Origin of the sequence: Tenacibaculum salmonis (assembly GCF_041053065.1) — a bacterium.
Taxonomy (GTDB): domain Bacteria; phylum Bacteroidota; class Bacteroidia; order Flavobacteriales; family Flavobacteriaceae; genus Polaribacter; species Polaribacter pacificus_A.
This window is the reverse complement of the sequence record NZ_JBFCVV010000001.1, coordinates 1,245,001-1,475,686: the sequence shown is the minus strand read 5'-3', so window position 1 is coordinate 1,475,686 and position 230,686 is coordinate 1,245,001. Positions and strand designations below refer to the sequence as shown.

Here is a 230,686-nt window from a genome sequence, read left to right as displayed (position 1 = left end):
GAGCTGATGCGATGAAAATTGCCGATGTAATTTTAGCAAAAGTTGCACATTTACGAACTACTTTAATTCCTGATGATGTACATGTTGAGGTTACTCGAAATTATGGAGAAACAGCTTCGCATAAAGTATCGGAATTATTGTTACACCTTATCGGTTCTATTATTGCGGTTACTTTGGTAGTAATGTTGGCGATGGGTTGGCGTGGTGGTTTGGTAGTGTTTTTATCTGTCCCAATTACTTTTGCATTAACGTTATTGAGCTATTATATGCTTGATTATACGTTAAATAGAATTACACTTTTTGCCTTGGTTTTTGTTACAGGAATTGTGGTTGATGATTCCATAATTATTGCCGAAAATATGCATCGACATTTTAAAATGAAGCGTTTGCCTTTTAAAGAAGCCGCTTTATATGCAATTAATGAAGTTGGAAACCCAACAATTTTGGCAACTTTTACAGTAATCGCTTCTGTTTTACCAATGGCTTTTGTATCTGGATTAATGGGACCTTATATGGCACCAATGCCAATTGGAGCATCTATTGCAATGATTTTATCATTATTTGTAGCCTTAACTATTACGCCTTATTTAGGATATATTTTTTTGAGAGAAAAAGATAAAAAAGGAGCAGTTGAAAAACAAGAAAAACCTTTAGAAGAAACCTTTATTTATAAAATTTATAACAAATATGAACGTCCTTTATTAGAGAATAAAACAAAAAGATGGGCATTTTTAGGAGGTACTTTTATCGTTTTATTAGGAACAATGGTATTGTTTTTTACAAAATCGGTAGCTGTTAAAATGTTGCCTTTTGATAATAAAAATGAATTTCAGGTAGTAATTGATATGCCTGAAGGAACAACTTTAGAACGAACAGGAGTGGTTGCTCAAGAAATTTCACAATATTTAGCAACCCGACCAGAAGTTGTAAATTATCAGAATTATATTGGAACTTCTGCACCGATAACTTTTAACGGGTTGGTACGTCATTACGATTTGCGTGGAGGAAGTAATATGGCGGATATTCAGGTGAATTTAATTGATAAAAATGAACGAACTATTCAAAGTCATGATATTGCAAAATTATTTCGACCTGATATTCAAAAAATAGCTTCAAAATATAATGCTAATGTAAAATTAGTAGAAGTTCCACCAGGACCTCCTGTTTTATCGACTATTGTTGCCGAAATTTATGGACCTGATTATAAAGAGCAAATTAAAATTGCTAATAGTATTCAAGATATTTTAAAAAATACAGATGATGTAGTTGATATTGATTGGATGGTAGAGGATGACCAAACAAAATATCAATTTGAAATTGATAAAGAAAAAGCGATGTTATACGGAGTTGCTCCTAAACAAATTGCCTACACTATGAATATGGCACTTTCTGACCGAGCAATTACGAATTTATATGATGAAAATTCGGTAAATCAAGTTGGTTTGGTGTTGGCTTTAGATGAAAAGGAAAAATCAAGTATTGCGGATATTTCTCAATTAAAGATAAAATCAAAAAATGGAAATATGGTGCCAATTTCTGATTTAGTAAATATCAAAAAAAAAATTGCTCCGAAAAGTATTTATCGAAAAAATCAAAAAAGAGTAGTGTATGTAATGGCTGATATGGCTGGAGAATTGGAAAGTCCTGCTTATGCAATTTTAGGAATGGAAGAAAAATTAAAACAAATTAAACTTCCCGAAGGTTATAAATTAAACGAAATGTATTTAGGTCAGCCAGCTTATGAAGATGATTACACCGTAAAATGGGACGGAGAATGGCAAATTACATTAGAGGTTTTTAGAGATTTAGGAATCGCTTTTTTAGGAGCAATTATTTTAATTTATATTTTAATTGTTGGCTGGTTTCAAAATTTTAAAGCGCCTGTTGTAATGATGGTTGCTATTCCGTTATCATTAATTGGAATTGTTTTAGGACACTGGATTATGGGCGCATTTTTTACCGCAACTTCATTTATTGGGATGATTGCTTTGGCAGGAATTATGGTTCGAAACTCTGTTTTATTAATTGATTTTATCAACCTAAGAATTAATGAAGGAGTGCCTATAAAACAAGCCGCAATTGAAGCAGGAGCAGTACGTACAACGCCTATTTTATTAACCGCAGGAACAGTAGTTATAGGAGCATTTGTAATATTATTTGACCCTATTTTTCAAGGATTGGCAATTTCATTAATGGGTGGAACTATTGTATCAACAGTATTAACATTATTGGTAGTTCCGTTGGTATATTATATGATTGAGCGTAAAAATTATAAGTAATATTAATTTTAAAAAAGAAACAAAATGTTAAATAAATACTTCAGAATTATAGTAGGAACTTTTGTATTATTAAGTGTAGTTTTAACTGTTTATGTAAACCCAAATTGGATGTGGTTTACCGTGTTTATCGGTGTGAATTTAATTCAATCGGCATTTACAAAATGGTGTTTGTTAGAAACTATTTTATCAAAAGTATTTAAACTTAAATAAGTTAATATCATTATTTAAAGAATAAAATCTCATACTTTTTGTGTGAGATTTTTGTTTTATCAGAATTTTAGTAACATCATATTTAAAAAAGTATTTTTGCATTTGTAAGAATATGTAGTGTACTTTTAAGATGATAGAAAATAAAGAATTAGACCTTGCCATTAAATTTATAGAAAAAACAGATAGAAACCTTTTTATCACAGGAAAAGCTGGTACAGGAAAAACTACTTTTTTACATAAAATTAAAAATGAATCGTTAAAAAGATTGGTTATTGTTGCACCAACAGGAGTTGCTGCAATTAATGCAAAAGGTGTTACTATTCATTCTTTTTTTCAGATGCCTTTTGGTCCTATTTTACCAAATCAGATTGAAAACAGTTCGAATCAGCAACGTAAATTTAATAAAACAAAAATTGATATTATAAGGTCTTTAGATTTAGTAATTATCGATGAAATTAGTATGGTTCGAGCTGATTTATTAGATGGAATCGACCAAGTTTTAAGAAAATATAAAAATAGAAATAAAGTTTTTGGCGGTGCACAAGTTTTAATGATTGGCGATTTACAGCAATTATCGCCTGTGGTAAGACCAAATGATTGGAGTTTATTAAAAGAACATTATGCATCGGTTTTCTTTTTTAGTAGCAAAGCATTTCAAGAATCAAATACGGTAAGCCTCGAATTAAAAAAAATTTACAGGCAAGATAATGATGAATTTATCGAAATATTAAATGAAATTAGAAATGATTCTTTGTCACCTAAATCAGAAAAAATATTAAATGAAAGATATAATCCAGATTTTCAACCTAAAAAAAATGAAGGATATATTACATTAACTACTCATAATAAAAGAGCGGATGCAATTAATACTTTAGCATTAGAAAATATAAAAAAGAAAAGCTATTTTTTTAAAGCCGATGTTTCTGGTAAATTCAATGAAAATTCGTATCCAAATAGTGCTGATTTAGAATTAAAAGTAGGGGCTCAGGTTATGTTTATTAAAAATGATAGCTCACCTGAAAAAAGATATTTTAATGGTAAAATTGGAGAAATAAGACTGATTGATGAAGATACTATTTATGTAAAATGTCCTAATGATGATTTTGAAATTGAAACTAAAAAAGAAATTTGGGAGAATATTACGTATTCAATAGATGAAGAAACTAAAGAAATAAAAGAAGATGTAGCAGGTTCTTTTACACAAATTCCTTTGCGATTGGCTTGGGCAATTACCATCCATAAAAGTCAAGGTTTAACTTTTGAAAAAGCAATTATTGATGCAGAAGCTTCTTTTGCACATGGTCAAACTTATGTTGCGCTTAGTCGATGTACTAGTTTGGAAGGGATCGTTTTAAAAACAAGAATTGGAAGTAGTTCAATTATTAACGATAGAACAGTCGATTCTTTTAATAAAAATGTAAATGAAAATGTACCTGATGAAACTGTTTTAAGTGAATCAGAAAAAACATATCAACTTAATTTAATTTCAGAATTGTTTGATTTTAGACCTTTTTTATATCCAACAACTCGAGCTATTGAAATTTTTTATCAAAATCAAACGAGTTTAAATGGTATTATGATTAATCATTTAGAAACCATAAAAGATAATGGAATTATTCCGTTATTAAAAGTAGCAAATGGTTTTAAAATTCAATTACAGCAACTATCGGAAGAAAATATTTTAGCCGAAAATAGCGATGTAATTAATGATAGATTTAGAAAAGCAATTACTTATTTTAAAACTCAAACCGAAGATTTTATAAAAAAACCATTAAGCGGAATTTCATTTTCTACAGATAATCAAGCGGTTCAAAAAGATTTAGAAAAGCAGATTTATACACTACATAATTTATTATCGATAAAATTATATTGTTTTCTGAAATTAAAAGATAGTTTTCATGTAAAAGATTATTTGCAAATTAGAGCAGATGCAATTTTACAAAATGCAGAAAAACCAGTTAAAAAGAAATTAATTTCATCAAGAGATCCTGCTTTAGCAGTAAGTTTACGAGAGTTAAGAGATCAGATTTCGAAGAAAGAAGGAATTCCTCATTTTCAGATTTTTGTTCAAAAAACTTTATATGCAATTTGTGATTCCCTTCCACAAACAGCTCAAGAATTATTGAAAGTTGAAGGAATGGGTAAAATTAGAGTGCAAAAATATGGTGGTCAAATTTTAGATGCAGTTAGTATTTATTGTAAAAAACAAGGTCTTAATCAGAATATTAAATTAGGTGTAAATAAAGTAGGAGTAAAGAAAAAAGAAGTGAAAATCCCAACAAGAGAAATAACTTATAATTTTTTCAAAGAAGGGATATCAGCTAAAGAAATAGCTAAAAAAAGAGGTTTAACATTAAATACTATTGAAACACATTTAGCTAGTTATCTTAGTGCTGGAGATATTGATATACTAGATCTTATGCCTGTAAAAAGGTATAATAAATTATTAAAATCGATAGAAGAGACAGATTTTAAAACTTTATCAGAATTGAAGAAAAAAGTTAGTAAAGAGTTTTCTTTTAATGAGTTAAAAATGGTTTTAATGTCATTGAATTTATAACATTAAAAAGTTAAGAATAAAAAAAACGGAAATACAATTTTTGTTTTCCGTTTTATTATAAGTATTAATTGAGTTTATTTTTCGTTTAAATCCCAATTATATTCTAAATATTTGATGGTTGCTCTATCATTAATAAGTGTATTAGAATACTTATTTATATAGTCTCTTAATGAAGATTTAACTGTAAAATCTTCTAAATACCATTCAAATATTTTAGAAATTTCAATATCATCTGGTGTTATTTGATTTTTATTAGAATCGTTAAGAAAATTTTTCATTAATAATTCTAATGAACTTTCAATGTTTTTTTCTGTAAAAGCAAAATTTGGAAAACGAGGACCAGATTTTGAAGCAGCATTTATAGCTACATGAATTCTAGGGTCATCATGCCAACGACGTAATATTTTGTGTTCAATATGATCTAACGAATATATTTTTTTACCTACAGTTGCAATTGGTATTTTCCATGCATTTTTCCCTTTACGTTTAATATCTGTAATTTTTTTTAAGGGATAGCTATCTACTATCAATTTGATGGTATATGCATTGTATGCATTAATCCAAAATGCTTTAGCTTTTGAAGTACTCCATTTTTTTTGAGGTACAGTTTTTTCTAGATGTTTTAAATATAAATCTAATAAAGCTTTATTTTTTCGTAACCCTTTATAATCGATGTCACCTTCTGTACTAACATAGGTTTTAAGTAGTGCATTAAATACATCTGTTTGCGATTGTGATTGTATGCTAACAAATAATAGTAAACAAAAGAGTATAATAGTTTTTTGCATTTTTTCTGTTTTTTAATGAGTTTTATTCTTTTGACGAATAGTTTTATAAATCATTACAAAATAATTAATTTTAATATAAAAAAAGACCATTCGTTAAGAATGGTCTTTTTTAAGTATTTTATAATTGATTCTATAAATCAAAACCGATATTAACACCTAATTTATTAGCTATTAATTTATTTATTCTTGTTTTAACTTCTGGAATTTTTACACTTTCTAAAACAGTATTTGCAAATGCATACATTAATAATGCTTTTGCTTCTTTTTTAGGAATTCCACGTTGTTGCATATAAAATAATGCATCTTCATCTAATTGACCAATTGTACAACCGTGAGAACATTTTACATCATCTGCAAAAATCTCTAATTGAGGTTTTGCATTAATTGTTGCTTTATCACTAATCAAAACATTATTGTTTTGTTGATAAGCATTTGTTTTTTGTGCTTCTTTTTCAACAATTACTTTACCGTTAAAAACAGCAGTAGAACGACCTCCGTAAATACCTTTATAATCTTGATGAGATTCACAATTAGGTTCAATATGATGTACTAATGTATGATGATCGATGTGTTGCTTTCCTTCAGAAATTGTAATACCTTTTAAAATAGAATCGATATGTTCTCCTCTTTGATAAAAGTTTAAGTTATTACGAGTAATATTTCCTCCAAAAGAAAAAGTATGTACTGAAACAACATTATTTGATTTTTGTTCAATATAAACATTATCAACTAATGAAGCATTTTTATCATCATTTTGAATCTTATAAATATCTACTGTTGCATCTTTAGCAGCATATATTTCTGTTACCGCATTTGTTAAAACAGGGTTAGATGTTAAACTTTGATGACGTTCAATAATTTGCACATGTGCATTCTGTTCAGCTACAATTAAATTACGAGGTTGCGTCATAATAGCATCCTCACTACCTGTAGTAAAATAGATTATTTGTATTGGTTTTTGAACCTCTACATTTTTAGGGATATTAATATAAGCTCCTTCATTAGCAAAAGCAGTATTTAACGATGTTAAATTATCTTGCTTAGCTATTTTATTGAAATATTTATCAATAACAGCTTTATATTTAGGTTTTGTTAATGCAGATGACATTAAACAAACATCAATAGTATCGTGTGTAGTTTCTGATAAAAAAGAACTATATTTTCCATCGATAAACACTATTTTATAAGTGTCTATATCATGAATAAAATATTTTTTTACATCAGCTAATTCTACAGCAGCTTCCGAACTAGGAAAAATACTATAATCTTGTTTTAATACCGATTTTAAAGAAGTGTATTTCCAAGCTTCTAATTTCTTAGTTGGGAAACCTAATTCTTCAAAACTTTGTAATGCTTTCGTTCTAATATCATGAATATCAGAATCCATATCTACGCCATTTTCAAATGCTACGTATGATGCGGTTAGTTTTTCTTTTAATTCCATTTTTTTAAGAATTAACTTCTTCTTTAATCCAATCGTATCCTTTAGCTTCTAACTCTAAAGCTAAAGAAGCATCACCAGATTTTACAATTTTACCATCGTATAAAACGTGTACAAAATCAGGAACGATATAATCTAATAAACGTTGGTAATGTGTAATAACAATTACTGCGTTGTCTTTCGATTTTAATTTATTAACTCCGTTAGCAACAATACGTAAAGCATCGATATCTAAACCAGAATCAGTTTCATCTAAGATGGCTAATTTAGGCTCTAACATTGCCATTTGAAAAATTTCATTACGTTTCTTTTCTCCACCAGAAAAACCTTGGTTTAAAGAACGAGATAAAAATTTACGGTCTATTTCTAATAATTCTGATTTCTCACGAATCATTTTTAACATATCTTTTGCAGGCATGTCTTCTAAACCTTTGGCTTTACGATTTTCGTTAATCGCTGTTTTAATAAAGTTAGTAACAGAAACTCCAGGAATTTCTACAGGATATTGGAAAGATAAAAATACGCCATTATGAGCTCTTTCTTCAGGAGCTAATTCACTAATATCTTCACCGTTTAAAGCTATTGATCCATTAGTTACTTTGTATTCTTCTTTTCCTGCAATTACAGAAGCTAAGGTACTTTTACCAGCACCGTTTGGTCCCATTATTGCGTGAACTTCTCCTGCTTTAATTTCTAAATTCAATCCTTTTAAGATTGATTTATCATCTATGTTAGCGTGTAAATTTTCTATTTTTAACATGGTTATATATCTTTGTTATTGGCTATTAACCAACGCTTCCTTCTAAACTAATTTCTAATAATTTTTGTGCTTCTACAGCAAATTCCATTGGTAACTTATTTAGTACATCTTTACTAAATCCGTTTACGATTAATGCAATTGCTTTTTCGGTATCAATACCACGTTGGTTACAGTAAAATAATTGGTCTTCACCAATTTTACTTGTAGTTGCTTCGTGTTCTATTTGTGCCGATTTATTTTTTGTTTCAATATACGGGAACGTGTGTGCACCACATTCATTACCCATTAATAAAGAATCACATTGAGAAAAGTTACGTGCATTTTCGGCACGTGGTCCAATCTGAACTAATCCTCTATAACTGTTTTGTGATTTTCCTGCAGATATTCCTTTTGATATAATGGTTGACTTAGTATTTTTACCTAAGTGAATCATTTTAGTACCAGTATCAGCTTGCTGATAATTATTAGTTACAGCAATTGAATAAAATTCACCAACAGAATTGTCTCCTTTTAAAATACAACTAGGGTATTTCCAAGTTACAGCAGAACCTGTTTCTACTTGTGTCCAAGAAACTTTTGCATTTTTTTCACAGATAGCTCTTTTAGTTACAAAATTGTAAACACCACCTTTTCCTTCGGCATTTCCAGGATACCAGTTTTGAACAGTAGAATATTTAATTTCAGCATCATCCATGGCAATTAATTCAACAACTGCGGCGTGTAACTGATTTTCATCTCTACTTGGTGCTGTACATCCTTCAAGGTAAGAAACATAACTTCCTTTGTCAGCAACTACTAAAGTTCTTTCAAACTGTCCTGTTCCTCCTTCGTTAATTCTGAAGTAGGTTGATAATTCCATAGGACATTTAACACCTTTTGGAATATAACAGAAAGATCCATCAGAAAAAACTGCTGAATTTAATGCTGCATAAAAGTTGTCTGTAGTTGGAACAACAGTTCCTAAATATTTTCTTACTAATTCAGGATGTTCTTGAATAGCTTCAGAAATAGGCATAAAAATAATACCTTTTTTACCTAATGTTTCTCTAAAAGTTGTTGCAACAGAAACTGAATCTACTACAATATCAACAGCTACATTAGCTAATTTTTTTTGTTCATCTAAAGAAATTCCTAAACGTTTAAAAGTGTCCAATAATTCTGGATCAACTTCATCTAAACTATTTAATTTTGGTTTTTCTTTTGGAGCTGAATAGTAAGCAATGTCTTGAAATTTTGGTTTTTCATAATGAACATTTGCCCATTCTGGTTCCTCCATTTCTTGCCAAACTTTAAAGGCTTCTAAACGCCAATCAGTCATCCATTGTGGTTCGTTTTTCTTTTTAGAAATAGCACGAACTACATCTTCATTTAACCCTTTTGCAAAGGTTTCACTTTCTATGTCAGTATAAAAACCATATTCATATTCTTTGGTTTTTAACTCTTCTCTTAAATCGTCTTCGGTATACTTGCTCATTTGAGTTGTAATGTTATAAAGAAAAACTTTCTCCGCAACCACAGGTACGGTTTGCGTTTGGGTTGTTAAAAACAAAACCTTTTCCGTTTAAACCTCCAGAATACTCTAAGGTAGTTCCTACTAGGTATAAAAAACTTTTTTTATCAACAATAATTTTTATGTCGTTTTCTTCGAAAATTTTATCGTTTTCTTGGGTGTTTTTGTCAAAAGTTAAGTCGTACGATAACCCTGAACAACCTCCACTTTTTACGCCAACACGCACAAAATCTACTGCAGCATCAAAACCGTCATCAGTCATTAACTGGATAACTTTATTTTTTGCTGTTTCTGAAACTTTTATCATTTTTTTAGTGGTTTAAGCTAAATAAGTTGCAAATATACAATATAAGTCTCATTTAATTACAGAACCTTTGATAGGGTTTTGTTATCGTTATATCATTGTTTCTGATTATTCTTGAAATTCAAGATTGTTAATGAAGTCATTATCAGAAAGAGAAAGAAGAAATGTTTTTAAATCATCTTTGTCTTCTTGAGAAAGGTTAACACCTCCTTTGTTTACACTTTTCATTAAAGGGTCTATTGTTGAAGAGTTTTTTAAACCTGTTGAATAATGATTTATAACATCTTCTAAAGTAGCAAAACGACCATCGTGCATGTATGGAGCTGTAAATTTTAAATTCCGAAGCGATGGCGATTTAAATTTTCCATTATCATTCGGGTCACCAGTTATTTTACCTAATCCTAAATCAGTAAAAATAGCATCTAAACCATTATTATGAAATTTATTATCTGTCCATAATGGATTATTATTACTTCCATGACAATGAAAACAATCTCCACGAGTTTCATCCATAAAAACATCAAAACCATTTTTTTCTTCGGATGTCAGTTGTGCTTTTCCTAATAAATATTGATCAAATTTTGAGTTTTCAGAGATTAAAGTTCTTTCAAACTGTGCAAGTGCTTTGATTATTAAAGTAGAATCTATTTTTGAAGTTTGAAAAGCTTGCTGAAATAAAGTTGGATATTCAGCATGATTTTTAATTTTTATCGCAACATTTTTCCAATTGCTATGCATTTCTATTGGATTTCTAACAGGCTCTAAAGCTTGGTTTTCTAGACTTGTTTCTTTTCCATCCCAAGTAAAACGCTCATCAAAATTCCATGCTAAATTAAATAAAGGCATGGAGTTTCTATTGCCAATTTTTCCATCAACACCTTCACTAAAACGATTTTCATCCGTAAAAGCTTTTTGAGGATTATGACAACTAGCGCACGATTGTGTATTGTCTTTTGATAAAATTTCATCAAAAAATAATTTTTTACCTAAGGCAATTCCTTCTTCTGTTAAAGGATTATTTGTAGGGATAACAGGTTCAATTAATTTTTGTTGAAAAAGCTCAGGTATTTTTAATGATGTAGGTTTGGGCGTATATATTCCTTCTTCTTTTGATGAACAACTGATTAAAAGAAGAAGGAATAAAAACAAAATATTTTTTTTAATCATTTGTTTATTGCGTAATTGTACCTAAACTAAAAACGCCTTTTTTACCATTTTCAGACATTGTTTTTTGAGCTTCATAATCCATCATTAAGCTGATGTTTTTTTTATTTAAATCCCAATCATTTGGGTTTTTAAACCATTGCGCAACATTCATTTTTATTTCAATAGTTGCGTTATTTTTAACATTTATACTACCTAAATCAACTGAAAAAGAAGTGTCTTCTGCTTTTTTTGTTTCGGTATTATAAGCTCTAATTGTATGAAAGTTATAAGGGTTTTCAACATTCTTAGTATCTTTATATTTTCCATCCATTTGCATAAAATGGTAACCACCGCCTAGCATCATCGGTACGCCCCAAGAAGCTGTGTTTAAATCAGCATAATTACCATCAATATTATCATCTTCATTAAAACCAAAAGTCATGGATAGGTTGTAATTTCCTTCTGATATTTTTACAGATGGATTAAATAATGAGCTTTCAGAATTACTTAAATCTACTAATTGATAACCATCAAAAGTAGTTGCTTTTCCTGCTCCGTCAGTTAAGGTTATTTTTGATATTAAATAACGTAATTTATCAATTTTAAGAGTTGTTTCTGTTTTTATATCTGTACCTATTATATATGAAAATTCAGTATTGCTTAAATCAGATTTTTCAATAGTAGTTCCGTCCCAGTTTTGGGAAAAATTAACTTGAATAGCAACTTCTTTAATTGGTTCATCATTATCTGAACTACATGAAAAAATAAATAAGCTTAATAATAGTATTGAAAATTGTTTCATCGTTATTTTAATTTGATAATTAATAGGTCTGAAAATCCTTTATTTGTAATTATATCGTCAGTATTACTGTTGCTTTCGCCAACAGCTATTATATTTCCGTTTGATAATTCAATAGCATCATAGCAAAAATCGACAGCTGTACCACCAATAGTTTTTTGCCAAAGTTGCTTTCCATTTTTATCTATTTTAATAAGCCAAGCATCGTTTTGTCCTTTATTGATAATTTCATTATCAGTACTTCTTGAACTTCCAGCGATTAAAAAATCACCATTTGTTGTTTTATTGATAGATCTTCCAACATCAAAACTAGCGCCTCCATAATTTTTTTGCCAGATTAATTTACCGTTTGTATCTATTTTGATAACCCATAAATCAGCCCCACCATTATTAGTTACATCTTTGTCATCGCTTCGAGTATCGCCAATAATGATAAAATTCCCATCATCAGTAGGAGTTATTGCTCTTGCTTCATCAATTTGATCTCCTCCAAAAGATTTTTCCCAAATAAGTGTTCCTGTTTTATTTATTTTGATAACCCAAAAATCATAACTACCTTGATTATTATTGATATCAACATCAACACTATCTGATGTTCCAATCATTAAATAACCATCAGGAGTTGCTGTAATTCCGTAGCAAGTATCGGTATTTTTACCACCAAAATATTTTCGCCATTCAATATTTCCGTTAGCATTTAATTTTATAGCCCAATAATCGCCACCAGCGTGTCTTGCTGCTGATCTTGCATTTCCTGCGCCTCCCGAAGCTGTAACATCTAAAATACCTCCTATAAAAAAGCCACCATCATTGGTTTCAATAATTTGAAAACCTTTATCTGTTCCTGCAAATCCTGTGTTTTTTTTCCATAGAATATTTCCAGTAGCATCTAATTTTAAAATCCAAATATCTTCAAAACCTTCATTTTCGTTAACGTCACCATCAGCACTTTTACTGTATCCTATTACAGCAAAACCATTGTCACTGGTTTCAATAATTTGATACGCTTTTTCATCTTTTGAACCTCCGTATGTTTTTTGCCATTGTAAAGTATCATTTTCATCAAACTTTAATAGCCAATAATCATACTGAATTGTTGTTTTTGATGTTGAAATATCTCCATCAATACTTTGCGTAAATCCTAAAACAGCATAGCCATTATCTGAGGTTTGAATAACGCTTCTTCCACTTTCGTTTTTTGAACCACCATATGTTTTTACAAAATCAATAGTTAATTGTTTTGTTATTGTAGCTGACGGAGTATCATTATTACAACTGATAAAAATTATAAAAGCTGATAAAAGTATTGAAATTGGTTTTAACATTTATTGTTTTTTAACGATGAATAAACCACTGTTAATATCACTTATTACTATTTTTCCGCTATCAAAATATGGATATACGTTCCATACTCCATTAAAATTAGCACCATTATTGTTTGGATAGGTATCAAAATAACCAGTTTCTGTTATTGATTTGCTAGATATATTTGTAATATCAATAAAACGAACACCTGCTGTGTAGTTCGCTAAATAAAATATGTTGTCTTTTATATACCCATTATGATCAATTGCATTAGTAGGACCAGTATAACTAAAATGTTCTTTAGGATTATCTAAGTCTGTAAAATCAAAAATAATATTTCTTGTTTTATTACCAAAACTTTGCTCATCTAACTCATCTCCTAAAATAAAATATTTTTTATTTTCTGTAAACCAACCTTGGTGTGTGTAACCAACATTTGCATACGATATTTTAGAGATATTTTTAGGGTTTGATTTGTCGCTAATATCTACTATAACAACTTCATTTTCGTTACTACCGATTAAAATTTCTTTACCAGTATAATCAGAATCAGGACCGTTATAATTAACGACTTGTGCATCATGACTATAATTATCAGTTCCCCATCCACCTTCAGTTTTAGGATTTTTAGGGTCTTGTATATTGATAAACAAAGGACCTCCTTTATAAGGACCAGATTTACTAGTTCCTACAGGGTACGCATATCCTGATTCTTCATTAATTACCATATTATGAGCACTACCAAATTCTTTAAAGTGCGTATCAGGACTAAATATTTCAGGAGGTGTAGATACGTTTCTTAATCTTGTTAAATCAAAAACTTGCATTCCGTGTCCATAAGCTTCACTAACAATAAAAGCATGGTCTTTATATATTTTAACATCTCTCCAAGAGCTATTAACAGTTGCTGTTGGTATTTTACCTAAATAAACAGGATTGTTTGTGTTTGTAATATCAACAAAAACAGTTCCGTTGTTTACACACATTATTGCATATTCTTTGTTAGTACTAGTATCTGTCCAACCCCAAGAGTCATTTCCTTCAGTAGCGCCAAAGGTACTTAGTGGAATGTGTAACAATAAATCATAACCGTTACAAGGGTAAATTCCTGCCATACCTGAAACACATGGGACTTTATTATCTATTGATGAATCATCACATACATCACCTATACCGTCGCCGTCTGTATCTTTTTGATCTGGATTAGCCATGTTAGGACAGTTATCTATATCGTTTTTTATACCATCTTTATCAGTATCATTTAAATATTTATCACACACATCTCCTATACCATTTCCGTCTGTATCTTTTTGATCAGGATTAGGCATTAATGGACAATTATCATCTACATCTTTAATTCCATCATTATCGTCATCATCATCACAAATATTACCTTTTCCATCACCGTCAGTATCTAATTGCTCTTTATTAGCTGTATCAGGACAGTTATCTAAAGAGTTTATTATTTCATCACCATCAGTATCATTATTGATTTTTACGGAAGGAGAATTACAAGATAAAATAAGGGTAAGTAAAGAATAAAAAAGTGTTTTTTTTATAGTGTTGTTCATAATGATTTTGATTTTAAGTCCTAAATTTACAGAATTAACTAAATATAAAACAGTTAATAACTAGTAAACCCTATCTTTATTTTAAAAGGAGTTATTTATTTATCCTATTTTGTTTACTTACTTGTTGTTATCTTTGCCAAATGTTAGAAGATAAAAATCAAGAAAGAACCTCATTAGCTAAACTAGGAGAGTTTGGTTTAATAAACCATTTAACGGAGCATTTTAAGTTGTACAGTTCATCAACAACAAAAGGAATTGGTGATGATGCAGCTGTAATTAGCGCATCAGAAAAAGAACGCTTAATAACTACTGATTTATTAGTAGAAGGTGTACATTTTGATTTAAGTTACATGCCATTAAAGCATTTAGGATATAAAGCTGTAATGGTTAATTTATCAGATGTATATGCAATGAATGGCGTTGCCGAGCAAATTACCGTATCAATTGCTGTTTCAAATAGATTTCCTTTAGAAGCTTTAGAAGAGTTATATGCAGGTATTCAATTAGCTTGTGATACTTATAAAGTTGATTTAATTGGAGGAGATACCACATCATCAACAAAAGGAATGTTAATTTCTATTACCGCAATAGGAACAGCTAAAAAAGAAAATATTGTTTATAGAGATGGTGCAAAACCTACCGATTTAATTGTTGTTTCGGGTGATTTAGGTGCAGCATATTTAGGTTTACAGGTTTTAGAAAGAGAGAAACAAGTATTTCAAGTAAATCCGCAAAGTCAACCAGATTTAGATGCTTATACCTATTTAATAGAGCGTCAATTAAAACCAGAGGCTCGTAAAGATATTACAGAATTATTAAAAGAAATGGAAGTAAAACCAACTTCTATGATTGATATTTCTGATGGATTATCATCTGAAATAATGCATATCTGTTCACAAAGTAAAACAGGATGTAAAATTTATGAAGATAAATTACCTTTAGACCCGCAAGTTATTTCTACTTCTGAAGAGTTTAAGATGGATAGTACCATGATTGCCTTAAGTGGAGGTGAAGATTATGAACTATTATTTACAGTACCGATTACTGATTTTGATAAAATCAAATCAAACCCGAATTTATCAATTATTGGGCATATTGTAGCGGAAAGCGAAGGGCTGAATTTAGTTACACGTGCAAATCAAGAAATTGAATTAAAAGCACAAGGATGGAATACATTTAAAGAATAAATACAAAACATATTAATATATTAGAAACCATACTTTTTAAAAGTGTGGTTTTTTTTTGATGAAATTTAAAAAATATCTGAAGTTGTTTTTTGAAAAAAAAATATGTTAAAAGTCATAATTTTAATGCTTTACAATGCTAAGGTTTATATTAATATCAAAAAATGTTATTAATTTTTAATATTTTTTTAGATAAAAATAAAAAATGGCGTAAAAATTGTATATTAGTAATCAGAAAGTAATAGTATTAATCAATAAAAAAATCAAAAAGAAAATGGGAATTTTTTCATTTATTAAAAACGCTGGTGCCAAAGTATTTGGTGTAGGAAAAACAACTGAAGAAGAAGCTGCTGAAAAATCTGCTAAATTAGTAGATGCAGTTAATACTTTAGAATTACCTGTTGAAAATTTAGCAATTACTATTGACGAAGATAAAGCTACTATTTCTGGTGAAGCTTCTGATTTAGCAACTAAAGAAAAAGTGATTTTAGTGGTAGGAAATACTAATGGAATCGGTTCAGTAGAAGATAATATGACAGTTGCACCTGTTGTAGTTGCTGAAGAGGAAGAAGTTGTTGAAGAAATAATGGCTCAATTTCACACAGTAGTAGGTGGTGATACTTTAGGTAAAATTTCAAAAGAATTTTATGGTGATGCCATGAAATATACAGTGATTTTTGAAGCAAATAAACCAATGTTATCTCATCCTGATAAAATTTATCCAGGGCAAGTATTAAGAGTACCTGCTTTAGTAGATTAATTAGAAATAATTTACAAAATTAAAATTTAAATTAAGAAAAAGCACTGTGTTTACAGTGCTTTTTTTGTGCTTAAAATATCTTTCGGCATGCTTTTTTGCTAATCAAACAGCTAGTTGTTAAAAATAAATAACAGTATCTTTGTGTTTACTAAATTTATGATATGATACAATCTATGACGGGTTATGGTAAATCCGTATTACATTTACCTTCTAAGAAAGTAACTATTGAAATTAAATCTCTTAATAGTAAAAATTTAGACTTAAATACAAGAATACCTTCTTATTACAGAGAAAAAGAATTAGCCGTTCGTAAGAAATTAGCAAGTCATTTAGTAAGAGGGAAAATCGATTTTTCTATCTATGTAGAAACGACTTCTGATGAAACATTAACAACTGTAAATAAATCAGTAGTTGCAAATTACGTAGCGCAGTTAAAAAATGCAATGCCTGTTTCTGATAATCAGGAAATTGAATTATTAAAGATGGCTGTTAGAATGCCTGATGCTTTAAAAACAGAACGTGAAGAGTTAGACGAAAATGAATGGGCTCAAATTGCTGTTCATATCGATGAAGCTTTACAAGAAATTATTGCTTACAGAACTGATGAAGCTAAATCGTTAGAAGAAGATTTTCAATTAAGAATTGCAAATATTCAATCAGCTTTAGAAGAAGTTAAAAAATTAGACGGTGAAAGAATTGCAAACGTAAAAGAGCGTTTACAAAAAGCTTTAACCGATTTAAAAGTTGAGGTTGATGAGAATCGTTTTGAGCAAGAATTAATCTATTATCTAGAAAAATTAGATATCAACGAAGAAAAAGTTCGTTTAGGAAATCATTTATTATATTTCTTAGATCAATTGGCAACAGATGATTCTAATGGAAAAAAATTAGGATTTATCGTTCAAGAAATTGGAAGAGAAGTAAATACTATGGGGTCGAAAGCTAATTTTGCAGTGATGCAAAAAATAGTTATCCAAATGAAAGACGAACTAGAAAAAATAAAAGAACAAATTTTAAACGTTTTATAAAATGGCAGAAGATTTTAAAGGAAAATTATTTGTGTTTTCAGCACCTTCAGGATCAGGTAAAACAACTATTGTTCGTCATTTATTACAACAAGAAAAACTTAGTTTAGCTTTTTCAATTTCCGCAGCTTCTAGAGAACCAAGAGGTTTTGAGGTTGATGGAGAAGATTACTATTTCATATCTAAAGATGATTTCAAAAATAAAATTGAAGCTGACGAATTTTTAGAGTGGGAGGAAGTGTACACCGATAATTTTTACGGAACTTTAAAAACCGAAATCGAACGTATTTGGGGCTTAAATAAACACGTTGTTTTTGATATTGATGTTATTGGAGGATTACGTATCAAAAGTAAATTTCCTGAAGAAACTTTATCAATTTTTGTGCAACCGCCAAGTATTGAAGAGCTTAAAAATCGCTTAAATAAAAGAAGTACCGAAAGCGAAGAAAAAATTAATATGCGTATTGCTAAAGCATCTGTAGAATTAGCAAAAGCAACAGAATTTGATAAAATTATCAAAAATGATAAATTGGAAGTTGCTTTAGAAGAAGCTGAAAATTTAGTAGGTAATTTTTTAGGATTAAATTAAAGAAGTAAAATAAACGTAATTATATTTTTAAAAAAGGGTTATGGAAAATTTCAGAAAAAATATTGGATTGTATTTTGGAACTTTTAATCCCATTCATATAGGTCATTTAATTATTGCCAATCACATGGTCGAAAATTCTGACTTAGATGAAATTTGGATGGTTGTAACACCGCATAACCCATTTAAAAAGAAAAGTTCGTTGCTTGATAATCACCATCGTTTAGACATGGTGTATTTGGCGACCGAAGGTTACGATAAAATTCAACCTTCTGATATTGAATTTAATTTGCCTCAGCCAAATTATACCATAAATACATTAACACATATATCTGAAAAACATCCTAATTATAAATTTAACTTAATTATGGGTGAAGACAATTTAAAAAGCTTTCATAAATGGCGAAATTATGAAGCTATTTTAGATGATTATAATGTATATGTATATCCTCGAATTTCAGAAGGAGTTGTTGAAAATCAATTTACAGAACACCTTAAAATTCATAGAGTTGCTGCGCCAATTGTAGAAATATCATCTACAATGGTACGTAATAGCATCAAAAACGAAAAAAATATTCAGCCTTTATTATCGCCTAAAGTTTTTGATTATATCGATAAAATGAATTTCTATAGAAAATAATTCATCAATTTAAAGATTTTTTTTAGAAGCAATTTCCCACTTTCTGCACTCGCTTTTTTTTGAAGAAAAATCAAAAAAAGAGCTCAAACAAATGCTTCAATCGGGGCTAGGCATTTTTACTAATCTATATAAAAAGGGTTTAATAAATTTATTAAATCATTTTTTTTTGTTAAAAAACAGTGAAAATGTTAAAAATACGTTATATTGTATGAAGTCTATTTTATCTAAAAATAGTTTCGAAAAATTTTCGTTGTATCTTTGAGTTTCAAACTTGTAGTAACGTGGCTAAAATTCAAAAAAAGCGAAAGCTTAAACAAAAACTTGTAGATAAATACCGATTGGTAATTTTAAATGAAGATACTTTTCAAGAAAAATTCTCTTTAAAATTATCTCGCTTAAATGTATTTGTTTTTGGCGGTATTTTTTCAATATTGCTAATTGTATTTACAACTTTATTAATAGCATTTACAGGCTTACGAGAGTATATTCCAGGGTATTCTTCTAGTTCTTTAAAACGAAAAGCAACTCGATTAATATATCAAACAGACTCTTTAAAAACTCGATTGGCAGTTATTGAGCGTTTTACAAAAGCACTCCGACCTGTTTTAACAGGTGAAATAAGTCCTGATAAAATAGATTCTATCAAAATAGATGCTCAAAACATAGCTATTGATACCCGAAAATTAGCAGCAACAAAAGAAGATTCTTTATTTAGAGAAAAAATTGAAGGTAAAGACCGTTTTCCTTTATCTGAAAGTGCAGAAGGAAGGGCTAAAGTTGTTTTCTTTTCGCCTTTAACAGGTAATATTTCACAAGTTTTTAATACGAACGATAAACATTATGCAATTGATATTGTAGCTAAAAAAGGTACACCTGTAAAAGTAATTGCAGATGGAACAGTTATTTTAGCCGAATGGACAGCAGAAACAGGTTATGTAATAATGATACAACATCCTGATGAATTTATATCGGTTTATAAGCACAACGGACAATTATTGAAACAACAAGGTGAACTTGTAAAATCAGGAGAAGCAATTGCAAGTGTAGGTTCTACTGGCGAGTTATCTACAGGACCCCATTTACACTTTGAATTATGGAATAATGGATTTCCTGTAAATCCAACAGATTATATAGATTTTCAATAGTTTTAAAAAAATAATAATAAAACAGCATTTTAACTTTTGTTTTCAAACAGAGGTATTCTGTTTTTATTTCTAAAATAGTTAAAAATGAGCATCAAATCGAAATTAGCAAAACCTTTTGCAAAGCAAGTACGAAAGCGCGTTTATAAATGGGCGAACAAACCTCATGAAACACAAGAAAAAGTATTTAAGTATTTGGTTAGTGAAGGGTGTAAAACAGCTTTTGGAAAAGATCATGATTTTATTTCTATCAATACGTATGAAGATTTTAAAAAGCGTATTCCTGTAACCGATTACGAAGGTTTACGTACTTATGTTGATAGAATGGTTGCAGGTGAAGAAAATATATTATGGAAAGGCAAGCCTTTATATTTTGCAAAAACATCAGGAACTACTTCGGGTGCAAAATATATTCCGATTACCAAAGAATCAATGCCAACGCATATAAAAGCAGCGCGTAACGCGTTGTTATTTTATATTACTGAAACAAACGATGCTAGTTTTGTTGATGGTAAAATGATTTTTTTACAAGGAAGCCCTGTTTTAGAAGATTTGAACGGTATAAAATTAGGTCGATTAAGTGGAATTGCAGCTCATTATGTACCTAATTATCTATTAAAAAATAGGTTGCCAAGTTGGGAAACTAATTGTATTGAAGATTGGGATACAAAGGTTGATAAAGTAGTAGAAGAAACTATTAATCAAGATATGTCTGTTATTAGCGGAATTCCGTCTTGGGTACAAATGTATTTTGAAAAATTAATAGCCAAAACAGGAAAACCTATTTCAGAAACATTTCCGAATTTTAATTTTTTCGTGTACGGAGGTGTAAATTTTGAACCGTATAAAAATAAGTTTGAAGCCTTAATTGGAAAAAAAGTGGATTATATAGAATTATACCCTGCATCCGAAGGATTTATTGCTTATCAAGATTCGCAAACCGAAAAAGGAATGTTATTACAGTTGAACTCAGGCATTTTTTATGAGTTTATTCCTGCAACGGAATTTTATGATGAAAATCCAACACGTATTTCTTTAAAAGATGTGAAATTAGGTGTTAATTATGTCATCATTTTAAATACTTCGGCAGGTCTTTGGGGATATAATATTGGCGATACTGTTGAGTTTACATCACTTAAACCATATAGAATAAAAGTTACAGGACGTATTAAACATTTTATTTCTGCCTTTGGCGAACATGTAATTGGTAAGGAGGTTGAAAAGGCTTTAAACGATGCAATTATAGGAAGAGACATAAATATAAGTGAGTTTACAGTTGCGCCACAGGTTACTCCAGAAAGCGGTTTACCATATCATGAATGGTTTATTGAGTTTGAAAATGAACCTGATAATTTAGCCGAATTAGCAGCTAAAATCGATGTCTCTATGCAAAATCAAAATGTTTATTATTTCGATTTAATTGCAGGTAAAATATTACAACCGCTTATTATTAGAAAAGTAAAAAAAGGTGGTTTTCATGAATATATGAAATCAATTGGAAAGTTTGGTGGACAAAATAAAATCCCACAATTATCAGACAATCGAAAAATTGCCGAAGTCTTAAAAAACTTTTTAGTGTAGTTTTTACTATGAATAATAAATACGTGTTTTTTATTTTATTGATGTACGTAATAAATTCTTTTTCTCAAAAAGCATTAGACGATTTGAGAAATAAGACAGATTCTATTTGCAGAAAAGTTCAAATAAAATCTTTTTGCAAAGTTCTTGAACTTTATAAATTAAAACAATACGATTCTTGCTATATTTATTCAAATAAAGCTTTATTAGACGTTACAACTACCAATCAAAAAGATATTATATATTATTTACAAAGTATTAGTCCAACAGAAAAATCACTATTTAAAAAGGCACTGTTTAGCCTTGATAAAATATCAGATACAGGGCGTTTTGCTTCTTTAAAAAATTTAAGACTCGGTTATGTTTACTTAAATCAACAAAAATATGATACATCAATTTTAAGCTTAGAAAAATGCTTATCATCTAAAGATATTATGAAAGATGTTGAGCAAAGGTCAATGATCTATCATAATTTAGCAGCATGTTATTTTTATAAAAAAGACTTTAAAAAAGCTACTTTTTATTATGATAAACAGCTTTCTTTAATTCAAAAAAACGATACCACTTCTTTGATTAAATTAAAAATGGGAATGGCATATATGTATTATGATCAATATTTAGACAAACAAGCGATTCCCTTATTTAAAGAAAGTTATAATTTATCACAATTGCATACTGATATCGTATTAAAGGAAAGCACTGCATTTAGTATGGCTGTGGTAGAAGAGAATAGAAAATGCTATAAAAAAAGCGTTAAGTATTACAAAGAAAGTAATCGCTGGAAAGATTCTATTTGGAATAAAGAGAAAATTTGGGAAATTACCGAAAGAGATAAAAAAATTGCCATTGCTTATAAACAGCAAGAAATAGGAATTAAAAATGAAGAAATAAAACGACAAAAAATAGTTCAAAAAGGGTTGGTTTTTGGCGGAATTTTATTATTATTTCTTTTAGGTGTTTTAGGTTTTATCTATAAAAAATTACGAAATAATAATAAACTAATTATATTACAAAAGGAGGCTTTAAGTACGGCTAATAAAACAAAAGATTATTTATTTTCGGTCGTTTCACACGATTTACGATCGCCTATAAATACTATAAAAAGACAGCATAAAAAACTAGAAAAACATATTGAAAATAAAGATTTACCTGCAATTAAACAAGCAACTCAAGTAGCTATTTCGGTTACACAAAGTACGAGTCGTTTATTGGATAATGTATTATATTGGTCGCTAGATCAAAGTAATATTTTAAGTTTTATTCCCGAAAAAAATGCCTTACACCCAATAATAGAACATCTTTTGTTTGATTATGAAAATTTACTAAGTGTTAAAGATATTTCTATTTTAAGTGATTTAGAAACAGGTATATTTGTTTTAATAGATAAAGAATCTTTAAAAATTGTACTGCGAAACTTAATAGATAATTCGATGAAATACATGAAAGGTTCAGGAAGTATTTCGATTAAAATGAAAATGTATTCAGAAAACCAAGCATCGATTGAAATTAAAGATACAGGAATTGGGATTTCACCAGAAAAACTTAAAGAAATAAATTCTTTGAAAAATTTATCTATAACTAAAATAGACCATTCAAAAGGAGTTGGATTGGGCTTATTATTGTGTCAAACATTAATTAAAAAAAATAAAGGAACTTTGTTTTTTGAAAGTCAGAAAGGAACTTATACAAAGGCTATTATTTTATTGCCTTTAGCGTAGTTATTAGACTAGAAATTAGTTTGTTTAGTTCTTTTTTAATGTGAATTAACTTATAAAACAAGTATCTTCGTAAGTTAAAAAGCTATAAAAGATGAATAATTTACGACTACTTCTATTAGAAGATTTAGACTAAGAAATGACAGGGGAAATAAGTTTATCAGAGGCACATGATTATGAAATTATTCATGTAAAAAATACTAGAGATGCTGAAAAAGAACTAAAAAAACCATTTTTTAGACATCATTCTTTTAGATATTATGATTGATGGAGAACCGCTAGGTATTTCGTTAGCACACAGATTAAATAAAGAATATATTGAAATACCTTTTTTCTTTTTAATAAGCATACAAAATAAAATCTGACAATTATCAGACAATCGAAAAGTTGCCGATGTTTTAAAAGGTTTTTTGTTGTAAATTAATTTATATAATTTAATATAGCTGTTTTGAACTTAAAAGCAAAACAGCTAAGAAAACACAAGATTATCGCTATAAAAATGAATAGTAAAAGTTTATTTGTTATTTTATTTTTTTTCTCAATAACTGTTTTTTCTCAAAAAGTATTACACGATTTGAGAAATAAAACAGATTCTATTTGTAATAAAGTTCAAATAAAATCTTTTTGTAAAGTTCTTGATTTTTATAAATTAAAACAATACGATTCTTGTTATGTTTATTCAAATAAAGCATTGTTAGAGGTTACTACTACTGATCAAAAAGATATTATATACTATTTGAAGAGTATCAGTCTAACGGAAAAATCACTGTTTAAAAAATCAATTATTATTCTTCAAAAAATATCAGAAACAGGGCGTTTTACTTCTTTAAAAAATTTAAGACTCGGCTATGTTTACTTAAATCAGCAAAAATATGATAAATCAATTTTAAGCTTAGAGAAATGCTTATCATCTAAAGATATAATGAAAGATGTTAAGCAAAAATCAGTAATCTATCATAATTTAGCGATATGTTATTTCTCTAAAAATAATTTTAAAAAAGCTACTTTTTTTTTTAATAAACAGCTTTCTTTAATAAAAAAAACAGATACTTCTTTAGTGCTTTTAGCAAAAACAGGAATGGCTAATATATATTATGAACAATATATGGATAGTCAAGCGATTCCTTTATTTAAAGAATGCTACGATTTGTCGCTATTATATCGAGATTTTAAATTTAAGGAAAGCACTGCTTTTAATATGGCAGTGGTAGAAGAAAATAGAAAACGCTATAAAAAAAGTGTTAAGTATTACAAAGAAAGTAATCGCTGGAAAGATTCTATTTGGAATAGAGATAAAATTTGGGAACTTATCGAACGAGATAAAAAAAATGTAGTTGCTTATAAACAGCAAGAAATTCGAATTAAAAATGAAGAAATAAAACGTCAAAAAATAGTTCAAAAAGGATTGATTCTTGGCGGAAGTTTATTATTATTTCTTTTAGGGGGGTTAGGCTTTATCTATAAAAAATTACGAAATAATAATAAATTAATTATAGCGCAAAAGGAGGCTTTAAGTGTGGCTAATAAAACAAAAAATTATTTATTTTCGGTAGTTTCACACGACTTACGATCGCCTATAAATACGATAAAAAGACAGCATAAAAAACTAGAAAAACACATTGAAAATAACGATTTACCTGCAATTATAGAAGCAACTCAAGTAGCTATTTCTGTTACACAAAGTACGAGTCGTTTATTAGATAATGTATTATATTGGTCGCTAGATCAAAGTAATATTTTAAGTTTTATTCCCGAAAAAAATGCCTTACACCCAATAATAGAACATCTTTTGTTTGATTATAGAAATTTAGTAAGTGTTAAAGATATTTCTATTTCAAGTGATTTAGAAACAGGTATATTTGTTTTAATAGATAAAGAATCTTTAAAAATTGTACTGCGAAACTTAATAGATAATTCGATGAAATACATGAAAGGTTCAGGAAGTATTTCGATTAAAATGAAAATGTATTCAGAAAACCAAGCATCGATTGAAATTAAAGATACAGGAATTGGGATTTCACCAGAAAAACTTAAAGAAATAAATTCTTTGAAAAATTTATCTATAACTAAAATAGACCATTCAAAAGGAGTTGGATTGGGCTTATTACTGTGTCAAACATTAATTAAAAAAAATAAAGGAACTTTGTTTTTTGAAAGTCAGAAAGGAACTTATACAAAGGCTATTATTTTATTGCCTTTAGCGTAGTTATTAGACTAGAAATTAGTTTGTTTAGTTCTTTTTTAATGTGAATTAACTTATAAAACAAGTATCTTCGTAAGTTAAAAAGCTATAAAAGATGAATAATTTACGACTACTTCTATTAGAAGATTTAGACGAAGAGGCTACAGAAATAATAAACTTATTAGAACAACATAATTATGAAGTTATTCATGTAAAAAATACTAAAGATGCTGAAAAAGAGATAAAAAATAGTTTTTTTGATATTATTCTTCTTGATATTATGATTGATGGAGAACCGCTAGGTATTTCGTTAGCACACAGATTAAATAAAGAACAGATTGAAACGCCTTTTTTATTTTTAACAAGCATGCAAAGTAAAGTGGTGTTTAATGATGCTAAACTTACAAAACCATATACTTATTTATTAAAACCATTTAATAAATTAGAGTTATTATATTCTTTAGAGTTAGCTTTGGAAAAATTTTATGAACAGGAAAATAACAGCAGTTTAAGTGATGAAAAAGCGATTATTACACCTTCCTTTTTATTTGTTAAAAAAAATAAAAGTATTGTAAAAGTTGATATTAAATTAATTTTTTATGTAGAAGTTGAAGAAAAATACTGCCGACTTGTTTGTGATCAAGATCAGGAGTATATGATTCGATTATCGTTAACAAAAATAAAAGAATTACTTGGCGATACTTATTTTGTTCAAACTCACCGAAATTATTTGGTTAATCTAAAGAGAATTCAAGCACTTTATTTTGAAGATAATTTATTGATTTTAAATAATAATCATAAAATATTATTTAGTGATCGTTTTAAAAAGCAATTTTTGAAAAACAATAAAGTTTTTAGGTAAAAACAGCTATAGTACTAGATCTAACTTATCGAGTATTAAGGAAGTAATAACTTTACATTTTAAAGTATAAAAAAAGAAGTAAAAAATATATTATCTAAGCCCCCCCCAGGGTTTGATTTTATATTAATTACCTCTTTTATTTTTCGAAGATTTGAGTTAAAAACCCCATTATTTATTTTTAACCTACTGCAAATATATGGTGTGCTTACAAGTAATTTTTTTTATTGTCTCTTAGTGCTTAAAAATAGGAGGTAAGTGTATTTTAAATTGGTATAAGTGTGTGTTTTTAATTGATAAAATAGGATTTTAAAAAGGGTTATTCTTAAATTATATTAATATAAAAGTAATCGTAAATTATTTTTTCTCTAGTTGAATCATTTTTTTTACTCAAACCCACCGAAATTATTTGGTTAATCTAAAGAGAATTCAAGCACTTTATTTTGAAGATAATTTAGGCTTTAAAGTATAAAAAAAAAGAAGTAAAAAAACATATTATCTAACTTACTGATAGCTTGACTTTATGTTTATTACCTCTTTTTTTTTCAAATAATTGAGTTAAAATCACCTTATTTATTTTTAACCTGCTGCAAATATATGGTGTACTTAAAAGTATTTTTTTTTATTGTCTCTTAGTGCTTAAAAATAGGAGGTAAGTGTATTTTAAATTGGTATAAGTGCGTGTTTTTAATTGATAAAATAGGGTTTGAAAAAGGGTTGTTTCTACATATAAATTATATTAATATACAAGTAAACTTAAATTATTTGATCTCTAGTTCAAAAACTTTTTGAAGCATTTTATCATCAATCTGATTTACTTTATATAAACCTTCATCACTAAAAAGTTCTCTAGCAATTAAAGTTTTTAAGTTTTGTTTTAATTGTTCTTTAATTTTTGATGAAAGTTTATAGCCTTCAAGTTTTGATAAGAAATCATTAAAAATACTGTTATCTACATCAAAATTTTTGATAAAGTCGTTTACATTAACCGTTTCTAACTTTTTACGATTAGTATCTACATAATTAAAAGCAAAGTTATTTAAAGGTCTGAAAAATATACTAGGAACATAAGTAGCCGTATCTACAGCAACAAAATAATCAGGAATAATACCACCACCACCATAAACGATTTTACCTTTTGGAGTGGTAAATTTTAAACTATCAATAGTTTTTATGCTGTCTTTATTAAATAATTCACCGCTTGAATATCTATTTTCGATATCGTTAGCATATGTTTTATTTGATTTGCTTTTATCATAAGGTTTTTGAATAGATCGCCCTGTTGGAGTGTAGTAACGAGCCGTTGTTAAACGAACTGCAGAACCATCGCCTAAATCCATTTCTTGTTGTACTAATCCTTTTCCAAAAGAACGACGACCAATAATTATTCCTTTATCGTTATCTTGTAAAGCACCAGCAACAATTTCTGAAGCAGAAGCAGAGTTTTCATCAATTAAAACATATAAACCACCTTTTTCAAAACTCCCTTTATCTGTGGCAAATGATTTGTTAATGTCTCCTTTATTATTTTTAGTGAATACAATTAATTTTTCATCTTCTAAAAATTCATCAATAATACTGTTTGCAATATCAATAAAACCACCACCATTTCCACGAAGATCAAGTACTAAATCGGTCATGTTATTCTTTTTAAGAGTATCTAAAGATGTTTTAAATTCTCTATAAGAATTACGAGCAAAACGATTTAATTTTATATAACCAATACTGTCATTTAGCATATAAGCGATATCAACACTTTTAATATTTACTTTATCTCTTGTTATGTTTACATCAAAAATACTATCGATTGTTTTTCTGTAAATCTGTAGCGTAACATTTGTTTTTGGTTTGCCTTTTAAGGCTTTCATTATTTTAGAAGTTTGTAATTTCTTACCGTATAAAGTGTCTTTGTCGGCTAGTAAAATTCTATCACCAGCTTTAATTCCTTTTTTTATACTAGGTCCTCCTTTAATAGGTGAAATAACAGTAATTGTATCACCAATCATGCGAAACTGCACACCGATTCCAACAAAATTACCTTGCATATTTTCGGTAACTAATTGAAGATTTTCTTTAGGGATATATACCGAATGTGGATCTAATTTCCCAAGCATTTGTGTAATAGCACCATCTAATAAATCATCAGTATTTACATTGTCAACATAATCTGTTTGTATGTAGTCAATCAGCCGTTTTATTTTTTTTTCGGTTGATGAGTTTGTTCCGATAAAATTAGAGCTGTTTCCTTTGCTAAAAAAAGTTCCGATAAGAATACCGAAAACAACAGCTATTGATAAATAAATAGGAAAGTTATTTTTATTCATAAGGTAAATGTAAGAGTTCAATGCCTGCTTTTTCTAAAAAATCGATACCAGAAGTATCTTTATAATCTTGTGCATATACGACTCGTTTTATACCTGCCTGATGTATTAATTTGCTACATTGTTGGCAAGGAGAAAGCGTAATATATAAGGTTGCATCTTTACAAGATTGTGTTGAAGCAGCAACTTTTAAAATAGCATTTGCTTCGGCATGTAAAACATACCATTTTGTGTACCCTTCTTCATCTTCACAATAATTTTCAAAACCAGAAGGAGTTCCGTTATAACCATCAGAAATAATCATTCGATCTTTAACGATTATTGCGCCTACTTTTTTTCGTTTACAATGAGATAATTTTCCCCATTCTTGTGCCATCTTTAAATAGGCTTTGTCGTATTTTAATTGTTTTTTACCCAAAATAATAAATTATGTGATATGCTAAGATAGTTAGATTTGAAAAGGTTATTGCTTAATTTTTTACCAAAAAATACGGTCAATCATCATTTGAAAAGCAAAACCCATTACAATAGAAGATACAACTAAAATCCAATCACGACGATTTACATTAAATATTGATTGAGTTAATGTACCTATTAATAAAATTGTTAAGACAATAATAATTTGAGCAGCTTCTACACCGCCAGCAAATTCTAGTAAAGGAATTAATTTATCAGAAGTTTTACCAATCATTATTTTAAAGTAATTTGAAAAACCAAGTCCGTGAATTAATCCGAAGAATAAAGCAAAAAATAAATTCTGATTTTCTTTTCCTACGGATGCTTTACTGGCTGTTAATACATTCATTAAACCAGTTATGAAAATTGATAATGGAATTAAAAACTCCACTAAATCGACATCAATTTTTAACACTCCGTAAGCTGATAACGCTAAAGTTATAGAATGTCCGATGGTAAATAAAGTGATTAACCATAATACTTTTTTCCAATGTATAAATTCATAAACAACAGCAAGTACAATTAAAAATAAAATATGATCGTAGGCTTTTATATCAAGTACATGAAATAAGCCCATTTTAAAATAGAAAATAAAATCGTTCATTAGGGAGAATTTAAATTTTTATTTGTCTGTCTATTTGTTGGTCTAAAGAAATAAAAGTTTCTGTTCTTGAAACTCCTTTTATATTCTGAATATCCTTGTTTAGTAAATGCATTAAATCTTCATTGTTTTTACAAAGTATTTTGATGAAAATAGCATAATTACCAGTTGTATAATGACTTTCAACAACTTCAGGTATTTCTTTTAATCTTTTTATTGCTGATGAATATAAGCTAGATGAATCTAAAAAAACTCCTACAAAAGCCGTGGTATTATAGCCTAAAGCCTTCGGATTTAATACCATTTTGTATCCGTCTATTAAATCGGAAGCATCTAGTTTTCGTAATCGCTGATGAATTGCCGCTCCTGAAATTCCTACTTCTCTAGCAATACTTAAAATAGGCGTACGAGCATCAGAAACCAATCGTTTGATGATAATCTTATCAATTCCATCAATTTTTAATTTTTTAATCATACTACAAAAATAAGAAAACTTGATTAGATAATTATTTTGCTTTATTTTTAGATGTTTTTATCGATTAAATAAGTTTACAGACCTTTTATAAATTGATGTTTAATTTAAAACTTCTTTATTATTAGTAAATTAAATAAGGTTTTTAAAATAGATACGTTTAAATTAGCAGTCCCTAAAAAATATTGATAGCATATTTGGAAAGTATAAAAAGAATGTTTTATTCCAAATTATTGCATAAATATTAATGAGGATATTATTGTGAAAAAATTATGAACAGATCAAAAAAACTAACTTTTTTAGCACCTAAAGATATGACTGAAAGTAAAAGTAAGGGTGCAATTTTTATAGATATGGGTATTTCTGCTGGATTTCCATCACCTGTTGATGATTTTAAAGAAACTCGTATTTCATTAGATGAAGAGTTGATTAAAAATAAAGAAGCAACCTTTTTTGCAAAAGTAAGTGGACAATCAATGATTGGTGCAGGTTTAGATGATAATGATTTGTTAGTGATTGATAGAAGTATTCCGCCAACAAATAACAAAATAGCCGTTTGTTTTTTAGATGGAGAATTTACTGTAAAAAGATTAAGAGTAACCAAAGACGAAATTTGGCTACAACCCGAAAATCCTGATTATCCTGTAATTAAAATTACGGAAGAAAATAATTTTATTATTTGGGGGATTGTAACGAGCGTTATAAAAAAGGTATAACAAAAAAAATCCAGCAAATTTGCTGGATTTTCTTTTATATTATAAATTTTGACTAGCAAAATTCATCGTAAGCTGCTGCTAAATTCTGAGCAATAGCTTGAGCAGAATGACCTTCAATATGGTGACGCTCTAAAATGTGCACTAAACTACCGTCTTTAAATAAAGCAATAGCAGGAGATGATGGAGGAAAAGGTATCATCAATTCTCTAGCTCTAGCAGTAGATTCTTTTTCTACACCTGCAAAAACAGTTGTTAAGTTTGTAGGTCTTTTTTCTGCGCCTAAAGAAGCAATAGCTCCTGGTCTTGCAGTACCTGCAGCACAACCACAAACAGAGTTAACCATTACTAAAGTTGTTCCTTCTTTTGCTAATGCAGTATCAACATCTTGAGCAGTGTATAAAGCGTCAAAACCAGCATCGATTAATTGATCACGCATCGGTTTTACTAATTCTTCTGGGTACATATTTTTTGAGTTAAATAGTTTAACGCAAAGATACTTTATTTAAAAAGAAGAATCAAACCAAAACAATTACTGCTTTTTAGAGGTATTTTATTTTAGCCCCGATTGAAGCAATTGTTTGAGCTCTTTTTTGTTTTTTTCCTTCAAAAAAAATAAAAAAAGCGAGTGCGGAAAGCGGGAAGTAGCTTCAAAATATCTTTATTATTTTTTTTAAAAGGAAATAATTATTTCAAAATGGTATTAATAGTATATTTACATCTTTAAAATTAAAAAATGGGAAAATTTGCAAAATGGCTTGGTGCCGGAGCAGGATTTACAATGGGTGGTCCAATAGGGGCTATTATAGGATTTGCTATAGGTAGTTTTATAGATGGAGTTTCTATAGAAGACTTTAGAAAAGAGCAACGAGAATATCAAGATAATACAGAACCACAAAAAAGAGGTCGTGCTACTTCTGGCGATTTTGAAATAACTTTACTGATTTTAGCTTCTGTCGTTATTAAAGCTGATGGAAGGGTTGATCAGCGAGAGTTAGACTTTGTTCGCTTACATTTTGTAGAAATGTATGGTAAAGAACGAGCGAATCATGCTTTTAAATTGTTTAGTGGTATTATCAAAAAAGAAATATCAACTCGTCAGGTTTGTATGCAAATTCGTCAGCATATGTCGCATGCTTCTCGTTTGCAATTGTTGCATTTTTTATTCGGAATTGCCAAAGCTGATGGACAAGTAACAACACTTGAAGAAGAAGAAATAAGAAAAATTGCAGGTTATTTATATATTAATCAACATGATTATATTTCGATAAAAGCAATGTTTTATGAAGAGGTTGATAGCGCTTATAAAATTTTAGAAATTACAAAACAAGCTACCGATAACGAACTTAAAAAAGCGTATCGAAAAATGGCTAAAAAATATCATCCTGATAAATTAGAAGGTTTAGGAAAAGCTCACAAAGAAGGCGCTAATGAGAAATTTCAAAAAATTCAAGCTGCTTACGAACAAATAAAAAAAGAAAGAGATATTTCTTAAAAAGTAATTAGTTAATTATAAAGCCTTTATTTAAAGGCTTTTTTTTAATGTCAACTATTACAATTACAAGAAAATACGTAATTTCGCAAAATCAATAAATATAAAGAAAAAATGAGTACGAAGTTTACTGAATACAAAGGGCTTAACTTGCCAAATGTTGCGGATGAAATCCTAAATTATTGGAAAGAAAACAACATTTTTGAAAAAAGTATAACTACGCGTGATGATAATAAGCCGTTTATCTTTTTCGAAGGACCTCCTTCGGCAAATGGTTTACCAGGTATTCATCATGCAATGGGACGTACCATTAAAGATATTTTTTGCCGTTATAAAACTTTAAAAGGATTTCAGGTAAAGCGTAAGGCTGGTTGGGATACACATGGTTTACCTGTTGAATTAGGTGTTGAAAAAGAATTAGGAATTACCAAAGAAGATATCGGAACTAAAATTACGGTAGAAGAATACAATATTGCTTGTAAAAAAGCAGTAATGAAATATACTGATATTTGGAATACGCTTACCGAAAAAATGGGTTATTGGGTAGATATGGAAGATCCGTATGTAACTTATAAACCAAAATATATGGAAACTGTTTGGTGGTTGTTAAAGCAAATCTATAATAAAGATTTGATGTATAAAGGATATACAATTCAGCCATATTCACCAAAAGCAGGAACAGGTTTGAGTTCTCATGAGGTGAATCAGCCAGGAGCATATCAAGATGTTACTGATACAACTGTAGTTGCTCAATTTAAAGCAATTACTGAAACTTTACCAAGTGTTTTACAAAACGGAAATGATGTTCATATTTTAGCATGGACAACAACGCCTTGGACATTACCAAGTAATACGGCTTTAACAGTTGGAAATAAAATTGATTATGTTTTAGTAAAAACATTCAATCAATATACTTTTGAGCCTACACAAGTAGTTTTAGGTAAGCCTTTACTTGCAAAACAATTCGCTGGTAAAAAGTTTAAAGCTGTTGAAAGCGAAGCTGATTTAGCAACCTATAAAGCCGAAGATAAACAAATACCTTATTTAGTAATTGCTGAATGTAAAGGTGCTGATTTAGTAGGTACTAAATATGAGCAATTATTACCATATACTTTACCACACGATAATCCTGAAGAAGCTTTTAGAGTAATTTCTGGAGATTTTGTAACCACAGAAGATGGTACAGGAATTGTACACACAGCACCAACTTTTGGAGCTGATGATGCTTTAGTTTGTAAAGATGCAGGTGTGCCTCCAATGTTGGTAAAAGATGAAAATGATAATTTAGTTCCTTTAGTAGATTTACAAGGGAAATTCACCAAGGAAATGGGTGAATTTGCAGGAATGTACGTTAAAAATGAATATTATGCTGATGGAGAAGCTCCTGAACGTTCAGTAGATGTACAAATTGCCATCAAATTAAAAGAAGAAAATAAAGCCTTTAAGGTAGAAAAATATGTCCATAGTTATCCACATTGTTGGAGAACTGATAAGCCTATTTTATATTATCCGTTAGATTCTTGGTTTATTAAAGTAACAGACGTTAAAGAACGTATGCATTCTTTAAATGAAGAAATTAATTGGAAACCTGAATCAACAGGAACAGGTCGTTTTGGAAATTGGTTGAAAAATGCTAATGATTGGAACTTGTCTCGTTCTCGTTTCTGGGGAATTCCGTTGCCAGTTTGGAGAACAGAAGATGGTAAGGAAACCAAAATAGTAGGTTCTGTAGCTGAATTAAAAGAAGAAATGGCACTTGCTGTAAAAGCAGGTGTAATGACTGAAGATATTTTTGCTGATTTTGTTTCAGGAGATATGTCTGATGAAAATTATGACACTATTGATTTACATAAAAATGTAGTTGATAAAATTACATTAGTATCTGCTTCGGGTGAGCCAATGCAACGTGAATCTGATTTAATTGATGTTTGGTTCGATTCAGGTTCTATGCCGTATGCACAATGGCATTATCCGTTTGAAAATAAAGAAATAGTAGAAGAAGGTTGGAAAACTGCCGACTTTATTGCCGAAGGAGTAGACCAAACTCGTGGATGGTTTTATACTTTACACGCTATCGCAACGATGGTTTTTGATGATAAAGCTTATAAAAATGTAGTATCTAACGGATTGGTGTTAGATAAAAATGGACAAAAAATGTCGAAGCGTTTAGGAAATGGTGTTGATCCGTTTACTACCTTAGATAAATATGGTCCTGATGCTACACGTTGGTACATGATTTCAAACGCAAATCCTTGGGATAATTTAAAGTTTGATTTAGATGGAATTACCGAAGTTAGTAGAAAGTTCTTTGGAACTCTTTATAATACCTATTCTTTCTTTAGTTTATATGCTAATTTAGATAACTTCAATTATAGTGAAGCTGAGGTGCCGTTAGCTGAAAGACCAGAAATTGACCGTTGGATTTTATCAGAATTAAATACATTGATTCAAAAAGTAGATGTGTTTTATGCAGAATACGAACCAACAAAAGCAACCAGAGCAATTTCTGATTTTGTACAAGATCATTTAAGTAACTGGTATGTTCGTTTATGTAGAAGACGTTTTTGGAAAGGTGAATATGCACAAGATAAAATATCTGCTTATCAAACTTTATATACTTGTATGCTTACGGTGGCTAAATTGGCATCGCCAGTAGCGCCTTTCTTTATGGATAAATTATATAAAGATTTAATCAGTACTACAAATGGTGAAGGTTTTGAAAGTGTACATTTAGCCGAATTTCCTGTTTGTAATGAGGCTTTAATTGATAAATCATTAGAGCGTCAAATGGAAAATGCACAAACTATTTCTTCTTTAGTCTTATCATTAAGAGCAAAAGAAAAAATTAAAGTACGTCAGCCATTACAAAAAATAATGATTCCTGTTTTAGATGCTACTCAAAAAGAAGAGATTTTAGCAGTTGCTGATTTAATAAAATCAGAAGTAAATGTTAAAGAAATTGAACTTTTAGATGATGCTTCTGATATTTTGGTAAAACAAATTAAACCAAACTTTAAAGCTTTAGGTCCTAAATTTGGTAAGGATATGAAGTTGATTGCTAGTAGGATACAAGTTTTTACTCAGGATGATATTTTAGAAATTGAAAAAGAAGGATGTATTTCTGTTGAGGTTAATGATAAAATGATTACTTTAGAAACCGCTGATGTAGAGATTTTATCTAAAGATATTGAAGGTTGGTTAGTAGCAAATGCAGAAGGTTTAACTGTTGCATTAGATGTTACAATAAACGAAGATTTACGTAAAGAAGGAGTTGCTAGAGAGTTAATCAATAGAATTCAAAATGCACGTAAAGAAACAGGTTTAGAGGTAACAGATAAAATAAAATTAACAATTTTAAAAGCTGCTGATTTACAAAGTTCTGTAACTGTAAACGAAAACTATATAAAAGCTGAAACATTAACTAATGAATTGGTTTTTGTTGATGAATTAGAAAATGGTACAGAAATCGAATTTGATACCATAAAAAGTAAAATGTTAATTGAAAAAGCATAAGTTATGGATAAAAATATTAATATAAGATACTCGGATAGTGATTTACAAGAGTTCAAAGAGATTATTTTAAAAAAAATAAAGAAGTCAGAAGAAGATTTAGAGTTATTACAAGCTTCTTATAAAAATGGTTCAGGTAACGGTACAGAAGATACTTCACCTACATTTAAATCATTTGATGAAGGTTCAGATACAATGGCAAAAGAGGCAAATGTACAATTAGCTTTGCGTCAAGAAAAATTTATTCGTGATTTAAAACACGCTCTAATTCGTATTCAAAATAAAACATACGGAGTTTGTAGAGTTACAGGTAAATTAATTCAAAAAGAACGTTTAAAATTAGTGCCTCATGCTACATTAAGTATTGAAGCTAAACGTAAACAATAATTTTTTTGAATATGTATAATATCAAAAAAAAGCCTCTTTATAGAGGCTTTTTTTGTTTTAAAGCTAATGTTAAGCGATGGAATATTTGTTACCTTTTAGTATTTTTTTTATGTGAAAATCTGATTGTTTTTTCTCAAGAAAAATTACTTAAAACGACAACTGTTTTATCAAATGATATTGAAATAAATACTGATGGTTTAGATGATATTGTTATTGAAAATTCAAAAAGTAATCAAATAGAAGTATTACTTTTAGATGAGAATCCGCATACGCACACTATTTATTTTCAAGAAAAATTAGCTGTTTTAAAAATAGATTTTAATCAAATTTTTGATTACAATGAAGCTGGTGTTTTTAGAAAATATATCACAAAAAGATTGCAAAGAGTTCGTGTTATAGTTAAAGTCCCGAAGAACAAAAATGTTATTATTTATGGAAAAACAATCGGAATTGTTTCTAAAAGTTATCAAGGAGATGTGAAAATTTATATTGATAAAGGTAATGTTCGATTAAATAATGTAAAAGGAAATGCTTTTGTTTCTTTGTTTTTAGGCAATGTTTATGCAAATTTATCTAAAAAAAGTAACATCGATATTAAAACAAATAACGGAGTAATAGGCATAAATAATAATCGTTATGAAGGTAAGATTTATGTTAAAAAAACACAAAAAGAAGTTTCTAATTTTAAAGTAAATACTATTAATGCTAATGTTATTTTAATTACCGAATAAAAACGAATACTTTTCTTATTTTTGTTGCTATTAAATTCAAAAAATGTCTAAAAAAAATATTGCAATATTTACCGTAATCCTGGCGATTCTAATAGATCAAATTAGTAAAATTTATGTAAAAACACATTTTCAACTTGGCGAAGAAGTTGTTGTTTTTGCAGATTGGTTTAAAATCCACTTTACTGAAAATAATGGTATGGCTTGGGGTTTTGAATTTGGTGGTAGAGCAGGTAAATTATTTTTAACATTGTTTAGAGTTATTGCTGTTTCAGGTATTATATATTGGTTGTGGCAAACTATAAAAAGACAAGCTCATACAGCTGTTGTTATTGCTATAGCGTTAGTTTTAGCAGGTGCAATAGGTAATATTATAGACTCTGTTTTTTATGGTGTAATTTTTGATACTTCTTATCATAATGTAGCTACGTTGTTTTCAGACAAACCTTATGGAGAATTATTTTACGGAAAAGTAGTTGATATGCTTTATTTCCCGATGTATGAAGGTGAAAGCTTTACTTTTTTTAACGCTATTTTTAACGGAGCAGATTCTTGGATTAGTATTGGTGTTTTTTTGTTATTTTTATTTAACAAACAAGCATTTCCAAAAGAAGAATAAGACCTGTAAATTATACAAATTCTTGTTTTAATTTAAGATACTTTAATTATATTTATAGCAAAACATCAGGATGCGTCTTCTTAAATATATTGCTATTTTTTTACTAGGTTTTTTAGTTGCCAAATTATGGTACGAAAAACAAGAAGATAAAAAAGTAGAAAAACACGTACACGAAGAAATTCAAGTAGTATTAAATAGTATCCAAAATTTAAGTAAATTAGTTGTTTCGGAAGGGAGTTTTTCTGAAATGTATCATTTTTCTGAAAGTAAAAAATACTTTTACGATTATCTTTCTTTTGAAAAAAAAGCCATATTATCGGTTAATGCAAAAGTTGAAGTTGGTTACGATTTATCAAAATTAGAAATTGAAATTGATAGTATTGGTAAACAAATAATTATTCATAAAATACCAGAAGAATCAGTTGTTATTTCTCCTGAAATTAAATATTTTGATTTACAACAAAGTCAATTTAATACCTTTTCAAAATCAGATTTGAATAACCTGAATACTAAAGCTATTGAAAATATTAAATCGACTATTACAGTTTCTCGATTACAAGTAGAAGCAAAAACACGTTTGTTTGAAGAGCTTTCTAAAATATATCAACTTTCTGCAATTTATAATTGGAAAGTAGTTGATAATACTAAACTTAAAACGAGTATTATATTTGATACTGATTTAATAAAATATTAGGTATAAACAAGCATTATCTATTATTAAAATAGAGTGAAATTCCTAGCCCCGATTGTAGCAATTGTTTGAGCTCTTTTTTGTTTTTTTCTTTAAAAAAAAAATAAAAAAAGCGAGTGCGGAAAGCGGGAAATTGCTACAAATAATCTTTATTTTTTTTAAACTTAATTAGGTAGCTTTTTACTTAGTAATCCGTAGATAAAAGCGCCTAATATTGCACCTAATAAAACAATAATAATTGGAAATACACTATGACCAATTAATACGAAAATAGGAGCAGGGCAAGCTCCTGCTAATGCCCATCCTAAACCAAAAATAGTTCCGCCAATAAGTGTTCTTATAAAACCTTTTTCCTTTTCTTTTATATTGATTTGATTACCGAGATAATCTTTAATTGTACCCTTTTTGAATAAATACATAAAAATCATAGAAAAAGCAACTGCCGAACCTATAATTCCGTACATATGAAAGGATTGAAACTTAAACATTTCGTAGATTCTGTACCATGAAATTGCTTCGGATTTTGTCATTATAATTCCGAAGAAAATACCGATTATTAAAAATTTTATGTTTTTCATATTATCCGAAAATTAAAGGGAAAAAAATCCAAGTCATTAATAATCCTCCTATAAAAAAACCAATTACGGCAATTAAAGAAGGTAGTTGTAAATTGCTTAAACCAGCAATTGCATGTCCTGAGGTACATCCGCCAGCGTATCTAGTACCGAAACCAATTAAAATTCCTGCAATTAATAAAATTGAGAATCCTTTTATAGTAAGCATATTTTCAATGCTGAAAATTTCAGAAGGAACAAAAGAATTTCCTGCATTTTCAAAACCTAAATCTGCTAATTCTTGTACTGTTTTTGGGTTTAATTGAATTGTTTTTGTTGCTGATAAATAATTAATAGCTATGAATCCGCCAATAATTAATCCAATTAAAAAAACAAGCGCCCAATCACGTTCTTTCCAGTCTTTTTTAAAATAATCAGAAATTTTTCCCGCACCAGCAATAGTACAAATGGTTTCTAAATTTCTAGATACTCCAAAGCTTTTTCCGAAGTAAAAGAACAAAAATAGTACAAAAGCAATTAAAGGACCAGAAATATACCATGTCCAAGGTTGTAAAATAATATCCATTATAAGGTTTTTTTAATGTAATCCATTATTGTTTTGGTAGCACCTGTATTTTCAGAAATATATTTTTGGTTGATGCTTCCTAATTTAGTTCTAAACTCTTTTTTGTTTTTTAAAGAAGTGAAAATAGTGGTAAATTCTTGTTCATTCACAACAGTTTTAACTCCGCCTAACTTTAGTAAATCAGTAGCTTCTTGAAACTTTTTATACTTATTTGCTCCAAATACTATTGGTACTCCAAACGTTGCAGGTTCTAATATATTGTGAAGTCCTGTTGCTAATCCTCCGCCTACGTACGCAACATCGGCATACGAGTAAATTTTGGTTAATAAACCGATAGTATCAATAATAAAAACTTGATTTTCTGATAAATTTTGACCTTCTTTTTCAGAATATAAAATTGTTTTTTTGTTGATACTTTCTTGTAATTCTTTTATTTGCTTCTGATTGATATTATGCGGAGCTATTATAAATTTTTCATCGGCTAAAGCATGATTATTAATGTAATTTACTAATAGTTTTTCATCTTCTTTCCAAGTACTTCCTGCAACTAGCGTATAAGTGTCATTTTTAAATTCATTGATAAAATCAAGTGAATTATCTTGTTTTAAAATATCGAGAACTCTATCAAATCTGGTATCGCCAGCAATGGTTATGTTTTCAAAACCAATAGTAGAAAGTAGTTTTTTAGATTCTTTATTCTGAAGATAAAAATGATTAAAAGCATTTAGTTTATCGCGCATAAAACCGCCATGCCATTTAAAAAATGATTGTTTTTTTCTGAAAATCCCTGAAATTAAAATCGTATTAATTCCTTGTTTTCTTACTTCGGATAAAAGATTTGGCCAAAATTCGTATTTGATAATAATGGCTATTTCTGGATGTATTTTATCAATAAATTTTTTAACATTCGATTTTGTATCGAACGGTAAATAACAAACGACATCGGCTAAATTATAATTTTTCCTGATTTCATATCCCGAAGGAGAAAAAAAAGTAACTACTATTTTATGATTTTTATAGCGTTCTTTTAATGCTTCAATAATTGGTCTTCCTTGTTCAAATTCGCCTAACGAAGCAGCATGAAACCAAATAACTTTATCGGTTTTTTGAATGCTATTTAATTTATTGAAAGTTTGTTTTCGTCCATCAACAAAAAGTTTTATTTTTTTATTGAATAAAGCGATAAAGCGAAGTAGTATTGATACTTTAAAAAGTAATAGGTTATAAATAAAATTCATAACGCAAATTTATGAAATAAAAAAATCAGTGAGTTTAATCACTGATTTTTTTATTTTGATGTTTTATTAAGACTTCATTTCAAAATCTTCCATAAATTTAGTGGTATAATTACCAGCAATATAATTAGGATGATCCATTAATTGTCTATGAAAAGGAATTGTAGTTTTAATTCCTTCAATAACATATTCATCTAAAGCACGTTTCATTTTGTTAATTGCTTCTTCACGAGTTTGTGCAGTAACAATTAATTTAGAAATCATAGAATCGTAGTTTGGTGGAATCATATAACCAGCATATACGTGCGTATCAATACGAACTCCATGACCTCCTGGTGCATGATATGAGGTTATTTTTCCTGGAGCAGGTCTAAATCCGTTAAAAGGATCTTCTGCATTAATTCTGCATTCAATAGAGTGTAATTTCGGGAAGTAATTTTTACCTGAAATTGGCACACCTGCTGCTACTAAAATTTGCTCACGAATTAAATCGTAATTAACAACTTCTTCGGTAATAGGGTGCTCAACTTGAATACGTGTATTCATCTCCATAAAGAAGAAGTTACGATGTTTATCAACTAAAAACTCAACAGTTCCAGCACCTTCGTATTTAATGAATTCAGCAGCTTTTACAGCAGCATTACCCATTTTATCACGTAATTCATCCGTCATAAACGGAGAAGGAGTTTCTTCAGTTAATTTTTGATGACGACGTTGTACCGAACAATCTCTTTCAGATAAATGACAAGCTTTACCGTAAGAATCTCCAATAATTTGAATTTCGATATGACGAGGCTCTTCAATAAGCTTTTCCATATACATATCATCATTACCAAAGGCAGCTTTCGATTCTTGACGAGCAGAATCCCACGCATCTTTTAAATCTTCGGCTTTCCAAACAGCACGCATTCCTTTTCCACCACCACCTGCTGATGCTTTTAACATTACAGGATATCCAGTAGCTATAGCTGTTTCTATACAATCTTCAAAAGTTTCGATAACACCCTCACTTCCAGGTACACAAGGTACACCAGCAGCTATCATAGTAGATTTAGCGTTTGCTTTATCTCCCATACGGTCAATCATATCAGGTGAAGCACCAATAAATTTTAAATCATGTTCTTCACATAATTTAGAAAATTTAGCATTTTCTGATAAGAAACCATAACCAGGGTGAATTGCATCTGCATTTGTAATTTCGGCAGCAGCAATAATACGATCCATTTTTAAATAAGATTCGCTACTTGCGGCTGGTCCAATACAAACTGCTTCATCAGCAAATTTTACATGTAAACTTTCTGCATCTGCTTTAGAGTAAACAGCAACAGTTTTGATGCCCATTTCTTTACAGGTTCTAATTACACGTAGTGCAATTTCACCTCTATTGGCAATTAATATCTTTTTAAACATACGTTCTAAAAATTTAAAAACTCCAAATAAAAGAAGTCAAAAAACTTAATTTATTTAGAGTTATATGTTAATTAAGATGGATCTACTAAAAATAACGGTTGATCAAATTCTACCGGAGTAGCATCATCTACTAATACTTTAACGACTTTACCTGAAATTTCAGATTCAATTTCATTAAATAATTTCATTGCTTCAATAACACAAACAGTATCACCTACTTTTACTTCCGTACCTACTTCAGCAAAATTTGGTTTATCTGGTGATGGTTTTCTGTAAAAAGTTCCAATAATTGGAGATTTGATTGTAATATATTTAGAATCCTCCTCTGTAGTAGCTGTTTCATTTGATGCTGCTGCTACTGGTACTGCAGGAGCTTGAGCCATCATTTGAGGAGCTACGCCCATAGGTGCAGCCGTTTGAATAAATGTAGTTTCAGGAGTTTCGCTTCCAGTTTTAATGGTGATTTTAATATCTTCCATTTCTAACTTCACTTCACTTGCACCTGATTTTGCTACAAATTTTATAAGACTTTGAATTTCTTTAATATCCATATTCCTAATTTTAGTTGTTTGGTTTTTTATGAATTGTATGCCCATTTTAAATAGATAGCTCCCCATGTGAAGCCTCCACCAAATGCAGCAAAAATTAAATTATTTCCTTTTTTTAGATCTTTTTCATAATCTGCAAGTAATAAAGGTAAAGTAGCTGAAGTGGTATTTCCATATTTATGGATATTTACCATTACTTTTTCAGAATCTAAACCGACTCTATTAGCAGTCGCTTCAATAATACGATTATTTGCTTGGTGTGGTACTAACCAATCTACATCATCTTTTGAAAGATTGTTTCTTGTTAGCATTTTTTCAGAAACATCTGCCATCCTAGAAACTGCGTACTTAAATACAGTTCTACCTTCTTGAGTTATAAAATGCTCACCATTTTTAATTGTTTCTTCTGATGCTGGAGCAATAGAACCTCCTGCATGAATTTTTAAGAAATTTCTACCAACTCCATCACTTCTTAAGTATTCATCTTGTAAACCTAATCCTTCTAAGTTTGGTTCAAATAATGCAGCACCAGCTCCATCACCAAAAATAATACAAGTAGCTCTGTCTGTATAATCAATAACAGATGACATTTTATCAGCACCTATTAATAATACTTTTTTATAACGACCACTTTCTATGTACCTAGAAGCTGTAGACATTCCGAATAAAAAACTAGAACAAGCAGCTTGTAAATCGTAAGAAAAAGCATTTACAGCACCTATTTCAGTAGCTGTATAAGCAGCAGTAGAGGCAACTAACATATCTGGAGTTGCAGTAGCTACAATTACCATATCAATCTCTTTTGGATCGATATTAGATTTTTTTATTAAATCTTGAGCAGCTTTGATAGCCATATAAGAAGTTCCCTTATCTTTATCTTTAAGTATTCTTCTTTCTTTTATCCCTGTTCTGCTAGTGATCCATTCATCATTAGTATCAACCATTGTTTCTAGCTCCTTATTAGTTAAGGCGTATTCAGGAACAAATTTCCCTACTGCGGAAATAGCTGCAGTTATTTTAGTCATAATTGTTTATTTATAGGTAAAATCAGTTTTCAAAAGTAATGAAAAATATATCAGCTTTTAAAAGATAAAACATCAATTAAGTCAATTTATAATATAAAACCCAAAAAAACCCTCTAAAAGAGGGTTTTTTTATTATGTAAAAACTATTTTTTAAGCTTCAACTGCAGCGCTTTCTAATACTACTTGACCTCTGTAGTATAATTTCCCTTCATGCCAGTGAGCTCTGTGGTATAAATGAGCTTCTCCAGTTGTAGGATCAACAGCTATTTGAGGTACAGAAGCTTTATAATGAGTTCTTCTTTTATCTCTTCTAGTTTTCGATATTTTTCTCTTTGGATGTGCCATTATATTTTATTTATCTGTTAGTAAATTCTTTAATTTATCCCATCTAGGGTCTGTTGGTATTTCAACAGTTTTTTCTTCGTTTATTCTTAATTTATTTAATCTATCTAAAGCTTCAGATTTCATCGTGCCATTTAAAACATCTGGATGAACTCTTTTACTTGGAACTGATAAAACAATTAACTCATATATATATTGAGCTACGTTTAATTGATATCTTTCGTGTGGAAGTATCAAAATTTCATCGTGTTCGTCATTATATTCAGGTCCGAATTGAACAACTAAATTTAAAGTACCATCTATTTTTAAATCAAATGGTTCGCCAGTAGTGTCACAAGGTACGTTTACAGTCCCTTTTATGGTAAAATAAAGTTCCAGTAAGGTACTTTTTTTTACAAAATCAATACTAGCTTCTAAATTTGCATCGTCAAATTCATCAAACTGAAAAGCTTTAAAGAACGTCTTGCCAATTTGATACGTAAACAAATGACGTCCTTCTTTTAAACCTACAAAAGGTATATCGAATTCTTTTAAGTCTTTCATCTGTAATATCAATTTGAGCTTGCAAAGATATGAAAAATGTTTATATTTTTATATTTTACATAAAAAAAAAAACTATTTTACTTTTAAAACATTTTTTGTTAGTTCAGCATACTCTTTTCGGTTCTTAAATATTTGTAATGAGGTGAATAAAGCTTCTTTGAAAGAAGATGGATTTGCTTTGTTTTTACCTGCAATATCAAAACCTGTTCCGTGATCTGGCGAGGTTCTTACTTTGTTTAATCCTGCAGTAAAGTTTACGCCATTTCCGAAAGATAATGCTTTAAAAGGTGCTAAACCTTGATCGTGATACATTGCTAAAACACCATCAAATTGCTTATATGTTTCAGATCCAAAAAAACCATCGGCAGCATAAGGACCAAAAACTAACTTTCCTGATTCTTTAATTTCTGCTATTGTTGGGCGTACAATTTCATTGTCTTCATCACCTATAAGTCCGTTATCGCCACAATGAGGATTTAATCCTAAGATAGCAATTTTTGGTTTAGTAATACCAAAATCTTGCTTTAATGATGCGTGCATAATTTCCACTTTCTCCTTAATTAATTCAGAAGTAATACTTTCTGCAACTTTTGAAATAGGAATATGACCTGTAATTAAACCAACTCTTAATTTGTCAGTCATTAAAATCATTAAACTTTTTCCTTCTAAATTTTCTTCTAAATATTCGGTATGCCCTGGAAAGTTAAATTCTTCTGATTGAATATTTTCTTTACTGATTGGCGCAGTAAGTAAAATATCAACATGATTATTTTTTAAAGCATCGGTAGCTGCTTCAAGTGATTTATATGCAAATTTACCTCCAGCATCGGTTATTTTACCTAATTCAATTTTAACTTCATCTCTCCAAGAATTCATTAAATTGATTTTATCATGGGCAATTTTATCAATCGAATTGATAGCATAAATGTTATTGTTCAATTTTAGGTTTTTCTTATGATAAGAAACCAACCTATTAGAAGCAAATAAAACAGGGGTACAAAAATCAAGCATGCGCTTGTCTTCAAAAGTTTTTAAAATAATTTCAATACCAATTCCGTTTATATCTCCAACTGAAATTCCAACAATAATTTTTCTTGTATTACTATCCATAGTTATTTTAGTACGTAAAGTTGTATTTTTGAAACAAACAAAAGTAACTAAAATTTAGAGAATGTTTACAGGAATCATTGAAACTCTTGGAATCGTAAAAAATATAACCAAGGATAAAGAAAATTTACATATTACTATTTTAAGTGATATTACTAAAGAATTAAAAATTGATCAAAGTGTGGCGCACAATGGTGTTTGTTTAACTGTTGTTGATATAAAAGATGACCAATATACCGTTACCGCAATTAAAGAAACACTTGATAAAACCACTACTGGAGCTTTAGAAGTAGGAAGTCAGGTAAATCTTGAAAGAGCGATGAAATTAGGCGCTCGTTTAGATGGTCATATTGTACAAGGACATGTTGACAGAACAGGTGTTTGTAAGGCGATAAAAGAGGAGGGAGGAAGCACTGTTTTTACTTTTTCTTATGATTTTGATGGTGAAAATATTACTATTGAAAAAGGGTCGATTACTATAAATGGCGTAAGTTTAACGGTTGTAAATTCAAAGAAAGATGAATTTAGTGTTGCTATAATTCCATATACATTGGCGCATACGAATTTTAAAGACTTTAAAATAGGTAGTAAAATTAATTTAGAATTTGATGTTATTGGTAAATATGTAGCCCGATTAACACAGTTGAAATAAATAAAATCGTTTTGAATAGATAGTTATATCGATATAAAAATCTGATTATGAGTAATTCGTAGTCAGATTTTTTTTATCAAAATTTTTAGTAAAAATCATTATCTAACTACAAAAATTTGAGACAAAATACAATAAACTTGTTTTTAAAATACAACTGTTAGCTACCAGTTTATTTGTTTAATGTTACTATTTTCAAGTAGATTATTTAATTCAGAAACCTAAATAAATTACATTTGAATAATAGTCATTTGAAAAGAGAGTATGGGAAATAGATTAGACAATAAAATTGCTATTGTTACAGGTAGCGCAAGAGGGATAGGAAAAGCGATTACAAAATTATTTATGCAAGAAGGTGCTATTGTTATAGCAACAGATAAAGATGTAGCAGAATTAGAAAAAACAGCAAAAGAATTTTCTTCAATAAAAAACGGTAGAATATTAACCTACGAAGTAGATATTACAAATAAAACTCATATTGAATCGGTAGTTAAAAAAACAATTGAACAGTTTAATCGTATTGATATTTTAATAAACAATGCAGGTAAAAATGTTTTTGAAGATCCAATGAATATTACGAGTGAACAATGGGAACTTTGTTATAACTTAAATTTAAAAGGAAGTTGGAATTGTTCACAAACAGTATTACCTTTTTTTATTAAACAACAATATGGTAATGTAGTAAATATCGCTTCGGTACACGGGCATAAAATTATAAAAGATTGTTTTCCTTATCCAGTATTTAAACACGGACTTATCGGTTTAACAAATTCTTTAGCAATTCAATATGCTTCACAAAATATTCGTTTTAATTCAATTTCTCCAGGGTTGATATTAACGCCTGCGATTGAAGATAGTTTTAATGCATCACCAAATCCTGAAGCTGAAAAAAAAGAACAAGAAGATATTTTGCCTTGTAAAAGAATTGGTACACCAGAAGAAGTAGCGCATACAGCATTGTTTTTAGCGAGTGACGAAGCTCGTTTTATAAATGCTACGGATATTTTAATTGATGGTGGACGTTCTAAAATTTATCATGATTAACCAAAGGTTTTAAAAAATGATACATAATATTAATGTGGTTTCTCATGCGCCACAGAATACTTTAGGAGAAACACCTATTTACTGCGATTATCTTCAAAAAGTTATTTGGGTAGATATTCTAGAAAATAGTATTTACACATTAGACATTGCTACATTAAAAATTAATACAATAAAACTTCCTTTTTTATGTAGTGCGGCATTGCCAACTACTAAAAAAGGAATTTTGCTTTTAGTTACTGAAAATGGAGTTTTATCTTTTGATTTATTAACAGAAATAGTTGTTAAAAAATGGATTGATTTCCCTGAAAAAGATACTCGCCCAAATGAAGCGCAAATTTCGCCAAATGGTGATTTGTTTTTTGGAACGATGGATTATGATGCAAAACCGAATAAAGGTTCTTGGTATCGTTTTTCATCAAAAGAAACCAAATTAGTATTATTAGAAAGTAACGTTAGTATTCCTAATACCTTAGCTTTTTTTGATGATGAGGTTCTTTTTGGAGATACCGCTACCAATCAATTTTTTATAGACAAAGCCAATGCAATTAATTGGAATGATAAAAAAAGTTGTACTCCTAAAATTGAAGCAGGAGGTATGGATGGTTCTTATTTTTCAGGTGATAATTATTTAATAAACGCTCGTTGGGGATTATCAAAAACTACTGTTTTTGATGTTTTTAAGAATATGAATACTCATGCTGAATTTGAATTGCCAGTAAAACAACCGACAAGCTGTGTTATTTATCCATCAAAAAATGGAAATAAAATACTTTTTACCTCTGCAAAAGTAGGATTAGAAAATCCATCTGAAAATGAAGGTAAAATTAGTATCGCAGATACTACTTATAAAACAAGAACTATAAACAGATTTAAACTTTAAAACCTTAAAATTTTAATGAATAAATATATAGCCATAGATTGGGGATCGACAAATTTACGTGGATACTTTATTGAAAATAATAGGGTAACAAATACATATTCATCAGAAAAAGGTGTAAAAAACATTGCTGATAAATTAGAATATACCGCTATTTTATCAACAATTATTAAAACTTTTTCAGCTTCTGAAAATACACCAATATTACTAAGTGGTATGGTTGGTGGAGCTGCTGGTTGGATAGATACTGCTTACGTTAATTGTCCTTTTAGTATCAATAATACATCAAAAAATATTATTAATATAGAAGAGGATATTATCATTAATCCTGTTTATATGTATCCAGGGCTTTGTATTAAAAATGAAGAAAAGGATGCGTACGGGGTAATGAGAGGTGAAGAAATTCAGCTAATCGGTGCTTTAAAAAATGAAGCGTATGATCTTTTAATTTTACCAGGAACACATAGTAAATGGGTTCATGTTATAAATAAAGACAATACACCTATTATTGATTCATTTTCAACAGTAATGACAGGTGAATTATATGAAGTTTTATTACATAATTCTCTTTTAGGAATGGTTGAAGATAAAAAAACATTCTCTTTAAAAGGATTTCATAAAGGACTTCAAACAGCAAAAAATTCTGATGCGATTATAGCGTCATTATTTTCTACCAGAGCAAAGCTATTGCTAGGTGGTATTGACAAAACAGAAGTTCCTGCATATCTTTCAGGGATGCTTATCGGAAATGAAGTAAAAAGTCAATTAGCTCAAATTACAGCTGATAAAAAAATAGGTGTAGTTGCTAATAAACATCTTAGTGAGTTATATGAACTAGCTTTTCAATCATTTAATTTAAACAATGTTAATTTCTTGGACGTTCAAGAAGTTACTATTCAGGGATATAATACTATAGCACATGATTTCATTAGATAAAATTGAATTGCCATTAATTGCCATTTTAAGAGGGATTAAACCAACAGAAGTACTTGAACATGCGAAAGCATTATTTGAGGTAGGTTTCCGATTTATTGAAATTCCTACAAATTCGCCTGATTGGGATAAAAGCGTTGAAATTTTACAAAATCATTTTGATAATACTGCTTTTATAGGTGCAGGTACTGTTATTACTGAAGCGCATCTTGATACTTTAATTTCGTTAGATGCTAAATTGATGGTAAGCCCAAATATTAATATAGATATTTTGACTAAAAGTGTTGCTAATAATATGGTTAGTTGTGTAGGAGCTTTAACACCAACAGAAGTAATTGCAGCTAGTCAAGGAGGAGCTACTGTTGTAAAAGTTTTTCCAGCAGGTAGTATGGGACTAAATTATTGTAAAGCTATTATGGCTATTGCTCCTAAAAATCAACAATATTATTGCGTTGGAGGAATCAATCCAGCAAATTTAAGCGATTATCTAAAGTTAGGATTTAACGGTGCAGGATTAGGTGGAGATTTATACAAACCAAATCAATCAGTTGAAACAACTAAAGATAAAGCAACACAATTTTATAACGCATATATAAATTACAAAAATGAAAATTACAGGAATTAGATTATATAAAGTTGCACCACGCTGGCAGTTTTTAGCTATTGATACTGATGAAGGTATTACAGGTTGGGGAGAACCAGTTTTAGAAGGTCGTGTAGATACTGTTCAAGCAGCAGTGAAAGAATTAAGTCCTTATTTAATAGGGAAAGACCCAAGTAGAATAAATGATATTTGGAATGTACTTTATAGAGGTGGATTTTACAGAGGTGGAGGTATTTTAATGTCTGCTATTTCAGGAATTGACCAAGCTTTATGGGATATTAAAGGAAAAGTGATGAATCAACCAGTATATGAATTACTAGGTGGTTTGTGTCGTGATAAAATGAAATTATACAACTGGGTTGGAGGAGATAATCCTTCGGATGAAGTTGATGATATCAAGTTATATAAAGAAAAAGGATTTGACACTTTTAAGTTAAACGGAACAGGAAAATTGAAAATGATTGATTCTAACAGAGCAATTGATCAAGTAATTTCAAGAATAGATACTATTCGTGCTGCTTTTGGAAATACCATCGATTTTGGATTAGATTTTCACGGAAGAGTAAGTACACCAATGGCAAGTGTGTTAATTAAAGAGTTAGAACCGTATCGCCCTTTATTTATTGAAGAGCCTGTTTTACATGATTATTCTGAAAATTATGCACGTTTAGCAGCTAAAACAAGTATTCCTATTGCTGCAGGTGAAAGAATGTTTAGTCGATACGATTTTAAAAGAATTTTTGAACAAGGTGGATTAGGTATTGTTCAGCCCGATTTATCACATGCAGGAGGTATTACAGAATGTTTAAAAATAGCATCAATGGCAGAAGCTTATGATGTTGCTTTAGCACCTCATTGTCCGTTAGGACCTGTTGCTTTAGCGGCTTGTTTGGCTATTGATTTTGTATCGCCAAATGCTATTATTCAAGAGCAATCAATGGGGATTCATTATAACAAAGGAACTGCTGAACTTATTGATTATGTGAAAAATAAAGAAGATTTTGAATATATTGATGGATATATAAAACCCTTACCAAAACCAGGTTTAGGTGTTGTTATAGATGAAGAAGCCGTTATTGAAGCTGATAAGAAATTTGATGTTGATTGGAAAAATCCTATTTGGAGACATGAAGATGGTTCTTTTGCTGAGTGGTAAAAAACTTATTTCATCATAAAAAATAAAAAAAACCGCTAACATTTATCTAAAATATATTTGTTTGCGGTTTTTAAAATTTTGTCAAGGTGTTTTAATGATATTATAAAAAATTACTTCATCATCCAAGAACCTCCAACGCTTATAACGTTTGATAAGCTTTGATACTCAGCAACAGTTTTTTCATTTACACCTCCTGTAGGACAAAATTTTACTTTCGGGAAAACATTATAATATGTTTTTAGAGCAGTTGTCCCGCCAAATAAATTAGCTGGAAAAAATTTAAAAGTATCCCATCCTAATGATAAACCTAACATAATTTCACTAGGTGAAGTTACTCCAGGAATAAAAGGAATATCACTTTCTTCTAAGTCGCTTGCCATTTCTTTAGAAATACCAGGGCTTACTATAAAGTCAGCCTTTAAATCCTTTACTTTTTGTATTTGATTTTTGTGAATAACAGTTCCTACACCAACTTGTAAAACATCTCCATATTCTTCTTTAACTTTAGCAATAGCTTCAAATGATATTGGTGTTCTTAACGTTATTTCAATACATTTTATTCCTTTACTTAATAATTTTTCAACAGTTTGTGGTATTTCATCTAAACTATTAAAAGTAACAACTGGTATTACAGGATTATTTTTAAGAATTTCTCTAATATTATTTTGAATCATAATTTTCTTTTTTAGAATAAAAAACTAGCGCCATCTTGACTAGAACCTACTATATTCCTAATGTTTCCGAATAATTCTCTTCCAGAACCTTGATTGTTTTCAATGGTTTTTTTAGCTGGTTTTCTGGCTAATACAACGGTTTCATTTAATACATTAAGTTGTCCTGTTATGGCATTTAAATTAAGAATATCACCTGTTTTTATTTTAGAAATAACGCCACCATCTAAAGCTTCAGGAGATAAATGTATTGCCGCAGGTACTTTTCCTGAAGCACCAGACATACGACCATCAGTAACTAAGGCAACCTTAAAACCTCTACGTTGTAAAATACTTAACGAAGGTGTTAGTTTATGTAACTCAGGCATTCCGTTAGATTTAGGTCCTTGAAAGGGAAGTACAGCAATAAAATCTTTATCTAGTTCTCCATTTTTAAAAGCATCCATTAAAGCTTCTTGTGTTAAAAAAACTACAGCAGGTGCTTCTATTATTAAATATTCATCTTTAACGGCTGAGGTTTTTATAACAGATTCTCCAATATTTCCTTTTAAAACTTTTAGTCCACCATCTTTAGAAAAAGGGTTTTCTACAGTTCTAATTACATTTTCGTTTAATGTAGTTTTAGAGCCTTCAACCCAGATAAGTTTATCATTTTCTATTTTTGGCTCTTTTGTATATTTAGATAATCCTTTACCTAATATGGTATTTACATCTTCATGTAATAACCCGTTTTTTAATAAAGTGTTTACTATAAAACCAACGCCACCAGCTGCGTGAAAATGATTTACATCAGCACTACCATTAGGATATACTCTAGCTAAAAGTGGTATAACTCCTGATAAATCAGAAAAATCTTGCCAATTAATAATAATACCAGCAGCTTTTGCCATGGCTATTAAATGAATTGTATGATTTGTAGAACCACCCGTGGCTAACAAACCAATAATACCATTAACTACTGTTTTTTCACTATATATCGAAGCTAGTGTATTATCAAAATCTTTTTCTTTACAGTTTTTACTGATGATTTTTACAGCCTCTTCATCAAGTAATTTTCTAAGTTGTGTATCAGGGTTTACAAAACTAGCCCCAGGTAATTGTAGTCCCATAATTTCCATGAGCATTTGATTACTGTTGGCTGTTCCGAAAAAAGTACAAGTTCCTGGAGAGTGATAAGAATCAGATTCTCCTTTTAATAATTCATCTCTATCGATTTTTCCTTCTGCAAAATTTTGACGAATTTGAGCCTTTTCATCATTACTAATTCCTGTTTCCATAGGACCACTAGGCATAAATATGGCAGGTAAATGTCCGAATTTAAGTGAACCAATTATTAATCCAGGGACTATTTTATCACAAATACCAAGATTAATAACGCCATCAAACATATTATGAGAAAGTGCTATTGCAGTAGATAATGCAATAATATCTCTACTAAATAAAGACAATTCCATACCGTCTTGTCCTTGAGTTACCCCATCACACATTGCAGGAACTGCTCCAGCAACTTGTGCTGTTGCTGTATGCTTTTCAGCATATTTTCTAATCATTTGAGGATAATTCTCATAGGGTTTGTGAGCAGATAACATATCGTTATATGCCGTAACAATTCCTAAATTAGGGGTTATATATTCAGATAATTCATTTTTAACATGTGTGCTACAAGCAGCAAATCCATGTGCTAAATTCCCGCAACTTAAAGTGTTTCTTGAAACTTCTTTAGAAAAAGCCTTTTGCATTTGTGTTAAATACAGTTGACGAGAATTTTTACTTCTTTCAATTATTCTATTGGTAACTTCTGAAATTATCTTATTCATTGTTCTTGAAATTAAATACTATAATACCACTCTATATCTTTTTTGTTATCAACAAAACTAAATATCGGAAGTGTTCGTTTATCGTTATTATTTAATACCTCATATTTCTCTTTACCTGTTGTCATTAAGAAAATTTTATTTGCATTTAATAACATTTGTTTACTACATGTTATTCTTTGTACAGGTGCTTTAGGTGCTTTGGTATTTATAATAGCAACTTTATTTTGTTGTAAATTTTCTTCTGATGCAGGGTCGGAAGGGAATAAAGAAGCAGTATGTCCATCTCCTCCCATACCTAATACTGTAACGGTTATTTCTTTAAAAACTTCGTTATATTTTTGATTAATTAAAGTGATATTATCTTTTTCATCATTTATGTTTGCTACCATTCCGTAAAAATTAGCTACGGATGCTTTAGCAATTAAAAGATGTTCTTTTATCATTTTTTCATTACTATCATTTGAAGTTGTAGCAACAAATCGTTCATCAACTAAACCAATATGTACTTTTTCCCAAGGGATGTCTAATTGTGCTAATTGAGTGTACATTTTTTTAGGAGTACCACCTCCTGAAACAAGTAAATAAGCTACATTGTTTAGGGTAATAGCTTTTTTTAAAGAATTTGCTATTGTAGTAGCTAATTCCTTTTCAAGTTCTTCTGTTTTATCAAAATAAAATTCTTTCATAATTTTAACTATGTATCTCCCAAGTATCTCCATTAGACATTACTGAATCTCTAGGTCCTGTTGTTCCTGCTTCGTAAAGGTCTATTGGTTGTTTAATTTTTTTCCAATTATCAGTAATTGATTCAATCCAAGTCCATGCGGCTCTTAATTCATCTTCTCGCATAAATAAGGTTTGATTTCCTCTTAAAACATCTATCAAAAGTCGTTCATAAGCCTCAGGTAGTCTTTCATTAAAAGAGTCTAAATAATCTAATTTTAATGAAATTGGTTTATATCTATAACCACCAGGACCAGGAATTTTTGTCATCTGAACAATAGATATTCTTTCTTCTGGTTGCAAACGAATAATAAGTTTGTTATTAGGGACGGTAGTTTTAGGATTAAAAATATTATGCTTAACAGATTTAAAGTTAATTACTATTTCAGAATAACGTTGTTCTAATCTTTTTCCTGTTCTTAAATAAAAAGGAACTCCTTTCCATCGCCAATTATCTACATAGGCTTTTAAAGCGACAAAAGTTTCTGTATTAGAAGCATACTTATTAATATCTTCTAAATAGGAACTAACCTTTGTTTTATTTATTTTTCCTCTAGTATATTGCCCTCTAACAGTATCTGTTTTTACAGATTCAGCATTTAACATGCGTAATGATTGTAATACTTTTAGTTTTTCGTTACGCATTTGGTCAGCTTCTACAGAAATAGGTGGCTCCATAGCAACCAAACATAATAGTTGCAATAAATGATTTTGAACCATATCTAAAAGAGCACCACTTTTATCATAATAACCACCTCTAGTACCAACACCTAAATCTTCAGCAACAGTAATTTGAACATTATCAATATGTTCACTATCCCAAGAACGTTCAAATAAATGATTAGAAAACCTTAATACCATAAGGTTTTGTACTGTTTCTTTTCCTAAATAATGATCAATTCTATAAATCTGTTTTTCTGAAAAAGTTTTGGTTATTTGGGTGTTTATTTCTTCAAAAGAAGCTAAACTATTACCTAAAGGTTTTTCTAAAACTACTTTACTTTTAAGGTTTACTATAGATGATTCTCTTAACGTATCGCAAATTTCAACAAATACAGATGAGGGAGTTGAAAAATAAAAAACATCTTGATAATCGCTATGTTCTTCTAAAATATTTTTTAAAGGTTGATACGTTTTTATACTATGATTTTTTATAAGAATAACAGTGATTTTAGAAATAAAATCAGCTATAATTTTCGAATTAAAATCAATTTTTTGATCGGGAACTGTAATTTGTTCCTTAATTTTTTCAAGAAGTGGTTCAATAGGCATTTCGTCTCTAATAATCACAACAATATTAAAGTTTCCTCCAATTTGTTGTTCAGTAAATCGACAAAATAATGCTGGATAAATTTTGCGCATAGCTAAATCTCCATCACCACCAAAAATTACAAAATTAAACGCTTCTAACATTTTATCTTTTTTACTCATTACTCATTTTTAAATAAAATAAATATAAATAGACAATACTAAAACACATATAATAATACCTAAAGAGTTGGTAAATTTCCAAGGATTAATAGAAACTTCTTTTGTATATAGTTGTACATATGCTTCTTTACGAGGTTTTAACTTACCAATTAACAGCATTATTAGTACATTTAAAACAAAAAGAATAGCCATTACATGTAAAAAATGAGGATAATTATCAGCACCTATTACATATGGTTTAATTATAAATTGACTTATAATGTATAAAATAGACCCTGATATAATTCCAATTTTTGCAGCAATAGCAGGTACATATTTTGTTAAAAAACCAACTACAATAATTGTTAAAATAGGAATACTATAAATACCATTAGCTTCTTGTAAATAACCAAATAATCCATCTGAAGCATAAATTAATAAAGGTGCAATACACATAGCTATTAAAGCAAGCCCAATACCAAAGGTTTTTCCTGCTTTTATAACGTTAGTTTCATTAGCTCCTTTTTTGAAGTATGACTGATAAATATCAATACTAAATAAGGTAACAGAACTGTTTAAAGCAGAGTTAAAAGAACTTAAAATAGCCCCAAATAATACTGCAGCAAAAAAACCAAGCCATACTTTAGGAAGTACTTTAGAAACTAACATAGGGTAAGCTTCATCAGGGTTTACTATTTGGTCACCAAACATATGATAAGCTATAATACCAGGTAATACGACAATTAACGGCCCTAATATTTTAATAAAAGAAGCTAAAAGTAAACCTTTTTGCCCTTCTTTAAGATTCTTTGCACCTAAAGCACGTTGAATAATAGCTTGATTTGTTCCCCAGTAAAAAAGTTGTACTAACATCATACCTGTAAAAATTGTTTCAATTGGAATAGATGATTCTGGCCCTCCAATAGATTTGAATTTTTCAGGATGTTCTGTCATTAAAACAGTAATTCCATCAAATACATTTCCATTACCTACTGCCATTAAACCAAAAATAGGAATTAACATTCCACCTATAAGTAAACCAACTGCATTTATTGTATCAGAAATTGCAACAGCTTTTAAACCACCAAAAATGGCATAAACACCACCAATTATTCCTATAAGCCATACGGTTATCCATAGGGCAACATTTTTAGATACTCCAAGTAGTTCAGGAACTTCAAACATACTATTAATAGCCAATGCCCCAGAATATAAAACGATAGGTAATAAAACAATAGCATAACCACTTAAAAATAAAATAGAGGTGATTGCTTTTGTTGTTTTGTCGTATCGTTTTTCTAAAAACTGAGGAATAGTAGTTATTCCTCCTTTTAAATATTTAGGTAATAAAAAAACTGCTGTAAGTACCATTGCTATAGCGGCTAAGGTTTCCCAAGCCATTACTAAAATTCCATCTTTAAAAGCAGCACCATTTAATCCTATTATTTGTTCTGTAGAAAGATTTGTTAATAACAATGATCCAGCTATTACAACACCTGTTAAACTTCTTCCTCCAAGAAAATAATCATCTGATGTTTTTTCATTTGTTTTCCTGGATTTATAGTAGGATATAACCGCTACTAAAATGGTAAATGCTAAAAATGTAATTATCTGCATATTATTTAAGTTAAAATATATTGTTAAGTTAGTTGATTATTGTTTGGTTATTTTAAATATAAATTAGGTGTAAGTTATTAAATAGAGTTTCTTAAAATTAAGCTATTTGGATTTTCAATTCTTACATTTTCTTGCTTTGTAACCATTTGTGCTAAACGTTTTCCCATAGCGTTAAAATCAGTTGATATTGTTGTTATTCCTCCTTGAACAACCTCTTTTAATAAAGTGTCGTTGTATGAAATAATTCCAATATCTTTTGCTAATTCAAAGTTTAATGTTTTTATCATTTTAATGATACGAATTAAATTTCTGTCATCAGGAATTAAATAAAGGTCTCCTTTTGATAAAATTCTATTCTCGAAACTAGCTACGACTTCATTATTAAAATGATGTTTTTCACAAAATTTATTAAAGCCTTTTAACATTCCGATTGGTTGATTGTCATCTACAAAGAGTAATATTAATTTTTTGTATGGTTTTAAATATTTTAATCCTGTTTCAAGAGATTGGAAAATATCTTTTTCGAAATTTTGATAAATAGCGGAGTATTTAAAATGCTCTTTTCCTATTAGATCTAAGATATATACGCTGTCTTTAGGTAAAACATCTAAAATTAAATGCGTGTTTTTTAAGTTAGCAGGCATAACAATATAGGTATTATAAATTCCAATATTATCATGTATTAATTTACTAAAAACATCTTGATTAAAGTGATGGAAAAAAATATCTACTTTATCGCCTTCGTCTAAATTTGATAAAAAAGAATTATATAAATCCTCTTTAAAAGCATTTAATTCATCAAATAATAGGAATATTTTTTTAGAAGTACTTATATTCTTACTTTTTACATAATAGCCTTTTCCAGGAACTGATTGTATAATTCCTCTGGATTTAAGTAAGCCATATGCTTGCAGTACGGTATCTCTAGAAATAGAAAACTGTAGTTTAACTCTATTAATTGAAGGTAATTTATCTCCTTGTTTGTAATGACCATTAAGAATACCATCTTCGATAGATTTTACTATCTGTTTATATTTAGGCATTCCATTATTTTCTTCAAGAATCATGAAACTCATAAATGCTAAGATATATCATTAAATTATAGTAAACCAACTGGTACCTACTAGTATGTGTTGTTTTTTATTGAGAAAATAATGTTAAATAATTTGATTTTAAAATTGAGTTATATTTTTTAAGCATAAAAAAACCTCAAAATCAATTAAGATTATGAGGTTTAAACGTGGTCCCACCAGGACTCGAACCTGGGACCACCTGATTATGAGTCAGGTGCTCTAACCAACTGAGCTATAAGACCGTTTTTGATTAGGACTGCAAATATACAAACTTTTTTTAAGTAGAAAAGTTTTTTTAAACTTTTCTACTCATTAAATTTTCACCGAACAAACGAAGTCCATTTTTTTGAGCATCACTAATGTTTAAGTGTACTAAGCTATCAAATGATTTATTTGTATAGTATTCAATAAGTTGCTTTGTGTGTTTAGGTATATTATTTTTTGAAAAAATAGCAGAAACTGTCTTTATTTTTTCTGAAATATTTTTTTGTTTTTTATTGTAAAGAACAGTTAATTTTTCTTTATCAGCATCATTTGCTACTTCAAAAGCTTTTAAATAGAGGTAGGTTTTTTTATTTTCGATAATATCTCCACCAACTTGTTTTCCGAAAGTTTCAGGATTTCCATAAGTATCTAAATAATCATCTTGTAATTGAAATGCGATTCCTAAATTTAATCCGTAGTTATATAAATGTTGGGCTTGTTCATCACTAGCATTAGCAACAATAGCACCCATTTTTAATGCAGCAGCTACTAAAACAGATGTTTTTAAGGTAATCATTTTAATGTATTCATGAATAGTAACATCATTTCTTGTTTCAAAATCAACATCTAATTGTTGACCATCACAAACTTCAAGTGCTGTTTTGCTAAATAATTTTGCTAATTTTTGAAAAACAATAGGCTCGTAATTTTCAAAATATTGATAAGCCAAAATAAGCATAGCATCACCAGAAAGTATTCCTGTATTAATATCCCATTTTTCATGAACCGTTTCATTACCTCTTCTTAAAGGAGCGTCGTCCATAATATCATCATGAACTAATGTGAAATTATGAAAAACTTCAACAGCTAATGCAGCGGGCATTGCTTTTTCATAATCGCCAGAAAATATATCTGAAGCAATAAGTGTTAGCATTGGGCGAATTCTTTTACCACCTATTTGAAGAATATAATCTATAGGTTCGTAAAGATTTTTAGGTTCTTTTATAATTTTTTTAGAATCTAAGTAAGATAAAAAGTCTGATTGATATTTTAGTATGTCCAAATCTTGAATTTTTTGTAAAAATAAGATAAAGAAAAATTCTAATTGTAAGGTAATGTTAAAAAAACATTAAAACTAAGGAAACTTTTATTGTTTTTAAAGTTTCCTTGTGTACATTTGCAAACTATTATGAGAGATAAAATTTTAAATAAAGCAGGAGAAATGTTTTTAAACTACGGTTTTAAAAGCGTTACCATGGATGATATTGCAGGAGAATTAGGTATATCAAAAAAAACACTATATAAATATTTTTCAAAAAAAACTGAATTGGTTGATGCAAGTACAGATGCTATTCATTATACAATAAGTGAAGCTATTACAAAAATAAAAGAACAAGGATATAATGCTGTTGAAGAAGAGTTTGCTGTAAAAGCAATTTTTAAAGAAATGTTTAAAAATGCAAAGACTTCGCCAATGTATCAGTTAAGAAAATATTATCCAGAAACATATACCAAATTAATGGAGCGTGAGGTGTGTATGTTTAGAGATTGTAATATTGATAATATTAAAAAAGGTATTAAAGATGGCTTTTATCGTGATGATTTAAAAATAGATTTAGTTGTAAACTTCTATTTTACCTTAGTTTTTGGTGTTTATGAAAGTGAAATGTATAGTAACGAAATGCAAGAATTAATGAAGGTAGAATACGAAATATTAGAATATCATATAAGAGCTATTGCAACTAATAAAGGATTAGAAGAATTAAGCAAACAATTAAAAATTATAAATAAAAATTAATAAACGATGAAAAAATACATATACAGTGTATTTATATTCTTTTGCACGAGCTTTTTATTTGCTCAAGAAGAACTTAATTTATCAATGCAAGAAGCTATTGATTATGCTATAAAAAATAGTTACAATAATAAAGTAGCTAAAAATGATATTAAGGCTGCAATTAAAAGAAAGTGGGAAACCACTACAATGGGATTGCCTCAAATTAATGGAAAGGTAGGATATCAGAATAATTTAAAACAACCAATTCAATTAGCTGATTTTAATAATGACGGAATTGATGAAGAATTAATTTTTGGTACAAAACAAAATATGAATGCAACTGCAACACTAAGTCAGTTGTTATTTGATGGTTCTTATTTAGTCGGTTTACAGGCAGCAAAAACGTATTTGAAAATTTCAGAACAAGCCAAAGTGAAAACCGAATTAGCAACAAGAGAAGCAATAATAAATGCTTACGGTAATATTCTTGTTGCTGAAAAATTAATTAAAATTCTTCAAAAAAACATTAAAGTTTTAGAAAAAAACTTTAATGATGCTAAGAAAATTAATGAAAACGGATTAAATGAAGAAGAAGATGTTGAGCAGTTAGAAATTACATTAAGTAATGTTCAAAATAGCTTAAGAAATGCAATTAGATTAAAAGATATTGCTTATCAAATGTTAAATCTTTCTTTAGGAAATTCTATTGATGCAAAATTGACTTTAACAGATAGTTTGGATACTTTAATAATGTCAAATACTACTTTAGATTTATTATCTAAAAAATTTAATTTAGATACACATATAGATTTTAAAATAGCCGAAAATGATAGAGAAAGCAAGCGTTTATTAATGCGTTTAGAGCAAAGTAAAGGATTGCCTAGTTTGAGTGCTTTTTTAAATTATGGCGTTACTGGTAACTCAAATTCTTTTACTTTTTTAGATAAAAATCAAAAGTGGTTTGGTTCTTCAATGTTAGGAGTTAATTTAAATATTCCAATATTTAGTAGTTTAGGAAGAAGTGCTAAAACGGCTCAAGCCAGAATTGAATTGGAATCTGCGGATATTCGTTTAGAAGAGGTTAAACAAAAGTTAAACTTACAAACAGCATCAGCAAAAAGTGAATATCAATTAAGTATTGAAAATTATCAATACGCTATGAAAAATATGAAGTTAGCAGCGCGTATTGAAAAAAAGCAACAAATTAAATTTTTTGAAGGAATTTCATCAAGCTTTGATTTATCGCAAGCACAAAATCAATTATATACTCAGCAAAACAACTATGTACAGTCAATGTTAGCTGTTATTACTAAAAAGGCGGCATTAGAAAACGCATTAAATATACCTTTAAAATAAATTAGCAATGAGAAAAATATATTCACTATTAATAATTACTTTACTTTTAGCTTCCTGCGGAGGTAATAAAAAACAATCTGTAGAAAAAGTAATAGCTTCTAATGATTTAGCAAAAATACGTGCTAAAAAAACAGCCATAAATACCGAAATACAAATTTTATCAGAAAATGTTAAGGTGTTAAATGCTAAAATTGCAACTTTAGATACTACTAAAAAAACATCTTTAATTACTGTTGTATCAGCAAATAAAAGTGTGTTTAATCATTATTTAGAATTACAAGGAAATGTAAAAACAAAACAAAATGTTTTAATATATCCTGAAATGCCTGGGCAGTTGGTTAAAATTTATGTAAAAGAAGGTCAGTTTGTAAAAAAAGGACAATTATTAGCTAGAATAGATGATGGAGGTTTATCTAATCAGTTGGCACAAATAGAAGTTCAAACAGCACTTGCTGAAACTACGTATCATCGTCAGAAAAGATTATGGGAACAAAAAATTGGTTCTGAAATACAATTCTTACAAGCAAAAACTACTTACGAAGCTCAAAAAAATGCTGTTTCTCAATTAAGAAAACAAGTAGGGAAATCAGTAATAAAAGCCCCTTTTTCTGGAGTTATAGATGATGTAATTAAAGAAGAAGGTATGGTTGTAGCACCTGGAGCTGGAGCCGAAGTTTTTAGAATTGTAAATCTTTCTAAAATGTATATTGAAACGGCAGTTCCTGAAAGTTATATTATAGCTATTAAAAAAGGTAAAAATGTTGAGGTTGAATTTCCTGTATTAGGTAAAAAAATGAACTCAACAATACGTCAGGTTGGTAGTTTTATCAATCCAGCAAATCGTACTTTTAATGTTGAAATAGCAGTTGATAATAAAGATAAAAGTATAAAACCAAATTTAACAGCAAAGTTAAAAATTAACGATTATACGAATAATGAAGCATTATTAATTCCGCAAAGTATTATTTCAGAAAATGCAAAAGGAGAACAATATGTTTATGTAATTGTTGATTTGAAAGATAAAATAGGTACTGCAAAACAAGTAATTATTACCACAGGAAAAACTCAAGGAGATGTTGTTGAAGTTTTAAATGGTATTAAAGATGGCGATAAAATTGTTGTAGAAGGTGCTCGTAGTGTTCAAAATGGTCAGCAAGTACAAGTTTTAAACTAATTCACCTATAAAATTATAAATATGTCTAAAAAGAACAAACAGGTGGATAAGGAATTTGGCTTATCATCTTGGGCTATAAATAATAAAACAACAATGTATGTTTTAATAGCCTTGATACTTTTCCTAGGTACTTCGGCTTACTTTGGTATGGCCAGAGAAAATTTTCCAGAAATAAAAGAAACTAAAATATATATAAGTTCTATTTATCCTGGAAATACTGCCGAAGATATAGAGAAATTAATTACCGATCCTATTGAAGATAAATTAAAATCAGTTAGTAATGTTGTAGATATTACATCAACATCTCAAGAAAATTACTCTATTGTTGTTGTTGAGTTTGATGAAAAAATAACTGTAGATGCCGCTAAGCAAAAGGTAAAAGATGAGATAGATACGGAAACTTCAGGTGAAGATTGGCCAACTTTTAATGGTGCTAAAGTTGAACCAAATGTTTTCGATTTAAGTATATCAGAAGAAGTTCCGATTTTAAATATTAATATTTCTGGAGATTATCCCGTAGGGAAGCTTAAAAAAATTGGAGAATACCTTGAAGATGAAATAGAAGGATTAACCGAAATTAAGCAAGTAGATATTAGAGGTGCACAAGAAAAAGAAGTTGAGGTTGCTGTAGATATTTATAAAATGATGGCTGCTCAAGTAAGTTTCGATGATATTAAAAATAGTATTGGAAGAGAGAATTTAACCATGTCGGCAGGAAATTTAATTACTAGTGGACAAAGACGTACTATTAGAATTATTGGTGAAATTGAAAATCCAAATGAGTTAGAAAATTTTGTTGTAAAGGCAGAAAAAGGAAATGCTATTTATTTAAGAGATGTAGCAACTGTAAGTTTTAAAGATGAAGATAAAACTACCTACGCCAGAGAATTTGGAAAAGAAGTAGTAATGTTAGACGTTAAAAAACGTTCAGGAGAAAACATGGTTGCCGCTGCAGAACAAATACGAGAAATTGTAGAACATGCAAAATTAAACGTATTTCCTACGGATTTAAAAGTAACAATTGCTAATGATCAATCTTCAAAAACAGTTGGACAGGTAGATGATTTAGTAAATAATATCATTTTTGGTATTATACTAGTTGTTACTGTTTTGATGTTCTTTTTAGGATTTAAAAATGCTTTATTTGTTGGATTTGCTATTCCGATGTCTATGTTTATGTCATTAATGATATTAGATTTATTTGGATATACTTTAAATACCATGATTCTTTTTGGGTTAATTATGGGGCTAGGTATGCTGGTAGATAACGGAATTGTAGTTGTCGAAAATGTTTACAGATTAATGGCTGAAGAAGGTATGAGTCGTGTTGAAGCAGCTAAAAAAGGAATCGGTGAAATTGCATTACCTATTATTATATCAACTTTAACAACTGTTGCAGCCTTTGTACCACTTGGTTTATGGCCTGGTGTAATGGGACAGTTTATGAAATATTTTCCTATTACGCTTTCTGTTGTATTAGGTTCATCATTATTTGTGGCAATATTTTTTAATTCGGTATTAGTATCACAATTTATGACTACTGAAGATAAAGATATGCCTTTAAAACAGATTATTAAAATATCAGTAATTATTGGAGTTATTGGTTTATTAATTTTATTCTTTGGAGGAGCTTATAGAGGTTTAGGTACTTTAATGTTAGTAACTGTGGTTATGCTTTGGATATATCGTTTGTTTTTACGTAGTTGGGCAAATGGGTTTCAAAATAAAATATTACCACTTTGGGAGCGCCTTTATGAAAAAGTTCTTAGGTTTTCGTTAAGTGGAAAAAAACCAATAATTATTACTATTGTTACCGTTATTTTATTATTTATTGCCTTTATCGGTTTTGGAGCATCAGTAGGAAGTCAACGAACTAAAGTTGAGTTTTTTCCTGATACAAAAGCCAATCAAATTACGGCTTATATCGAATATCCTGAAGGTACAGATATTAAAAAAACCAATGAAATTACCAAAGCTATAGAACAGCGAATGTTTAAGGTAATTAATGATAGTGGTTATATTAAAGATGGTCAAAACTTTTTAACAGAAAGTGCTGTTTCACAAGTTGGTGAAGGTGCAGGGAATCCACAAACAGATGGAGGTTCGGCAGCCGAAATGCCACATCGTGGAAAAATAACAGCAACTATGCGTGAATTTAAATTTAGGCAAGGTGAAGATAGTAATGAATTATTGAAAAAAATTCAAGAAAATTTAAAAGATGTGTATCCAGGGGTTTCTATTTCAGTAGAAAAAGATGCCGCAGGACCGCCAGCAGGATATCCTATTAATGTTGAATTAGAAGGTCAAGATTATTCTGAACTTATTACTACTGCTGAAAAAATGCGTGACTTTCTTAATACTAAAAATATTCAAGGTATAGATCAATTAAAAATTGATGTTAACAAATCTAAACCAGGAATAGAAGTAGAGGTAGATAGAAAAAAAGCAGGAGAATTAGGAGTGAGTTCTGCTCAAGTAGGACAACAATTACGTAATTCTATTTTCGGAGCAAAGGCAGGTATTTATAAAAAAGATGGTGAAGATTACGATATTTATGTTCGTTTTAATAAAGAAAATAGATATAATACAAGTGCTCTTTTTAATCAGAAAATAACTTTTAGAGACATGACTTCTGGTCAGGTAAAAGAAGTTCCTATCTCTGCTGTTACCAAACAAAAAACATCTTCTGGTTTTAGTGCCATAAAACATAAAGATGTTAAGCGTGTAGTAACTTTGTATTCGGCATTAGCACCGGGGTTTACAGATGCAGGAGCTATCGTTTCAAAAATTCAAAATGAAATGCAAAGTTTCAAGGATAAACCAGCTGATGTAAAAATTGATTATACAGGTCAAATAGAAGAGCAAAAGAAACAAATGCTGTTTTTAATGGGTGCTTTTTTTACAGGGTTAGGTTTAATCTTTTTTATATTGATTTTTCAATTTAATTCGATATCAAAACCAGGTATTATAATGCTTGCTATCTTTTTAAGTTTAATCGGTGTTTTTGGTGGTATTGTAGCAACAGGAAGTTCTTTTGTTATTATGATGACTATGATGGGAATTATTTCTTTAGCAGGAATTGTTGTAAATAATGGAGTTGTATTACTTGATTACACACAATTATTAATAGACAGAAAAAAGATTGAACATAGTTTAGGTGATGATGAATATATCGAAGAAAATGAGCTTTTCGAAGCAATTGTAAAAGGTGGAAAAGCACGTTTACGTCCTGTATTATTAACAGCAATTACTACTATTTTAGGGTTAATTCCGTTAGCAACAGGATTCAATATTAACTTTTTTACATTATTCAGCGAATTTAATCCGAATATATATGTTGGAGGAGATAATGTTATTTTTTGGGGTCCATTAGCTTGGACAGTAATTTATGGACTTTTTATAGCGACTTTCTTAACATTGATTGTAGTACCAATTTTATTCTATTTAGTAACAAAGTTTAAAATGTGGTTAAAAAGAAATGTATAAAATATTTTTTTGATTTTACGTTAGATAAAAAGAGTTGGAAATGTAAAAATTTTCAACTCTTTTTTTATTTTAGAAGTTTTTTAGAAGATGTTTTAGATATTATGAATAAAGAGACAAATAAAGGTGTTTTTACTGTAGATGAAATAAAACGAAAAATGGAACATTATTGTGTTTACCAAGATCGTTGTCATAAAGAAGTAGAAAGTAAATTAAGCTCGTTTAATGTTATTCCTGAAGTTAGAGAAATGATTCTTTTAAGCTTAATGAAAGATAATTTTTTAAATGAAGAGCGTTTTTCTAAAAGCTTTGCAAGAGGAAAATTTCGTATTAAAAAATGGGGAAAAAACAGAATTGTAAGAGAATTAAAATTCAGAGATATATCTGCATATAATATAAAAACAGCATTAAAAGAAATTAACGAAGAAGATTATATTACTACATTATATAGTTTAGTTGCCAAAAAAAATGAGTTAGTAACAGAAACAAACATCTTTAAAAGGAAAAAGAAAATAGTCGATTATCTATTATACAGAGGTTTTGAAAGTCATTTAATTTATGAAGCATTAAATGTTATTTAAAATTAAATAAACTGTCTAGGTTTATCTCTTTGTCAAATTGTTTTTTAGTGTAAATAGTGTTTATTTTAGTATTCATACTTCCAAATAATACGAAAACTTTTGATAACTGAGTATTCACTTCTTTAGGTGTAATAGCAGGTATGTTTTCCATATCGTTTAATCGTAATATTTCGTTTTGAAAAACATTCATACGTGCTTTAAACGCAGGTGTTTTAAGTGTTTTTATATTTAAACTATCTTTTAAATGCTTGGTTAGTTCTTTTAATTCTAGTGCATTATTTAAAGCCTCTGCAGGTGTTATTTTTTTTAATTGTTGTAAAAAATTTTCTAGGATAAAATATTCTTTCCATTTCTCTATTTCTTTTGTAGAAGTTTTATCGAGTGAGGTATATTTTGGATGCTTAACAGCAGCATCCATTCCTGTTTTTTGAACAGGTGTATTTGTTTGATTTTCTTCTTTTTTACAAGAAAAAATAAGGAATACTAAAGAAAGTAAAAAGAATCTATAATTTTTCATTGATAGGAAATTGAAGCGATGAAATACCTATCTTACTTGACGGTATGAATAGGAACAAAAGTATAATTTTCTAATTTATCTTGCAAGAAATGATTAACGCTGAGAATAACTGTTTGATTTAATATCAATAACTAAAAATAGTATGTTAACTTTAGACGTTTTAGGGCATCAAAAGTAAAAAGCGGTGTAAGTTTTTAGGTTAAATAACGTCTACAGTACTTTTGGTACGCATTGTAACTTATGTTGCATTGCATTTAAATAAGAAGAAATACCTTTGTATAATTTGTATAAATAAAATTAGTAAGATGAAAGAAATTATAGAAAACAGTTTAGAAAATGCTATTTCATATCCAGCATATAGAACACTTGTAAAAGAATTGTTAGACGAAGGAAAATCAACAGGTTCTAACCAATCTGAAGATTTATTAAATTATAGTTTGTTAAATGATAAACGTATGAAGCGTTTGGATAAAACTATAAAAATTTCCGAAGAAACGGTTGCAAAGCTAAAAGAAGTAAAAGAGCCTCAAACTTGGTTGGTATTAACTGAAGGTTGGTGTGGTGATGCTGCTCAAAACTTACCTATTATTAGTAAAATAGCTGCAGAAAATGACAATATTCAATTAAAAGTGGTGTTAAGAGATGAAAACTTACCATTAATGGATGCCTTTTTAACGAATGGCGGTCGTTCGATTCCTAAATTAATTGCTTTAGATAAAAATAATGAAGTGATTAATACTTGGGGTCCAAGACCTGCTACCGCTACTAAAATGGTGGTCGATTATAAAGAAGCACACGGAAGTTTAGATGCTGATTTTAAAAAAGATTTACAAGTTTGGTATAATAAAAATAAAGGAATCAATGTTCAAGAAAATATTGTTGCCTTGTTAAAATAAAAACAACTTTATTAATATAAAATAAATCTCCTTTTTGTTTATCAGAAAGGAGGTTTTGTTTTCTGTATCTTTGCAACTTAGAAAGAATAATTATGTTAGTAGATTTTAATACATTATCAGAAGAAGCAAAAGTTTGGATTTATCCATGTAATAGAAAGTTTTATCCAAAAGAAATTGATGGATTAAATGAGCAATTAAAAACATTTGTAGAAGGGTGGAAGTCAGATGATGAAAATTTCAAAGCATCATTTGAAGTACGATACAATCGTTTTATTATTTTTTCAGCGTCAGAAGATGCTGTTTTGTTAAATGCTGATATTGATGCACAAGTTGGTTTTATTTTACAATTACAAACTCAATACGAAGTTGAATTGTTAGATAGAATGAATGTGTGTTTTAAGCAAGGTGAATACACACAATACAAAGAATTGAAAGACTTTAAACAGTTAATTAAAAATAAAGCAGTAACAGAAAAAACTATTGTTTTTGATAATTTAATTGAAACAAAACAAGAGTTAGATAATTACTGGGAAGTGCCAATTTCTGAAAGCTGGTATAGCAGGTTTTTAAAGAAAAAGAAATCTTAATTTTTACTTATTTAAATAAAAAAAAACTCGAATAACTATTTATAGCTATTCGAGTTTTTTTAGTGTGATTTATAAATTTATTCTGATAAACGTTCAGATAAATTATTTATAAACTCGTCAACACTTAAGGCGTTATCAACATGAAAATCACCAATTTTAGTTCTTCTTAATTTTGATAAATGAGCACCAGAATTTAAAGCAATTCCAAAATCATAAGCTAACGAACGAATGTATGTTCCTTTACTACAAACAACTCTGAAATCAAGATTATTACTATCAATTTTTGTGATTTCAAAAACAGGAATCGTAACTTCTCTTGTTTTTATTTCGGTAGTTTCTCCTTTTCTTGCTAATTCATATAAACGTACACCTTCTTTTTTTATCGCTGAAAAAATAGGTGGTTTTTGCTGAATTACTCCCGTAAATTGTTTGGTTGTTTCATGAATTAATTCTTCGGTAATATGTTCCGTAGAAAAAGTTTCATTTATTTCGGTTTCTAAATCATAACTAGGCGTTGTTCCTCCTAAAGTAATTGTTCCCGTGTATTCTTTTATTTGTCCTTGATATTCATCAATAATTTTGGTTTTTTTACCTGTACAAAGTATCAATAACCCAGTTGCCAAGGGATCTAAAGTTCCAGCATGCCCAACTTTAATTTTTTTGATGTTAAATCGTTGTCTTATTTCCCAACGCAATTTGTTAACCACTTGAAAAGAAGTCCATTCTAAGGGTTTATCAATTAATAAAACTTGTCCGTTTTTATAATCTTCTTCAGTTTTCATAATTTAATTTAATAAAGAGTATCCTATGGCTATTAATCCTACAACAGCACAGTAAATTGAAAAATAAGATAATTTGCTTTTTTTAACTAAAGCAATCATCCAGTTACAGGCAACTAAACCTGAAAGAAAAGCAGCAATAAAACCTGCTGATATTGGTATGATTTCTGAAGATTGAAAATTAATATCTCCACCTAAAAAATCTTTTGCTATTTTTCCGAAGATAAGAGGAACGACCATTAAAAATGAAAATCGAGCTGCTTTACTACGGTCAATTCCTAATAAAACAGAAGTAGAAATAGTAGCTCCAGAGCGAGAAATTCCTGGTAACATTGCAATAGCTTGAGAAATTCCAATAATTAATGAATTATTAAAAGAAACTTCTTTGTTAGTGTTTTTAGCTTTATCAGCAAATAATAATAAACCTGCTGTAATTAATAACATAATTCCTACTAATAATATTTTTCCACCGAAAAAAGATTCTAATTGTTTTTCAAAAGCTAATCCAATAATTACTGCGGGAAGCATCGAAATTATAATTTTTACTGAAAATTTCATTTGGTCATTCCATTTAAATTGGAATAATCCTTTGAAAATTTCGGCAACTTCTTTTCTAAAAATAACCAAGGTACTTAATGCGGTTGCAAAATGTAAAACCACAGTAAAAGTTAAACTTTCTTCGGGAACAGAGGTATCTCCTAAAATTGCTTTTGCTAATTCTAAATGACCACTAGATGATACAGGTAAAAACTCGGTAAGCCCTTGAATAATTCCAAGGATAATTGCTTCTAATAAATTCATGCTTATTTTTTTGGATTGGCTAAAATAGCATAAATTTCGATTCCTAAACCGATAATAACCAAGGTTGGTGCTAAACGAATTCTGCGCCAGCTATAAATTTCTTCATTAAAAATAGTTGGGTCATCGCTTCCGCCACCTGCCATTAAAATAAAGCCTAGTGCAATAACCGCTAAACCTATTAACATAATGATATAATTTTGTTTACCGAATAAAAATTCTTGATTCGAAGTAGTGTCTTTTTTCATAAAATTTTAGTAGTACAAGTCGTTTGTTTGTAAGTTTAAAAAACGTTGTGTTGCAAAAAAGGTACTGATAGCGGTAATAAAAAAAGCTGTAAATAAAACACCTCCAGTTAAATAGGTTATTGAGGTGTAATCAGTTAATAGTTCTAAAGTAGGAATGTTTTTATCTATATAATAAATTACAATAGCTAATCCACATAAAGAAATAACAGCCCCTAAAAGTCCTAGTTTTATACTTTTCCAAATAAAAGGCCTACGGATAAAACCTTTAGTTGCACCTACCATTTGCATTGTTTTAATATTAAATCGTTTAGAATAAATAGATAATCTGATTGAACTATTGATTAATAGAATAACCATTAATCCGAAGAAGCCACTTAAAACTAATAACCAAAAACTGATTCGTTGAATGTTTTCAGTTAGCAACCTAACTAAAGGTTTATCGTAATTTACTTCTGCAACAAAATCGTTTTTATCAAAAGATTTTTTAATAATATCCATTTTTTCAGGAGTTACAAAATCGGCTTTTAAATAAATATCAACACCATTTTTAAGAGGATTATCTCCTAAGAATTTTAAAAAATCTTCACCTAAATCTTCTTTATATGTTTTTGCAGCTTCTGCTTTAGAAATGTAAATTGCTTTATTTGTATAGCTTTCTTTTTCAAGAGATGCTCTAAATTTTTGGCGTTGTGTTTTGGTTACATCATCATTTAAAAATAGCGTCATTACTACTTTTTCTTTAAAATGATTGGCAACTTTGGTTGATTTAAGTATCACTAATCCTAAAAAACCCATCATAAAAAGCACCAAAGCAATGCTTACTACTACAGAAATGTAAGAGGATTGTAGACGGCGTTTTTGAAAAGAGTCAAAAGATTTAGACATTCTTGAATAGATGTTTTAGTAGGTTGCAAGATACAAATATTTGCGAAATTTTAAATGAATGTATTATTCGATTTCTTGGCATAATTCAATTAAAACACCATTTGTTGTTTTAGGATGTAAAAAAGCTACTAATTTATTATCAGCTCCTTTTTTGGGTGTTTTATTGATTACTGTAAAACCTTCTTTTTGTAAGCGTTTTATTTCTGATTTTATATCGGTAACGGCAAAAGCAATATGATGTACACCTTCACCTTTTTTTGCTATAAATTTAGCAATAGGACTTTCGGGGTTTGTGGCTTCTAAAAGTTCAATTTTATTTTCTCCTGATTTAAAAAAAGAAGTTTTAACGCCTTCACTAGCTACTTCTTCTATTTTATAATGTGGTTTTCCGAAAAGTGAAGCAAATAATTCATTTGATTTTTCTAAATCTTTTACCGCAATTCCAATATGTTCTATGTTGTTCATCTGATAAAAATAAAAAACATTAAGGAGATTATACGTATTACTTTAGAGCTTGTTTAAATTTTATTCCAAAAAGTTTTATAATATCAAAATTTACATTTACAAATTTAAATAAGCTTTTAGATATAATATAATGTTTAAATGATATTGAATGTTTTGTTGTAAAGCATATATATGTACTTTTGTAAGAGGAAGTTAAATTGGAAATTAACAAATTATTTTTAGCAGCAACATGTGCTGTATTATTTTTAACATCTTGTACTGAAGAGAAGTTAGAAACAGTAGGCGGTTCAACAAAAAATAGCCAAGTTGTTTTTTCGTATAAAGACGAAGGAAGAACCAAAGAAATGCTTAATTATACCCAAATTATTGATGTATTAAAGCTTTATGATGTTACTAGAATTACACCTATTGAAGAATCATTAGGTTATGAAGATTCTCGTATTAATACATTTAATTTTATACAATTTAAAAAGTATTTAGGGCATATTGAAAATTTAAGTGCAAAATCAGGTATTGAAATTACAGGTATTAGTTTTATTGCTACAGCAAAGAAACTTGATAATGTAAAAAACAAAGGCTACGGTAGCTTAATTTATCTTCCATCTACGACAGTTAACGGTAAACAATTTTTATTTGATCCTGAACAAAGTTTTAAACAAAAAAAATTAGTAACCTTTAAAGAGATGTTAGCGAAACATGGTTATAACTGGATATACGACTCTAAAGAATCTTATAGTAAAGGTAAAAGAAGAGATTGTAATTACACTATAGAATTAGAAGAAGGGGTATTAAATAGAGGAGAAGAAGGTCAAGCAGGAAGCCAAGGTGAACAAAGTGGCGCTGGGAATTTAACTCATATTAAACCACCATATTTAGATCAAGGAGAACAATAGTATTCTTTTGTTTTTTAGATGTATTTTAATTAAAAATAATTATTATATAATGTTCCAACATTTGTCTCTATTTTTTCAGATTATAACAGCAGTTATTTGTTTTTTTTATGAAAAATATAAAGATCAAGGTTTTTATATTCATCTTTTGATCTTGCTTGTTTTTACTGCAATAATTGAGGTGGTTGGAACATTTAGCGTAGAATAAATATAAAGAATACAGGAGATTCTCTTTGTTGCTTAGGGTGTTTTTCTTTGTTTTTTTATTTAAAATATTGATTCATAATTGTTTAATAAAAAAAATATTTTTGAAAGGAACAAGAGTGTATATTTGAATCAAATTAAACCAAATTTTAAAATTAGCGTATCATGGAAGAAAAAAATGTTTCTGAAAAAATCAGAGAAGAACAACAAACTGTTTTTTCGTATAAAGACGAAGGAAGAACTAAAGAAATGCTTAATTATACCGAAATTATTGATGCATTAAAACTTTATGATGTTACTAGAATATCACCTATTGAAAAAGCTTTAGGTTACGAAGATTCTCGTATCAATACTTTTAACTTTGTACAGTTTAAAAAGTATTTAGGGCGTATTGAAAATTTAAGTAGAAAATTAGGTGTTGAAATTACTGGTATCAGCTTTATTTCTACTGCAAAGCAAATAGATAATACAAACGATAAAGGTTATGGTAGCTTAATTTATCTTCCATCGACTACAGTTAATGGGCAACAAGTATTATTTGACCCTGAGCAAAGTGTTAAACAAAGAAAATTAGTAACCTTTAAAGAAATGTTAGCAAAACATGGCTATAATTGGATTTATGACTCTAAAGAATCTTATAGTAAAGGTAAAAGAAGAGATTACAATTACAAAATAGAATTAGAACAGAGTGTATTAAGTAGAGGAGAGCAAGGTGGTTCTGGTGAAGATAGTGGTGCTGGGAATTATAGTAATATGACTCCTCCTCATGATAAATAATTTTCTTAATGGAAATTAAAAACTTGAACTTATCATTGCAAATATTAACAGCAATTATTAGCATATACATATATTTAAAATATAAAACTAGATTTATGTTTTTTCTGGTATTATTATTAATATTTACAATGATAACTGAAAGTATTGGCGCTTATTTTATAATAATAAAAAAAGACAGTTATATTTATTATTATGTGTATTCTTTTTTGCAATTTAATACAATTTCATTAATATATTATAATTTGATTTATAGTGACTTGTGGAAAAAAATAATTATAATTTTTAGTACAGCTTTTAGTCTATTTTGGATGATAGTATATTTTCATACTTCATTGTTTTTTTATTTGATAATTTTTGGAGCTTTTAATACAAGTTTATATGTATTTTTCTATCTAAAGGAATTATTATTATCTGATAAAATTTTAAATTATAAAAAATTATTACCTTTTTGGGTTTCAGTTGGTTTTTTAGTGTTTTATTTACCTTCGATTCCTTTTTTTACGATGTATAAATACATGAACAATAGAGGTTTTTTTTTTATCTTAAATATACTAGTAATTTCAATGAACTTATTTATGATTTACGGTTTAGTATGCAGCAAGAAAGAGAAATATTAATAATAACCACTTTAATAATCATCGTAATTGTTGGTTTTTTAGTGGTTTTATTTACTGTTTTTCAGCGTCGTAAAAATAAATTACTACAAGAAAGAGCTATTGCCGAAAAATATTTTGAAACGGCAATTACAGAAACACAAATAGAAATAAGAGAAGAAACTTTACGTGGTATTAGTTGGGAATTGCACGATAATATAGGGCAACTTTTAACATTAGCAAAAATACAATTACAATATGCATCGCCTGGTAATATTGATGACATAAAAGAAACAATTACTAAAAGTTTAGTAGAAATAAGAGCACTTTCAAAATCAATAAATCCAGAGTTTATAAATAGTATTAACTTTACAGTTGCTTTGCAGTTAGAAATTGACCGCTTTAATAGGTTAAATTATATAACAGCTAGTTTAACTATTATTGGTGATAAAATTGATTTAGATCAGAAATCAGGAATTATTATTTTTAGAATTTTACAAGAGTTTTTTTCAAACACAATTAAACATGCAAAAGCTGCAAATTTAGATGTAATAATAAAATATACCGAAAATGAAGTAGAAATTACAGCCAAAGATAATGGTGTAGGTTTTATTTTAGATGAGGTAAAAATAAATGGTATTGGTTTAGGAAATATAAAAAATAGAGCAAAATTAATAGGTGCCAAAGCTAATTTAATATCAATACCAACAAAAGGTACTACCTTAGTCATTAATTATTTTTTTAATACAGAAGAATCTATTAACTAACCTACTAAAAAATATAATAAATATGACATATTCAGTTGTTGTTGTTGACGATCACACGCTTTTATCTCAAGCCATTGAAGGAATGGTAAATTCATTCGATAAATTTAAAGTACTATACACCAGTAAAAATGGACAAGAATTAGTCGATAAATTTAAAATATCAGCTAAAAATGTACCCGATATTGTTTTAATGGATGTTAATATGCCAGTAATGAATGGTATTGAAGCTACAGAATGGATTTCAGAAAATTTTCCAGCAGTAAATGTAATGGCTTTATCAGTTGAAGATGCTGAAAATACCATGTTAAAAATGTTGAAAGTGGGCGCTGTTGGTTATTTATTAAAAGATACCGAAAAAAATGTTTTAGAAAAAGCACTACTTGAAGTGATGGATAATGGCTTTTATCATACAAGAAATGTAACTACATTATTATTAAATTCTATTTCAGGAAAAAACGAAAAAGAAAACGTTAATTTCAAGCGTAATGAAATGATATTCATGAAGTTAGCTTGTTCTGAATTGACTTATAAAGAAATTGCAGACAAGATGTTTTTAAGCCCTAAAACGATAGATGGTTATCGTGATAGTTTGTTTACAAAGTTAAATGTAAGAAATAGAGTAGGGTTAGTAATATATGCAGTGAAAAATAAAATTTACACTCCGTAATTTTATCCTTAAATTTGCAGCATGGAAGAAACTAACAGACAACGAAAAATTGCAGGAGTATTGCAACTAGATTTGGTAGACGTTTTACAACGTGCTGCACAAGATGGAATGAAGGGAGTAATTATATCGGTATCTAAAGTTTCGGTTACTGCCGATTTAGGAGTCGCTAAAATATATTTAAGCGTTTTTCCTTCGGATAAAAGAGATGAAATTGTAGAAGGTGTAATTTCTAATACGCCGTTAATTCGTCATGAATTAGCAAAACGTACAAGAAATCAATTAAGAAGAATGCCAGAATTATTGTTTTTTGGAGATGATAGTCTTGATTATATTGAAGATATTGATAAGTCTTTAAAAGGTGAAGATGTAGATCCTATTCAAAATCCTGATGTATTGCCACGTCGTCAAAAACGTTAATAAATTTTCTTTACATTGCTAATTAAAATTTATTAAAATTTTGAAATTTTCTTTATACATCGCTAAAAGATACCTGTTTTCTAAAACAAGCACAAACGCCATAAATATTATTACATTTATTGCGGTTTTTAGCGTTGTTGTAGGAGCTTTGGCATTATTTGTTATTTTATCGGGTTTTTCAGGATTAAGAACTTTTAGTGATTCTTTATTGAACGCCTCTGATCCTGATATCAAAATAACGACAGTAAGAGGAAAATCTTTTGAATATTCTGATGATGTTCATCAGAAATTAATAAAAGATACTGAAATAAAGACAATTTCAAAAGTAATAGAAGAACGTGTCTTTTTAAAATATAAAGATAAAACACATATTGCTTATATTAAAGGAGTAGATGCTAGTTATAAAGGTATTATTCCTGTAGATTCACTATTAACTGTTGGTACTTGGGTCGATCCTGAGTTTAAAAATACCGCAGTTATTGGCTACGGAATTTCATATAAATTATCGTTAGGAGTTTTAAATTTTGGCGCACCGTTACAAATTATGGTTCCAAAGCCAGGAAAAGGATTTGTAAATGCCAATAATGCTTATGTATCTGTTGATACGCAAGTAATAGGAGCGTATTCAGGATCTGAAGAATTTCAAAATAAATATGTTTTTACAGAATTATCTTTAGCGCAAGAGTTGTTAAATTATACTGAAAATCAGATTTCAGGAATCGAACTAAAACTACAACCAACTGTTGATTTAGATGATTTTCAAGAGCAATTACAACAGCGTTTAGGAGCTAATTTTGAAGTTAAAACAAGAGCGCAATTAAATGCGTTGTACTATAAAGTAATTAATACCGAAAATTTTATTTCTTATTTAATTTTTACATTGATAATAGCGATAGCCTTATTTAATGTGATAGGTTCTATTATAATGATGATTATTGATAAGCGTCAAAACTTAAAAACTTTGTATAATTTAGGTGCTAGTATTGAGGAGATAAAAAAGATATTTATTCTACAAGGGTTTTTATTAACCATTGTAGGAATGATTGTAGGAATCGTTTTGGGAGTTTTATTAGTGTTAATTCAGCAACGTTATGAGTTATTTATGATAACTCAAAATTTAGCATATCCAGTAGAATTCAGATGGATTAATTTATTGGTTGTAATTCTTACTATTTCAATACTTGGTTATATTGCTGCTAAAATAGCGAGTTCGAGAATATCGAAAACGTTTATCGAAAAATAAAATTTTTAGATAAAAAAAATCCTCACATATTTGCATAAGCGAGGATTATTAATTGATTCTATCAAAAAAAAATAGATTTATATTTTACTTAATCTGAGGAATAATCATATTTCCAAATTTGGCTTCAACTTCATCAAAAGCTTTGAAAACATCTTCTGGAGCATCCGAAGTAACCATTTTCATTCTATATTCTTTAAAATGAGGGATTCCTTTAAAATAATTAGTATAATGTCTTCTAGTTTCAAAAACACCTAAAATAGGTCCTTTCCAATCGATAGCCATTTGTAAATGTCTACGAGCCATTTCTACACGTTGTGCGATGGTTGGTTTTGCTAAATATTCACCTGTTTTAAAATAGTGTTTTATTTCATTAAAAAACCAAGGATAACCAATAGAAGCCCTTCCAATCATACAGCCATCTAAACCATAAACATCACGCATTCGCATTGCTTTTTCAGGTGTATCAACATCACCATTTCCAAAGACAGGAATGTGCATTCTAGGGTTGTTTTTTACCTCTGCAATCGGTGCCCAATTTGCTTCACCTTTATACATTTGCGCACGTGTTCTTCCATGGATAGAAATCGCAGCACAGCCAACATCTTGTAAGCGTTCGGCAACTTCTACAATTTTGATAGAATCATCATCCCAACCTAAACGAGTTTTAACTGTTACAGGTAAATTCGTATGTTTTACCATTGCTTCGGTTAGTGAAACCATTAAATCGATATCTTTTAAAATACCTGCACCAGCTCCTTTAGAAACCACTTTTTTAACAGGACATCCAAAATTGATATCAATAATATCAGGGTTTGATTTTTCAACAATTTCTACAGATTGTAGCATTGAATCTAAATTAGCACCAAATATTTGAATCCCGACAGGGCGTTCTTTTTCGTAAATATCTAATTTCATTACGCTTTTTGCGGCATCACGAATTAATCCTTCCGAAGAAATAAATTCAGTATAAACCACATCGGCACCATTTTCTTTGCATAAAGCTCTAAAAGGTGGGTCACTCACATCTTCCATTGGCGCTAATAATAGCGGAAAATCAGGAAGTTCTATATTTCCAATTTTAATCAAAATTCTATAATTGTATTTTATGTTCTATTTTATCAAATAAACGATTATTAGTTACCTAATTCGGTTATTTTTTTCTCGTATAATTTTTTACTTTCAGTAACCGCAACATTAAGTTCTTGCATTATACCATCAACTCTTTGTTCAATGCTTTTCATTTGTCCGTTAATAGAATCGAATGAATTAAGTGCAGCAGCAACTTCTAAAGCTTTTACAATTTCAACAGCATCAGTATGTAAAAGTCTTAATTTTTGTATTGCTTTTGATGTGTTATTTAGCGTTGTATTATAGTTCTTTTTTGCTTTATTAATTGCTGATAAAAGAGTTGTTTTGGTTGTAACATCGCTCAAACTATTGGTTTGAGTTTCCATAGCGGTAAATAAATTAGAAGCTTTTGCTTTTAAATCTTCAAATTCTTTATTAAGGTTATTTACTTTTCTATTGACTTTTTCCCAATCGCCATAAACTCGGGCAAATTCTTTATCTTCATTTTTGGCATCTTCTAAAGCTAATTTTAATGCTCCTAAAGAATTTAAACCTTTGGTTATTTTTTTGTTAGCGGTTTCTTTTTTGCTTTCGAAAGTTGAAACTTGAGATTTGAATTTTTCTTTTAAACGGATTAAATCTTCAGGGCTTCTATCTTTCCAACAAGAAGTTAAGAGTAATAATAATCCAGCAAATAGCAATATTTTTTTAGACATATATGAACTGTTAATCATTTAATTGATGCAAATATACAATGAAGATATAAAAATGTACGGTTTCCTATTTATAAAATGTGCTAATTCATTTATTCTGTGGTGTTTTATAAACTAAAAATTCTCTTTTTATTGAAATTAATATTTTTTTGAATAAATTTTTAATTGTACAACGTTTTTCAATAAAGTATCTTTGTCAGTCATAAGAGGTTAGAAATACGACGAATGAAGAAAATTAGAAATTTTTGCATTATTGCACATATTGATCACGGTAAAAGTACACTTGCAGACAGATTATTAGACTACACAGGTGCTGTAACGGAGAGAGAAAAGAAATCACAGTTATTAGATAGCATGGATTTGGAGCGTGAACGTGGTATTACCATTAAATCACACGCTATTCAAATGGATTATACTTTTGAAGGCGAAGATTATGTTCTAAATTTAATTGATACCCCAGGACACGTAGATTTTTCTTACGAAGTTTCTCGTTCTATTGCGGCATGTGAAGGTGCGTTATTAATTGTTGATGCTGCACAAAGTATTCAAGCACAAACGATTTCTAATTTATATTTGGCTTTAGATAATGACTTGGAAATTATTCCAGTTTTAAATAAAGTTGATTTACCATCAGCAAATCCTGAAGAAGTAACTGATGATATTGTTGATTTATTAGGTTGTGAACCTGAAGAGGTAATTCACGCAAGTGGAAAAACAGGTTTTGGAGTAGAAAATATTTTAGAAGCAATTATTAAAAAAGTTCCAGCGCCAACAGGAAATCCTGATGCGCCTTTAAAAGCTTTAATTTTTGATTCTGTTTACAATTCTTACAGAGGAATTGAAACTTACTTTAGAGTAATTGATGGTTCTATTAAAAAGAATCAGCGTATTCAATTTATGTCAACAGGTACGGAATATAAAGCCGATGAAGTTGGTACTTTAAAACTAGAACAAGAAGTAAAGCAAGAAGTAAAAACAGGAGATGTAGGGTATTTAATTACAGGAATTAAAGTTGCAAAAGAAGTAAAAGTAGGAGATACAATTACCGATTTTGAAAATCCAACAGAAAGCCTTATCGATGGTTTTGAAGATGTAAAACCAATGGTTTTTGCAGGTATTTATCCTGTTGATACAGAGGATTACGAAGAATTACGTAATTCAATGGAAAAATTACAATTAAACGATGCTTCTTTGGTGTTTCAACCAGAAAGTTCAGCAGCATTAGGTTTTGGTTTTCGATGTGGATTCTTAGGAATGTTACACATGGAAATTATCCAAGAACGTTTAGAACGTGAATTTAATATGACAGTAATTACTACTGTTCCCAACGTTTCTTATCACGCATACACAAAGAAAAATCCTACGGAAATTGTATTATTAAATAATCCGACAGATTTACCTGATCCATCAAGATTAGAAAAAGTTGAAGAACCTTTTATTAAAGCATCAATAATTACAAAATCTGATTTTGTTGGACAAGTAATGTCGCTTTGTATTGAAAAAAGAGGGGAAATTGTAAATCAAACGTATTTAACTACTGAAAGAGTTGAATTAACTTTTGATATGCCTTTAGCAGAAATTGTATTTGATTTTTATGATAGATTAAAAACAGTTTCAAAAGGGTATGCTTCTTTTGATTATTCGCCAATCGGAATGCGTACTTCTAAATTAGTTCGTGTAGATATTCTATTAAATGGTGATCCTGTTGATGCACTTTCAGCATTATTACATGCAGATAATGCCTATACAATCGGTAAGAAAATTGTAGAAAAATTAAAACAATTAATACCAAGACAGCAGTTTGATATTCCTATTCAAGCAGCAATTGGAGCTAAAATTATCGCCAGAGAAACAACTAAAGCTTTACGTAAAGATGTAACAGCAAAATGTTATGGTGGTGATATTTCACGTAAACGTAAGTTACTTGAAAAACAGAAAAAAGGTAAGAAAAGAATGCGTCAGGTTGGTAATGTAGAAATTCCACAAGAAGCATTTATGGCAGTTTTAAAATTGAATGATTAAGTTTTAAAATATAATATAAAAAAAAGCTCTCGAATTTTTCGAGAGCTTTTTTTTAAAATAAAAATATACTTTTAGTAATTAATCTCTACTTCCTAAAATACGTAATCCCCAATATAATAACATTGCTAACGAACCTAAAGCTGCAACTAAATACGTTCTTGCTGCCCATTTTAAAGCATCTTTAGAACCTGCTAATTCTTCACGAGTTACAATGTGTTTATCCTCTAACCAAGCCAAAGCTCTGTTACTAGCATCATATTCAACAGGTAAAGTAACGAAACTAAAAAGTGTACCTACAGCCATAAATATTAAACCAGCTATAGCAATATAAAAACCAATTCCAGAGTTACCAGAAGCAGCACCAAAAGCAATTCCACCAATAACCATCCATTGCGAATATTTAGAGGTAATACTTACCATTGGCACTAATTTAGAACGCATTTCTAAATATTGATAAGCTCTTGCATGTTGTACAGCATGCCCAACTTCATGAGCTGAAACTGCTGCTGCGGCTGCATTTCTTTGGTTGTAAACACCTTCACTTAAATTAACTGTTTTGTTTTGAGGGTTATAATGATCGGTTAACATTCCTGGAGTAGAAATAACTTTTACGTCATTAATACCGTGATCATTTAACATTTTTTCGGCTATTTCAGCGCCACTCATTCCATTTTTTAAATGAACTTTTGAGTATTTTTTAAATTTTCTTTTAAGCATACTGCTTACTAACCAGCTACATAAAGAGATAATACCTATTAAAATATAAAATCCTATCATAATTTATTTTGTTTTAAAAATTTGTATCATTTTTGATTGATAAATTTACAAAATTATTCCATAATTAAATTACGTCTTATAAAATATCATCATGTTAAATAAACTTGAATTATGAGTTATTCATCATTTTAAATTTTTTATATGATAAAAACTAGGAATATTAACTCTAGTACTATTTTTAGAGCTATTTTTTAATTATTCGTTTTATTTCTATATAAATTACTAATTATTGCTTCTTATCTAAATCAAATAAAGAGATTCTAGCTATCAGTTTATAAAAATCGACTATAATTAATCGCGTATTAAAAATTTGCATCATTTTGTTTGATAGCTTTACAACCTGTTTTTTTACAGTTAAATTACTTAATAATAAATTTTTCATAATGTCAAATACCCCTAAAATTTTAATAGTATATACAGGAGGAACTATTGGTATGGTTAAAGATTATAAAACAGGAGCTTTAAAAGCTTTTGATTTTAGTCAGATATCTAGTAAAATACCCGAATTACAGCAGTTAAATTGTGAAATTTCTACTATTTCATTTGATGAAGCTATAGATTCATCAAATATGAATGTGAACTATTATATTGATATCGCCCAAATTATTGCTGATAATTATGAGCAATTTGATGGTTTTGTAGTACTTACAGGTTCTGATACGATGTCATATACATCATCGGCAATTAGTTTTATGTTTGAAAATTTACAAAAACCAGTTATTTTTACAGGATCACAATTACCAATTGGTGATTTACGAACAGATGCGAAAGAAAATTTAATTACTTCGATACAAATTGCATCAACTAGCGAAAATGGAAAACCAGTAATACAAGAGGTCGGTTTATATTTTGAATATAAATTATACAGAGCCAACAGAACTACAAAAATAAATGCAGAACAATTTGAGGCTTTTGCTTCGATGAATTATCCGCCTTTAGCAGTAAGTGGTGTTCACTTAAATTTTAATCACTCAGTATTATTTAAATATAAAAAAGAAGAAAATAAACTTATTTTCAGAAAAAAATTAGATAATAATGTGGCTATTTTAAAGTTATTTCCAGGTATAACAGCATCGGTTGTTAATAGTTTTATAAATATACCCGATTTGAAAGGAATTATTTTAGAAACGTACGGTTCTGGAAATGCACCTACCGAAAAATGGTTTATAAGTTTATTGGAAAAAGCAGTTGCTAAAGGTATCTATATTATTAATGTAACTCAGTGTGTAGGAGGTAGTGTTATTTTAGGGCATTATGAAACCAGTTCTGATTTAAAACGTATCGGAATTGTAGATGGAAAAGACATAACAACAGAGACTGCTGTTGCTAAAATGATGTATCTATTAGGAGAAAAGTTATCAAAAGAAGAGTTTAAACATTATTTTGAAACCTCGTTAAGAGGTGAAATTAATTAAAATGCATTATTTTAACTAAATTAATAGCTATAACTGTCTGAAATAGTTGTTGAAACAAAAATGTATTATAAATAACCTTAATTTTTTTAATGTACCAAGATTTTTTTGTTACTTGCCACTCTGAAAATAAAACTTTATTGAAGTACGAGTAAATAATTACTTATTTGTAAAAAATTAAGTTTTTTCTAGTAAAATTTGTATTTTTAACCCATTAACTATTTAAAATTAATTATAACAAAATGAAGAAAGTAGTAAATTTCCTAACTGTTGCAGGATTTATGTTTTTAGGGGCTATTCAGTCAACTTATGCTCAAGAAGCAGAAAAAACTTTTCACCAAGAGTTAAAACAACGTTTTATTGAAGGGGATCCTCAGTTTATGGGTATCGTATTGGTAGCTTTAATCTTAGGATTAGCAATCGCAATTGAAAGAATTATTTATTTAAACATGGCTACAACTAATACTAAGAAATTAGTAGCAAGTGTAGATGATGCTTTAAGTTCTGGTGGTATTGAAGCTGCTAAAGAGGTTTGTAGAAATACAAAAGGACCTGTTGCTTCTATCTTTTTCCAAGGATTAGAAAGAGCTGACGAAGGTTTAGAAGCTGCTGAAAAAGCTGTAGTAGGTTATGGTGGTGTACAGATGGGGTTATTAGAGAAAAATGTTTCTTGGTTATCTTTATTTATTGCATTAGCACCGATGTTAGGGTTCATGGGAACTGTAATTGGTATGATTGAGGCTTTTGATAAGATTGCAGTAGCAAATGATATTTCTCCAGCAGTAGTAGCAGGTGGTATTAAAATTGCACTTTTAACAACCGTATTTGGTCTTGTTGCAGCAATTATTTTACAGATTTTTTATAATTATATCGTTTCTAAAATTGATAGTATTGTAAATAATATGGAAGATGCTTCAATCTCTTTAATCGACTTATTAGCTAAGTATAAAAAATAATCAATCATATGAATAATAAAATATTAACATTACTTGTAGCTGCAATATCACTTATCGGTGTTGCGTTATTTGTAAACGTTGTAATAATAGACAAAGAAAACGTAGAAGCGGTTTCTAACGCTGTTTCTCCTTTAGTAAGTTATTCATATTATTTACTAATTGTAATTGTAATTGTTGCTGTAGTAATTTCACTATTGAGTATGTTTAAAAACCCTGCTGCCTTAAAGAAAACCTTATTAGGTGTTTCAGTTTTAGGTGTGCTTTTAGTGGTATCATACATGTTTTCTTCTAACGGTCAAGTATTAGGTCCTGATCAAGGAGTATTAGTTGCAGAAGGAAGTACTTCTAAATGGGTAGGAACAGGAATTAGTTTTACCATTATTTTAGGTGCAATAGCTGGAGCATTTTTTGTAGTAGATTTATTAAAAGGAATAGTTAAATCATAAGTAAACATGGCAAGAAGAGAAAACCCAGAAATTAATGCAGGTTCTATGGCAGATATTGCATTCTTGCTACTTATCTTTTTCCTTGTAACAACAACAATGGATGTTGATTCAGGTATCCCTAAAAAGTTAGCTGAAAAATCTGATGTTGTACCACCTATTGTAAAAGAGAAAAACATCTTTCAAGTAATTATTAACAGAAATAACCAATTATTCGTAGAGGATGAAGGTATGGAGTTAAAAGACTTAAAAGATGCGGCTGTTAAATTTATAGATAACGGTGGTGGTGTTGGTAATCCGATGCCAGGGAAAGATGCAGGAGCATCTTGTAACTATTGTAAAGGAGCTAAAGATCCAGCTTCATCAGATCATCCAAATAAAGCTATTATTTCTGTTGAAAGTGATAGAGGTACTGAGTTTGGTATGTATGTAGCTGTTCAAAATGAACTGTTAAAAGCATATGCTGAATTACGTAATAAATTATGCCAAGAGAAATATGGTATGAGTTTTACTGAATTAGATAAATCTTTTACAGCTGGAGCAAGAAAAGATGATGCATTAAGAAAAAAAGTAGAAGATATTAAGGCGAGTTACCCTCAAATTATATCTGATTCTGAACCAACTAATGTTCAATAGTATTAAAACAATTTAAGTATGTCTAAATTTAAAAATAAGAAAAAAGAGATGCCAGCAGTGAATACTTCTTCACTTCCTGATATTGTTTTTATGTTATTATTCTTTTTCATGGTAACAACGGTAATGAGAGAAAGTGATTTAGCGATAGATGCACCTCGTTTACCTAGTGCTAGTGAAGTAAAGAAACTTGAACGTAAAAGTTTAGTGAGCACTATTTATGTTGGTAAGGCTAAAGATGCTAAATATGGAACGGGTTATAATAGAATCCAGTTAAACGATAAGATTGCTACACCAGATGATGTACCTTCTTTTATTTTCTTAGAAAGAGGAAATGTATCGGAAGCTGAAGTTCCTTTTATGACAACTTCTATAAAGATGGATAAAGAATCTAGTGTTGGAACTTTATCTGATATTCGTGAAAAATTAAGAGATGTAAATGCTCTTAAATTAAGTTTATCTACTCATAAATCAGCAGATATTAAAAAGTAATTACTTTTTAAAAAATAAATACTAAAAAGAGCAATCATATGATTGCTCTTTTTTTATGTAAATAAACTATATTTAACCATAGTTAATTTTTATGAAACACCTTGTAACTTTATTTTTAGTTTTTTTATCAATATGTAGTTATGCTCAAAAAGATTCTTTACAAATAGGCGATCGTTATTGGGAGGATCAATTATATATAAATATTTCATATAATATTTTAAGTAATCAACCAAAAGAATTAAATGTTTCTGGTTTTTCATTCGGTTTTTCAGGTGGTTATATAAAAGATATTCCGCTTGTCAAAAGTAGTAAAATAGCACTAGGAGTTGGTTTAGGTTATGGTTTTGATTCTTTTAATCATCATTTAAAAGTAGTAGAAGAGAATCTAGTAACGTTAAAAGTTGCTAATGTTATAACTGTAGATAAGTTAAAATCACATAATATTGAAATGCCTATTCAGTTTCGATTAAGAACATCAACTGTAAATAGCTATTCTTTTTGGCGAATTTATACAGGAATTAAGCTAAGTTATAATTTAAATAATAGTTTCAGTTATACCGATTCAGATACGATAATTAGTACTTCAAATTTACCAAAATATAATAAGTTTCAAACAGGATTAACACTTTCAGTAGGTTACAGTACTTTTAATTTTCATGTGTATTACGGACTAACACCTATTTTAAAAAATGGTTCTTCAAATAAGAATGATAATACTAATATAATCCGAATAGGGTTGAGTTTTTATCTATTATAAAAGGTAAAATGCAAAAAAAGGACTTGCTATACCAATAAAAAAACCAAGATACACTTCTTTAACAGTATGTGCTTTTAAGTGAAGTCTTGCACTAGCTAAAACTCCTGAAAGTACTATGAAAACTATGATTAATGGCAGTATGTAAATGTTATGTATTTGTTGAAAAAGTAAGAAGTATCCAGTAGCAGCACCCATAGATAATAGGTGTAAACTAGTTTTTGTATTAACGTTAAAAAGGATGTAGACAAAACCTAATCCAAATACGACTCCAAAAAATAGGTAACTTAAATCTCTAATAACCGCTATTTCTAAGAAAAACCTACCTAACATAAATAGTAAAGTCATCATAAAAAATATAGGAACTTTTCGTTCTTCAATTTTAGATACTTGATAGGATTTTATATATCCGATAGCTTTTAAAAAAATTAATAAGAGTATTGGAATAATATATGTTGATACAAATACTACGCCTAACATAGTATATTTATGATACTGACTTAAATGAATTGGAGTTAAAATAAGATATAGAATAATACCAATTGTAGGAATAACAATAGGGTGTAAAATCGTGGATATGAATTTAGGCCAGCGCATTATCTTATATTTCTTTACGTAACCTTGCTACCGAAATATCTAATTGCTCACGGTATTTAGCAACAGTTCTTCTTGCAATTGGATAACCTTTTTCTTTTAATATTTTAGATAATTTTTCATCTGTAAGAGGCTTTCGTTTATCTTCTTCTTGAATAACTGTTTCTAATATTTTTTTAATTTCACGTGTAGATACATCTTCACCTTGGTCATTTTTCATCGATTCAGAGAAAAACACCTTTATTAATTTCGTTCCGTAAGGTGTTGTTACATATTTACTGTTTGCAACCCTTGAAACCGTAGAAACATCCATCTGTATTTCATCAGCAATATCTTTTAAAATCATTGGTTTTAGCTTACGCTCGTCACCTGTTAAAAAATATGCTTCCTGACGTAGCATTATGGCATTCATAGTAATTAACAAGGTTTGTTGACGTTGTTTTATAGCATCAATAAACCATTTTGCAGCATCTAATTTCTGCTTAATAAACATTACAGCATCTTTTTGACTTTTACTTTTCTTTTTAGAATCGCTATAACCTTTTAACATATTATTGTATTCACGAGAAACATGTAATTCAGGTGCATTACGAGAGTTTAAAGTCAATTCTAAATTTCCATCAATAATTTGTATTGAAAAATCAGGAACTATTTGTTCTGCTAATTTATTATTTCCTGCATACGAACTACCAGGTTTCGGATTTAATTTTCCGATTTCAGTAATTATTTCTTTAAGTTGATCTTCTTCAATATTAAATTTTTCAAGAAGTTTTTTGTAATGCTTTTTAACAAAGTGATCGAATGCATTTTCAAGAATATCAATAGCAAATGTTCTTGTTTCTTTTACTGATTTTGATTTTAATTGAATAATTAAACACTCTTTTAAATCACGAGCACCAACACCAATAGGATCTAATTTTTGAACTACATTAATTAAAACATCTTCTACTTTTTCTTCGGATGTAAAAACATTTTGAGTAAAGGCTAAATCATCTACTAAATCGATAATTTCTCTTCTGATATAACCACTATCATCAATACTTCCTACTAAAAAATCAGCAATAGCGCGTTCTTCTTCATTAATTCTGTAAGTATTTAATTGATTATTTAATGATTGATGAAAACTTGTTCCAGCCGCATACGGAATTTGCCTTTCTTCATCATCGGCTGAATAATTGTTTGCTTGTGTTTTATAACTCGGATATTCATCATCACTTAAATACTCATCAATATTGATGTCATTAGTATCTATTTTTTCAGTTCCTTCATCAAAATCTTCAGAATCTGTTAAAGTATCTTCAAAGTTTTCTGGTTCTTCTTTACCAGTATCTAAGGCAGGGTTTTCTTCAATTTCTTGCTTTAAACGTTCTTCAAAAGCTTGTGTAGGCAATTGAATTAACTTCATCAACTGAATTTGTTGAGGCGATAATTTTTGAAGTAACTTATAATGTAAACTTTGTTTTAGCATACTTACAAATATAGGAAATAAGGATAAAAAAAAATCGTCATTCTGTTAGGAATGACGATTGTATTTTATAAATTTTATTGTTTTTTTAAAATTCGGCGTTTTGCGGAGTTCTTGGAAAAGGAATTACATCACGAATATTGCTCATTCCTGTAGTAAATAAAACTAAACGTTCAAATCCTAAACCAAAACCAGAGTGTACTGCTGTACCAAACTTACGAGTATCTAAGTACCACCATAATTCTTCTTCATCAATGTTTAAATCGGCCATTTTAGCTTTTAAAACATCTAAACGTTCTTCTCTTTGCGATCCTCCAACCATTTCTCCAATTCCTGGAAATAAAACATCCATAGCACGAACTGTTTTACCGTCGTCATTTAAACGCATGTAAAAAGCTTTTATCGTTGCAGGATAATCAAATAAAATTACAGGACATTTAAAGTGTTTTTCAACTAAATAACGCTCATGTTCTGATTGTAAATCAACACCCCATTCATTAATAGGAAATTGAAATTTCTTCTTTTTGTTAGGTTTACAGTTACGTAAAATATCAAAAGCTTCGGTATAAGAAACACGCTTAAAGTTATTATTAGCAACAAAGTTTAATTTTTCAATTAACCCCATTTCACTACGTTCAGCTTGTGGTTTTGTTTTTTCTTCTTGCGTTAAACGATTGTCTAAAAATGCTAAATCATCTTTACAGTTTTCTAAAACATAGTTTAAAACTGACTTGATAAAATCTTCAGATAAATCCATATTTGCATCTAAATCATTAAATGCAACCTCAGGTTCAATCATCCAAAACTCTGCTAAATGACGCGTTGTATTTGAGTTTTCAGCTCTAAAAGTAGGACCAAAAGTATATACTTTTCCTAATGCCATTGCATAGGTTTCTGCTTCTAATTGTCCTGAAACGGTTAAATTAGTTTCTTTTCCGAAGAAATCTTGTGTATAATCAATTTCTCCTTCTTCATTTAAAGGAGCTTTATTTGTTTCAAAATTAGATACATGAAACATTTCACCAGCACCTTCAGCATCAGAACCTGTAATAATAGGTGTATTTACGTAGTTAAACCCATTTTCTTGAAAATACTTATGTACTCCAAAAGATAAAGCAGAACGAACTCTCATAACAGCACTAAAAGTGTTTGTTCTAATACGTAAGTGAGCATTTTCTCTTAAAAACTCTAAACTATGTTTTTTAGGTTGAATAGGGTATTCATCAGGATTAGAATCTCCTAAAATTTCTAGTTTAGTAACTTTAACTTCTACAGTTTGTCCTTTACCTTCACTTTCAACTAAAGTACCTGTAATACTAACAGCAGCACTTGTAGTTATTCTTTTTAAAAGTTCTTCATCTGTATTTTCAAAATCTACAACACATTGAATATTGTTAATGGTCGATCCATCATTTAAAGCAATAAAACGATTGCTTCTAAAGGTTCTAACCCATCCTTTTACGTGTACTTCCTGTAAAAATTTATCCGAATGTAATAATTCGTTAACGCTACTTCTTTTCATCTTTTAAAAATTGAATAGCAAAGATACTTTTTTGAAATAAAACAATCAACGTAGATTCTCATTGTTTTTCAGAAGATGTTTCTTTAAAGCTGTATTTTCGCCATTGAATTTTATAATGATGACTAAAATTAAAAGACGTACAGTTTTAAATCAGCTTAAAGAAGATTTAATAGGGAAAGATTCACATCGAGGTGTTACCTTAACTTATTCGTGGTTGGCAAATCAATTTGGACATATTGCTTTAGGTTTTATGCCTTCTTTTATTTTACATGATAATATTCAGCATATAAATGGCTACAAAAACCCAGTATATGCTAGTTTTGTTGTTACCTTATTTTGGTTTCTGTTTGAATTATATAATTTTTTAGGGCCTTTATTAAAGATTAAACCTTCTTCAAAAAAAGAAAAATATACTTTTAATCCGAATTGGTCAAATATCAGTTATGATACTATTACGGATGTTGCTTTTTTTGCATTTGGTGCTTTTCTTTATAGTTTTTATAAAAATGGTCTACAAGATACTCCTACAATTGTTGTGTTAACTCTTCTTTCTCTCTATTTATTAAAGGCTTCTAGTTATTGGTATTTAACAAAAATGTATCAACATTATGCAAATTATCCTTTTCAATTTCGATTAAGTCAGTGGAATTTTAATATAAATAATGAAGATAAAAAATCAATTTTTAATTTTATTGAAGGAAAAGGTTCAGGAAACCATCTATTAATTTTTGGTTCTCAATTTAGCGGTAAAACAAGTTTAGGGGTAGGGGTTTTAAATGAATTATCAATTAAACACAAAGTTTGTTTGTATACTAGTGCAATGAAATTATTTAGTTTTTTTTATATTGAGGAAAACACCAAATTAGATCGCCGTAGAATTTGGTCTTGGAAAGAATGTGATTATTTAGTAATTGATGATGTTAATCCAGGAAAGCCCATTGATGAAGAGTTAATAAACCCTAAAAATATTTTACGATTTTTAGACCCTACAGAAACAGGAGAAATAGATAAAGAAAGTTGTAGTATTATTGCAAATAAAAATATTATTTGGGTTTTAGGTAATAAAAACAACACGAGTCAAGAGAATAACTGGTTAAAAATGTTATTAAAAATAGGCGTAAATGAAGCTAAGATTGAAAAAATAAATTTAATTGATTAGCTTTAGTTTATTAAAGAATATGATTGGTATGTGCAAAACTAATTAAATGAGGTAAACTTTTTACATCAAATCGTTTATAGAGAGGTATTAAACGTTTTTCAATAGCCGATTGACTAATACTTAATGCTGCTGCAATTTCTTTAAAAGCCATTCCCTTTGCAGCCATACTAAGTGCTTCTTTTTCTTTTTTAGAAATAGCAAGATGTTTAAATAATTTTTTATTTAATAATTCTTCAAAATCTGATTTTGCAGGACCATATGCTGCATATTGCATCACATTACTATGTTTTAGTGATTTTATAACTTGAGAAAAACCAATAATTTCATCTACTTTACCGTTTGAAGCTTTAAAAACACCTACTCTAGAAAATAAAGGGACAATGCTACCATTTTTATGAACTTTTTCAACTTCTAAAGTAAAGCTATATTCTTCTAAATTATCAGTTCTAGTACTCATAATTTTCAAAGCTTTATCGTTAAGTTCGTTTGAAAATTTAAAATGTCTAGGAGAAGTACAGCTTACAATTTTAAGCATTGTAATTTCATCATTTTTATAACCTAATAACTCTTCCCATCCGTAGGCATATAACATTTTTCCTTCTTTGAAAGAGTAAATGTAGGCTGCTTGCCCAACAAATTTAGGAATCGTTTTTTGATAGAATTGATATGCTTCAGATTCTTTATTTAGGGGGGTATCAGAAACACTTTCTTGTGTGTTCTTACCAATATTTAATTCTTGTTCTAAACTCATAAGTTATAAAAACTACGGAAAGACGCAGTTGTGTAAAAATTAGATTGAATGTATATTTGTGGCATACTTTAAGGCAGCTAAAAAAAAAATACAGTGTTATAATTGTATCTATGAAAAGGAAAACGTTTAGTTATAGTCTTATAAAAAATATTAAAGTTTTTTGAAAAGGGTTTAAAAGGGGTAGCTTATGCTATCCCTTTTTTATTGCTATAAATATAAGTTAATAATTTTAAAGAAGTTTTTAAAATTTTAAAAAATAGGAAAAACACTGTTTTTTTTAAGGTGTTTTAAGTCTATTATTTAGTTATCCTTTGGAGGTAAAATTTTAAAGTTAGTTTCTTTTAGTACTTTTTTATTCGCAATTCTTTTTTCAAAAGAAAGTAAAAGAGATGGTAATAATAATAAATTAGAAACCATAGCCAATAATAATGTAACTGAAACTAACCCCCCTAAAGCTATTGTTCCTCCAAAACTAGAAATTGTAAATACTAGAAAGCCGAAAAATAATACAATAGATGTGTAAAACATACTAACACCTGTTTCTTGAAGTGCTGCATAAACAGCTGGTTTAATTTTCCAATTATTGGCAAGTAATTCTTGACGATATTTAGCGAGAAAATGAATAGTGTCATCCACAGAAATACCAAAAGCAATACTAAATACTAAAATTGTAGATGGTTTTATAGGGATACCAAAAAAGCCCATTAAACCTGCTGTAATTAACAATGGAAGCATATTTGGTATTAATGATATAAAAATCATTTTATAAGAACGAAACATCCATGCCATAAAAATTGAAATCAATAAAATAGCTAGGGATAATGAAATTACTAAATTTTTAATTAAATAATTTGTTCCTTTTAAGAAAACTAAAGCCTTTCCTGTCATAGAAACAGTAAATTTCTTTTTAGGAAATTCCTTTTTTATAACAGCATCTAAGCGTCCTTGAATGATATCCATTTTATCAGTACCAACATCCTTCATAAAAGTAGTGATACGTGTATAACGACCAGTGCTATCTACAAAATTATTTAACATACCTGAATTGGTATCTGAATTTTTAGTGAAAGCGAAAATATGTGCTTTTTCTTGACTAGTTGGTAATTGATAATATTTAGGGTTTCCTTTATAGTATGCTTGTTTAGAGTATTTGACCAAATTTGTTATTGAAATAGGTTTCGATAATTCAGGAAAAGTTTCAATAGCTTCATTCAATTTTTCCATTTTCTTTAAAGTAGAAAGCTTCATAACACCTTTTTCTCTTTTTGTGTCAATCAAAATTTCTAAAGGCATAATTCCTCCAAATTCTGTTTCAAAGAACTTAATATCTTTATAAAACTGCGCTTCTTTAGGCATATCTTCAATTAAACTACCCGAAACACGAATTTGATAAACGCCAATCATACTTAATATAATTACGATAACAGTAGTAATATAAATGGTAATTCGTTGTTCTTTTACCATACGTTCCATCCATGAAACTACATTTCCCATCCACTTTTTTTCTAAGTGACTTAAATGTTTTTTTTCAGGAAGTGGCATAAAACTATAAACAATAGGAATTATTAATAGTGCCAAAATAAAAATACTAATAATATTTACTGACGCTAAAATTCCAAATTCTCTTAATAATTGACTTTTTACAAAAACAAAAGTTGCAAAACCTGATGCTGTTGTAATATTGGTCATTAAAGTTGCATTACCAATTTTTGAAATAACACGTTGTAATGATTTCGCTTGATTTCCGTGTTTTTTTACTTCTTGTTGATATTTATTGATAAGGAAAACCGCATTTGGTACTCCAATTACAATAATTAATGGTGGTATTAAAGCAGATAAAACAGTAATTTCATATCGAAATAAACCTATAAATCCGAAAGCCCAAATAACACCAATACCAACAACTAGTAGTGTGATAAAAGTAGCTCTAAATGAACGGAAAAAGAAAAAGAAAATAACAGCTGTAATACCTAAAGCACCTAATACGAACAGTTGCATTTCATCAATAATATTTTGAGAATTGATAGTTCGGATATAAGGCATTCCAGACATTCGTACATCTATCTGATGCTTTTTTTCAAATTTTTCAACAGTAGGAATTAATACTTTTGTAATAAAGTCTCTACGTGCAGGCGTATTTACAATTTCTTTATCTATATAAATAGCTGTTTGTAAAGTCCCTTTGTCGTTATATAATAAGTTGTCGTAAAATGGAAGGTTTTCAAATAACTGTTTCTTAATCTTATTTACTTCTTCATTTGTTGTAGGTGCTTTATTAAATAAAGGTTCTAGTACAAATTTTCTATTTTTTCTATCAGCTTTTAATTCTTTAACATCAGCAATAGAAACTGTAAAATCTACTTGTTTTGCACTATCTAATTCTTTTACAAGGGTATTCCATGCGTTAAATTTTATAGGCGTAAAAATACTAGCATTTTTTACACCTAATATAACTAAGTTACCTTCTTCGCCAAAAATTTCCAAAAACTGATCGTATTGGATGTTCGCTTCATGATCTTTAGGAAGCAAGTTTGCTTCTGTATATGAGAAACGCATGTATTTGATTTGAGTAACTAAAAGCCCTGTAATAATAGCGATAGCGATTAAAACTAGGTATCTGTTTCTCAATATAAATCCAGCAATTTTAGTCCAAAAAGTCATTTGAAAATTTTTTGCAAAGTTATGATAAAAGTAACAATTAAACGAAAAAAAAGAGTGTCATAACAGACACTCTTTATATATATATGAAAGTAATTAAACAGTCATTATTTCTTTTTCTTTTACGGCTACTTTTTCTTCAATAACTTTACTGAAACTATCGGTTAATTTTTGAACACTTTCTTCTGATATTTTTTTAACATCATCAGAAACATCGGTTTTTTTAATATCGTTATTTGCATCTTTACGTGCATTACGAATACCTACTTTAGCGTGTTCAGCTTCTGCTTTACATTGTTTAGCTAATTCTTTACGACGCTCTTCAGTTAAAGCAGGAACGTTAATAATAATAACATCACCATTGTTCATTGGATTGAATCCTAAATTAGCGTAAGTAATTGCTTTTTCAACTTCATGAAGCATATTTTTTTCCCAAGGTTGAATGGTAATTGTTCTTGCATCAGGAGTACTTACGTTTGCTATTTGACCTAAAGGAGTTGCTGAACCATAGTAATCAACTTGTACATTTGCTAACATTGCAGGAGATGCTTTTCCAGCTCTAATAGTACGTAATTCTTTTTCTAAATGTGCAACTGCATTATTCATTGCCTCTTTGGCAGAATCTAAAATAAAATCAATTTCTTCGTTCATTTTGCTCGTATTTATTGCCCTATAAAAAATGTGAGGGATTCTTTTGATTTATTGGTTGTCAACTATTGTTCCTATTTGATCTCCAGAAACTAATTTAAGTAAGTTTCCTTTTTTATTCATATCAAAAACAATAATAGGAAGTTTATTTTCTTCACTTAAAGTAAAGGCAGTCATGTCCATTACTTTTAATCCTTTTCTGATAACATCTTTAAAGCTGATACTTTCGTATTTGATAGCATTTTTATCCTTTTCAGGATCTGCATTATAAATACCATCAACTCTAGTTCCTTTTAAAATGGCATCTGCATTTACTTCAATAGCTCTTAAAACTGCTGCAGTATCAGTAGTAAAATACGGATTTCCAGTACCTCCTCCAAAAATAACTACACGTCCTTTTTCTAAATGACGATTTGCACGACGTTTAATATAAGGTTCTGCAATTTCTTTAATTTCGATAGCAGTTTGTAAACGAGTATGAATTCCTTCAGCCTCTAAAGCACTTTGCAAAGCTAAACCATTAATACAGGTTGCTAACATTCCCATGTGGTCACCCTGAACTCTATCCATTCCTTGGCTAGCTCCAGCAACACCTCTAAAAATATTTCCACCACCAATAACAATGGCAATTTCAATGTTTTTAGCTATTACTTGTTTAATTTCTTGGGCGTATTCTTTAAGTCTTTTAGGATCAATACCATATTGAAGGTCGCCCATTAATGATTCACCGCTTAATTTTAAAAGGATTCTTTTATATTGCATAATCTTGTTGAAAGTTTTGCAAAACTACGCAATTTTTTTGAGTTTGAATTTTGATAAAAGAAAAAACCATCCAAAAAATTGGATGGTTTTTAAATATTTTGTGATGTTTAAGAATTATCCTAAAGTAACTCTTACGAAGTTTTTAACTTCTACGTCACCAAAAGAAGAAACATATTCTGCAACAGTTTTCTTTTCGTCTTTAATAAACTTTTGATCTAATAAACATTGTTCTTGATCTAAAGTTGTGTTATCTGAAATAAATCTTTCCATTTTTCCTGGTAAAATTTTATCCCAAATTTTTTCTGGTTTACCTTCTGATTTTAATTGCTCTTTTGCAACTTCTTCAGCACTAGCTAAAGCAGCATCAGTTAATTGTAATCTAGAAACATACTGAGGAACGTTCTTTAAAGTTTTACCTAAACGAACTAATTCTTCATTATCTTTTACGATAGCAGCAATTCTTGCTTCAGTTTCAGACTCTACATAAGCAGCATCAAAACCTTTGTAAGATAAAGAAACAGCTCCCATAGAAGCAGCTTGCATTGCTAAATCTTTTGCTAAAACAGCAGCATTATCTGCAGGAGCAGATAAACCAACCATAGCAGCAATTTTACCAATGTGAGTATAAGAACCTACGTATGGTGCTTCTAATCTTTCAAAAGAAGTAATATCGATTTTTTCACCGATAACACCTGTTTGTTCAATTAATTTTTCAGCAACAGTTACTCCACCAAAATCAGCAGCTAAAAATTCTTCTTTACTTTTAGTACCAAAAGCAATAGCAACAAATTCAGCAGCTAAATCTTTAAAAGAATCATTTTTAGATACGAAATCTGTTTCACATGCTAATACAATAGCAACACCGTAAGTGTTGTCATCACTAATTTTAGTAATTGCTACACCTTCAGTAGACTCTCTATCGGCTCTTTTAGCAGCGATTTTTTGTCCTTTTTTACGTAAAACGTCAACAGCTTTATCAAAGTTACCTTCTGCTTCTACTAATGCATTTTTACAATCCATCATACCAGCTCCGGTACTTTCTCTTAATTTTTTTACGTCTGCAGCGCTAATTTTTACTGACATATCTATTGTTATTTTTTAGTTGTTTTATACTTGTAAAAATAGTTAAAGGTTTCAAATTAATGAAACCTTTAATCAAAAATAAATTAAAATTATTTAGTTTCTTCTGTAGCAGGAGCTTCAGTAGTAACTTTAGCTTCTTCTTTTACAGGAGCAGCTACTTTTTCTTTATCAGCTTTTCTTTCTGATAAACCTTCAGTAATTGCGTCAGTAATATAAGATAATACTTTGTCAATAGACTTTGAAGCATCGTCATTTGCAGGAATTACGTAATCTACTGGTCTAGGATCAGAGTTAGTATCAACTAATGCAAAAATTGGAATGTTTAATTTTGTAGCTTCAGCAATTGCAATGTGTTCTTTCTTAACATCAATTACAAATACAGCAGCAGGTAAACGAGTCATATCAGAAATAGAACCTAAATTCTTTTCTAATTTAGCTCTCTGACGGTTAATTTGTAACTTTTCTCTTTTTGATAAAGCATCAAAAGAACCATCTTGCTTCATTCTATCAATAGTAGCCATTTTTTTAACAGCTTTACGGATAGTTACGAAGTTTGTTAACATACCACCTGGCCAACGCTCAGTAATGAAAGGCATGTTAATGTTTGTTGCTCTTTCAGCTACAATATCTTTCGCTTGCTTTTTAGTTGCAACGAATAATATTTTACGACCAGAGCTAGCTATTTTTTGTAAAGCTAATGCAGCTTCATCAATTTTAGCAGATGTTTTATACAAATCGATGATGTGAACACCGTTACGTTCTGTATAAATGTATGGAGCCATGTTTGGGTTCCATTTTCTAGTTAAGTGACCGAAGTGCACTCCGCTTTCTAATAATTCTTGAATATTTGCCATTTTAATAAAATGTGTTTACGTTCTGTTTTCACAATATTTCAGTAGTTGTAATAAGTCTGAAATATTTAGATACTAAACTGTTAAAAATAAATTTATAAATAACAGTCTCTTTTGAAAATAAATAACATTGCCTTTTGCAAGGCAATGAAAATATATATTAACGTTTAGAGAACTGGAATTTCTTACGTGCTTTTTTCTGACCGAATTTCTTACGTTCAACCATTCTAGGGTCACGAGTTAATAAACCTTCTGGTTTTAATACTCCTTTGTGCTCTTCGTTAATTGCTACTAATGCTCTAGTAATTGCTAAACGAATTGCTTCTGCTTGACCTGTAATACCACCTCCGTAAACATTAACTTTAATGTCATAAGACTCTAAGTTCTCAGTTAACATTAAAGGTTGTTGAATTTTGTATTGTAAAGTTCCTGTTGTAAAGTAGTTCTTAAAGTCCTTCTTGTTAACAGTAATGTTTCCTTTACCTTCTGAAAGATAAATACGAGCAACTGCTGTTTTTCTTCTACCTATTTTGTGTACAGTTTCCATTATTTAAGATCTTTAAGGTTAATAGCTTTTGGGTTTTGAGCTGTTTGTTGGTGCTCAGTACCTGCATAAGCATACAAGTTTTTGTATAAAGCGCTTCCTAATTTGTTTTTAGGTAACATTCCTTTTACTGCTTTTTCGATTAATCTTGTAGGATCTTTTTCGAACATTTCTGTAGCAGTTAATGATCTTTGTCCTCCTGGATAACCTGTATGACGGATATAAGATTTATCAGTCCACTTTTTACCAGTTAAAACAATTTTTTCTGCGTTGATAACAACCACGTTATCTCCACAATCTACGTGAGGAGTATAATTTGGTTTGTACTTACCTCTAATTAGCATTGCTATTTGAGAAGCTAGACGACCCAACGTTTGCCCGTCCGCATCAACTAAAACCCACTCTTTATTAACAGTGTTTTTGTTCGCTGATACTGTTTTGTAACTTAATGTGTTCATAATTACACGATTAGTTTTTGTTTATTAATATATAAATTTCTCCTTAAAAAAGGACTGCAAATATACGGCTAATTATTTGATTGACAAATAGTGAGTTAGTTTAATTTCTTTCAAATAAAAAAAACGTGCATTTGCACGTTTTTTTATTTTTTATGAAAAGAGTAACTAAATTATTCTGTTTTTTGCTCTAACAATTCAAAGAATTGATTTAAACGAGGAAGAATAATAATTTTTGTTCTTCTATTTTTTGCTTTGTTTTCAGGAGTGTCATTGGCTACTAAAGGTACATAACTACCTCTACCTGCTGCGATTAATCGATTAGGAGCTACGTTATATTTATTTTGAAGATCACGTACAATAGCTGTTGAACGTAAAACACTTAATCCCCAGTTATCTTTGATGCTAGATCCTTTTGTAACAGGTGTATCATCTGTATGACCTTCTATCATAACATCCATTTCTGGCTGAGCATTTATAACTGTAGCTACTTTTCCTAAAACTTTAGAAGCTTCTTCTGAAATAGTATAACTTCCACTTTTAAATAATAATTTATCTGAAATTGAGATAAAAACAACTGTTTTTTCTACATTAATAACGATATCTTCATCATCAATACCTTGTTGTAATTGTTTCTTTAAGTGAAAAGCAACGGCTAAGTTTAAAGAATCTTTTTTAGAATTAGCAGCTCTAATTCTGTTTATATATTTATCTTTTTTACTTAACTGTGTTAAAGTTTCTTTGATATTATCATTTGCTCCTTTACTTAAAACGGTTAAGTTTTCTACTTGTTTTAATGAGTTTTGCTTGTCTTGTTTTAAATCACCTACTGAAGATTTTAAGGTATTTACCTTGTCTTCACAGCTTTCTTTTTGGATTAAACATTTAGTAAGATTTGCTTTTACTGCAGATAACTCATTTTTTGTTTTTTGATGTTTTGTTTTTAAGGCATTTAGTTCTTTGGTAGAAACACATGATGCTAATAAAAAAGAACTAGCAATGAATATAAAAAAATTCTTCATTTTATACTGTTTAGGTATTAATAATAGTAAAATGCAAATTTATGAAAAGCAACCTGCAAAAAAATAGAATTAACAATCTTTTATGAACTGATAATAAATTATTTTTGTCGTTAAATTTCAAAAATGATTCATAAATTAACTTACATAGTATCTTTTTTTATACTTTTTCTTTCTTGTACACAAAAAAAAGAATCATCAAAAAATAAGTTACAAGGCTTTGTTTTTGGTACAACTTATAATATTACTTATTTTGAAAATGAAAATAAAGCTAATTATCAAAAATCAATAGATAGTTTATTTAGTTTAGTTAATAATTCATTATCTACGTATTTACCAACTTCGGATATTTCAAAGATAAATAAAGGCGATACTACCGTAGTTGTTGATGATATGTTTATTGAAGTTTTTGCAAAAGCGAAAAAAATATATAAAGAAACAGATGGTTATTTTGATCCTACAATTGGTAAATTAATTAATGCTTACGGATTTGGGTCGGGTAAGGAGCGTAAAAATTTATCATCCGAAGAAATTAAAAAATTAATGATTGATGTTGGTTTTGATAAAGTTGTATTGAAAAATAATAAAGTATATCGTCAATCAGATCAGATTGAATTTAATGTAAATGCTTTTGCTAAAGGATACGGTGTTGATATTATCGGTCGGTTTTTAGAGGATAAAAAAATCAACAATTATTTAATTGAAATTGGAGGTGAAATTAGAGCAAGAGGAAAAAAGAATGGTAAATTATGGAAAGTTGCCATAGAAAAACCAAATATTGATGGAACACGCTCACTTCAAAAAATAATTTCGTTGGATAATGAATCAATGGCTACTTCTGGTAATTATCGAAAATTTAAACTAAATGGAAATGGTAAAAAAATTGTACATACTATTAATGCTAAAACAGGTTTAGCTAATGAAAGTAATTTATTAAGTGTTTCAGTGCGATTAAAAGGCGATTGTGCCGATGTAGATGCTTATGCAACAGCTTTTTTAGCTATGGGATTAGAAAAAACTAAAGCGTTTTTACAAAAATATCCTGAGTTAAAAGTTGTCCTATTATATAATGATAAAAATAATGAATTGAAAGAGTTTCTAAATTAATTCTTAAAACATACAGGTAAAATTTCGCCTTTCATTAAAGCAAATCGTTCTAGTTTTTCTGGAGCGATTTTTTTTGTGAAATCAACCTCATCAACTTTAAAACCTATTGAGCGAAGTTTGTCAAAATAATCACGACCATAAACACGTACATGGTCGTATTGTCCGAATATTTTTGTGCGTTCCTTTTCATCGGTAATTGAATCGTCTTCAAAGGTTTTTTCTCTTGATAAATCTTGCGGAATCTGAAAAACACCAAATCCGCCAACTTTTAAAACTCTGTATAATTCTTGCATTGCTTTGGTATCATCCGTAATATGTTCTAAAACATGATTACAAAAAACAACATCAAATTCATTGTCTTTAAAAGGTAAATCGCAAATATTTGCTTTTACATCAGCAATTGGCGATTCTAAATCAGAAGTAATATAATCTAAGTTTTTTTGTTTTCTGAAGATATCTAAAAAGCATTGTTCAGGTGCAATATGAAGTACTTTTAGTTTTTTATCCGAAGAATTTTTTGAAGATAAAAAAGTAGTTTCATTTTGTAAATACAACCATAATAAACGATGTCTTTCTAAGGATAAAGTAGAAGGAGAAAGTGCGTTTTCTCTTTGAATTCCATATCCGTAAGGCAAAAATTTTCGAAATGATTTTCCGTCAATAGGATCGGTAAAAACATCACCTTTTAACCACCATGCAATTATTGGACTAACCAAATAACTAGCTTTAATTAATAAAGGTCGTGGAATGGTATTTAATATGGATTTGAATATTTTCAACTAGTAATAAATTAAAAAACCAGCCTTTAAAATAAGTAAAGGCTGATTTATATTTTTTATGCTCTAAATTCGTCTTCTTCGTTAGTTTCAATACCTAACGCTTCGTGTACATATTTAAAGGTAGAAAGTAATTCTGGTTTTCCATTAACAATAGCAACATCATGTTCAAAATGAGCAGAAGGCTTGTTGTCTAAAGTTGTAATTGTCCAACCGTCATCATGTTGTAAAATCTTGTGAGTTCCTAAGTTTGTCATCGGTTCAATGGCTACAACCATACCTTCAATAAACTTTTTACCACGACCTCTTTGACCGTAATTTGGCATTTCAGGATCTTCGTGCATTACACGTCCTAAACCATGACCAACCAATTCACGAACTACTCCGTAACCATGTTTTTCAGTAAAGTTTTGAATAGCAAAACCAACATCACCAACACGATTTCCTACTTTTAATTCACGAATACCAACGTATAAACTTTCTCTAGTTACGTCTAATAATTTTTTAGTTTCAGCAGCAATTTCACCAACAGCAAATGTGTAGGCATGATCTCCGTAAAAACCATTTTTAAGAGCTCCACAATCAATCGAAATAATATCGCCTTCAATTAAAGGAGTTTTGTTAGGAATTCCGTGTACAACTTGTGAGTTTGGACTCATACAAAGTGTATTTGGAAAATCATATAATCCTAAAAAACCAGGGATTGCTCCTTCTGCACGGATAAAATCTTCAGCAAGTTTATCTAAGTATAAAGTAGAAACTCCAGGTTTTACCTCTTTAGCTAACATTCCTAAAGTTTTTGATACTATTAATGCACTTTCACGCATTATTTCTATTTCTTCTCTAGTTTTTGGTTTGATCATCTTAAAAATATTGAAAGGCAAATTTACGGTTATTTTTGATTTTAAAATTCGAAATACTTAAATCTTTAAATTAACGAATTTTGTGTCATTTCTTTAGGTTGAGGTACATTCATTAAATGTAAAATAGTTGGTGCAATATCACCTAAAACACCGCTTTTTATATTTTTTAATTCTTTATCAACCAAAACCATTGGTACAGGGTTTGTGGTGTGAGCTGTATTTGGTGAACCATCAGGATTTATCATTGTTTCACAATTCCCATGATCGGCAATTACAATAGTTGTATAATCGTTTTCTAAAGCTGTTGTAATTACATCTTTTACGCAATTATCAACCGTTTCACAAGCTTTTACTGCTGCTTCAAAAACACCTGTATGACCAACCATATCGCCATTTGCAAAGTTTAAACATACAAAATCAACAGCGCCTTCTTTTAATTCAGGAACAATTGCATCACGAATTTCGTAAGCGCTCATTTCTGGTTGTAAATCGTAAGTTGCTACTTTTGGCGACGGACATAATAAACGTTTTTCACCTTTAAATTCTTGTTCTCTTCCTCCAGAAAAGAAAAATGTTACGTGCGGATATTTCTCTGTTTCAGCAATTCTAATTTGAGTTTTGCCTGCGTTTTCTAAAACCTCACCTAAAGTATTTTCAATATTATTACTATTGTAAATTACTTTAATATCTTTAAAAGTTTCATCATAATTTGTCATGGTAACAAAGTATAATGGTAATTTTTTGGTATCAAGTTCTGGAAAATCTTTCTGATTCAGAATTTCGGTTAATTCACGACCTCTATCTGTTCTAAAATTAAAAAAGATAACAACATCATCTTCTTTAATAGTTGTTTTAGGTTGATTTTTTTCATCAACGATAATAATAGGTTTTACGAATTCATCGGTAACATTTTCATCATAGCTTTTTTGAATACTTTGAGTAGCATCTGTAGAAAAATCGCCTTTTCCATTTACTAAAGCATCGTATGCTAATTGCACTCTTTCCCAACGATTATCTCTATCCATAGCAAAATAACGACCTGTAATTGTTGCCAATTCACCAGTTGTTTTTTGCATGTGTTCCTGAATATCGTTGATAAAATATTTTCCAGATTTAGGATCACAATCACGACCATCAGTAAAAGCGTGTAAAAAAACATCCGATAAACCAAAATCAGCGGCAGCACTAAGCAATCCTTTTGTATGATTTATATGAGAATGAATTCCGCCATTAGAAACCAATCCTAAAAAGTGAACATTTTTATTGTTTTTCTTGGCATAATCAAACGCTTTTAATAATTCAGTTTCTTGCGCTAACGTACCTTGTTCAACAGCTTTGTTGATTTTTGCAAGATTCTGATATACAATTCTACCAGCACCTAAATTCATGTGTCCAACTTCTGAATTTCCCATTTGCCCTTCGGGTAATCCAACATGATTTCCATCGGTACGCAATTCTGCGTGTGGAAATTTGTCGTATAAAGAATTTATAAACGGAGTTTTGGCATTGTATATAGCAGATACTTTTGGATCTTGGGTAATTCCCCAGCCGTCAAGTATCATTAAAATAACTTTTTTGTTCATTTTTATTGAATTGGACGGTAAAAATAAGAAAGATTTTATCGTTTTATAAAAAATAACTAAATGGATTATTTATTATAAAAATAATTTGAAGCAATTTCCCGCTTTCCGCACTCGCTTTTTTTTGAAGAAAAATCAAAAAAAGAGCTCAAACAAATGCTTCAATCGGGGCTAGGGTTTTGTGCTAAAAAAATGCTTTCAGAAATCATCTAAAAGCATTTTTAGTTATTTTTTAATATTTATTTACGATACTTACGAATAGCACTTTTAATTTTTTCGATTCTATTTTCAGGGTCGGGGTGAGTACTTTGAAATTCTGGAGTTTTGTTAGGTCCTGCAGCAGCTTTTAAAATTTGCATTACGCCAATTAAACTTTCAGGATTATAACCAGCATCAAGCATTAATTTAACGCCAATTTCGTCACTTTCTAATTCGTCACCTCTACCATATTTCATGTTAATAACATTCGCAATTCCTGCCATTCCTTGTGCGGTACTTGGGTCAAAACCAACAGAAGCGCCCGAAAGTAAACCTTGTGTTAAATCTTGTTTTGCCATACGAGCTGCCGAATGTCGCCCTATAACGTGTCCAATTTCATGACCTAAAACACCTGCTAATTGGTCTTTGTTTTTTAATTTATTGAATAATGCAAACGTTATAAAAACTTGTCCGCCAGGTAAAGCAAAAGCGTTGATAGTTCTATCATCTCTTAATAAATGAAATTCAAAAGGATATCCAGATTCTCTAGCAATACTATTATCTACTAATTCTTTCCCAATTTTGTCAACTAAATCTTGATGTTTTTGGCTAGGATATAAACCTCCGTGTTGCTGTGCCATTTGTGGTGCGCTACTTAAACCGATAGCAATTTCTTGTTTTGGAGAAATAGAAATATGTTGTTTTTTACCTGTATAAGGATTTACCTCTGCACTAGAACAGTATTTAAATAAAGCAAAAAGTGCGATAGCAGCACCAATTAAAAGTTTAACTTTTGCACTTCCGCGATTTCTCATAGTCTATTTTTTATTTTTTTTTGATGAAAGTAAAGATACAAAATATATAATTTAATAAATATCAAACATAAAAAACTTAAATTTACAAAGCAAAAATATATAATAATATGAATCCTCATTTCGAATTAAATGAAGTAACTAAAAAGTTGCCAAAGCACTTATATAAATTTATCGTAAAACAACCATACGAGGAATATACCGCCCAAAATCAAGCGGTTTGGCGATATGTAATGCGTATGAATGTTGATTATTTAGGTAAAGTTGCTCATTCATCATATTTAAAAGGATTAGAAAAAACAGGAATATCAATAAATAACATTCCTTATATGGAAGGAATGAATCGTATTTTAAAAGAAATTGGTTGGTCGGCAGTTTCTGTTGATGGATTTATTCCTCCAAATGCTTTTATGGAATTTCAAGCCTATAATGTATTGGTAATTGCTTCTGATATACGTACTATAAATCATATTGAATATACGCCTGCACCAGATATTATTCATGAAGCGGCAGGGCATGCGCCAATTATTGCCAATCCAGAATATTCAGAATATTTACGTCGTTTTGGTGAAATAGGTTCAAAAGCAATTTCATCATCAAAAGATTATGAAATGTATGAAGCAATTCGTTTATTATCTATTTTAAAAGAAAATCCTAATGCGACTAAAAAATCAATAGATGACGCACAAGAAAAGGTAACTTGGTTACAGGATAATATGGGCGAATTATCTGAAATGGCACAAATAAGAAACTTGCATTGGTGGACAGTTGAATATGGTTTAATCGGAACGCCTGAAAACCCGAAGATATACGGCGCAGGTTTATTGTCATCCATAGGAGAAAGTAAATGGTGTATGCAATCGGAAGTTAAAAAAGTTCCGTATTCAGTTGCCGCAGCTACTCAGAATTTTGATATTACAAAACCACAACCTCAGTTATTTGTTACGCCAAATTTTGCGTATTTAAGTTTAGTTTTAGATGAATTTGCTAATACAATGGCACTTAGAACAGGAGGTTTAAAAGGCGTTGAAAAGTTAATCAATTCTAAAAATTTAGGAACTGTTGAATTAAGTACAGGAATTCAAATATCAGGAGTATTTACCAATGTTATTGAAGATGAAAAAGGGAAAATCGCCTATATACAAACAACAGGAAATACTGCTTTATCAAACAGAGATAAAGAATTAATTGGTCACGGAATTAGTTATCATGCCGAAGGTTTCGGAAGTCCCGTAGGAAAATTAAAAGGAATTAATTTGCCTATTGAAGATATGAGTCCGCGCGATTTAAAAGCCTACGGAATTTATGAAGGCGAAATAATAAATCTAGAATTTGAAAGTGGTGTAGTTGTTGCTGGTAAAATAATTACAGGAACACGAGATTTACGAGGCAAAATTTTAATCGTGTCTTTAAAAGATTGTACCGTTACTTATAAGGAGCAAATTTTATTTGAACCATCTTGGGGAATTTACGATATGGCAATAGGAAAAGAATTAGTTTCTGCATATTCAGGATCTGCCGATGTTGCTTCTTTTGAAGATATAAGTAAGGTTTCTGAAACGAAAACACATAAAATTAAATATTCAGAAGCTGATAATAAATTATATCAAATATATACTGATGTAAGAAAGTATAGAGAAGAAAATAATATTAACGAAAAGACAATTGAAAGAATTTTAGAGATACTTAAAAATGAATATCCAAAAGATTGGTTATTAGCTTTAGAATTATACGAATTAGCTTTTAATAATGATTTTTCAATAAAAATCACCTTAAAAAAATATTTAGAAAGCTTAAAAAGTAACAATGGTTACAAAGCATTAATAGAAAACGGATTATATTTGTTGTCTGAGAAATAATACAACAAATGGGATTATTTAACTTATTTAGAAAGAAAAACATGAGTAAAGAGATACAAGAGTATTTAGCAAAAGAAGCAGTTATTTTAGATGTAAGAACTTTAGGAGAATGGAATGAAGGGCATTCTGAAGGAGCAAAACACATTGTTTTAACAACAATACCTACAAGTGCTGACGAAATTAAAGCATGGGGAAAACCTGTAATTGCTGTTTGTAGAAGTGGCGCTAGAAGTGGTCAGGCAACTGACTTTTTATTAGCACAAGGAATCGATATTATTAACGGTGGTCCTTGGGAAAATGTAGATCAGTATTTAACAAAATAAGTACTGCTTTTAAAATTTAATAAAAGGAAATACTTTTTGAAGTGTTTCCTTTTTTTGTGCAATATTTTTTAAAAATTTCTGATGTGCTTCCGATGTCGGATTAAAAGAACGATGTGCCAATCCTTTTTGAATTATTTCAACTTCTTTCATCGTTGTTTTGGTGTTTTCAGAAAACCAAACTTGTATAAATTTTTCCCAAATATAATTGATTGCTGTATTATTTGGATGAATCATATCTTCTGCGTAAAAACGATAATCACGTAATTCATCCATCATAATTTCATAAGAAGGAAAGTAATAAATGTTCTTTTTAGCATCAGTAATTGAATGAATCGCACTTAATAAATGCGCTTTACTTTGTTGGTTTTCAATAAAACCATCTTTTAAATGACGTACTGGCGAAACTGTGAAAATAATTGAAATATCAGGATTAACAGATTTTGTTAAAGCAATAATAGCATCTAAACTTTCAGTGATTTCATCAATAGTTAAAATTTCTTTTAAAAAAAATTTCTGCGGAATTTTATGGCAATTCGCTACAATAGCATCCGAAGAAATTTTACGATAAACCCATGAAGTTCCGAGTGTAATTATTAGATGACTCACATTTTTTAAATGCTCAAATGTTGCCGTATTTGCAGTGTTTAAATTATTTAAAATTTCTTTTTTATCCGAAGAACTTAAACTAGAATGTGCATCAAAACAATGCCAAGATTCATTGTGTAAAAAAATATCTTCTTCTGTATATTTTTTTTGATTAATAGCATCCGTAATTAATTTTTCAATAGCTTTAGGATGAAATAAAATTCCAAATGGATTTTGTTCTGATTGAAATTTATAAAATGATAATTTATTTCCGATGTTTTCAGAAAAACAAGAACCTAATAAAAGTAACTTTGAGTTGTAGTTAATTAAATGATGAGGTTGTTTTTTTAAAGGTATTAGTGTTTGAAGCTTCATTTTATAAAAATAATCAGCATCAAAAATAAAGATAAAAAAGTCAATTTATAAGTCTTTAGATTAATTTGAATGAAAAACGTATCTTTGTTTAATAAAAAATAAAATAAATTGAACAATATAAAGAAGTCATTTACAATAAAAGACCTTGAAAATATTTCAGGAATTAAAGCACATACTATTCGTATTTGGGAAAAGCGATATAATTTATTATCGCCAGAAAGAACCGATACTAATATTAGATATTACTCTTCAGAAAATTTATTGAAATTGTTAAATGTTGTTTTGTTAAATAAAAACAATTACAAAATATCTAAAATTTCACAAATGTCTGATAAAGATATTTTGCTAGTGGCAAGAGAATTAGCTTTTAAAACTGCTGTAAGTGATGAAGCTATAAACTCTTTAAAAATGGCAATGTTTCAATTTGATAAAGTTTTATTTAATAATACTTATAATCAATTATTAAACAAAAAAACATTTAGAGAAATTTTTAAAGATGTTTTTGTGCCTTTTTTAAATCATATAGGATTATTGTGGCAAACAGATACATTATTACACGCACACGAACATTTTATATCGAATTTAATAGCTCAGAAAATTCAAATTAGTACCGAAAGATTAGAGTATTCAATAATAGATTCAGAGGTTATTTATGTGTTGTTTTTACCCGAAAATGAAATTCATGAATTAGGATTGATGTATTTAAATTATGAATTGGTTTTAAGAGGAAATAAAACTATATATTTAGGACAGAGTTTACCATTAAGTAATTTAAATTATTTTTTTGAAAGTGATACCGAAGTACGATTTATCACCTCATTAACTGTTCAGCCTTATGACGATAAAATAATGGATTACTTTCAAGAAATAGAGATAGCTTTAAAAGGTAAAAAACATCAATTTATTGCTGTAGGTAATAAAACATCAAAAGTAAAAGATGTAAATTTTGAAGCAAATATTTCTCTTTATAGTTCTGTTATAGAGTTTCTAAAAGTTTTGTAAATTATTTTGTTTAACTAATACTTGTTTTTGTTAAACAAAAATTGTAGTTTTGAATGGTCTAATTATTTTATCTGTTAAATAGCAAATTATTAATCCTTAGAAAACATACCATTGAAAAAAACAATACATATAATAGGTTCCGGTTTTTCATCATTATCAGCTTCTTGTTATTTAGCGAAAGCAGGATATGATGTTGTAATTTTAGAAAAAAATGAAACAGTAGGAGGTAGAGCTCGTCAATTAATAAAAGATGGATTTACTTTTGATATTGGTCCAACATGGTATTGGATGCCAGATGTTTTTGAAAAATTTTTTGCAGATTTTGGTAAAAAACCTTCAGATTATTATGAATTAGAAAAGTTAGACCCTGCATATCAAGTTTATTTTGATATAGCAGATTCTATAACAATACCAGGTAGCGTTGAAGAGATTTATGAAATTTTTGAAGCAGAAGAAAAAGGTAGTTCTATTCATTTAAAAGAGTTTTTAAAATCAGCAGCATATAATTATGATGTTTCTATAAACGATTTAGTATATAATCCAGGGGTTTCGCCTTTAGAATTGGTAACTCCTGTTACGATTGGAAAAATAACACAGTTTTTTTCAACGATTAGAAAAGCAGTTCGTAAAAAAATAAAAAGTAAAAAATTAATTCAAATTTTAGAATTTCCTGTTTTATTTTTAGGTGCAAAACCAAGTAACACTCCTGCTTTTTATAACTTTATGAATTATGCAGATTTTGTTTTAGGAACTTGGCATCCGAAAGGAGGAATGTATAAAGTTATTGAAGCAATGATAACTTTGGCTAAAGATTTAGGCGTAACTTTTAAAACTGAAGCGAATGTTGAAGAAATTAAACTTAATCAATTAGGTGAAGCTACTGGTTTAGTTGTGAATGGTGATTTTATTACTTCGGATATTATTTTGAGTGGCGCAGATTATCATCACACAGAAACATTATTACCCAAAGCATACAGACAGTATTCTGAAAAATATTGGGATAAAAAAGTTTTTGCACCTTCATCATTATTATTTTATGTTGGTTTTGATAAAAAATTAAAAAATGTTTGTCATCATACATTATTTTTTGATACCGATTTTGACGTACATGCTGCATCAATATATGATAATCCAAGTTGGCCAAAAGATCCGATGTTTTATGCCAGTTTCCCTTCATTAACAGAAGATTCTTTTGCGCCAATTAATAAAGAAGCTGCTACTTTTTTAATTCCCATAGCACCAGGTATTGAAGATACTCCAGAGCTTAGAGAAAAGTATTTTAATTTAATTATTAGTAGATTAGAGAAATTAACACAGCAATCTGTAAAAGAAAATATTATATTTAAAGAAAGTTTTTGTGTTAGTGATTTTGTAAAAGATTACAACTCGTATAAAGGTAATGCCTACGGATTAGCAAATATTTTAACACAAACAGCTTTTTTAAGACCAAAAATAAAAAGTAAGAAAGTAAAGAATTTATTTTTTACAGGACAATTAACGGTTCCAGGACCGGGGGTACCACCGTCATTAATTTCGGGTAAAATAGCTTCAGATTTAATTTTAAAACACCATTAAAAATGAAACAATTATTTGATGAGGTTTCTTACGATTGCAGTAAGTTAGTTACTCAAAAATACAGCACTTCTTTTTCTTTAGCCACTAGAATGTTATCACCTAATATACGTTCTGCTATTTATAATATTTATGGTTTTGTCCGTTTTGCAGATGAAATTGTAGATTCTTTTCATAAATATGATAAAGAAGATTTATTAATCAGGTTTGAAAACGAGTATTATTTGTCAAAAAAAGCAGGTATTAGTTTAAATCCTATTTTAAATTCATTTGTACAAACAGTTAATAAGTATAAAATAACAGATGATTTAATACAAGCTTTCTTAAAAAGTATGAAAGCCGATTTATATAAAACTGAATATACAACAGAACAACAGTATAAAGAATATATTTATGGCTCTGCAGATGTAGTAGGTTTAATGTGTTTAAGGGTTTTTGTAAATGGAGATGAACAGAAATATCATCAATTAAAAGATGCAGCAATGCGTTTAGGGTCAGCTTTTCAAAAGGTTAATTTTTTAAGAGATTTAAAAGATGATTTAGAGGTTTTAAATCGTTCTTATTTTCCTGATATCGATTTAAAAGAGTTAAATAAACAATCTAAAGAAACGATAATAAAAGATATTGAAGCTGATTTTGATTATGCCTATGAAAATGGAATATTAAAATTACCTGTAGAAGCTAAATTTGGTGTTTTTATGGCGTATAGATATTATAAAAAACTTTTAAAGAAGTTAAAATTAACGCCATCATCAGAAATAATGGATACTAGAATTAGAATATCTGACCCAATGAAAATTAATTTATTGGCAAGAAGTTACGTAAAGTATAAATTAAATCTTATTTAAATGTTGTTTATAATAACCACACTGTTAACTTTTATAGTAATGGAGGGTGTTACATGGTGTACTCATAAATATATAATGCACGGTTTTGGCTGGTATTTACATGAAGACCATCATCAACCTGGCTATCCTCATGTTTTTGAAAAAAATGATGCGTTTTTCGTGGTTTTTGCCATACCGAGTATGTTGCTTTTTTACTTCGGATTTCATCCAGAATTAAATTATTTATTCTTTATAGGATTAGGAATTCTATTCTATGGATTAGCATATTTTTTAATTCACGATGTTTTAATTCACAGACGCTTCAATTGGTTTAAAAACACGAATAATCAATATTTAAAAGGATTACGAAAGGCACATAAAATACATCACAAACATTTAGGTAAACCAGATGGTGAGTGTTTCGGAATGCTGTTTGTTCCGTTTAAATATTTTAAAACAAGACAATAAAAATAATTAAAATAATGAGTGAGTACTTATATCTGATATTAAATTTAGGAAGTTTAAGTATTCCTTTAGCTTATAGTATTTTTGAGAAGAAATTTCATTTTATACAATATTTTAAAATAGCTTTTATAAGTATTTTATTGATAGCTATTCCTTTTTTAATTTGGGATGCTTTTTTTACAAAAATTGGTGTTTGGGGTTTTAATCCTGATTATTATTTAGGAATAAAATTATTTGAAATGCCAATTGAAGAATGGCTATTTTTCTTTTGTATTCCTTACGCTTGTTTGTTTACGCATGAGGTTTTAAAACATTTAGCACCTCAATTTAAGTTGTCTAAGTCGGTAACTATATTGTTGAGTTTTTTGTTGATTTTGATAGCATTTATACTATTGATTTTCAATTTTGGAAAATGGTACACAACTGTAAACTTTAGTGTTTTTTTAGTATTAATGTTCTTCGGATTAAAATATAACTTAAAAGCTTTACAGGAATATTATCCGAGTTTTTTGGTTGTTTTAGTTCCTTTTTTAATAGTAAATGGAATTTTAACAGGAAGTTTTATTGATGCTCCTGTGGTTTGGTATAATAATGCAGAAAATTTAAATTTTAGAATTTTTACAATTCCTTTTGAAGATGTTTTTTATGCCTTTACACTATTATTTTCAGTACAATTGATATTTAATTATTTAAAGAAATTTCACATAAAATTAAAATATGAAGCAAAATAAATATATACGATTTTTAATCTTTTTAGTTGTTAATTTTTTAGCATTAGCAATTGGTGTTGTATTGATGGAAGATGGTCCGAAAACAGATTGGTATTTATCATTAAATAAAGCACCTTGGACACCTGCAGGGTGGGTTTTTGGAGCAGCTTGGACTACAATTATGTTGTTGTTTGCTTTTTATATGACTAAATTGAGTTTTAATTTTCCTTTTTTAGATAAAAAACTGACAATACTTTTTAGTGTTCAGTGGATTTTAAACGTAGGTTGGAATTACTTTTTTTTCAATCAACATTTAACTCTTATCGGATTAGTAATTATTACTTTATTATGGTTGTTAATCGGTTATTTTACTTTTAAAAATTTAAAAGAATTAAAAGGGATTACATTATTTATACTTCCATATTTAATATGGATGACTATTGCAACAAGTTTAAACGCCTACATCGTATTTTATAACTAAAATTATGGGAAATCAAGAAATTATTACAGAAGATAAAATTATAGAATTGTACATGGATACGGTTTTAATTTCAGGAAAACCAGCTTCTATTTACGCTTTTGCTCAAAAAAATGAATTTGAAGAGTCTGAATTTTACAAATATTTTTCAAGTTTTGAAAATTTAGAAAAATCAATATTTGGAGTTTTTGCAAAAGAAACAATTCATTTGTTACATAAAACAGAAGCGTATAAAGATTATACATCAAAAGATAAATTATTAAGTTTTTATTTTACTTTTTTTGAATTGTTAACAGCAAACAGGTCGTATGTTTTATTACAATTTCAGCATATAAAATCAGATTTTTCAAAACTATCAGTTTTAAAAGAATTACGTTCAGAATTTCTAAAATATGTTAGTAACATTGAATTAGAAAAAATTGATTTTAAGAATGAAAAAATCAATAAAATTCAAGATAAAACAATAACAGAAGCCTATTGGGTACAGTTATTAATGATTCTGAAATTTTGGATTGATGATGAATCTTCAAACTTCGAAAAAACCGATGTTTTTATTGAAAAATCAATTAAAGTAGCTTTTGATATTCAGCAAATAACTCCCGTAAAAAGCGTTATTGATTTAGCAAAATTTTTATGGAAAGAAAAAGGAACTTCAGTATGAAAAGATTAGATAAAATACCGACATCAAAAATAGAAAGAACAACTAAATTAGTTACTACAGGACTAAAATTAGGCGTAAACTATGCAAAGTATTACGGAAATAAAATCACAAAATCGGAAGAAGAAGCAAGAGAGCAATTAAATGAAGACAATGCAACCGATATTTATGATGGTTTAAAAGAATTAAAAGGTTCGGCATTAAAAGTAGCGCAAATGCTAAGCATGGAAAAAAATTTACTACCTAATGCTTATGTTGAAAAATTTTCGTTATCACAATTTTCTGTTCCGCCACTTTCAGGACCTTTAGTTGTTAAAACTTTTAAAAAATATTTTAATAAAACACCTGAAGATGTTTTTGATACGTTTACAGCAGAATCTGTAAATGCAGCAAGTATTGGACAAGTTCACAGAGCTACCATAGGTGAAAAAACACTGGCGGTTAAAATTCAATATCCAGGAGTAGCTAATAGTATTTCAACTGATTTAGCATTGGTAAAACCTATTGCAATGAAAATGTTCAACATAAGAGGTGAAGGTTCTGATGAATATTTTAAAGAAGTTGAAAATAAGCTATTAGAAGAAACAAATTACGTTTTAGAGTTAGCACAGAGTAACGAAATAGCAAATGCATGTAGCCATATACCTAATTTAAAATTTCCGAAATATTACGAGGAATTTTCTACGGATAGAATTTTAACTATGGATTGGATGGATGGAATTCATTTATCTGAATTTACATCAAAAGGATATGATGAACAAACGGCAAATAAATTAGGGCAAGCATTATGGGATTTTTATATGTACCAAATGCATGTATTAAAAAAAGTACATGCCGACCCGCATCCAGGTAATTTTTTGGTATCTAAAGAAAACGATTTAATTGTTATCGATTTTGGATGTATGAAAGAAGTGCCAATGGCTTTTTATACGCCATATTTCGAATTAGCTAAACGAGAAAACATTGAAAATCCTGCTTTTTTTGAAAGTAAATTATATGAATTAGAAATTTTAAGAAAAGATGATTCCGAAGAAGAAAAAGCCTTTTTCAAAGAATTGTTTTATGAAATGTTGTATTTATTTACATCACCTTTTCAGCAAGAATCTTTTGATTTTTCTGATGGTGTTTTTTTTGGTAAAATAGCCGATTTAGGACAAAAATATGCAAAAAGTACTGAGTTGAAAAAAATGAACGGTAACAGAGGTTCGAAACATTTTATTTATATCAACAGAACATTTTTTGGTTTGTATAACTTAATGCACGATTTAAAATCGACTCATATAAAAATTAATAATTACAAGAATTTATAAATGCATTTATCAAGAAAAGCTATAGATGATATGAATCATCTGTATAAAATAAATTTAATGAATAGTATTTCTGGTTATAAACCAGCAAATTTAATTGCTACAAAATCGGAAGATGGAATTAGTAATGTAGCTGTTTTTAGTTCAGTAGTTCATTATGGTTCTAGTCCTGCAATTTTAGGATTCGTTTTGCGTCCGACAACCGTAGCTAGAAATACCTATGATAACATTAAAAAAACGGGTTTTTATACTATAAATGCTATTAATGAAGCCATAATTGAAGATGCACATCATACATCTGCTAAATATCCGTCAGGAGTTTCAGAGTTTGATAAAACCGATTTAACTGAAATTTATAAAGATGATTTTTACGCGCCTTATGTGGCAGAATCGCCCATAAAAATAGGAATGAAATTTTTAGAAGAACATCATATAAAAGCAAACGGAACTATTTTAATTTTAGGTGAAGTAACCGATTTGTATTTTAAAGATTCAATGCTTTCCGAGGACGGTTTTTTAAATTTATCCGAAGAAAAAATTGCATCAATTAATGGTTTAGATACGTATATGGTTGCAAAAGAATATCAAAGATTATCATATCAAAGACCAAAGTAACACAATGTAAAATAATGTAAAACATCAATAAAATGAAGATTTTAATCACAGGAACAACAGGGTATATAGCAAAAAGATTGGTATTGAAATTATTAGATGCTGGTCATGAATTAATATGTTGTGTACGTGATTTAAAACGAATTCCTGATGAAATAGAATACAAAGACAATATTTCATTTATAAAAGTTGATTTTTTACAAACCGAACAAATTATTTTTCCTTCGGATATTGATGTTGCGTATTATTTAATTCATTCAATGGCTACGGATGACAATAATTTTGAAGATTTAGAGCAAACTTGTGCTAAGAATTTTAAAAATATTGTTGAAAAAACAAACTGTAAGCAAGTCATTTATTTAAGTGGTATTGTAAACGATAGTTCTTTGTCTAAACATTTAGCTTCTCGTTTTCAGGTAGAGCAAAATTTACAGTCTTTAAAATATAATGTAACAACTTTTAGAGCAGGAATTATTGTTGGTAGTGGTAGTGCATCCTTTGAAATTATTAGAGATATTGTTGAAAAGTTACCTGTAATGGTTACGCCAAAATGGTTGAATACAAAATCGCAACCAATTGCAATTAGAGATGTATTAACTTTTTTAGAACGTGCTGTTGGAAATGAAAAATTGTATAATAAATCGTTTGATATTTGTGGTACAGAAGTACTTACTTATAAAGAAATGCTTTTACAATTTGGAGAGGTAAGAGGCTTTAAGCGTTACATTTTAACATTACCACTTTTAACGCCAAAATTATCATCGTATTGGTTATACTTTGTAACTTCTACGTCTTTTAATTTAGCTCAAGCTTTGGTGGATAGTATGAAAGTTGAGGTAATTGCTAAGCCAAGTAACATCAATCAACTTTTAAATATACAGCCTATTTGTTATAAAGAATCGGTTGATTTAGCTTTTCAAAGAATAGAACAAAACGCTGTAATATCAAGTTGGAAAGATGCAATTAGTAGCGGTGTTTTTCAAGCGCAATTATCGGATTATATTCAAATACCACAATACGGTTGTTTTGTAGATAAACGTACTATAAAAGTTTCTGATGATGCTTTTACACTTGATAAAATCTGGTCGATTGGAGGAAAAAATGGTTGGTATAGTTTTAATTGGTTATGGAAAATAAGAGGTTATGCTGATAAAATTTTTGGAGGAGTTGGTTTACGTAGAGGAAGAACACATGATACATCATTAGAAGCTGGTGACCCATTAGATTTTTGGCGTGTTTTATTGGCTGATAAAAAAGAAAAAAGACTTTTGTTATTTGCAGAAATGAAATTACCTGGCGAAGCTTGGTTAGAGTTCAAAATAGTAAATGATACTTTACATCAAAAAGCAGTTTTCAGACCTAAAGGAGTTTTAGGACGCTTGTATTGGTATTCCGTTTTACCGTTTCATGCTTTTGTATTTAAAGGAATGATAAACGCTTTGGTAAAAAATAATTAAAAATTATGAATCACAGAGATATAGATAGAATAATAGAAATGGCTTGGGAAGATAGAACCACATTCGATGCTATAAAGTTTCAGTTTGGTTTAAAAGAGCAACAAGTAATCGAATTAATGCGTAAAGAATTAAAGCTATCTAGTTTTAAATTATGGAGAGCAAGAGTTCAAGGACGTTCAACCAAACATCAAGCGAAACGAGCTTTTGAAAAAGGACGATTTAAATGTTCAAGACAAAAAAGTATTAGTAATAATAAAGTTTCTAAGCGATAAATAAAATAACTGCTAATCATAAATATATAAAATATGAAAACAATTGTAATAGTAGGAGGTAGCTCAGGTATCGGAAAAGCTATTGTAAATAAATTAAAAGATACACATAAAATCATCAATATAAGTAGAACAGCACCCGAAGAACACGAAAATGTAACGCATTATTCATGTGATGTTTTAAATGATGAATTACCAGTTTTAGAAGATATTAATGGATTGGTATATTGTCCTGGAAGTATCAATTTAAAATCATTTACGCGACTTAAAGTTGCCGATTTTAAAACAGATTTTGAAATAAATGTTATAGGCGCAATCAATACTTTAAAAGCATACGAAACTAGTTTGGCAAAAAATAACGGAAGCGTGGTCTTATTTAGTACAGTTGCTTCTGCTTTAGGAATGCCTTTTCATGCAAGTATTGCAACAAGTAAATCGGCAGTTGAAGGCTTAACAAAATCGTTAGCGGCAGAGTATGCAACTAAAATTCGTTTTAACGCCATTGCTCCAACCGTAACAGATACGCCACTTGCAAAACGTTTGTTAAGAAACGAAAAACAACAAGAGAGTATGCAAGACAGGCATCCGCTAAAAAAATATTTAACACCACAAGAAGTTGCAAGTTTAGCTAGTTATTTATTATCAGAAGAATCTAGTGCAATAACAGGGCAAATTATTCCTATGGATGCAGGAATTGTAAGTGTAAAATTATAATTGTACTCGAATGAAATGGCTAATTTTATTCACTATTTTTTTATGTATGAATGATGAGGTAATAATTTTTGATAAAAATACGATTCCCAAAAACTGGATTATAACAAATGATGATGTTATGGGAGGTGTATCAACATCATCTATGAAATTGAATAACGATAAACAACTTGTTTTTTCGGGAGCTGTTTCTTTAGATAATAACGGAGGTTTTGCAATGACAAGATTACCTATCGCTATTAATTTTGATGATAAAAAAACAAACCTAGTTATAAAGTTAAAAGGCGATGATAAAAAGTATCAGTTTAGAATAAAAGCAAAAGAAAATCAGCGTTTTTGGTACGTTCAACCGTTTGAAACGACCAATAAATCAGAAGAAATTATTTTGCCTTTACATAAATTTTATGCTTCATCTAGAGGTAATTTAATCGATGTGCCAAATTACTCGGCAACTACCATTTCAGAAATTGCAATTCTGATAGGTAACAAAAAGAACGAAAAATTTAATCTATCAATAGAAAAAATAACGCTTCAGTAAATGAAAATAGTTAAAATAACTTTACTTATAACTTTATCAATAATACTACTTATGACACTATTTAGTTTTTTATCAAATTCGGAAACAGTATCTCCTAATCAATCTTTATATGACATAGAAATTAAAGGAATTGATGGAAAAAAATTAGATTTAAATCAATATAAAGGCAAAAAAATATTATTTGTAAATGTTGCCTCTAAATGTGGATTTACCAAGCAATATGATGGATTACAAGAATTATCATCAAAATATACTGATAAATTAGTAGTCATCGGTTTGCCGTGTAATCAATTTGGAGAACAAGAACCTGGTGAAGCATCAGAAATAAAATCATTTTGTAAGTTAAATTTTGGAGTCGATTTTCCATTAACCGAAAAAATAGCCGTTAAAGGAGTTGATAAACATCCATTATATCAATGGTTAACTGAAAAAGAAAAGAATGCTAAAATGGATTCGTCTGTAAAGTGGAATTTTCAAAAATACTTAGTTGATGAAGAAGGTCGATTAATTGATGTTTTTTATTCAATAACAAAACCAATGAGTACTAAAATAACAAGTCTTTTATAAATGATGAACTTTAAAAAACATTCAGGAATTTATACGCTAGAAACAGCACAGGAATTAAAAATGCCGTTAGTAAAAGCGTGGGATTATTTTTCATCACCAGAAAATTTAGCCAAAATTACGCCTAAAAAAATGGGTTTTATTATTACTTCAAAAGTTGATAAAAAAGCATATCCTGGGCAAATAATAACATATAAAGTATCGCCTGTTCCGTTTGTGAAAACAAATTGGGTAACAGAAATAACGCAGGTAAAAGAACAAGCTTTTTTTATTGATGAGCAACGTTTCGGACCTTATGCAATGTGGCATCACGAACATTTTTTTGAAGTTTTGCCAAACGGAAATACCTTAATGAAAGATAAAATATCCTATAAAATACCGTTCGGTTTTTTAGGACATATAGCACAAGCTCTTTTTATCAAAAAACAATTAAAAAGTATTTTCGAATATCGATTTATAATTTTAGAAAAAATGTTTAATGGTAAATAAAGTAGCGATATTTTGGTTTCGTAGAGATTTGCGTTTAGAAGATAACGTAGCATTATTTAACGCTTTAAACTCATCAAATAAAGTAGTTCCTTTATTTATTTTTGATGAAGAAATTTTAGATAAACTGCCAGAAAACGATGCCCGAGTTTCATTTATTTATCAAACATTACATCAATTAAATACTGATTTAAAAGATACAGGTTCATCTTTATTGATAAAAAAAGGAAATCCGCTTGAAGTTTGGAAAACACTAATTTTAGAATTTGATATTTCGGCAGTTTATACCAATAAAGATTACGAACCGTATGCTTTGCAAAGAGATACAGATATTTGTGGATTTTTAAAATCAAAAAGTATTGATTTTTTAAGGTATAAAGACCAAGTTATTTTTGAAAAAGCTGAGGTTACTAAAAATGACGGATTGCCATATACGGTTTACACGCCGTATAAAAATAAGTGGTTACAGAAATTTAATGCCGAAGTTGATTTAAAAAATCATCATATAAATTTTAATAATTTTTATCAGTTTACATCAGAAATACCTTCTTTAAAATTTATAGGATTTAACGAAAGTAGTATAAAAGTACAGCCTTATAATTTATCAAATTTAACAAAATACGATGAAATTCGTGATTTTCCTTTCATCGATAAAACATCTTATTTATCGCCTTATTTTCGTTTCGGATTGGTAAGTGTTCGTAAAATGGTGCAATTTGCTTTAAAAACGAATGCTACTTTTTTAAACGAACTGATTTGGCGAGAATTTTTTATGCAAGTATTATTTCATTTTCCAAAAGTGGTTACAAATAATTTCAAGCAAAAATACGATGCCATTCCGTGGAGAAATAACGAAGCTGAATTTGAAAAATGGTGTAAAGGCGAAACTGGTTATCCGATGGTCGATGCAGGCATGCGACAGTTAAATAAAACGGGTTATATGCACAATCGGGTACGCATGATTACGGCAGGTTTTTTATGTAAACATCTGTTAATTGATTGGCGTTGGGGCGAAGCTTATTTTGCCGAAAAACTATTAGATTACGAATTATCAGCAAACAATGGAAATTGGCAATGGGCAGCAGGAACAGGTTGTGATGCTGCGCCATATTTTAGAGTTTTTAATCCTGAAGCACAATTAAAAAAGTTCGATAAAGATTTACAATATATTAGAAAATGGATTGAAAATTTTGATGAATTAACATATCCACAGCCAATGGTTGAACATAAGTTTGCTAGAGAAAGAGCAATTTCAACTTATAAAGAAGCCTTAAATTAAAAGCCTATTTAATATTAAATAAAGACTAGATTCTCGTCATGCTGAATTTATTTCAGCATCGCATAAAGATAATAACTAAGGCAAATCAGGATGTGAAACTGAAATAAATTCAGTTTGACGGATTCTATTTTTTAGCTATAAAACATTTTTAAATGAAATTTAAACAGGCTCAAGTAGAAAATTAAAAGGTTCAAAGAATTAAATCTTTGAACCTTTTAATTTTATTTTTATTTGAAGCAATTTCCCGCTTTCCGCACTCGCTTTTTTTGAAGAAAAATCAAAAAAGAGCTCAAACAAATGCTTCAATCGGGGCTAGAATTTTCTGCTATCTTTTTTAATATTGTTATTAAACGATATATTCTTTAGCACCTTCTATAGCTTTTTCAATTCCGTTAGGATTTTTACCTCCAGCAGTAGCAAAGAATTTTTGACCACCACCGCCACCGTTGATTAATTTTCCTAATTCTCTTACAACTTTACCAGCATCATAACCACGTTCTGCAACTAATTCTTTCGAAATATAGCAAGTTAACATAGCTTTATCAGCTTTTTCAGAAGAAGCAAAAAACAAGAATAAATTTTTAAAATCTTTTCCTAAAGCAAATGCTAAGTTTTTGATTCCGTTGGCATCTAAAGAAACTTTAGTTGCTAAAAATTGAACACCATTTATTTCTTGTAATTGATTTCTCAATTCACCAGATAAATTTTCTGCTTTTTCTTTTAATAATTGTTCTATTTGCTTTTTTAAAGTAGTGTTTTCATCTTGTAAATTAGTTACAGATTTTACAACATCTTTAGGATTTTTAAATAGTTGTTTTATATCAGTAAAGTTACGTTCAACATCTTCAAAATAATCACCAACAGCTACATTTGTAATTGCTTCAATTCTTCTAATTCCTGAAGCAACAGCACCTTCCGATTTTATTTTAAAATACCAAATATCACCAGTTTGTGGAACGTGAGTTCCTCCACATAATTCCATTGATTGACCAAATTTAATGGCTCTTACGGCATCACCATATTTTTCGCCAAATAAAGCAATTGCGCCTTCATCAATAGCTTGTTGCATCGGAATATTTCTTCTTTCAATTAAAGAAAGATTTTCACGAATACGAGCATTTACAAAATCTTCAATTTCTTGTAATTCATCCGAAGTTACTTTAGAGAAATGAGAAAAATCGAAACGTAAATGTTTTGGGCTAACTAATGAACCTTTTTGCTCTACATGAGTTCCTAAAATTGTACGTAACGCTTGATGTAATAAATGCGTAGCAGTATGATTGCTTGCAGATAAATTTCTATTATTTTTATTTACTACCGCTTTAAATCTTTCTGATAAATTTTCAGGTAAAGTTTTAGTGTAGTGAATAATTAAATTGTTTTCTTTTTTAGTGTTTACCACATAAATTAAATCTCCATTAGAAGTTTCAATATGTCCAACATCACCAACTTGTCCACCGCCTTCAGGATAAAAAGGAGTCATATTAAAAACTAATTGATATTGTTCACCATCTTTTTTAGTGGTTACTTTTCTATAACGAGTTAATTTAACATCAGCAGTTAAAGTATCATATCCGATAAATTCTTCTTCGTCATCTTCAATTAAAACATTCCAATCGTCGGTTTCAATAGCTGTTGCAGCTCTTCCACGGTTTTGTTGTTGTTTTAAAGCTTCTTGATATTCTTCTTTATTATAATCTAATCCTTTTTCAGATAAAACTAATGCCGTTAAATCTTCAGGAAAACCGTAAGTATCTTTTAATTCAAATACTTTTTTTCCTGAAATTGTTTTTTTAGTAGCGTTTGCAGTTATGGTATCTAGTAATAATAACCCTTGTTCTAATGTTTTTAAGAAAGATTGTTCTTCTTCTTTAATAACATTTTTAGCTAATTGTTCTTGTGCTTTTACTTCAGGAAAAGCATCTCCCATTTGGTCGCTTAATGTTGCAACTAATTTATAAATAAAAGGTTCTTTCTGATTTAAGAACGTAAATCCGTAACGAATTGCTCTTCTTAAAATTCTTCGGATGACATAACCAGCGCCAGTATTACTTGGTAATTGACCATCGGCAATAGAAAATGCTACGGCACGAACGTGGTCGGCAATTACACGAATAGCGATGTCTGTTTCATTGCTAGCAATTTCAGAATTTTCGTATTTTACGTTTGTAATAGTTTGGATTTCTCTAATAATCGGAGTAAAAACATCAGTATCGTAATTCGATTGTACGCCTTGTAAAGCCATACATAAACGTTCAAATCCCATACCAGTATCGATATGAGTATTTGGTAAATTCTCTAAACTTCCATCAGCTTTACGGTTGAATTGCATGAAAACTAAATTCCAAACTTCTACCACATGCGGATGATCTAAATTTACTAACGATGCACCAGAAACTTTTGCTTTTTCTTCGGCAGAACGAATATCAATATGAATTTCAGAACAAGGTCCGCAAGGTCCTTGTGCGCCCATTTCCCAGAAATTATCTTTTTTATTTCCTAATAAAATACGATCTTCAGCAATGTATTGTTTCCAAATATCATAAGCTTCTGTATCTTTCTCTAAACCTTCTTTTTCATCACCTTCAAAAATAGTAACATATAAAATGTCTTTGTCTATTTTGTAAACTTCAGTAAGTAATTCCCAAGCCCAAGCAATCGCTTCTTTTTTGAAATAATCGCCAAAAGACCAGTTACCAAGCATTTCAAATAAAGTGTGGTGATAAGTGTCTTTTCCAACTTCTTCTAAATCGTTATGTTTTCCAGAAACACGTAAACATTTTTGAGAATCGGCAACTCTAGCATCAACTATTTTTTTTTGTCCTAAAAAATATTCTTTAAAAGGAACCATTCCCGCATTTACAAACATTAAAGTAGGATCGTTCTTTAATACCATTGGCGAAGATGGAACGATAGCATGGTTTTTAGATTTATAGAATTCTAAAAATTTTGATCTTATTTCTTGAGATTTCATATGTTTTGAGCTCGAAAATTTTGTTAAATAATCATTAAAAAACAGCTAATTAGAAGTAGTTTTAAAATAGTTATTATATTAGTTGCTAAGTATTGTATTTTTATTACTTACTTGAAAAAGACAAAAATAAGATATTTAGTAGTATGAAAGCAAAATGTTTTTTTAATCAGCTTGAATAAAAATAATATGAATTAAATTTTATTTAAGTGTATTTAAAAGAAGGTATTAAGTGAATTTTTAGCATTAAAAATTGATGAAATTAAAAGAAAAGGTAGATTTTTCAGCATTGTTTGATACACATTATGAAAAATTATATAACTACGCTATTAAAATAGTGAAAGATGAAAGTATATCGAACGATTTATTACAAGACACTTTTATAAAGTTATGGGAAAATATCGATTCGATGAAAATAAATCATCGATCTATAGAATCTTTCTTAATTATAACCTTAAAAAATAAAATTGTAGATCATTTTAGAAAAGAAAGCGTAAAAAAGAAACATTTAAATCTATATGTTTTAAATAAAGATATTGAAGAAGAAATAAATAATGAATGGGATTTACTAAAAAAAATAGAAGATATATATGCGTTACTTCCTCAAAAAACAATTGAAATTTTTAAGCTTTCAAGAGATAAAGGACATACTTATGCCGAAATAGCATCCATAAAAAATATATCTGTAAAAACTGTAGAAGCTCATATTTCAAAGGCTTTGCAAGTTTTTAAAAAAGAATTAGTAAATTTTTTATAAAAAAAATAGGGTACTTGTTGTTGAGAAACGTTTTATAATAAATCTCATATTTATTATGAAGCAAGACAACATTGAAGAAACAGACCTTTGGGCTTATATATCAAACACAGCAAGTGTTGATATTAAGGATAAGGTTGAACGATGGAAAAACTCAACAGAATATGATGAGCAATTATTTGAGAAAATAAATAAAATCAATCAAATTACTAAAAAAAATAGTAGCGTACCTAAAGCTGATATAGCAATTAATAAAGCTGTATTTTTCAAAAAAATAGAAAGTAGAAAAAAGAAAAATAACTTTAAAAAGCTTTTCTTTAAATATGCTGCGGCAGTAATAATAATATTAAGCACTTCTTTTTTCGCTTATTTTATAACACAACCTCAAAAAATATATATAGCAACAACTTACGGAGAACAAAAGGAAGTAACACTTTCAGATGGCTCAGTTGTTTGGTTAAATGCTTCGAGTAAAATTTCATATAAAGAGGGTTCTCCACGAACTATTCGTTTAGAAGGTGAAGCTTTTTTTGAAGTTGCAAAAGATAAAAAACATCCGTTTACGGTAGAAACTTCAGATAATGTTATCGTTAAAGCTTTAGGAACTAGTTTTAATATTAAATCTTATAATGAAAATGATTATTATGAAACCGTTTTATTTACAGGTAAAGTAGCAGTTAATATTGCAGATTCTGAAAAAAATAATATAATAATGTTACCTAATGATAAAATAAGAATCTTAAAAGAAAATAAACAAGTTTTAAAATCTGTTATCAAAAATAAAATGAATACTATTTCTTGGAGAGAAGGTAAAATTCAATTTAAGAATAAAACATTTAAAGAAATAGCAACGGATTTTAAGAATCAATATAATTTAAACTTTTATTTTGAAAATGAAAAAATATCAAATGTAAAATTTACAGGAACTTTTGAAAAAACAATGCCTATAAGAGAGATTTTAGAAATATTAAAAATAACAAAACCTTTTGATTATCAATTTAATACTCAAAAAAATACTTGGATTATCAAATAAAAAAATAGGAGAACGGCAATTCTCCTATTTAAAATTGCTGCTAATTTTAATTGAACAAAACCATCTAACAACATTCAAATCTATGAAAAACAAACAATTTATAATCCAATTAGGGTTAAAAAATGTATCAAAAAAACATTCGTTTTTAATGAAACTCACCTTATCAATTTTTTTATTTTGTTGCTTACAAGTAGTAGCAACTAATACTTTTTCTCAAAAAAATGTAACACTAAACTATGAAAACACAACTTTAGAAGCTATTTTAAATCAAATAGAAAAACAAACTAATTATAACTTTGTTTTTAATAATGATGAAGTTAATATTCAACAAAAACTTACTATTAATGTAGTAAATAAAAATGTTAATAAAGCGGTAAAATTACTTTTTGAAAATAAATTAATAAAGCATCAAATAAAAAATGAATTAATTATTTTATCTAAAGATAAAGACATTTCTCAAAAGAATATTTTAAAAAAACAACAACTAAAATATACCATTAGTGGAACGGTAAAAGACGCTACAACTGGTGAAACGTTATTAGGAGCAAATGTTGTAATAAAAGATGCTTTAAAAGGAACTATAACCAATGAATATGGTTTCTATTCGATGACACTTTTAAAAGGTATTTATGTTTTAGAAATTTCTTATGTAGGATATAAAAGCAAAGAAATTAAGATAAACTTAAATAGTAATATTAAGAGGAATTTTGAATTAACCTTAACCGAAAATGCATTAGAAGAAGTTGTTGTAAATTCTACAAACAAAAGTCAAAGTCAAGTTAAAACAATTTTGACAGGAGTATCAAGCATAAAAACAGCTGAGATTAAAAAACTTCCAGCATTTTTTGGTGAGCCAGATATAACGAGAGTTATTTTAACACAACCAGGAGTTAGCTCGGTAGGAGAAGGCGCTAGTGGATTTAATGTTAGAGGAGGTAATATTGATCAGAATTTATTGCTTTTAGATGAAGCTCCATTGTATAATTCGTCTCATTTATGGGGGCTTTTTTCGGCAATTAATGCCGATGCATTGAAAGATTTAAAGTTTTATAAAGGAGGTATTCCTGCACGTTTTGGTGGTAGAGCTTCTTCTGTATTAGATATGAGACAGAAAGAAGGAAGTTCTAAAATTTTTAAAGGAGAAGGAGGTTTAGGTTTATTATTTTCAAGATTAACCTTAGAAGGACCTATAAAAAAAGATAAACTTAGTTTCTTAGTATCTGGACGTAGAACTTATTTTGATATATTTTTTCCGTTAGCAGGAGATGATTTAAAAAATCAAAAAATGTACTTTTATGATTTAAATACAAAACTATCTTGGAATATAAATGATAATAATAAATTATACTTATCAGGATATTTTGGTAAAGATGTAATGAGATTTAAAGGAGAAGAAGAAATAGTATATGATGAAGAAACAAAAACAGAGAAAAAAGAACCAGGAGGTAAAATAGATTTTTCATGGAATAATGCTACTACAAGTTTACGTTGGAATCATGTGTTTTCTAATAAATTATTTATGAATTTATCAACCATTTATAGTTCATATAAATATTCGTTAGCAGCTGAAAATGATGGCCCTTCGCAAACAGATTCAGGTAGTTCATTTGAATGGACATCATCTGTAGAAAACTATATTTTTAAACCAGACTTCACTTATTATTTGAATTTAGATACAAAGATGAGGTTTGGTATCAATGGAACCTATTATAGGTTTACACCAGCAAAATTAACTAATAATGAAGAAGGAGTTAAGAGTGTTATAAATTTATCAGTAGAAAAAGCTGTAGAAATAGCTCCATATTATGAATTAGAAAAAAAATGGGATAAATTATCCGTAAATATAGGCGCTCGTTATTCTTTATTTAGAAATATAGGTCCTTATGAAGTAGCAACTTATGCATCAGGTTTACCTAAAACACCAAGTACAATAACAGGACAGGTTAAATATAAAAGCGGAGAAACTATAGCTAAATATGGTGGTTTTGAACCTCGTTTATCTTTAAAATATGATGTTGATAATCGAAAATCTTTAAAAATCGGATATAATAAAATGTATCAGTATATACACTTAATGAGTAATAGTAGCGCTGCATTACCTTTTGATGTTTGGAAACTTTCTGGTAAGTATGTTAAGCCTTTAGAGGTAAATCAATATTCTTTTGGGTTTGCTTTTGATAGTAAAAATAGAAATTATAATTTTTCTGTAGAAGGATATTATAAAGATTTTAAAAATTTAGTAGAATATGTAAATAATGCCGATTTATTTATCAATAAAAATATTGAAACACAATTACTTCCTGCAAAAGGATATGCTTACGGAACAGAATTTTCGGTACATAAAACTAAAGGGAAATTTACAGGTAATTTAAATTATACATATTCTGTTTCTAAAAGAAAAACTGTCAGTGAATTTTCATCAGAAAATATAAATAATGGTGAATATTTTTCATCAAATTATGATAAGCCTCACATATTTAATGCAACGGCTAATTACAAGTTTAGTGATAAATGGACTATGGGAACTTTTTTTACTTTCCAATCAGGAAGACCAACTACATTAATAACAGGAAGAGGTGTTTATGGTGAAAATGAAGATGAAACTGTTTTTACATATTCTGATAGAAATGCATATCGAATGAAAAATACACATCGATTAGATGTTTCATTAACATATACCCCAGAATCTAGTTTGTATTCAAAATGGAAAGGAAGTTGGAGTTTTGGAGTTTATAATATTTATGGAAGAAAAAATGCTTTTTCTAATTATTATACTTACTCTAATAATAAAAATCAAAATGTAGGAATATCTAAAACATTAAATAAGAAACAGTTTTCTCTTTTTGGAGCTCCAATACCATTTATTACGTATAATTTTAAATTTTAAAAAATGAAATCATCATATATACTAGTCATAATTTTAATAAGTATAATTACTTTTTTTAGTTGCTCTGAAACTATTCCGTTAGATAATATATACGAACCTCATTTAATAATAAGAGGAGGAATAACAAAAAATAATTTTATTTATGTAGATATACAACAAACTGTACCTGTAAATGTAATAACTAAAAAACCAATTAATACAGCAAAAGTATCTTTATATACTAAAGCAGAAAATATTTTAGATACAAAAATAGCCGATTTATTAGTCTTAGATGAAAAAGATGGAAAGTATGCTATGGAAAATCAGTTTATTCCAATAGTAAATAATTATTATTGGATAAAAATAATTTTAGAAGATGGTACTATTTTAGAGTCGGTTCCTGAATTATTTAAAGAAAAAGTTGAGGTGAAAAGCATTACTATAAACAATGAAAATACACGTGTAACTTTTAAAGATTTTTTAGGAGATCAAAAAGATTTTTATTTAATAACTTATAAGTTTTATAATGAACAAGGCGATTTTGTTTTTACTGATTTTTATATAGAAAATGATGTGTTTTTTGAAGAAGGTGAAGATGCTTCTTCTGAAATAGAGTATACATCAAAAAGTGTAGAAGTTGAAATATCAAGCATAAGTTTTAATAATTATAATTTTTTTAAAAGTTATTTAATTCAATTAGAAACGCAAAACATTGAAGATGGAGATTTCTTTTCGCAATTATTTTCTGGTCCACCTGCTAATTTAGAAGGTAATATTGTAAATAAAAAGACTGGAAGAAAGGAATTAGGTTTTTTCGGATTATTTAATCCAACTATTAAAAAACAAGATTTTTAAATAAATTATAATTTTTTGTAATTGTGATAAAGCACATAAAAATATAAAAGGAACGTTTTTTAACGTTCCTTTTTTTATTTAGGTTTTTTGTTAAATTATCATTAAAAAACAACTAAATAAAAGTAGTTTTAAAACATTTTGTAAATTTGTGTGTTATAGACAATGTTTTTAAATAAAACAGTCTGTTTAATAAGTACAAAATATTACATTTAGTATTATGGCGAAAGTAAAATATCATTACGACCCTGAAACGTTATCATATAGAAAAGTAGAGTCTAAAAAAAGCGAAACATACAAGAAATCTTTCTTAATAATTGTTGGTGTATTATTAATTGCTTTTTTTGGTTTTATTGGATTCAGTCAGTTTTTAATGTCACCTAACGAAAGATCTCAGAAACGAGAACTTGAAAACTTTAAGTTGCATGCAGAATTGATGTCTAAAGAATTAGGAATGTTATCTGAACGTTTATCAGAATTGCAAGAAAGAGATGATAATATTTATAGAACTTATTTTGAAGCAAGTCCGATACCTAAAGAACAACGTACTGCTGGTTTTGGTGGTGTAAATAGATATAAACATTTAGAAGGTTTTAAAAATACGGCAATGATTACGAATGTTACCAGAGAAATAGAAATTTTATCTAAACAAATGGTAGTACAATCAAAATCATTAGATGAAATTGTTACTTTAGCTAAAGAAAAAGAAAAAATGTTAGCTTCAATACCTGCAATTCAACCTGTAAAAAATCAAGATTTAAAAAGAATGGCTTCGGGTTATGGTATGCGATTACATCCTATTTTAAAATCGTGGAGAATGCATAACGGAATGGATTTTACAGCGCCAACAGGTGCACCTATTTTTGCATCAGGAAATGGTAGGATAAAAAAAGCACATCGTAGTGCTACTTTTGGTAATGTAGTTTATATAGATCATGGTTACGGGTATGAAACGGTTTATGCACATATGAGTAAAATAAAAGCTAAACAAGGACAAAAAGTAAAAAGAGGAGATGTAATTGGTTATGTAGGAAATACAGGTCGTTCGGCTGCTGCTCATTTACATTATGAAGTACATAAAAACGGTAGACCAGTAAATCCTATTTATTATTATTATGGAGATTTAACACCCGAAGAATTTATAGCAATGCAAAAAGCATCACAACAAAAAGGACAATCATACGATTAATTAAAATCGACAAAGAATACTTTATAAATGCATGTAGAATTACCTGAAAAGAGATACTATAAAATTGGAGAAGTTTCTAAAGCTTTTGGTGTTAATGTGTCATTAATTCGGTTTTGGGAGCAAGAATTTGATGTTATTAAACCTAAAAAAAATGCTAAAGGAAATAGGTTATTTACTAAAGAGGATATTGATAATTTTAAATTAATTTTTAACTTAGTAAAAGAAAGAGGTTTTACTTTAGAAGGTGCAAAACAAAAATTAAAGATAAACCCAACCGATGTTATAAATAATCACGAAATTATTAGTAGATTAGAAGCTATAAAAGCAACTTTACAAAAAATTAAAAATCAACTATAAAAATTAAAAAGAAAGATGAAAAAATTTATACCTATAATTATAGTAGCAGTAATTGCTTTAGGATTATACAACTGGGGAGTAGGTTTTCAAAATACTGCAGTAGAGTATCAAGAAAATGCTAAAACAAGTTGGTCTAATGTAGAAAGTTCATATCAACGTAGAAATGATTTAGTAGGAAATCTTGTGAAAACAGTACAAGGAGCTGCAGATTTTGAAAAAAGCACATTAATTGGTGTTATTGAAGCAAGAGCTAAAGCAACTTCCGTAAATATAAATGCAGGAGATTTAACACCAGAAAACATGGCGCAATTTCAAAAAGCACAAGCTGGTTTAAGTGGAGCGTTATCTAAATTATTAGTGTCGGTTGAGCGTTATCCTGATATTAAAGCAAACAAAAATTTCTTAGAATTACAAAGTCAATTAGAAGGAACTGAAAATAGAATTAATGTCGCTCGTGATCGTTTTAACGAAAGTGTAAATATTTATAATAAATTAATAAAAAAGTTTCCAGGATCATTATTAGCTGGTCTTTTTAATTTTGATGAAATGAATCGTTATAAATCAGATGCTGGTTCAGAGAATGCACCAAATATCAATTTTAATTTTAAATAAAAATAAATGTCTAAAGTAGAAAATTTTCTTACTATTGAAGAAGAACAAGAAATTATTTCTGCTATTCAAATTGCAGAGAAAAATACTTCTGGTGAAATTAGAGTTCATATAGAAGCATCCGCTAATAAAGATGCTTTTGAGCGAACATTAGAAGTGTTTCATCTGTTAAAAATGGTTGATACTAAAGCTAGAAATTCAGTATTGATTTACGTCGCTGTAAATGATAAAAGATTTGTTATTTATGGTGATGAAGGCATCCATAAAGCAGTACCTGAAAATTTTTGGGATACTACAAAAAATGCAATGCAAGTTCATTTTGTAAAAGGAAATTTTAAACAAGCAATTGTTACAGGAGTTTTAAAAGCTGGAGAAGAATTAAAGGCTCATTTTCCTTGGCAAATTGATGATGAAAATGAATTGTCGAATGAAATATCTAAAGGATGATTCAAAAAAATACATTAAACATAGCCTTATTTTTTAGTTTAACTTTTTTACTTTTAAGTATTCAAACTGTTTTTTCTCAAGGATTTAAAATTCCAGAAAAACCAGCATTTGAAACTAGTGTTTACGATTATGTAGGGTTACTTTCTCGTGCGCAAAAATCTCGTTTAGAAAGTAAATTAATTAAATATTCAGATACGACTTCTACTCAAATAGTCATCGCTATTATCAATTCCACCGAAGGTGAAAATATTAATTATTTAGCCGCTAATTGGGGAGAGAAATGGGGCTTTGGACAGGCAAAAGAAGATAATGGTGTCTTTGTTTTATTAGCAAGAGGAGATCGTAGAATATCTATTCAAGCAGGTAAAGGAACTGAGCATTTATTAACTGATTTTGCATCTAAAAGAATTATCGAAAGAAATATTATTCCAGCTTTTAAACAAGGTGATTATTATGCAGGTTTAGATAAAGGTTCAGATGCTATTTTTAAAACGTTAAATGGCGAATATCAAGGTACTCGAAAAAAAGAAACTGAAGGATTTAGCTTTCCACCAATCTTATTTATTATCATTATAATTATTTTTTTTATTATCATATTTAGAGGTAATAAAAATAATAGAGGTGGAGGAAGTCGTTCAAGAAAAGGAGATATTACAGGTAGTATTTTAGAAACAATAATTTTAACTAATTCAGGTCGTGGTAGCTTCGGAGGTGGAAGTTTTGGAGGTTCATCAAGTGGTGGATTTGGAAGCGGAGGTTTCGGAGGAGGCTTTGGTGGTGGTAGTTTTGGAGGTGGAGGAGCTTCTGGAGGTTGGTAGAATTAGTATGTAGTATAAACTTAAATTAACTTTAAGGAAAACTAGCATAATTACTTTTGCTGAAAATTAATTTAGCAAAAAATAGATGGCAATAAATATTAAAAGGAGAAATTTTATAAAAAATACTCTTTTAGCAAGTGGAGGAATACTTTTTGCAGCAAACTTTATAAGTTGTAATAATGATGACCCTATAACAAACCCAATTCCTACTAATTTATCCGAAGAAAACTTTAATGAAGGCGTTGCAAGTTTCGATCCTACAAATTCTCAAGTAATTATTTGGACACGTTATACAACCAATAAACCATCGGCTTCAATAGTTTGGCAAGTATCAAAAGACAAAGAATTTAAAGATATTGTACGTGAATCGACAGTGATAACAGATGCTTCTCGTGATTATACATTAGCTGTTGAGGTAAAAGATTTAGCCGGAAATCAAAAATTATATTACCGTTTTATCAATATTGAAGACAAAACAACTTCTGTAATAGGGGAAACTTTAACTTTTGGAGCTAAAACTACCGATGTAAAATTAGCTGTAACTTCTTGTGCAAATTATGCTTACGGATATTTTAATGTTTATGAAGCAATCAACAAATCGGAAGCCGAAGTTGTAGTTCATTTGGGCGATTATATTTATGAATATGGCGAAAATACTTATGGCTCATTTAGAACGCCAAATCCAAAAGGTGAACTAATTTCTTTAGACGATTACAGAACTCGTTACCGTCAATATCGTTCAGATAGCAAGCTAAAAGATTTACACCAAAAGAAACCATTTATTTGTATTTGGGATGACCACGAAGTAGCAAACGATTCGTATAAAGGTGGTGCTGAAAATCATCAAGAAAACGAAGGAAGTTATACTGCTAGAAAAAATAGTGCTCTACAAGCATACAGTGAATATTTACCAAATACGACGAATATTGCGGATAATGAAATTATCTACAGAAATTTAAAAATAGGAAATTTAGTCGATTTAATTTTATTAGATACCCGAATTATAGGGCGTGACAAACAATTAGAATACGCTAATTTTTACACTTCAAAAGGAGAATTTGACGTTGCTTCTTTTCAAAAAGAATGGCTAAATCCTAACAGAACCATGTTAGGAACGACTCAAAAAACGTGGTTTACAAATCAAATAACATCATCAAATTCGAGTTGGCAAATTATAGGGCAACAAGTTTTAATGGGTAAAATGTTAATGCCTGCCGAATTGTTACCAATTTTAGCCCGTGTTTCTGCAGAAGCAGCAGCTGGAGGAGCATCGGCAGAGACTTTTGGTATTTTTCAGAAAGCTATTACCGAATTGGTGATTATCAAAACAAGATTTTTGAAAAAAGACCCAAGTTTAACCCCTCAAGAAATAGCCAGAATAAAAACCATTTTACCTTATAATTTAGACGCTTGGGATGGGTATTTTATGGAAAGAGAAGCGCTTTTAGCAAGCTTTAAAAATAAAAAAGTAGTTGTTTTAGCAGGCGATACTCACAATGCTTGGCAAAGTGATTTAACTAATGCAAGCGGTGAAAAAGTAGGCGTAGAATTGGCAACAAGCTCGGTATCATCACCAGGTTTAGAAAAGTATTTAGGCGCAGGAGCATTAGAACTAGAACAGGCATTACAGCTTTTAATAGATGATTTAAATTATAGTGATTTTTCAAAAAGAGGTTTTATGGAATTGCATATAAATCAAGCATCCGTAGTTTCAAATTGGAATTATGTAAATACTGTAACTAACGAAACCTACACCACAGAAATAGGGCATAGTGTAACGGTTTAAACATGTAAAGTAAAAGAATAACAATATTAAAAAGAGTTCCTTAAAATTTATTTTGAGGAACTTTTTTGTTTTTAAATATTTTTTTGAAGCAATTTCCCGCTTTCCGCACTCGCTTTTTTTATTTTTCAAAAGAAAAAAATAAAAAAGAGCTCAAACAATTGCTTCAATCGGGGCTAGGTTTTTTTACAACATATTAAAATTATATAAATAATGAAGCTTTTTATCTAAAGAATAAAATCGTATCATTGTGTTTAATAACAGTGTTTTTTTATGAAAAAAATAATGATGTGTCTTGCTTTTATTTCACTAATTAGTTGTGAAAATTTTGGCGAATTAAAAGTACTTATTAATTTACCAAAAAAATTAGAAGAAGTTTCAGGAATTGAACAAATAAAACATTCAAAATTACTTTGGATGCTTAATGATAGCGGAAATAAGTCTATTATTTATGGCGTTGATAACAAAGGTAAAATTATCCGTGAAGTTGCTGTAAATGCTAAAAATAACGATTGGGAAGATATTGCTTCTGATGAAAAAGGAAATTTATATATTGCCGATTTTGGAAATAATGATAACAAGCGTAAAAATTTAAAAATCCTTAAAATAAATCATCAAGATTTATTAGAAAAAGATATTGTTGATGTAGAAAAAATTAAGTTTTCGTATGCTTCACAAAATAATTTTCCTCCTAAAAAGAAAAAGCGTTTTTTTGATGCCGAAAGTTTACTATATAAAAACGGATTTTTATATATTTTCACTAAAAGCAGAGTTAAAAATAATTACGGAACAACAACATTATATAAAATTCCTGCTAAAAAAGGGAATCATGTAGCAAAGCGTATTTCAACTTTTGAAACTTGTAATGTTTTACCTTGTTGGATTACCGCAGCAGCAATATCTTCTGATGGAAAAAAAATAGCCTTATTAAATAGTCAATCGGTTTTTATATTGACTGATTTTATTGGTGATGATTTTTTCTCTGGAAATATTAAAGAATTTTCATTAGGGCATATATCTCAAAAAGAAAGTGTCACTTTTAAAGATAATAATACCCTTTATATTGCTGATGAAAAAGCACATGGAACAGGAGGGAAGTTATATGAGTTTTCGCTTAAATAAAGGAAAACAATAATAATAACCAGCCGATAACTAATAACAAACCGCCAAGAGGTGTAATTGGTCCTAAAAATTTCATTTTTTTTCCTTTTACTGAGGATAAAACTAATCCGTAAATACTAAAAGAAAATAGAATAATTCCTATAATAAAAGCCCAACTCATAAATTGATTTGGAGTAGGGAAATAACTTCCTATAAACAATAAAACAATAGCATGATACATTTGATATTTTACGCCTGTTTCAAACGAGTTTAATTGTTCTTCTGATAAAATTTTCTTTAAAGCATGTGCGCCAAAAGCACCAAAAATTACCGATAAGCCTCCAAATAAAGCTCCTGATATTAATACTATTTGTTGTGTAATCATATTATTATTATTAAAAATTAAAACCTAAAGAAAAAGCTATTTGTAAGCCTTCTTGGCTATTAAATGCAGAAACTTTAGCTGTCATCATATTTGCAGTATTAAAAAACATACCTCCACCAATAGAGGTATTCCATTTATCAGAATCCATATTTTTCATCCATACTTTACCATAATCAAAACCTCCGTAAATTCCAATATATAAAGGAACTAAACTTGTTTTTAAAGTGGTTAAATTTAGACGAATATCAGTACTATGATAAAAAGCATTTTTACCTGTAAAACGTTCGTTTCTATATCCGCGTAATCCGTTATTTGCTCCTAAACTAGCTCCTTGGTAAAACTCAAAATCATCACCAAAAGTAAGATGTCCTTTAAATTTTGTAGCAAGCACTAATTGACCGCTAGAAATTAGTTTGTAATCAAAAGAAATAGATGGAATTGTATATGCAAACTTGTTCTTATTACTCAAATTTGAAGTATAACCAACCTGTAACTCGGTTTTCATTCCCATAGTAGTAAAAGCAGGATTATCAGTGTTTTCAAAAGTATAACTAGCTTCGGCATTTAAAAAGTTTTGACGGTCAAAATTCATTGTTTGTGTTGTGATAAATCGACCAGAAGTTTCATCAATTTTAAATGATTGATAGTTAATTCCTAATTTTATTTCAGCAGCTAAATCACTTTTCCAATGAATAGAAGAACCTGCAATTAATTTTCTGATTTTAACTCGATTATAGTTTTTATCTTTAAGATTATCAGCCTCTAAGTTTATAGAATTATTTCCAAATCCGAAGAAGTTTATAGCATAATTAGGACTTGTGTACATTGCGTTAAATCCTAAATTCCAATTACCGATAATATTTGCAAATTCATTGGAATAATTTAATTCAAAACCATCGGTAGCAAAATAATATGCCCCAGAAATTTTATGCTGTGTTGTAAACGGATTTCTTTCAAAACCGTAAGTTGTATAGGTATTAGATACACCTATTTTAAAACCGTCATCAGGATTTGTACCAATAATAGGCACTAAAACATTGGTGTTATTCTTTAATTTTTTATAATCGTATATGTTTATTTCGTAATCGTTTGTTAATTTTTTACGTCCTTTATTGGTGATAAAAGTATTTTTCTTTGATTTATAATCGTAAATTTTTACTTTTTTACCATTTTTGATATTATAATTATTATTGTTTTGACCACCAATAATTCTAAGTTTAATTAGATTATCTCCATCACCTTTTACTACAAAAACATCATCATCATCTAAACCATATATCCATATTTCTTTAGTTTCAGAATGATTATAAGTTCTTTGATGAAAAACAGCTCCTTTTTCTCCTTTTTTAATTCTGTAGGCAGTAACGTTTGTTTGTCCGTTTGGCAATCGATTAATTTCAAACCAATCATCTTTATTAGTTCCTTTAATTACTTGAAATTTATTAATATGATTAAAATAAATATCAGATATTTTTTGTAGATTTTTTCTTCTTCCTTGTAATTTTTTCTTGATGATTTTAATTGTTTCACCTTGCACTTCATCAGGAAAATTATTGAAAGCTTCTGTTATAATTTCATCTGTAATTGTAGCTATAATATGTTTTACTTGAGTATCCCAAACTTTTTTATCTGACTGACTAATTAAAGACATATCTAAAGGATACGGCTCTAAATTAAACCATTTCGGACTTTTTAAATCTTCTTTATATGCTTTCATCAAGCGTAAATCAGGAGTTATTCTGGTAGCGATATTTAATAAAAAACCATCCCCCATAATAGAAAAAGCTTGATCTCTATCTCTAGGAACAGGGCGATAAATAGTGTGTTCATTTTCCTTAAAAACAGCCCAACGCCATTGGTCTTCGTGTCTGTCCCAATCGCCAATTAACATATCAAACAAACGAGCTTTTATATAAGCAGGTTCATCTAATATATGTTTTTCACTTTTAGCTAATTTTTTTAATAAATCATCCGTACTAATTATTTTATCAGAAAAACCAAAACTTGCTTTATCTCCATGACCAGAAGCGGCACGTTCTTCAATCATATATAATTCATCGCCAAATTCAGTATTAAAAGAACCCAATGCATTTTGTTTTGGAATATAATATAAAACAGGATTTGTATGATAAATTCCAGCAGCTTTAGATAGCGTTCCGATGGTAAAAGGTGCGTAAGGATGCGAGCCTGTAAATGCGTCTAATAATAAGTTTTCTGTATATGTATCATCAAATTGATCCTTTAAATATTGATCTTTAAAAGCAACTGCTTGTAAATATTGAACAGCATTTTTACGCAAAGCACGCATTACATATTCATGTCCTTTTTTATCGCGCAAGCGCAATGATTTAGATTGATTTCCACCACCTTTTCTAACAGGTCTTAATCCGCCAAAAAGAGTATCTAAATTTACAGTTGGTGCTGTTACTTTTGTTCCGAAATCTTTTCGATAACGTTTTCCCCAAAAATATTCGAATGCTTTTGTTTTTTTGACTTCCTTATCACTGTAAATACTAGCCGATTTTTCTTTAATATTTCGATAAGGATAGGTAATGAAATTCTTGTTTTTATCCGAAGGGAAAATAGTAGTTTGATAAACTACTTTATTTTCATTTACAGAATAAAAACGAACATTAGAACTTCCATCTTTATAAATATCTAATTGCGCAAAACCTTGACTTCCGTAAGTGAATTTTGCACCTCCAGCTAATTTAGTAGCACTACTTTTTGATCCTGAACCACTAATTATTTGTGGTAAATTATCTTCAACAATGTATTGTAAACTATGCTCGTGACCAGATACAAAAATGGTTTTTTCATTTTCTTGAGCTAAAGTTACAATGTGTTTTTTAAGTTCGTTATATTTTTTATTTTGTAAATCAACATTGGCAATACCAGTGGTTTTTCTTAGGATATTTTTTAATGTTCCTAAAACAGGAAGTGGGCTCATGTGACTTTTAAATGAATAATAACCACCGTGAGAACCATTGGTAAACATCGGGTGATGCATGGCAATAATTGTTGTTTTTCCTCTTGCTTTTTTAATTAATCCTTTAAATTCATCAAAGAATTTTTTCCGTGTTTTTATATTGCAATTATCATTTATTTTAGGATGATTATCCCAGTTAGTAACATACCAATGCGTATCGACAATAATTAATACGACATCTTTTGAAATACTTACTTTTTTTAATGGACAGCCATTTTCAGGTAAAAATGAGTTTTTTCCTACTGCTTTTTCAACTAATTTTTCTTGTCTTTTTAAGCCATCTAAACCGTTGTACCAATCATGATTTCCTGGGATAAAAATTGAGTTACCAGCAAATTTTTTAGCGATATCTGTTTGTACTTTAATTCGATGTTTTGCTAACGCATATTTTTTTAATTTTTGAGATGGAACGCCTGTTTCATAAACGTTATCACCTAAAAAAAGTAACGTAGAATTTTCAGAAACTGTATCAATATGTTTATTTAAATATTTTAATGCAGGCGATATTTTTCCTAAATCAGAATTTCCAGCATCACCAATTAAATAAAAAGTATGAGCGATTTTTTTATCAGAATTTAGCTTGTTTTTTTCTTTTTCAATATTTTTCACAACGTTTTTATCTGCATATTGAGCTTTAAAAGTTGCACAGCCAATAAGTAGATTAATGGTGAAAAAAAATAGTAAATTTTTCAACTTCATATTCTTCTTTATTATTCTAATTGATAAATAAAAAAATAACTTTAAGAACTACAACTTAAAGCAGAACAACCAACTTTATTACGAGCCCATTCTGGTCGTTTTGCAAACCATTTTTCGTGTTTTGGTTGCTCATCATAAGGGTTTTTTAACAACTCATATAATTCATCAATTAAATTATAATCACCTTTATTGGCATCATCAATAGCTAATTGTGCCATATAATTTCGCAATACATATTTCGGATTTACAGCATTCATTTTTTCTTTTCTTGCTGAATCAGAAAAAGTTTCTTGTTGTAATCTTTTTAAATAACGATGAAACCAATCTTGCCAATGATTTTTTATTTCATCTTTAACTTCGATAATCGTATAAAATGCAATTTTTATTTTATCAAAAGCAGTTTCAAAAGTATCATCTGAAGAAATTAAGGCTAAATTTCTAAAGAAAAGCGTCATGTCAGTTTCTGTTAATTGTAGCGTTTCTTCTAAGCGTCCAATTAATTCATAATCGTTAGCATCTTCAGAAAATAAACCGATTTTAGATGTCATCATTTCTAAATATTTCTTTTGATAAATATCAGTATATTCATCTAAAATTTCTTGTAAAGGCGGCGCTTCTTCGATAAGTGGAAACAAGGCATTTGCTAATTGAAATAAATTCCAAATACCAATTTGCGATTGATTTCCGTAACGATATCTTTTATGCTGATTATCGGTTGTATTTGGTGTCCAGCCAGCATCGTAGCCTTCTAACCATCCGTAAGGACCATAATCTATGGTTAATCCGAGGATAGACATATTGTCGGTATTCATAACGCCATGAACAAAACCAACACGTTGCCAATCGACAATCATTTCGATAGTTCGGTTTCTTATTTCGGTTAAAAAATCAAGATATTTTTGTTTTCCTTCGGATGTAATTTCAGGGTAAAAATGCTTGATTGTATAATCTGCTAATGTTTTTAAAGCAGGATGATTTTTTCTAGAGGATAAGATTTCAAAGCTTCCAAAACGGATAAAACTTGGTGCTAAACGGCTTACAATTGCGCCTTTTTCGTAGGCTTGATTTCCGTTGTATAACATATCTCTTAATACGTCATCACCCGATAAACTCAACGATAAAGCACGTGTTGTTGGAACGCCCAAATGAAACATAGCTTCGCTACATAAATATTCTCTTACCGATGAGCGTAAAACCGCCAAACCATCTGCAGTTCTTGAATATGGAGTTCCTCCAGCACCTTTTAATTGTATTGCCCAACGTTTATTATTGTGTACAACTTCGGTTAAATTGATTGCTCTACCATCGCCTAATTGCCCTGCCCAATTTCCAAATTGATGTCCGCCATAACACATCGCAAATGGATGCGTGTTTTCTAAGACTTTATTTCCTGTAAAAATATTTACAAAATCTTCTGATTTAGCATCTTTTTCAGTTAATCCAATTGCTGTTAACATTTCTTGGGAAACATGAAGTAACTTCGGATTTGCTGTTTTTTTAGGTTCAACAAACGAAAAACAAGCATCTAAAACTTGTCTTCGGTTATTTTCTAAAATTTTATCGGCAGGTAATTCTTTTGTAAAAGTATCTTGAATATTAAGCTTCATTATTTTTTGGATAAATGGATTGACAAAATTAAGGTAAATTACTTTAATTTATGAGCATGTAATTTCCGAAGTGTTGTTAATTTAGGCGAAATAACAAAACTACAATAACCTTGTGTTTGGTTTTGTCTGTAATAATTTTGATGTGCTTTTTCTGCCTCATAAAAAATAGTATATGAACTAACTTCGGTAACAATTTTATCTTCATAAAAAGGAGCAACTTCAGTTAAAACAATTTCTGAAATTTCTTTTTGAGCTTCATTATGATAAAAAATTACAGAACGATATTCAGTTCCTTTATCCGCCCCCTGCTGATTTAAGGTTGTCGGATTGTGAGTTGTCATAAAAATTATTAAAATATCTTGATACGAAATTATATTAGCATCAAAAGTAAGTTGAATTACTTCGGCATGTCCTGTTAATCCGCTACAAACTTCTCTATATGTTGGATGCCCAGGAACATTTCCGCCAGCATAACCAGAAACTACTTTTTCAATACCTTTTACTTCCTGAAAAACTGCTTCTGTACACCAAAAACATCCACCGCCTAAAGTGGCTATTTGTAAATTTTGATTAGTCATTAAATTGAATTATTTTAATTTTTATTTAAAATCATTGATTCCGAATTGATGCAATATCTTAAACCACTAGGTTCAGGACCATCAGGAAAAACATGTCCTAAATGTGCATCACAACTATTGCATAAAACTTCTACTCGTACCATTCCGAAAGTAATATCTCTATGGTATTTAATTGCATTTTCGGTAATTGGTTGGGTAAAACTTGGCCATCCAGAGCTTGAATCAAACTTAATAGTAGAATCAAATAAAGGAGTATCGCAACAAATACAGTTGTATTTTCCTTGATCATAAGCAGTACATAATTCTCCAGAAAAAGGACGCTCAGTTCCTTTTAAACGGGTAATTCTGAATTGTTCATCTGTTAATAATTCTTTCCATTTTTCTTCGGATTTTTCAACTCTTTTTATTGGTGTTGGGTTTCCGTTTACTGCAAAGTGAATAATATTTTTCCAAGTAAGCATCTTAAAATATTTTGGTGATTAATTGTAATAATTTGTTTTTTCTGTAATCTTATATATTGGTAGTAATAGAGTCGTTTTAATCTTGTCAAAATTACAATTAATAAGAGTAGAATAATATCCTTAATTTAGCAAAAAATCTTTTTGATGGAAAATTTATTAATTGAAGCTGAAAATTTTGTTGTTACTCTTTTAAATGAAAAATTAGATACTTCATTTATATATCATAATGTATTTCATACACAACGAGTAGTAGCAAAAACGAAAGAATTAATAAAAGAAGCAGAATTAACAACTGAATTATCGAATAGTTTACTGTTAACAGCATGGTTTCATGATACTGGTTATACAAAATCAATAGAAAATCATGAAGAAGAAAGTGTTAAAATAGCAACAGATTTTTTAAAAGAACAAGGTGTTTCTGAAGCTATTATTTTAGAAGTTTCACAATTAATTTTAGCAACAAAAATTTGTGAAAAACCGAAAACTGAATTAGAAAAAATAATTAAAGATGCTGATTGCGCTCATTTAGGAAGTAAAAATTTTAGCGATTATACATTATTATTAAGAAAAGAGTGGGAGCTGACTAAAGTAGTTGTTTTTTCTGATGAAAATTGGCTAGAAGAAAATATTAAATTTTTAACAAAACACCGTTTTTACACAGATTTTGCAGTTAAAAATTGGAGTAAAATAGCAAGTAAAAATTTAGCTGAATTATTAAAAAATCAACATAAAATACAGCAAGAAAGTAAGAAGTTACAATATAAAAAAGAGGAGTTAGCTTTTAAGAAAAACAAAGTAGAATTACCAGAAAGAGGTATTGAAACTATGTTTCGTGTTGCTTTAAGAAATCATATTACTTTAAGCGATATTGCAGATACGAAAGCAAATATTTTGTTATCAGTAAATGCTATTATTATTTCGATGAGTTTATCGACTTTAATTCCAAAATTAGATAATCCGACGAATCATTATTTAATAATTCCGTCGTTAATTTTTATATTGTTTACAGTTGCTTCTATTATTTTATCAATAATTGCCACCCGACCAAATGTAACACAAGGCAAATTCACTAAAGAAGATGTTGCTAATAAAAAAGTGAATTTATTATTTTTTGGAAATTTTCATCAAATGAATTTACCCGATTTTGAATGGGCAATGAATGAAATGATGAAAGATCGTGATTATTTATACGGTTCATTAACCAAAGATTTATATTTTTTAGGCTTAGTTTTAAATAGAAAATATAAATTACTAAGAACAACTTACACTGTTTTTATGATTGGTATTATTATAAGTGTACTTGCTTTTGTAGTGGCTTTTCAAATACAAGAAACAGCAAGTGTTTTATAAAATAAAAATCAGCAATTTCTATATTTAATACAGAAATTGCTGATTTTTAAGAATTAAATTCATTCATTAAAGTATCAATAGTAATTGTTTCTTTATCGTCAAAATTAGTTTGATAAATAACCGATACACGTAGCGCTTTTAAACCAGAAACTCCTTGTAAATCTTCTAATTGTAGCATTTCGACTTTGCCTAACAAATTTTTAGATTGTAGGTATTTAATATATTTTGAATATTCTTTAGCATCTTTATCTTGTGAATAAACAATGGCAATTTTACCAGGAACAGTAAGTCGTTCTTTCGTCCCTTTTATATGAGCTTTGTCGATTCTTTTTTTAATGATTTCATATCGAATGTTATAAGCTCCATCTACATCAAATTGTTTTTCATCCATTCTAAATTTAATAGATAAAGGTGTGCTATGAACCAATATTAAAGAAGCAACTTGTAAATCATGCTCCATAACTTTACGAGCTGTATTCGCTACGTTTTCCATTTCGGACATAACTTTCAATTGCCATAAACGAAGATTGTAAAGATATAATTCATCGAATTTTTTCTCTTTAGTTAAAGATTGCCCGATGTACATATTATATTCTACACCATCTGTTTTATAGCGTTCAAAATAATGCGGAAACATTGCTTGTGCATCTTCTTGTTTACAATCAATAAATTTTGCTAATTTATCATTTAATAAAGTAACGCTTTGTTCGTATGCTTTTCGTTTTTCGTAAACAACGTGTAAATTACTGTCTAAACGACTCATATAAGTATTTACAATAGCTGTTAAATTATTATTTAGCTCTTTTATATGTTTAAAAACAGGATAAATTTCACGTTTTAAAAAGTCTAAAATTCCAATTTCATCTCCAGCTTTTAAACCTGCATCAACATCTTTTAAATAATCATTTACCCGAAACATTAATTCATTATAAATAGGTAGTTTTTCAGAGATACATGCTTTTTTTAATACTGAAATAGCTAAGGTAAGTTGGGTAATTAAGTCTTCTTTAATAGCATCATTTCTAGCAAAAGAAGAGCCTTTTATATCTGATTGACCATACAAAGGATACACATCTTTAAAGACTATTTGTTCTATTTTTACATTTTCTTTTTTTGTGTAAATATCGGCTTGATATTGTTCGGCAGCTTCATAAAATTTCCATTTTACAGTTTGATGTAAAGAGGTGTAATGTTCTTGTATAGTGGCTTCTAAAATGTTTAAATATTCTTCTGATGAGCGATTAACAGCCACTTTAAAAACAGGAATAATATCTTTTAATTTTTGCTGATTTACAGAGTTTAATTCATACGGTCTTGGAGAAGCTATTTCTAATAATGCTAAGTCGTTATTGTTACTTGCTTTAATAGGAATTAATAAGATACTTCCAATATTTTGAGTTATTAACCTTTTAGAAAACTCATTTTCATTTGATGAATCGCCGTAATTTTTTGCATCAGATATGGCAATTATTTTTTGTTCTTTAAAAACTTTTGTAATTATATCGTTACAAAAAAAAGTGCTACATACTATTTTGTCTTCATTTTTAAATAAAAGGATGCTTTCCGTTCTTTTAATACGGGTTGATTTTAATGATAAATTAGAACTATCAAATACTGAAAAACCTACTTTTAAATCTTTAATATTATAGAATTCGCTTAATTCTTTTCGTAGTTTTTCAACAATAGTACCATCATCTTTTTGTAGTAAAGTTGTTCTTATTGATGAAATGTTTTCGTCGGCAGTAACATCAAATAAATTCATAATACCAAAGCCTTTAAAAATATAACTATTTGGCGGAAATTTTTCTTTCCAAATAGCGATATTATCATAACTATTTATAAGAATTTTAATATCGTCTTCAGTAATTTCAGGAGCATTCTCTGAACGAGTAATTTCCATAAAATCAGCATTAAAAGCGACTCTGTAATGTTTTATTAGCTCTAAGTTTTTATCAGGAATATCAAAAAAAAATGGACGTTTTAGGTCAATCGGTTGTTTGTAAACACTATTTAAAATAAAAGTACATGCCATAATGTACATTTTATCATCTTCAAAATCTCTAACTTTTAAAACATATTCTTCTCCAGCATTTTCAAGAATATTTTCAAGACGTTTTGTAAATTTAAACGATGTAAATGAAAAAGGAATAGTGGCTGCCTTAATTTCGTTCAATGTTAACATTTCAGGAAACAGTGTTTCTAGTAAAACATCAATAATATCCTCATGTTTTTTTAACAATGAAAGGTCAGAAAATCCGTTAATTAGTTCAGGATATTTTTCTACTTTTTTTATAATTATGTTAGCCGATGCATAAAAAGGATGTTCTTTTGCTGTGCTACTAGCATATTCTTTAAGCATATTATATATTTTCTTAAAACTAATATTTAGTTGTAAGGGCAGTTCAATATCTTTAAAGGCGTCTAGTTTTCTAATTTCCATGAAATTATTTTCTTAAATATGTTGCAAATTTATAAAATTGTAGGCAATTAATTTTTAGAAGCAATTTCCCGCTTTCCGCACTCGCTTTTTTTTGAAGAAAAATCAAAAAAAGAGCTCAAACAATTGCTTCAATCGGGGCTAGGCATTGTTACTAATTTAATATTTCATCAAATAAATTATGATAAAATAAGCACAAAAAAAAGTAGTTTTTTCAAAAAATGAAAAAACTACTTTAAGTATTTTTTAGACTAAAAATTATTTTTGTCTAAAATATATAATAATAGGAACTCCGTTAAAGTTATAATGCTGACGAAGTTGATTTTCTAAATAACGTCTGTACGGATCTCTAACATACTGCGGTAAATTTGCAAAAAATGCAAACTGTGGCGTGTATGTAGGTAATTGCATACAGTATTTAATTTTGATGTATTTTCCTTTAATTGCAGGAGGTGGATTTTGTTCTAAAATCTCTAACATCGTTTCGTTTAACTTACTTGTTTGAATACGACGTTTTCTGTTTTCAAAAACTTCAACAGCCGTTTCAATAGCTTTAAAAATACGTTGTTTTGTTAATACCGAAGTAAAAACAATTGGCACATCACTAAAAGGTGAAATTTGCTGTCTTATTTTTGCTTCAAAGTCACGCATGGTATTGGTTTCTTTCTCTACCAAATCCCACTTGTTAACAAGTATTACAATTCCTTTTTTATTCTTTTCAGCTAGCCAAAATATTTTTTCATCTTGTCCTTCAAAATCACGAGTTGCATCAATAACTAAAATAGCAACATCACAATGTTCAATAGCACGAACTGCACGCATTACAGAGTAAAATTCTAAATCTTCTTTTACTTTCGATTTTTTACGAATCCCAGCAGTATCTACTAAGTTAAATTCAAAACCAAAACGATTGTATTTCGTATCAATAGAATCACGCGTAGTACCTGCAATATTAGTTACGATATTTCTATCTTCACCAATTAAAGCATTAATAAACGACGATTTTCCTGCATTCGGACGTCCTACAATTGCAAAACGAGGAAGTTCATTTTGTTCTTCTTCTTCTTCAAAAGGAATTTCTTCAGCAACGGCATCTAATAATTCACCTGTTCCACTACCATTTATTGAAGAAATAGTGTGATATCCTCCTAAACCAAGGTTATAAAATTCAACTGCATCTGCATCACGCATCGCATTATCTACCTTGTTAACAGCCATAATAATAGGCTTTTTAACTTGGCGTAATATTTTTGCAACTTCAGCATCCATAGGAGTAATTCCTTGTTCAACATCAACAACAAAAATAATTATATCAGCTTCTTCAATAGCTAATTGCACTTGTTTACGTATTTCTCCTTCAAAAATATCATCAGATCCGACAACATATCCACCAGTATCAATTACAGAAAATTCCTTTCCGTTCCATTCAGATTTTCCGTAATGTCTATCTCTGGTTACTCCACTTACAGAATCAACAATCGCTTCACGACGTTGTACTAAACGATTAAATAAAGTGGACTTACCTACATTCGGTCTTCCAACAATGGCTACAATACTACTCATTATACTAAAATTTTTGCAAAGATACAACTTACCTTACTATTATGAGCTGAATTTTAAAGACTATAATTTTTAGTACATTGTAGCAGAATAACTTTATACTATGGATGATAAATTATATAATCAAATTTTTTTAAAGCCAAGGTTTCAAATTGATTTTCAAATGAATTCAGAAGTGCTACTTAATGAAATAAAAAAGCATTTATCTGATGAAACAACTTATAAAATGAAAGTGGTAGATAATCATGTAATTATTGATGTTCCTGATAAAGAAACTCATTTTTGGTCTCCTCAGTTACAGTTGGAAGTAGAGGAAGTTACAGAAACAACATCTAAAATAAAAGGGTTATTTGGTCCAAAACCACAAGTTTGGACTTTTTTTATGTTCTTACATTTCGTAATAGCGACTGCTTTTTTTATCTTCGGAGTTGTAGCTTATAGTAATTGGTCGCTAAAAAAAACAGCAATACTACCCATAGTAATGTTGGTTGTTTTACCAATTATATGGGTAGTATTTTATTTTGTAGGAACTTTAGGAAAGGCTACAGGTAAAAAGCAAATGGATGAATTAAAAAGTTTTGCTAAAATATTATTGATGAAAATAAATTAGTCTTTATATCCAAAACGTTTTAACTGTTTGTCGTTAGAACGCCAGTTTTTATTTACTTTAACATATAATTCTAAAAATACTTTTTTATCAAAAAACACCTCTAAATCTTTACGAGATTCTGTACCTACTCGTTTAAGCGCAGTACCTTTATGTCCTATAATAATTCCTTTTTGAGTATCACGTTCTACCATAATAACTGAACGGATTTTGATGATATTTTCTTCTTCAAAAAATTCTTCGGTTTCTACTTCAATAGAATATGGAATTTCTTTTTTATAGTGTGTTAATATTTTTTCACGTATTTTTTCATTGACAAAAAAGCGTTCAGGCTTATCTGTTAATTGATCCTTCGGATAAAAAGCAGGACCTTCAGGAAGTAATTCTATAATTTTAGTGAAAACAGAATCCACATTAAATTTTTCTAAAGCCGAAATTACATAGACAAAAGCATTTGGTACTTTATTTTTCCAGTATTCTATTTTTTCTTCAACTTCGTCTTGTGATGATTTGTCAATTTTATTTAATAATAAAATAACAGGAATTTCACTGTGGATTATTCTATTAAAAAAAGCTTCATTTTTTAATTCTTTTTCTCCAACTTCTACCATATAAATTAATACATCGGCATCATCAAACGCTGATTTTACAAAATCCATCATTGAATTTTGTAGTTCATAAGCAGGTTTTATAATTCCTGGAGTATCAGAAAAAATAACTTGATGATTATCATCATTTACAATTCCTAAAATACGATGTCTAGTAGTTTGTGCTTTAGCTGTAATAATTGATAATTTTTCACCAACTAAAGCGTTCATTAAAGTTGATTTCCCAACATTTGGGTTTCCGATGATGTTTACAAATCCTGATTTATGTGTCATTTGGCAAAGATAAGCTGTTTAAATTAGAAATTAATTTTTTTATAGTGCTGTTATTGTAGTAGTTAAAAAACATTTTACTTAAAAGTTTATTTTATTAGGTTAACTAGAATAAAAGAACGTATATTTGCACTCGAAATCGCGGGATAGAGCAGTAGGTAGCTCGTCGGGCTCATAACCCGAAGGTCACTGGTTCGAGTCCAGTTCCCGCTACTAAGCTCAAAAGCTTCACAGAAATGTGAAGCTTTTTTTATTTCTGTTAATTATAATAGTTTTCGAATACTTATAAAAACGAGAATCATTACAGAGTACCACAAGAAAAATGTAACAATGTATTCTTTTAAACCTAAAACTAATAGTAAACTTATAATTAGTAGTTGAAATCCAAGTCCGAAGGTAGATAAAGCTGTCATTAATAAATTAGGAAAGCGTTTTGTTTCTGGTGCATTTGAGTCTAATGCATAAATTGTTTTGTCAAATATTCCATATAGTGCTTTGTAAATTTTGAACAAAAGGTTTACATTTTTTTGTTTTTCTCCTTTTAAAGCTTTTGGTGTATTGTATTCAAAAATTCTACTTGTAGTATCGCCATTAACGTTGTTTCTTAGAATAACGTAATAGTAATTATATAGTGTTCCTTGTAATTGAATTGCTAAAAAGGCTAAAAAACTATAGACAAAAAAGGTATCTGTAATATACCATAGTGCTGCGAAAATAAAGAAGTTTAAAATAATATCAGCAACAGAATCAAGGTATCTACCTGTATGTGAAGGTGTTTTTTTTACTCTAGCTAGTTCTCCATCAGCTGCATCAAGTATCGATTTAAATAGTAAAAAAAAAGCAGCAGCCCAATAATAACCTAATAGTATACAGGCGATTCCCGTAACACCTGAAATGATAAACCATATAGTAACATCAATAGGAGTGTATGAAGTTTCTTTAATTTGATTAACTATTATTCTTGCTACTGGTCTTCCGTAGTCAGAAAGATCTATAAATTTATATTCTTTAGGTAATTTAGACATATTTTATTTTGAAAAATTTGAAAACTATATTGTTAATTAATTCTAAAAAGAGGTTTTATATTTTTAGTGGGCGACAAATATACGATAGCTTAATATATAATTGATATTAGTATTTCTTTTTTTGTTTACTCTTTTTGTATTTTTATTAAACAATTGTTTAGCTTTGCTGAATAGTCTTAAAAGTACTGACTGTATCTAATTTTTTAATAGTAAGAATATTTATACAGAGAAAATATGAAATCAAAAATAAAAAATATACAGATTAACAATGATAATATAATTAGTAATTTTTCTATTGATGATATAGGTGATGACCATATGTACACTGGTTTAGAAACTCCTATGAAAGCTGATGCTTTTTTGTTATCTGATCATCAAAAGAAAGAGAAAATTTCTGATTTATTTGCCCAAATAATGGATGTTATGGGTTTAGATCTTACAGATGATTCTTTAAAAGGTACTCCAAATAGGGTTGCCAAAATGTATATAGATGAAGTGTTTTCAGGACTTAACCCTGCTAATAAACCTAAAATTGCATTATTTGACAATAAATATCAATATAACCAAATGTTGGTTGAAAAGAATATTACTTTTTATTCTAATTGCGAACATCACTTTGTACCTATAATTGGTAAAGCACATATTGCGTATGTGTCTTCAGGTAAAGTTATTGGTATTTCTAAGTTGAATAGAATTGTACAATATTATGCAAAACGACCTCAGGTTCAGGAGCGTTTAACAAATCAGATAGCAACAGATTTAAAAGCTATTTTAGATACAGAGAATATTGCCGTTATTATTGATGCAAAACATTTATGTGTTTCATCTAGAGGAGTAAAAGATGATGCTTCTGCTACAGTTACTTCTTTTTATGGTGGCGTATTTAATACATCAGAGAAAATTACAGAGTTACAAAATTATTTAAATCAGTAGTTTTATTACTTTTTTCTGAATTTTATTTATCAATAATAATTAATCATTTGTATTAGAAAAAACGATGAAAAGAATATCAAAAGCAAAATTAACGGGAAGTGTTGTTATTAAAAAAAATCCCGAATCGATTTATAATATAGCAATCAATGGCCTAAATGGACAACCAATTTTGCTTTCAGCATTTAAAGGAAAGAAACTACTTTTTGTAAATGTTGCTTCTTCGTGTGGTTTTACCAAGCAATATAAAGAATTACAGGATTTAAGCGATAAGTATGCCGATAAACTTGTAGTTATTGGTGTTCCTTGTAATCAGTTTGGAAGTCAAGAGAAAGGAAATGCATCAGAAATTCAAGAGTTTTGTGAGTTGAATTTTGGAGTTACTTTTTTGCTAACAGAAAAAGTAGCAGTTAAAGGAAATTATCAGCATCCTTTATATAAATGGCTTACTTCTGAAGCTGAAAATGGAGTTAAAAGTTCGAATGTAAAATGGAATTTTCAAAAGTATCTAGTAGATGATACAGGACATTTTATTGATTATTATTACTCAACTACTACGCCAATGAGTTCAAGAATAACAATGCATTTATAATGGTTTTAGATAATATAACACTTTTAGTAGATTTTGGACTTGTTGTTTTAATTTGGATTGTACAACGTATTATATATCCAAGTTTTTTATATTATAAAACTTCAAAATTGCTTATTTGGCACACCAAGTACATGGCGCGTTTTAGTACTATTGTAATACCATTGATGCTTGGTCAATTGGTTCTTTCTATATATCAGCTTTTTATTGATATTAATAGTAATTCTCTTATAGTTTTTGGAATTATAGTATTATTATGGATGTCTACTTTTTTACAATTTGTACCGATACACACTCGTATTTCAAAAGGAATTGTTACTGAAGAAATGTTAAAAAAATTAGTGTATAAAAATTGGATACGAACTATTTTATGGACATTATTATTTTTATATCATTTTATAAATAATTTAATATTATCCATCGTAGTAATTTAGGTTTAAAAAAGTGTTTTTAAAGTCTGTCATTTTTTGGATAAATTTTTTATTTTCTTTATAATTTTTGTTCTTTTTAAATTGAATAAAATTTCCGTTAGCGTGTATGCTAAATGTTTCATTACTATATATAACAATGCGATAGTAAGGAATCACCCAAGAATAACGTCCTAGTTTATTAGTGAAATGAATTATAACTCCTTTTGGTCTTAATTCAATATTAGCATATTTTATGGCATATAATTCGTTGCCTTTAGGTTGTAGTTTAGTACTTAATTCTTTTATAATAAATCGACTAGATCCTACACCACCGATTTTAATTTTATCAAAAAAAGAAAAAGCTTTTCCTAGTTTTTGTTTACTTTCTGTAATGTAGTTTTTATTAGTATAAGTTGTATTAAATAACATTATTTATGGGTTTTTAATTTATATTTTAATGAGAAATAGCTAAATTTCTTAAATATTTTTCACCATTATTTATGTGTATTTGTTGTTTTTCGATAGGCATTTTATCAAACATACGTACGAGCATTCCTAATCTTGGATTTGATAAAAAGAAATTACGATGTATGTGCATAAACCTCCAAAATAGCCCATCCCAAACAGTTTGCCATTCTCCTTTTTTATAATTACTCATTTTAATGATGTAGTTACTACCACTTATATAAGGTTTTGTAGCTATTAATCCACCATCTGAAAACTGACTCATTCCGTAAATATTGGTAACCATTACCCAGTCGTAAGCATCAATAAAAAGTTCCATAAACCATTTATATACTTCATCAGGGTCAAATTCGCAAAGCATCATGAAATTACCTAATATCATTAAACGTTCTATATGATGACAATAGCCAGTTTGTAATACTTTTTTTATCGTTTTATCGATAGGAGAAATGCCTGTAGTTCCGTTATAAAATGAAGCGGGTATTTTCTTTTTAAATTCCCAAAAGTTAGTAGTGCGTTCTTCACTTCCTCTAGTTTCATAAACACCTCTTACAAACTCTCGCCAACCTATAATTTGTCTAACAAAACCTTCTGTAGAGTTAATTGGGATATTGTTTTCCTCTGCGTAGGTTAGACAGGTTTCTATAATTTCATTAGGCGTTATCAATCCTACGTTTAGCATAGGAGTTAATACACTATGATTAAGTATTGAATTTTCTGCAACAATAGCATCTTCGTATGTTCCAAATTCTAAAAATCGTTGTTCTAAAAACTGAATAAACCACTGTTTTGTGTTTTTAAAATCAGTTGGATATAATGAGTGTTCTGTTAAGTTTCCTAAGTTAGAAGAAAAGTGAGTTTGTACATATTGTATCGCTTCTTTATAATAACTATCTGTATTAGGAAATTGAATTGCAGGAGGTGTTTTTTTTGTAGGATATTTTTTTCTGTTTTCGGTATCAAAAGTCCATTTTCCACCTGTAGGTGTTCCGTCAGGTTCTATAAGTATATTACGTTTTTTTCGTTGTTCAGTATAAAAAGTTGTTTGATGGTATTTTTTTTTATCCTTTTTAAAGAAGCTTGTTAACTCTTCTTTTGTATTTATAAATAAAGGTGATTTGTATATTTTAGTTGTAATATTATTCTCTGAACATCCTTTTTTTATTCTTTTTTCAAGCCAATTATCTGTTGTATCTATATAATTAATCTGAGTAATATTTTTGTTTTTTAAATAAGGAATTAATATTCTTATATCAGAAATGGGGTTAATACTTTCAATATAATATATTTCGATATTTTTAATATTACTAATGTAATTGGCATAGTGCTTCATAGTGGCTCTATGAAATGCTATTTTTTGTTTATGAAAAGAGTATTGCTTAAAAAATAAATATTCTTCAATAATATATATACGAGTATTATTTTCAAAAATAGGAGAGTTTTGAAATAATTGATGAGGGAATACTAGATTAACTTGTTTCATTTTTTCTTTCGACAACGTTGACTGCAATATTTTACTTCATTCCAGTTTTTTTACCACTTTTTACGCCATGTAAAGGGTAGTTTACATACTAGACATATTTTTTGAGGGAGATGTTGCTTTTTCATTTTTTTAAATTCATAATTTTTTTTGCTATTACACTTTTTCCCATATTTGATCAACATTTAAATAAAAACTGCCTAATGAGTTAAAAGTACATTCTTCTGGTGCTATAATCGAAAGAAATGATTCACCATTATCTCTTTTATAAAGATGATAAATTTGTCCTATAATTGGTTCAAAAGTAAATTTTGCTTCAAAAATAAGTTTGTTGTATTCAAAATCTTCCATCATTTTATCATAGGCTACTTTTAACTCTAAGTACTGTGTAGCTACTTTATGATTTATTTTATTGATGCTTCTATTTTTCCAAGCCATACTATCTGTCGTTGTAATTACAGGTGCTCCAACAGATGTTGCGTAAGGTTTAAGATAGGCATCGTATTTTTGAGTTTCTGTATTAAAAACTACATTATCAGGTTTTTTATTTTTAGTCATTTTATAAAATGGTATTAATTAAGTTTTTCTATTTTTAGCATAACTTCTTCTGCTTCAAAACTTTTTTTATCACTCATTTTTCTATTTGTTGTAGATAGTGTATGTGCTTCTTTTAAAAGTTTTTCATATTGATATTGAAGTTTTTCTTTTTCTGTTTTCTTTTTAAATATTCCAAACATTTTTTATTAGGTTTTATAGTTATATTTCTGATTAATTATTTTATAAAGATAATAAATGTTTAATTAATTTTATAATTTGTTAAACAAAACATCAGGGTAAATAGTTTCTAATGATGTAAACTATTGTTAGACTGCTTTTTTACGCTTTTATTTTTATCAAAAAAAAATATTTAAAAAAACTGTATTTATTAGGTTAACTAGAATAAAAGAACGTATATTTGCACTCGAAATCGCGGGATAGAGCAGTAGGTAGCTCGTCGGGCTCATAACCCGAAGGTCACTGGTTCGAGTCCAGTTCCCGCTACTAAACTCAAAAGCTTCACAGAAATGTGAAGCTTTTTTTGTGCGTAAAATAAAATAAATAAAAAACATTTTTTTTATTACGTAATAGAAAAAGGTTGTATATTTGCACTCACAAATCGCGGGATAGAGCAGTAGGTAGCTCGTCGGGCTCATAACCCGAAGGTCACTGGTTCGAGTCCAGTTCCCGCTACTATAAAAAGAGTAATCAGCAATGATTACTCTTTTTTTTTGTTAAATTTTCAAAATAACTGCAAATTTTTTTTTGATGTAATCGTATTTGATGTAGAAAGATGTTATTTTTACAGAAAATATCAATACAACTATTAATTAAATGATAATGAGGGAATTACTGACAATCGCAATATTTTTCGTAAGTGTTTTTTCTTACGGACAAATGGATAACCCTGTAAAATGGACTACTGCAGTAGAAAAAATATCAGAAGAAGAAATTGAATTAATAGCGATAGTAACTCTAGAGGATGAATGGCATATTTATTCTCAAAAAATGGAAGAAGGAGGTCCTGTAGCAACTTCGTTCTCTTTTAGAGGAGATCAACGTTATATTAAAAAAGGAAATACTGAAGAGGAAGAAGGGCATATTGTAAATGATGAAATATTTGCAATGAGTATTAAGTATTTTAATAATACAGCAGTATTTAAACAACGAATTAGATTAAATACAAATGAAAAATTTATCATAAAAGGAACTGTTGAATATATGGTTTGTTCTAATGAAAGTTGTTTGCCTCCTGAAGAGGTAGCTTTGTCTTTTCAAGTTAATTAACCCCCATAATAAATTTATATGAAAAAAATATGCATATTTTTTGTCTTATTGATAAACTTATCAGTAACAGCTCAGATATTTAATCCTATTCAATGGAAGACCAAAGTAGAAAAGATAACTGATTCAAAATATAAATTAATTACAGAAGCTACAATTAAAGAGAGTTGGAGCTTATATTCTCAAGAAGTACCTAAAGGAGGGCCAATTCCGACAACTTTTTTTTATAATGATAAAGAAAATAAGATAAAATTAATAGGAAAGACAGAAGAACCTAAAGGAAAAATTAAGTTTACAAAACTATTTAATGACGAAGGAATGTCTATTAAGTCATTTGCTTATAAAGCAGTTTTTAAGCAAGAAATAGACTTAACTGATCCTACTGTAAAAACAATTAATGCTTTTGTCGAATTTATTGCTTGTACAGATGAGCAATGTTTACCTCCAAAAGAAATCGATTTAGTTTTTGATTTAACGAAAGCTATTGTAAAAAAACAAAATATTTCAGAGGTTAATAAATCAACTAATACTAATAAGAAAGATAAAAAAGGAATGATAGCTATCTTTTTTATTGCTTTTTTATCAGGATTTGCAGCTTTGTTAACGCCTTGTGTTTTTCCAATGATTCCAATGACAGTAAGCTTTTTTACCAAACAAAGTAAAAGTAAAGCTGAAGGAATTAGAAATGCTATTATTTATGGAGTATCAATAATTGGAATATATGTATTATTAGGAAGTGTAGTAACGGGTATTTTTGGTGCCGATGCTTTAAATGCGTTGTCAACAAATGTATGGTTTAATGTCGCTTTCTTTTTGATATTAGTAATTTTTGCAGTATCATTTTTAGGTGCTTTTGAAATAACATTGCCAAGTTCTTGGGCTACTAAAGTAGATTCTCAAGCAGATAGAGGTGGTTTAATTGGTATCTTTTTTATGGCATTGGCTTTAGCAATTGTATCGTTTTCATGTACAGGACCAATTGTAGGAACATTATTAGTAGAGTCTGCATCAAAAGGAGGTATCGCACCTATTGTTGGTATGTTAGGTTTTTCTTCAGCAATAGCAATACCATTTGCATTATTTGCAATGTTTCCAGGTTGGTTAAATTCATTACCAAAATCGGGTGGATGGTTAAATACAGTAAAAGTAGTTTTAGGATTTTTAGAATTAGCCTTGGCTTTTAAATTTTTATCGAATGCCGATTTAGTTTTACAATTACATTTATTTGAAAGAGAAGTTTTTATTGCTATTTGGATAGCAATATTCGGAGCTTTAGCATTGTATTTATTAGGTAAAATTAAGTTACCACATGATGATTCTCAAACTCATATTTCTGTAGGAAGATTATTTTTAGCTTTAATTGTAGGAGCTTTTACTATATATATGTTACCAGGTTTATGGGGTGCACCTTTAAATTTAATTAGTGCTTTTCCTCCGCCACAACATTATAGTGAATCGCCATACGGAGTAGGGTTTACTAAGAAAAATACACAGGTTGTTTCAGTTATTAATTCTGAAAAAACACATACAGGTTTACCAGAAGGAGCACATTTAATGCCTCCTCATGATATTATTTCTTTTCATGATTATGATAAAGGATTGGCCTACGCTAAAAAAGTAGGAAAACCTGTTATGATTGATTTTACAGGTCATGCTTGTGTAAATTGTAGAAAAATGGAACAAAACGTTTGGGTAAAACCTAATGTTTTAGATGTATTAAAAACCAAAGTAGTTTTAATTTCTTTGTATGTTGATGATAAAAGAAAGTTAAAAGATGATGAGGTTGTTGAGTCTAAATTAAACCTAGGAAAAAAGTTAAAGTATATAGGTCAAAAGTGGAGCGAATTACAAACTATAAAGTATAAAGCAAATACGCAACCTTTTTATGTATTAATGGCGCATGACGAATCTAATTTAATTGATCCAGTTTCTTATACACCAGATCCTGCTGAATATTATAATTGGTTATCAGAAGGAATCTCAAATTTTAAAAAATAGTAATACATTATTTTAAAAATACTATAAAATAAAAAACACTTTAGATATTTCTAAAGTGTTTTTTTGTAAATAATATTATTATTTTATCAATATAAAAAATAAGCCTATTTTAAAGGATATAATTTTACATCTTTACCTAACCAGGCTTGTAACTTAGCGTAAATTTTTTGTTGATCTTCTTCAGAAAAATCTTTAATTCTGGTAGTATGAGAACCATCTTTTAAAACCATTTTCAAAGCATCAACTCCTTCTTTAGGTGTTGGTCCACAAGCACCCCAAGGATCGTTAGCACCTTGAATATGTAAAATGTTAGTTCCTTTTGTTTCAATAATATTTCTAATTTCTTTAATATAAGAAGGATTGTAAGTTAAGTCTACATTTTTAGGGGCAAACCTACTATTAGTACTACTTTTAACAACTTTTAATAAATCTTTTACAGGTTCTAAATCAAAACCATAGTAGCCTAACTCTCTCATGTGTTGATAAAAAGAAGGTAAAAGTTTTTTGTATCCAGCATCACTAAAAACATAAAAACCAGAAATTTTAGCTAAATAGTTAAATAATTCTTCTGCAGATGCATTTTCTGCAGGTACATCTTCACATTTTCCGCTACCCCATTGCCAGAAAGAAAAAGGAAATTCTAATACAGCATATTCTAAAGCTTCTTCTTGAGAAAGTTCAGTGAAATTTAATTTTTTATTTTTAGCATAAGTTGCTAATAATGCTAAAACTTCTTTTCTGTTATTTAAAACAGCTCTTTGATATTTTCTGATATCAGCTCTACATTCATCACTACCAACAGAATTAATTAATTCATTAGTTCTTGGATCTTCTAAGGTATTAATTAATGGTGCAACATAAGGCACAGCAACATCAATATCATTAGGATATTTAGCTTTGTAAATTAAAGTAGTTTCTCCACCTTTACTAATTCCTGATGATAACCATTTACCGTTATAAACACTTTTAAGTTTAGTAACAATATTATGATAATCTTCAATAGCATTATCATTAGTTAAGTATTTCCAAGGAATAGAATCAGGTCTTGATTTACCATACATTCTGTACTCAACAATCACTTGATTAGATTTGAATACTTTACTTAGTTCAGTAGTTCTGTTCCATGAGTCGTAACCATCTGTAATTAAAACAGTAGGACTCTTATAATTTGCATGTGAAACATACATATAATGGTCAAATGTTCCTTCAGAAGGATTTTTAGGATTTAAATTTTGTTTTAAAACAACTTTGTACGCTTCTGTAAAATGGTCTTTAGCTTCAATAGAGTCTATTTGTGCTTTAGGAAAAGTACTTTGTAGTTTTTCTTTAAATGATACGATTTTACTTTCTTTAGTTGTTTTACATGATGCAAAAATGGCTAAAGATAGTAGAAGAAATAATTGTATTTTTTTCATTTTGGTTCTTGTTTTCGCTAAAAATACAGGCTTTATCGTATTTGGTATTATACTATATTAACTATATTTTAGCTTATATTATTCTTTATAAAGATACTGTATAATAATGTTTGTATAAATAGTTATTTTACGGCATGGAAAAAATTATTCAAATAGATAACAATTATATAGAAGATAATACAAATTTTTCAGAACTGATTTCTGAATTAAAATCTTCATTTTCATCGCAAGATACTATTGTACCTATGCGTCATCATCACGATTTTGCAAATCCAGAGGTAAATGCAGATTCTACTTTATTATTAATGCCAGCTTGGACACCAAGTAAAACAGCTGGAGTTAAAATAGTAACTGTAAGTCCTGAAAATAGCCAGTTTGATTTACCTTCTATTAACGGAACTTATATTTATTTAGATGCTGTTAAAGGAACAATTAAAGCAATTTTAGAAGCAAAAAGTTTAACTGTAAAACGTACTGCTGCCGCTTCAGCTTTAGCATCATCTTTTTTATCAAGAGAAAATGCTTCTTCTTTATTAATGATTGGTACAGGTGCTTTATCTGTTAATTTAATTAAGGCACACGCTTCGGTTCGTCCTATTAAAAATGTATTTATTTGGGGACGTAATTTTAGTAAAGCTCAAGCTATTTGTGAAACATTAAAAGATGAAGATTTTACAATTACAGCTATAGAAAATATTCAAGAAAAAATTTCAGATGTAGATATTATTTCATGTGCTACATTATCTAAAACTCCATTAGTTTTAGGGGGATTTTTAAAAGCAGGACAACATGTCGATTTAGTCGGAGCTTATAAAAAAGACATGAGAGAAGCTGACGATGAAACAATAACTAAAGGAGCTGTTTATGTTGATACTTTTCAAGGTGGATTAAAAGAAAGTGGTGATATCCTTATTCCTTTGCAAACAGGAATATTAAAGGAAGAAGATATTAATGCTGATTTATTTCAGTTATCTTCAAATCAAAAAACAGGAAGAAAAAATCAAGAAGAAATTACGGTTTTTAAATCTGTAGGTCATGCTTTAGAAGATTTAGCAGCAGCAAATTATTTTTATAAAAAATATACTAATGAGTAAAACATATCAAAATATACTAGCTAAAACTGATTTTGTACCACATAAAGATTGGTTAAAAATTAAAACGATTGACATGCACACAGGTGGTGAACCTTTACGTGTAATTGTTGATGGTTTTCCAGAGTTAAAAGGAAATTCAGTTTTAGATTACAGACGTTATTGTAAAGAAAATTTTGATGAATTACGTACTGCATTAATGTTTGAACCACGTGGTCATGCAGATATGTATGGATGTATCTTATTACCTCCAAATGATGATGATGGTGATTTTGGAATTATATTTTTACACAACGAAGGATATTCAACTATGTGTGGACATGCAATTATTGCAATATCTACTTTAGCTGTTGAAATGAATTGGGTTGATGTTAAAGAAGGTGAAAATATTTTAAAAATTGATGCTCCTTGTGGACGAATTACTTCTTTTGCAAATGTAAAAGATGGAAAAGTAACAGGTGTTCGTTTTCATTGTGTACCAAGTTTTGTAGTTGGTTTAGATAGAACTGTTGAGGTTGACGGGTTAGGAACAGTAACTTACGATTTAGCTTACGGAGGTGCTTTTTATGCCTATGTCGATATCGCTAAAAACAACTTTGATTTTGATTTAAGTACTGATTCTTACAGAGCTTTAATAACAAATGGTATGAAAATTAAACATGCCGTTATGCAAGCTGATAAAGAAATATTACATCCAATAGAGGAAGATTTAAGTTTCTTGTATGGTACTATTTTTATTGATAATACAAAACAAGCTTCTGGAACTGATAGTAGAAACGTTTGTATTTTTGCTGAAGGAGAAGTAGATAGATGTCCTACAGGTTCGGGTGTTTCAGGAAGAATGGCTATTCATAAAAAGCGAAATGAAATTCAATATGGTGAAACCATGACAATTGAAAGTATTACTGATTCGGTATTTATAGGATCTGTAGTTTCTGAAGAGAAATATGGCCCTTTTAATGCGGTTATTCCACAAGTAGAAGGAACGGCTTATATTACAGGAATGCAAACGTTTACAATTGATCCAAATGATCCAATGAAAGACGGGTTTATTTTAAGATAATAATATCTAATTTATAAAAAACAAAAAGGGTTGTCAATATATTGACAACCCTTTTCTATTCAAATAAAAGACTAACTTAACACACTATAACAATATAAATTTAATTTACTTCTGAATTAGTTTGAATTTCTGTTAAAGGTACTGGTAAATAAGAATGTTGTGAAGCATTAAAACCTGTTCTTCCTGCATCTTGCATTGCTTTATCTAACATTCCCCATCTTCTTAAATCAAAGAAACGTACAGATTCTAATGTTAACTCCATAGTTCTTTCATGGATAATCTGTGTTTTTACAGCATCTTTAGATGTTATTGTTATTGCAGGCATATTTCCATGTATAGCTCTTACCTTGTTTATATGAGTTATTGCTTCAGTTGTAGCTCCAGTTTCATTTAAAGCTTCAGCATACATTAATAATACATCAGCATAACGCATTAATACTACATTTAAACCTATATAAGAATTATCATAGACATAATTTGGTAACCATTTTCTAAAATAAGCATGATTTTCATAAGTATCATTATACTGCCAATCCATTAATTGATCCCAAGTATATCCTTGCATTTCATTGGTGTTTGTATCATTAAAGAAAGGATCTCTAAAATATACTGAACCATATAATCTACTATCATAACGTCCTGTTGTAGCAATCATTCCTTCTGCTTTCATTTCAGTAACAATAGCAGGGCTTGCTTCAATACCTCCCCAGCCACCTAAAGACCAATCACCTACAAAAGCATGTAATCTTGTAGCATTCCAAGAATTGTCATCACCACTTTTAAATTGTAATTCAAAAATAGATTCTTGATTATTTTCATTTTCACCATTAAACAAGCTTAAAAAGTTTGGCTCTAAATTATATGAACCAGCATTTCCATTAACAATTTTTTTGAATGCAGCTGCTGCATTTTCATAATCACTAGCATCTGAAGATGTTGCGTCACCAGCTTTATACATGTAGGCTTTTCCTAAATAAGCTAAAGCAGCTCCTTTAGTAGCTCTTCCTGCTTGTGTATCTCCAACAAGACTTAGCATTGCTTCAGCATCTTGAAAATCTTTAATAACAACTCCCCAAGCTTCTTTCCTTGTTGCTAATGCTTTATTTAATGTTTCCGTATTAATCATTTCTGTTCTTAATACTATTTTTTCAAATAATGTTAATAATTTAAAATGATAATACCCTCTTAAAAAAGTTGCTTCACCAATAATTTGTTTTTTTTCTTTTGCTGAAATTTGTTCAGCAGTCATTTCATTAACTTTTGTAATTACTTGATTAGAAAAGTTTAAACCTTTATAATTAGTTTTCCAAAGTACATTTAAAAATGTATGTCCGTTGGTATAATTAAAATTAAAAATAGATAACCAATGTCCGTAATTAATAGCATCTGGACCTGGTAAAGCATAATCTGACCTAAAATACTCTACAACAGGTCTTCCTTCTTGCCATCCATCCCAAAAGTTACTTCTAGCTTCTAGTTCTGAGTAAGCAGCAGTTAATCCTGATTGTGCATCTTCTGCATTTCTCCAAAATGAATCTGAATTTAATTGATCTGGTGATACTTGCTGAATAAAAGCATCATCATCACAGGCTATTATTGTAACTGTAAAAACAGTAGCTATAATTATTTTATATATGTTTTTCATTGTTTAATTTTTTAAAATTTAAATTGGACACCTAAAATAAATGATTTATACTTTGGATATAAAGACCTATCAATACCTTTAGATAAAGTAGATCCTCCTACTTCAGGATCTAAACCACTATAATCTGTAATTGTAAATAAATTTTGCCCTGTAACATATAATCTTAACTTATCAATTTGTAAGTTATTTAATACTTTTTTAGGTAAGCTATATCCTAATTGAATTGTTTTAACTCTTAAATATGCACCATTTTCAAGAAAACGTGTTGATGCTCTATTGTTTTGATTAGGGTCTCCTAAAACAGCTCTAGGAACTGAAGTATTTGTATTTGTAGGTGTCCAAGAATTTAAAGCTTCTGTTTCAAAGTTTCTTCCTGCATCTAAACCTAGAGATTCAAAACGGTTTCCATTGTATATTTTATTTCCACCAACTCCTTGAAAGAAAATATTAAAATCAATTCCTTTATAATCGGCAGATAAATTTAAACTATATTCAAACTTAGGAATTGCTGTACCTTTATATACTTCATCCTTACTATCAATAATACCATCATTATTCTGGTCAATAAAACGAATATCTCCTGGTTTAGCAAATTTTTGCATAGCATTATCTGCTCCATGAAGAGCAATACTATTTGCGTTATGCTTATCAATTTCTGCTTGATTTTGAAAAATACCATCAGCTACAGGTAAAAAGTAAGCTCCAGGTTCATAACCTATTTTAGTTTGGTTTACAAAATGTTCAGATCCGAATTTTAATCCATCACCATATAATACTTGACTAGTACTACTTAATTTAGTTACTTCACTATTAATTGTTGTTAAAGTAGCAAAAGCGGCATAACCAACTTCATTTTTTTTATTTGTATAACCTAATTCAAATTCAAGACCTTTGTTTACAAATTCTCCAACATTTATAATAGTAGTATTTATTCCTCCTGATTCAGACGGAATAGATGGAATTAATAAATCACTTGTAGTAGAGTTATAATAATTTACTGATCCTTTAAGAGCATGGTTTAACATGGTGAAATCTAATCCAAAATTTGCTGAAGTATTAGTTTCCCATTGTAAATTATCATTTTGTAATTCTCTTGCAATACTTCCTTGGTAAGATGTTTGTGGATTACCAAAAACATATCCTCCATTATTTTGACTTTTTCCTTGCTCGATTTTAGCTACATAATCATAATAACTTAAAGCGTTATCATTACCTGCTTGTCCCCAACTAAAACGTAATTTTAAGAAATCAAATAAGTTTTGATTTTTCATGAAATTTTCTTCAGTAATTTTCCAACCTAATGCTACAGAAGGGAAGGTTCCATATTTATTGTTTTTTCCAAACTTAGAACTTCCATCTCTACGAATACTTGCTTGAAATAAATATTTGTCATCGAATGAATAATTTACTCTACCAAATTGAGAAGCCAAACTGTATTCATAATTTGTTCCAGTTGCAGAACGTGTACCATCTCTAAAAGCATTTAAAGTATTAAAACTAGGGTCTAAAATAATCGCTGGTATTTTATCATCTAAGTCTCCGTTATTATTCAAGTCTTTAGGTGAATATTTCCATCCTTCTGCTTGTGCATAGGTTTCTTTTAATGGCTCTGAAATTCTTTGATAACCTGCTAAGAAATTGAAATTACTTTTACCAAATTCTAAACTGTAATTTAAGGTGTATTCTTGGTTTATTCTTCTAAATTTATTGTTGTACTCTGAAATAAAAGCAAATTCATTTTCTGGATTTGATGGTACAGCTCTTACTTGAAAAGCTTGATGAAAATCATAGGTATAGTTTGTTAAATTTGATACAGAGTAATTTACTTTAGCTGTTAAGTTGTCTAAAAGATTATAACTTACGTTTACACTTCCTAAAAAGTATTTTAATTTCGTATAATCATTCTTAAAATGATCTTCTCCTACAGGATTTTTATGGTCAGGTAAGCTACCGTCTCTATAACCAAATCCTGACTCTTTTGTTTCATCAAAAACAGGAATTAAAGGAGATATTTGAAAAGTTTCTCTTAAAGAAAATTTTTGTTGTTCTCTATAAGTTTCACTATAATTTAAACTAGTATTTACCTTAAATCTATCTTTTGTAAATCCGATGTTAGCATAAACACCTTTTTTAGTGAACATTGATCCAATTAACATTCCTGTTTCATCAGCATAACTAGCACCAGCACTATAATTAAAATTATCTGAAGCACCACTCATTCTTACATTTAATAAGCTTAATTCACCATTTCTATGTGTTTCATCTAACCAATCAGTATTTGCTGTTATTGGGGCTGTTACGTATGAAGGTAAACTTTTTCCTGCATTTTCATACATTTGTTTATGTACACTTACATATCCGTTAGCGTCTAATAGTTTTAACTTTTTTCTTGCAGTATTAATACTAAGAGATGTTTCAATTTCTATTTTAGATTTTCCTTTTTTTCCTTTTTTTGTCGTAATTAGAACAACACCATTAGCTGCTTTTGTTCCATAAATTGCTCCAGACGCAGCATCTTTTAAAATTTCCATAGAAGCAATATTTGTTGCATCAATAAAATAAGGATCTGCCTGTACACCATCAATAATATATAAAGGTTGGTTCTGACCAAAAGTACCAATACCTCTAATTGAGATATCTGCTCCTGAACCAGGGCTACCTGATGATGAAGTTACTGTAACTCCTGATACACGTCCTTGTAGTGCGTCAATAGGGTTTGTTGTAACTACACGTGTTAATTCTTCTGCCTTAACTTGTCCTACAGCTCCTGTTACATCGCTTTTCTTTTGAGTACCGTAACCAACTACAACAACTTCATCAAGAGTTGCTGCATCTTCAAGTAATGTAATATCAATTGTTTTTTTATTTTCAACAATTATTTCTTTAGTTATGAATCCTAAGTAGTTGAAAATTAAAGTATTTTTAGGTTCTGCCTTTATGGTATAATTACCTTCAAAGTCAGTTTCAACACCTATACTTGTCCCTTTAATAATAATAGAAGCGCCAGGTAAGGAAAGTCCATGTTTATCAATTACTTTACCACTGATACTATTTTTTTGAGCGATTACTTTAGAAGTTGAAGCTATAAAAAAACAAATAAGTAAGGTTAAAAATGAAAAATTGATCGTTTTACCATTTTTGAGATTTTCTTTTTGATTCATACGTAATTGGTTTATTAATTATGATTTAAGTTCTAATAAATTAAGATACTTATAAAACAGTAGTATAAAATATTTTGACAAACTCTAAAAGCCAAATGTACAGGGAATTAAAAATTAAACACAACTAGTACCTACTAGTTTGTGATTTTTAGATGTTTAGTTTATTTTTGTAAGATTAGTTTTACTAGCTTTAAGCAAGGTGTAAATAGATTCTAAAATCTGTAGAAAAATCATAATTTTTTACATAAAAAAAAACTTCAATTAAGATATGATTAAACAAACAGAACTGCTATTAGTAAGCTTATTAATTGTTTTGATAAGTTGTAAAGATAAAGTCGAAAGTAAAAAAGAGAAGGTGAAAACAATGGTACATACTAATGTGCTCAATTATGTTTTTACACCCAAACATAAATTTGATAAAAAAGGTTTAATGTTTTCTGATCAAGGGGCTTGGTTTGCATACAGTTTCCCGGATTCTATAAATACTACAGGTTTTTCAGGTCCTTTTTTAATGACTCAACAAAATGGTATTTGGAGTAGTTCATCACTTACTAACTTGGTATTGAAAAATACAAAATGGACGTCAATTGATACAAAAAGTTATAGCAGTCATTTAGAACAGGTTTTTTTATCAGAAAAATTAGAGTTAAAACAACAATTATTTTTTTTATCAGGACATACAGCTATTATTAAATCAATATTAAAAAATAAAAGTAATTCACCACAAGCTATTAATTATAGTTTTAAAAATGAACAGTTATTAGCTGACGGATTAAAATTATCAGTAAAAGAAAATAATTTAACAATTAAATCAGCTTTAACAGATACTGTTGGTCATGTTATTTTTCCTGAAGATGTACTTTTAAAGGCATTAACAGATAGTACTTATATTTCAAATGAAATAGAAATGGTATTAAAGCCAAATGAAACTAAAGAATTTACAATTTCTCAAAGTTTTATTTTTAAAGAGTATTCTTGGATAAAAGAGCAAGAAAAAATTATTGTTTCAAATTTTGAGACTGTTTTAAAAGATAGAAAATTAGAAAAAAACACAGAATTACAATCATTAATAGAAAATAGAAAAATTCAATTTAATGATGATAAATATGCTGAGGTATTAGCAAAAACACAATTAACATTACAAAATAACTGGAGAATTCCTGCTGGAGAATTAAAAGATGAAGGTTTATTTCCTAGTTATCATTATAAATGGTTTCATGGTTTTTGGTCTTGGGATTCTTGGAAACACGCAGTCGGATTATCTTATTATAATACTGATCTGGCTAAAAAACAAATGAGAGTTATGTTTAACTTTCAAAATGAAGATGGTTTTATTGTAGATTGTGTTTATAGAGATACTTTAATTGAAAAACACAATTATCGTGATACAAAACCACCACTTTCTGCATGGGCAATTGCTAAAATTTATAAAAAAGATAAAGATATTTCTTTTGTAAAAGAGTTTTATCCGAAGTTAAAAAAATATCATGAATGGTGGTATAATAAACGTGATCATGATAAAGATGGTTTGTGTGAATATGGTTCTACAGATGGAAGTGTAATAGCTGCAAAGTGGGAGAGTGGAATGGATAACGCTATTCGTTTTGATAATTCTAAAATTTTAAAAAATAGTGAAGGAGCTTATTCAATAGACCAAGAATCGGTAGATTTAAATGCCTATTTATATGCTGAAAAATTATTTTTATCAGAATTAGCTACTCTTTTAGGAAATAAAAAAGATGCAGATAATTTTAAGAAAGAAGCTGAAAAGTTAAAATTGATAATTCAATCACAATTTTACGACCCTATTGATGGATGGTTTTATGACACTACTTTAGATGGTAAAACATTTATTAAAGGAGAGGGAAGTGAAGGGTGGACAGCACTTTGGGCAAATGCAGCAACACAAGAACAAGCAGAAGCTGTTAAAAATAAAATGATGGATCCTAAGAAATTTTTTACAAAGGTTCCTTTTCAGACTATGAGTGCTGATCATGAAAAATTTAATCCTTTAAAAGGATATTGGCGTGGTCCTAATTGGTTAGATCAATCTTATTTTGGTGTAAAAAGTTTACGTAATTATGGTTTTGATAAAGAAGCTGATAAGGCAACGATTCAAATATTGAAAGGTGCCGAAGGTGTTCTTGGAAAAGGAAAATCAATTAGAGAAAATTACCATCCTTTAACAGGAGAAGGATTAAGTGCTGAAAATTTTAGCTGGAGTGCTGCACATATAATTATGTTATTACAAAAAGATTAAATGGACTACAATCAAATAAAAATATCGATTCAACAAGCAGAAGAAATTCTTCTTAAAACCTATAATATTAAAGGTGTTGCATCTGAGTTACCAGGTGAATTAGATTTTAATTTTAGAATTAAAGTACCAAATTCTGAAGGCTATATCTTAAAAATTTCTCGTCCGAATGAGGATGAGAATTATTTAGATTTTCAACAAAAATTATTACAGTATGTAGCTAATAATGAAAAAAATATTATAGCACCTAAAGTAATTGAAGATGTTGATGGTGTTGTAATATCTACTATAATTGATGCGTTTGGAAATGCTCGTAAAGTGCGTTTGTTAACGTGGATTTCTGGTAGAGTTTGGTCATCTGTAAACCCGCAATTAGATAGTTTGCGTTTTAGTTTAGGTGAACAATGCGGATTGTTAACTAAAGCCTTACATGGTTTTAATCATCCAGAGGCAAACAGAGAATTTGTATGGGATGTAGCACAATCACTTTGGACTTTAAAACATATTGATTTATTTGAAAATCAAGAAAAAGAAATTATAACTTATTATCAAAAACAATTTGAAAATAATAAAACAAGTTATGATTCTTTAAGAAAATCCGTAGTTCATAATGATGCCAATGATAACAATGTTATTGTGTCAAAAGAATTGGTAAATCCAACGGTAAAAGCTGCGATAGATTATGGTGATGCTATTTATACACAAATAATTAATGATGTTGCTATTGCTTGTGCATATGCTGTTATGAATCATAACGACCCATTAGATGCGGCGTTAAGTTTTGTAAAAGGATATCATCAAAACTTCCCTTTAGAAGAAAAAGAGCTTTCACATTTATACAATGCAATTGCAATGCGATTGGTGATTTCTGTTACAAAATCGGCAATTAATAAAATAGAAGAACCAAATAATAAATATTTACTGATAAGCGAAAAACCAGCTTGGGAAGTACTTAAAAAATGGCGTGAAATTCATCCTGATTTTGCGGAATATAATTTTAGAATTGCTTGTGGTTTTTCAGCACATTCGAATGAAAAAAAGTTTGAAAATTGGAGTTTAAAAAATAATTTTCAATTAGAAGATATATTTCCAACAGTTCAAAAGAAAGCGATTTTCCCTATTGATTTAAGTGTTTCAAGTACTTGGATTGGTCATGAAAAAGAAGCAAGTAATTTGGCTCTTTTTCAATTTAAAATTGATGAATTACAAAAAGAAAATCCTACAAAAATTATTGGAGGTGGTTATTTAGAACCTCGTATTTTTTATAGTTCAGAATCATATCAAAAAATAGGTAATAAAGGAAAAGAAAGCAGAACGATTCATTTAGGAACTGATTTTTGGCTACCAAAATATACACCTATTCACGCTATTTTAGATGGTGAAGTTGTTATCGCAACAAATAATAAAGGCGATAAAAATTATGGAGGATTATTAGTATTAAAACATCAAGTTGAAGATTTTGAGTTTTATACTTTATACGGTCATAATTCGATAGAAAGCATAAAAAAGCATAAAATAGGGGATACTATTTTAAAAGGCGATAAAATTGCTGAACTTGGTGATAGTTCTGAAAATGGAAATTGGGTTCCTCATTTACATTTTCAAGTATTATTATCTTTATTTGATTTTACAACAGATTATCCAGGTGTTGCATATATAAATCAAATTGATGTTTGGAAAAGTATTTGTCCTAATCCAAATTTATTATTTAAGTCTGAAGAATTAGCAAATAAAAATTCGATTTCAAATAATGATTTAATTAAGTATCGAAAACAACATTTAGGTAAAAGTTTAAGTCTGCAATACAAAACGCCTATAAAAATGGTTCGTGGAGCAGGGCAGTATTTAATGGACCAATTTGGAAATAAATATTTAGATACTGTAAATAATGTTGCACATGTAGGACATGAAAATTATAATGTTGTAAAAGCAGGACAGCAACAAATGAGTTTAATTAATACAAACTCACGCTATTTACACGAAAATATCAATGCTTTAGCCAAAGAATTGATTGAAACATTACCACCCGAATTAAATGTGTTACATTTTGTGAATTCAGGAAGTGAGGCAAATGAATTAGCTATTAGAATGACAAAAGCTGTTACAGGCGAAAGAGATATTATTGCTAGTGAAATTGGCTATCATGGAAATGCGAATATGTGTATTGATATTTCATCTTATAAATTTGATGGAAATGGTGGAAGTGGTGCGCCTGAGCATACTCAAATATTTCCATTAGTAGATACTTTTAGAGGGAAATATAGAGGTGAAAATACGGCAGGTTCTTATGTAAAAGAAGTTCAAAAATGTATTGATACGATTCAAGAGAAAGGACGTAATGTAGGAGCTTTTATTATAGAGCCTATTATTAGTTGTGGAGGTCAGGTAGAATTACCAACAGGTTTTTTAGCTGAAGCATATAAAATAATAAGAAAAGCAGGCGGAATTTGTATTTCTGATGAAGTGCAAACAGGTTGCGGACGAATGGGGGAAACTTTTTGGGGTTTTCAATTGCATGATGTTGTTCCTGATATTGTAACAATTGGTAAGCCTTTAGGAAATGGACATCCTATTGCAGCTGTTGCTTGTACTCAAGAAGTTGCCGATGCCTTTGCAAATGGTATGGAGTATTTTAACACTTTTGGAGGGAATCCTGTTTCGTGTGCTATTGCAACTGAAGTAATTCGAACTGTAAAAAGAGATAAATTACAAGAAAATGCGTTAGAAGTAGGTAATTATTTAAAATCAGCATTAAAAGAACTTTCTAAGGAATTTCCAATTATTGGAGATGTAAGAGGGCAAGGACTTTTTTTAGGAATTGAGTTTGTTGATTCTTCATTAAATCCATTAGCAGCTCAAGCAGATTATTTAGCGGCACGAATGAAAGACCATGGTATTTTAATGAGTACTGATGGAGCAGACCATAATGTGTTAAAAATTAAACCACCGATTATTTTTACAAAAGAAAATGCTGAAGAAGTAATTTTCTATATCAAAAAAATAATAACGGAAGATTTTATGAAAGTTAGTTTATGAGAAAAATAATACAAAGTATCGTTCTTTTATTGATTGTTAGTTGTAATAAAACTCCTTTAAAAGAAGTTGATATTCAAAAGAATCATTACAATCACAAAATTTTTGAAGAAAACAAATTAGCACCTAGAGCTTCTTTTTTTACTTTTGAAAATTCAGAAATTTCTGATAAAGAAAATTCAAATCGCTTTTTAAATTTAAATGGCGAATGGAAATTTAATTGGGTTAAAGACCCTAAAAAACGTCCGACAACATTTCAAAATGTAGTGTATAATGATACAGATTGGAAAACAATTGCTGTTCCTGCCAATTGGGAAACAGAAGGTTACGGACATCCTATTTATTTAGATGAACGCTATCCTTTTACTACAAAATGGCCTGATGCTCCTACGGATTATAACCCTGTTGGAACGTATCGTAAAGAAATAAATTTAACCAAAGAATATTTATCAGAAAATATTATTCTTCATTTTTCGGGTGCTAAATCGGCAATGTATGTATATGTTAATGGAAAATATGTTGGATATTCTCAAGGAAGTAAAACACCTGCTGAATTTGATATAACACCATATTTATCCGAAGGAAAAAATGTAATTGCTTTACAGATGTTCCGTTGGTCTGATGCTAGTTATTTAGAAAGTCAGGATATGTTGCGTATGAGCGGAATAGAACGTGATGTGTATTTATATTCACGTCCAAAAGTTTTTATTTCTGATTATCATGCTAAAACTACTTTAGATGATTCTTATAAAAATGGAATTTTTAAAGGAACTTTTTCTGTAACAAATTCGACTGATAAAGAAGTTACTAAAGAGGTTACTATTTCTTTATCCGAAGAATTTAAAACAGTTAAAAAAATAACTGTTCCTGCTAAATCAACAGCCGATTTTATTGTAAACGAAACAGTTGAAAATGTAAAATCTTGGTCGGCAGAAAAACCAAATTTATATGCTTTAAATATTTCTTTGGATGCGAATCAGTTTGTTAAAAAATCAATAGGGTTTAAACGTGTTGAAATAAAAGAATCGCAAGTGTTAATTAACGGTAAACCGATTTATATTAGAGGTGTTAATAGACATGAAACAGATGCACATACAGGACATGTAGTTTCTAGAGAATCAATGGAAAAAGATATTCAATTGATGAAACAAAATAACATTAATGCGGTGCGTTCTTCTCATTATCCGAACGACCCATATTGGCTAGATTTATGTGATAAATATGGATTGTATGTTGTGGATGAAGCAAATATTGAAAGTCATCCGTTGGCAATAGATAAAAAAACTCAAATTGGAAACGAAATGAGTTGGTTGCCTGCTCACATGATGCGTACAAAACGTATGTATTATAGAGATAGAAATCACGTAGCTATTTATTCTTGGTCTTTAGGGAATGAAGCAGGAGAGGGTGATGTTTTTAAAACCACATATAAATGGTTAAAAACACAGGATGATAATAGAATTGTTCAATATGAACCAGCTCAAAAAGAAGATTATACTGATTTGTATTGTCCAATGTATCCAAAGCCTGAGTATTTAATAAAACATGGTGAATCAAATTCTGATAAACCTTCTATTATGATTGAATATGCACATGCAATGGGTAATTCAGTAGGTAATTTACAAGATTATTGGAACATTATAGAAAAGTATGACAACTTACAAGGTGGTTTTATTTGGGATTGGGTAGACCAAAGTTTAGAATATAAAGATGAAAATGGAAAACCATATTTAGCGTACGGACACGATTTTCATCCAGATTTACCAACCGATGGAAACTTTTTAAATAATGGATTGGTAGACCCTTACAGAAACCCGAATCCTCATTTATCAGAAGTAAAAAAAGTATATCAACCTGTAAAATTTAGTTTGGTAAATAATAGTACTATTGAAGTTACTAATAAAAACTTTTTTACAGATTTTTCAGATAAAACTTTTAAATGGAAGTTATTAAAAGATGGTAAAGCTATTGATAGTTTAACGAATATTCATTTAGACATTAAAGCACAAGAAAGCTTAAATTGGAATCTTAAAAAGAATTTAAGTTCTTTTAATGATGTATCAGAATATATTCTTGAAGTAAGTTTAGTACAAGCAAATGCTACAAAAATGATTTCTAAAGGATATGAAATAGGATGGAATCAGTTTGTTTTACAAAAAGGAACTAAAAAGAAAACACTTGCTGTTTCAAATGAAAAATTAACGATTAAAGAAGATACAGCTTATAGTTTTAATAATAGTTATACTTCTTTTAAAATCGATAAAAAAACAGGTGAAATAATTTCATGGTCATCAAATGATAAAGAAATAACTAATACACCCATTAAATTAAATTTTTGGAGACCACCTACAGATAATGATTTAGGAAATGGAATGAATAAATGGGCTAAAATTTGGCAAGATGCAACCTATAATTATAGTGCAATTTTAAGTGAAAAGCCAAAACAAGTTTCAAACGGAATAAGCTATAAAGTGAATTATAAATTACCAAATAATGAAGCTACTGTTGTTGTAAAATATACGTTGTCTTTTAATGGTAATTTAAAATTAGATTATTCGTTTACACCTAATAAATCTGAACTTCCTAATATTCCTCGTTTAGGAATGTATTTAAGTATCAATAATGATTTTAAAGAAGTTTCTTGGTATGGTAAAGGACCAGAGGAGAATTATTGGGATAGAAAATTAGGTCAGAAAACAGGGCTTTATTCTGATGAAATTATAAGTCAATTTCATAGATATCCTCGTCCTCAAGAAACAGGAAATAAAACAGAAGTTCGTTGGATGCAAGTTTCATCAACAGCACTTAATTTAAAAGTTGTAGGAGAGCAGTTATTAAATACCAGTGTGTGGCCATTTAATATGAAAGAACTAGATTTTATTGCGAGTGATGCAGGACAATCAGCTTCAGGATTGGTACCAGTGACTAAAAAACATGGTGCGGATATTAAAATTGGAAATACTGTTCAATGGAATATTGATTTACAACAAATGGGAGTAGGAGGAGATACTTCTTGGGGAAGACAAGTTCATGAAGAATATACGATTCTTGCAAATAAAACATATGAGTATTCATTTACTATTGAGCCAACAAAAAACTAAATAGTATATTAATTATAGTTAACAACTAAAAAAAAGCAACTCATATGAGTTGCTTTTTTTATGAGATAAATATTATTTTGAAATTCCAAAAGGATCTTCAATAGTATGCATTGGTTCAGTAAACCATTTAGGACCATTTTTAGTCATATAAATATGATCTTCATGACGTATTCCAAATTTATTAGGAACACAAATCATAGGTTCATTACTAAATGCCATACCTTCTACTAAAGTAGTATTATCATTTTTAACAACATATGGCCATTCATGAATATCTAAACCAATTCCATGACCTGTTCTATGAGGTAATCCTGGTAATGCATATTTAGGACCTAATTGATGACTTTCTAAAGTTTTTCTAGCAGCTGCATCAATATCAGCACAAATATTTCCTAATTGAGCAGCGTCAAATGCAGCTTGTTGTGTTTCTTTTTCAATATTCCAGATAGATCTTTGTAAGTCATCTGCTTCACCAAAAACATAAGTTCTTGTAATATCAGAAATATAATTGTGTAAAACACAACCAGTATCTACTAATGCAATTTCGTTTAATTCTAAGTTTTTAGGAGTTTTTACACCATGAGGAAATGAAGAATCAACACCAAATAACACGATACAAAAATATGAACCTGACGGAATTCCGTATCTAATATGTGCTTCGTGAATAAAATCTACTACTTCTTTAGATGAAATACCAACTCTTAAAATTCTTGCAGCTGCTTTTTGAACCTCTAAAGTGATGTTCATTGCATGTTGCATAATAGCAATTTCAGCATCTGATTTTATCATTCTACAACCAGCTGTAATTGGTGTAGCACTTTCTAAAGTAAATGATGTGTTACATTTATTAATTCCATCAGTAATGAAAAAAGGCGTTGCTTCATCTATTAAAATATCACCTTCAGTAACTTTGTTTTCAGTTAATATTTTAGTGAATAATTTATAAGGACTTTTGTGTTCTTCCCAACAATTAACTTCACCTTTTATTAGCATGAAATCTAAAATAGTTCCTTTTTCAAATCTTGGTGCAATAAAATGAAGGTCTCCATTTTGAAATAAAATAGCACCTACCATACGTTCACTTGAATTCCATTTCATTCCTGTGAAATAAAATAAATTAGTTCCTGCATGTAAGTACATTGCTTGTTTGTTTTGATTTTTCATCATTAAACAAGCTTTATCTATTCTAGATTGAAATTCTTCTTTCTGAATCGGTTCAACTAAGTGAGCTGTTGGAGTTATTGCGTTTAATTCTGCCTCTATTGTAGAGCCTCCAATTCCAAATGTATTCATGTAATTTTTTTTTAATTGTTCATTAATGCTTCAATATCCTTAATTTCGATAGGCATTGCAGCTGTTAAATTGATGTTTCCTGTTTCAGTGATTAAATAATCATCTTCTAATCTACATCCAATTCCTTCTTCAGGAATATAAATACCAGGTTCACAAGTTAACACCATTCCTGTTTCAAAAGGACGAGAATATATACCAACATCATGTACGTCTAATCCTAAATAATGAGCTGTTCCGTGCATAAAATATTTTTTATACAATGGTTTTTCAGGATCTTGCTTGGCAACATCATCAGCATTTAATAAATTTAATTTTATTAATTCAGCTTCAACTAATCCTGCCATATTTTTTTCGTAAACACTTGGTAAAATACCAGGTTTTAACATTTTACTACCTTCTTTTAAACAATGTAATACTGACGAATAAACAGCAGCTTGTCTTTCAGAGAATTTTCCATTTACAGGAAAACAACGAGTAGTATCGCTATTATAATTAGCGTAACAAATCCCGAAGTCAAGTAAAATCATTTCACCATCATTACAAACTGAATCATTTGTATTATAGTGTAAAGCACAAGCATTTTTACCAGAAGCAATAATTGGCTTAAATGCGTGATGCGAAGAACCTGTTTTAACTAAGTTATAAGCTAATTCAGCTTCTAACTCATATTCTTTCATACCAGGTTTACATGTTTTTAACACGCTAGTAAAAGAAGCAACACTTATATCAGAAGCCTTTTGTATTAAGTCGTATTCTACTTTCGATTTTACAGGACGTAAATCACGAGTAATTTTTGCAGCTCTATAATAATCATGTAATGGGTATTTTTGTTTACACCATTTGATCATTCTATCTTGTTTTGTTTCTTGATCATTGGTAACACGTTTAAGGTGTTCGTTATGACCTAAGTAAAAACCATCGGCTTCAAAAGCCATGTACTGTAAAAATAACTCAAAATCTTTATCCCACTCAACTCTTGAAACTCCAGAAATACTTTGAGTTTGCTCTTTAGTTAGTTTTTCACCATCCCAAATTTTAATAAGCTCGCTTGTTTCTTTTATAAATAGAATAGCTCTATTTTCTTTTTTGAAAGCATCAGGATACAACACTAAAATAGTATCTTCTTGATCGATACCCGAAAGGTAAAAAAGATCATTGTTTTGTGTAAATCCCATAACATCATCAGCATTATGATGTTTAACATCGTTAGATGTTAAAATAGCTATGGTATTAGGTTTCATTTGAGCAATGAAATTTTTTCTATTTTCTATAAATAAAGAATTGTCAATTTGATCGTAACGCATATTATATTTTCTTACGGATGTATTTAATTACTTTTTATGTGTTTTTAATATTCAAATTATGAATATCTTTCTACATGAAAAGGGTTTAAATCTAAACTTGTTTTTTTATCAGAAATAATTTCCGAAACTAATTTACCAGTTGCAGGACCTAAACTCCAGCCCATCATTGCATGACCAGTAGCAATAGTTACGTTTTTAACTTTTGATAAACGACCAATATAAGGTAATCCATCAGGAGAACATGGTCTTAAACCAGCAGCAACATCGTCAATTTCTTTTTGATTAATTTTTAAACCGTCGTAAAATCTCTCACTTGCTCTAGCAATAGCATCTACTCTTACACGGTTTATATTATTATTTATTTTATCTACTTCCATTGTACCTGCAAAACGAGTAAAACCATTCATTGGTGTTACAGCAACTTTTGCTTCCATTAAAATGGCAGGTATTGTAATTCCTGTATCTTGAGATACATTAATTCTATATCCTTTACCAGCCTGAATTGGTACGGTAGCATTTAATTTTTTAACTAAAATTTGAGACCAAGAACCAGTAGCAACAACAATTTCATCAGCTGTTACTTCTTGTTTATTTGTTCTGATAGAGCTTACTTTATCGCCTTTAACATTGATATCTAATACCTCTTCATTGGCTAAAATAGTAACACCCTTTTTTTCTAAATAAGATTTTAATTGTGGCATAAATTCATTCGGAGTCATATGTGCATCTGTATGATAATACACAGCTCCTTTAATGTTTAAGCCAGCATTTGGTTCTAATTTTAAAACCTGTTCTTTTGTTAAGTTTTCAACATTTAAGCCTTCTTGAATAGCACGTTTACCTGTTTTCCATTCTTCTTCACCAGCTTTATCAGTTTGGTAACACATTAACAAACCTTTGTGTTTGTAAAAGAAATCAAATTCATTAGAGTCTTTTATCTCTTGATATAATTCTCTACTTAATATATTAATATCTTTAATGGTTTTAATAGAGCTTTCAACTTTTTCTTTTGTTGATGCTTTTTTAAATAACCAAGTCCATTTTAAAAAATCATAATCTAAACGAGGCTTCACAGAAAAAGGACTTTTTGAGTCAAACATCCATTTAATACCTTTGTTTATCATACCAGGAGCTGCCAAAGAAATAATATGACTAGGAGTTATATATCCTGCGTTTACATAAGATGCACCACTTGAAAAATCAGATTTATCAATTATGGTAACTTTGTTTCCTTCCTTTTGAAGATAATAAGCTGAACATAAGCCTATAATTCCTCCTCCAATAATTACTATTTCTTTTGACATTTAATATATTATTTTGAACTTACTCTTTTTTAATTCTATTTACGGTAATAACTCTAAAAGTACTTGTATTAATCGTAACTGTTATATTATGATGTGTGTTGGTAATATAGAAATTTTTACCTATTTTTTCGTAGTTTTCTAAAGCAGTGTCTTCTAACACTTTTCGAATAAGTATTTCTATTTCAAATTTAGAAAAAGCCATACCAAGCTTTTTATTTATCCTTTGATAAACAAGCTCGGTATAGCAAATGTTTCTTAGTATTTTATGTTTTATTGTCTCCAATTCTTTTAAATCGAAAGATAACTCTTTTTTTTAGATAACTTGAAATCCATGTGCATAAGGGTCATCTTGGTCATCAATAATAATATTATTGTAACCAAAAACCTTTGCCCATCCTTGAATACTTGGTATAATTGCTGGTTTTCCGTCTAAAGTAGTTTCCTCTTCAACTCTACCAATAAATTTACTACCGATAAAACTTTCGTGAATAAATTCTTCTTTTAATTTAAGTTTTCCTTTTGCATGTAACTGTGCTAATCTAGCAGATGTACCTGTTCCACAAGGGCTTCTATCAATGGCTTTATCACCATAAAAAACGGCATTTCTACCAGAAGAAGTTGGGTCAATTGGGTTACCTGTCCAAAGCATATGTGTTACATCTCTAATGGTATCATTTTCTGGATGAATAAACATATCAGGATATTTCTCATTAATGCTATTTCTAACAATTTGAGAATATTGAATGATTTTACTAGCTGTAAAATCGTGTACTCCAGAAAAGTTTTTCTGCGGATCTACAATAGCGTAGTAATTACCACCGTAAGCAACATCAAAAGTAATTTCACCTAATTCAGGACAGTCAATAGTTAAATTTTCTGCTGCTAAATAACTTTTTACGTTAGTTAATCTAACCCAGTCTACCTTTTTACCAGTTTGACCGTATTCAATATTTACTAAACCAGCAGGAGCTTCCATTTTAATTTTTCCTGGAACTTTAGGAGTAACTAAACCTTCTTCAATTGCAATAGTAATAGTACCGATAGTTCCGTGTCCACACATTGGTAAACAACCAGAAGTTTCAATAAATAAAATTCCAAAATCATTTTCAGGATTATGAGGAGGAAATAAAATACTTCCGCTCATCATATCATGTCCACGTGGTTCGAACATTAATCCTTTACGAATCCAGTCATAATCTTTTAAAAAATGCTGGCGTTTTTCGCTCATATTTGCTCCAATTAAATTTGGACCTCCACCTGCTACAACTCTAACTGGGTTTCCACACGTGTGTGCATCAACACAAAAAAATGTTTTTCTCATACTAAATTGAATAGCCAACTTGCACTCTTCCTTAGAAAAAACCTTTCAAAATTTCTTTAATTAAGAAAGCAAAGTTGGCATAGTTTTCAATTTCTTTAAATCATCAAAATAATAGGTAACTAATTTTGTTGATTTAAAGAAATTGTTAATGTTTATTAATTTAACTGTTCTTCTGTAAGTTTATTAATTTCTTAATTCACTAGGTAATAATTCTGTTGGCCAATCTTGAAAACTAAATGGTCTTATCCATCTTTTAATAGCTCCTAAACCTACTGCTGTAAATCTAGAATCTGAAGATGCTGGGTAAGGTCCACCATGTGTCATAGACTCACAAACTTCTACACCTGTTGGTACTCCGTTAAAAATAATTCTTCCTACTTTAGCTTGTAAAGCATCTGCTACAGCTGGTAATTCAGCAAAATCTTCTTGTTCAGCTAATACAGTACCTGTTAATTGACCGTCTAAACTATCAATAACTTGTACTAATTCAGCTTGATCTTTTGCTTTTACAACTAAAGAAAAAGGACCAAAAACTTCTGTATGCATTTTAGGATTTGCTAAAAAGTCAGCTCCTGATACAGCACATATTGTTGATGCTGCAAAGTTAGGTTCAACACTTCCTGCTACTTGAGCAACAACTTCAACACCTGGTTGAGAAGTAACTATTTCACCGTTTGATACAAAACCGTCTTTAATATTTGGGTGTAACATACATTGTGGTGCAATTGCTACTGTTTTTTCTGCTAAATCTTTAACAAAAGCATCAGTTTTATCACCAGCAAGAGTTAATAATAATCCTGGTTTAGTACAGAATTGACCTGTTCCCATAGTAATTGAACCTGCATAAGTAGAAGCTGTTGCTTCAGACTTATTTTCAATTACATTTGGCATTACTACTACTGGATTGATACTTCCCATTTCAGCAAATACTGGAATTGGTTCAGTTCTTTCACCAGCTAAGTTATAAAGTGCTCTACCACCAGCAATACTTCCTGTAAAACCTACAGCTTTTACCTTCGGATGTTTTACTAATGCGCTACCAACAACTCTTCCACTTCCTGTAATGTTTGAAAACACACCATTTGGCATTCCTGTTTTTTCTGCTGCTTTAATAATTGCTGAAGCAACTAATTCACCAGTTCCAGAGTGCATTGCGTGTGACTTTACAATTACTGGACATCCTGATGCTAATGCACTAGCAGTATCTCCACCTGCAGTTGAAAATGCTAATGGAAAGTTACTTGCTGCAAATACAACAACAGGTCCTAAAGGAATTGAAGTTTTTCTGATATCTGATTTTGGTAATGGTTGTCTTGTTGGAATTGCTTCATCAATAGTAACACTTCTCCATTCGTCTTTTAAAATTAAGTCAGCAAAAGCTCTTAATTGACCAATAGTTCTACCTCTTTCTCCTTGAGCTCTTCCTTCTGGTAAACCTGATTCAGACATATACATATCTGTAAGTTCAGTATCTAAAGCTAAAATTTCATCTGCTATTGCATTTAAGAATTCTGCTCTTTTTTCTCCTGAAACTTTACGATACTCTTTAAATGCGCTATCAGCTAATGCTACAGCTTCGTTAACCTCTTCTAAAGTTGCTTGAAAAAAAGGTGTTGGATTTTGTATATTTAACTTAGGATTTACTGTTTGATGAGTGGTAGTTCCTGTAGCTTTTAATTGATTTCCGATATAATTCTTCCCTGTAATCATTAGATATTGTTTTTTTTAATGTACGATGACATTTAGTGATTTTTAAGTGTTTAAAGATATTGATTTTAATTTAAAAATCAATACCTTTTTTTAAGCACCTTCTTTATTAAAAGGCCTGTTTAAACCCGCAAAATCATTGCCTCAAAAAATGAAGCAATGATTTGTTTAATGGTATTAAATATGTATCATTTTAAAACTTTTATACTATTAAATAAGTAAAAAAAATAATGATTTTATCTAAAAATAGTTAATTCTTTGTATGCAGGTAATGTAGTTCTAGTTCTTTTAACTATTTTTTTTAATAGCTAAAAGAGATTCTCTTCTTTACCAATTAAAGGTACACGAGGCTCTCGTACATTTTCAGTACCGATACCAGAGTAGAAACCCTTACTAATTCAATGTTTTGTATTAATTTAGAATTTATGTATAACTTTTAATAAAGGTAAGAACCAATGTTAGATTTATCTAGCTTGATCATCTTTTCCTGCTTTTATAAGTTAAAGATAGTAAAATTCTCTGTTAGAAATACAGATAACTAAATCTGCAACTCCACCTCCACCTATCAGTACTAATATAAATACTTTCTAAAGCTAAAGTATCTAAAATGTACTATCTAAATTAATTCCAATAATAACTGGCATCTAATTGTGCATTAATATTTAATTGAAAGTTAACTAAATCCAATGTATCTTCGTTAGTGAATTTAGTTGTAGTAACTTCAGGCATAATGCCTTCCCAATTTATATTTATGTTCTTTTTTTGGTGCAAGCTTATATTAGATTTGCAAATTTATATCAGATTTGTAAATTTTTTTGATTAATTTCTAACTATTGGTAGTAGTATATTACCTTTTTTTTGCTTTTTAGCATATTAATAGGTGAATATTTTATAAATTTATAAAAAATATTTTTAAATACATGAAAGTTTTACCATTTAAAATTCCAAAAACTAAAAATTTAGGATTAATATATCAAGAAGATAATGGCGCATTTTTCTATGATAAATTTCATCAGCATGAAGAAATTCAACTATGTTATATTGTTAAAGGAGAAGGTACTTTAATTGTAGGAGATACGGTTAACGAATATAAATCTAATGATATTTTAGTTATTGCAGGTAATCAACCTCACGTTTTTAAAAGTGATACTTCTAGGATAAAAAACTCTTCAATGATTTCGCTTTTCTTTACTCAAAAATCATTTGGAGAAACGTTTTTTGAATTAGATGATTTTAAAGATATCGCAACTTTTTTTAATATTGCTAAAAATAGTTTTAGAGTCAAATCGAACAATAAAAAATTAAGAAGATATTTTTTAAAATTACAAAAAAGTAGGGATTTATTAAAGTTTATTGTTTTTATAAGGATAGTCGATGTTATTTTAAAATCAGAAACAGAATCTCTTTCGTCATTTGTTTATGAAAAAAAATATACAGATAATGAAGGAAAACGAATGAGAGATATTATGGATTATACATTGAGTAACTATAATAAAAAAATAGAATTAGAAGATATTGCTGCTGTTGCAAATATGACTTCTAATGCTTTTTGTAGATATTTTAAGCAGAGAACAAATAAAACATTTTTTACTTTTTTAAATGAGTTAAGAATTGAAACTGCTTGTAAATTATTACAAAACAAAGATTATTCTATTATTGAAGTGTCAGAGAAATCTGGATTCAAGAATATTTCAAATTTCAACAGAAAATTTAAAGAATTAAAAAATAAAACGCCATCAAATTATCGATTAAATTATTAAATTACCATAAAAAACCAACTATAAATGTGTTTTATTTAAAAATAAAACTATTTACGGTAATTATTGGTTATATTTGGTGACTATTTCTTAAACTTAAAACATGAACAAATTTATATTATTCTTTTTCTTTATTTTAATTACAAAAATTTCAGCTCAAGAAACATTACCTATTTACGCAGATTATTTATCTGACAATACTTATTTATTACATCCAGCAGCAGCGGGTATTGGAAGCTGTGGGAAATTACGTGTAACAGCTCGTCAGCAATGGGTAGGGGTAAAAGATGCTCCTTCTTTACAAACAGCAAGTTTTCATGCAAAATTTAACGAAAATTCAAAAGGAGCGTATGGTTTAATTCTTTTTAATGATAAAAACGGATATCATTCTCAAAAAGGATTGCAAGGTACGTATGCATATCATTTAGATATGGGGAATGAAAATTTATTCAAGCAATTATCATTTGGATTATCAATGTCTATGGTGCAAAATGAAGTAAATCAAGAGGACTTTAAAGGTGATCCTATGGTTGAGCAAATAAGAATAAGTGATTTTTATTTTAATGCTGATTTTGGTATGGCATATCATTATAAAGGTTTTTCATCATATTTAACTATTAAAAATATAATGTTATCAGCAAAGAATGATTTAAATCCTGATTTTGAATCTCTGAATTTAAGAAACTATATTTTAGGGGCTGGTTACTTTTTTGGTGATAAAGATAAATTGCAATTTGAACCTTCTGTAATGTTTCAATATAAAGATATAACTGGTGAGAAAATTGCTGATTTAAACTTTAAGGCTTACAAGCAATTTGATACCACACAATTATGGGCGGCTTTATCTTATAGAAGAAGTTTTGATAGTAGTGCCTTTGGTGATGCAAATTATGTAACTCCAATTGTAGGTTTAAATTATCAAAATTTAATGTTTGCTTATACATATACACAACAAACAGGAGATATTGTATATTCTAATGGAGGTTTTCATCAAATTTCTTTTGGTATGAATGTTTTGTGTAGAAAGCGTAGAGCTTCAGCATGTCCTAATATTAATGGAAGTTTCTAGAAATCTAAATAATTTATAATAGCTTTTTTGTAGTCTTTTAAAATAATATCTAGAACACTTTTATCTTTATTGATGTAAAAAGTGTTGTAGGTATTTTTTTTTGCAGTACTAATAAGATTGTTTTCTGCTAATATTTTTTTTGTTTGTTTAGCAACTGCTTCTCCGGAATCAATAATAGTAACGCTACTACCTACAATTTTTTTTATTTGTGGAATTAAATAGGGGTAATGTGTACATCCTAAAACAATACAATCACATTTAGAAGAAAGCATTAAGCTTAAATGCTTATTTAGTAAGTTGGTCATTTCTATTGATTCTATTTTACCTTCTTCAATAAGTTGAACAAGCCCATTACCAACTTGTTCCATAATTATAATATCACTATTAATACTAGCTGATGTTTTTTCAAATAAAGCACTATTAAGTGTTCCTTTTGTAGCTAATATTCCTATGGTACCTGTTTTAGTTTGGATAGATGCCGTTTTAATTGCTGGTTCAATTCCTATTATAGGAATTGAATAATTACTTCTTAAATAGTCAATAGCATTTGTAGTAGCTGTATTACAAGCAACAACTATTAGTTTACAGCCTTTATTAATTAAAAACTCTGTGTTTTTAATAGATAAATCAAGAATTTCTTCTTTTGATTTTTGCCCATATGGCGCATTTTTACTGTCGGATAAGTAAATAGTACTTTCGTTTGGTAATAAGACATTAATTTCTTTCCAGATTGATGTTCCACCAATTCCAGAATCAAAAATACCGATAGGTTGTTGTGCTTTAGTAATCATATATTACAAAAGTAAAAATCCTGCTGAATTCAGCAGGATTTTTATAATATATTTTTAAGTTTTATTAAAAACCTAATTTAGCTTTCACAGCTCCATAAATATCTTCTCCTTTTTCGTAAACGATTAATCCTTTACCAGGGGCAGCATCATATACGTAAATAATTCCTTTAGCAGCAGCAACATCTTTAATAGCTTGCTCAGCTTTCTTTAAAATAGGAAGTGTTTTTTCTTGATATTTTCTTTGCATTTCCTGTCCTGCAGATTGTTCAGCCTTTGTAAGACGTTGTCTATCTTGTTGAACCTCTATAGCTCTTTTTTGATTAACTTCTTGCGTTTGACTTTTACCTTCAGCTTCGTATTTTTTAATTTTAGCTTCTAGTTTTTTGTACATCGCTTCAATATCATCGCGATATGTTTTATTTAATTTTTCTAGCTCAGCTTTCATAGACTTGGTAGCTGGCATTTCAGATAATAACTTATCAGTGTTTATATGTGCCGTTTTTTGTGCATTTGCGATACCACCTAATCCAATTGTAAAAATTGCAACTAATAATAGGGTTTTAAAATGTTTCATCTTTGTTTTTTAATTTAATTTAGGTTCTCTATTCTTGATTTACTTATTCTATTTTTCCAATGCTTTTTTCTTAGCATCTTCTTTTAATTTTCTTGCAGCATCTTTCTTTTGTTTTAATTCTTCTCTTGCATCTGCAATCTTTTTTAACTTAGCTGCTCTTTTTTCTTCAATACGTTTAGCTCTTTCAACTCTATCAGATTGTTTTTTCTTTTTAAGAGTTTCTTTTTTAGCTATTCTTTCTTTCTGAGCATCACTTAAACCTTCATTTTTAAGTAATTCTTTTTTAGCTGCAATCTTATCTCTTTTTTCTTGTTTTTTCTGATCAATATTAATCATCTTCACAACAAGTTCGCTAATATCGTGTTTTTTGTTTGAATACAGCATTACTAAATCACCTGATTTGTCAAAAACAAAATCATATTTTTTTCTTGAAGCAATTGTTTGAACAGCACTATAAACCTGATCTTGAATAGGCTTTATTAATTGTCTTCTTAAATTATACATATCTCCTTGAGGACCAAAGTATAATGATTCTAATCTTCGTAAAGCTTCTTGTTTTATGGTAATATCTTCCTCACGTTCTAAAACTAAATCTTTCGTTAAAATAACTTTTTCATTAGTTAAATCAGTTTTTAAAACTTCTATAGCTCTAGCTTCTTTGTCTAATTTTGTTTTCCATTTTTCAACTTTAGCATCTAAGGAGTTTTGTGCCTCTAAATATTCAGGAATATTTATAAGTATATACTCCATATCAATATACGCTATACGTTGACTTTTTTGTGCAACAATACTGCTTGTAATAAGTAAAAGAACGATTGATAAAATTATTTTCTTCATCTTGCTATAATGTATTTAGAAAAAACCGTGCCAAAAAATGAAACTTATTTCAAAAGTAAACTTTTTTTAAAACTGCCTTCCGATAATAAAATGTGTTTGCCACCCAGATTTTTGAATTTGACCTGGTAAAGGATCAAACCCATGTGCGAAATCAATACCTAACAATCCAAATGCAGGCATAAAGATACGAACACCAACACCAGCTGAACGTTTTAATTTAAACGGATTAAATTCACTAAAATTCTCATAAGAGTTACCAGCTTCTAAAAAACCTAAAGTATAAATTGATGCAGAAGGTTTATCTGTAATAGAATAACGTAATTCCATTTGAAATTTATTGTAAATAGATCCTCCTTCGTTTTGACCATCAGGTCCAACAGAAAGACTATTGTTTTCATACCCACGAACTCCAATAGTTTCTCTACCGTCTAATTGTCCTTGTGCAATTCCATCACCTCCAACAAAAAATCTTTCAACAGGTGTTAAACCTAATTCATCATTATAAGATCCTAAATATCCCATTTCAAAATTAGACATTAATACTAATTTATTGTTTTGAGATAAAGATGTGTACCATTTTCCTTTTGCAGATAACTTATAGTATTCAAGCCATTTATATTTATCAGCTAAATATTCTTGTCTTTGTTCATTTGTAGGGTTTTCATCTTCTGTATAATCTTTTCCGTTAATTAAAGAATAAGGTAGTGTAGCTTTGGCTTTAATTGTAAATTCTGAACCATAACTAGGGAATATTAAACTAGGCCCTGTAGAGTTACGACTAAAAGCAACAGTATATGCTAAGTTATTTAAGTTTCCTTCACTTATAACATCTTTAGATGAACCAACACGATATTTGTAGTTTTGTAAATCAATTCTTTGAAAACTAATGTTTTGTGATAAAGAGAAAAAATCATCAGGCCATTGTAAACGTTTTCCTAAACCGATTGTAGCTCCTAGAATACTTAAACTTTGATCTCTATCAACTTTATTTGTATTGTAATTATATTGATATTGGTTTGATAAATAGACAGAAAAAGATAATGACTGTGGTTTTTTACCTCCTAACCATGGTTCTGAAAAAGAAAAACTATATGTATTATATGTTCTACTAGCTTGTAAACGAAGTGATAATTTTTGACCGTCACCCATTGGAAGCGGTTTGTATGCTTCTTTTTTAAATATATTTCTTAAAGAAAAGTTATTAAAAGATAAACCTAAAGTTCCAATAAATGACCCACCACCATAACCACCTTGTAATTCAATTTGACTACCACCTTTTTCTACTACAGAAAAATCAATGTCAGCTGTTTTATTCTGGTAATCTGGTTTTACATCAGGAGTTACATTTGCATCAAAGAAACCTAATTGACCAATTTCACGAATAGATCTAATAATGTTTTCACGACTAAATAAATCACCTGGCTTTACGCGTAATTCTCTGTAAATAACATGGTCATTTGTTTTTTCATTACCAGTTACAGTTACTTTTTTAATAGTTGCTTTTTCATCTTCACGAATACGAACTTCTACAGTAATAGAATCATTTTTTACGCTAGTTTCTATCGCGTTTATTTGTGAGAACAAATATCCATTATTGTGATACAATGTTTGAATATCTTGTGAATTAGGAGTTCCATCACCTGAAATACGTTCTTTTAAAACTTTTCCGTTATATACATCACCTTTATCAATACGTAAAAAACGATTTAAAAAATCATCTGTATAATTTTTATTTCCGATAAATTTAATATCATCAAATCTGTATTGACGACCTTCTTCTACATCAATATTAAGATTAATTGTATTATCGGTATTCCAAGTAAGTTTATCAGATAAAATACGTGCATCACGATATCCATTTTCACTATATTTTTCAAGAATTTTCTCTAAATCTTCTTTATAATCATCTAAAATATATTTTGATGATTTCCAGAAACGCCCTAGGAATTTACGTTTTGTGTTTTTCATAACACTACGTAAGTGTTTGTTTGATAATGCTTTATTTCCGTTAAAGTTGATTTCTTTAATTTTGATACGCTTACCTTTATCTACAAAAATATTCATACTAACAGTATTTATGTCAGTAGTATCTTTTTTTGTATCTAAAGATACTTTTGTTTTTAAGAAACCTTTATCAGTATATTTCTTTTTAATATAATTTTTAGTAGTTACGATTAAGTTATCCGTAACCATACTTCCTTTTTTAAGTTCAGTCTCTTTTTTAATTTCTTTTGTTTTGGATTTACTTAAACCAGAAATATTGATATTTGTTAATTGAGGTAACTCAGTAACATCAAACAAAAGATATACTGTTTCTCCATCTTTTTTAGATAGATAAACATCTACTTGGCTAAATTGTTTACTTTCATATAGCTTTTTAATTGCACTTGTAAGTTTATCCCCAGGTAATTTAATAGGTTGTCCATCTACCAATCCTGTATAAACTTTAATAGTTTGTTCGCTAAATTTTTGTAAGCCACTAACAGTAATTCCTCCAAGTATATATTGTTGTCCTTTTTTATAAGAAACAACATTTTTAGAGGTTACATTATCATTTTTTACTGTGTTTTGTGCTTTTACGCTCGCCGATAAAAAGGCGATTAAAAATACGGCTAAATAAGAATATTTATTCATTGATCTCAATCTGTTCGCTTGTTTTTCCAAATCTTCTTTCTCTGTTTTGATAATCTATTATAGCGTCAAAAAGGTGTTCTTTTCTAAAGTCTGGCCATAATATATCTGTAAAATATAATTCAGCATAGGCCATTTGCCAAAGTAAAAAATTACTAATTCTTTGTTCTCCGCTTGTACGTATCATTAAATCAACGTCGGGCAAATTAAATGTATATAAATGGTTATTTATAATTTTTTCGTCTATTTTTTCAATATCGAGTTCGTTATTAACAACTTTTTTAGATATATTTCTGATTGCATTAACAATTTCTTCTCTAGATCCATAGCTTAAAGCAAATGTTAATGTGATTTTAGTATTGTTTTTGGTTTGATCAATAACATGCGCTAATATTTTTTGTGCATTTTTTGGCAAACTAGCAATATTTCCAATCGCATTTATCTTTACATTTTTACGCTGAAATTCAGGTAGCTCTTTTTTTAGAGTGCTAACCATTAGGCTCATTAAAGCATCTACTTCTAGTTTAGGTCTGTTCCAGTTTTCAGTAGAAAAGGCATATAATGTAACAAATTTAACATCTGCATCAGATGCCGCATCTGCGGTTTCTCTAATAGCTGTTAATGCATTTCTGTGTCCAAAAATACGTTGCATTCCTTTACCTTTTGCCCATCTACCGTTACCGTCCATAATAACAGCGATATGATTTGGTACTTTTTGCAAGTTAATGCGGTGTAATTTTTCTTCCATATTTATTCTGCCAATCCATTGTAACATGGTGGTCTTCCAAAGGTGTAAACTATAGAAATCCCTGTAAACATATATACATCATTTCCAGTGCCACCAAAGTTTAAGTTTTCTATTTTGTCTGTTGTATAATCTATATCATCTACTAAGGTAAATCGAACACCTGTTTCAAAAGCAATAGCAAAATGATCGTATAAACGACCTTTAATTCCAATACCTAAAGGTAATGAATAAGAAAATTTATTTTTTAAACGAGTATTATTTGAATCCATTTCTTCAGAAGGACTAAAGTAATTGAAAGCTGATATTTCGGCTAAAATATATGGCGTAAAAGTTGTTTTATAATTACTGATATTATAATCAAAAAAATTAAACTCCATCCCGAGAGCAACTTCATGTATGTTATTCGAAAATAGATTTCCCCTTTTTTGTCGATATAAATTATCCGAATCTTTATCATCACCAGAAACAGGAATATAAGTATATGTTCCTCGAAGTGCTATTCTTGGGTTTAAATTGTACTTATACACTAATCCACCACCAACTTCATTAGGATAGATATAATTGGTTCTACCAATATCTCCTATATAATTAGAACCCCCGACGAAAAAACCGATTTCGTGAGTTTGTGATTGTATTGTTATTGCTGTTAAAGCAAATAATATGAATAGAATTTTTTTTTTCATTATAAAATAGCACGCAAATATAGGAAAATGAATTTGCTTTAAAAGTTAATAAAGTCTTTTTGATTAACTTTTTTTTAAAAGATTTATTGTGTGTAATCGGTATTATAAAGATTCATTACGAGTATCTTCACCCCATAAAAGCTTGCCTCTTAGTGTTTTTAAATGCGATTGATCTTCTAATAAAATACTTTTTATAGTAAAATTAGCTTTTTGTATTTTAATTTTAGTGCCTTGAGGAACTGTAGTAATACGAGAATCAAGAGATATAAGAAAGTCTTTTTCACGAGCACTGACTTCTAAATTAATACAAGTATTATCAGGTATTACCATTGGTCTTGCATTTAAATTATGAGGAGCTATTGGTGTAATAACAAAATTTTTAGCATTAGGTAAAATCACAGGGCCATTACAGCTTAATGAGTATCCTGTAGACCCTGTTGGTGTGGCAATAATCAAACCATCTGCCCAATAATTTGTTAGATATTCATCATTCAAAAAAGTTTTTACACCAATCATTGATGTAGTATTTCTACGTGCAATGGTTATTTCATTTAAAGCAAAATCTAAGTCAGTAAATTCATTTACTTGTGGAATTGTTGTTACCTGTAATAAAGTTCGTTCTTGAATAGAATATTTTTTTTCAAGTAATAAAGTTACAGCTTCTTTAATTTGATCTTTTTGAACAGTAGCTAAAAAACCTAATCTACCAGTATTGATTCCTAAAATAGGAATATCTAAATCACGAATATAAGTAATAGCTCTTAATATTGTTCCATCGCCTCCGATAGAAAACAGCATGTCAAAAGAGTTTGACAAATCACTAAAATGTGAGTATGTAGGATATTTTTTTGTTAAAGAATTATTTTCAACTAAGAGATTGTAAAAATCTTGTTCAAAAAAAACAACAATATTATTTTTTTCTAATTCTGATAATAATAGTATAATTTCTTTTTCAGCTGAAATGGTATAGGATTGACCGTAAATAGCTACTTTTTTCAATGTTTATAATATTTGGTTAACAAGTTTTGTGAATTACATATTTAGGTATTTTCTTAAATATGCAGCTCTATCTTTTAATTCTTCTAAATAAAAATCATCTTCATGTCGTGTAACTACATTGTAGTCATATCTTCGGAAAGTTTGAATAATTTCATTTATTTCTTCAGTAATTACTTTTAAAGTAACTTGAATATTGTCTTGATTTTCAGAACAAATATAAAGACCCAATAGTTTACCTCGACTAGTTTCAACTATTTGAGCAATTTGGCTCATCGAATAATCATTTTTGTTTTTACTTACAATTAAAGTTTCACTTTCGTTGTGTAAAAAAGGACTATCTGCAAAAGCATCTAAAATATCGCTTAGCTCATAATAACCAATATAATTCATTTCCTGATTTAAAATAGGAATTAAATTAGAATCATTATCTGCAAACAAAACAATTAAATCAAGTAATGTCGCTTTTTCATTAGAATGAAAGTTATCTAATAAATAAGAGTATTCACTTAATTTTTGGTCTTTACCCTCTATTGTTTGAATGTCACTTGCGGGTAAACAGCCAATTAGTTTTCCATTTTCAACAATAGGAATATGAGTTATCGGTAAATTTTCACAGACTTCTTGAGCTCTTTTTACAGTGCTTTTTAAAGTAAGTGCTTTAATTTCGTCTAATATAAAGTCGTTGATATTCATTACTACGAATATAGTTTAAAAAGTTTTAATGATTTATCTTTGTAGCTTAATTTTATGAGATGACAAAGTTAAGTGTAAATATAAATAAAATAGCTACGTTACGTAACTCTAGAGGTGGAAATACACCTAACTTATTACATGTAGCAACCGATATCGAAAATTTTGGTGCAGAAGGAATTACAATTCATCCAAGACCAGACGAAAGACATATTCGTTATCAAGATGCATATGATTTAAAATCAATAGTTACTACAGAGTACAATATTGAGGGAAACCCGATAGATAAATTTATGAAAATGGTTTTAGAAATAAAGCCAACTCAAGTAACTTTAGTACCCGATAGTGTTGATACTTTAACATCTAACGCAGGTTGGGATACCGTTGCAAATCAATCTTATTTAGAAGAAGTAATTACCGAATTCAAAAATAACGGAATAAGAACTTCTATTTTTATTGATACAGATTTAAAATTGATTGAAGCAGCTGCAAAAACTGGTGCTGATAGAATTGAATTATATACCGAAGAATTTGCAACTCAATACGCTTTAGGAAATAAAGATGCAATAAGACCTTACACTGAAGCAGCTATTTTAGCAAATAAATTAGGCTTAGGAATTAATGCAGGACATGATTTGAGTTTAGAAAATATTAAGTTTTTCAAACAAAATATACCGAATTTAGCAGAAGTTTCTATTGGACATGCACTTATTTCTGAATCTTTATATTTAGGATTAGAAAATGTAGTAAACATGTATCTTGATAGATTAAAAGGATAATTAGAAGCTTAATTTAAATTGATATATGCAAATTTTACATTCTAGAATAGTAGGAGAAGGAAAGCCGTTGTTAATTTTACACGGATATTTTGGTATGGGTGATAATTGGAAAACTCATGCTAATAAATTTGCAGAAGATGGTTTTGAAGTACATTTAATTGACCAACGAAATCACGGACGTAGTTTTCATTCTGATGATTTTTATTACGAAGTATTGGTGGAAGATTTACATAGGTATATTGAGCATCATAATTTAACAGATGTTATTTTATTAGGGCATTCAATGGGAGGAAAAACAGCGATGTTATTTGCAACCGAATATCCAGATTTGGTAGCTAAATTAATAATTGCAGATATTTCTCCAAAAATGTATCCGCCACATCATCACGATATTTTAGAGGCGTTAAATTCTGTTGATTTTACGATACAAAATTCTCGAAAATTAATTGAAGAGCAATTAACTTCTTTAATTCCAGAACCAGGAATTCGACAATTTTTATTGAAAAGTGTATATCGAAAAACAAAAGAAGAGTTAGCATTTCGTTTTAATTTGAAATCGTTAACAGAAAACAATAATGAAGTAGGGGAAGCCTTGCCATCATTTACTGTTTTTGAAGGTAAAACTTTATTTTTAAAAGGTGCTAATTCAGGATATATTTCTGTAAATGAAGAACCAATTATTAGTGCACATTTTCCGAATTCAAAAATTGTAAGTATATCAAATTCAGGACATTGGTTACATGCTGAAAATCCAAAAGATTTTTATGCTGAGGTAATCAATTTTATTCTAAAATAAATAAATTCAAATATTTTTGATTTTATTAATAAAAAAAACCTCACAGGATTTAAAAATCTGTGAGGTTTGTGTTTTTTATGTAGTGTTGTTTTTTTAAAAACAGTTAATAAACCTGACAAAATAGCAGTTTTTTATATTTGGTATAATTATCGCATTAAATAAAAAAGCACACTAAAAAAGTTAACAAATGAAAATATTTTTAAAAATACTATTAACAGCATTAGCAGTTGTAATACTTGCAAATATATTACCAGGAATTTATGTTGGTAGTTATGTTACAGCAATAATTGTAGCAGTTGTAATAGCATTATTAAATATGTTTGTACGTCCGTTATTGGTATTTTTTACATTACCTGCAACAATTTTAACGCTTGGATTATTTTTATTTGTAATCAATGCAATTATTATATTATTAGCAGGAAACCTTATAACAGGTTTTCAAGTAAACGGATTTTTTACAGCACTTTTGTTTAGTGTGTTGTTATCAGTATTCAGATCTTTTTTGTTTTCTTTATTAAAAGAAGATGAAAAATAACTGAAAACGAAAGACTTTCAAACCTTTTGTAGAAAAGGTAAAAATAAACTAATTTTACACCCGATTTTAAAGAAATATATTTAAAGATGAATATTACAAAACAAAATGTAGATGCGTTAAACGCAGTTGTAAAGATAGATATCGTTGCTGAAGATTATCAAGCAAAGGTAAATACTGAATTAGAAGCGCGTCGTAAAAAATCGACACATCCTGGTTTTAGAAAAGGAGAAGCGCCTATGGATGTTATTAAAAAACAACACGAAATAGAAATCGTTGTAGAAGAAGTAAATAAACTTGTACAACAATCTTTAAATAAATTTTTAGGAGAAGAAAAGTTAGATCTTTTAGGAAATCCTTTACCAAAAGCAAATAAAGATTTTAACTGGAATGATAAAGATTTTTCTTTTGAATTCGAATTAGGATTAGCTCCTGAATTTGATGTAGATTTAGCTCCTGCAAAAAATATTACTAAATATAGTATTTTTGCAACAGATGAATTACTTGATAAAGAAATTGAAAATATCCAAGTTCGTTTTGGTAGTCAATTACCTGTTGATGCTGCAAATGAAGAAGCAAATGTAACTGGTACTTTTGTTAACGAAGCAAAAGAAATTAACCAAAAAGCAACTGTTTCTGTAAAAGAAATTAACGGAAAAGCAAACTTAGAGAAGTTTGTAGGTGCTAAAGCAGGTGATGTTTTAGAATTAGGAACAAAAGGTTTATTTGAAGACGCTCATAAATTACAAGAAGTTTTAGGTGTTCCTCATGAAGCTGTTCACGCTTTAGATGTTAACGTATCTTTTACTATTGATGAAGTTACAAAAACTGAACCAGCTCCTTTAGAAAAAGATTTATTTGATAAATTATTTGTTGACGGAAGTGTAACTACTACTGCTGAATTAAAAGGTAAAATTAAAGAAGATGCTGAAAAGCAATTCGAACAACATGCTGATCAACAATTGTTAAATGCAATTACTGAAAACTTAGTAGAAAATACTAGCTTTGATTTACCTAAAGAGTTTTTACAGAAGTGGTTACAGACTGCTGGTGAAAAACAATTAACACCTGAAGAAGCTGCTGCTGAATTTGAAAGATCTGAAAAAGGTTTACGTTACCAATTAATCGAAGGAAAGGTTATGAGAGACAACGGAATCAAATTAGAATATCCTGAATTAGTAGATTATGCTAAAGGATTTATCCGTTCGCAAATGGCACAGTTTGGTAATGCTAATCCAGAGGAAAAAGAGTTAAACGATATCGCTGGTAGAGTTTTACAAAATCAAGAAGAAGCTCATAAGTTACAATCTCAATTAATTAGCCATAAATTATTAGCTTTTTATAAAGAAAAAATGACTTTTGATACAAAAGAAGTTTCTTATGAAGACTTTGTTCAAGAAGTTTACAAATAATAGTTAAGTAAACTATTTAGATATTTAAAAACCTGAATTAATATTCAGGTTTTTTTAGGTATAAACTGTATTGATATACTAACTAAATAGTTCTTATATTTACATAATTATAACCCAAAAAACATTTTCAAAATGGATTACGGAAAAGAATTCGAAAAATACGCAACAAAAGAGCACGGTATAAATAGTACATATTTAGGTAAAATTACAAGTAGTTTAACGCCATACATTATGGAAGAGCGTCAAATGAACATTACTCAAATGGATGTTTTTTCTCGTTTAATGATGGACAGAATTATCTTTTTAGGTACTGGTGTTAATGACCAAGTAGCAAATGTAATTCAAGCGCAATTATTGTTCTTAGAAAGTGTAGATGCTAATAAAGATATTTCAATTTATATAAACTCTCCAGGAGGAGGGGTTTATGCAGGTTTAGGTATTTACGATACGATGCAATTTATTAAGCCAGATGTAGCAACAATCTGTACAGGTATGGCTGCTTCTATGGGAGCTGTATTAATGTGTGCTGGTGCTAAAGGAAAACGTTCTGCGTTACCACATTCTCGTATTATGATTCACCAACCAATGGGAGGTGCACAAGGACAGGCTTCTGATATGGAAATTACCGTAAAAGAAATAGGAAAGTTAAAAACTGAATTATATGATATTATAGCAGATCATTCAGGGCAAACTTTTGAAAAAGTACAAGAAGATTCTGATAGAGATTATTGGATGAAAGCCGATGAAGCGAAAGCTTACGGAATGGTAGATGAAATTTTAAAAAGAAAATAATTTTTCTTAATTACCAATACAATTAATGGCTCTTTTTATACGTAAGCTATAAAAAGAGTTTCATTTTTTTTAATAATTGAGAATAACAAGTTAGTCAAATGTCGAAAGAAGAAAACTTACAATGTTCCTTTTGTGGGCGTAAAAAGCCAGAAACAGATTTATTAATCGCTGGTATGGATGCCCATATTTGTGATAAATGTATTGAGCAAGCTCACGGAATTGTAGAAGAAGAAGTAACTGAAGCAATAGAATCAAGTTTACCAAAAGATTTAACCCTAAAAAAGCCAAAAGAAATTAAAGCATTTTTAGATGAATATATTATTGGGCAAGACGAAACTAAAAAAGGAATGTCGGTAGCTGTATATAATCACTATAAAAGATTATTACAAATTAAAGACGACGAAGATGATATAGAAATTGAAAAATCTAACATTGTTTTAGTAGGTGAAACTGGTACTGGTAAAACATTAATAGCTCGTACGATTGCTAGAATGTTAAACGTACCTTTTTCTATTGTTGATGCCACTGTTTTAACTCAAGCAGGATATGTTGGTGAAGATGTTGAAAGCATTTTAAGTCGTTTATTACAAGCAGCTGATTATGATGTAGACAAAGCCGAAAGAGGTATTGTTTTTATTGATGAAATTGATAAAATAGCTCGTAAAGGTGATAATCCTTCAATTACTCGTGATGTTTCAGGAGAAGGAGTACAACAAGCTTTATTAAAATTATTAGAAGGATCGGTTGTAAATGTTGCTCCTAAAGGAGGAAGAAAACACCCAGATCAAAAATTTATTGAAGTAAATACTAAAGATATTTTATTTATCGCAGGTGGGGCTTTTTCAGGAATTGAAAGAATTATCAGTAAGCGTTTAAATATGCAAGCAGTTGGTTATAGCGCTTCAATCGATGAAGATAAAGTAGATGAAACCAATTTATTACAATATATTATTCCTTCGGATTTAAAGTCGTTTGGATTAATTCCTGAAATTATTGGACGTTTACCTGTATTAAGTTACATGAATCCTTTAGATGCAAAAACATTACGTGCCATTTTAACAGAGCCTAAAAACTCTTTAATTAAGCAATACACAAAGTTATTTGCTATGGATGATATTGCCTTTTCTTTATCGGAAGAAGCAATGGAATATATTGTTGAAAAAGCAATAGAATACAAATTAGGTGCACGTGGATTACGTTCATTATGTGAAGCTATTTTAACAGATGCAATGTTCGAAATGCCTAGTTCTGATGAAAAAGAATTAATAATTACCAAAGAATATGCAGAATCTAAAATAACAAAATCAGGAATTAAGAAATTAAAAGCAGTGTCTTAAATTTTATTTAAACAAGTTTTTATGGCTGAAAAATCGAATCTGTCAAACTGAATTTATTTCAGTTTCGCATCCTGATTTGCCTTAGTTCTTAGTTTTATGTGATGCTGAAATAAATTCAGCATGACGTTTATATCTAAAAAAAACCATCAATATTTGATGGTTTTTTTGTTTTATAGATGTACTACTTTTATTAATTATTATTTCAAAATATCAGAAAAAAACTCAAATTTCTAGCCCTGATTGAAGCATTTGTTTGAGCTCTTTTTTGTTTTTTTCAAACAAAAAAAGCGAGTGCGGAAAGCAGGAAATTGCTTCAAATTATTTTTTTAATAATTAATTCGTTTATTATATTTTTTTAACCAAGATTCTATTTCATCAGGTTTTAAATTATAAGTTTTTATTAATTTATTTTTGATGTTTTGTAAATGTGTTTCGTTTAATACTTCTGATTCAAAGGCTGTAATAACCTGTTGTTTAAATTCTTCGGAATGAGTTTTTACAGGAATTACAACTGCTTTTTTAGGAGTTACAATAGGAGCAACTTTAGTAACAGTTGGTTTTAAAATAGCTGAATTTGTAGTGTTATAAACCGTTTTTTCATCTTTATACCATGCTTCAGGAATAGTATTTAATTTATCAGAACTTACAACAATAGTATTTATTTTGTTTCCAGAAGCATCTAATGTTTCCAATTTTGGACAGCCAGAAACATCTAAATTTGTTAATTTATTATAACTAGCATACACACTTTCAAGATTAGGATTATCTCCTAAAATTAAAGTTTGTAAATTGTTACTATCGCAACTTACATAAACTAATTTGTTATTTTTACTAAGGTCAAGAGTTTTAATTTTGTTTTCACTACAATTTAAAAAAGTAATCGAAGTACTTTTAGATAAATCTATTTTAGTAATATTATTACCAAAACAATCTAATCGTTTTAAATTCGGAAAACTTTCAAGTCCTGTTAAATTTCTAATTTTTGAATGTACGTTAGGTAATAATTTATTGGTAATCGGATCGTCTATATTTAAATTAACTACATATTTAGCATCGCTAACTAAAATATTTCCGTTTAATCCGTTGGAGTCAATATCTAAATCGATTAAACATTCTTCTAAACCAATATCAGGAATTATAATTGTTTCTTGTGCTGTTAAATTTAAAGAGATAAAAAGTATAAAATAGAATGGTATTTTTATTTTCATAATCGGGGGTTTTTAACAAAGCTATCTATTTATATGGTTTTATCAGCTAAAATTTACAAGATATTTTTTTAAATAAAAAGAAGCTTTAAATCGAGTATCTTTGTGAGCTGTATTCTACAACAATATGATAACTCAAGAAACAATAGATAAAGTTTTTGAATCTGCTCAAGTAGCTGAGGTAATAGGCGAATTTGTACAATTAAAAAAATCAGGAAGCAGTTTTAAAGGACTGAGTCCGTTTACTGATGAGCGAACACCGTCATTTATGGTATCGCCAGTAAAACAAATTTGGAAAGATTTTAGTACAGGAAAAGGAGGGAATGCAGTTTCATTTTTAATGGAACATGAACATTATTCTTATCCCGAAGCTATAAAATGGTTGGCTAAAAAATACAATATTGAAATAGAGGAAACCGAACAATCTGACGAGCAAAAAGAACAACTTAATGAACGAGAAAGTATGTTTTTGGCTTCTAAATTTGCGAAAGATTATTTTCATGATTTATTAATGAATAGCCAACAAGGACGTGCTATCGGATTATCTTATTTTAAAGAAAGAGGTTTTAGAGAAGATATTATTGAAAAATTTGAATTAGGATATTGTAAAGATGAATGGGATAATTTTACCAATGCCGCTTTATCAAAAGGATATGATTTAAAATATTTAAAATCGACAGGGTTAACCATTGTTAAAGAAGGTGGCGCAACTGATAAAAAATTTGACCGTTTTAAAGGACGTGTTATGTTTCCTATTCACAGTATGTCGGGGCGTATTTTAGGTTTTGGAGGGCGAATCCTTACCAATGATAAAAAAGCAGCAAAATATTTAAATTCACCAGAAAGTGATATTTACCATAAAAGTAAAATTTTATACGGACTTTATCAAGCCAAAAAAGAAATCGCTAAACAAGATAATTGTTATTTAGTAGAAGGTTATACGGATGTTGTTTCTTTTTATCAATCAGGAATTGAAAATGTTGTTGCCTCTTCAGGAACGGCACTTACTTCGGATCAAATTCGATTGGTAAATCGTTTGACAAAAAATATTACGGTTTTATTTGATGGTGATGCCGCAGGAATTAGAGCCTCTATGAGAGGTATTGACTTGATTTTAGAGCAAGGAATGAATGTGAAAGTAGTTTCTTTTCCTGAAGGAGAAGATCCTGATAGTTTTGCAAAATCTCATTCAACAACTGAATTAAAACAGTTTTTAAAAGATAAATCGCAAGATTTTATTGAATTTAAAGTTTCTTTATTGATGAAAGAAGCAAAGAATGATCCTGTAAAAAAAGCGGGTTTAATTCGTGATATTGTAACGAGTATTTCAAAAATTCCTGATGGAATTCAGCGAGAAGTATATGTACAAGAATGTGCTCGTATTATGGATATTTCGGAACAAGTTTTATTTAGTGAATTGGCACAATTATTAAATAAAAGTGTAACAAATTCTAATAAACGAAGCTCAAATCAGCCAACTCCATCTTATTCAGAAACCACACAAGCTTCTATGGGAGTTATAAAAGGAGGTGGAAAAGGGCGTGAAAAAATAAATCAATTACATATTCTTGAAAAAGAAATTATCAGAATATTATTATTGTACGGTAATGAAGTTGTCGATTTTGTAAATTGGGTAGATGCAGTTGATGAAAAAGGACGTCCTTTTTTAGAAAAAGAAGAATATCAAAATACGGTTTCTAATGAATTGTATTTAAATTTACAAGAAGATGAAATTGAGTTTGCTGATGAAATTTTTAAATTAACGTATTATCAATTAGTACATCAATTAAATCAGGATGAAAAAATTTCGATTGATAGATTGATAATGCATGAAAATCAAGAAATAGCAAGTTTAGTAACCAATATTTTAATGGATGAAGAAAAATATTCGTTAAGTGATTGGGAGCGTAAAGAAATTGTAGTTACAACAGCGATTAAAGTATTACCTAAATTAGTTTCTGATGCAGTTTTAAATTTACGAAGAATTTTAATAGAAGAAAAAATTAAAGAAATAATGCACGAAGTACAAACACAAAAAGCGGTACTTGATTTAGAAGAAATATCAAATTATACTGATTTAAAAAAGCGTCTTTTTGATAAGTTAAATCGCGTAGTTTAGTGCTGTTATTTTTTAAGGGGTTTTTCCTATGCTGTTTTATAGTAACTTTTTTGTAGTTTTGACCTGAAAAATCACAGTAAATTATGAAAAAAATAATACAATTTTTAGAATTATTATGGCTACTAATTGTATTACCATTAGAAGTTTCTAACGGTAGTAAAAAAGGCGCTTATCAAAAGATTAAACGCCAAATGATTTTAGTTAACCTACTTTAAATCAGTAGGAATTTTACAAACAGGAATAGGAATCATTTTATGTTGATTAATTCGATTTAATCGAGTGTAAATTTTAAAAACTTCTAATTCTCTGTTTGTAAAATCATTTTCTGTTTTTCCTAAATCTAACATTTTCATTGCCCATTCTAATTCATCATATGAAGCACCAATTTGGTCTTCATCTGTTCTGCTATCGCCAAAAAGTCCATCCGTAGGTTGAGCATTTTGTATAGAATTCGGAACTTCTAAATGTGCAGCTAATGCATATACTTCCGATTTTACTAAATCAGCAATAGGGCTTAAATCTACTCCGCCATCACCATATTTGGTGTAAAAACCTACGCCAAAATCTTCTACTTTATTACCTGTACCGGCAACTAGTAATCCGTGTAATCCTGCAAAATAATATAAGGCAGTCATGCGCAAACGAGCACGAGTATTTGCTAAAGCTAAATCAGTTTTTGCTGATGTTTCTACTTCAGGAACAACATTTTTAAAACCTTCAAAAGTCGTAGTTAAATCAACTTCAACTTCACTAACATTGCTATAACGTTCTTTTAATTGTTTAATATGTTCATTTGCTCTGTTTACTTGGCTTTCTGCTTGATGAATAGGTAACTCAACACATAAAGTAGGTAAACCAGTTTCAGCACATAACGTTGAAGTAACAGCGCTATCTATACCGCCAGAAATACCTAGCACAAAACCATTTACACCAGCTTTAGTAGCGTATTCTTTTAACCATTTTACAATATGTTCAGAAACTTTTGGCGTATTCATAATCAACTATATTTTATAAGGGTTTATATCAAAATGATATAAACTATTTTAGTAATTTCGACGTTGTAATATTAAATGTAAATATACTAAAGTTCATGAGAAAAATTTTAGCACTATCTGTTTTAGTTTTAGGGTTGCTGTCTTGTAAAAAAGAGGTTAATTCTAAATTAAAAGTAGATGTATCGAATATAGAAGTTAATGTAAAAGTAGATAGGTTTGATGTTGATTTTTATAAAACAACAGCTACCGATTTAGATAAAACAAAACTTAAATATCCTTTTTTATTTCCAAAACAACCAGACAGCGTTTGGATAAATAAAATAAATAATAAAGATGAAAGAGAATTATATAACGAAACACAAAAAGTTTTTTCTGATATAAATGGCTTAACTACTGATTTAAATTCGTTTTTTAAGTATTTAAAATATTATAATCCGAAATCTAAAACGCCACGAGTAATAACAATGTTAACAAATATCGATTATGAAAACCGCATCGTATTTGCTGATAGTTTATTGTTAATATCTTTGGATGCTTATTTAGGTGAAAAACATCCTTTTTATAATGATTATCCTGCTTATATAAAGCAAAATAATGAGAAAGAACAGATTATTGTTGATGTAGCTAAAACAATTTTAAATGCTCATGAATTTTCTAAAAAACCAAGAAATTTTGTAGAGAAAATGATTTATAAAGGTAAGAAAATGTATGTGTTAGATGCGTATTTACCAACAGTATCAGATTCTCTTAAAATAGGTTATTCAGCAGATAAAATGCGTTGGGCAGAAAGTAATGAAGCTCAAATTTGGAAATATTTTATCGAAAAAAATATGCTGTATAGTACTCATAAAGAATTGGATGTGCGTTTTTTAGATATTGCACCTTTTTCTAAGTTCTATATGGAAGAAGATAGCCAATCTCCTGGGAGAATAGGGGAGTTTATCGGTTGGCAAATAGTCCGTTCGTACATGCAAAAGAATGATGTATCTTTGCAAGAATTATTACAGAAAAATGAAGAGGAAATCTTCAGAAAATCAAAATATAAACCAAAGAAATAATGGCGATAGAGCACACATCTAAAGTAACATTCACAATAGGATTAGACGAAAACAAAATTCCTGAAGAAATTTCATGGAATGCAGAAGATGGTGGAATTGATAATGAATCTTCTAAGGCGATTATGTTATCGGTTTGGGATCATAAGAAAAAAGATACTTTACGTATGGATTTATGGACCAAGGATATGCCTGTTGATGAAATGAAGCAATTTTATCATCAAACATTAGTATCAATGGCTGGTTCATTTGAAAGAGCAACTAATGATGATAAAATGGGTGCTACTATGAGAGATTTTTGTGATTATTTTGCAGAAAAATTAGAATTGAAAAAATAGACTTAAAAGGTCTTAAAAATAATAAAAAGCAGCTTTTAAGCTGCTTTTTTTATGTTGTATGATTATATATTTTATTGATGATAAATTGATAATCTTCTGAATTATTTACAAAATCTAAATTAGAAACATCAATAACTAAAATATTTAGTTTTGGTGTTTTTTTTATAAAATTATTATAACCATCTTGTATTTTTTGAAGATAATCAGCTTTTATATTCTGCTCGTATTTTCTACCTCGTTTTTTTATGTTTTCAAGTAATCGATCAGTATTTTGATATAAATACACATATAAATCAGGTTTTTGAATTTTCTGATAGATTAAATTAAACATTTTTTGATATAAGAGATATTCATCATTTTGTAATGTAACTTGTGCAAAAATTAATGATTTAAATATATAATAATCAGAAATAACACCATTTTTTGTATCATATTTAGCTAAATCATCTGTTAATTGTTGATATCTATCAGCAAGAAAACTCATTTCTAAAGGAAAAGCATAACGCTCATTATCCTCATAAAATTTTGATAAAAAAGGATTATCAGCAAAATGTTCTAAAACAGGTTTTGTATTAAAATTGTTAGCTATTAAATTAGCTAAAGATGTTTTTCCTGCGCCAATATTTCCTTCTATAGCAATGTAATTATATTTTTCGTTAATTGTAATTGGTTTTGTTAATTGCTCATCAATAATTGTTATTTCAGAATCATCTTGGCAATTATCTAGGCAATTATGTAAAGGTTTTTTTTCCTTCGGATGTATTGTGTTTTTTGCAATTTCTATCAAAGGAACTAACACAAATTTACGAGCTAACATCCTTGGATGCGGAACAATAAGGTTTTCTGATAAAATAATTTCATCATCTAATAAAAGAATATCTATATCAATAATTCTATCAGTATAACCATTTTTATTTTTTCTAATTCTACCTAATTCATCTTCTAAAGAAAGTAGTTTTTTAATTAATATTTCTGGTGATAAATAAGTAGAAACGGTAATACAGGTATTGTAAAAATCAGCACCATCAAAACCTAGTGAAGGAGTTTCATATATTGATGCTATTTTTTTTATAGAACCAATATTATAGGCAATTAAATTTATTGCATCCTGAAGGTTTTCGAATCTGTTACCTTGATTTGTACCTATTGATAAATAGGCTGTTTGTAGTGTATTCATAAAAGAGTGCAAAGAGCTTAGAAAAGTAGCTGTTTTATAAAGTTTTATAATTTATTACTAAAGTATATTTTTTATAAATATAAAAAAACCGCTAAAATAAATTAGCGGTTTTTAATATGATTTTAAAAAAAAAATTAATCTTCTTTTTTAGTTTCTTTTACTTCTCTAGGTTCTCTTGGAGCTCTAGGTTTTCTGTCATCACGACTTCTGTTATCTCTAGGCTTGTTTTCTCTTGGTGGTCTTGCTACATAACCTTCTGGTTTTGGTAACAATGCTTTACGAGAAACTTTTTCTTTACGAGTTCTAGGGTCAAGTCCGAAATATTTTACATCAAATACATCACCCATTTTAACTACGTCAGAAACATTTTCTGTACGTTCCCATGCTAATTCACTAACGTGTAATAAAACTTCGTTTCCTGGAGCTTCTGCATATTCTACAACAGCACCAAAATCTAACATTTTAATTACTTTTACTTCGTAAGCACTACCAACTTGAGGTTTAAATAACATAGACTCAATACGAGTAGTTACTTTTTCGATTCCTTCAGGATCAGTTCCTAAAATCTCGATAATTCCTTCTTCCGTTACAGCATCTTCAGTAATTACAATAGTAGTTCCTGTTTCTTTCTGTAATTCTTGAATATGTTTACCACCTGGCCCAATAAAAGCACCAATCATATCATTCGGGATACGACGGTTAATCATTTTAGGAGCATGTTCTTTAACTTCTTCGTTAGATTGAGAAATAGTTTCAGTTAACTTTCCTAAGATATGTAAACGACCAGCACGAGCTTGTTTTAGTGCATTCACTAAAATTTCGTAACCTAATCCTTTAACTTTAATATCCATCTGACAAGCAGTAATTCCTTCAGAAGTACCAGTTACTTTAAAGTCCATATCACCTAAATGATCTTCATCCCCTAAAATATCAGATAAAACTGCGTAACGGTCACCATCAGAAATTAATCCCATAGCAATACCAGAAACTGGTCTTGTCATTTTAACACCTGCATCCATTAAAGCCATTGTACCAGCACAAACAGTTGCCATTGAAGAAGAACCGTTAGATTCTAATACTTCAGATACAACTCTTACTGTATAAGGACAATCAGCAGGAATCATTCCTTTTAAACCACGTTGCGCTAAGTTACCATGACCAACTTCTCTACGAGAAGTTCCTCTTAATGGACGAGCTTCACCTGTACAAAAAGGAGGGAAGTTATAATGTAAATAGAAATTTTCCTCACCTTCGTAAGATGGCATATCTATTTTGTTTGCATCTCTTGATGTTCCTAAAGTTACCGTTGCTAATGCTTGAGTTTCTCCACGAGTAAAAATTGATGAACCATGTGTTGATGGTAAATAATCTACTTCACACCAAATTGGTCTAATTTCGTCAGTCTTACGACCGTCTAAACGTAAACCTTCAGCTAAAGTTAATTCTCTAACAGCACTTTTTTGAGATTTGTTGAAATATTTTCCAACTAAATCACCATAATCAGCTAATTCTTCTTCAGTAAATGAAGCTTTTACTTCTTCTTTTACTTCAGCAAAAGCTGTTGTACGTTCTACTTTTGATGTACCTTTTTTAGCGATAGCATAACACTTATCGTAAGCAAGTTCATTTATTTTTTCAGCTAATGCTTCGTCTTCTCTTTCTCCTTCGTACTCTCTTGTTTCTTTCTTTCCGAAAGCTTCAGCTAAACGAGTTTGAGCAGCACATTGTATTTTAATAGACTCGTGAGCAAATTTAATTGCTTCAGCCATTTCTTCTTCAGAAATTTCATCCATTTCACCTTCAACCATCATTACTGAATCAGCTGAAGCTCCAATCATCATATCGATATCAGATTCTGCTAATTGTGCTCTGTTTGGGTTGATTACAAATTCACCATTTACTCTAGCAACACGTGCTTCAGAAATAGGACATTCGAATGGGAAATCAGATAATTGAATAGCTGCAGAAGCTGCTAAACCTGCTAATGCATCTGGCATAACATCTTCATCATGAGACATTAATTGAATCATTACCTGTACTTCAGAATGATAATCTTTTGGAAATAATGGACGTAAAACACGGTCTACTAAACGCATTGTTAATACCTCACCATCACTTGGTCTTGCTTCTCTTTTAAAGAAACCACCAGGGTAACGTCCTGCGGCAGCAAATTTTTCTCTATAATCAACTGTTAAAGGTAAAAAATCAACTGTTCCTGCTTTGTAGCTAGATACAACAGTACATAACAACATTGCTTTTCCCATTTGCACAACAACTGAACCATGGGCTTGTTTTGCTAATTTACCCGTTTCTAATGAAATGGTTCTTCCATCTCCTAGGTCAATGACCTCTCTAAATACTTTTGGAATCATAAATTTTAATTCTAAATTTTTAAATTGTTTGTTGTTGTGTTGTTGTTTTGTTGCAATGGAAATTCAAAATTGTTGTTAAAAATTTTGAGTTTTTTATATAAATTTCTATTAGTTAGATAGAAATGAATTTTTTTTAAATAAAAAAGAGGCACGTTTATAGAGCCTCTTTTTTTGAGAATTATTTTCTAATTCCTAATTCTACGATAATCGCACGATATCTTGTAATATCTGATTTCTTTAAGTAATCAAGTAAGCTTCTACGTTTTCCTACCATTTTCACTAATGAACGCTCAGTATTAAAATCTTTACGATTTCTTTTTAAGTGTTCAGTTAAGTGGTTAATTCTAAAAGTGAACAATGCAATTTGTCCTTCCGAAGTTCCTGTATCAGTTTTGCTTTTACAGTGTTTTTCGAATAATCCTTCTTTTACTTCTTTAGTTAAATACATTCCAATATTATTTAAATGATTTTTATGTACATCAATGAGCTATTCATTGAAGTTGCAAATGTACAAATAAAATTTTAGTTGAAATGTATCAGTATAAGTGTTTTTTGTATTGATAAAAAACAAAAAAGCCAGCAAATGCTGACTTTTAAATTTAGGCTCTTATAGGTTGATTCTGTATCAAATCGATATATAAGTTAACTTGTTTTTTTAATTGCTTACGCTCGTAAATTGCATCTAAGAAACCATGTTCTAATACAAATTCAGAACGTTGAAAACCTTCAGGTAATTCTTTACCTGTAGTATCTTTTACAACACGAGGTCCTGCAAAAGCAATCAAAGCATTTGGTTCGGCGATATTAATATCACCTAACATTGCAAATGAAGCAGTTGTTCCTCCTGTAGTAGGATCAGTACATAATGAAATATACGGAAGTTTTGAGTCTGCTAATTGCGCTAACTTCGCAGAAGTTTTTACTAATTGCATTAATGATAAAGAAGCTTCCATCATACGTGCTCCTCCAGATTTTGAAACCATTAAGAATGGAAGTTTATTTTCGATAGCATAATCAATAGCTCTTGCTATTTTTTCTCCTACCACAGAACCCATTGATCCTCCAATAAAAGCAAAATCCATAGCAGCAATTACTATGTCTTTATTATTTGATTTACCTACTGCTGTACGAACAGCATCTTTTAATCCAGTTTTCTTTTGTGCCGCTTTTAAACGATCTGGATATTTTTTGGTGTCTTCAAATTTTAAAGGATCTTTAGATGTTAAATCTGAATTTAATTCTTCAAAATTATTGTCATCAAAAAAAAGCTCAAAATATTCATTACTTCCAATACGAACATGATATCCATCTTCAGGACTTACATATAAGTTTTTCTTTAATTCTTCTGTATCAATAACCTTACCGCTTGGTGTTTTGTACCACAAGCCTTTAGGAGTATCTTTTTTTTCTTCTGTAGGAGTTTGAATTCCTTTGTCTTTACGTTTAAACCAAGCCATAGTTTAGTTTATATTTTGTTTATATTTTGTTGTTCGTTAGTGATTAACTCATTCATTTTAAGAAAAGAGCAGGCGACAAATGTAAATTATTTTTGCGAACTTTATATTATTATAAATAATAAAAAAGCACTTAGAAGATTCTAAGTGCTTGAATATTAAAAATTAAAATGTTTATAATGTGTTTACATTATTTAAATCTTCAAAAGCCTTTTTTAAACGAGTTTTGAATGTTAATTCACCCTCACGTAACCATTTACGTGGGTCGTAATGTTTTTTATTAGGTTGTTCTGAATCGTCTGGATTACCAATTTGACTTGCTATATAATCTTTTTTATCTAAAATATAATCACGAGCTCCTTCTGTAAAAGCATATTGTAAATCAGTATCAATATTCATTTTGATAACTCCATAACCGATAGCTTCTCTAATTTCTTCTAAAGTAGAACCTGATCCTCCATGAAAAACAAAATCGATAGTATTATCAGCAACAGCATATTTTTTAGAAATATATTCTTGAGAGTTCTTTAAAATTTTTGGAGTTAATTTTACATTACCAGGTTTGTAAACTCCGTGAACGTTACCAAAAGCAGCAGCAATAGTAAATTGATCGCTAACTTTCATTAATTCTTCGTATGCGTAAGCAACTTCTTCAGGTTGTGTATAAAGTTTAGAAACATCAACATCAGAATTGTCAACACCATCTTCTTCACCACCAGTAATACCTAATTCAATTTCTAAAGTCATTCCTATTTTACTCATACGAGCAAGGTATGCTTTACAAATTTCAATATTTTCTTCAATAGGTTCTTCGGATAAATCAATCATATGAGAACTATATAATGATTTTCCTGTTTCTTTATAAAATTGCTCACTAGCATCTAGTAAACCATCAATCCAAGGTAATAATTTTTTAGCAGCATGGTCTGTATGTAAAATTACAGGAATTCCGTAAGCTTCTGCTAATAAGTGAACATGTTTTGCTCCGGCTACAGCACCTAAAATTGCTGCTTTTTCATCTTCATTCGATAAGCCTTTACCAGCATTAAATTGAGCACCACCATTAGAAAACTGAATAATTACAGGTGAATTTAATTCTTTTGCAGTTTCTAAAACGGTATTAACAGTGTTAGAACCTACAACATTTACAGCAGGTAATGCAAATTTTTTATCTTTTGCTAATTGAAATATTGCTTGAACTTCTTTTCCGGTAGCAACTCCAGCTTTAATCGTATGAGCCATTTTATATGTTTTTAGTTGTATTTAGCGGGTCAAAAATAAGAAAATTTAAATGCATTTGTCAAAAATAACAGGATGGAGTATTAAATTTTAAAAAGGATAATTAATTCCGATGTTTAATACACGATTTGAAAAGTTAAAGTTTTTAAACCACCTGTCATTTTTTAGATAAGGTTCATGCATTTTAAATCCAAAATCAACTCTAGCAATTAGAAAGTTAAAATCGTACCTAATTCCAAAACCTGCACCAACAGCTATGTCAGTTAATGATTTTATATTATTGAATTTAGCTTTTTCATCTGTAAAACTAGAATTGGTGATATCCCAAATATTTCCTGCATCAACAAATAAAGCACCTTTTAAAGAACCAATTACGTTAAAACGATACTCAAAACTAGATAAAAATTTTAAACTTCCTATATTATATTCTAAACCAGGTGCACGAGTTCCTGGTCCTAAATCGTAAGTTTTCCAAGCTCTAATATCATTAGATCCACCAGCAAAATAACTACGAGAAAAAGGTATACTAGAGTTATCGTAAGTAATAATTGCACCTAAAAAAGTTCTATGTGCTAAAACGGTATTATCTCCTAAATTCCAATATTTTTTATACTGTATGTCTGTTTTAAAATACTGAGCAATAGGGGTTTTAAAAACTGTTTTTTGGTTCCAAGTATTTGTTTTTTTAGATAAAATGCCCATGAAATTTCCAGAATTAGCAACTCTAAATTTTACAAAAGAGAAATTAGTATCTTTTGTATTTTGTTGATTATTATATGTATAGCTAAAAGCTATTTCAGGAATTAAAAAATCAGAAGTAATAATATTATATCTATTAAAAATATTAAGATTATTTTGGTATTCTAAAGGATTTGATGCTTTGAAAATTCCATCTTGTGAAACGTCTCTCATAAATTCTAAAATTCCAGAAGAATTACTAGGTTGGTTTAGTGGTAGTGTATGATTGCTAGTAGCAACATCTACTTCTTTTAGCTTCGAATATTCCGAAGAATAGATACTAAAATAATTATCAATATTTAAGTTTCGAATATACTGGGTGTTAAATAACTCTAATTGAAGTGTTTTTTGTTTGTTATATTTCCATTTATAATCTAAACCGATAGTGATATTTTGATTATCTAATCCTATATTTTTTTGATTAGCTCCACCAATTAAAAATTTTGTTTTTGGAAACATTTTTTTAGGAATAAGACTTTGTAAGCCAAAAGGCGCAACAAAACGAGGTACTTCTAAAGTAACATCAGCACCAATTTCCCAACCAGGACCATTATTTGAATTAAAATAAGAACCAAAAGTTGATATTTTAAATATTTCTGCACCTTTAAAAGTGTTTCTATTTGTTAAAGAATATTTTAGAGAAATATCAAAATTTCGAATATTAGAACGAGATAATTCCATGTCTAAACCTGAAGTGTATTTTTCAATAGGTGTTAAAAAAATGTTTGCTTCTAGTTCGTGGTCATTTAATTCATTATACCTAATAGATGTTGTTTTAAAATTTCTTAAACCTCTTAAATGTGTTCTTGTTAGGTTGTTAGATAAGTCGCTATATACAGTATTTGGTTTTATAAATAATGATTGTGATAATATTTTAGGATTGTATTTTAATTTTTTATGGGCATAAAACTGAACACCATTGTATAAAACAGTGTCTTTATGAATTGAATCTTTTTTATTGTATGTATAGTCAGTGTATACATTTATTCTCTTTATTTTTTGAACTTTAAAAGGAATAATTCTATCAGAAATTTTAACAGCTACATTTGTTTTTTGATAATTTTGTAGCGTATCATTTTCAAACGATATATAATTTTCATTAAAATGATAAATTCCTTTATCTCTAAATAAATTAACTAAACGATTAGCTTCTTTGATAAAGTTTTCATCTTTGTATTGATCACCAGATTTAAGAAAACTTTTTTCTTCTGATTTTTGATATAAAGAGTCAAGAATAGGGGAGGTTATTTTAGTTTTAATTTTGTTTAAAAAAGAAGGATTTCCTTTTGTTATGATATATGAGATGCTACCTTTTTTATTTTGAATAGTATCTTTTTTTGAGGTTACTTTTGATCTAAAATAACCTTCTGTTTGAAAATAGGCATTTAAATTTGTAATAGTTTTTTTTGTTTTTTTATCATCAATAATAATAGGTGCTTGTCCGCTATTTAAAAACCATTCATTAATTCCAATAGCAGTATTTGCTACTGAAATACTTTGTTTTTCAGAAAAAAACTTTTTAAAAAAAGCGTAAGTATTTGGTTTTTCTGTAGCCCATTTAGCAGGAGTTTTAGCTCCTACAGGGTTTCCTAAGTTATAAAAATATAATGATAAAGGAATTCCTAAAGCCTTAGCATTAGGACGTTGCATTAATAATTCAGCAATATTTCCACTGGTGTTTTTTATACTATCAATATAAACAGTGTTTTTAGCGAGTAATAATTCATTTTTTTTAACAAATTTTATCGTACTACATGAACTGAATAAGACTATTAATAGAAAGAAGAAAGAAAGTTTTTTCATTAACTTTACGGCTGGTATTAAGTATCAAAAATACTGTTTTTTAGTGGTTATAATATGTTAAAAAAATAATAATGAGTTTATCTAAAAGCAACCTAAAATTAATAACGAGTTTACAGCAAAAAAAGTATCGACAAAAACATCAATTATTTATTGCTGAAGGTATAAAAGTGGTGAGAGAATTATTAAATTCATCATTAGAAACATCGCATATTTTTACAGTAGATACTTCTTTTGAAATACCTACTAATGTTGAAAGTACTATTATTTCAGAAAATGATTTGAAGAAAATTAGTACTTTAAAAAATCCGAACAAAGTTTTAGGTTTATTTAAAATTCCAGTAGAAAATACAATAAGTGAAACGAATTTAACGATTGCTTTAGATGAAGTAAATGATCCTGGTAATTTAGGAACTATTATTCGTTTATGTGATTGGTTTGGTGTTACGGAGTTAGTTTGTTCTAAAAATACGGTGGATTGTTATAATCAAAAAGTAGTACAATCAACTATGGGGTCTTTAACTAGGGTAAATATTTCTTATGTCGATTTACCAAGTTTTTTGACTGATACTAAATTAGCAGTTTATACTGCAGATATGGATGGAGAAAATATATATGAAGCAACTTTACCTAAAAAAGCAGTTTTAGTTATGGGGAACGAAGCTAATGGAATATCTAATGAAATAGCAGCAATTGTAAAGCATAAATTAACGATTCCACGGTTTGGTGAAATTCAGAAAACTGAGAGTTTAAATGTTGCCACAGCAACTGCTATTTTATTAAGTGAATTTAAAAGAACCCTAAAATAATTAGTTAATTAGAGCGTCTATTTTATCAATTATAAATTTTAAATCTTCATTATTATTAATGAAGTCTAAATTGTCAACATCAATTATTAATAGTTTTCCTTTTTTGTAACCACTAGCCCAAGCTTCATAACGTTCGTTTAGTCTACTTAAATAGTCAATACTAATAGAGTTTTCATAGTCTCTACCACGTTTGTGAATTTGACCTACAAGGGTAGATATGTCTGCTCGTAAATAAATTAATAAATCAGGAGGTGTAACTAACTTTTCCATTAATTCAAATAATGAAGAATAATTACCAAAATCACGATTAGTCATTAATCCCATTGCATGTAAGTTGGGTGCGAAAATATGAGCATCTTCGTAAATAGTTCTATCTTGAATTATTTTTTTTCCAGATTCTCTTAATTCTAAAACTTGACGAAAACGGCTATTTAAAAAGAAAACTTGTAAGTTAAAAGACCAACGCTCCATTTGAGCATAAAAATCATCTAAGTACGGATTATCATCTACTGATTCATAATGAGGATCCCAGTCATAATGTTTTGCTAATATATTGGTTAATGTGGTTTTTCCTGCACCTATGTTTCCGGCAATTGCTACATGCATATTTTTTGAATTTCAATATTGGTAAAATTACATAAAAAAAGCGAGCTATTAAGCTCGCTTTTTTTAGAAGTATTATTTTAAAGAATTATTATTTTACTTGTATTTATCTTTCCGTCATTTTGAATTTGTATAAAGTAAACTCCACTACTTATTTTTGAAAATTCAATTTCGTTATTGAATTTACTTGAAATAGTAGAAAATGTTTGGGTTTCTAATAATTGACCTACCATATTAAATAATCGGATAATAGTTAAATCTTTAACTTTAACTTTAAAATTTACGGTTATTTTTCCATCAGATGGTATTGGGTATATTTTTAAATCTGAGAATAAGTTTTTATCATTAGCAAAACTTTCTTCAACATTTATAGTATAGTCTTCGACTTCGCCATTAAAATCTAATTCACAAGATTCAGGAAATTCATTTAATTTTGTTGAAATACGTAAGGTTGTCGTACCAGTTAATGCATCTTCAGGAACTTTAATACTTAATGAATTAGTAGTAGTTAAATTATACGTTTCTAGTTCTGTTACATCAAACTTACAATCTTGATTCCAATCAATCCACGCATAAGTTTTTACAGTACTATTTCCATCAGTATTAATGTCAACATTTAAATCATATTCTTCACCTCTTATCACATTTGTAGTTATTGCTTTAAAATCAGAATAACCTGTTGTTTTTGTTGATGAGTTATCAATTTCTCCAAAGTTAACATTGGTAATACTTATTTGAGAATCGGTATTTCCTAATGATTTACAGTGGTTATCATTAACACTTAGTATTAAATCGACAGATTTTGTAATTGAATTAGAGGTAGCATTTACTTTAATAGTATAATCACCTATGGTTACATTATTTAAGTTAGATATGGTTATCGATACTGTTTTATCTGAGTTAATTACTATTGAAGTAAAAGTAACTGTTGAATTTACAGGTGCCTTTTCTGTAGATAAAGTTACGTTTTCATCAAAACTATTGAATGTTTTATAGTCAATTTTGTATTCAACTTCATTTACAGCTTTATTACATATAGATTGTCCTACCGTTTTATTTGTTAATGTAAAACTAGGAGTAATTGTAATAGTATAATCTTCAACTTCTCCGTTAAAATCTAATTCACAAGAACTAGGTTCTCCGTCATCATCAAGTTTTGTAACAACTCTTAATGTTGTTGTTCCTAATAAAGCATCAGAAGGAATTGTAATATCTAATCCACTATTACTTGTTGCTCCGTTAGTATTTGTAGTATTACCTAAATCATATTTTTCATTAGCATCAAACAAGCAGTTTTGATTCCAATCTATCCAAGCAAAAGTATTTACAGTTTTATTACCGCTAGAATTTGCATTAATAATTAACGGATATGTATTTCCTTTTATAACTTCTGTTGTAATTGCTTTAAAATCAGAATAACCAGTTGTTTTTGTTGATGAGTTATCAATCTCTCCAAGTTTAACAAGTGTTGTACTTATTTGAGAATCTGTATTACCTGATGATTTACAGTGATTATTATTAATACTTAGTATCAAATCGATAGATTTTGTAATTGAATTAGAGGTAGCATTTACTTTAATAGTATAATCACCTACGGTTACATTATTTAAGTTATCTATTTTTAAAGTTACCATTCCATCTGTACTAATTATTGCTGAAGTAAAAGTAACTATCGAATTTACAGGTGTATTTTCTGTAGATAAAGTTACGTTTTCATCAAAACTATTGAATGTTTTATAGTCAATTTTGTATTCAACTTCATTCACAGCTTTATTACATATAGATTGTCCTACCGTTTTATTTGTTAATGTAAAACTAGGAGTAATTGTAATAGTATAATCTTCAGCTTCTCCGTTAAAATCTATTTCACAAGAATTTGGTTGCCCATCATTAGCTAGTTTAGTAATAACTCTTAATGTTGTTGTTCCTGATAAAGCATCTGAAGGAACTATAACTTCTAATCCACTATTAGCTGTTGCTCCATTATTATTTGTTGTATTACCTAAATCATATTTTTCATTCGTATCAAATAAGCAGTTTTGATTCCAGTCAATCCAAGCAAATGTTTTTACAGTTTGATTACCATTAGAATTAGCGTTAACAATCAATGGGTATTTTTCTCCTTTTATAACTTCTGTTGCTATTGTTTTAAAATCAGAATAACCCGTTGTTTTTGTTGATGGATTATTAATTTCTCCAAATTTAACAAGTGTTGTGCTTATTTGAGAATCTGTATTACCAGTTGCATTACAAATATTATCATTAATATTAAATGGAATTTCAATTGATTTTGTAATTGAATTAGCTGTTCCTGTAACAATTATTGTATAGTCACCAACAGTTGCATTATTTAAATTAGAAAGTGTAAATTTTATAAGTCCGCTTGTATTTATTGATATTGGATTTAAGTTGCTTGTTGTATTTGTAGGAATTCCTGAAACAGAAAAACTAACATCTTCATCAAAATTAAACAGAGCTTTATAATCAATTTCAAAAATTTGATCATTCACGGCTTTATTACAAATAGATAAATTACCAGTTGTATTGGTTAATGTAAAATCAGCACCAGGTTTTTCTTCAATTTCTATTGAGTAATCTTCGGTTTCTCCATATTGACTATTCTGATCAGCATTACATGGACCACCACCACTAGGTGAACCTGTTTCATAATACTCAATAGTTACTCTCATTCTAGTTTTACCTAATACAGCATTATTTGGTACTGTTATTTTTAAAGATGTTGTAGCAATATCAATTGTTCTAGCTCCTAAATCATATCTTTCAGTAGCTTTGTCAAATACATAATCTTGATTCCAATCAATAAATACATAACAATGATCTTGGTATCCATCAGTATTAAAAGTTACACTAATTTCATACTCTTGTGTTCTTTTTATATTTGTTGATATATTACTAAAATCTTGATAACCATCTACAGAGTCATTTAAAGAGTTGTTATTAATTGTATTAAAAGTAACGTTAGATATATATTCAGCACCACCTGTTTCATCAGGATATTCTAACGAACAATAAGTAGGTATTTCTGTTGTAAATATGTTAATGTCAGAATACGTTCCTTCGCTACAATTATTTTTAGGCTTTACACGCCAAAAATAGTTAGTGTTTTTTGATAAAAAATCTATTGAAGGTATATATGAATTTGTATCTACTATTTCATCAATTATAATATTATTGAAATTAGTGTCAGTGGCTACTACAATGTTATATAGTGTAGCATTTGAATTAGCTTCCCACTCAAATTTTGTGTTGATACTAATCTCATCAGTTGCATTACTAGGAGTTGTTAAATTTATTTTAGTAAAACTATTTTCCGTTATTTTTAATAATGCAGTGGTTGTTTGAGTAACTGTTGCCGATTTTCCTTCAATAATAATGACGTTATCTTGTTGATTACTCCCATTTAAATTATTTATTGTCATAACAACATCTCCTTCTTTATTAATAGTAGCAGGGTTAAATGATGCAGTAGTTCCACTAGGTAAGCCAGTAGCAGATAAATTTACTGTTTCAGTAAAACCATTAACAAATTTGAACTTTAAAGTATAATCTACAGAGTTATTACCTGTATTACAAACAACTTGTTTATCAGTTTGGTTTGAAATTAAAAAAGTAGGTGTTGTAGAGTCAATCGTAAAATTAGTATTGTTTACATTATAAAAAATATTATCAGCAGCTTCTATAAGAATACGTCCTTTAGTTGTTGGAGTATTAGGAATAATAACATCTTCAGAACCATCATTAGTAACATTATCTTTTAAAAGAATAGGGAAAGTTAATCCACCATCAATAGAAAGTTTAATATTCACTTTCATACAATTAATCGGTGCTTTATCAGTAGTTCCTTTATTCCATGTTATTTTTTGTGTAGAACTAGTATTCCAGTTTACAGCAGTGTTAGGATACGTAAATTCAAAAGCTTCGGAATCAGTTACTGTAATTTTAACATCATCTCTTGCTGTATTACCTCCGCCAGCATGATTGTCTCTTACGGTAAGTGCAAAATTTAATTCTCTAGCTACAGTAGGAAGAACTTCCCATTGATTTGAACCGCCATTAACAACATTAGAAAAGGTTGGTAAATATCTATTAGGAGATGTACTAGAATGTAATGATCTAAAAGCAGGACCTTGTGTACTTGTTGAAACTAGTGGTACTGTTGCTGATTCGGTATCTATTTGTTCCCAATTGTACGTTAAGTTAGCAGTTCCATCAGTGTCTGTAGCTATTCCTTTTAAAATAAAAGGAGTGTTTTTAGGGATACTAAAATTATTACCTGCATTTGCAGTGGGAGCATTATTACCTGTATCTGTTGTTAGACCACAACTAGCAACTGACTGAACATGATTCCACATTTGACCAATACTAACTGTATGAAAATAATCATCACTGTTATTTTGTACATTTTGAGGAGAACAAATACCAGCATACGCCATTATTGTAGTACCACTTCCTGGTTCTACAGAGGTACTACCTATATTACTTCCACAGCTACCTCCAGTTCCGTTAAAGGTATGTGTAGCACCAAATTGGTGTCCTATTTCATGCGCCACATAATCGATATCAAAAGGGTCGTTAATAGGTTGTCCACTACCTGTAATACCACTAGCTTTTGAACCAGACCTACATACAGATCTTAAAGAAGCTAAACCACCACCACCAGTACTGAATGTATGACCAATATCATAATTTGCATCACCAATTATAGCATCACATTTAACTTGACTCTCATCAATTAGGCTATTAGCATTATCATTAGTTAATTCATCAGTAGTTGAGTCTAAAAATATTATTTCATCATTGTTATTTACGATAACCATTCGAACACCTAAATCTCTTTCGTAAACTGTATTTACACGAGCTATAGTAGTATTCATTGCAGATAAAATAACCGATTTCTTTACAGCATCTGTTGCTGAGTTAGAAATACCTTCTCTATTTAAATGAAATTGAGAATATTCACCTGTACAAGCAATGGCAATCCTATAAGTTCTTAATTTACCATCATTTGCATTTTTTTTTTGAATTGAAGACTTTATTATTTCTTTTTTCGTTTCTTCAATTTGACAGTTAAAACCATTATTATCCGATTTTAAGTCATCTCTTTTATATATAATATACTGTTTTTTATCTTTAGTATACGGATCTATATATATTGTACTTTCATTAGCCGAATATATAAGGGCGTGTAAGCCATTAACACCTAATGTGATTTTAGCAACTGCAGTAGGGTTATTAATTCCTTGAGCAGAATATGTTTTAATCATAGGGAATTTAGCCGCTAATTCAGGTGCTAAAGAAGGTGTTTCATGAAAAGAATACTCTTCTAATCTTCCTTCAGAGTTGGGTAAAGTTATTATCCTTTCTCCTTTATTTAGATTAGAGTTTTTTAGATGATTTTCAAAACTACTTAAGTTTAACGAAGCTAAAGAGTATTTTTGAGGTGTGTTTTCCCTATCAAGAATTTTATTTTTTTGAATAAAATTATCTTTTTTTACTGTTTTATTCCAGTAATTTTGAGAAAATGAATTACTACTAAAAAAAGTAAAAATTAGTAGTATTAGAAAAGGGATTTTTTTAATCATAATTATTAGGTTAATGGTATAGTAAGAACAGCTAAAAGTTAATTTTCCCTACCTTTGAGGTCTTATTTTTAGAATACTAATTTATGAATAAAAAAATAATAGTAAGTGATTTAGGTCAAAAAGATTATAAAGATACTTGGGATTATCAAGCCCAGTTGTTAGAAAAAACGGTTTTTATAAAAAGAGAAAACAGAAAAAAAGAACTCGAAATTAGTACACCCAATCATTTTTTATTTGTAGAACACCCTCATGTTTATACATTAGGTAAATCTGGAGATTTAAGTAATTTATTACTAAATGAGTCGCAATTAAAAGAAAAAGGAGCAACTTTTTATAAGATAAACAGGGGAGGAGATATCACGTATCACGGACCGGGGCAAATAGTAGGATATCCTATTCTTGATTTAGAAAATTTTTTTACAGATATTCATAAATACCTTCGTTTTTTAGAAGAAGCAATTATATTAACAATTGCAGAATATGGATTAGAAGCAGCACGAAGCGATGGAGAAACAGGTGTTTGGTTAGGTGTAGGAACTCCGTTTGCTAGAAAAATTTGTGCTATGGGAATTCGTGCAAGTAGATGGGTTACTATGCATGGATTTGCTTTAAATGTAAATGTGAATTTAGGTTATTTTGATAATATTATTCCTTGTGGAATTAAAGGAAAAGCAGTTACTTCGATGGAAGCAGAATTAGGTTTTAAAGTTTCAGAAGTTGAGGTAAAAGAAAAAATATTAAAACATTTTAAAGAACTTTTTGAAGTTGATGAATTTATTAATGAATAAAAAAAGGGTTGATATTATATCAACCCTTTTTTCATGTACTATAATGAAATTATTTTACAGCCTTTATATTAAAAGAAATTTCCATTAAATCGTTAATGAATTTATCTTTTAAAGCAGCATTAAACTTTTTAGAACTATAAGTAACTCCAAAGTCAGTTCTGTCAATACTAAAAACATCACTTTTAATAGTAGCTACACCTTCACTTTGAGTAACTGTAGCTGGAATTGTAATACTTTTTGTAGTTCCTCTAAGTGTTAAATTACCTGTAACTTGTAATTTTCCATCTTTTGTTTCAGAGCTAGCAACTTCAAATTTAGCAGTAGGGAATTTTTCAACATCAAAAAAATCGCCATCTTTTAAATGTTTTTCTAATTTCTCTTTACCTTTACCTGCTTCTAAATCTGCACATGAAATTGAAGTCATATCAATAACAAACTCACCGGATTTAAGTACACCATTTTCTATATCAAATAAACCTTTTGTAATGTTAACAACACCATTATGAGAATCTGTTGGCTTGTTTCCTTTCCAAGTAACAGTAGATTCAGCAATATTTGCTTTGTAAGAGTTAATTACATTTTCTACTTTTTTAACATCTTTAATTTCTTCGCTAACAGCTACTTTCTTTTTTTCTGATTTACAAGAAACTGCAGTAATGGCGATAAGAGCAATAGCTAAAATTGATTTTTTCATGATTATTTGTATTTAAATTTTTTTATTTAGAACAAATATAAACTAAAAATATTTTCCGTGGAAATTATTTTTTCGTTAAGATTTTGTTAATAACATAAGAACTAGCTTGTAAGCCAAAAGCGGCGGGCATATAGCTAATAGTTCCATAAAAAGATTTTTTAAAATTAGCTCCGTTTGTTAGTTGTAAGCTTTCGGCAATTTGAACTTCTTCCGAGTAAACAGCAGTAATACCTTTGTTTACTTTTCGTTCTTTTAATCGTTTTTTTAACGCACGTGCCATTTTACAATTTTTAGTTTTACTGATATCTTTTACAACAACTTTACTTGCATCTAATTTTCCACCAGCCCCCATAGCACTAATTAATTTCACTTTTTTTCTTTTAGCGGCAACAATTAAATTAATTTTAGGAGTAATACTATCAATACAATCCATTACGTAATCATATTCATTACTAACTATTTCAAAAGCTCTTTCTGGCGATAAAAATTCTTCTATAGCTGTTAGTTCTATTTCAGGATTTATATCTTTAATTCTATCAGAAATTACGCTTACTTTTGTTTTTCCAATGGTACTATCTAATGCGGGTAATTGTCTGTTTTTATTAGTTTCATCAAAAGCATCACCATCAACAATTGTCATTTTTCCAACACCAGCTCTTGCTATAAATTCTGCTGCAAATGAGCCAACTCCACCTAAGCCAACAATTAAAATATTTGCTTTTTTTAGTTTTTCAATTCCTTCTTTCTGAACTAATAATTCCGTTCTTTCTAACCAACTCATTTCTTAAATATCTTATTAAAATTTTGATGTATATTTTTTTGTAGCTTTTTCATGCTAATTTTTTTGATGTTACTTGCTTTTTCATAAACAGTGGAAATATCAATTTTTGCATCATCTGTTTCTAAGAAAATTTTATCCAACGGAATATTTAAAAATACTTCTTGTAATTTAGTTGATGTTAACAATGCTTTTCCGAAGGATAAAAAACAATCATTTTTGATAAAATCAGTAGCAATTTGACTGTTTTTATTAAAACCGTGAATAATCCATTTTTGAGAAGGTTTTAGTTCTTTCTTCAAACGGATTATATCCTGAAAAGCCTTTACACAATGTATAATTAATGGTTTTTTAAATTCTTCTGATAATTTAACATGTTCTTTAAAAATACTAATTTGAAGTGCATAATTTACTTCAGATAATTTATCTAAACCACATTCTCCAATGGCATAACAATTTTTATGAAGTAGTTTTTTTTTGATAAAGATAAGTTCATCTTCAATTTTTTCTTCAAGGATAAACCACGGATGAATCCCAATAGAAAAAGGCGTATTAAAACCTGTTGAATTCGGATAACAATTTAAAATAGTAAAATTCTCATCAGAATTAGTATGCGTATGAATATCTATAAACTTCATAAAAAAGATAACTAACTTTCTTGTTCAAAAATAATACTTCTTTCCATATTTTTTTTATAAATATTCTTAGGAATAAGCTCTTTGTTATTTGTGTCTACCATACATTTAATTTGATGGTCAATCATTTTTTCAAAAGGAATAAGAAAATCTTTCGTATCACATTGTTCTAAATTACTTTGATTAAGTAAATTTAAGACTGTATAAACTGATTCAATAGTACTAAGACAAAGAGGTGCTGGTTGTTGTTTAATGGTAAATTTCGATTTTATTTTATTATCAAAGCTTACTCTTTTTAGTTTTTGTAAGTTTTTACTCAATTTTAGCATTTTACGAGCGCAAGGCCATGTTCCATCAAGAATAAAAATATGTGGATTATCACCCATAAATGAAATTATTTCTGAACTTTTTCTTACTGATAAATTGAAGCTATCTTCTCCAGGGTAAAGTAAGAAAGAAGAATTTTTTTCTTCAGTTAGTATTTCATTTACACGTTTATTATTTGTAAAATCTACACCAACTATAATTTCAGAATTTTCAAGTTGAAGATTTGTCATACGTCCCGTTCCGTTTCTTTCTTTTTTGTACTCTTTTGGGTGCATAAGGATAATAAAACGAGTTTTGGTTTGTAAATGATTAATGTGTTTACAAATACATGAAGATGAAGGCATCATGCATTTGTAACATTTGATTCTTGGGTTTTTCATTTATACTTTCAAAGTGAATATCTCTTTTTTTGAATTACTGCCAACTAGCCAACTATAAAATAAAGTTTTATACCTTATTTTTACTATCGATAATAATAGTAACAGGTCCATCATTTAAAAGTTCTACTTTCATATCTGCACCAAATTTACCTGTTTGTACTTTTTTACCTAAGTCGTTTTCTACCTGATTTATAAACTTTTCATATAAAGGAATGGCGATTTCAGGTTTTGAAGCGTTCATGTAGCTTGGTCTGTTTCCTTTTTTTGTTGATGCTTGTAATGCAAACTGACTAACGATAATTGCATTTCCTTTAATATCAATTAAAGATTGATTCATCACCTGATTTTCATCATTAAAAATTCGAAGATTCGTTATTTTTTTAGATAACCAGTTAATATCTTCTGTATGATCATCATCAGTAATACCTACTAAAATTAGCAAACCACCTTTGATACTTGCGACCTTTTCACCTTCAATAGTTACACTGGCATTGGTTACTCTTTGAACAACTGCTTTCATTTACTCTTTATCTTTTTCCCAAATATCAGTACGATAATGTTCTTCTTCACCTTCTAAAATTTGCAAATAACTTTTATAACGTTCCCATGAAACAGTATCAGCTTCTAAAGCATCTTTTACGGCACATTTTGGTTCGTTTACATGAATACAGTTATTGAATTTACAATCTTGTTTTAGTGCAAAAAATTCAGGAAAATAATCTCCTAATTCATATTTATCAATATCAACAACTCCAAAACCTTTAATACCAGGTGTATCAATAATTCGGGCATCTTTTGAGTTTTCGATACTTAAATCGAACATTTCTGCAAAAGTTGTGGTGTGTTTTCCTTGATTATGTTGATCAGAAATTTCTTTAGTTTTTAAATTTAAAGCAGGATCAATAGTATTTACTAATGTTGTTTTTCCAACTCCTGAATGTCCTACAAACATTGAAGTTTTTCCAAGCATTATTTCTTTAATTTTATCAATATTGGTGTTTTCCTTTGCAGATACTTCGATACATCGGTAACCGATAGTTTCATAAATATCTTTTAAGTATAAAATTTCACCACGTTCTTCTACTTTATAAGAATCTATTTTATTGAAAACTAAAATAGTATCAATTCTGTAAGCTCTTGCAGAAACTAGAAATCTATCAATAAAAGTGGTAAAAGTAGGCGGATTGTTAATAGTAACCAGTAAAAAAACTTGGTCAATATTAGCTGCAATAATATGTGTTTGCTTAGATAAATTTACCGATTTACGAACAATAAAATTATCACGTTCATGAATTTCGGTAATTACACCAGTTTCTTCGTTATTTTTGGTTTCTAAGTCAAAATCAACTTTGTCTCCAACTGCAATCGGATTGGTACTTTTAATACCTTTTAGTCGAAATTTTCCTTTAATACGGCATTTGTATAAAACATCCTCACACTTTACCCAATACCAACTTCCTGTAGATTTATATACGATTCCTGTCATAGTACAAAGATGCAGAAATTTATGTAAAAATTAAAGTGTCGGTTGCTGTGTTTTTAGTTTTAGTAGCAAATACTTTTGATAACTAATAATTTGAAGCAATTTCCCGCTTTCCGCACTCGCTTTTTTTATTTTTTCGAAAAGAAAAATAAAAAAGAGCTCAAACAAATGCTTCAATCGGGGCTAGGCATTTTTATAGATTTGAATATTTTAAATTTAAAAATATTATATTGCGTGCTTATTAAAAAAAAAAATAATTTTTTATGAAAAAAGCATTATTACTAATTGCATTTATTGCATTAGGTTTAACATCAGTAAACGCTCAGAAATTTGAGTACAAGGTTATTACAAGTGTAGAGTCAACAGTTCCTAATGGATTAGGTAGGTCAAGATTAATCTCATCTAATGAAGACAGAGATTATAAGAGTTTTACATCAACAAGGTCTAGTGAAAAAAAGAAAGACAAAAGAAATAAATCTGACCGTGCTGAGATTAGAGTAAAAAACTTCGATGAAACTAAATTATTAAACTTCTTTAATATGGGAGGAATTAGATTTCAGAATATTGTAGCAAATGATGCTGTAATTAGCTCAAAAATAAATACCATGGTTGAAGAAGGATGGGATTTAGCTTTTGTAAATTCAGGAGTTGAGAGTTATGGAGGTAAAGGTGATAAAAATGGTATTTTTATTACAAGATATATTTTTAAAAGATTAAAATAATATCTTAATCTTTTAAAAAAAAAAGGAGCTTCAATTGAAGCTCCTTTTTTTTATCCGTTAATAATTTTTTCTTGATGATTAATAGATTCTTGGTGAATTGCTTTAAACATTTTTAAAACAAAATCTTCACTTAAACCTTTAGTTTCACCTTCTAAAATCATGTTTCCAAGAATTTCATTCCAACGTCTAGACTGTAAAACAGCAACGTTCATATCTTTCTTTAAAGCACCAATTTTATCAGCAACGCTCATTCTTTTTCCTAACATTTCTATTAGTTGACCATCAACAACGTTAATTTGAGCACGTAAATTATCTAAAGATTCTCTGTATTCAGAATCTGTTTCTGTTGCTTTTCTGATTTTTAAATCAGTCATAATCTGCTTTAACTTAGTAGGAGTTACTTGTTGAGCAGCATCACTCCAAGCCTTTTCAGGGTCAAAATGAGTTTCAACCATTAAACCATCAAAGTTTAAATCTAAAGCAGTTTGACAAACATCAAAAACCATTTCTCTGTTTCCTGTAATATGCGAAGGGTCACAAATTAAAGGTAAATCAGGAAATCTGTTTTGAAATTCAATAGCAATTTGCCATTCAGGAATATTTCTGTATTTAGATTTTTCATACGTAGAAAAACCTCTGTGAATAGCTCCTAAATTTTTAATTCCTGCTGTATATAATCTTTCAATACCACCTAGCCATAAAGCTAAATCTGGATTTACAGGATTTTTAACTAATACGATTTTATCAGTTCCTTTTAACGCATCCGCAATTTCTTGCATAATAAATGGCGATACTGTTGAACGAGCACCAATCCATAATAAATCTATATCATGTTCTAAAGCTAATTTTACGTGGGCTGCATTGGCAACTTCAGTACAGGTTTTCATTCCTGTTTCTTCTTTTACTTTTTGTAACCACTTTAAACCTAAAGCACCTACACCTTCAAAATTTCCAGGTCTAGTTCTTGGTTTCCAAATTCCTGCTCTAAAATAGTTTACATCAGAATCTTTTAATTCGTGTGCAATTTTTAAAACCTGCTCTTCGGTTTCTGCACTACAAGGCCCTGCTATTACTAGTGGATGCGCTAAATTCATATCATCCAACCATGTTCTTAATTCTTTTGTATTTTCCATTTTAATAATTATTATGGCTTTTATTTTATGCCGTTTAATATTTGTTTTATGTGATTTGTACTTTCCATTTCGTTATGGATTTTAGTAAAATCATCTTCTAGTATTAACTCTTTAAATTGTTGTAAATTATTGATATATTCTTCCAAAGTTTCTACAACGTTGTCTTTATTTTGTTTAAAAATAGCCGTCCACATTGCTGGTGAACTTTTTGCTAAACGAACTGTTGATGCAAAACCAGAACCTGCCATGTCAAAAATATCACGTTCGTTTTTTTCTTTTTCGATAACAGTTTTTCCTAACATAAAAGAACTGATATGCGATAAATGAGATACATATGCAATGTGTTTATCGTGCGATTTTGCATCCATATAACGAATTCTCATTCCTAGCTTTGAGAAAATTTCTAAAGCTATTTCTTGTAATTTGAAAGCTGTTTTTTCTACTTCACAAATAATATTTGTTTTTTGTTTAAACAAATTTTCATGTGCTGCTGTTGGTCCTGAAAATTCAGTACCTGCAATAGGGTGTGTTGCTAAAAAATTTCTTCGCTTCGGATGATTTTTAATAGCTTCACAAATGTTTGCTTTTGTAGAACCTACATCTAAAACTAAACAATCATCAGCAATAATATCTAAAACTTTAGGTATTATTGCTATTTGAACATCAACAGGTATTGAAATAATTACAATACTTGCTTTTTCTAATTCGCTAAACGTTGCTTTATGATGAATTACGCCAATTTTTTTAGCTTCATCTAAATGATTTTCGTTGGCATCAATTCCATAAACAACAGCCTCAGGATATTCTCTTTGAATATCTAAAACCATGCTTCCACCAATTAAACCAACACCAATTACAAATACGTTCATATTATTATTTTACTGCATTTCTATCACAGAAATGATATTTTATTTTACCTATTTAGGCAAATCTATTAATTGCTTCTTTAATTACTTCTTTTGTAATACATAACGAAAAACGAATATAACCTTCTCCTTGCGAACCAAAAACAGTTCCAGGAGTAATAAATATATCTTTTCCGTATAAAATTTCATCGGCAGTTCCTTCGGATGTTTTTCCTTCAGGAATTTTAGCCCAAACAAACAAACCTGTTGAATTTTTATTATAAGTACAATTTAATTTATCAGCAAGTTGAAAAATTAAATTTCTACGCTCTTCATATATTTTATTCTGAGCGATAAACCATTCATCAGATAAATGTAAAGCTTCAATAGCACCTTTTTGAATTCCGTAAAACATACCAGAATCCATATTACTTTTAACCTTTAATATTTGGTTGATAAAGTTAGCATTACCCAAAACCATACCAACACGCCAACCTGCCATGTTAAATGTTTTACTTAATGAATTTAATTCTAAAGCAATCTCTTTAGCGCCATCCACTTGTAAAATACTGATAGGATTATCATTTAAAATAAAACTATACGGATTATCATTAACAATTAATATTTGATGTTTTTTACCAAAAGCTACTAATTTTTCAAAAGTTTCTAAAGTTGCATTTGTTCCCGTTGGCATATGCGGATAATTCACCCACATAATTTTTACGTTTTCTAAATCTAACTTTTCTAATTCTTCAAAGTTTGGTTGCCAGTTAGTTGTATCACTTAAGTTGTAAAAAAGTGGTGTTGCACCTACTAATTTAGTAACAGAAGTATAAGTCGGATAACCAGGATTTGGAATTAATACTTTATCGCCTTCATTTAAAAAAGCCATAGAAATATGCATAATTCCTTCTTTACTACCCATTAAAGGTAATATTTCATTTTCAGGATTAGATGCTACTCCAAATTTTTCATCATAGAACTTAGAAATTGCGTTTCTTAATTCAGGTAATCCTTGATAACTTTGATATTTATGAGCAGTTGCATCTCCAAAACTTTCTTGAATAGCATTAATTACATTAGTAGGAGGCAATAAATCAGGGCTACCAATTCCCATATTGATAATTGGTTTTCCTGCTGCTGCCAATTCTCTAACTTCTCTTAATTTTTTAGAGAAGTAGTATTCTTGTACGGTATCTAATCTTTTTGCTGGTTGAATCATTATTTTCTTCCGTTTTTATATGCTCCTAATACTTTAAAATCTTCTGCCATTATTTTAATGATAGAAATTGCCTTTTCGTAATTTTTATATTCATTAAAGGTAACATCTACAAAAAATGAATATTTCCAAGGAGCTTCAATTACTGGTAACGATTGTATTTTTGTTAAATTCATTTTACAATCGCTTAATACATTTAAAAGAGTAGCTAAACTACCTCTTTTATGATCAAGTTGAAATTTTAACGATGCTTTATTTATCGTATCAATTCCGTTACTAGGTTCTTTAGTTTGTACAATAACAAATCGGGTTGAATTCTCTTTCATGGTTTGAATGTCATCTTCAATAACATTTAAACCAAAAATTTCTGCAGCAATTTTAGGTGCAATGGCTGCAACTCCTTTTAAGTTATTTTTAGCAATTCTTTTGGCTACTTCCGCAGTATCAACATCTTCTACTAATTTAATATGTTTATGTTTCTTAAAAAACTCTTTACATTGTAGTAGTGCCATCGGATGCGAACAAACTTCGGTAATATCTTCAATTTTCTGATTAGGAAGCGCCATTAAATGATGATGAATATTTAAATATTCTTCACCAATTATGTGTAAATTATTTTTATCAATTAAAGCGTAGTTTGGTATAATAGAACCTGCTATTGTATTTTCTAGCGCCATAATACCAACATTTGCTGTTTTATCAAGTAAGCTATCTACTAAAACATCAAAAGACATACATTCTTTTAAGTCAATTGTAGTGCCATAAAAATCACGAGCTACTTTATGATGGTTAGATCCTTCTGCTCCTTGAATTGCTATAATTTGTTTCATTTTAAATTAAAAAAAAAGCCTCGATATATCGAGGCTTTATAATTATATGTGTTAGTTAACAATACGATACAAAGCCTCAGTTCTTATTAAAGAAATAAAAGTGGAAATAAAAACCTTGCCAAACGTTTTGTAACATCATTTTTGTTTTTGTTGTACGTTACAAATCTAAAGATTAATATTAGAAAAACAAATTACTTGTTAAATATTTTTAAAAAAGAAACTATTAATAAGGTTAATAATTTTTGTTAAAATCAATAATTCATTTATGTTGTTGATTTACAGTAGTTTATGTTGTTTTTTGATTTATTTTAATTTATTATTTAATTAATAATTATCTTTCTGTTTAGTACTTTATTTTATAATAGTTTTATTTTAAACAATAACCTTTGTATTTGTTTATTGAATAAGCTTTTT

General features: G+C 29.1%; 213 protein-coding genes, 4 tRNA genes and 1 pseudogene (1 of these 218 cut by a window edge). 109 read left to right on the top strand and 109 right to left on the bottom strand.

Translation table 11 applies throughout. The annotated features are described in order from the left end of the window. The 3 genes from AB0T67_RS06465 to AB0T67_RS06455 form a co-directional block, all read left to right on the top strand. Nucleotides 1–2,279 carry the 3' portion of an efflux RND transporter permease subunit gene (locus AB0T67_RS06465; RefSeq protein ID WP_369219633.1) on the top strand. Its footprint begins 916 nt before the window's first position, so the window shows 2,279 of its 3,195 coding nt (coding positions 917–3,195); its start codon lies off the left edge, out of view; it ends in the stop codon at nucleotides 2,277–2,279. A 24-nt stretch (nucleotides 2,280–2,303) separates the two neighbouring features. Then, entirely contained in the window at nucleotides 2,304–2,489 is a 186-nt protein-coding gene (locus tag AB0T67_RS06460) for a YgaP family membrane protein (protein WP_369219632.1), read from the top strand. Nucleotides 2,490–2,619: 130 nt separating this feature from the next. Continuing rightward, nucleotides 2,620–5,049, top strand: coding sequence for a helix-turn-helix domain-containing protein (locus AB0T67_RS06455; RefSeq protein WP_369219631.1), 2,430 nt, complete (start codon nucleotides 2,620–2,622; stop codon nucleotides 5,047–5,049). A gap of 74 nt (nucleotides 5,050–5,123) precedes the next feature. Here AB0T67_RS06455 and AB0T67_RS06450 read toward each other — a convergent pair whose 3' ends face one another. From AB0T67_RS06450 to AB0T67_RS06410, 9 genes are all read right to left on the bottom strand, one after another. After that, nucleotides 5,124–5,837, bottom strand: coding sequence for a DUF547 domain-containing protein (locus AB0T67_RS06450; protein ID WP_369219630.1), 714 nt, complete (start codon nucleotides 5,835–5,837; stop codon nucleotides 5,124–5,126). A gap of 130 nt (nucleotides 5,838–5,967) precedes the next feature. After that, entirely contained in the window at nucleotides 5,968–7,281 is a 1,314-nt protein-coding gene (gene sufD, locus AB0T67_RS06445) for a Fe-S cluster assembly protein SufD (RefSeq protein ID WP_369219629.1), read from the bottom strand. Nucleotides 7,282–7,285: 4 nt separating this feature from the next. After that, nucleotides 7,286–8,038, bottom strand: coding sequence for a Fe-S cluster assembly ATPase SufC (sufC, locus tag AB0T67_RS06440; protein ID WP_369219628.1), 753 nt, complete (start codon nucleotides 8,036–8,038; stop codon nucleotides 7,286–7,288). Between the two features lie 25 nt (nucleotides 8,039–8,063). Continuing rightward, nucleotides 8,064–9,512, bottom strand: coding sequence for a Fe-S cluster assembly protein SufB (gene sufB, locus AB0T67_RS06435; RefSeq protein ID WP_369219627.1), 1,449 nt, complete (start codon nucleotides 9,510–9,512; stop codon nucleotides 8,064–8,066). Nucleotides 9,513–9,525: 13 nt separating this feature from the next. Beyond that, nucleotides 9,526–9,855, bottom strand: a complete 330-nt coding sequence (locus tag AB0T67_RS06430; protein WP_271231279.1) for a HesB/IscA family protein — start codon at nucleotides 9,853–9,855, stop codon at nucleotides 9,526–9,528. A 105-nt stretch (nucleotides 9,856–9,960) separates the two neighbouring features. Then, nucleotides 9,961–11,019, bottom strand: coding sequence for a cytochrome-c peroxidase (locus AB0T67_RS06425; RefSeq protein WP_369219626.1), 1,059 nt, complete (start codon nucleotides 11,017–11,019; stop codon nucleotides 9,961–9,963). Between the two features lie 4 nt (nucleotides 11,020–11,023). Continuing rightward, nucleotides 11,024–11,800 (bottom strand): MbnP family protein, encoded by a 777-nt coding sequence (locus AB0T67_RS06420; RefSeq protein ID WP_369219625.1) that lies wholly within the window; start codon nucleotides 11,798–11,800, stop codon nucleotides 11,024–11,026. Between the two features lie 2 nt (nucleotides 11,801–11,802). Further along, nucleotides 11,803–13,122: a hypothetical protein gene (locus tag AB0T67_RS06415; protein WP_369219624.1), complete on the bottom strand. Its 1,320-nt coding sequence runs from the start codon at nucleotides 13,120–13,122 to the stop codon at nucleotides 11,803–11,805. Beyond that, complete coding sequence (locus tag AB0T67_RS06410) at nucleotides 13,123–14,673, bottom strand: choice-of-anchor B family protein (protein WP_369219623.1); 1,551 nt, start codon at nucleotides 14,671–14,673, stop codon at nucleotides 13,123–13,125. A 140-nt stretch (nucleotides 14,674–14,813) separates the two neighbouring features. Here AB0T67_RS06410 and thiL point away from each other — a divergent pair, with 140 nt between their 5' ends. From thiL to AB0T67_RS12315, 12 genes are all read left to right on the top strand, one after another. After that, on the top strand, nucleotides 14,814–15,860 hold the full coding sequence (thiL, locus tag AB0T67_RS06405; protein ID WP_369219622.1) for a thiamine-phosphate kinase: 1,047 nt from the start codon (nucleotides 14,814–14,816) through the stop codon (nucleotides 15,858–15,860). Between the two features lie 271 nt (nucleotides 15,861–16,131). Next, nucleotides 16,132–16,617, top strand: coding sequence for a peptidoglycan-binding protein LysM (gene lysM / locus AB0T67_RS06400; protein ID WP_271231285.1), 486 nt, complete (start codon nucleotides 16,132–16,134; stop codon nucleotides 16,615–16,617). 161 nt (nucleotides 16,618–16,778) lie between these two features. Beyond that, nucleotides 16,779–17,645, top strand: coding sequence for a YicC/YloC family endoribonuclease (locus tag AB0T67_RS06395; protein ID WP_369219621.1), 867 nt, complete (start codon nucleotides 16,779–16,781; stop codon nucleotides 17,643–17,645). 1 nt (nucleotide 17,646) lies between these two features. After that, nucleotides 17,647–18,231: a guanylate kinase gene (gmk, locus tag AB0T67_RS06390; protein ID WP_369219620.1), complete on the top strand. Its 585-nt coding sequence runs from the start codon at nucleotides 17,647–17,649 to the stop codon at nucleotides 18,229–18,231. A gap of 40 nt (nucleotides 18,232–18,271) precedes the next feature. Next, nucleotides 18,272–18,868: a nicotinate (nicotinamide) nucleotide adenylyltransferase gene (nadD, locus tag AB0T67_RS06385; RefSeq protein ID WP_369219619.1), complete on the top strand. Its 597-nt coding sequence runs from the start codon at nucleotides 18,272–18,274 to the stop codon at nucleotides 18,866–18,868. A gap of 281 nt (nucleotides 18,869–19,149) precedes the next feature. Further along, nucleotides 19,150–20,013, top strand: coding sequence for a M23 family metallopeptidase (locus AB0T67_RS06380; RefSeq protein WP_369219618.1), 864 nt, complete (start codon nucleotides 19,150–19,152; stop codon nucleotides 20,011–20,013). Nucleotides 20,014–20,097: 84 nt separating this feature from the next. Beyond that, nucleotides 20,098–21,591, top strand: a complete 1,494-nt coding sequence (locus AB0T67_RS06375) for a GH3 auxin-responsive promoter family protein (protein WP_369219617.1) — start codon at nucleotides 20,098–20,100, stop codon at nucleotides 21,589–21,591. A gap of 8 nt (nucleotides 21,592–21,599) precedes the next feature. Then, the gene (locus AB0T67_RS06370) at nucleotides 21,600–23,306 is read left to right on the top strand and encodes an ATP-binding protein (RefSeq protein WP_369219616.1); all 1,707 of its coding nucleotides are present in this window, start codon (nucleotides 21,600–21,602) and stop codon (nucleotides 23,304–23,306) included. Nucleotides 23,307–23,442: 136 nt separating this feature from the next. Beyond that, nucleotides 23,443–23,571, top strand: a complete 129-nt coding sequence (locus tag AB0T67_RS06365; RefSeq protein ID WP_369219615.1) for a hypothetical protein — start codon at nucleotides 23,443–23,445, stop codon at nucleotides 23,569–23,571. A gap of 231 nt (nucleotides 23,572–23,802) precedes the next feature. Continuing rightward, entirely contained in the window at nucleotides 23,803–25,509 is a 1,707-nt protein-coding gene (locus AB0T67_RS06360; protein ID WP_369219614.1) for a tetratricopeptide repeat-containing sensor histidine kinase, read from the top strand. A gap of 91 nt (nucleotides 25,510–25,600) precedes the next feature. Continuing rightward, nucleotides 25,601–26,347 carry a LytR/AlgR family response regulator transcription factor gene (locus AB0T67_RS06355; protein ID WP_369219613.1) on the top strand — a complete coding sequence of 249 codons (747 nt, stop codon included), beginning with the start codon at nucleotides 25,601–25,603 and terminating at the stop codon, nucleotides 26,345–26,347. A gap of 373 nt (nucleotides 26,348–26,720) precedes the next feature. Then, on the top strand, nucleotides 26,721–26,816 hold the full coding sequence (locus AB0T67_RS12315) for a LytTR family transcriptional regulator DNA-binding domain-containing protein (protein ID WP_455432251.1): 96 nt from the start codon (nucleotides 26,721–26,723) through the stop codon (nucleotides 26,814–26,816). Between the two features lie 289 nt (nucleotides 26,817–27,105). Here AB0T67_RS12315 and AB0T67_RS06350 read toward each other — a convergent pair whose 3' ends face one another. From AB0T67_RS06350 to AB0T67_RS06335, 4 genes are read right to left on the bottom strand one after another with little or no spacing between them, the layout of a single operon-like run. Beyond that, nucleotides 27,106–28,668 carry a S41 family peptidase gene (locus tag AB0T67_RS06350; protein ID WP_369219612.1) on the bottom strand — a complete coding sequence of 521 codons (1,563 nt, stop codon included), beginning with the start codon at nucleotides 28,666–28,668 and terminating at the stop codon, nucleotides 27,106–27,108. After that, complete coding sequence (locus tag AB0T67_RS06345; protein WP_369220495.1) at nucleotides 28,661–29,086, bottom strand: deoxycytidylate deaminase; 426 nt, start codon at nucleotides 29,084–29,086, stop codon at nucleotides 28,661–28,663. The genes AB0T67_RS06350 and AB0T67_RS06345 overlap by 8 nt, the downstream gene beginning before the upstream one ends. 57 nt (nucleotides 29,087–29,143) lie before the next feature. After that, complete coding sequence (locus AB0T67_RS06340; RefSeq protein ID WP_369219611.1) at nucleotides 29,144–29,725, bottom strand: HupE/UreJ family protein; 582 nt, start codon at nucleotides 29,723–29,725, stop codon at nucleotides 29,144–29,146. Nucleotides 29,726–29,735: 10 nt separating this feature from the next. Beyond that, nucleotides 29,736–30,197, bottom strand: coding sequence for an Lrp/AsnC ligand binding domain-containing protein (locus AB0T67_RS06335; protein ID WP_058885880.1), 462 nt, complete (start codon nucleotides 30,195–30,197; stop codon nucleotides 29,736–29,738). 269 nt (nucleotides 30,198–30,466) lie between these two features. Here AB0T67_RS06335 and AB0T67_RS06330 point away from each other — a divergent pair, with 269 nt between their 5' ends. Next, nucleotides 30,467–30,910: a LexA family protein gene (locus tag AB0T67_RS06330; RefSeq protein WP_369219610.1), complete on the top strand. Its 444-nt coding sequence runs from the start codon at nucleotides 30,467–30,469 to the stop codon at nucleotides 30,908–30,910. 52 nt (nucleotides 30,911–30,962) lie between these two features. Here AB0T67_RS06330 and AB0T67_RS06325 read toward each other — a convergent pair whose 3' ends face one another. Continuing rightward, nucleotides 30,963–31,373 (bottom strand): BrxA/BrxB family bacilliredoxin, encoded by a 411-nt coding sequence (locus tag AB0T67_RS06325; RefSeq protein ID WP_271231297.1) that lies wholly within the window; start codon nucleotides 31,371–31,373, stop codon nucleotides 30,963–30,965. Between the two features lie 270 nt (nucleotides 31,374–31,643). Here AB0T67_RS06325 and AB0T67_RS06320 point away from each other — a divergent pair, with 270 nt between their 5' ends. The 6 genes from AB0T67_RS06320 to AB0T67_RS06295 all read left to right on the top strand — a co-directional run bounded on the left by AB0T67_RS06320 (nucleotide 31,644) and on the right by AB0T67_RS06295 (nucleotide 38,337). Then, nucleotides 31,644–32,402: a TerB family tellurite resistance protein gene (locus tag AB0T67_RS06320; protein ID WP_369219609.1), complete on the top strand. Its 759-nt coding sequence runs from the start codon at nucleotides 31,644–31,646 to the stop codon at nucleotides 32,400–32,402. A 111-nt stretch (nucleotides 32,403–32,513) separates the two neighbouring features. Next, complete coding sequence (gene ileS, locus AB0T67_RS06315) at nucleotides 32,514–35,912, top strand: isoleucine--tRNA ligase (RefSeq protein ID WP_369219608.1); 3,399 nt, start codon at nucleotides 32,514–32,516, stop codon at nucleotides 35,910–35,912. Nucleotides 35,913–35,915: 3 nt separating this feature from the next. After that, nucleotides 35,916–36,296 (top strand): TraR/DksA family transcriptional regulator, encoded by a 381-nt coding sequence (locus AB0T67_RS06310; protein WP_369219607.1) that lies wholly within the window; start codon nucleotides 35,916–35,918, stop codon nucleotides 36,294–36,296. An 11-nt stretch (nucleotides 36,297–36,307) separates the two neighbouring features. After that, entirely contained in the window at nucleotides 36,308–37,027 is a 720-nt protein-coding gene (locus AB0T67_RS06305; RefSeq protein WP_369219606.1) for a hypothetical protein, read from the top strand. A gap of 43 nt (nucleotides 37,028–37,070) precedes the next feature. Further along, nucleotides 37,071–37,643: a lipoprotein signal peptidase gene (locus AB0T67_RS06300; RefSeq protein ID WP_369219605.1), complete on the top strand. Its 573-nt coding sequence runs from the start codon at nucleotides 37,071–37,073 to the stop codon at nucleotides 37,641–37,643. Between the two features lie 70 nt (nucleotides 37,644–37,713). Then, complete coding sequence (locus AB0T67_RS06295) at nucleotides 37,714–38,337, top strand: DUF4230 domain-containing protein (RefSeq protein ID WP_369219604.1); 624 nt, start codon at nucleotides 37,714–37,716, stop codon at nucleotides 38,335–38,337. Between the two features lie 161 nt (nucleotides 38,338–38,498). On the opposite strand, the gene AB0T67_RS06290 is transcribed toward AB0T67_RS06295, so the two are convergent. The 9 genes from AB0T67_RS06290 to pdxA form a co-directional block, all read right to left on the bottom strand. Next, nucleotides 38,499–38,912 carry a DUF6691 family protein gene (locus AB0T67_RS06290; protein ID WP_369219603.1) on the bottom strand — a complete coding sequence of 138 codons (414 nt, stop codon included), beginning with the start codon at nucleotides 38,910–38,912 and terminating at the stop codon, nucleotides 38,499–38,501. 1 nt (nucleotide 38,913) lies between these two features. Then, the gene (locus AB0T67_RS06285; protein ID WP_369219602.1) at nucleotides 38,914–39,474 is read right to left on the bottom strand and encodes a YeeE/YedE family protein; all 561 of its coding nucleotides are present in this window, start codon (nucleotides 39,472–39,474) and stop codon (nucleotides 38,914–38,916) included. Beyond that, on the bottom strand, nucleotides 39,474–40,712 hold the full coding sequence (locus tag AB0T67_RS06280; RefSeq protein ID WP_369219601.1) for a 3-deoxy-D-manno-octulosonic acid transferase: 1,239 nt from the start codon (nucleotides 40,710–40,712) through the stop codon (nucleotides 39,474–39,476). Before AB0T67_RS06280 ends, AB0T67_RS06285 begins: the two co-directional genes overlap by 1 nt. A 66-nt stretch (nucleotides 40,713–40,778) precedes the next feature. After that, the gene (accC, locus tag AB0T67_RS06275; protein ID WP_369219600.1) at nucleotides 40,779–42,119 is read right to left on the bottom strand and encodes an acetyl-CoA carboxylase biotin carboxylase subunit; all 1,341 of its coding nucleotides are present in this window, start codon (nucleotides 42,117–42,119) and stop codon (nucleotides 40,779–40,781) included. Nucleotides 42,120–42,190: 71 nt separating this feature from the next. Next, nucleotides 42,191–42,670, bottom strand: a complete 480-nt coding sequence (gene accB, locus AB0T67_RS06270) for an acetyl-CoA carboxylase biotin carboxyl carrier protein (RefSeq protein WP_369219599.1) — start codon at nucleotides 42,668–42,670, stop codon at nucleotides 42,191–42,193. A gap of 26 nt (nucleotides 42,671–42,696) precedes the next feature. Beyond that, a complete protein-coding gene (locus AB0T67_RS06265) occupies nucleotides 42,697–43,692 on the bottom strand; it encodes a beta-ketoacyl-ACP synthase III (RefSeq protein ID WP_369219598.1) in 996 nt (331 codons plus the stop codon). Nucleotides 43,693–43,842: 150 nt separating this feature from the next. Next, complete coding sequence (gene rpmF, locus AB0T67_RS06260; RefSeq protein WP_271231309.1) at nucleotides 43,843–44,037, bottom strand: 50S ribosomal protein L32; 195 nt, start codon at nucleotides 44,035–44,037, stop codon at nucleotides 43,843–43,845. Between the two features lie 6 nt (nucleotides 44,038–44,043). Beyond that, nucleotides 44,044–44,577, bottom strand: a complete 534-nt coding sequence (locus tag AB0T67_RS06255) for a YceD family protein (protein ID WP_369219597.1) — start codon at nucleotides 44,575–44,577, stop codon at nucleotides 44,044–44,046. Between the two features lie 72 nt (nucleotides 44,578–44,649). Next, nucleotides 44,650–45,687 carry a 4-hydroxythreonine-4-phosphate dehydrogenase PdxA gene (pdxA, locus tag AB0T67_RS06250; protein WP_369219596.1) on the bottom strand — a complete coding sequence of 346 codons (1,038 nt, stop codon included), beginning with the start codon at nucleotides 45,685–45,687 and terminating at the stop codon, nucleotides 44,650–44,652. Between the two features lie 61 nt (nucleotides 45,688–45,748). On the opposite strand from pdxA, the gene AB0T67_RS06245 reads away from it, so the two are divergent. From AB0T67_RS06245 to dgoD, 6 genes are all read left to right on the top strand, one after another. After that, nucleotides 45,749–46,336, top strand: coding sequence for a riboflavin synthase (locus tag AB0T67_RS06245; RefSeq protein WP_369219595.1), 588 nt, complete (start codon nucleotides 45,749–45,751; stop codon nucleotides 46,334–46,336). 261 nt (nucleotides 46,337–46,597) lie between these two features. Further along, nucleotides 46,598–47,377: an SDR family oxidoreductase gene (locus AB0T67_RS06240; RefSeq protein WP_369219594.1), complete on the top strand. Its 780-nt coding sequence runs from the start codon at nucleotides 46,598–46,600 to the stop codon at nucleotides 47,375–47,377. A 16-nt stretch (nucleotides 47,378–47,393) separates the two neighbouring features. After that, nucleotides 47,394–48,257 (top strand): SMP-30/gluconolactonase/LRE family protein, encoded by an 864-nt coding sequence (locus AB0T67_RS06235; protein ID WP_369219593.1) that lies wholly within the window; start codon nucleotides 47,394–47,396, stop codon nucleotides 48,255–48,257. A 15-nt stretch (nucleotides 48,258–48,272) separates the two neighbouring features. Continuing rightward, on the top strand, nucleotides 48,273–49,190 hold the full coding sequence (locus AB0T67_RS06230; protein WP_369219592.1) for a 2-dehydro-3-deoxygalactonokinase: 918 nt from the start codon (nucleotides 48,273–48,275) through the stop codon (nucleotides 49,188–49,190). Next, nucleotides 49,174–49,812: a 2-dehydro-3-deoxy-6-phosphogalactonate aldolase gene (locus tag AB0T67_RS06225; protein ID WP_369219591.1), complete on the top strand. Its 639-nt coding sequence runs from the start codon at nucleotides 49,174–49,176 to the stop codon at nucleotides 49,810–49,812. The genes AB0T67_RS06230 and AB0T67_RS06225 overlap by 17 nt, the downstream gene beginning before the upstream one ends. Further along, nucleotides 49,793–50,947 (top strand): galactonate dehydratase, encoded by a 1,155-nt coding sequence (gene dgoD, locus AB0T67_RS06220; protein ID WP_369219590.1) that lies wholly within the window; start codon nucleotides 49,793–49,795, stop codon nucleotides 50,945–50,947. The genes AB0T67_RS06225 and dgoD overlap by 20 nt, the downstream gene beginning before the upstream one ends. Before the next feature lie 110 nt (nucleotides 50,948–51,057). On the opposite strand, the gene eda is transcribed toward dgoD, so the two are convergent. The 8 genes from eda to AB0T67_RS06180 form a co-directional block, all read right to left on the bottom strand. Next, a complete protein-coding gene (gene eda, locus AB0T67_RS06215; RefSeq protein ID WP_369219589.1) occupies nucleotides 51,058–51,621 on the bottom strand; it encodes a bifunctional 4-hydroxy-2-oxoglutarate aldolase/2-dehydro-3-deoxy-phosphogluconate aldolase in 564 nt (187 codons plus the stop codon). Between the two features lie 11 nt (nucleotides 51,622–51,632). Further along, nucleotides 51,633–53,435: a phosphogluconate dehydratase gene (gene edd / locus AB0T67_RS06210; protein WP_369219588.1), complete on the bottom strand. Its 1,803-nt coding sequence runs from the start codon at nucleotides 53,433–53,435 to the stop codon at nucleotides 51,633–51,635. A gap of 11 nt (nucleotides 53,436–53,446) precedes the next feature. Next, nucleotides 53,447–54,121, bottom strand: a complete 675-nt coding sequence (pgl, locus tag AB0T67_RS06205; RefSeq protein ID WP_369219587.1) for a 6-phosphogluconolactonase — start codon at nucleotides 54,119–54,121, stop codon at nucleotides 53,447–53,449. 4 nt (nucleotides 54,122–54,125) lie between these two features. Next, nucleotides 54,126–55,589, bottom strand: coding sequence for a glucose-6-phosphate dehydrogenase (zwf, locus tag AB0T67_RS06200; RefSeq protein ID WP_369219586.1), 1,464 nt, complete (start codon nucleotides 55,587–55,589; stop codon nucleotides 54,126–54,128). A 9-nt stretch (nucleotides 55,590–55,598) separates the two neighbouring features. Beyond that, on the bottom strand, nucleotides 55,599–57,185 hold the full coding sequence (locus AB0T67_RS06195) for a solute:sodium symporter family transporter (protein WP_369219585.1): 1,587 nt from the start codon (nucleotides 57,183–57,185) through the stop codon (nucleotides 55,599–55,601). Between the two features lie 77 nt (nucleotides 57,186–57,262). Beyond that, entirely contained in the window at nucleotides 57,263–58,261 is a 999-nt protein-coding gene (locus AB0T67_RS06190; protein WP_369219584.1) for a GntR family transcriptional regulator, read from the bottom strand. Nucleotides 58,262–58,426: 165 nt separating this feature from the next. Further along, a tRNA-Ile gene (locus AB0T67_RS06185) sits at nucleotides 58,427–58,500 on the bottom strand. Between the two features lie 53 nt (nucleotides 58,501–58,553). Continuing rightward, the gene (locus tag AB0T67_RS06180; protein WP_369219583.1) at nucleotides 58,554–59,525 is read right to left on the bottom strand and encodes a polyprenyl synthetase family protein; all 972 of its coding nucleotides are present in this window, start codon (nucleotides 59,523–59,525) and stop codon (nucleotides 58,554–58,556) included. A gap of 126 nt (nucleotides 59,526–59,651) precedes the next feature. Between AB0T67_RS06180 and AB0T67_RS06175 the strand changes: the two genes are divergently transcribed. The 5 genes from AB0T67_RS06175 to AB0T67_RS06155 all read left to right on the top strand — a co-directional run bounded on the left by AB0T67_RS06175 (nucleotide 59,652) and on the right by AB0T67_RS06155 (nucleotide 66,833). Then, nucleotides 59,652–60,260: a TetR/AcrR family transcriptional regulator gene (locus AB0T67_RS06175; protein WP_369219582.1), complete on the top strand. Its 609-nt coding sequence runs from the start codon at nucleotides 59,652–59,654 to the stop codon at nucleotides 60,258–60,260. A 6-nt stretch (nucleotides 60,261–60,266) separates the two neighbouring features. Then, the gene (locus AB0T67_RS06170; RefSeq protein WP_369219581.1) at nucleotides 60,267–61,595 is read left to right on the top strand and encodes a TolC family protein; all 1,329 of its coding nucleotides are present in this window, start codon (nucleotides 60,267–60,269) and stop codon (nucleotides 61,593–61,595) included. Between the two features lie 7 nt (nucleotides 61,596–61,602). After that, nucleotides 61,603–62,769: an efflux RND transporter periplasmic adaptor subunit gene (locus AB0T67_RS06165; protein ID WP_369219580.1), complete on the top strand. Its 1,167-nt coding sequence runs from the start codon at nucleotides 61,603–61,605 to the stop codon at nucleotides 62,767–62,769. Nucleotides 62,770–62,790: 21 nt separating this feature from the next. Beyond that, nucleotides 62,791–66,255, top strand: a complete 3,465-nt coding sequence (locus AB0T67_RS06160; RefSeq protein WP_369219579.1) for an efflux RND transporter permease subunit — start codon at nucleotides 62,791–62,793, stop codon at nucleotides 66,253–66,255. A 101-nt stretch (nucleotides 66,256–66,356) separates the two neighbouring features. After that, the gene (locus tag AB0T67_RS06155; RefSeq protein WP_369219578.1) at nucleotides 66,357–66,833 is read left to right on the top strand and encodes a regulatory protein RecX; all 477 of its coding nucleotides are present in this window, start codon (nucleotides 66,357–66,359) and stop codon (nucleotides 66,831–66,833) included. Here AB0T67_RS06155 and AB0T67_RS06150 read toward each other — a convergent pair. Next, nucleotides 66,826–67,350: a hypothetical protein gene (locus AB0T67_RS06150; RefSeq protein WP_369219577.1), complete on the bottom strand. Its 525-nt coding sequence runs from the start codon at nucleotides 67,348–67,350 to the stop codon at nucleotides 66,826–66,828. The two genes, AB0T67_RS06155 and AB0T67_RS06150, sit on opposite strands and share 8 nt — an antisense overlap. Nucleotides 67,351–67,655: 305 nt before the next feature. On the opposite strand from AB0T67_RS06150, the gene AB0T67_RS06145 reads away from it, so the two are divergent. Next, nucleotides 67,656–68,246: a thioredoxin family protein gene (locus tag AB0T67_RS06145; protein ID WP_369219576.1), complete on the top strand. Its 591-nt coding sequence runs from the start codon at nucleotides 67,656–67,658 to the stop codon at nucleotides 68,244–68,246. A 92-nt stretch (nucleotides 68,247–68,338) separates the two neighbouring features. Further along, on the top strand, nucleotides 68,339–68,833 hold the full coding sequence (locus AB0T67_RS06140; protein WP_369219575.1) for an ABC transporter ATPase: 495 nt from the start codon (nucleotides 68,339–68,341) through the stop codon (nucleotides 68,831–68,833). Between the two features lie 77 nt (nucleotides 68,834–68,910). Here AB0T67_RS06140 and truB read toward each other — a convergent pair whose 3' ends face one another. From truB to mce, 5 genes are all read right to left on the bottom strand, one after another. Next, a complete protein-coding gene (truB, locus tag AB0T67_RS06135) occupies nucleotides 68,911–69,615 on the bottom strand; it encodes a tRNA pseudouridine(55) synthase TruB (protein WP_369219574.1) in 705 nt (234 codons plus the stop codon). Nucleotides 69,616–69,618: 3 nt separating this feature from the next. After that, a complete protein-coding gene (locus AB0T67_RS06130; protein WP_369219573.1) occupies nucleotides 69,619–70,413 on the bottom strand; it encodes an undecaprenyl-diphosphate phosphatase in 795 nt (264 codons plus the stop codon). Between the two features lie 2 nt (nucleotides 70,414–70,415). Next, on the bottom strand, nucleotides 70,416–70,658 hold the full coding sequence (locus AB0T67_RS06125) for a DUF3098 domain-containing protein (protein WP_369219572.1): 243 nt from the start codon (nucleotides 70,656–70,658) through the stop codon (nucleotides 70,416–70,418). A gap of 6 nt (nucleotides 70,659–70,664) precedes the next feature. Continuing rightward, entirely contained in the window at nucleotides 70,665–71,543 is an 879-nt protein-coding gene (locus tag AB0T67_RS06120) for a cell division protein FtsX (RefSeq protein WP_369219571.1), read from the bottom strand. Nucleotides 71,544–71,606: 63 nt separating this feature from the next. Further along, nucleotides 71,607–72,008 carry a methylmalonyl-CoA epimerase gene (gene mce, locus AB0T67_RS06115; protein WP_369219570.1) on the bottom strand — a complete coding sequence of 134 codons (402 nt, stop codon included), beginning with the start codon at nucleotides 72,006–72,008 and terminating at the stop codon, nucleotides 71,607–71,609. Nucleotides 72,009–72,205: 197 nt separating this feature from the next. Here mce and AB0T67_RS06110 point away from each other — a divergent pair, with 197 nt between their 5' ends. The 6 genes from AB0T67_RS06110 to AB0T67_RS06085 all read left to right on the top strand — a co-directional run bounded on the left by AB0T67_RS06110 (nucleotide 72,206) and on the right by AB0T67_RS06085 (nucleotide 77,566). Next, nucleotides 72,206–72,901 carry a hypothetical protein gene (locus tag AB0T67_RS06110; protein WP_369219569.1) on the top strand — a complete coding sequence of 232 codons (696 nt, stop codon included), beginning with the start codon at nucleotides 72,206–72,208 and terminating at the stop codon, nucleotides 72,899–72,901. A gap of 366 nt (nucleotides 72,902–73,267) precedes the next feature. Then, complete coding sequence (locus tag AB0T67_RS06105) at nucleotides 73,268–73,879, top strand: hypothetical protein (protein ID WP_369219568.1); 612 nt, start codon at nucleotides 73,268–73,270, stop codon at nucleotides 73,877–73,879. Between the two features lie 592 nt (nucleotides 73,880–74,471). Continuing rightward, entirely contained in the window at nucleotides 74,472–75,239 is a 768-nt protein-coding gene (locus tag AB0T67_RS06100; protein ID WP_369219567.1) for a sensor histidine kinase, read from the top strand. A gap of 22 nt (nucleotides 75,240–75,261) precedes the next feature. After that, complete coding sequence (locus AB0T67_RS06095; RefSeq protein ID WP_369219566.1) at nucleotides 75,262–75,906, top strand: response regulator transcription factor; 645 nt, start codon at nucleotides 75,262–75,264, stop codon at nucleotides 75,904–75,906. A gap of 21 nt (nucleotides 75,907–75,927) precedes the next feature. Beyond that, nucleotides 75,928–76,323, top strand: coding sequence for a 30S ribosome-binding factor RbfA (rbfA, locus tag AB0T67_RS06090; RefSeq protein ID WP_369219565.1), 396 nt, complete (start codon nucleotides 75,928–75,930; stop codon nucleotides 76,321–76,323). Nucleotides 76,324–76,363: 40 nt separating this feature from the next. Next, the gene (locus AB0T67_RS06085) at nucleotides 76,364–77,566 is read left to right on the top strand and encodes an ABC transporter permease (protein ID WP_271231342.1); all 1,203 of its coding nucleotides are present in this window, start codon (nucleotides 76,364–76,366) and stop codon (nucleotides 77,564–77,566) included. Between the two features lie 84 nt (nucleotides 77,567–77,650). Here the strand turns inward: AB0T67_RS06085 and dusB are convergent, their stop codons facing one another. Together dusB and AB0T67_RS06075 are read right to left on the bottom strand one after the other, a co-directional pair. Then, nucleotides 77,651–78,652, bottom strand: coding sequence for a tRNA dihydrouridine synthase DusB (gene dusB / locus AB0T67_RS06080; protein WP_369219564.1), 1,002 nt, complete (start codon nucleotides 78,650–78,652; stop codon nucleotides 77,651–77,653). A gap of 47 nt (nucleotides 78,653–78,699) precedes the next feature. Then, complete coding sequence (locus tag AB0T67_RS06075; RefSeq protein ID WP_369219563.1) at nucleotides 78,700–79,350, bottom strand: hypothetical protein; 651 nt, start codon at nucleotides 79,348–79,350, stop codon at nucleotides 78,700–78,702. Nucleotides 79,351–79,572: 222 nt separating this feature from the next. On the opposite strand from AB0T67_RS06075, the gene lepA reads away from it, so the two are divergent. Further along, entirely contained in the window at nucleotides 79,573–81,369 is a 1,797-nt protein-coding gene (gene lepA, locus AB0T67_RS06070; protein WP_369219562.1) for a translation elongation factor 4, read from the top strand. A 78-nt stretch (nucleotides 81,370–81,447) separates the two neighbouring features. Here the strand turns inward: lepA and AB0T67_RS06065 are convergent, their stop codons facing one another. After that, nucleotides 81,448–82,146 carry a zinc metallopeptidase gene (locus tag AB0T67_RS06065; protein ID WP_369219561.1) on the bottom strand — a complete coding sequence of 233 codons (699 nt, stop codon included), beginning with the start codon at nucleotides 82,144–82,146 and terminating at the stop codon, nucleotides 81,448–81,450. 383 nt (nucleotides 82,147–82,529) lie between these two features. Here AB0T67_RS06065 and AB0T67_RS06060 point away from each other — a divergent pair, with 383 nt between their 5' ends. The 6 genes from AB0T67_RS06060 to AB0T67_RS06035 all read left to right on the top strand — a co-directional run bounded on the left by AB0T67_RS06060 (nucleotide 82,530) and on the right by AB0T67_RS06035 (nucleotide 86,839). After that, nucleotides 82,530–83,561, top strand: coding sequence for an asparaginase (locus AB0T67_RS06060; protein ID WP_369219560.1), 1,032 nt, complete (start codon nucleotides 82,530–82,532; stop codon nucleotides 83,559–83,561). Nucleotides 83,562–83,800: 239 nt separating this feature from the next. Continuing rightward, nucleotides 83,801–84,514: a MotA/TolQ/ExbB proton channel family protein gene (locus AB0T67_RS06055; RefSeq protein WP_271231353.1), complete on the top strand. Its 714-nt coding sequence runs from the start codon at nucleotides 83,801–83,803 to the stop codon at nucleotides 84,512–84,514. A gap of 8 nt (nucleotides 84,515–84,522) precedes the next feature. Beyond that, the gene (locus AB0T67_RS06050) at nucleotides 84,523–84,960 is read left to right on the top strand and encodes a hypothetical protein (protein ID WP_271231354.1); all 438 of its coding nucleotides are present in this window, start codon (nucleotides 84,523–84,525) and stop codon (nucleotides 84,958–84,960) included. Nucleotides 84,961–84,966: 6 nt separating this feature from the next. Further along, nucleotides 84,967–85,593, top strand: a complete 627-nt coding sequence (locus AB0T67_RS06045) for an ExbD/TolR family protein (protein WP_369219559.1) — start codon at nucleotides 84,967–84,969, stop codon at nucleotides 85,591–85,593. 18 nt (nucleotides 85,594–85,611) lie between these two features. Then, nucleotides 85,612–86,082 (top strand): ExbD/TolR family protein, encoded by a 471-nt coding sequence (locus tag AB0T67_RS06040; RefSeq protein WP_271231356.1) that lies wholly within the window; start codon nucleotides 85,612–85,614, stop codon nucleotides 86,080–86,082. 91 nt (nucleotides 86,083–86,173) lie between these two features. Further along, on the top strand, nucleotides 86,174–86,839 hold the full coding sequence (locus tag AB0T67_RS06035) for a porin family protein (protein WP_369219558.1): 666 nt from the start codon (nucleotides 86,174–86,176) through the stop codon (nucleotides 86,837–86,839). Here the strand turns inward: AB0T67_RS06035 and AB0T67_RS06030 are convergent. The 3 genes from AB0T67_RS06030 to asnS form a co-directional block, all read right to left on the bottom strand. Further along, nucleotides 86,834–87,433, bottom strand: a complete 600-nt coding sequence (locus AB0T67_RS06030; protein WP_369219557.1) for a hypothetical protein — start codon at nucleotides 87,431–87,433, stop codon at nucleotides 86,834–86,836. The genes AB0T67_RS06035 and AB0T67_RS06030 overlap by 6 nt on opposite strands. 4 nt (nucleotides 87,434–87,437) lie before the next feature. Next, nucleotides 87,438–88,898 (bottom strand): RNA polymerase factor sigma-54, encoded by a 1,461-nt coding sequence (gene rpoN / locus AB0T67_RS06025; RefSeq protein ID WP_369219556.1) that lies wholly within the window; start codon nucleotides 88,896–88,898, stop codon nucleotides 87,438–87,440. Between the two features lie 85 nt (nucleotides 88,899–88,983). Further along, nucleotides 88,984–90,417: an asparagine--tRNA ligase gene (gene asnS, locus AB0T67_RS06020; protein WP_271231360.1), complete on the bottom strand. Its 1,434-nt coding sequence runs from the start codon at nucleotides 90,415–90,417 to the stop codon at nucleotides 88,984–88,986. A 118-nt stretch (nucleotides 90,418–90,535) separates the two neighbouring features. Here asnS and AB0T67_RS06015 point away from each other — a divergent pair, with 118 nt between their 5' ends. Beyond that, on the top strand, nucleotides 90,536–91,576 hold the full coding sequence (locus AB0T67_RS06015) for a P-loop NTPase family protein (protein ID WP_369219555.1): 1,041 nt from the start codon (nucleotides 90,536–90,538) through the stop codon (nucleotides 91,574–91,576). A gap of 10 nt (nucleotides 91,577–91,586) precedes the next feature. On the opposite strand, the gene AB0T67_RS06010 is transcribed toward AB0T67_RS06015, so the two are convergent. From AB0T67_RS06010 to AB0T67_RS05970, 9 genes are all read right to left on the bottom strand, one after another. Further along, nucleotides 91,587–92,327, bottom strand: coding sequence for a LuxR C-terminal-related transcriptional regulator (locus AB0T67_RS06010; RefSeq protein ID WP_271231362.1), 741 nt, complete (start codon nucleotides 92,325–92,327; stop codon nucleotides 91,587–91,589). A gap of 300 nt (nucleotides 92,328–92,627) precedes the next feature. Further along, complete coding sequence (locus AB0T67_RS06005) at nucleotides 92,628–94,988, bottom strand: efflux RND transporter permease subunit (RefSeq protein ID WP_369219554.1); 2,361 nt, start codon at nucleotides 94,986–94,988, stop codon at nucleotides 92,628–92,630. 93 nt (nucleotides 94,989–95,081) lie between these two features. Continuing rightward, entirely contained in the window at nucleotides 95,082–95,636 is a 555-nt protein-coding gene (frr, locus tag AB0T67_RS06000) for a ribosome recycling factor (protein WP_271231363.1), read from the bottom strand. 48 nt (nucleotides 95,637–95,684) lie between these two features. Further along, nucleotides 95,685–96,395 (bottom strand): UMP kinase, encoded by a 711-nt coding sequence (pyrH, locus tag AB0T67_RS05995; protein WP_058884239.1) that lies wholly within the window; start codon nucleotides 96,393–96,395, stop codon nucleotides 95,685–95,687. A 114-nt stretch (nucleotides 96,396–96,509) separates the two neighbouring features. Continuing rightward, a complete protein-coding gene (gene tsf, locus AB0T67_RS05990) occupies nucleotides 96,510–97,478 on the bottom strand; it encodes a translation elongation factor Ts (protein WP_369219553.1) in 969 nt (322 codons plus the stop codon). Between the two features lie 89 nt (nucleotides 97,479–97,567). Further along, a complete protein-coding gene (gene rpsB / locus AB0T67_RS05985; protein WP_271231365.1) occupies nucleotides 97,568–98,332 on the bottom strand; it encodes a 30S ribosomal protein S2 in 765 nt (254 codons plus the stop codon). Nucleotides 98,333–98,489: 157 nt separating this feature from the next. Next, entirely contained in the window at nucleotides 98,490–98,876 is a 387-nt protein-coding gene (gene rpsI, locus AB0T67_RS05980) for a 30S ribosomal protein S9 (RefSeq protein WP_369219552.1), read from the bottom strand. Beyond that, nucleotides 98,876–99,331, bottom strand: coding sequence for a 50S ribosomal protein L13 (gene rplM, locus AB0T67_RS05975; RefSeq protein ID WP_271231367.1), 456 nt, complete (start codon nucleotides 99,329–99,331; stop codon nucleotides 98,876–98,878). The genes rpsI and rplM overlap by 1 nt, the downstream gene beginning before the upstream one ends. Before the next feature lie 170 nt (nucleotides 99,332–99,501). Further along, the gene (locus AB0T67_RS05970) at nucleotides 99,502–100,350 is read right to left on the bottom strand and encodes an OmpA/MotB family protein (RefSeq protein ID WP_369219551.1); all 849 of its coding nucleotides are present in this window, start codon (nucleotides 100,348–100,350) and stop codon (nucleotides 99,502–99,504) included. A gap of 123 nt (nucleotides 100,351–100,473) precedes the next feature. On the opposite strand from AB0T67_RS05970, the gene AB0T67_RS05965 reads away from it, so the two are divergent. Beyond that, on the top strand, nucleotides 100,474–101,454 hold the full coding sequence (locus AB0T67_RS05965) for an FAD:protein FMN transferase (protein ID WP_369219550.1): 981 nt from the start codon (nucleotides 100,474–100,476) through the stop codon (nucleotides 101,452–101,454). On the opposite strand, the gene AB0T67_RS05960 is transcribed toward AB0T67_RS05965, so the two are convergent. The 4 genes from AB0T67_RS05960 to AB0T67_RS05945 form a co-directional block, all read right to left on the bottom strand. After that, entirely contained in the window at nucleotides 101,451–102,233 is a 783-nt protein-coding gene (locus AB0T67_RS05960) for a class I SAM-dependent methyltransferase (RefSeq protein ID WP_369219549.1), read from the bottom strand. The two genes, AB0T67_RS05965 and AB0T67_RS05960, sit on opposite strands and share 4 nt — an antisense overlap. Nucleotides 102,234–102,289: 56 nt before the next feature. After that, entirely contained in the window at nucleotides 102,290–103,093 is an 804-nt protein-coding gene (gene map / locus AB0T67_RS05955) for a type I methionyl aminopeptidase (protein WP_369219548.1), read from the bottom strand. A 65-nt stretch (nucleotides 103,094–103,158) separates the two neighbouring features. After that, nucleotides 103,159–104,676: a 2,3-bisphosphoglycerate-independent phosphoglycerate mutase gene (gene gpmI, locus AB0T67_RS05950; protein ID WP_369219547.1), complete on the bottom strand. Its 1,518-nt coding sequence runs from the start codon at nucleotides 104,674–104,676 to the stop codon at nucleotides 103,159–103,161. A 236-nt stretch (nucleotides 104,677–104,912) separates the two neighbouring features. Beyond that, entirely contained in the window at nucleotides 104,913–105,686 is a 774-nt protein-coding gene (locus tag AB0T67_RS05945; protein ID WP_369219546.1) for a M48 family metalloprotease, read from the bottom strand. Between the two features lie 107 nt (nucleotides 105,687–105,793). Between AB0T67_RS05945 and AB0T67_RS05940 the strand changes: the two genes are divergently transcribed. Both AB0T67_RS05940 and AB0T67_RS05935 read left to right on the top strand, forming a co-directional pair. Next, nucleotides 105,794–107,542, top strand: a complete 1,749-nt coding sequence (locus AB0T67_RS05940; protein WP_369219545.1) for an aromatic amino acid hydroxylase — start codon at nucleotides 105,794–105,796, stop codon at nucleotides 107,540–107,542. An 8-nt stretch (nucleotides 107,543–107,550) separates the two neighbouring features. After that, nucleotides 107,551–107,865 carry a rhodanese-like domain-containing protein gene (locus AB0T67_RS05935; RefSeq protein WP_369219544.1) on the top strand — a complete coding sequence of 105 codons (315 nt, stop codon included), beginning with the start codon at nucleotides 107,551–107,553 and terminating at the stop codon, nucleotides 107,863–107,865. A gap of 9 nt (nucleotides 107,866–107,874) precedes the next feature. On the opposite strand, the gene AB0T67_RS05930 is transcribed toward AB0T67_RS05935, so the two are convergent. Then, nucleotides 107,875–108,825: a GSCFA domain-containing protein gene (locus tag AB0T67_RS05930; protein ID WP_369219543.1), complete on the bottom strand. Its 951-nt coding sequence runs from the start codon at nucleotides 108,823–108,825 to the stop codon at nucleotides 107,875–107,877. 108 nt (nucleotides 108,826–108,933) lie between these two features. Between AB0T67_RS05930 and AB0T67_RS05925 the strand changes: the two genes are divergently transcribed. The 16 genes from AB0T67_RS05925 to AB0T67_RS05850 all read left to right on the top strand — a co-directional run bounded on the left by AB0T67_RS05925 (nucleotide 108,934) and on the right by AB0T67_RS05850 (nucleotide 121,760). Beyond that, nucleotides 108,934–109,827 (top strand): MerR family transcriptional regulator, encoded by an 894-nt coding sequence (locus AB0T67_RS05925; protein ID WP_369219542.1) that lies wholly within the window; start codon nucleotides 108,934–108,936, stop codon nucleotides 109,825–109,827. A gap of 111 nt (nucleotides 109,828–109,938) precedes the next feature. Continuing rightward, nucleotides 109,939–111,402, top strand: coding sequence for a phytoene desaturase family protein (locus AB0T67_RS05920; protein ID WP_369219541.1), 1,464 nt, complete (start codon nucleotides 109,939–109,941; stop codon nucleotides 111,400–111,402). A gap of 2 nt (nucleotides 111,403–111,404) precedes the next feature. After that, a complete protein-coding gene (locus AB0T67_RS05915; RefSeq protein WP_369219540.1) occupies nucleotides 111,405–112,247 on the top strand; it encodes a phytoene/squalene synthase family protein in 843 nt (280 codons plus the stop codon). Further along, entirely contained in the window at nucleotides 112,248–112,694 is a 447-nt protein-coding gene (locus AB0T67_RS05910) for a sterol desaturase family protein (RefSeq protein ID WP_369219539.1), read from the top strand. A gap of 14 nt (nucleotides 112,695–112,708) precedes the next feature. Beyond that, nucleotides 112,709–113,422 carry a lycopene cyclase domain-containing protein gene (locus AB0T67_RS05905; RefSeq protein ID WP_369219538.1) on the top strand — a complete coding sequence of 238 codons (714 nt, stop codon included), beginning with the start codon at nucleotides 112,709–112,711 and terminating at the stop codon, nucleotides 113,420–113,422. Next, the gene (locus AB0T67_RS05900; protein WP_369219537.1) at nucleotides 113,409–113,882 is read left to right on the top strand and encodes a TspO/MBR family protein; all 474 of its coding nucleotides are present in this window, start codon (nucleotides 113,409–113,411) and stop codon (nucleotides 113,880–113,882) included. Before AB0T67_RS05905 ends, AB0T67_RS05900 begins: the two co-directional genes overlap by 14 nt. Before the next feature lie 4 nt (nucleotides 113,883–113,886). Beyond that, a complete protein-coding gene (locus AB0T67_RS05895; RefSeq protein ID WP_369219536.1) occupies nucleotides 113,887–114,540 on the top strand; it encodes a TetR family transcriptional regulator C-terminal domain-containing protein in 654 nt (217 codons plus the stop codon). Next, a complete protein-coding gene (locus AB0T67_RS05890) occupies nucleotides 114,537–115,847 on the top strand; it encodes an ABC1 kinase family protein (RefSeq protein ID WP_369219535.1) in 1,311 nt (436 codons plus the stop codon). The genes AB0T67_RS05895 and AB0T67_RS05890 overlap by 4 nt, the downstream gene beginning before the upstream one ends. A gap of 57 nt (nucleotides 115,848–115,904) precedes the next feature. Then, a complete protein-coding gene (locus tag AB0T67_RS05885; RefSeq protein ID WP_369219534.1) occupies nucleotides 115,905–116,459 on the top strand; it encodes a flavin reductase family protein in 555 nt (184 codons plus the stop codon). 32 nt (nucleotides 116,460–116,491) lie between these two features. Then, complete coding sequence (locus AB0T67_RS05880) at nucleotides 116,492–117,913, top strand: SDR family oxidoreductase (RefSeq protein ID WP_369219533.1); 1,422 nt, start codon at nucleotides 116,492–116,494, stop codon at nucleotides 117,911–117,913. Between the two features lie 5 nt (nucleotides 117,914–117,918). After that, nucleotides 117,919–118,185 (top strand): TIGR03643 family protein, encoded by a 267-nt coding sequence (locus tag AB0T67_RS05875; protein WP_101907840.1) that lies wholly within the window; start codon nucleotides 117,919–117,921, stop codon nucleotides 118,183–118,185. A 33-nt stretch (nucleotides 118,186–118,218) separates the two neighbouring features. Further along, nucleotides 118,219–118,896: an SDR family NAD(P)-dependent oxidoreductase gene (locus tag AB0T67_RS05870; RefSeq protein WP_369219532.1), complete on the top strand. Its 678-nt coding sequence runs from the start codon at nucleotides 118,219–118,221 to the stop codon at nucleotides 118,894–118,896. Nucleotides 118,897–118,906: 10 nt separating this feature from the next. Further along, a complete protein-coding gene (locus AB0T67_RS05865) occupies nucleotides 118,907–119,431 on the top strand; it encodes a CIA30 family protein (RefSeq protein WP_369219531.1) in 525 nt (174 codons plus the stop codon). Between the two features lie 51 nt (nucleotides 119,432–119,482). Beyond that, nucleotides 119,483–119,998, top strand: a complete 516-nt coding sequence (locus AB0T67_RS05860; RefSeq protein WP_369220494.1) for a glutathione peroxidase — start codon at nucleotides 119,483–119,485, stop codon at nucleotides 119,996–119,998. Beyond that, entirely contained in the window at nucleotides 119,999–120,484 is a 486-nt protein-coding gene (locus tag AB0T67_RS05855) for an SRPBCC family protein (RefSeq protein WP_369219530.1), read from the top strand. It abuts the gene before it with no gap. Beyond that, nucleotides 120,474–121,760, top strand: a complete 1,287-nt coding sequence (locus AB0T67_RS05850) for a cryptochrome/photolyase family protein (protein WP_369219529.1) — start codon at nucleotides 120,474–120,476, stop codon at nucleotides 121,758–121,760. Before AB0T67_RS05855 ends, AB0T67_RS05850 begins: the two co-directional genes overlap by 11 nt. 346 nt (nucleotides 121,761–122,106) lie before the next feature. Here the strand turns inward: AB0T67_RS05850 and alaS are convergent, their stop codons facing one another. Continuing rightward, entirely contained in the window at nucleotides 122,107–124,734 is a 2,628-nt protein-coding gene (gene alaS / locus AB0T67_RS05845) for an alanine--tRNA ligase (protein ID WP_369219528.1), read from the bottom strand. A gap of 253 nt (nucleotides 124,735–124,987) precedes the next feature. Here alaS and AB0T67_RS05840 point away from each other — a divergent pair, with 253 nt between their 5' ends. The 11 genes from AB0T67_RS05840 (at nucleotide 124,988) to AB0T67_RS05790 (ending at nucleotide 136,561) form a co-directional block, all read left to right on the top strand. Further along, nucleotides 124,988–125,488 carry a sigma-70 family RNA polymerase sigma factor gene (locus AB0T67_RS05840; RefSeq protein WP_214983643.1) on the top strand — a complete coding sequence of 167 codons (501 nt, stop codon included), beginning with the start codon at nucleotides 124,988–124,990 and terminating at the stop codon, nucleotides 125,486–125,488. 55 nt (nucleotides 125,489–125,543) lie between these two features. Beyond that, nucleotides 125,544–126,518: a FecR family protein gene (locus tag AB0T67_RS05835; protein WP_369219527.1), complete on the top strand. Its 975-nt coding sequence runs from the start codon at nucleotides 125,544–125,546 to the stop codon at nucleotides 126,516–126,518. An 82-nt stretch (nucleotides 126,519–126,600) separates the two neighbouring features. Next, complete coding sequence (locus AB0T67_RS05830; RefSeq protein WP_369219526.1) at nucleotides 126,601–129,405, top strand: carboxypeptidase-like regulatory domain-containing protein; 2,805 nt, start codon at nucleotides 126,601–126,603, stop codon at nucleotides 129,403–129,405. Nucleotides 129,406–129,408: 3 nt separating this feature from the next. Next, entirely contained in the window at nucleotides 129,409–130,239 is an 831-nt protein-coding gene (locus AB0T67_RS05825) for a DUF4249 domain-containing protein (protein ID WP_369219525.1), read from the top strand. Between the two features lie 217 nt (nucleotides 130,240–130,456). Further along, entirely contained in the window at nucleotides 130,457–131,425 is a 969-nt protein-coding gene (locus AB0T67_RS05820; protein ID WP_369219524.1) for a M23 family metallopeptidase, read from the top strand. 27 nt (nucleotides 131,426–131,452) lie between these two features. Continuing rightward, a complete protein-coding gene (locus tag AB0T67_RS05815) occupies nucleotides 131,453–131,782 on the top strand; it encodes a MerR family transcriptional regulator (protein WP_271231395.1) in 330 nt (109 codons plus the stop codon). 15 nt (nucleotides 131,783–131,797) lie between these two features. Further along, nucleotides 131,798–132,394 (top strand): LemA family protein, encoded by a 597-nt coding sequence (locus AB0T67_RS05810; RefSeq protein WP_369219523.1) that lies wholly within the window; start codon nucleotides 131,798–131,800, stop codon nucleotides 132,392–132,394. A 6-nt stretch (nucleotides 132,395–132,400) separates the two neighbouring features. Further along, nucleotides 132,401–132,838, top strand: coding sequence for a TPM domain-containing protein (locus AB0T67_RS05805; protein WP_369219522.1), 438 nt, complete (start codon nucleotides 132,401–132,403; stop codon nucleotides 132,836–132,838). Beyond that, nucleotides 132,835–133,656: a TPM domain-containing protein gene (locus AB0T67_RS05800; RefSeq protein ID WP_369219521.1), complete on the top strand. Its 822-nt coding sequence runs from the start codon at nucleotides 132,835–132,837 to the stop codon at nucleotides 133,654–133,656. The genes AB0T67_RS05805 and AB0T67_RS05800 overlap by 4 nt, the downstream gene beginning before the upstream one ends. A gap of 85 nt (nucleotides 133,657–133,741) precedes the next feature. After that, the gene (locus tag AB0T67_RS05795) at nucleotides 133,742–135,442 is read left to right on the top strand and encodes an alkaline phosphatase D family protein (protein ID WP_369219520.1); all 1,701 of its coding nucleotides are present in this window, start codon (nucleotides 133,742–133,744) and stop codon (nucleotides 135,440–135,442) included. A gap of 270 nt (nucleotides 135,443–135,712) precedes the next feature. Further along, complete coding sequence (locus AB0T67_RS05790; protein WP_369219519.1) at nucleotides 135,713–136,561, top strand: hypothetical protein; 849 nt, start codon at nucleotides 135,713–135,715, stop codon at nucleotides 136,559–136,561. On the opposite strand, the gene AB0T67_RS05785 is transcribed toward AB0T67_RS05790, so the two are convergent. From AB0T67_RS05785 to msrB, 5 genes are read right to left on the bottom strand one after another with little or no spacing between them, the layout of a single operon-like run. After that, on the bottom strand, nucleotides 136,554–136,925 hold the full coding sequence (locus tag AB0T67_RS05785) for a DUF423 domain-containing protein (RefSeq protein WP_369219518.1): 372 nt from the start codon (nucleotides 136,923–136,925) through the stop codon (nucleotides 136,554–136,556). The two genes, AB0T67_RS05790 and AB0T67_RS05785, sit on opposite strands and share 8 nt — an antisense overlap. Nucleotides 136,926–136,935: 10 nt before the next feature. After that, a complete protein-coding gene (locus AB0T67_RS05780) occupies nucleotides 136,936–140,613 on the bottom strand; it encodes a metallophosphoesterase (protein ID WP_369219517.1) in 3,678 nt (1,225 codons plus the stop codon). A 41-nt stretch (nucleotides 140,614–140,654) separates the two neighbouring features. Next, nucleotides 140,655–142,220 (bottom strand): protein adenylyltransferase SelO, encoded by a 1,566-nt coding sequence (locus AB0T67_RS05775; protein ID WP_369219516.1) that lies wholly within the window; start codon nucleotides 142,218–142,220, stop codon nucleotides 140,655–140,657. Between the two features lie 38 nt (nucleotides 142,221–142,258). Further along, nucleotides 142,259–142,798, bottom strand: coding sequence for a peptide-methionine (S)-S-oxide reductase MsrA (gene msrA / locus AB0T67_RS05770; RefSeq protein WP_369219515.1), 540 nt, complete (start codon nucleotides 142,796–142,798; stop codon nucleotides 142,259–142,261). 14 nt (nucleotides 142,799–142,812) lie between these two features. Further along, nucleotides 142,813–143,259, bottom strand: coding sequence for a peptide-methionine (R)-S-oxide reductase MsrB (gene msrB / locus AB0T67_RS05765; protein WP_369219514.1), 447 nt, complete (start codon nucleotides 143,257–143,259; stop codon nucleotides 142,813–142,815). Nucleotides 143,260–143,403: 144 nt separating this feature from the next. Between msrB and AB0T67_RS05760 the strand changes: the two genes are divergently transcribed. Then, entirely contained in the window at nucleotides 143,404–144,609 is a 1,206-nt protein-coding gene (locus AB0T67_RS05760; RefSeq protein WP_369219513.1) for a Pycsar system effector family protein, read from the top strand. A 46-nt stretch (nucleotides 144,610–144,655) separates the two neighbouring features. Here AB0T67_RS05760 and AB0T67_RS05755 read toward each other — a convergent pair whose 3' ends face one another. Continuing rightward, nucleotides 144,656–147,049 (bottom strand): GAF domain-containing protein, encoded by a 2,394-nt coding sequence (locus tag AB0T67_RS05755; RefSeq protein WP_369219512.1) that lies wholly within the window; start codon nucleotides 147,047–147,049, stop codon nucleotides 144,656–144,658. 255 nt (nucleotides 147,050–147,304) lie between these two features. Further along, the gene (gene der, locus AB0T67_RS05750; protein WP_271231406.1) at nucleotides 147,305–148,609 is read right to left on the bottom strand and encodes a ribosome biogenesis GTPase Der; all 1,305 of its coding nucleotides are present in this window, start codon (nucleotides 148,607–148,609) and stop codon (nucleotides 147,305–147,307) included. A gap of 100 nt (nucleotides 148,610–148,709) precedes the next feature. Between der and AB0T67_RS05745 the strand changes: the two genes are divergently transcribed. Further along, nucleotides 148,710–149,216, top strand: a complete 507-nt coding sequence (locus AB0T67_RS05745; RefSeq protein ID WP_271231407.1) for a GTP-binding protein — start codon at nucleotides 148,710–148,712, stop codon at nucleotides 149,214–149,216. Here AB0T67_RS05745 and era read toward each other — a convergent pair. Beyond that, complete coding sequence (gene era, locus AB0T67_RS05740) at nucleotides 149,213–150,094, bottom strand: GTPase Era (protein ID WP_369219511.1); 882 nt, start codon at nucleotides 150,092–150,094, stop codon at nucleotides 149,213–149,215. The two genes, AB0T67_RS05745 and era, sit on opposite strands and share 4 nt — an antisense overlap. A gap of 137 nt (nucleotides 150,095–150,231) precedes the next feature. Here era and AB0T67_RS05735 point away from each other — a divergent pair. Next, a tRNA-Met gene (locus tag AB0T67_RS05735) sits at nucleotides 150,232–150,304 on the top strand. A 50-nt stretch (nucleotides 150,305–150,354) separates the two neighbouring features. Here AB0T67_RS05735 and AB0T67_RS05730 read toward each other — a convergent pair. Continuing rightward, on the bottom strand, nucleotides 150,355–151,116 hold the full coding sequence (locus AB0T67_RS05730; protein WP_271231409.1) for a CDP-alcohol phosphatidyltransferase family protein: 762 nt from the start codon (nucleotides 151,114–151,116) through the stop codon (nucleotides 150,355–150,357). Nucleotides 151,117–151,350: 234 nt separating this feature from the next. Between AB0T67_RS05730 and folE the strand changes: the two genes are divergently transcribed. The 3 genes from folE to AB0T67_RS05715 all read left to right on the top strand — a co-directional run bounded on the left by folE (nucleotide 151,351) and on the right by AB0T67_RS05715 (nucleotide 153,069). Beyond that, on the top strand, nucleotides 151,351–152,049 hold the full coding sequence (gene folE, locus AB0T67_RS05725; RefSeq protein ID WP_369219510.1) for a GTP cyclohydrolase I FolE: 699 nt from the start codon (nucleotides 151,351–151,353) through the stop codon (nucleotides 152,047–152,049). 64 nt (nucleotides 152,050–152,113) lie between these two features. Next, nucleotides 152,114–152,638, top strand: a complete 525-nt coding sequence (locus tag AB0T67_RS05720; RefSeq protein WP_369219509.1) for a glutathione peroxidase — start codon at nucleotides 152,114–152,116, stop codon at nucleotides 152,636–152,638. After that, the gene (locus AB0T67_RS05715) at nucleotides 152,638–153,069 is read left to right on the top strand and encodes a hypothetical protein (RefSeq protein ID WP_369219508.1); all 432 of its coding nucleotides are present in this window, start codon (nucleotides 152,638–152,640) and stop codon (nucleotides 153,067–153,069) included. Before AB0T67_RS05720 ends, AB0T67_RS05715 begins: the two co-directional genes overlap by 1 nt. On the opposite strand, the gene AB0T67_RS05710 is transcribed toward AB0T67_RS05715, so the two are convergent. From AB0T67_RS05710 to AB0T67_RS05690, 5 genes and pseudogenes are all read right to left on the bottom strand, one after another. Further along, nucleotides 153,049–153,474: a hypothetical protein gene (locus tag AB0T67_RS05710; RefSeq protein WP_369219507.1), complete on the bottom strand. Its 426-nt coding sequence runs from the start codon at nucleotides 153,472–153,474 to the stop codon at nucleotides 153,049–153,051. The genes AB0T67_RS05715 and AB0T67_RS05710 overlap by 21 nt on opposite strands. 25 nt (nucleotides 153,475–153,499) lie before the next feature. Continuing rightward, nucleotides 153,500–154,993 carry a cryptochrome/photolyase family protein gene (locus AB0T67_RS05705; RefSeq protein WP_369219506.1) on the bottom strand — a complete coding sequence of 498 codons (1,494 nt, stop codon included), beginning with the start codon at nucleotides 154,991–154,993 and terminating at the stop codon, nucleotides 153,500–153,502. Between the two features lie 53 nt (nucleotides 154,994–155,046). Next, nucleotides 155,047–155,118: pseudogene (locus AB0T67_RS12310) on the bottom strand (DUF2256 domain-containing protein); the annotation flags it as partial. Between the two features lie 28 nt (nucleotides 155,119–155,146). Continuing rightward, the gene (locus AB0T67_RS05695; protein WP_369219505.1) at nucleotides 155,147–155,548 is read right to left on the bottom strand and encodes a DUF2452 domain-containing protein; all 402 of its coding nucleotides are present in this window, start codon (nucleotides 155,546–155,548) and stop codon (nucleotides 155,147–155,149) included. A 14-nt stretch (nucleotides 155,549–155,562) separates the two neighbouring features. Next, entirely contained in the window at nucleotides 155,563–155,727 is a 165-nt protein-coding gene (locus AB0T67_RS05690) for a Lacal_2735 family protein (RefSeq protein ID WP_271231416.1), read from the bottom strand. A gap of 231 nt (nucleotides 155,728–155,958) precedes the next feature. Between AB0T67_RS05690 and AB0T67_RS05685 the strand changes: the two genes are divergently transcribed. The 4 genes from AB0T67_RS05685 to AB0T67_RS05670 all read left to right on the top strand — a co-directional run bounded on the left by AB0T67_RS05685 (nucleotide 155,959) and on the right by AB0T67_RS05670 (nucleotide 158,809). Next, nucleotides 155,959–156,031 (top strand) — tRNA-Met (locus AB0T67_RS05685). Nucleotides 156,032–156,147: 116 nt separating this feature from the next. Further along, a tRNA-Met gene (locus tag AB0T67_RS05680) sits at nucleotides 156,148–156,220 on the top strand. A 147-nt stretch (nucleotides 156,221–156,367) separates the two neighbouring features. Next, nucleotides 156,368–156,814, top strand: a complete 447-nt coding sequence (locus AB0T67_RS05675) for a protein-disulfide reductase DsbD domain-containing protein (protein ID WP_271231417.1) — start codon at nucleotides 156,368–156,370, stop codon at nucleotides 156,812–156,814. Between the two features lie 18 nt (nucleotides 156,815–156,832). Further along, nucleotides 156,833–158,809 carry a protein-disulfide reductase DsbD family protein gene (locus tag AB0T67_RS05670; RefSeq protein ID WP_369219504.1) on the top strand — a complete coding sequence of 659 codons (1,977 nt, stop codon included), beginning with the start codon at nucleotides 156,833–156,835 and terminating at the stop codon, nucleotides 158,807–158,809. 104 nt (nucleotides 158,810–158,913) lie between these two features. Here the strand turns inward: AB0T67_RS05670 and AB0T67_RS05665 are convergent, their stop codons facing one another. Next, nucleotides 158,914–160,224, bottom strand: coding sequence for a S28 family serine protease (locus tag AB0T67_RS05665; protein WP_369219503.1), 1,311 nt, complete (start codon nucleotides 160,222–160,224; stop codon nucleotides 158,914–158,916). 134 nt (nucleotides 160,225–160,358) lie between these two features. Here AB0T67_RS05665 and lhpI point away from each other — a divergent pair, with 134 nt between their 5' ends. Next, the gene (gene lhpI, locus AB0T67_RS05660) at nucleotides 160,359–161,318 is read left to right on the top strand and encodes a bifunctional Delta(1)-pyrroline-2-carboxylate/Delta(1)-piperideine-2-carboxylate reductase (RefSeq protein WP_369219502.1); all 960 of its coding nucleotides are present in this window, start codon (nucleotides 160,359–160,361) and stop codon (nucleotides 161,316–161,318) included. Further along, entirely contained in the window at nucleotides 161,311–162,378 is a 1,068-nt protein-coding gene (locus AB0T67_RS05655) for a proline racemase family protein (RefSeq protein ID WP_369219501.1), read from the top strand. The genes lhpI and AB0T67_RS05655 overlap by 8 nt, the downstream gene beginning before the upstream one ends. A gap of 100 nt (nucleotides 162,379–162,478) precedes the next feature. Here AB0T67_RS05655 and AB0T67_RS05650 read toward each other — a convergent pair whose 3' ends face one another. Together AB0T67_RS05650 and AB0T67_RS05645 are read right to left on the bottom strand one after the other, a co-directional pair. Continuing rightward, nucleotides 162,479–164,023, bottom strand: coding sequence for a RagB/SusD family nutrient uptake outer membrane protein (locus AB0T67_RS05650; protein WP_369219500.1), 1,545 nt, complete (start codon nucleotides 164,021–164,023; stop codon nucleotides 162,479–162,481). 11 nt (nucleotides 164,024–164,034) lie between these two features. Then, the gene (locus AB0T67_RS05645) at nucleotides 164,035–167,184 is read right to left on the bottom strand and encodes a SusC/RagA family TonB-linked outer membrane protein (protein ID WP_369219499.1); all 3,150 of its coding nucleotides are present in this window, start codon (nucleotides 167,182–167,184) and stop codon (nucleotides 164,035–164,037) included. Nucleotides 167,185–167,452: 268 nt separating this feature from the next. On the opposite strand from AB0T67_RS05645, the gene AB0T67_RS05640 reads away from it, so the two are divergent. The 3 genes from AB0T67_RS05640 to AB0T67_RS05630 are packed head-to-tail and all read left to right on the top strand — an operon-like array spanning nucleotide 167,453 to nucleotide 175,575. Beyond that, nucleotides 167,453–169,444 (top strand): MGH1-like glycoside hydrolase domain-containing protein, encoded by a 1,992-nt coding sequence (locus AB0T67_RS05640; RefSeq protein ID WP_369219498.1) that lies wholly within the window; start codon nucleotides 167,453–167,455, stop codon nucleotides 169,442–169,444. Next, nucleotides 169,445–172,477, top strand: coding sequence for an aminotransferase class III-fold pyridoxal phosphate-dependent enzyme (locus AB0T67_RS05635; protein ID WP_369219497.1), 3,033 nt, complete (start codon nucleotides 169,445–169,447; stop codon nucleotides 172,475–172,477). Next, entirely contained in the window at nucleotides 172,474–175,575 is a 3,102-nt protein-coding gene (locus AB0T67_RS05630; protein WP_369219496.1) for a glycoside hydrolase family 2 TIM barrel-domain containing protein, read from the top strand. Before AB0T67_RS05635 ends, AB0T67_RS05630 begins: the two co-directional genes overlap by 4 nt. 72 nt (nucleotides 175,576–175,647) lie before the next feature. On the opposite strand, the gene AB0T67_RS05625 is transcribed toward AB0T67_RS05630, so the two are convergent. The 6 genes from AB0T67_RS05625 to AB0T67_RS05600 all read right to left on the bottom strand — a co-directional run bounded on the left by AB0T67_RS05625 (nucleotide 175,648) and on the right by AB0T67_RS05600 (nucleotide 182,507). After that, nucleotides 175,648–176,868 (bottom strand): M24 family metallopeptidase, encoded by a 1,221-nt coding sequence (locus tag AB0T67_RS05625; protein WP_369219495.1) that lies wholly within the window; start codon nucleotides 176,866–176,868, stop codon nucleotides 175,648–175,650. Between the two features lie 11 nt (nucleotides 176,869–176,879). Then, on the bottom strand, nucleotides 176,880–178,172 hold the full coding sequence (locus AB0T67_RS05620; RefSeq protein WP_369219494.1) for an aminopeptidase P N-terminal domain-containing protein: 1,293 nt from the start codon (nucleotides 178,170–178,172) through the stop codon (nucleotides 176,880–176,882). Nucleotides 178,173–178,228: 56 nt separating this feature from the next. After that, complete coding sequence (locus tag AB0T67_RS05615; protein ID WP_369219493.1) at nucleotides 178,229–179,476, bottom strand: NAD(P)/FAD-dependent oxidoreductase; 1,248 nt, start codon at nucleotides 179,474–179,476, stop codon at nucleotides 178,229–178,231. Nucleotides 179,477–179,495: 19 nt separating this feature from the next. Then, the gene (locus tag AB0T67_RS05610) at nucleotides 179,496–179,759 is read right to left on the bottom strand and encodes a DUF3781 domain-containing protein (protein WP_369219492.1); all 264 of its coding nucleotides are present in this window, start codon (nucleotides 179,757–179,759) and stop codon (nucleotides 179,496–179,498) included. Nucleotides 179,760–179,789: 30 nt separating this feature from the next. Next, on the bottom strand, nucleotides 179,790–180,797 hold the full coding sequence (locus tag AB0T67_RS05605; RefSeq protein ID WP_369219491.1) for a 4-hydroxyproline epimerase: 1,008 nt from the start codon (nucleotides 180,795–180,797) through the stop codon (nucleotides 179,790–179,792). A gap of 183 nt (nucleotides 180,798–180,980) precedes the next feature. Further along, nucleotides 180,981–182,507, bottom strand: a complete 1,527-nt coding sequence (locus AB0T67_RS05600; RefSeq protein ID WP_271231432.1) for an aldehyde dehydrogenase (NADP(+)) — start codon at nucleotides 182,505–182,507, stop codon at nucleotides 180,981–180,983. Nucleotides 182,508–183,424: 917 nt separating this feature from the next. On the opposite strand from AB0T67_RS05600, the gene AB0T67_RS05595 reads away from it, so the two are divergent. Both AB0T67_RS05595 and AB0T67_RS05590 read left to right on the top strand, forming a co-directional pair. Continuing rightward, entirely contained in the window at nucleotides 183,425–184,264 is an 840-nt protein-coding gene (locus tag AB0T67_RS05595) for an AraC family transcriptional regulator (RefSeq protein WP_271231433.1), read from the top strand. Nucleotides 184,265–184,364: 100 nt separating this feature from the next. Continuing rightward, on the top strand, nucleotides 184,365–185,330 hold the full coding sequence (locus AB0T67_RS05590) for a PorP/SprF family type IX secretion system membrane protein (protein ID WP_369219490.1): 966 nt from the start codon (nucleotides 184,365–184,367) through the stop codon (nucleotides 185,328–185,330). Here the strand turns inward: AB0T67_RS05590 and murI are convergent. From murI to AB0T67_RS05550, 8 genes are all read right to left on the bottom strand, one after another. Then, nucleotides 185,327–186,121: a glutamate racemase gene (gene murI / locus AB0T67_RS05585; protein ID WP_271231435.1), complete on the bottom strand. Its 795-nt coding sequence runs from the start codon at nucleotides 186,119–186,121 to the stop codon at nucleotides 185,327–185,329. The genes AB0T67_RS05590 and murI overlap by 4 nt on opposite strands. Nucleotides 186,122–186,185: 64 nt before the next feature. Beyond that, a complete protein-coding gene (locus AB0T67_RS05580) occupies nucleotides 186,186–186,695 on the bottom strand; it encodes an OmpH family outer membrane protein (RefSeq protein ID WP_271231436.1) in 510 nt (169 codons plus the stop codon). Between the two features lie 48 nt (nucleotides 186,696–186,743). After that, entirely contained in the window at nucleotides 186,744–187,532 is a 789-nt protein-coding gene (locus AB0T67_RS05575) for an OmpH family outer membrane protein (protein ID WP_271231437.1), read from the bottom strand. 66 nt (nucleotides 187,533–187,598) lie between these two features. Further along, complete coding sequence (gene bamA, locus AB0T67_RS05570) at nucleotides 187,599–190,166, bottom strand: outer membrane protein assembly factor BamA (RefSeq protein WP_369219489.1); 2,568 nt, start codon at nucleotides 190,164–190,166, stop codon at nucleotides 187,599–187,601. Beyond that, nucleotides 190,159–190,911 (bottom strand): isoprenyl transferase, encoded by a 753-nt coding sequence (locus AB0T67_RS05565; RefSeq protein WP_369219488.1) that lies wholly within the window; start codon nucleotides 190,909–190,911, stop codon nucleotides 190,159–190,161. The genes bamA and AB0T67_RS05565 overlap by 8 nt, the downstream gene beginning before the upstream one ends. Nucleotides 190,912–190,913: 2 nt before the next feature. Then, nucleotides 190,914–191,594 carry a type IX secretion system protein PorG gene (porG, locus tag AB0T67_RS05560; RefSeq protein ID WP_369219487.1) on the bottom strand — a complete coding sequence of 227 codons (681 nt, stop codon included), beginning with the start codon at nucleotides 191,592–191,594 and terminating at the stop codon, nucleotides 190,914–190,916. A gap of 102 nt (nucleotides 191,595–191,696) precedes the next feature. Continuing rightward, complete coding sequence (locus AB0T67_RS05555; protein WP_369219486.1) at nucleotides 191,697–192,593, bottom strand: NAD kinase; 897 nt, start codon at nucleotides 192,591–192,593, stop codon at nucleotides 191,697–191,699. A 33-nt stretch (nucleotides 192,594–192,626) separates the two neighbouring features. Then, nucleotides 192,627–193,286 carry a CBS domain-containing protein gene (locus tag AB0T67_RS05550; protein WP_271231442.1) on the bottom strand — a complete coding sequence of 220 codons (660 nt, stop codon included), beginning with the start codon at nucleotides 193,284–193,286 and terminating at the stop codon, nucleotides 192,627–192,629. A gap of 59 nt (nucleotides 193,287–193,345) precedes the next feature. Between AB0T67_RS05550 and AB0T67_RS05545 the strand changes: the two genes are divergently transcribed. The 6 genes from AB0T67_RS05545 to clpX all read left to right on the top strand — a co-directional run bounded on the left by AB0T67_RS05545 (nucleotide 193,346) and on the right by clpX (nucleotide 198,931). Continuing rightward, a complete protein-coding gene (locus AB0T67_RS05545) occupies nucleotides 193,346–194,062 on the top strand; it encodes a pyridoxine 5'-phosphate synthase (RefSeq protein WP_369219485.1) in 717 nt (238 codons plus the stop codon). 25 nt (nucleotides 194,063–194,087) lie between these two features. Further along, nucleotides 194,088–194,858, top strand: coding sequence for an alpha/beta fold hydrolase (locus AB0T67_RS05540; protein WP_369219484.1), 771 nt, complete (start codon nucleotides 194,088–194,090; stop codon nucleotides 194,856–194,858). A 187-nt stretch (nucleotides 194,859–195,045) separates the two neighbouring features. After that, the gene (locus AB0T67_RS05535) at nucleotides 195,046–195,393 is read left to right on the top strand and encodes a phage holin family protein (protein ID WP_271231445.1); all 348 of its coding nucleotides are present in this window, start codon (nucleotides 195,046–195,048) and stop codon (nucleotides 195,391–195,393) included. An 86-nt stretch (nucleotides 195,394–195,479) separates the two neighbouring features. Next, complete coding sequence (locus AB0T67_RS05530; RefSeq protein ID WP_369219483.1) at nucleotides 195,480–196,802, top strand: trigger factor; 1,323 nt, start codon at nucleotides 195,480–195,482, stop codon at nucleotides 196,800–196,802. Between the two features lie 132 nt (nucleotides 196,803–196,934). Then, the gene (gene clpP, locus AB0T67_RS05525; protein WP_271231447.1) at nucleotides 196,935–197,594 is read left to right on the top strand and encodes an ATP-dependent Clp endopeptidase proteolytic subunit ClpP; all 660 of its coding nucleotides are present in this window, start codon (nucleotides 196,935–196,937) and stop codon (nucleotides 197,592–197,594) included. Between the two features lie 98 nt (nucleotides 197,595–197,692). Then, nucleotides 197,693–198,931: an ATP-dependent Clp protease ATP-binding subunit ClpX gene (gene clpX, locus AB0T67_RS05520; protein WP_271231448.1), complete on the top strand. Its 1,239-nt coding sequence runs from the start codon at nucleotides 197,693–197,695 to the stop codon at nucleotides 198,929–198,931. A 326-nt stretch (nucleotides 198,932–199,257) separates the two neighbouring features. Here clpX and AB0T67_RS05515 read toward each other — a convergent pair whose 3' ends face one another. Further along, nucleotides 199,258–200,139: a leucine-rich repeat domain-containing protein gene (locus tag AB0T67_RS05515; protein WP_369219482.1), complete on the bottom strand. Its 882-nt coding sequence runs from the start codon at nucleotides 200,137–200,139 to the stop codon at nucleotides 199,258–199,260. Nucleotides 200,140–200,263: 124 nt separating this feature from the next. On the opposite strand from AB0T67_RS05515, the gene dnaG reads away from it, so the two are divergent. Both dnaG and AB0T67_RS05505 read left to right on the top strand, forming a co-directional pair. Further along, on the top strand, nucleotides 200,264–202,255 hold the full coding sequence (gene dnaG, locus AB0T67_RS05510; RefSeq protein ID WP_369219481.1) for a DNA primase: 1,992 nt from the start codon (nucleotides 200,264–200,266) through the stop codon (nucleotides 202,253–202,255). An 83-nt stretch (nucleotides 202,256–202,338) separates the two neighbouring features. Continuing rightward, the gene (locus tag AB0T67_RS05505; RefSeq protein WP_271231451.1) at nucleotides 202,339–202,470 is read left to right on the top strand and encodes a hypothetical protein; all 132 of its coding nucleotides are present in this window, start codon (nucleotides 202,339–202,341) and stop codon (nucleotides 202,468–202,470) included. Here AB0T67_RS05505 and nadE read toward each other — a convergent pair. Then, nucleotides 202,462–203,250 (bottom strand): NAD(+) synthase, encoded by a 789-nt coding sequence (gene nadE / locus AB0T67_RS05500; RefSeq protein ID WP_271231452.1) that lies wholly within the window; start codon nucleotides 203,248–203,250, stop codon nucleotides 202,462–202,464. The two genes, AB0T67_RS05505 and nadE, sit on opposite strands and share 9 nt — an antisense overlap. Nucleotides 203,251–203,345: 95 nt before the next feature. On the opposite strand from nadE, the gene gldB reads away from it, so the two are divergent. Beyond that, complete coding sequence (gldB, locus tag AB0T67_RS05495; protein WP_369219480.1) at nucleotides 203,346–204,308, top strand: gliding motility lipoprotein GldB; 963 nt, start codon at nucleotides 203,346–203,348, stop codon at nucleotides 204,306–204,308. Then, on the top strand, nucleotides 204,308–204,643 hold the full coding sequence (gene gldC / locus AB0T67_RS05490; protein WP_271231454.1) for a gliding motility protein GldC: 336 nt from the start codon (nucleotides 204,308–204,310) through the stop codon (nucleotides 204,641–204,643). Before gldB ends, gldC begins: the two co-directional genes overlap by 1 nt. Nucleotides 204,644–204,692: 49 nt before the next feature. Here the strand turns inward: gldC and folK are convergent, their stop codons facing one another. From folK to tamL, 6 genes are all read right to left on the bottom strand, one after another. Beyond that, complete coding sequence (folK, locus tag AB0T67_RS05485; protein ID WP_369219479.1) at nucleotides 204,693–205,820, bottom strand: 2-amino-4-hydroxy-6-hydroxymethyldihydropteridine diphosphokinase; 1,128 nt, start codon at nucleotides 205,818–205,820, stop codon at nucleotides 204,693–204,695. A 134-nt stretch (nucleotides 205,821–205,954) separates the two neighbouring features. Next, nucleotides 205,955–208,192 (bottom strand): polyribonucleotide nucleotidyltransferase, encoded by a 2,238-nt coding sequence (locus AB0T67_RS05480; RefSeq protein ID WP_369219478.1) that lies wholly within the window; start codon nucleotides 208,190–208,192, stop codon nucleotides 205,955–205,957. Between the two features lie 178 nt (nucleotides 208,193–208,370). Further along, nucleotides 208,371–208,640, bottom strand: a complete 270-nt coding sequence (gene rpsO / locus AB0T67_RS05475) for a 30S ribosomal protein S15 (protein WP_369219477.1) — start codon at nucleotides 208,638–208,640, stop codon at nucleotides 208,371–208,373. Nucleotides 208,641–208,791: 151 nt separating this feature from the next. Continuing rightward, nucleotides 208,792–209,649, bottom strand: a complete 858-nt coding sequence (gene accD / locus AB0T67_RS05470; protein ID WP_271231457.1) for an acetyl-CoA carboxylase, carboxyltransferase subunit beta — start codon at nucleotides 209,647–209,649, stop codon at nucleotides 208,792–208,794. Nucleotides 209,650–209,820: 171 nt separating this feature from the next. Further along, nucleotides 209,821–210,888 (bottom strand): class II fructose-bisphosphate aldolase, encoded by a 1,068-nt coding sequence (fbaA, locus tag AB0T67_RS05465; protein ID WP_369219476.1) that lies wholly within the window; start codon nucleotides 210,886–210,888, stop codon nucleotides 209,821–209,823. Between the two features lie 87 nt (nucleotides 210,889–210,975). Continuing rightward, entirely contained in the window at nucleotides 210,976–213,426 is a 2,451-nt protein-coding gene (gene tamL, locus AB0T67_RS05460; RefSeq protein WP_369219475.1) for a translocation and assembly module lipoprotein TamL, read from the bottom strand. Nucleotides 213,427–213,497: 71 nt separating this feature from the next. On the opposite strand from tamL, the gene AB0T67_RS05455 reads away from it, so the two are divergent. Beyond that, nucleotides 213,498–214,232, top strand: coding sequence for a TrmH family RNA methyltransferase (locus tag AB0T67_RS05455; RefSeq protein ID WP_271231460.1), 735 nt, complete (start codon nucleotides 213,498–213,500; stop codon nucleotides 214,230–214,232). Here the strand turns inward: AB0T67_RS05455 and AB0T67_RS05450 are convergent, their stop codons facing one another. Further along, on the bottom strand, nucleotides 214,233–214,838 hold the full coding sequence (locus AB0T67_RS05450; RefSeq protein ID WP_271231461.1) for a deoxynucleoside kinase: 606 nt from the start codon (nucleotides 214,836–214,838) through the stop codon (nucleotides 214,233–214,235). A 77-nt stretch (nucleotides 214,839–214,915) separates the two neighbouring features. Continuing rightward, the gene (locus tag AB0T67_RS05445; RefSeq protein ID WP_369219474.1) at nucleotides 214,916–220,438 is read right to left on the bottom strand and encodes a GEVED domain-containing protein; all 5,523 of its coding nucleotides are present in this window, start codon (nucleotides 220,436–220,438) and stop codon (nucleotides 214,916–214,918) included. Nucleotides 220,439–220,521: 83 nt separating this feature from the next. On the opposite strand from AB0T67_RS05445, the gene lipB reads away from it, so the two are divergent. Beyond that, nucleotides 220,522–221,226, top strand: coding sequence for a lipoyl(octanoyl) transferase LipB (gene lipB, locus AB0T67_RS05440; RefSeq protein ID WP_369219473.1), 705 nt, complete (start codon nucleotides 220,522–220,524; stop codon nucleotides 221,224–221,226). A gap of 49 nt (nucleotides 221,227–221,275) precedes the next feature. On the opposite strand, the gene AB0T67_RS05435 is transcribed toward lipB, so the two are convergent. From AB0T67_RS05435 to rsgA, 6 genes are all read right to left on the bottom strand, one after another. Then, a complete protein-coding gene (locus AB0T67_RS05435; RefSeq protein WP_369219472.1) occupies nucleotides 221,276–221,920 on the bottom strand; it encodes a YceI family protein in 645 nt (214 codons plus the stop codon). A gap of 64 nt (nucleotides 221,921–221,984) precedes the next feature. After that, nucleotides 221,985–222,701 (bottom strand): tRNA threonylcarbamoyladenosine dehydratase, encoded by a 717-nt coding sequence (locus AB0T67_RS05430; protein ID WP_369219471.1) that lies wholly within the window; start codon nucleotides 222,699–222,701, stop codon nucleotides 221,985–221,987. Continuing rightward, nucleotides 222,698–223,336: a TatD family hydrolase gene (locus tag AB0T67_RS05425; RefSeq protein WP_369219470.1), complete on the bottom strand. Its 639-nt coding sequence runs from the start codon at nucleotides 223,334–223,336 to the stop codon at nucleotides 222,698–222,700. Before AB0T67_RS05425 ends, AB0T67_RS05430 begins: the two co-directional genes overlap by 4 nt. 11 nt (nucleotides 223,337–223,347) lie before the next feature. After that, entirely contained in the window at nucleotides 223,348–224,040 is a 693-nt protein-coding gene (locus tag AB0T67_RS05420) for a tRNA-uridine aminocarboxypropyltransferase (RefSeq protein ID WP_369219469.1), read from the bottom strand. 67 nt (nucleotides 224,041–224,107) lie between these two features. Next, a complete protein-coding gene (gene dtd, locus AB0T67_RS05415; protein WP_369219468.1) occupies nucleotides 224,108–224,560 on the bottom strand; it encodes a D-aminoacyl-tRNA deacylase in 453 nt (150 codons plus the stop codon). After that, nucleotides 224,561–225,526: a ribosome small subunit-dependent GTPase A gene (gene rsgA / locus AB0T67_RS05410; protein ID WP_369219467.1), complete on the bottom strand. Its 966-nt coding sequence runs from the start codon at nucleotides 225,524–225,526 to the stop codon at nucleotides 224,561–224,563. A 260-nt stretch (nucleotides 225,527–225,786) separates the two neighbouring features. Here rsgA and AB0T67_RS05405 point away from each other — a divergent pair, with 260 nt between their 5' ends. Then, nucleotides 225,787–226,245, top strand: a complete 459-nt coding sequence (locus AB0T67_RS05405; protein WP_271231468.1) for a hypothetical protein — start codon at nucleotides 225,787–225,789, stop codon at nucleotides 226,243–226,245. A 50-nt stretch (nucleotides 226,246–226,295) separates the two neighbouring features. Here AB0T67_RS05405 and AB0T67_RS05400 read toward each other — a convergent pair whose 3' ends face one another. Genes AB0T67_RS05400 through AB0T67_RS05385 form a run of 4 tightly spaced genes read right to left on the bottom strand, consistent with a single transcriptional unit; the run spans nucleotide 226,296 to nucleotide 230,272 of the window. Next, nucleotides 226,296–227,378: a bifunctional 3-deoxy-7-phosphoheptulonate synthase/chorismate mutase type II gene (locus AB0T67_RS05400; protein ID WP_271231469.1), complete on the bottom strand. Its 1,083-nt coding sequence runs from the start codon at nucleotides 227,376–227,378 to the stop codon at nucleotides 226,296–226,298. Nucleotides 227,379–227,398: 20 nt separating this feature from the next. After that, a complete protein-coding gene (locus AB0T67_RS05395) occupies nucleotides 227,399–228,247 on the bottom strand; it encodes a prephenate dehydrogenase (protein ID WP_101907784.1) in 849 nt (282 codons plus the stop codon). Nucleotides 228,248–228,299: 52 nt separating this feature from the next. After that, nucleotides 228,300–229,445, bottom strand: a complete 1,146-nt coding sequence (locus tag AB0T67_RS05390) for a pyridoxal phosphate-dependent aminotransferase (protein ID WP_369219466.1) — start codon at nucleotides 229,443–229,445, stop codon at nucleotides 228,300–228,302. Next, nucleotides 229,445–230,272 carry a prephenate dehydratase gene (locus AB0T67_RS05385; protein ID WP_271231471.1) on the bottom strand — a complete coding sequence of 276 codons (828 nt, stop codon included), beginning with the start codon at nucleotides 230,270–230,272 and terminating at the stop codon, nucleotides 229,445–229,447. The genes AB0T67_RS05390 and AB0T67_RS05385 overlap by 1 nt, the downstream gene beginning before the upstream one ends. Nucleotides 230,273–230,686 lie beyond the last annotated feature (414 nt).

Bases quoted from the DNA above. Each gene is read 5' to 3' on its own strand.
- AB0T67_RS05655 (WP_369219501.1), top strand. From the start codon at position 161,311: ATGAGTAAAACATATCAAAATATACTAGCTAAAACTGATTTTGTACCA.
- AB0T67_RS05800 (WP_369219521.1), top strand. From the start codon at position 132,835: ATGATTCAAAAAAATACATTAAACATAGCCTTATTTTTTAGTTTAACT.
- pdxA (WP_369219596.1), bottom strand. From the start codon at position 45,687: ATGGATAGTAATACAAGAAAAATTATTGTTGGAATTTCAGTTGGAGAT.
- accD (WP_271231457.1), bottom strand. From the start codon at position 209,649: ATGGCTTGGTTTAAACGTAAAGACAAAGGAATTCAAACTCCTACAGAA.
- der (WP_271231406.1), bottom strand. From the start codon at position 148,609: ATGAGTAGTATTGTAGCCATTGTTGGAAGACCGAATGTAGGTAAGTCC.
- AB0T67_RS05785 (WP_369219518.1), bottom strand. From the start codon at position 136,925: ATGATTACACAACAAATAGTATTAATATCAGGAGCTTTATTTGGAGGC.
- ileS (WP_369219608.1), top strand. From the start codon at position 32,514: ATGAGTACGAAGTTTACTGAATACAAAGGGCTTAACTTGCCAAATGTT.
- AB0T67_RS06230 (WP_369219592.1), top strand. From the start codon at position 48,273: ATGAATAAATATATAGCCATAGATTGGGGATCGACAAATTTACGTGGA.
- AB0T67_RS05745 (WP_271231407.1), top strand. From the start codon at position 148,710: ATGGATGATAAATTATATAATCAAATTTTTTTAAAGCCAAGGTTTCAA.
- AB0T67_RS05565 (WP_369219488.1), bottom strand. From the start codon at position 190,911: ATGGAAGAAAAATTACACCGCATTAACTTGCAAAAAGTACCAAATCAT.
- dtd (WP_369219468.1), bottom strand. From the start codon at position 224,560: ATGAAAGCAGTTGTTCAAAGAGTAACCAATGCCAGTGTAACTATTGAA.
- AB0T67_RS05890 (WP_369219535.1), top strand. From the start codon at position 114,537: ATGAAAAGATTAGATAAAATACCGACATCAAAAATAGAAAGAACAACT.
- AB0T67_RS05480 (WP_369219478.1), bottom strand. From the start codon at position 208,192: ATGATTCCAAAAGTATTTAGAGAGGTCATTGACCTAGGAGATGGAAGA.
- AB0T67_RS06105 (WP_369219568.1), top strand. From the start codon at position 73,268: ATGGAAGAAAAAAATGTTTCTGAAAAAATCAGAGAAGAACAACAAACT.
- AB0T67_RS06430 (WP_271231279.1), bottom strand. From the start codon at position 9,855: ATGATAAAAGTTTCAGAAACAGCAAAAAATAAAGTTATCCAGTTAATG.
- AB0T67_RS05385 (WP_271231471.1), bottom strand. From the start codon at position 230,272: ATGAAACAAATTATAGCAATTCAAGGAGCAGAAGGATCTAACCATCAT.
- AB0T67_RS06355 (WP_369219613.1), top strand. From the start codon at position 25,601: ATGAATAATTTACGACTACTTCTATTAGAAGATTTAGACGAAGAGGCT.
- AB0T67_RS05830 (WP_369219526.1), top strand. From the start codon at position 126,601: ATGAAAAACAAACAATTTATAATCCAATTAGGGTTAAAAAATGTATCA.
- AB0T67_RS05670 (WP_369219504.1), top strand. From the start codon at position 156,833: ATGAAAAAAATATGCATATTTTTTGTCTTATTGATAAACTTATCAGTA.
- AB0T67_RS06450 (WP_369219630.1), bottom strand. From the start codon at position 5,837: ATGCAAAAAACTATTATACTCTTTTGTTTACTATTATTTGTTAGCATA.
- rplM (WP_271231367.1), bottom strand. From the start codon at position 99,331: ATGAACACATTAAGTTACAAAACAGTATCAGCGAACAAAAACACTGTT.
- AB0T67_RS06195 (WP_369219585.1), bottom strand. From the start codon at position 57,185: ATGCAGATAATTACATTTTTAGCATTTACCATTTTAGTAGCGGTTATA.
- AB0T67_RS05535 (WP_271231445.1), top strand. From the start codon at position 195,046: ATGAAAATATTTTTAAAAATACTATTAACAGCATTAGCAGTTGTAATA.
- AB0T67_RS06410 (WP_369219623.1), bottom strand. From the start codon at position 14,673: ATGAACAACACTATAAAAAAAACACTTTTTTATTCTTTACTTACCCTT.
- AB0T67_RS06370 (WP_369219616.1), top strand. From the start codon at position 21,600: ATGAATAATAAATACGTGTTTTTTATTTTATTGATGTACGTAATAAAT.
- AB0T67_RS06150 (WP_369219577.1), bottom strand. From the start codon at position 67,350: ATGAAAAATTATAGATTCTTTTTACTTTCTTTAGTATTCCTTATTTTT.
- AB0T67_RS06065 (WP_369219561.1), bottom strand. From the start codon at position 82,146: ATGATAGGATTTTATATTTTAATAGGTATTATCTCTTTATGTAGCTGG.
- AB0T67_RS06455 (WP_369219631.1), top strand. From the start codon at position 2,620: ATGATAGAAAATAAAGAATTAGACCTTGCCATTAAATTTATAGAAAAA.
- AB0T67_RS05575 (WP_271231437.1), bottom strand. From the start codon at position 187,532: ATGAAGAAAATAATTTTATCAATCGTTCTTTTACTTATTACAAGCAGT.
- AB0T67_RS06095 (WP_369219566.1), top strand. From the start codon at position 75,262: ATGACATATTCAGTTGTTGTTGTTGACGATCACACGCTTTTATCTCAA.
- AB0T67_RS06340 (WP_369219611.1), bottom strand. From the start codon at position 29,725: ATGAACGATTTTATTTTCTATTTTAAAATGGGCTTATTTCATGTACTT.
- AB0T67_RS06285 (WP_369219602.1), bottom strand. From the start codon at position 39,474: ATGGATATTATTTTACAACCTTGGACATGGTATATTTCTGGTCCTTTA.
- AB0T67_RS06280 (WP_369219601.1), bottom strand. From the start codon at position 40,712: ATGAATTTTATTTATAACCTATTACTTTTTAAAGTATCAATACTACTT.
- AB0T67_RS06305 (WP_369219606.1), top strand. From the start codon at position 36,308: ATGTATAATATCAAAAAAAAGCCTCTTTATAGAGGCTTTTTTTGTTTT.
- AB0T67_RS05935 (WP_369219544.1), top strand. From the start codon at position 107,551: ATGGGATTATTTAACTTATTTAGAAAGAAAAACATGAGTAAAGAGATA.
- AB0T67_RS06100 (WP_369219567.1), top strand. From the start codon at position 74,472: ATGCAGCAAGAAAGAGAAATATTAATAATAACCACTTTAATAATCATC.
- AB0T67_RS05390 (WP_369219466.1), bottom strand. From the start codon at position 229,445: ATGATTCAACCAGCAAAAAGATTAGATACCGTACAAGAATACTACTTC.
- AB0T67_RS05945 (WP_369219546.1), bottom strand. From the start codon at position 105,686: ATGAGAAATCGCGGAAGTGCAAAAGTTAAACTTTTAATTGGTGCTGCT.
- mce (WP_369219570.1), bottom strand. From the start codon at position 72,008: ATGAACAACATAGAACATATTGGAATTGCGGTAAAAGATTTAGAAAAA.
- AB0T67_RS06330 (WP_369219610.1), top strand. From the start codon at position 30,467: ATGAACAGATCAAAAAAACTAACTTTTTTAGCACCTAAAGATATGACT.
- AB0T67_RS05730 (WP_271231409.1), bottom strand. From the start codon at position 151,116: ATGTCTAAATTACCTAAAGAATATAAATTTATAGATCTTTCTGACTAC.
- AB0T67_RS05850 (WP_369219529.1), top strand. From the start codon at position 120,474: ATGGTAAATAAAGTAGCGATATTTTGGTTTCGTAGAGATTTGCGTTTA.
- AB0T67_RS05805 (WP_369219522.1), top strand. From the start codon at position 132,401: ATGTCTAAAGTAGAAAATTTTCTTACTATTGAAGAAGAACAAGAAATT.
- lipB (WP_369219473.1), top strand. From the start codon at position 220,522: ATGAATAAAAAAATAATAGTAAGTGATTTAGGTCAAAAAGATTATAAA.
- AB0T67_RS06415 (WP_369219624.1), bottom strand. From the start codon at position 13,122: ATGTTAAAACCAATTTCAATACTTTTATCAGCTTTTATAATTTTTATC.
- AB0T67_RS05710 (WP_369219507.1), bottom strand. From the start codon at position 153,474: ATGTTATTTAATACAACTTATACTAATAAAAACTACATTACAGAAAGT.
- rpoN (WP_369219556.1), bottom strand. From the start codon at position 88,898: ATGCTAAAACAAAGTTTACATTATAAGTTACTTCAAAAATTATCGCCT.
- eda (WP_369219589.1), bottom strand. From the start codon at position 51,621: ATGATTCAAAATAATATTAGAGAAATTCTTAAAAATAATCCTGTAATA.
- AB0T67_RS05835 (WP_369219527.1), top strand. From the start codon at position 125,544: ATGAAGCAAGACAACATTGAAGAAACAGACCTTTGGGCTTATATATCA.
- AB0T67_RS05635 (WP_369219497.1), top strand. From the start codon at position 169,445: ATGGACTACAATCAAATAAAAATATCGATTCAACAAGCAGAAGAAATT.
- AB0T67_RS05445 (WP_369219474.1), bottom strand. From the start codon at position 220,438: ATGATTAAAAAAATCCCTTTTCTAATACTACTAATTTTTACTTTTTTT.
- lysM (WP_271231285.1), top strand. From the start codon at position 16,132: ATGGGAATTTTTTCATTTATTAAAAACGCTGGTGCCAAAGTATTTGGT.
- AB0T67_RS05900 (WP_369219537.1), top strand. From the start codon at position 113,409: ATGAAGCAAAATAAATATATACGATTTTTAATCTTTTTAGTTGTTAAT.
- nadD (WP_369219619.1), top strand. From the start codon at position 18,272: ATGGAAAATTTCAGAAAAAATATTGGATTGTATTTTGGAACTTTTAAT.
- AB0T67_RS05825 (WP_369219525.1), top strand. From the start codon at position 129,409: ATGAAATCATCATATATACTAGTCATAATTTTAATAAGTATAATTACT.
- gldB (WP_369219480.1), top strand. From the start codon at position 203,346: ATGAGAAAAATTTTAGCACTATCTGTTTTAGTTTTAGGGTTGCTGTCT.
- gpmI (WP_369219547.1), bottom strand. From the start codon at position 104,676: ATGAACAAAAAAGTTATTTTAATGATACTTGACGGCTGGGGAATTACC.
- AB0T67_RS05620 (WP_369219494.1), bottom strand. From the start codon at position 178,172: ATGCGTTACGATCAAATTGACAATTCTTTATTTATAGAAAATAGAAAA.
- AB0T67_RS05625 (WP_369219495.1), bottom strand. From the start codon at position 176,868: ATGAATACATTTGGAATTGGAGGCTCTACAATAGAGGCAGAATTAAAC.
- thiL (WP_369219622.1), top strand. From the start codon at position 14,814: ATGTTAGAAGATAAAAATCAAGAAAGAACCTCATTAGCTAAACTAGGA.
- AB0T67_RS06420 (WP_369219625.1), bottom strand. From the start codon at position 11,800: ATGAAACAATTTTCAATACTATTATTAAGCTTATTTATTTTTTCATGT.
- AB0T67_RS05675 (WP_271231417.1), top strand. From the start codon at position 156,368: ATGAGGGAATTACTGACAATCGCAATATTTTTCGTAAGTGTTTTTTCT.
- bamA (WP_369219489.1), bottom strand. From the start codon at position 190,166: ATGAATAAATATTCTTATTTAGCCGTATTTTTAATCGCCTTTTTATCG.
- AB0T67_RS05690 (WP_271231416.1), bottom strand. From the start codon at position 155,727: ATGTTTGGAATATTTAAAAAGAAAACAGAAAAAGAAAAACTTCAATAT.
- sufB (WP_369219627.1), bottom strand. From the start codon at position 9,512: ATGAGCAAGTATACCGAAGACGATTTAAGAGAAGAGTTAAAAACCAAA.
- tamL (WP_369219475.1), bottom strand. From the start codon at position 213,426: ATGAAAAAACTTTCTTTCTTCTTTCTATTAATAGTCTTATTCAGTTCA.
- AB0T67_RS06055 (WP_271231353.1), top strand. From the start codon at position 83,801: ATGAAGAAAGTAGTAAATTTCCTAACTGTTGCAGGATTTATGTTTTTA.
- rbfA (WP_369219565.1), top strand. From the start codon at position 75,928: ATGGAAGAAACTAACAGACAACGAAAAATTGCAGGAGTATTGCAACTA.
- AB0T67_RS05705 (WP_369219506.1), bottom strand. From the start codon at position 154,993: ATGAAACAAGTTAATCTAGTATTCCCTCATCAATTATTTCAAAACTCT.
- pgl (WP_369219587.1), bottom strand. From the start codon at position 54,121: ATGAAAGAATTTTATTTTGATAAAACAGAAGAACTTGAAAAGGAATTA.
- AB0T67_RS06190 (WP_369219584.1), bottom strand. From the start codon at position 58,261: ATGAGTTTCATGATTCTTGAAGAAAATAATGGAATGCCTAAATATAAA.
- AB0T67_RS06120 (WP_369219571.1), bottom strand. From the start codon at position 71,543: ATGTCTAAATCTTTTGACTCTTTTCAAAAACGCCGTCTACAATCCTCT.
- AB0T67_RS06010 (WP_271231362.1), bottom strand. From the start codon at position 92,327: ATGAGTTTAGAACAAGAATTAAATATTGGTAAGAACACACAAGAAAGT.
- AB0T67_RS06265 (WP_369219598.1), bottom strand. From the start codon at position 43,692: ATGACTAAAATAACTGCAGCTATTTCCGCAGTAGGGAAATTTGTTCCT.
- AB0T67_RS05755 (WP_369219512.1), bottom strand. From the start codon at position 147,049: ATGGAAATTAGAAAACTAGACGCCTTTAAAGATATTGAACTGCCCTTA.
- AB0T67_RS05905 (WP_369219538.1), top strand. From the start codon at position 112,709: ATGAGTGAGTACTTATATCTGATATTAAATTTAGGAAGTTTAAGTATT.
- AB0T67_RS06165 (WP_369219580.1), top strand. From the start codon at position 61,603: ATGAGAAAAATATATTCACTATTAATAATTACTTTACTTTTAGCTTCC.
- AB0T67_RS05595 (WP_271231433.1), top strand. From the start codon at position 183,425: ATGAAAGTTTTACCATTTAAAATTCCAAAAACTAAAAATTTAGGATTA.
- zwf (WP_369219586.1), bottom strand. From the start codon at position 55,589: ATGAGTAAAAAAGATAAAATGTTAGAAGCGTTTAATTTTGTAATTTTT.
- AB0T67_RS05815 (WP_271231395.1), top strand. From the start codon at position 131,453: ATGCATGTAGAATTACCTGAAAAGAGATACTATAAAATTGGAGAAGTT.
- AB0T67_RS06030 (WP_369219557.1), bottom strand. From the start codon at position 87,433: ATGCGCTGGCCTAAATTCATATCCACGATTTTACACCCTATTGTTATT.
- AB0T67_RS05860 (WP_369220494.1), top strand. From the start codon at position 119,483: ATGACACTATTTAGTTTTTTATCAAATTCGGAAACAGTATCTCCTAAT.
- AB0T67_RS05795 (WP_369219520.1), top strand. From the start codon at position 133,742: ATGGCAATAAATATTAAAAGGAGAAATTTTATAAAAAATACTCTTTTA.
- AB0T67_RS06175 (WP_369219582.1), top strand. From the start codon at position 59,652: ATGAGAGATAAAATTTTAAATAAAGCAGGAGAAATGTTTTTAAACTAC.
- era (WP_369219511.1), bottom strand. From the start codon at position 150,094: ATGACACATAAATCAGGATTTGTAAACATCATCGGAAACCCAAATGTT.
- msrB (WP_369219514.1), bottom strand. From the start codon at position 143,259: ATGCTTACTTGGAAAAATATTATTCACTTTGCAGTAAACGGAAACCCA.
- AB0T67_RS05855 (WP_369219530.1), top strand. From the start codon at position 119,999: ATGATGAACTTTAAAAAACATTCAGGAATTTATACGCTAGAAACAGCA.
- folE (WP_369219510.1), top strand. From the start codon at position 151,351: ATGAAATCAAAAATAAAAAATATACAGATTAACAATGATAATATAATT.
- AB0T67_RS06310 (WP_369219607.1), top strand. From the start codon at position 35,916: ATGGATAAAAATATTAATATAAGATACTCGGATAGTGATTTACAAGAG.
- rpsI (WP_369219552.1), bottom strand. From the start codon at position 98,876: ATGGAAACTGTACACAAAATAGGTAGAAGAAAAACAGCAGTTGCTCGT.
- AB0T67_RS06130 (WP_369219573.1), bottom strand. From the start codon at position 70,413: ATGAATTTATTAGAAGCAATTATCCTTGGAATTATTCAAGGGCTTACC.
- clpP (WP_271231447.1), top strand. From the start codon at position 196,935: ATGGATTACGGAAAAGAATTCGAAAAATACGCAACAAAAGAGCACGGT.
- frr (WP_271231363.1), bottom strand. From the start codon at position 95,636: ATGAACGAAGAAATTGATTTTATTTTAGATTCTGCCAAAGAGGCAATG.
- AB0T67_RS06350 (WP_369219612.1), bottom strand. From the start codon at position 28,668: ATGAATAAAAATAACTTTCCTATTTATTTATCAATAGCTGTTGTTTTC.
- dnaG (WP_369219481.1), top strand. From the start codon at position 200,264: ATGATAACTCAAGAAACAATAGATAAAGTTTTTGAATCTGCTCAAGTA.
- AB0T67_RS05430 (WP_369219471.1), bottom strand. From the start codon at position 222,701: ATGAGTTGGTTAGAAAGAACGGAATTATTAGTTCAGAAAGAAGGAATT.
- gldC (WP_271231454.1), top strand. From the start codon at position 204,308: ATGGCGATAGAGCACACATCTAAAGTAACATTCACAATAGGATTAGAC.
- AB0T67_RS06005 (WP_369219554.1), bottom strand. From the start codon at position 94,988: ATGACTTTTTGGACTAAAATTGCTGGATTTATATTGAGAAACAGATAC.
- AB0T67_RS06140 (WP_369219575.1), top strand. From the start codon at position 68,339: ATGTTAGTAGATTTTAATACATTATCAGAAGAAGCAAAAGTTTGGATT.
- AB0T67_RS06225 (WP_369219591.1), top strand. From the start codon at position 49,174: ATGATTTCATTAGATAAAATTGAATTGCCATTAATTGCCATTTTAAGA.
- AB0T67_RS05400 (WP_271231469.1), bottom strand. From the start codon at position 227,378: ATGGAAAATACAAAAGAATTAAGAACATGGTTGGATGATATGAATTTA.
- AB0T67_RS06045 (WP_369219559.1), top strand. From the start codon at position 84,967: ATGGCAAGAAGAGAAAACCCAGAAATTAATGCAGGTTCTATGGCAGAT.
- AB0T67_RS06125 (WP_369219572.1), bottom strand. From the start codon at position 70,658: ATGAAAAAAGACACTACTTCGAATCAAGAATTTTTATTCGGTAAACAA.
- AB0T67_RS06235 (WP_369219593.1), top strand. From the start codon at position 47,394: ATGATACATAATATTAATGTGGTTTCTCATGCGCCACAGAATACTTTA.
- murI (WP_271231435.1), bottom strand. From the start codon at position 186,121: ATGATTACTAAAGCACAACAACCTATCGGTATTTTTGATTCTGGAATT.
- AB0T67_RS05550 (WP_271231442.1), bottom strand. From the start codon at position 193,286: ATGAATATCAACGACTTTATATTAGACGAAATTAAAGCACTTACTTTA.
- nadE (WP_271231452.1), bottom strand. From the start codon at position 203,250: ATGAATACGCCAAAAGTTTCTGAACATATTGTAAAATGGTTAAAAGAA.
- AB0T67_RS06375 (WP_369219617.1), top strand. From the start codon at position 20,098: ATGAGCATCAAATCGAAATTAGCAAAACCTTTTGCAAAGCAAGTACGA.
- AB0T67_RS06360 (WP_369219614.1), top strand. From the start codon at position 23,803: ATGAATAGTAAAAGTTTATTTGTTATTTTATTTTTTTTCTCAATAACT.
- AB0T67_RS06320 (WP_369219609.1), top strand. From the start codon at position 31,644: ATGGGAAAATTTGCAAAATGGCTTGGTGCCGGAGCAGGATTTACAATG.
- AB0T67_RS05590 (WP_369219490.1), top strand. From the start codon at position 184,365: ATGAACAAATTTATATTATTCTTTTTCTTTATTTTAATTACAAAAATT.
- asnS (WP_271231360.1), bottom strand. From the start codon at position 90,417: ATGAAAAGAAGTAGCGTTAACGAATTATTACATTCGGATAAATTTTTA.
- AB0T67_RS05645 (WP_369219499.1), bottom strand. From the start codon at position 167,184: ATGAATCAAAAAGAAAATCTCAAAAATGGTAAAACGATCAATTTTTCA.
- sufC (WP_369219628.1), bottom strand. From the start codon at position 8,038: ATGTTAAAAATAGAAAATTTACACGCTAACATAGATGATAAATCAATC.
- AB0T67_RS05405 (WP_271231468.1), top strand. From the start codon at position 225,787: ATGAAAAAAGCATTATTACTAATTGCATTTATTGCATTAGGTTTAACA.
- AB0T67_RS05600 (WP_271231432.1), bottom strand. From the start codon at position 182,507: ATGATTACAGGGAAGAATTATATCGGAAATCAATTAAAAGCTACAGGA.
- AB0T67_RS06040 (WP_271231356.1), top strand. From the start codon at position 85,612: ATGTCTAAATTTAAAAATAAGAAAAAAGAGATGCCAGCAGTGAATACT.
- AB0T67_RS05540 (WP_369219484.1), top strand. From the start codon at position 194,088: ATGCAAATTTTACATTCTAGAATAGTAGGAGAAGGAAAGCCGTTGTTA.
- AB0T67_RS05930 (WP_369219543.1), bottom strand. From the start codon at position 108,825: ATGAAGCTTCAAACACTAATACCTTTAAAAAAACAACCTCATCATTTA.
- rsgA (WP_369219467.1), bottom strand. From the start codon at position 225,526: ATGACAGGAATCGTATATAAATCTACAGGAAGTTGGTATTGGGTAAAG.
- AB0T67_RS05650 (WP_369219500.1), bottom strand. From the start codon at position 164,023: ATGAAAAACATATATAAAATAATTATAGCTACTGTTTTTACAGTTACA.
- AB0T67_RS05505 (WP_271231451.1), top strand. From the start codon at position 202,339: ATGAAAAAAATAATACAATTTTTAGAATTATTATGGCTACTAATTGTA.
- rpsO (WP_369219477.1), bottom strand. From the start codon at position 208,640: ATGTATTTAACTAAAGAAGTAAAAGAAGGATTATTCGAAAAACACTGT.
- AB0T67_RS05715 (WP_369219508.1), top strand. From the start codon at position 152,638: ATGGTTTTAGATAATATAACACTTTTAGTAGATTTTGGACTTGTTGTT.
- AB0T67_RS06240 (WP_369219594.1), top strand. From the start codon at position 46,598: ATGGGAAATAGATTAGACAATAAAATTGCTATTGTTACAGGTAGCGCA.
- lepA (WP_369219562.1), top strand. From the start codon at position 79,573: ATGAAGAAAATTAGAAATTTTTGCATTATTGCACATATTGATCACGGT.
- pyrH (WP_058884239.1), bottom strand. From the start codon at position 96,395: ATGCAATATAAAAGAATCCTTTTAAAATTAAGCGGTGAATCATTAATG.
- AB0T67_RS05965 (WP_369219550.1), top strand. From the start codon at position 100,474: ATGATTCATAAATTAACTTACATAGTATCTTTTTTTATACTTTTTCTT.
- AB0T67_RS05820 (WP_369219524.1), top strand. From the start codon at position 130,457: ATGGCGAAAGTAAAATATCATTACGACCCTGAAACGTTATCATATAGA.
- AB0T67_RS05665 (WP_369219503.1), bottom strand. From the start codon at position 160,224: ATGAAAAAAATACAATTATTTCTTCTACTATCTTTAGCCATTTTTGCA.
- tsf (WP_369219553.1), bottom strand. From the start codon at position 97,478: ATGTCAGTAAAAATTAGCGCTGCAGACGTAAAAAAATTAAGAGAAAGT.
- AB0T67_RS05530 (WP_369219483.1), top strand. From the start codon at position 195,480: ATGAATATTACAAAACAAAATGTAGATGCGTTAAACGCAGTTGTAAAG.
- dgoD (WP_369219590.1), top strand. From the start codon at position 49,793: ATGAAAATTACAGGAATTAGATTATATAAAGTTGCACCACGCTGGCAG.
- AB0T67_RS05870 (WP_369219532.1), top strand. From the start codon at position 118,219: ATGAAAACAATTGTAATAGTAGGAGGTAGCTCAGGTATCGGAAAAGCT.
- truB (WP_369219574.1), bottom strand. From the start codon at position 69,615: ATGAAAACTGAAGAAGATTATAAAAACGGACAAGTTTTATTAATTGAT.
- AB0T67_RS05865 (WP_369219531.1), top strand. From the start codon at position 118,907: ATGAAATGGCTAATTTTATTCACTATTTTTTTATGTATGAATGATGAG.
- rpmF (WP_271231309.1), bottom strand. From the start codon at position 44,037: ATGGCACATCCAAAGAGAAAAATATCGAAAACTAGAAGAGATAAAAGA.
- AB0T67_RS05640 (WP_369219498.1), top strand. From the start codon at position 167,453: ATGATTAAACAAACAGAACTGCTATTAGTAAGCTTATTAATTGTTTTG.
- AB0T67_RS06035 (WP_369219558.1), top strand. From the start codon at position 86,174: ATGAAACACCTTGTAACTTTATTTTTAGTTTTTTTATCAATATGTAGT.
- gmk (WP_369219620.1), top strand. From the start codon at position 17,647: ATGGCAGAAGATTTTAAAGGAAAATTATTTGTGTTTTCAGCACCTTCA.
- AB0T67_RS05425 (WP_369219470.1), bottom strand. From the start codon at position 223,336: ATGAAGTTTATAGATATTCATACGCATACTAATTCTGATGAGAATTTT.
- rpsB (WP_271231365.1), bottom strand. From the start codon at position 98,332: ATGGCAAATATTCAAGAATTATTAGAAAGCGGAGTGCACTTCGGTCAC.
- AB0T67_RS05780 (WP_369219517.1), bottom strand. From the start codon at position 140,613: ATGAAGTTGAAAAATTTACTATTTTTTTTCACCATTAATCTACTTATT.
- porG (WP_369219487.1), bottom strand. From the start codon at position 191,594: ATGAAAAAAAAAATTCTATTCATATTATTTGCTTTAACAGCAATAACA.
- AB0T67_RS05615 (WP_369219493.1), bottom strand. From the start codon at position 179,476: ATGTCAAAAGAAATAGTAATTATTGGAGGAGGAATTATAGGCTTATGT.
- clpX (WP_271231448.1), top strand. From the start codon at position 197,693: ATGTCGAAAGAAGAAAACTTACAATGTTCCTTTTGTGGGCGTAAAAAG.
- AB0T67_RS06160 (WP_369219579.1), top strand. From the start codon at position 62,791: ATGTCTAAAAAGAACAAACAGGTGGATAAGGAATTTGGCTTATCATCT.
- AB0T67_RS05875 (WP_101907840.1), top strand. From the start codon at position 117,919: ATGAATCACAGAGATATAGATAGAATAATAGAAATGGCTTGGGAAGAT.
- AB0T67_RS05630 (WP_369219496.1), top strand. From the start codon at position 172,474: ATGAGAAAAATAATACAAAGTATCGTTCTTTTATTGATTGTTAGTTGT.
- AB0T67_RS05840 (WP_214983643.1), top strand. From the start codon at position 124,988: ATGAAATTAAAAGAAAAGGTAGATTTTTCAGCATTGTTTGATACACAT.
- AB0T67_RS05515 (WP_369219482.1), bottom strand. From the start codon at position 200,139: ATGAAAATAAAAATACCATTCTATTTTATACTTTTTATCTCTTTAAAT.
- AB0T67_RS05970 (WP_369219551.1), bottom strand. From the start codon at position 100,350: ATGAAGAATTTTTTTATATTCATTGCTAGTTCTTTTTTATTAGCATCA.
- edd (WP_369219588.1), bottom strand. From the start codon at position 53,435: ATGAATAAGATAATTTCAGAAGTTACCAATAGAATAATTGAAAGAAGT.
- AB0T67_RS05760 (WP_369219513.1), top strand. From the start codon at position 143,404: ATGGAAAATTTATTAATTGAAGCTGAAAATTTTGTTGTTACTCTTTTA.
- AB0T67_RS06290 (WP_369219603.1), bottom strand. From the start codon at position 38,912: ATGAAAAACATAAAATTTTTAATAATCGGTATTTTCTTCGGAATTATA.
- AB0T67_RS05545 (WP_369219485.1), top strand. From the start codon at position 193,346: ATGACAAAGTTAAGTGTAAATATAAATAAAATAGCTACGTTACGTAAC.
- AB0T67_RS06155 (WP_369219578.1), top strand. From the start codon at position 66,357: ATGAATAAAGAGACAAATAAAGGTGTTTTTACTGTAGATGAAATAAAA.
- AB0T67_RS05915 (WP_369219540.1), top strand. From the start codon at position 111,405: ATGAAACAATTATTTGATGAGGTTTCTTACGATTGCAGTAAGTTAGTT.
- AB0T67_RS05455 (WP_271231460.1), top strand. From the start codon at position 213,498: ATGAGTTTATCTAAAAGCAACCTAAAATTAATAACGAGTTTACAGCAA.
- AB0T67_RS06325 (WP_271231297.1), bottom strand. From the start codon at position 31,373: ATGTACCCAGAAGAATTAGTAAAACCGATGCGTGATCAATTAATCGAT.
- sufD (WP_369219629.1), bottom strand. From the start codon at position 7,281: ATGGAATTAAAAGAAAAACTAACCGCATCATACGTAGCATTTGAAAAT.
- AB0T67_RS06255 (WP_369219597.1), bottom strand. From the start codon at position 44,577: ATGAAAGACTTAAAAGAATTCGATATACCTTTTGTAGGTTTAAAAGAA.
- AB0T67_RS05810 (WP_369219523.1), top strand. From the start codon at position 131,798: ATGAAAAAATTTATACCTATAATTATAGTAGCAGTAATTGCTTTAGGA.
- AB0T67_RS05790 (WP_369219519.1), top strand. From the start codon at position 135,713: ATGAAAAAAATAATGATGTGTCTTGCTTTTATTTCACTAATTAGTTGT.
- AB0T67_RS05940 (WP_369219545.1), top strand. From the start codon at position 105,794: ATGAATCCTCATTTCGAATTAAATGAAGTAACTAAAAAGTTGCCAAAG.
- accB (WP_369219599.1), bottom strand. From the start codon at position 42,670: ATGGATATTAAAGAAATTCAAAGTCTTATAAAATTTGTAGCAAAATCA.
- folK (WP_369219479.1), bottom strand. From the start codon at position 205,820: ATGAATACACTACAAACAGCCTATTTATCAATAGGTACAAATCAAGGT.
- fbaA (WP_369219476.1), bottom strand. From the start codon at position 210,888: ATGGCTCATACGATTAAAGCTGGAGTTGCTACCGGAAAAGAAGTTCAA.
- AB0T67_RS05885 (WP_369219534.1), top strand. From the start codon at position 115,905: ATGAATAGTATTTCTGGTTATAAACCAGCAAATTTAATTGCTACAAAA.
- accC (WP_369219600.1), bottom strand. From the start codon at position 42,119: ATGTTTAAAAAGATATTAATTGCCAATAGAGGTGAAATTGCACTACGT.
- AB0T67_RS05775 (WP_369219516.1), bottom strand. From the start codon at position 142,220: ATGAAGCTTAATATTCAAGATACTTTTACAAAAGAATTACCTGCCGAT.
- msrA (WP_369219515.1), bottom strand. From the start codon at position 142,798: ATGACTAATCAAAATTTACAAATAGCCACTTTAGGCGGTGGATGTTTT.
- alaS (WP_369219528.1), bottom strand. From the start codon at position 124,734: ATGAAATCTCAAGAAATAAGATCAAAATTTTTAGAATTCTATAAATCT.
- lhpI (WP_369219502.1), top strand. From the start codon at position 160,359: ATGGAAAAAATTATTCAAATAGATAACAATTATATAGAAGATAATACA.
- AB0T67_RS06015 (WP_369219555.1), top strand. From the start codon at position 90,536: ATGACTAAAATTAAAAGACGTACAGTTTTAAATCAGCTTAAAGAAGAT.
- AB0T67_RS06335 (WP_058885880.1), bottom strand. From the start codon at position 30,197: ATGATTAAAAAATTAAAAATTGATGGAATTGATAAGATTATCATCAAA.
- AB0T67_RS05605 (WP_369219491.1), bottom strand. From the start codon at position 180,797: ATGAGAAAAACATTTTTTTGTGTTGATGCACACACGTGTGGAAACCCA.
- AB0T67_RS05580 (WP_271231436.1), bottom strand. From the start codon at position 186,695: ATGAAACATTTTAAAACCCTATTATTAGTTGCAATTTTTACAATTGGA.
- AB0T67_RS06425 (WP_369219626.1), bottom strand. From the start codon at position 11,019: ATGATTAAAAAAAATATTTTGTTTTTATTCCTTCTTCTTTTAATCAGT.
- AB0T67_RS05910 (WP_369219539.1), top strand. From the start codon at position 112,248: ATGTTGTTTATAATAACCACACTGTTAACTTTTATAGTAATGGAGGGT.
- AB0T67_RS06170 (WP_369219581.1), top strand. From the start codon at position 60,267: ATGAAAAAATACATATACAGTGTATTTATATTCTTTTGCACGAGCTTT.
- map (WP_369219548.1), bottom strand. From the start codon at position 103,093: ATGATCAAACCAAAAACTAGAGAAGAAATAGAAATAATGCGTGAAAGT.
- AB0T67_RS06145 (WP_369219576.1), top strand. From the start codon at position 67,656: ATGAAAGAAATTATAGAAAACAGTTTAGAAAATGCTATTTCATATCCA.
- AB0T67_RS06075 (WP_369219563.1), bottom strand. From the start codon at position 79,350: ATGTCTAAAAAAATATTGCTATTTGCTGGATTATTATTACTCTTAACT.
- AB0T67_RS05450 (WP_271231461.1), bottom strand. From the start codon at position 214,838: ATGCATGTAGCAATTGCCGGAAACATAGGTGCAGGAAAAACCACATTA.
- AB0T67_RS06295 (WP_369219604.1), top strand. From the start codon at position 37,714: ATGCGTCTTCTTAAATATATTGCTATTTTTTTACTAGGTTTTTTAGTT.
- AB0T67_RS06365 (WP_369219615.1), top strand. From the start codon at position 23,443: ATGACAGGGGAAATAAGTTTATCAGAGGCACATGATTATGAAATTATT.
- AB0T67_RS05395 (WP_101907784.1), bottom strand. From the start codon at position 228,247: ATGAACGTATTTGTAATTGGTGTTGGTTTAATTGGTGGAAGCATGGTT.
- AB0T67_RS06060 (WP_369219560.1), top strand. From the start codon at position 82,530: ATGTCAAATACCCCTAAAATTTTAATAGTATATACAGGAGGAACTATT.
- AB0T67_RS05695 (WP_369219505.1), bottom strand. From the start codon at position 155,548: ATGACTAAAAATAAAAAACCTGATAATGTAGTTTTTAATACAGAAACT.
- AB0T67_RS06395 (WP_369219621.1), top strand. From the start codon at position 16,779: ATGATACAATCTATGACGGGTTATGGTAAATCCGTATTACATTTACCT.
- AB0T67_RS06245 (WP_369219595.1), top strand. From the start codon at position 45,749: ATGTTTACAGGAATCATTGAAACTCTTGGAATCGTAAAAAATATAACC.
- AB0T67_RS05895 (WP_369219536.1), top strand. From the start codon at position 113,887: ATGGGAAATCAAGAAATTATTACAGAAGATAAAATTATAGAATTGTAC.
- AB0T67_RS05420 (WP_369219469.1), bottom strand. From the start codon at position 224,040: ATGAAAAACCCAAGAATCAAATGTTACAAATGCATGATGCCTTCATCT.
- AB0T67_RS05435 (WP_369219472.1), bottom strand. From the start codon at position 221,920: ATGAAAAAATCAATTTTAGCTATTGCTCTTATCGCCATTACTGCAGTT.
- AB0T67_RS06300 (WP_369219605.1), top strand. From the start codon at position 37,071: ATGTCTAAAAAAAATATTGCAATATTTACCGTAATCCTGGCGATTCTA.
- AB0T67_RS06050 (WP_271231354.1), top strand. From the start codon at position 84,523: ATGAATAATAAAATATTAACATTACTTGTAGCTGCAATATCACTTATC.
- AB0T67_RS05880 (WP_369219533.1), top strand. From the start codon at position 116,492: ATGAAGATTTTAATCACAGGAACAACAGGGTATATAGCAAAAAGATTG.
- AB0T67_RS05720 (WP_369219509.1), top strand. From the start codon at position 152,114: ATGAAAAGAATATCAAAAGCAAAATTAACGGGAAGTGTTGTTATTAAA.
- AB0T67_RS06460 (WP_369219632.1), top strand. From the start codon at position 2,304: ATGTTAAATAAATACTTCAGAATTATAGTAGGAACTTTTGTATTATTA.